This window comes from Methanobacteriaceae archaeon, assembly GCA_013403005.1.
In the GTDB taxonomy this organism is placed as follows: Archaea; Methanobacteriota; Methanobacteria; order Methanobacteriales; family Methanobacteriaceae; genus Methanobacterium.
Map to the genome: position 1 here is coordinate 15,001 of JACBOA010000002.1, position 172,053 is coordinate 187,053.

Genomic DNA, 172,053 nt, shown 5'->3' on the forward strand with positions numbered 1-172,053 from the left:
CCCATACAAGCCTGTATGTTCATTGGAGATGAGAGATTAGCTCAAAAAGCACATAATATCGTTATTGCCGAAGAAGGATCGGAAATACACATGATAACTGGTTGTGCCACGGGAACTGATGTTTCATCAGCACTCCACATAGGTGTTTCTGAGTTTTACATCAAAAAAGATGCGAAAATATCCTACACCATGGTACATAACTGGGGAGAACAAGTGGAGGTCCGTCCCAGGACAGCTATTATTCTGGATGACAATGCCACCTACATAAATAATTACATACTCACCAGCCCGGTTAGAACCATACAATCCTATCCCACCGCCTACTGCAGGGGTGAAAATTCTAAGGTAGTATTCCAGTCCATACTGGGAGGTCAGAAAGATTCTATCCTTGATCTGGGTTCCCGAGTTATCCTGGAAGGTAAAGGTTCCAGTGCAGAGATGGTATCCCGGGCAGTGTCCAAAGACCAGTCACAAATCTTCTCAAGGGGACATTTAGCAGGGAAGACCCAAAATGTCAAAGGACACCTGGAATGCCATGGTCTGGTCTTATCAGATGATTCCATGATTTACGCCGTACCAGAACTGGAAGGTAGTGCCACTGAACTGGAAATGTCCCACGAAGCAGCAGTTGGTAAAATTGCAGAGGAAGAAGTTCTTTACCTCACATCTCGAGGTTTAACTGAGGAAGAAGCCGCATCCATGATTGTCAGAGGATTTTTAAGCATGGATATCACTGGTTTGCCACCAGAACTTGCTGCTGAAACCAAACGCATGCTCGACCAGAGTTTAAAAGGAATGTAAACAAATTTACAGTTTAATTCTCTTTTTTCTTATTATATTTTTGTTTTTGTTAAAGGGTTTCTTAATGGGTTTTTTCAATAATTATTTTGACTGCTGAAAATACCCTATTTTTTGTTTTAAAGGCCTATTTTCAATTTATATTTTTTTGATTTCAAATTACTGGAGGGGTCATCTGAAAATAACATACATGAAAGAGAAATGAAATAAGAAATGAAAATTATTAATGAATTATTTTTCCAATAAATAGAGAATTTATTCAGTTAAGAGAATATTATTTATTTAAATCAATTTAAAAGGAGTCTATCTTATCTATTGGATAAAAAAGTATTTATTTACTGGTAACTTGAAAAGGGTGATGGGTTTTTATTCAGAAATGATTATGAATTCACCCACCTTTTCCACTTTGCCAAATGGCACCAGTAAGGTGTCACCTTTCTGTTTAGAGCCTTTAACTGCTACTGTTCTCCCTTTATCGACTTTAATAACCACGTCAGTTATTTTTCCAGTTCTATCATTTATTATAAGTTCTTCAAGCTCGCCTAAGATTCGAGCGTTGTTTGTTGCGACTTGATAACCCTTAATTTCACTCCAAACCTTTTCTTCCCCTTTAATGAGTTTCCTTTCTTCTTTCTCAACCATAACCTCACCTTCCGGAGTTTCCCCCTAGTTTCTCTAGGCATATTATGTCCTCGGGGCTATTAATATTTAATGCCAGTTCTATTTTGTCGAGGACTAGAATTTCTTCATCTTGTTCTGTATTCTTCCCCCTTAATATATTTAATCCAGATGGAACCAGATTTCCCAGCACCAAACTGGGCTGGAGACCATGTTCACTGAAGATCTCCACCGATACCATTACTGACATGGCAGGTTTAGATGATCTCTGGTACTCATTTAAAACCCGGTCAATGATATCACTAGTTATGAGGGGAAGGTCTGAAGTGATGGTAAGAATCACTTCGTCCTTTAAATCATCCCTGGAAAGCAAAAAAGAGAGGTCTTCTACGTAACCTTCACCAGGAGTTTCAAGTAAATCAAAACCCAGGTTTTTAACATGGCGGGCTGTTTTAGGAGTATTAGGAGTTGTTGCCACCAATATCTTCCTGACCTGAGTCGAATTTTGTAATGCTTCCAATACGTATTCAATAAGAGGTTTTCCATTAATCATGGTAAGGGGTTTTTCCCCTAAAGATTTCATTCTTCTACCCTTTCCACCAGCCATGACCACAGCCAATACCATATAAAAACCTATCTTTGATTATTTTAAACATTTAATGGTGAACTATGAATTTAAAGATTTTCATTAATCAATTGAGCATAACTTATGATCTTTATCATTAATTTAATTTATCAGCCTATTTTTTATTTTTCCCCCATTAGTAGTTAGTTAAATTTTCAATAGAAGTTATATGATGGTTAAAATGGGAGAAATTAAAAAAAAGGAATTAAACTAAAAAATATGTTAGTAGCGGCTTTAAGAAAAATTTTCATAGATAATGCTGCCTAAAAAAAGGAAGGAGAATCTATTTTGATGTGAAAGTTTCTTTGGATTTAAAAAACTTTTTTTAACAACTATTTGCAACCTCTTTCACAGCAGTGATAGAATTAATTGTTTTTTTATTTTTATTATCAAAAATTATTTTTATTTTTTTAGTTTTTATTTTTTAAATAAAGGGTTCATATTCCAAATAATTGGAGAAGGGGAAACATGTGAAAATTCTACTTTGAAGTTCCCCTAGTACCTATTTCTTTCTTTTTTTCATGTGTTTTGAAACCAAAAAGAACCCTGAACATGTTTTTGAAGGGTTTCCAGTATAGGTGGATGTGAATAATGGTTCCAATAACCATTAGAATTGATAATTCAACATGCCAGAAGATTACCGATGGGTTTAATGCGGTCTTAATACCCAAGTTTATTAGTAATATTAATAAAACTCCGGTAATTCCGGTTCCCAGATATCCTGCCGTGACCAGAAGGTTCCATATTCTGCGATGTTTTCTTTGATCCAATATTCCTTTACTAAATAAGTAATAGGTAAATAAATAAGCTCCAATCAGTAAGATGCTGACTGGGAGCAGGAAATAATGCGTGCCATCACTGGGGATAGTGCCACTATCAACACCAGACCCTGGGTCTGCTATTGCGCTGGTATTTCCATCATGAGATGTGTTAAACTCATGGGATGATACTCCACTTGACTGGTCAGCCTGATCTTGAGTTGCAGTAGCTGCTTTAGAGCTACTGGTACTGGTAGAGGTACTAGTATCCGGATCATATGAAGAGGAAGATGATGCTGTTTCTGTGTTGGAACTGGTGCGAGAGGATGAAGACTGAGATAAATCACATATCCCATCCCCAGAATCTGTGAAACGTCCACACTGCCCTGGATAACTGCAGCTCAGTCCATAGGGACAGCTCGCACCGCAAGCTCCAGACATGGTAGTCAAGGTAATGAGGGGAACTGATGAAAGTACGGCTAACAATTTTTCCTTTAAGCTCATGACTGAGACCTCCTTTTAGCAGGAATGAACATTGTTCTTGAAGACTTCCAGTAAGTGTGGAAGTGGAAAATGGTGACCAGTGCCAGAGTCACTCCTAATTCAACATGCCAGTATAATAGAGGTTGGCTTATAGGTAGTGAAACTCCCAGCTCCAGCATTACCAGGAGGGTGAAACCTGCTCCTGCAGATATTAGGAAAGCAAGTCCTATGATCATATTCCATAGGTTAATATGAATTGCTTTTTTTATCATATTTAGTCTGTAAAGTGCGTAAGTAAATAAATAACCCACTATAAAGGGCATAGCCGGTAATATCATGTCATAAACCATTTTAAAATCACTCTCTTATTTTTTTTTGATCATCTGAATCATTTTTAGAAAATACAGGATATTAGATATTAATTATAGAGTATAATGCGAACAGTTTGAATTGAATACGAACAGTTCGATCCAAGGCCTTTTGTTGCTTTAATCACTAAATTAAGCCTTTATTTAAAAATACTTTTTCCAAGTTTACACCCAATTCTTTACCAGATGTGATTCAAGTAGAACTACTCGAAAAAATTTTTCTTCGAAGATTCAATCTGCCTCCAGTTGTTCAAATATGGAAAATGCATAAAATATGTGCTTGAATCACGAAATACGAAAATTTATTGTGTTAAAAATAATAAGGGGACCAGCTCTCTATTGGTAATAAAAAGTAAAAAAAACACATATACCTAATGATTCCGGTTGGTGAAAATAATATGCTTAGATTAATTAGAATGCATAAGTAGATGATGTTGAAATATCAACTATATTGCTCCATTAGTGGATTTTTACTCCTTGGTTACGCCAATCAGCACTGAAAGAGCGAAGAATTCTATGATGTTTAAGAAAAATATGGGGGTGCCCATTCCAGGGCCTTTGAAACCTTCCAGTGTTAATAGAAATCCTGTGAAAAGGGCATTCTGCAGTAGGAGGAGTAGGGCGAATGCTACCAGCCCAAAGGTGAACTGAGATTTGAATTGTCTGTAACTGCCTATATACATGTATAGTAAAACTAGTAATAAGCAGATGTTGGCGATTCCTAAAAAGATGTCGATGGTGATTAATTGGGAGTTTTCAAATCCAAATCCACCCATTCCAGTCCCATTACCCCCACCCATTCCATTGCCACTTCCTCCGTGATATCCAGGGCCTCCACCCTCGCCTGCTCCTCCTACTTGCATTTATATTCACTCTCCGTTAAAATAACTAAGTATTATTGAAATTTATTTTTTATATGCTTTTTTAGTTTATGGCTCCATTTTACTAAGAATATCTAAGAAGATGGGGTAATTCTCTTCCATACGATTTGATAAAAAGTACATTGCCCCGTATTTTTTCTCACCAGTGGAATTGAAAATTATATCATGATCTTCCAAGACTTTAATATGATGTTTTATGGTTTTATAATCCAGATCAAGCTCTTTAGAAAGCTGGTTGATATTGTATGGCCTATCATGAAGGGTTTTGATTATTCTGGCCCTGTTGACCCCCCCTTTACTACCAGCAATCAAATACCATAAAATTCTTTTCATGATGATCACAAATCTCTGTGAGATATATATTATGATTATAATTCCTAAAATATTTTTTAATTAATAAAATTCTTTAATAAAATTCCCAAAAAATCTGGATCTATAGACTTATTTAGGATACTTTCCAGGAAAAACTTAGAAAGATTATTTCTTCTGTAACTTCATTCTGGGTCCCAGTATGCATGGACCCCCCTGCCTACCACCAAGGGGTATGTGAGGTGTTCCCATGGAATTCATGCATCGGGCCATGACCGCCGAACCAAGAGCTAGAGCATCGGAGACAAACAGAACATCTTCAAAGTAATCTTTGGCAAATTCTAAAATGATTTTTGGTTTTTCACCAGTGATTCCTGCTCTGCCAGTTACTCCTAAGATAGATCCCTCCACAATAACTCCTTCATCAGAAGCTTCTAAAATGAGTCGTTTAACCACCATGGCACTGACATGATCCAGGGTAGCAAATAAGGTGTGAATATCAGTTGATTCAATAATTTCATGACCTAATTTAGTGAGTTCCGGGATTTCATCTCCATTTTTACCTACATCACAGCCAATAAGTGTTGTTCCTGCACTGTAAGCAGCTTGAGGATCCACTGGAACTGTTCCGAAACGTTCCCTACCTTCAGGAACTTTCCTGATATCTACATGTTCATGCGCCCGGGCTGCGAATTCTTCAGCTGCTTTCCAGTCGGCTTTTTTTAGGATTTCTTTATTGTAAATATCCAGGGCCGCACCACCCCTTTTATCCACCTTTTCAGTTCCACGAATTATAGCATCGGAAATGGCTCCAGCCAGCCCACAGAAATTTCCAATGGTTCTGGCATAGGGTTCATCATTGTTAACTATCCTACCAGCCAGCGTAGTTCCGAAATCCATTGAAACACAGGGGTTTCTATAATCTACTTCAGTCCACTTGGCGCCTGCTTTTATACCTGCAGTTACAAGTTCACCTTCCATTTCATTAGCCACTACTGCTCTTCCTGTGGGGGGAATTACACTTACCACTGCCCCGTCGAACATGACTTTATCCAGTAGGGTGAATTCCTGTAATGGTTTGGGTAAGCTGTCCTTGGAAATTGAGGGAGACATTTTACTGGGGGGTATTCCTGCCTCCAGGCAACCATCAGCCAGTGCAATGATAAGCTCACCCACTTCTTTAGGAGAGGCGAAACCTGCAGTGACCCCGGTTGAACGTACTACAAAGTCCAGATCGTCATCTATATTTATCTGGGAACGCTTCACAGATTCTAAAATGGTATCCCTGACCATTTCTGATACTGATTCTTTGGTGAGTTCCACGTGCCACACTGTCTCTCCAAAGACTTTTTCACCCTTTTTAGGTGGTCGGATGTCCCGGGTCATCTTCACAGTTTTATCCAAGAGATAGGTTCGACTGGTGTTGAGGTTGGTGGCTGTTAAAATACATTTGGTGGTGGTGTTTCCCAGTTCTACTGATGCCACAATATAATATTCATCAGGACGCAAATTAGCCCCGTAACCTCTGCCCACAGTTTTACGGGTAAATGGTGCCATTTTGGCATCTTCAATGGTAATGTATCTGCTCTTTGCAATGACAGGTTTTGGGCCTAAACCTAATAGTTTTTTGAGTAGTGACAAATTGATACCCCCAGATTCATAATATTTCCAAAATTAATTTATCTAAAATGAATATAAACATTGCGAATTGATTATGAGAATAAATTTTTTAAAAATATTATCGCAGATGTAAAAGGTCTAGATATAATACTGAAAAATTTAGTGAATAAAAAAAAAATAAGGATTTAGAAGAAGAAAATTTAAAGCTTATTGCTTAGTTAATTGGTTCTAACCAGGAGTATGGTGCAGGGGGCTGAGTGAACCACCTTTTCAGATACACTGCCCAGTAAACGTTTATCCACTAGGTTCTTTCCAGTTCCCAGTACTATTAAGTCAACATCTTCTTCTTCTGCTAATTTTACGATCTCATCTGCCGGGCTACCTTCACGCATTACTCCCCTAAAAGTTACCATATAATGTTTGGGGGACTGGAATGCTTGCTTTAAGCTGTCTAAAATCTCCTTTCCACGAGCTCTTAACTCAGCAGCCATCATTTCTTTTACTTTTTTAGGTGTTAAAAAGGGTACGGATGTTTCCACTACATAGACTCCTATTACTTCTGTTTCCCTTTCCTGTATGATATCCAAGGTATAGTCAATTATCTCGTCCATGTATTCGCCCATGGTGGCTACTAATATCTTTTCGTACATTCTAATCACCCATTAACCAAATATGAATATTCTGATTACAGCGTAAGCTATGTATGTTAATAATAATATTATGCCTCCGGTTCTATTTAATTTGCCTTTTCCCATTTTTATGAGTGCCATCAGTAAGATGGTTATCACGATCATAACCGGAGCATCGAAGATCAGGGAAGTTCTATCTACAGGCACACTTAGAAACAGTGCAGGAACTCCAATTCCTATTAATATGTTGAAGGTGTTACTTCCCAGTACAGTTCCTATGGATAGATCATGCAGTCCTTTCATGGCAGAGGTTAGAGTGACCACCAGTTCGGGTATACTGGTACCCACAGCCAATACAAAGAGCCCCATTATCATATCAGGTATGCTGAATATGTTTCCCAGTTCATTAGCACTGTAAACCAGAAGTCTGCAACCAATAATTAATCCTGCTAAACCAATAAGAACATAAATCACAGATTTTTTGCTAATTTTCTTTTTAGATTCCTCTTCAGATTCTTTTAGACTAGAAACTTTTTCAGTTTGAGCTTTTTGTATTTCTAATTTATCTTCATCTGTTTCTTCTGGCTCTTCCTCATCTTTTAGGGCATTTTCATCATTATGTTTCTTTTGTGCTTTGATTAAAATCCATAAATAAAAACAGTATGCTATGACCATTACTAATGCTGCAGGCCAATTTATATCTCCAAATATCATAAAAAATAGGAGAATTAAACCTGTGCCCAGCATCATCATCCAATCTCTGGTTAAGCCATCTTTACTGGTACGGATTAATCCAGCTACAGTGGCAGATATGCCTAGAATACCAGCTATGTTCCAAATATTGGAACCGATTACTGTTCCCACTCCCAGATCTGCACTGCCGGTCAATGTGGCTATCATTGCTGATCCAAATTCAGGAAGGGAGGTACCAATAGCAGAAGCAGTGACTCCTAAAATTATCTGAGATATACCTAAAGCTCCACCTATTTCCACTATATGATCAACAAATACGTCGGCTGATTTTATTACTATTATCAATGAAATTACCAGCAATCCTATGAGAGCTATTATTATAAACAAATTATCACCGGAATAGGGTTTCCGTTTTCCACCATATATATTTTGTGTTAATCAATTCTTCCTTAAATATAAAGATACTGAACTAGAATCTGATTAAAACACAATAAAAGTGGTAACCCATCATATATAAAAGTTTTTAATTTTAGTATTTTAGATGGAGATAGCATTTAAAAACGTGAATTGTGAAATGAGGTTAGATTTAATTCTAATATAATGAGTTGATGCTTAGTAATTTGAGAATGGAGAATTAATTTCTAAGAAAAATTAAAAAAAAATAGGTTTTATAGGCGTTATACACCTATAAAAGTTTGTTTATTGGATGTACTTCGTCTGGTTCTGTTCCTATATCTTTGGCTGCTTCAGCAATGAAGATATCAGCCATACCACAAGCAGGGAATGCCATTTTTGAGTTTTCTATAGGACCGAAAAGTACGAAGTCTCCTCCAACAGATTGCTGGATGAGGTTGGATCCTACGTCACAAACAGGCCATGCTTCTGGGTGGTCTTTTTTGTATCCTCGTAGCCAGTCCCATGCGGATGGTACGTTGTGAATACCACTTCCTACAGGGTATCCCCATTTGCTTTTAACAGCGTAGGATGTTCTGAGAGCTGGTCCTGCACCCTGTCCTAATGGAGTGATAGCCACATCCATGAATGGTTTGGTGATTCCACATTCTTCAGCCATTTGCAGAAGTCCTTTGTCCAGTACACTTCCACCGTTTTCCCAGATGTTGATTTTACCTTCAACACCTGCTTCCATGGGGTTGAAACCGAGAACTATGGATGCTGAGATATCAGTATCAGCAACAGCTTGCAATTCGTCAGCTTCAGAAGACATGTTAATGGAGTTGTAGATTGCTCTTTCGGCAAGCCCCACTTCATCTGCGTACTTAGCTCCATCCATTTTGGCTTCTGCTGAAGTTGAATCAATCATGAATGGCGCTTCAGTAACTTCTCCCACGAATTCTAAGTATTTAACCATTGCTTCGGGTGTTGCACCGAAGGTCTGGACAATACATGGGTTTCCAGTCACGTCCTGCATTTCTTCCATTGTTTTTATCAGGGCTTCGGCTTTGTCTTTGTCGAAGACTCCTGCTTTTTCATCACTTATAATGCTGTGTCCACCATAAAATATGGTTCCAGCTAAAACTGTGGGGTATTCGCCTGGTTGTCCACCTACTTTGACACCGGCCACATCTAAAACCACTTGTTCTTTGTCAAACCTTATCATACGTAAACCTCCTTGAATTAGACTCCTCCAAAGGTGGATAGGATCGCTCCTACCTTAACCACTTTGAATGCCACAAACAGGATTATTAGTCCTATAATTATTCCATACAAAATACCAATATCCCTGCCTACTTGTTGACCTACACGCTGGTTGATTTCACCCCATGTGAATTCAACCTTTTCATCCATTTCGTCTAATCTTTCATTAGCTTTGTTAAATTCTTCTGAAGGGACTATAACTGTTGGTATTCCTGCTTTTTCTTCTTCAGCCATGATTAAGCCCCCCTACTGGTCATTACTACATATAAGACTGGGAGACCGACGAGAAGAGCTGCCAGTATGAAGCCCAGTGCCATACCATAAATTCTGGTGGCTACGAGCCCGGAGAACAGTCTCTGATCTCGGCCTATCAGTTGGGTTCGGTATTTAACATCTGCTGCTACTTTTCTTATGCCTCGAATATTAGGTTTGTTTGATATTAACATCTAAAAAACCCCCATTATTTCAAGAGCAGAATGGTTCCCAGTGTCAGGATGAAGGCTAGGCCTATCATTATTCCCTGGACTTTTCCTGCGTACATTCCTGCGGCCATCCTGTTAAGACCACCAATGGATTTCACCTGGGTCTGGATGTTGCGCATTCTTGCCTCGATTAGAGCGGTTTCAGGAGCGACTGGTGGTATTTCTTCACCTTCTTCTTCTTCGCCACCGCCTTCTTCCACTTTAATAACCATTGCTTCTTCTTCGAAAGCTCCTGGATCTTTGTCAATGCATTCTTTGACTTTGGACTGTATGGTAGCAGCGTCCTCTACGTCAATTATGCTTACAATTTCCATTTGCTGTTGGAATCTTTCGATTCCTTCATCGGGTATGTTTTCTATGAAAGGTATGGCTCCAGTTGCATCTATGATCTTCCTCTTTTCAGGGTCGACACCATTGGCGTGGAGCGCCTCAATACTTTGACCAGTAATGTGTCCCTGCACTTCAGATCCAGTGAGGATCAAGAAACGGATGTTGGGGTTGGAGATGAGGTTTGCGATCATCTTTTCGATCCCTAAATTCTCAGTTTTGCAGGGTCCGGCAATAGCGGCTCCAGCATCCACTGGAATCTGTTCAATGTGAGAAGCCAGTGTAGTGGCTGCAACAGGGCTTTCTGGGTCGCCTACTACATAGTCCCCATTGATTACAGGCCATCCTTCTGCTGGTGCTTTCTTTTCAGCCAACTTTAACACCTCCTATAACAATATGGCCAGTAGTAACACTAATCCCAGAATGAATCCATAAACCATGTTGGTTAAGGTACCGGATAACAGGTAGGTTCCTTCCCTTCCAGGGTAGGAACCCTCAGACACGGTAGTTGGATCCAGGGCTGTGTATAAATCTTCTACTGCAACCTCTAATTCGTTTAATTGTTCGTTAACTCCATCCATTGATACGATAACTGCGCCACCTACAGCTGCGCCCACCATACCAGTGGAAGGGTCGATGGTCAGGTTCATTTCAGGAACGACTTTGACGAGTGGTAATATTTCCATTTTTATTCCTCCTAGTGTTCCTCCTCTTTAGGCCACCATCCAGACCAGGCCACAGATGCTGCGTCGTCTTTGGATGCTTGTAAGAACATTCTTATGGATATGAACCAGGCTAAAGCACCAATGATGGCTACAACCCACCATGCTCTGGATGATCCGATTCCTAAAAGGCCTACTATGGCCATGGATATGAATCCTGTGGATGCTGCCAGTTTCAGTGTTCTGACTCTGTCTTCCTGTGGTCCTAAACAGGCGTTGAATGGGTGTTGGATGGCCATGGTGTTCAAGATGAAGATTAGTCCAATGAATCCCGTGGCAACTACTGATTTTACTATGGGTGCCATGGCGTAACTTCCGGCAATGGCTGCTGAGAATCCCAGCACAGATATGGCAGCTGCACCACAAAGTTCCATGGTACCAGTTACCAGGACTGGAATTTTCATTCCTATGATCTTTTTACCTATTATGGCTATTACTCCACCCAATATCACAGCCAAGACCACACCTAATAGTGGTGCTATCATGGTGTATGCTGGTCCTATCATTAGGCCACCAGCCAGACCAGCCAGGGCGCCTATGATACCAACTGCCAGGGACATGTATCCTATGGAAGGTACACCAGTACCTAAACCGTAGCTGGCTACTCGGGCAATAGCATCTGCACCCCATATAATGGCACAAACAGCACCTAATGATGCTAGTAATGGTCCCAGTACAGGGTTTATTGGAGTTAGGTATATGCCTACGAGTCCGCCTATAATTCCAATACCAGCGGTCATTTTTGGATCCACAGCGGATTCACCGCCTCCTCCTGCTGCTACTGACATTAGAAGACACCTCCTTTAAGTAGTAATACTCCTATTAGTCCGGTTACTATGGATGCTATGAAACATGCCACAGCTCCTTTGGGTAATCTTTTGAATTTTGGGTCGTGGAAACCTTCGATGGTTCCTCCAATGTTGTAGGAAGCAATTACAGCATTAACGAAGAATAAACTTAATGCGAAAATTCCTGCAACCATGGCTGCTGCCACTGATGTTGATCCTGATATTAATGGTGCGTATGCAGGTAAGGTTACCAGTGATTCATAGACTGCCCAGTAAGCTAGTCCTCCGCCTATTCCACCTAGGAGTCCGCCGATTATTCCACTGACGAAACATACGGTTGGTATTCCGTGTCCTTCAGTTCCCGGTGTTACGTATTTTTCTTGATTATATTTAGTCAAAGGATCAGTTTCCACTTTTGCTGAGGCAGGTACGGTTCCTACACCGAATATGTATACCCAGTTACCTACCAACATGGTGATTCCTATCATGAGCATGGAACCGACAGCTCCGGATGCTAGGATTAACCATAGAGGGGATCCAGTCATGGCTGCAGCTGTGATGAGTCCAGTCATAGCTGAACCAGCGGCTAACATGGCTGTTCCTGTTCCCACACCTGTTGCTGTTGCAATAGCTGCAGGAGCACCACCCACTGGTAAGAAGTGCACACCTCCTCCAATTAGGACACCTGCAACTGCTACAGAACCTATCATTATTAATGGGTCCATCATAAAACCTCCTTATTCCTTGTATGGTCCGTATTTGTTTCTGGCAAATACTTCGATTCGGTTGTTGATGTATATTAAGAGTAAGACTATCAAGAGGCCTGCAATTACTCCTCCGGTAGCTCCGAAAACTATAGTGATCCAGAAGCTCAGGAATACTATGAGTCCAAAGGCGAATCCGGTTACAGGTCCACCAAACTTGGCACAGAAGTAAACAACGTCAATGGAGTTCCTGGCACCGAGTTCTGCATTTCTGGTTATATCACCGTGAATAGCTACTGGAATACCTCCTCCAAATGGGTATTGTTGATATTCTCTTTCAGCACCATAGTGAACATCTCCTGTGGATGAACCTATAGCACCGATGGTTATTCCCCACAGTACTGCCAGGAAGGGCAGTGCGAATGGGTGAGCAAAGCCTGGTAAGTTTAAAGTCATCAGGTATGATAATCCTACAATACAGAAAGATACTATAAATCCATGACCAGCTATTGGTCCTAAGTGAGAGGTAACAACATCCAGGAATAATGGTTGATTGAATTGTGATTGGCTTACTATCCTTCCTAAGTGAGATGTTGTAGCATATACAGTGTGTACTAAAGCTGCTATGGCTGCTCCTCCAGCAATTGACATTATTACTGGTAGTTGCAGTGATCCCATCAGAACAAAAGCTACAGAACCGGCTATACCGGCCCATGTACCAAAGGCTACAGGTTCACCGGAAACAGCCTTGTTAATCATCCTGTGAAGGTTACCCATTTGAGGTGCCAGTTGCACCTGGGAGTTAGGGTTACTCTGTGATCCTACATCGGACTCTAAGTCCTCTGCAGCACCAGCAATGGTTGCGGCAGCGCCCATTAGAGCAACAACACCTAATCCTGCGATCATACTCGTAGGGTCCATATTTTATCCTCCTTTTTTTTAAATAAATAAAAAAAAATAGGTGTTGGGTAACACCTATTTATTTGGCTGGGGAAATGAGAGCTCTTTCTCCGGCTGGTTCGAATTCTCTGAGTGCACCTTTAGCGAACTCGGCCCTAACATCTCTGAAGTCGAAGGTTAGGTTGGGGTCAGCAAAGGCGATTTTCACCAGTGGGTTCAGGACGAATGCGTCTCCACGGGCAGCGTGAGCAGCCTGTGAGATACCAGCGTATTCACCCTGGTGACCCACGTTCATGGCGTAGTTGGGGTAGTTAGCTCCACGTAGTTCCAGTGGTAATCCTTCGTCTCCACGGATGGAGAATACGTTGGATGCTCCACACTGGTCCTGCAGGTCGTAACCGTAGAAACCAAGTCGGCTGTGCTGTTCTTTGTGCAGGTACATAGATAGGTACCATCCACTTAGAGCAGTCTGAGCGTTTGCGGTTGCGAAACCTGTGGAACAACCAGATGCTGCAGCAACTACAGCAGCCCTCTGTGATCCACCGAACTGGTCTTCCAGGAGTGCTGGGAATTCTTCGTACTGTTCCAGACCGTAGAATGTTACTTCAGATGCTACATCCAGTACAGTGTCCATGGTGTTTGGTGCTTCGCATAGTCCACCGTATTTGTCTTCCACGTATTCTTTACCGTAGTAGGTGAAGTCGTCGAGGATGTTGTCGGTGTAGGCAGCGGTAGCGTATTGGGTGAATCCAACACCACCGGACATGTAAGATCCTAGCCAGATCTGGTCGTATAACATGGCCCCTGAGGCCACAACGTCCAGGGTTACTCGGACAGGGTCTTCCCAGTTAACTCTTGAGGACTGGCAGATATCTGCCAGGTATCCGAAGGCTATTCCTCCAGGTTCGTTTTCCCCTCTTGCTCTTCTTACAGGTAGGTAAGTACCCATGTGGATAACTTCTGCGTGTTTAGCTGCATATGCGAAGTCACCGGTAGCGGCTTCACCAGCAGCCTGTTTGTAGGCAGAAATCATTGACATACCCACTTGCATGGCAGACCATCGTGAGGTGGTACCACCGTCACAGGTTCGGGATACAATGGTTGGTATGCGCACCACTGTCCACATTTGATCCCCTACTTCTGCTTTGAGAGCATCAGCTTGGTGTTCTGGGAATTCTTCGTTGATGTTAAGGACGTATCTCTGGTCTATTTCATCAGCGATTTCGTCGTTACCGGTGAACACTTTCACGTAACTGTCGGCAGTTAGTAGAGGGTGGGTTTCCACCATGTGTTCTTGGACTACTGCTGCACCAGGCATAGCGTGGTTAACAGTTTCCAGGTAGTGGGTAATGGTTTCTGGGGTAACTTCTTTACCTAACCTTTTTTCTATAACTGTGTGTGCTGTGTTTAAGCCCACAATAACAGTTCTTCGGATGTCATCCCAGAACTGCTGCATGGCAGCGTTGTTAACGAAGTGTAGGTCGTCACCTTCTACGAAGGTGTCGGTTGTGGAAACCTGGTAGGGCATTAAAACCCTTTGTCCTAAAGGTGTACCGACATCTGGGTCGTATTGAGGGATTCCTCGCTTCTTAGCTACTTCTTTACCAGCTTCCACGAATTCCCTTTTCCTTTCGGACTGTTTCCATCCGCCAAATTTGTAGTAGGTGGTTGTCTTTTCGTCAGGGGCTTCCTCGAATTTTTCTTTTAATGCTCTTATAAACATTTTGTCAGCCATTTTTCCACCTCCTTATTCAGGACCGTACCCACCTTGGGATCTCAGTACGTGTATTCTGTGCAGTACTTCCACTGCATCAGCGTCGTCTCTGTAGGCTTCACCATCTTTACGGTAGATGGTGGTCATGCTTTTGAGTTTTTCTTCGTCTAGTGGTTCTCCCAGTATCACTGGTTCGTCGAGTTCGTCACCAATCTGGTTTTTAACTCCTTCGACTTTTCCAGTGGATTTGTTGAAGACCTGTCTTCTGAGCATGTCGAACATCATACCGTCTTCGTCAAGTCTTAGGGAGTGTCCGTGTACAGTTTTTCCTCTGAAACCTGTTCGAGCTGGGTCAAAGAATTCAGTTTCCAGTAGTTCTTTGGAAACCTTTTCCAGGTCTCTTTCACGGGTTTCGATGATTTGTCGTCCTGATAGGGTACCAGCGTCAGCTCCTCTAAATCTGCATAAGTAAGCCCTGGACCTTAGGAAGGGGTGGGCTGGAGCAAAGTACATGGAGTCAGCGAACTGTATGTATCGTACTCGGTCACCGGCTTTTGCACCATCCAGTGGCTCAACCATTTCTCGAATGGCGTCGTCAGGTTCGTCCATCTCTTCTAGAGGTGGGTGTACGCTGGGATATTCTTCACCAGGAGCTCTGTGACCTAAGATCTTTACTACATCTTCGTCAGAGATCTCCCTTAATTTTTCTAATTCTACATCGGGGTTGCAGAATCTTCTTCGGTTCTCTGCAACCTTACTGGTTCCGGGGTAGTATTGTGCCATATTCATGCACCTCCTAATGCTAATCTCACCTTTCTAATAATTTCATCCAATTTCTCTTGGGGACAGGTTTCTCCTCTTATAACTCCGCTGATTATGTCCACAATTTCACCTTTAGTTTTAGGTTCTTCGGGCATAACTGCTTTGGTTTTAACACCGATTTTCGCGAAATCTTCAAAGTCAACTGGGTATTCGCATACTACAATACAGGGCCGGTTTACATGACGTAAAATCAGGCGGGCCTTGTATACTATGTGATGTCGAACCCCTCCCAGGTGCACTAAAACCACTTTGAACCTTTTAATCTGTTCTTTTTCCTTGGGAGTTAAACCGAAAAGGCTGCCTCCTCCTGCAGTGGGTGCGTCCTGAGGGACTCCTGCTCCTGCGTTTAAGACCAGTGTGCTGGTCAAGATGTTGGCTTCTCGCAGGGCAAAGGTTATTTCGCATACTGGTTTAGTTATGTGCCTTCTGCCAGGCGACATTGCTATGGCCAGTACATCATTTCCACACTCTGCAAATGTTCCCCTCTGGGCTATTCCGCCTCCTTCGCCCATTCCCATTGTTTCTCTACAATCGACTACGTGGGTACATTTGCCTATCATTTTTAATCCTTCTTTTTGATTATGGTTGCTCTTTCACTGAGCTGTGCGTTTTGATCTGTTAATCCGACCAGTTCGTCAGGTATATCATCGACTGCTTCTCCGTATTTTATGTCATCGGTGACGGTTTTCTGCTTCCTGATAAAGGTTCCAACATGAATGTTGTAACCAAAGGGCAGATTATCATCACATATGGGTCTCACTTGTTCAATGACTTCTTCTTCCTCAATTTCCATTAGAACACGCCCTGTTTTAACCTGTAAGTCAACTTCTTCACCCTTAATGGTGATGACTCTGCGGTCAGGGTTGTCTTCATCCTGAGGAAGTCTTTGTCCGTGTATTACCATTCTTTTTACGCCTTCCAATTTTTCCAAGTCGTTTAACAACTTTTCAGTGGTATCTGCGCTTAAAAGTCTGTGTGGAAATATTTCGATGTCCATTTAGTTATTTACCCCCAAATTTGGATTTTTTTATTTAGACTTGGTTTTTAATCTCCGCTGCTGCTTCGTTCACGTATTTCAGTGGTTCTCGGAACTCGTCCACTTGACTGAACACTTCTTTGATTAGTCCGGAGGTTGCTTCAGGTGAGAACATCTGTGTACCTGCGTCTAGTGCCATTGCTGCTGCCACACATGGTATGGCGAAACCTTTACTGTGTCGAGTCACGATGTGGTTACCGTTAAAGATACCAGGACCTCCACCACCGTATATAGAGTGGCTGAAGAAGGAGAATCCTACTGCTACACCTTCAGCTCGACCGAAGTCTACGCTTGGTAATCCAGTTTCGAATTCTAGAATGTCGTTGTAGTATAGGATAGTTGAGGATACACCTTGGGCAGCACGTGCAGCACCCTGGTTAACCATGGTGGCTGCTATTAATCCTGCAGCGGCGTATGCATTCCATTTAGCCATGTCATCGGTTCCGTAGACATTGAACCCGTTCAGGTCTTTTTCTACACCGATAACACCATCTGCTTTAGCCCTTTCAACAGTGGATTCTATGACTGATCCAACGGTACCTGTAGCACCATTTTCTTTTACCAGGTCGAATACCATGTTGTCAGCGTTCATTCCCTGGTAAGCCAGTCCTAATAGGTGCATTCTTTCGAATTTTCCTACTGCATCACCCATTTCAAACATTGCTGATTGTTCCAGGATGCTGGAAAGAGCTGATGTTTGCATGGTGTTTTTCAGGGTTGCTGCTACCACGTGGTTGACCAGAATGTTACGCAGAGCATAACCTGGGCCTTCCAGTTTTTGTGGTAGGTCTAACATGGATGCAATGTTTCCACCTAAGTACTCCACAGATTGTGGGTATCTTCCTAAGATAGCTGCTTTGACCATGTTGGCGTCGTACATGTCTACGTCACATACGTCAATTATGGCTTGTACAAATGCAGCAGAAGTTACCAGTGGAGCTGCTGAATATTCAGCTGCTGCTTCGAAACGTGCGGATGGAACTTGGACTAATGCCCTTTTTCCTCCACCCAGTAGTTCTACTGTGGTATCGTCGTCTTCCTCGACCTTTATCATTTCTTTTGCTTTTTCTGCAATTGCTTCTGCGTTTCCTACAATGTCCAGGTCCATTTCTCGGCCTAGAATCTTACATGCAGGTCCACCTACTTTTGCAGTTTTCAAAGCGTTTTCTGTACCTTCGAGGTTCACTGCTATAGTCCTTTTTATACCTTGTACAATCGATTTGATTGCTGGGTTTTTCAATGGACTTAAGGCTTCTATGGGGACTTCTGCTTCGACAAGATTACCCCTGTCGTCGTACAAGTCGACCTTATCTTCAAACTTTGCCATTTTTTCCCTCCTACAGATTCTTGTATACCAATTCTTTGTACCAGATCACTTGTGAACATAAAATGTTTATGTTCACTAGGGATTCAATGTTCCCATGGTACTATATGATATACGATTCTCCGTATACTGTTAGATATGTATTAAACTTTCTTCTTGAATCAAATAGAAAGACTTATAAGTGACCCTTTCGAAACTTTATGTCAGTGCATAAAATGCCTCCTCAGAAAAGAGGGAAGCAAAAAATATGTCTAATAATATCTTATTTTATAATATAATTGTTTGAAATGTTGATATCATGCAAATAATTGCAGATGTGGGTGGTATACCCGGTAAAGACTGTAGAGGGTTCTGTAAATATTGCTATTTTCGCAAGGTTAAAGAAGGTGATCCTTTAGGATGCAGAACATGCCTCCCTGGTACTTTCGGATGCGAACAGTGCACTTCAGGAGTCAGAGAACAAAAAAACGAATTTATACCTCCATTTATGGTTGTCAACTCCGTTAAAACATCAATTATGATGGGAAACTTCCCTGAAGAGGATCTTAAAATCAACATCAGTGGTGGAGGAGATGTTAGTTGTTATCCTCACCTTCTGGATATCACTTCTGCATTTTCCCAGTGGGAAATTCCCATCCACCTGGGATACACCAGTGGAAAGGGTATCGATGATCCCCAGATGGCCACCAATCTCATTTCTCACGGAGTTGAAGAAGTAACCTTCACTGTTTTTTCCACCAATCCAGATCTAAGAAAAAATTGGATGGGTGATAAAAATCCACAAGCAGCCCTTGATGCTTTAAAATTGTTTTCAGAAGGTTGTGAAGTTCATGCCGCTGCAGTTATCGTTCCCGGAGTTAACGATGGAGAAGAGCTAAGAAGAACCTGCAGTGACCTGGAAGAGTGGGGTGCTAAGGCATTTATCCTGATGCGATTCGCCAACTACCGCAACCAGGGCCTGATACTGAGAAACGAACCCATCATCGAAGGACTGGAACCACACAGTCTGCAGGAATTTGAGGAACTGGTGCGCAGTATAAATAAGGAATTCAACCTCAGAGTGACCGGCACCCCGGTATGCGACCCTGAAAACGATTCACCCTTTGCCTTGAGCCTAGAAAAAAATTGGGAATATCTGGACATATTATCCGAGGTTACCTCTGAAGCTACGGTCTTAACCAGTAAGGTAGCCAAACCCTATATTGAAAAAATATTCAATGCAATAGGGGCTTCAGATCTGGTTAATGTGGTGGCAGCAGATCAGGACATAGGCTGCCTAATAACCCAGCAAGATCTGGAAGATTTGGACCTTCAAGACCTTAAAGAAACCGTAATGATCCCTGGTAGAGCCTTTGTTCATGATAAGAAAGCCACTGAAATTTTAAGTAGAGATGGGGTGGAGCGTATTGTAGCCCGGGGTCCTGATAAACTCAGTGTTGATGGGGAAATGAGTGGCACACTAAGCCCTGAAGATGTGCTTAAAACAGAATTAATAGCATTCCAGGACCTCATAGAAGCCATAAACTTCTTTGGTGTAAGAAAAAAATAATATAATAATAAAATTGGAATTATGTGGAATTAACCCAATTAGAAGTTAAAATATATCTTTATTATAAGGAATTAACCTAATTTTTTATCAGAAATTTTATCAGAAAATTTTTTGTATGGAAATTCATATAAATGAAATTCAAATAACACATAATCAAATAGATAACGAATTATATTCATCTTAATCTTCTAATTTGTGATATGATGGAGCATAAACTGAAAATAACTGTTTTAACCCCTGAGTTCTATAGTTACGGTGCTCTTTTAATTGCGGGTTTACTGCAAAAATATGGTTACCCTGTAAAATTGCAGAAAGGATTTAAGGAAGATGTTGATGCAGATATTGTTTTTATAAGCTTACAATCAACCATACACCTTTTGAAATATCAGGAAGAACTGAAAGCCATCCCTGCCTTTAAGATAGTAGGAGGGCCAGTTACACTTTCCCCTGAACTGATTTTTAAGTGCCTACCCGTAGATCTGGTGGTGGTGGGAGAGGGTGAAAATACCCTATATAATATATTAAGGGTTTTTGAAAAGAAATCCACCAGTGATGTTTTCGCCTTAAAAGGTTCTGATTTCAAATATTTAGAAGGAGTAGCTTTCAAAGAAGATGATAGGATTACTATCACTGGTCAAACTTCACCTGCACCTTTAGAAAAGAATTTGTCAATGGTGCCTCCAGATATTTCCTCTGAAAATATCAGGGGGGCTAATGTTTACTTGGAAACACATCGCGGATGCCCTGGTAACTGTGGATTCTGTGGAGTGCCGTGTTTCTTTGGTAGAGAAGTGAGAAGCCGCCCATTAGAAGACATCTTAACTGAAGTTAAACATTTCCTGAAAAATGGTGCACGGAAAATAGCCATTAGCGGTGGAACAGGTTCTCTTTATGGAAGTAGCAAATTCAAAAATGTGGATGAAGAAGCCTTTGTTAAGCTCTTAAAAGAGATATCGAAACTTACAGGACCCAAAAATCTTACCATACCTGATGTCAGGGTGGATTTAATCAGTGATGATATTTTGGAGGCTATCAGCAAATACACTAATGGATGGGTTTTCTTTGGGATTGAATCAGGCAGTGACCGCATTCTTCGCCATATGAAAAAGGGCATAACCGTGGAGCAAGTTCGTGAAGCAGTTGATATGGCCCGTGAGCAGGGGATAAAGACTGCGGGTTCATTTATTGTTGCTTATCCTGGAGAGGAAGAGGATGACTTCCAGGATACATTGGATCTGGCGGATGAGTTAATGCTGGATGATTATTTCATTAGTATCGCTGAACCTATCCCTGGAACTGATTTAGGCAATGAAATAGCTGATTTAGATCTGGAAGATAATATTCTTTTCCAGGAAAGCCAGAAATATAAAAGACATAACTTCAGTCTGGCTGAAGAAAGAGCACTGGATCTTATGATTGAATCATATGTGTTTAGAAGTTATCCCATCCCCATGACTCAGAATCTATTATCTAACCTTATAGATGAGGTCCGATCACAAGGAGAACATATAAAAAGAGTTACTGAGTTGATTAAAAACAATAAACTCTCCAAAAAATAGATCCTCCAGTTGATCCAATTGATCCTCCAATTTTCAAATCAGAAATAAAAATCCGAAATAACTCAATGAGACTATTTTATATAGAAACTTTATTGGAAAACTTTACTTTTTATTGAACTTTTTGGAAATATATGGAAAAATAAATTCTCATAAAGTATTGATTACCTCAAAAGTTAAACACATCCCCAGCAGCGCATTCTGCATATGAATTAGAAAACCTACTGCGGATTTCATCCTTTCTCTGGGTGCAATGACAGGGCACTACCAGATCTATTCCATCCAACATATCTAATTCCCTGGAATCGTGCAACCCCCCAATAAGGGCTTTCACTTCACCTTCACCAATATTTCGAGCATTTTTTATTATACTTTTTAAATCAGGATGAGCACATCCTGTTATAATGACCTTTCCCATCCCTTCACCAATTTCTACCACCATAGACTGCTCTTTTATCTTTTTTCCTAATTCTCCAGTTGTCCACACACCATCAGTTATACTCTGAGACTGTTCAATTTCCAAGATTTCTGATCTATTTCTTATTTCACTTTTTAGGTTTTTAGAAAATGATTTTAAGAGAATAACCTTTGGATTTTTCATTAAGGGCAATATGTGGGTTATCCCACCCATGTGATCCCAGTGGTCATGGGAAAGCACTACCATATCTATTTCTTCAACTTTTACCTCCGCTGCTTGGAGATTATGTAGTAACACATTACCATCCCAACCCGTATCAAAAAGTAATGTAGAGTCATTAAACTCCACCAGGCTGGAAAATCCCCAGCCAGCCTTAAAACCTGGGTGACAGTTATTGTCGTATAACACAGTAATTTTCAGGGAACCCTTCTTGTTCATGTGATCGTGCGCTCCGGGAATGATTTTCTCTTAATGAATTTTTTTCTCTAATTATGATTATTTTATTATTGTACTTTATTATTGTACTTTCAGATCTATAGAGTTTTTCATTATTTCTTCAAGGTTATCTCCTTTTGGAGGTAAAAAACGAATGAAAGACTCTGAAAGAACATATTTAGGACCTTCACCCATTTCTTTAGTTAAAATAATATCAACATTTTCTCTTGCCAGAAATTCAGCAGTTTTTATCCCCCTCTTTTTTTCTATTTCATATGCTGGATTATTTTTTATCTGGTAAGTTTCTATCTCCCCCTTACTAACATCCCATATAAAGAAATAGGGTATCTTTCCAAAATGTTTGGATGGAATTGATTTAAGACCATTATTATTTTCAACAGCGATTGCAAACCTAATTTTATCCTTTTTCACGGGCTCTACATGCACCATCAATGTTTCAAGCTTTTTTACCTCTTTTTTAACCATTTTTTCCACTTCAGTGGAAATTTCATGTGCTTTTTCCACTGACATCTCTTTTTTAGTTTCCAGGTGGAGTTCTGCAAATATGTAAGGTCCTGAACTCCTCACTTTGACTTCATGAACCCCTTCCACACCATTAACAGATAAAGCCAGTTCTTTTATTTTTCCAACGGTTTCAGGATCCAGAGTAGCGTCAAGAAGCACCAATATCGCATTTTTTCCGATTTTTAAACCCATCCAAATAATCAATAAGGATACCACTACTCCAGCAACACCTTGAAGGCTTAGATAACCAATATATGATGCCAGTATACTTGCAAAAACCAGTGCAGATGAAAAAACATCAATTAAGCTATGTTTAGAGTCACCTAAAAGGGCTGGTGATCCTATTTCATCACCTATCTGTTTTTCGTAACGGGAAAGTAGGAAAGATACAATTACTGCAATAGCAGCAACTATAATGGCAATAAAGGGCATTTTTAAAGGTTGAGGATCAATTATTCCCTGAAAAGACTCCATGATAATTTCCAGACCACCAATTACAATTACCACTGCAATAATAAGCGAGGACATGGTCTCTGCTTTGTAGTAACCATACGGGAATCTCTGGTCCGGTTTCCTCTGGGAAAGTTTAAGACCGATATAAACAGCTAGAGAAGCAAATATATCGGAAAAGGAATGGATTGAATCTGCAATGAGAGCTACACTTCCAGATAATAATCCAAAAATGCCTTTGATTACACTTAAAAAGAGGTTAGTTAATATGGCATATTTGGCTGCCCTTTCACCTTTTTTTAAACGTTCTTTGCCACCTTTTAGGTTACTAGAATTTTTTTTGACCATTCTTATATTGCCTCGTCATCTTATATTCAATACATCTTATTCAATACCGGTTAATAGATTGGTTGTTAATACAGAGGAATGTTTTGCATCTGAAACAGACAATTTTCCATTATCTGTTTGAATATGGGTCTAAAATTTTTTTCATAAACTACAGCAGGTTTTAAATTTACCAGTGCCCTTACGAATCTGACATCATATGGAATCAAACCTAATACTGGAATTTGGTTGGTTTTGAAGTAGTCCTGTAGATGAGCTGTGAAGTCTCTGTTGATTCCCCAGCGGTTAATTACCGCTGCGCAGGGAATGTTAAAATGATCAACCAGTTCTATGGCTCTTTTAAGATCCCAGAAGGCCGCAGGAGTAGGTTCAGTTACCAATATTACATAATCACTGCCCCTTACAGAGGCAATAACTGGACATCCAATACCTGCAGCCGCATCCAAAATCATATAATCTGCCTGGATATCTTCTGCAATTTTAGAAGCCCTTATACGAAGTTCGTTTACCACCTTACCAGAACCAGATTCCCCTATTTTAAGCTGTCCAGAGACTATAGGAAACCCATACTGTGTTTTTCCAACACCCAAACTGCCGTTTTCAACCTTTTTAAGAGTAAGAGCCCCAGTTGGGCAGGCTAATTCGCAAGCACCACATCCCACACATAATAATTCATTTATTTCAGGCAGTTCTTCCTCCTGGTTCCAGGTGATTGCTGAGTATTTGCAAGCTTCTACACATTTTCTAAGACCCTGACATTTGGGGCAGAATTTAAGTGACTGGCATTTCTCTTTTGATAGTTGGATTTTTTCCCCGGTTATCAGTGATTCCCAATTATCAAAATTTTCTTCATATAAACCTAAAACAAGAGCTAAATTAGGGGCATCAGCATCACAGTCAACTGCCACTATTTTATTATCTTTTGCCAGCATTACAGATAATGAAGCAGCTAAAGTGCTTTTACCCGCGCCCCCTTTCCCTGATAGTACAGTGATGGTTTTCATTTTTGTAATCCGCCTTCTTGACCTTCATGATTTAGTTTACTTACTAAAGTATTGGCAAGTTCTTCAATATTTTTATGAACCACTGGTTGACCTCGAGAGTGTTTTTTCAATATATCTCGTTCGTATGGAATTTTCTGAATTATTGAAACATCATTATTCTTGGAAGCATTTTCGATAAGATCCAGATTGCCTACATCATATTTGTTAACGATTATCTGTGTGGGTAACTCCATGATTTTTAAAAGTTGAAGGATCAATTCCAAGTCATGTTTTCCTAGAGGAGTTGGTTCTGTTACTGCTAGGGCCAGATCCACGCCAATCATTGCGGAAATAACATTACAATGCGTTCCTGCAGCAGTGTCAATAAGGATGCAGTCATAATCTGAAGCCAGTGCATCAGCGTATTCTCTGGTGGCATTGACCACCAGGGATGTGGTTTCACAACCAACATCCATCTCCCCCCAGATGAGAAGGAGATTATATTTATCTCTTTCTTTATTTGTTCTAGTGGGCAGTTGAGATTCACCCTGATAAATAGCTCCGATAACCTTTCGACCCTCACTCAGGGCTCCGGAAGAACATACCAAGAGACAGGCCCCGCAACCGTTGCACTGGCGAGTGACTATGAATGGGTATTTATCTTTAACCATTACTACTGCGTTTTCCTTGCATACGTCAGCACAACAGCCACACTTTATGCATTTTTCCTGATTAAATCTAGGAAGCAGTGCATGGACATCTTTAACCTTTTCACGGGTTGTGGAGAGGATAATATGATCATCAGGGCATTCAACATCAGCATCAACCAGCAATAGTCTATTTTCTTTTGAGAGTTCAAGGGCTAAAGCTGTTGATATAGTTGATTTCCCTGTGCCTCCTTTTCCTCCTGTTACAGCAATTTTCATAAGAAATTCCTTCAATTATGCACTAATTTCACTTTTTTGGATTTTTGGCGATTTATTTGAATCTGTATTTGATTCGTGGAAATAATACGTTAAATTCAAAGATCTATATTTGACTGTAATTATCCTCTTCCTCCCTTTCTTGCTCCCATGCCGGTTCTGCGTCCCCGGGCAGATGGGTCTAAATTTTGCAGTTTTCCCTGGGATAGGAGAGTTAAATTTTCTTCTACTGTGCCTGGGACCATCTGGTAGGTTTTTATATCCAGTTGTTTTAAAACTTCAAAGGCGTTAGGACCAACAGATCCTGATATAATAGCCTCTGCCCCTTCATCTCCAACCATTCGGGCAGTTTTTATACCTGCACCACCTTCAGTTGTAGTGGGATTTGGTATTATCTTAAAATCTTTAAAATCCCCATCCACTAAATCTAATACTATTAAATGGGAACATCTTCCAAATACAGGACTGGCCTGTGAATCCAGACTTCCTCCACTGGCAGCTATTGCTACTTTCATCAAATCACCTCTTATTTACAAACCTTATCTTCAATTTTGGAAACTATTTCCAAGAACTTTTTTGACATTTCAGACTCTGGATCTGCAAGAACAAATGGTTTCCCCTGATCTGAATCTTCCCTAACACATGTTTCCAGAGGTAGGTTTCCTAGATAGGGTATTTCCAATTCTTCTGCAAGTTCTGTTCCTTCGCCTTTTCCAAAAATTTCAATCTCTTCTTTACAATGGGGGCAAATGAAACCAGACATGTTTTCTATGATTCCTAAAATGGGAATTTTAAGTCCTTTAACCATGTTTACACATTTTCTAACATCTTCACCGGCAACTGCCTGGGGGGTGGTAACCATTACCACTCCATCCAGTGGACTGATGGATTGTAAAACTGTTAAAGGTTCGTCTCCAGTTCCCGGTGGATTATCAATGATTAAAATGTCCAGTTTGCCCCATGAAACATCAGATAAAAACTGTCTTATGGCACCGGTCTTTTTGGGGCCCCTCCAAATTATGGGGGATCCTTTGGAAGGTAACATGAATTCTATTGATAAAACATCCAGATTCTCTCGCACTTTAAGGGGTAATATGCCCAGTGGGGATTGTTCTAAAATTGCGTTTTCAACACCTAACATATGGGGAACATCCGGACCGTGCAGATCCACATCCATTAAACCTGTGCGATAGCCTTTTAAAGCAAATGCCATTGCTAGGTTTACAGCTATGGTTGATTTCCCCACCCCTCCTTTACCACTCATGACAGCAATTTTATGTTTTATATTGCTCAGCCGCTTTACTATGGCGATGTCCTGTTGCATTATGAGTTTTTTCTGTTCTTTTTCTGAAATTGTTTCTTCTTCTGCTTTCAAAGGATCATCCCTCAACTCTGATAATTAATACTTTAACCTGTCTAATCCCACATTGATTATTCCCACGTGGATTATAATATATTCCAGTTAAATGTGACCGTCTGAACAGGCAGAACCCATGCTGGCCTGTTTTAATTTTCCTTCCACCCAATCCTGCAGAGCTTGAATAACTGTCCCTGATGCTCCAGTATACACTTCAATCCCTGAATTTTGGAGCATTTGAACAGCTTTAGGTCCTAAATTGCCGCACAAAAGCTTTTTAGCACCTGAACCAGCTATGAATTCACCAGGAGTCATGTTACCCCCTAGATGTTTGGCTCTGCTCTCTGTAATCTGAAAATCTTCTATTTTGTCATCTTCGTAGTTGATTAAAACAAAGTAAGGGGTTTTCCCCAAGTGTTGGGATATTTTACCTTTTAAACCCTCCTGGTCCAGACTGGGAACGCATATCAATACCATTTATAAGACCTCCCTTTAAGAATGGTTCAGTCAGAACCACAAAGCGGAATACCGCACTTGGGACATTTGGTTTCGCGACAGGGGACTCCAGGGGTTTTTGGAGATTCGTAACCACATTCTGGGCATTTACATACTCTTGGAGGTCCGGCTCCAATTCCTGCCCCTCTTCCTGTTCCCCTTCCAGCTCCAGTTCCCATCCCTCTTCCAGCAGCACCCCTTCTTCTTCCTAATCCGGGTTGTGCTGTGGGATTTTGGGATTCTGTTTCTGCACTTATTAGTTCAATTTTTTCGGAATCGCAGTCTGGACACTTGTCATATTTTTTGGTGGCACTCTGCCATTCGAAACCACAATTTTTACACAAATACCTTTTTTTATCCATAATATAATCTCCTCCTTTTATTTGGATTATTCTGCCTTCAACTAAGGCCCTTGAGATTTTTCTACGAGCTGAGTTGAGAGTTCTGTGAAAAGTGGGTTGAGAAATATCCATGATCTCAGCTGCGGTTTTCTGCTTGATTTGGTGGTAATCCTTGAGCCTCAATGTTTCAAACTCTTCCATTTTAATGTTCAATGGTTCGAATTCATCTTTTCCAGATATATCTGGTGCGAAACGACATACTCTGGGTTTACCCAATATTCGACTAAATCTTCGGGGCCTTGACATGTTATGAATATATATTCAAAACTCTATATAAACCTTTTCCACACCTTGTGTGATAGAAATCCCAAGGAAAAAAATAGAGATAAAATGTTATTAATTAAATTTCCAGACCATTATTAGGTTAAAAGTATATAAATATACTATAAATTTAAAATTAAACATTTAAATCTGTTTAAAAAATGAAAAAGCACCTCAAAAAATCCCAAGACAATTCAGATAAAGATTTAAATAAATAAGAAGAATAAAAAGAAATGTTAGGTTAGTCTAACACTTGGATGTATTAGAGGATGTTTTATCTATGAACACATTAGTTGAATTAAAAAATGGGAAAACTGCAATAATCAGGAAAATTGAGGGTGGTTCAGGTTTGAAAAATCGTTTGGAAGTTATGAACATTAGGTTAGGCAAAAAAGTGAAGAAAACATGCTCAGCACCTCTGCGTGGCCCTGTGGTCATAGAGATAGAAGGATGTAAAATGGCTATAGGTCGTGGTATGGCCAGTAAAGTATGGGTGGAAGAAATTTGAAGAATCGGAAAATATTGCTGATGGGTAATCCTAATGTGGGGAAAAGTGTTGTTTTCTCCAGATTAACCGGAGTAAATGTCATCCAATCCAACTATCCCGGCACTACAGTAGGATACACCAGAGGGCACCTTAATATAGGTCAAAGTGAGATGGATCTAATTGATGTTCCGGGAACCTACTCTTTATCTCCCTCCTGTAAAGCAGAAGAAGTAGCCAGGGACATGTTTTTTGATGAAGATCCGGAATTAATCATCAATGTGGTTGATGCCACCAATTTAGAGAGAAACCTCTATCTCACCCTGCAGATTCTGGAAAAAGGGATACCCACAGTGATAGTACTTAATATGTGGGACGCTGCTAAGCGAAAAGGTGTGCATTTAAACCTGGGAAAACTGCAAGAAACCCTGGGAATAAAAGTTGTAACTGCAGTGGCTGTAACTGGTGAGGGTATAAAGGAACTGGTTGATATTGTAAACGGAATCACTCTAAATCCCGAAGGAAACGTTTCTTCAATTCCTAAAATGGATGATGATAAGAAATGGGCTTTTATTGGCCAAATGTTATCTGAAGTTCAGAAAATAGAACATAGACACCCCTCCATACTGGAAAGATTAGAAGATGCCTCAGTGAAACCTGTCTCTGGAATTATAATAGCACTAATAGTACTATTCATCGTCATGCAAGTGATAATTGGATTGGGAGAGTTTTTAATTAATTATATTCTTGATCCCCTGTATTATCAGTTTTATGGCCCTTTTATAACCAGTGCCGTGGAAAACTCTATTCCCTCTGGTTTCATCCATGACATCTTAATAGGAAGTGGATATGAATATGAAACCTCTTTTGGTCTGTTAACAACGGGAATTTATGTGATATTCTCTGTTGTCCTTCCTTACATCCTATCATTTTATTTGGTTTTAGGTTTTATGGAAGATTTTGGGTATCTGCCCCGTCTGGCAGTTTTATTGGATAGTATCATGCATAAGTTAGGACTCCATGGCTATGCAACCATCCCCATTATTCTTGGTTTTGGGTGTAATGTTCCAGCCATGCTTTCAACCAGAATTCTGGAAGGAAAAAGGGAAAAATTTATAGCTGCTACCCTTGTTGCCATATCAGTCCCCTGTATGGCCCAAACCGCAGTTATAATTGGATTGTTGGGACAATACGGAATTCAATATATTATTATGGTTTATGGAACGCTTTTAATAGTTTTCACAATCTTGGGATCAGCCTTGAATCTGATATTGAAAGGGGAAAGTCCGGAAATTTTCTTTGAAATTCCTCCCTACAGAATACCTCATATGAAAACCTTGCTAAAAAAAACTTGGATGAGAGTGAGAGGGTTCCTTTTAGAAGCCCTGCCCTTCGTATTTTTGGGAATACTGGCCATTAACATCCTTTACCTCATAGGTGTGATGGGTGCAATTTCCAGCTTACTGGCCCCCATTATGTCAAAAATGTTGGGTTTGCCTAATCAAGCCATTGATGCCCTGATAATGGGATTTTTAAGAAAGGACTTGGCAACTGCCATGCTCGCACCTTTAGAACTTAGTCCAAATCAATTGGTTGTGGCCTGTACTGTTCTGGCAACGAGTTTTCCATGTATAGCCACATTTATTGTTCTGATTAAAGAGATTGGAATTAAGGACATGCTGAAAACAATTTTTATAATGTTGTCCATTGCCCTTATCACTGGAACAATACTTAACCTTATATTGAATTAACCATTTGAATTTAAAAAGAGTTGATATTCTATGGAAATAAGAGATATTCTTATGCGTCTAATCTTCATATTCAAACATGACTGCAGAAACTGTTCGGGATGTATGAAAAAAAATATGAAAATCAAAATGGTTCATAAGAAAAGAAACAAAGATCTTTAATTTTAAAAAAACCTTCATTTTTCAAGATGTAGAAAGATAAAATATATTGAAAATATAATATAGAAAATAAAAAAAAAATACCAATGACTACAAAAATAGAGAACAAAAAATAGAGATAATACTTGTTAAGTCCTTAAAGATCTAATTTAACAGATAAAAAATGCACCAGATGAAAAAAAAGATTAATTGATTGGAAAGAATTAAAAAAAAATTAATAAACAACAGTTTCCAAACTAGTGTCAATCAACACATCAAATGGTATTTTTTTGTTCCATCCTGCTTTTTCGAAGATGTTCATGAAACAAACACCAATTGTTTTGGGTTTTTCTGCACCAGATATTTCCTCCAGCATTTTTAATACATCTTCCGGTGAGCATCCAAATTTAGGCATGGCCAGACCACCCATAACCACCAAAACATCCGGGTTTACCAGTTCAACTTCCTGGTTAACAACGCTAAAACCAATACCTGGTTGCTCCTCAATCTTCTTAGCCGATTTAATATCTGATTTTGGAACATAAATCATTTGAAAATCTTTGTCTCTGACAGCGTATGCTAATAATTCAATGAAAGGTGTGCATACAGCTACTGAACCTGCGAAAACAACAGTAGAACCATTTTCAATATCTTTTAAACTTTCTCTGAAGGCAGATGTGAAACCTACTATACCGCTTTTCTTTTCCATAAAAAATCACCTCACTCCACTTTAATCATCATTTTTTCTAAAATATGATTATGATTATAACCGAACCTTTATAAGTTATTTTTGAATATATATTCACCTATGCCCAGACCACGAAGATTTCGGCGAATTCTGGAAGAACCCCAGATAAGGTGCTTCAAACCAGATAAAAAGATCGAAGGATTTCCAGAACCGATTAAGATAACCATTGATGAATTTGAAGCATTGAGACTTAGAGATTATCATGATATTCAGCAAAAAAGGTCCGCAGAGATAATGGGAATATCACAACCAACCTTCCACAGAACATTAACATCTGCCAGGAAAAAAATTTCCAAAGCCCTCATTGAGGGAAAAACTATCATCATTGTGGGAGAGGACCATATTACGGACAAAATGAGGTATAAATGCAATATTTGTGATTTTGAATGGCTTAGCCCTGAAAAAGAGTATGAAAAATGCCCTGACTGCCAATCGGAATCAATAATCATAGTGGAAGATGAAGAAACTGCAAAAACAGAGCCTTCATTATTACTGCGAAGATCTTTTGGAGGTAGAGGCCTGGGAGCTGGACCTCCAAGAGTATGCAAATGCCCCAATTGTGGATATGAAAGTCCTAAAACCCGGAATGTTCCATGTAAAAACACTAAATGCCCCCAGTGTGAAACTCCACTCTGTGGATCAGATTCATAACCATGCGAAAAGAAGATAAAGATGGTGTTATTATGCCTTTTATTGAAATAAGAAACATTACAAAGACTTTCAATGGTGTGGATGTCCTGAAAAACGTGAACATGAATATTGAAGAAGGAACTGTTTTAGGAATTCTGGGAAGAAGCGGCTCTGGAAAATCAGTTCTTATAAATATGCTCCGTGGAATGAAGGACTACAAGCCAAATGAAGGTCAAATTATATATAACATAGCCTTTTGTAAGGACTGCTTGAGAGTGGAACCTCCCTCAATGGAAAATGAATCCTGTGAATGTGGAGGGGTTTTCAAAACCGAAAGGGTGGATTTCTGGAATGCTGATCGACTGATTTTTGCTGCAATTCGGAGACGTATTTCCATTATGTTACAGCGCACATTCGCATTATATGAGGATGACACAGTAATTGACAATGTTATCAAGTCCATCAGTGGACATAATGATGAAGAAAGCATTTCCATGGCCATTGAACTCATTGATCTAGCTCAGATGACTCACCGCATTACCCATATTGCCCGAGACTTAAGTGGGGGAGAAAAACAGAGAGTTGTTTTAGCCAGGCAAATTGCCAAAGAACCTATGATTTTCCTGGCAGATGAACCAACCGGGACCCTGGACCCTAAAACCGCAGAATTACTGCATCAAGCTCTGATTGATGGAGTTAAAAACCAGGGAATAACCATGATAATCAACTCCCACTGGCCAGAAGTAATGGAACAACTCTCTGACCATGTGATATGGTTAGAAAAAGGCAGAATAGTTGAACAAGGCTCCCCAGAAGTCGTAGTTAGGAGTTTCCTGGACAATGTTCCCCTTCCTGAGCACAAAACAGAATTTGAAATTGGCGGACCCATCATCAACATGGAAGGAGTTAAAAAGTATTATTATTCCATTGATCGGGGAGTGGTAAAAGCAGTGGACGAGGTAAGTTTAACTGTTAATGAGGGGGAAATTTTTGGAGTTGTTGGTCTATCTGGAGCCGGGAAAACAACTTTATCCCGTATTTTATATGGTCTCACTGACCCCAGTGATGGTAATATAACCGTTAAATTAGGTGAAGAATGGATTGATATGACCGAAAAGGGCATATTTGGTAGGGGCCGGGTTAAACCTTACTTGGGGATTCTTCACCAGGAATACAGCCTTTACCCTCATCGAGACGTTCTTGGAAACCTTACCGAAGCAATTAGCCTGGAATTACCTGCAGAATTCGCTAAAATGAAGGCTTTATACGTTCTAAACGCAGTAGGCTTTGATGAAGGATACGCAGAAGCAATCCTAAACAAAAACCCCGATGAACTCAGTGGAGGAGAACGTCACCGGGTGGCTCTGGCACAGGTATTGATTAAAGAACCTAAAATCGTTATCCTGGACGAACCCACTGGTACCATGGATCCCATTACCAGGGTTCAAGTCACAGATTCCATTAGAAAAGCAAGAGATGAATTGAATCAAACTTTCCTTATCATCAGTCATGATATGGATTTTGTATTGGATGTTTGTGACCGGGCCTCTCTCATGAGAGGTGGGCGTATTTTAAAAATAGGACTTCCCAGTGAAATTGTAGATGACCTGACAAGGAAAGAAAAAGATAAGATGTTGAAAAAATAATATCTCCCTTTTTCTTTTAATAATAATTTCTTTCATGGTTAATCTTCAAGAAAGTACACCATTTTCTAAATAATTTTCATCCAGTATTTTCAGCCAGGATTCAATAAGAGATATTTTGAATATATATTTAGAATATGCTTTATAAAGCATCTGAAACCATCGAAGAACGATTGAAGACTTTAAGAGGTGTTTATGTGTATAAAATAGTATTATTTGTTTTAGCTGTTGCTTTAATAGCCTATGTGGCAATAAAAGACCCTGCAAAGAAATATTAAATTATGGATAACTGTTTTTAATCTTTAGAAGATTTCTTATAGTAATTGATCCATTGATTGATATTCTAATTTGGGTTTGAACCTTTTAATTTAATCAAAGTTATCTCACAGTTCGATCCCAGTCTCATGGGAGGTCCCCAAGTACCAGTACCCTGAGATACATAGAGCTTTGTTTCTTTGTATCTATACAATCCACTCATGTAGGGGAACATCAATTTAACCAGGAAATTGAAGGGAATCATTTGGCCGTTGTGTGTGTGGCCGGATAATTGCAGGTCGATTCCTGCTTCATTAGCATCCTTCAGCCCCCTTGGGAGATGATATAAGAGAATTGAGGGTTTTTCATCTTTAATTTCCAGCTTGGAAAGAGAATTTTTTAGGTGGTCACTTTCAAAGGAATATCCTACACCAATTACTTGAATTTCCCTGAATTCAATCATTTCATCCCTAAGAATTTTTAAATTGGTGCCTCCCAATACCCGGAATACCTCATCCAATCCTTCATAGGTCTCATGGTTACCAGTTACAAAGTAGGCGGGTGCATTGAAACGGTTGATATCTTTGAAGGTATGTTTATGAAGTCTTGCACTGCCATCAACCATATCTCCGGTTATGAAGATCACATCAGGATCTAAGTTGTTGGTTTCATTGACAATTCTTTGCATGTATCCAGAATTCCTAATGGAACCAATGTGAATATCACTGAGATGAACAGCGTTCAAATCTTCTTTCAAACCATCAATAGGTATTTCTATATGGTTAATTTTCAATAAATAACTGTTATAAATGGAGTAAGCGCTGATGAGTGTTGTTAATACGGCAATTGTTATTCCAGTTGATTCCCGGGGGATGTGGAAGAAGAATGAAATTACAAGATATATGATCAGAAAGAATAGTAGATAGAATGAAATCCCCATCCATGCAGATGCAGCGGTGTAAAAAATCCTTGTAAGGCTGTTAGAAACAATTCTCTCAATAAAAGTGGCTAATGGATAAGATAGGGCTGCAATAATCATGATTATGTAAAATCCATTCTCCATGGGTAAACCAAGTAAAAAGGACATTCCAAAAAAAACATAGTAATTGAGAACTAAAAATCCTACGAAAAATAGGGAAATGAACATTGCATACTGCAGGATTCTTCTCATTTAAACCGCCGATGGATAAACTGGACTCATATAACTCTGAGATAAGATCATTACTTTAAAAAAATTTTTCCTGCTACCTTTTAGTTTTAACATGAAAAAAATTGGAACAGATTTTTTTCGAAGTTTTATTGGATAGTTTTATTGGATATATATCGATTTTTATATTATCTATATTATCGAGGTTTCAGGCAATAGTTTCACCAATATATAGTCATACATCATGGATTTTTTTATCTCAGAAACATCCCCTAAGCGATAATCATCCACAATAACCTCTGCAATCTGATCCTTGTACTTTTCATAGTCCAGTTTTACTCTCACACCATCCAACTGACTTACTATGGGCGCTGGTGAATAAATTTCCTTTACTGCAGGCACTTGATTCTCTATCTCTGTTTTAACCAGAATTGAGGGTACTATGGGAGGATCATCCATCATTTCTTTACGTCGCTTGTCCAGTATATCTTCCACCACCTCAACCAAGTTCTTGAGAGCTCTGATATTTTCTCCTCGTTTCAATCTACGTGGAATCCTTCCCAGACCACTAACATAGGCCGTGGCTCCTGGCAGATCTTCCACATTCATCTCCGGAGCACCAGTCACTACTACTGGAATGTCAATATCTGCGAAAAGGTGGGTTTTATTCATCAGGCATTCCCGGAAACTTCCCAAGGTAAATACTGCCAGATCATGTTCTTCAATGAGTCTTTTCTCATCCTCTGAAATGCGGGAAATTCCCTTTCCAGCCCCCCTGGACAATCCAATCATGTTGTCTTTGGCTCCATATCTCCTCAGATACTCAGATATATCACATGCTGAGTGGGGAAGGTGTTGGCGAGCTAGTGTGGGAGATACAATTGCAATTTCTGTACCTGCCATGGGAGCCCTTTTTATTTTCCCCAGAAGTTCCCGTGATTTTTCTTCCACCTTTTCCACATCATCCGTGGGCACTGCCAGGGTGAGTACCAGATCCATCTGACTGGTGGTCTCCTGCAGCACGAAACCTCCTAGATCCTCAATAAGTTCGTTGATTTCCTCGTGTTTGTGAACTCCGCCAATATATGTTAGGGTTTCGTACATAATTTACTCTCCAGAATATGATAACGTGCTTGTGCTCTTTTTAAAGGATTGAGGTGTGCATTTTTATGAGAAGGAATTTCCACAGAATTATTTCCCATAAACTCTATTTCATTGATTAAATCAGGGTTTTGAGCCTGTTTCATATAATCCGGGTATACTAAGAAATCAGGTTTCTCTGTGGTGATGGTGAATCCCATGTCCTGCACTATTTCTCTTATAAAATTTGAGTAAACCTTAACTTTTATTTTTTTCCTTTCATCCAACAAACCCTGTTGAGGATGAAGATATTTCGCATAATCTTTGTTAAATATTTCAAGATCAATTTTTTCAGTGCCTAAAGTATTTGAAATCAAATTTATACTCTCATGTATCTGTTTAAACGTGTTTAACTTAATTTTTATTGCTGGAATATCGGTTTTTGTTTCAGAAAGTACAATTGCCAGATCTGCCCCTTTAAAATTGTTGTCTTCCTTTACAGTGTATTCTGAAACACCAGCCATTTTCACTGCTTCCTGGCACATGGGTGTGGTGAAAATTTTCATAAATAAAACCTCAGTTGTTTTTATAAACTTGATTTCTGTTATTAAAGATGAATAAAATATATTTTTTTATAGTGTTTTATAGTGCCTTTTTTAATACAATCCAATTTTTTTTACAGAGCCCCTCAATTATAAAGATGGGTGGAATCACACCACCCCTATGTGCATGATTAAAAAAAATTTTGCTTTTCTCACCTGATTTCCCCCTAATTAAGTAGCCAATAAGAGCCTACCAAAGATTTAAATAATAAATTAAATAAAAAAAGAACATAACAAGACCGTTTTATAGTGGTCTCGGGATGTGAATGAATTGTTTGGTGCAGATGAAACTCCAAAAACAGCCCCAATAAATGAAGGGGAAGAATACGAGGTTAAAATTGAAGATGTTGGTAAAGAAGGCGATGGAATTACCAGAATTGAAGGTTTCGTAGTCTTCGTACCTGAAACAAAGGTGGGTGATGAGGTTAAAGTTCGAATAACCTCGGTGAGGAGAAGGTTTGCTTTTGCCGAGAAAATCCCGGAATAAGTAAAAATATATTTATTTTTTCCCAATTACTATCTCTTTTTGGTGCTCAAATGCAGGTTTCACTTAGTTTAGAAAGATCTTTTTCTCAAGATGTGGCTATAATGGTGGATGTTCTGCGCGCCAGCACCACCATCACAGTAGCCCTGGAAAAAATCCCATATATAATTCCCACCCTTGAAATAGAGGAAGCTTTAGCCATGGTTCCAGATCACCAGGCATTTATTGCTGGTGAAAGGGGTGGGGCAACCATTGAAGGATTTGATACCGGCAATTCACCTGTTGAAATCCAAAAATTTAGTGGTAAAGCCCTGATTATCACCACCAGTAATGGAACCAGAATCCTGGAAGGTATTCAGGGACTTGCACTCATAGGTTCATTCATAAATGCAAAAGCTGTGGCTCAAAGAGCCTGTGAATTAGCTGATGACCATATTGAAGTAGTTATGGCTGGAGTGAGAGGAGAATTCGCCATAGAAGATTTTCTTGGTGCTGGTGAAATAATTTCTCACTTGAAAGATTATGAACTCGATGAAATGGCACAGGCGGCACTTCTGGCCGCTCAAAATCCTGAATTTGTAGATTATTACGTTAAAAACTCCAGATCAGCTCGTAACCTCAAAAAATTAGGATTTGGTGATGATGTGGATTTCTGCCTGCAAAGAAATATATCCGAAATTGTACCCCAGTTTAAAGAGGGGATTATAAAAATTTCTAACTAGACTCATAAGAACAATCTTTTTATATACTTATATATCATAATTATTGGCTCGAAACTAAACCTCAAACAGTTATCAAAAACAGCTAGGCTTAAAACTAGATTTAAATAAATCATCAAATTTACCCATAATTTCAAAAAATAAATGATGAAGAGTTTAAATTCCCCCTGGCTAAAAATAAATAATTTGATCCACTATAATACATTTATAGGCATTTTTTAACTTATTTAGAGTGATTTAATGGCACCTGAGAATCTAAAAATTATTGGTACCGCCCATGTATCAGAAAAAAGTGTTGAAGAAGTGAGGAATACCATTTTAGAATCTGAACCAGATGTGGTTGCTGTTGAACTTGATGCAGCTCGTTATCAGAATCTACTCAATGAAAAAAATGGTGTGCAACAGGATAAAGAGATTAAAATTAGAGAGGTCCTTAAAGGAAATAATTTAACCATGTTCCTGGTGAGTGGGCTACTAAGTTATTTTCAGAAGAAGATTGGGGAAGAAGTAGGAGTTAAACCTGGTTCAGAGATGTTAGCTGCTGCTGAAGCAGCTGAAGAAGCAGGGGCCAGAGTTGCACTGATTGACCGTGACATCCAGATAACCCTGAAACGGGCATTAAACCGTATGAGCTTCTGGGAAAAGGCAAAGTTCGCCTACAGTATCATTGCATCATTTTTCACCGATGAAGAAGAAGTCATTGATGATATTGAAAGCATAAAACAGGGGGATGCCCTGGAAGAAGTGATGAAATACTTCCAGGAGATGTCGCCCCGTGCTTATGAAGTTCTAGTCCAGGAAAGAGATGCTTATATGGCCCAGATGCTTTTAAATCTAGAGGGTGATGTGGTAGCAGTGGTGGGGGCTGGTCACAAGCAGGGCATCCAGGAACACATAGAACAACCCGAGGGTTTGCCCTCCATTCAACAACTTTCAGAACTGAAAGAATCCAGGATTAACCTTACCAAACTGATTTTATTTCTAATACCAGCACTATTCATAGTAATATTCGCAGTGGCACTTTTCAAAGGCATTAATATCCAGGGGGGAGTTTTAGAGTTTGTTTTACTTACAGGTGGTTTGGCATTCGCAGGTTCATTACTGGCAGGTTCAAAAATCCCTTCTGCCATCACTGCATTTTTAGTGGCACCAGTCACTGCAATACATCCCCTTCTGGCTGCAGGATGGTTTGCAGGTATAGTGGAAGCTAAATTAAGAGGAGTATCCATGGATGACTTGGCAAAATTAACCAAAAGTGAAAGCTGGAGTGATCTGTGGAATAACAATCTATTCCGGATACTGCTGGTGGTGGTGGGTGCAAACATAGGGACGACAATAGGAGTCTTTTTATCCATACCTAACGTTTTGTGGCCTCTGTTGGGTAAAATAATGGGAACATAAAGCAGGATCTTAAAACATGACCCATGAACATCACAATGAACAAATGAAAAATGAACAATTAAAATAAACCATTATAACACAATTATAATTATATACTATGTTTGAAGAGATGGTAAATTATGTACCTGGTATTCAGATGCGACTGTGGACGGGCAGTTTATGCCAGAGAAGGTGTTAAGAGAAAGAAATGTGTTTGTGGGAAGAATTTAAAGGTTTCAGAAAGGCGTATAATGGTAAAAACTGAAGATGCCCAAACCGCTGCTTTAAAGGTGCAGGAACTGCAGGAAGAAAAGTATGGTGGAGCATACCTTACCACTGCAGATAAGATCAAAAAATAAATATTATTTTTCATATAATTTCATATAATTCATTCCATATCATTATCCCCTATTAATAATGGATTATCTCATACATTTCATTTTCAATTTTTCGATAAACAAACTTTAAATATATGCTACAGATATCATACTAACCTTAAAAAAATCCAAAATATAATCCACATATCTAAAAAAATACGGGATTTATTCTATGAAAGAAAGCATCTACCACCTTACACAGCATGGTGAGAGAGAAAACATAGAATTTAAAGAAAATCTTAATTTGAAAACTCATCTTTTTACAGAACGTAAACAACAACTGGCATCCCAGATGAAGTACCGTCTGGAAAAGGGTAAAGGGGAAGCAATTTATTTTATCGGAGTTGACGATGATGGGGAGCTTCTGGGACTTGAAGATAGAAAAATGGATGAATCTCTTCATGTCCTGGGTGAGATTGCCCGTTACGTTAATGCAAAAATCAGTGCTGTTGAAACTGAACCTGCGGGTCGAGGAAAAGTTGCCCAGGTTTTCATAAGTCGTGTTCAAAACAGCAAACCCGACCATCTTTTAATTGGAGTTGCTGGACACGTGGATCATGGGAAAAGCACCCTGGTAGGGACTTTAACCACTGGCACCCTGGATACTGGTTCAGGAAGCACCCGCATATTCCTAGATGTGCAGAAACATGAAATAGAACGAGGACTGTCTGCTGATCTTTCCTTCGCAGTTTATGGATTCAGCCAGGGCACCCCGGTTAGAATAAAAAACCCCCTAAATAAGCGAGAAAAAGCCCTTATGGTGGAAAAATGTGATAAATTGGTTTCTTTTGTTGATACAGTCGGTCATGAACCATGGCTTCGAACCACCATCCGCGGGATTGTGGGACAGAAACTTAGTCACGGTCTACTGGTAGTTGCAGCTGACCAAGGACCAACACATATCACCAGGGAGCATTTGGGAATAATTTTGGCCATGGACTTACCAGTGATGGTAGTAATGACTAAAATTGACATGGTAAAACCTGAGAGAATTAAAGCTGTCCGTCAGGAGATTTTTGACCTGTTGAAACTGGTGGGGAGAATACCATACATGGTGAAAACATACGAAGATGCAGATTTCCTAACAGAAAACCTCAACCATCACCTGGTACCAGTTATTAAAGCATCACCTGTCACTGGAGAAGGTTTAGAACTGCTTGATCGCCTTTTTTCCAATCTTAAAATCCCATCCCACGAGGAAGACGCAAAAAAACCATTTATGATGTATATTGACAAAATATATTCCGTTATTGGTGTGGGAACTGTGGTCAGTGGTACAATAAGGCAGGGAAAGGTTAAAAAAGGTGAGAAACTTATTTTAGGACCTTCTAGTACTGGTGATTTCCTTCAGGTTAGTGTTAAAACCATAGAAATGCATCATTACCGCAAAGAAAGTGCTAGCGTGGGAGAAGTGGTGGGGATATCCATTAGTGGAGTTGAAATGGATGAAATAAAAAGGGGTATGATTATATGCCATCCAGATTATAATCCTCGCGCAGTGAGAGAGTTTGACGCTGATGTGGCCATTCTTGTGCATCCTACAACAATTAAGGAGGGATATGAGTGCATAACCCACATTGAAACCATTGCTGAAACCACTTGCTTCCGCCCCATTGACCATGAATACCTGTCCGCAGGTGACACCGGTCAGATTAGAATGAGATTCAAGTACCGGCCATTTGCCATCCGTGAAGGTCAGAAACTAATATTCCGTGAGGGAAAAAGTAAAGGCGTGGGAACTGTCACCCGTTTAGCCAGTGAATCGAAGTAATTTTATAAAAAAATTTAAAAAAACATTATCATCAATTTTTTTCCCATTTCTTTAATAAAAACTTAATAATATACACTTTAAACTTTAATAATCCACTAAATAAAAAGTTTAATCGTCCCTTTAATTTTAATCGTCCCCTTTAATAATTTCACACATTTCACAAGCTTTGCATATTAAAGAAGATGAAGGCTCGCCACATATCTGGCACTCACAGAGTTTAACTTCTTCTTTTTTATCCAGCTTCAGGTTTTTCTGGAAAAAACTAAGCATGTTTCTCTTGATGCCTGGTTGGTTCTCTTCTAAACTATTTAAGTAATTTTTTAGCCGGGATCGGAGAGACTGATATGCATATGGACATTCAGCCAGGTGTACATCAATATCATTCATCACAGCCCACATACCCACCTCCTTTTCTGCAACAAGCCACAGAGGTTTGATTCTGGGCACCATTTTAGGGTGGATTCGTTCCTGTATGGGTCCGAATTTTCCAAATCTCCTTATATCCGCCCTTACAAAACTCATTAAAAAGGACTGAACCTCATCATCCAGATTATGTCCTGTGGCTAGCTTGTCGGCTCCAAGATTATAAGCTGTGCGGTTTAGATGGTAGCGTCTGAAAACACCGCAAGGGACACATGCAGTCGGATAAAAGTGAGATGCATCATCCAGGGTGAACCCCAACTCTTCTTTTAGAGACACTTCATACAACTCCACTCCCAAAGATGAGGCATTTTTTCTGGCAGATCTTATTCCCTGTTCACGGTATCCCTGAATTCCCTCGTCAATTAGAATAGCTAAAAGTTCAAAATCTAAATAAGATTCATTCTGGAGCTTACTTAGAATATGAAGGGTTAATAAACTATCTTTCCCCCCAGAAAGAGCCACAGCTATTTTATCGCCATTTTCAATGAGATTATAATCATTTATAACCTTTTTAACCCTTTTTTCCAGTTTTTGATTGAAGTTATGGCCATTCAGGGGTTTCATAAATATTATATTGGCATTTGAACATAAATATCTAGTATGATATCAGCTGAACTGACCATAATCCCCATTGGCACTCCAAGTTCCAGTTTGAGTAAATATGTGGCTGCCGCAGTAGCTGCTTTAGATGAAACTGGCATAAAATATCAATTAAGCGGTATGGGAACTTTACTGGAGGCTGAAAATCCTGAAGAACTCTTTGACGCTATTAAAATTGCACACGAAGCAGTTTTCAAAGAGGGAATGGATCGGGTGGTTACCAGTGTGAAAATAGATGATCGCCGGGACCAGGACCGAACCATGGAGGATAAGGTGCGCTCGGTAGAGGAAAAATTGGGATAGGCTTCGATGATGATTAACTTGTAAATAAGTTAACTTGTAAATAAGCCTTAGTTAGTAAAACTTTAATTAAATCAGATGATTAATATTCCAACTCTGAAAATGATTAGAATAATTCTATCCATACCTTGTTTCGTGAAGTAAGTTGTCCAAAATAACGATGGATTATGGTAAAATTTATTGTAAAATTTTACCAGTCCTAATTTTACCATTCCTGATAGGGAACAAGAGGAGTCCTTTTAAGATCAATACAATAATATCCCTTGGTGATTACATAGAACTGAAATTTATCCAAATCCCCTCCTTCAGCCAAATACTCATCTAAAATCCTTCTAAACTCTGTTTCACTGGCATCAGAAAGAATAGCTGCTGTATGGTCTTCTCTACTTATTTTATTGGTTTTCTTACGTTTTTCAGAAATCTTATCTATAAAAAAGGTGTTTAAAGTTCCTGTTTTTATTTCAAAAGTTCCATTATCAGCCTGGTCCCCTTTACCTCTTCCGAACATAATTTCATCCCTCTTTTTAGTATATGAAAATATTACTGTAAATTACTGTGTTAAACATAATGAATATTATTTTTGGGATGAATAAAAATAGACTTATCCAGAAAAATTAAAAATGAGAAAAATGGAAAAATTGATAGAAAAAATTATAGAAAAATAATCGAATTCCATTCAAACTTTAATCTAAAAAATAATATCTGATACTGCTTCTAATGATATGGATATCTTTTCCAGTTCTTCAACAGTCAATCCTGGATGCACTGGTAGGGAGAGAACTTCCGAGGCAGCTTTTTCTGTTTCAGGGCAATTATCATTATACCCCATTTCCTGATATAGTTTCTGCTTGTAAATGGGGGTGGGGTAATGGATTCCGGTTCCAATTCCTTCCCGATTTAGATATTCCATTGTATCGTTTCTTTTTCCGTTTTTAATCCGAACTGTGTACTGGTGGAACACGTGACGGACTTCTGAAGAAACGTAAGGTGGATCTATTCCCTTTATAGTTTCTATGTGTGCGTTGAGGTATTCTGCATTTTCTATTCTTTTCTGATTGAATTGATCCAGCTTTTCGAGTTGCACCAGACCTATGGCAGCTGCTATGTCCGTCATGCGGAAGTTATATCCTAGAATTATGTGCTGGTATCTTTCTTTTTCACCGTGTGCTCTGAGCATTCTGGCTTTATCTGCCATTTCAGAATTGCTGGTGGTGATCATTCCACCTTCACTGGTGGTCATGTTTTTGGTGGGGTAGAAACTGAAGCAGGCCAGATCTCCCAGTGATCCTACTTTTTTATCCTTATACAATGCACCGTGAGCCTGGGCAGCATCTTCAATAACCACCAGATCATGTGATTTGGCTATCTGGTTTATCTGGTCCATCCTGGCTGGCTGGCCATAAAGATGAACCGGGATGATAGCCTTAGTTTTCTGGGTGATGGCTTCTTCAATCCTATCCGGATTCAGATTGTAAGTTTGAGGGTCTATATCCACAAAGACGGGTCTGGCTCCAACATAAAGCGCACAGTTACCTGTGGCTGCGAAACTAAAGGGCGTGGTTATAACTTCATCACCCTTTCCCACACCAGCTGCAAGTAAAGCCAGATGTAATGCTGTGGTTCCTGAGCTTACTGCAATGGCCTCTTCAACTCCAATATAACTGGCAAAGGCCTCTTCAAATTCTGCTACCTTAGGGCCCTGAGCTATGAACCCTGATTTTAATACTTTTTCCACTTCTTCTATCTCTTCCTGTCCAATAAGAGGCTTGGCAACTGGTATCATTAAATTCACCTGAAATTTGACTTAAAAATTGTTAAGTTAACTTTAGCATGTTTTTTTATTAATAAAAAAGCACTTAATTAAAGTCTTTTAGAGCATACAATTTGAAAAATGTATAATTTTTAAAAGACCTTTACACTTTGAAATTGCATTTCTCCATTTTTTAATTGTTTTCTATCTTAAAAAAACATGCCCCCTCTCCAAAAAATATGAATGATTGTTGAATTTGAATGTTCATGGGTTAAAGTTCGCTAAATCTTTTTAATTATGTTATTTTTACATTATGTTATTTGATTTTACCACATTTATATGATGTCCTATATATTTACGTGTTGTTTCCATTTAAAATCTCTTTAATCTCTTTAATGAAATATTCGAGTTATTTTATCTTTCCGGTTCCAGAAAAGGATGGTAATTGTCATGAATGCTTGCATTAACAAGAATGGAATGCCTGAAAAAGGGTCTGCTGGTTGAGCTGTGTACAGTGAGGGTAGTCCAGGGAGACCGGAATCAACAGAGTTGTATATTAAAAATACATAGAGGTTGTTTCCAATATGCACTCCCATTGCTGTTTCTATTCCATTATCTCCCAATGTGATGATACCCAACATCATTCCCAAAATGAAGGTTGCCAATACTATGGACAGATTCACCATTAAGGAGGTTCCATTGAAGAAATGTACCAGTCCGAAAATTAAGGATGTTATCACTAGTGGTACCCATGGTTTTTCAGATAGTAAACTGAATCCCTGCATCAGGTACCCTCTGAATAAAATTTCCTCAAAAGAGGCTTGTATAGGAACCACCAAAAGGCACAAGACCAGTAGGATAATAAAACCATTGAAATTGAAGGTAACCTGGTAACTTTGTGGATTGAAAATGAGGTCAGGAAGAGAAAATAGCAACATGATCACCAGCCATATTATCAATCCTTTGAGTAACAGTTTCCAGCGTAAACCGGGAAGTGTGTTAATTATTCCTAAAAAACGTTTATGATGTAAAAATCGGATGCAAATGTAGAAAAGGAAAACTGAAAGGGTGTAACTAACTCCCAATAATACAATAAGGATGAAAGGACTGGATAAAGTTGTTTGGAGTACTTTCAGAATATCTGCTGCTCCTCCGGGTGACAGGAAAACTGAATACATGACTAAGAGTGTTGCCACCAATATTCCAGATAAGAGAGTTCCACCAGCAAGGGATAAAACAGAGGTTAGAAGGTATCTCCACCAGCTGTTTTTTCCTTCATGAGCATTGTCTAAAAATGATATTGATGACATGTTAATTTCCAACCCATAATCTTATTCATGATTAATTGACTAGTTTTATATATCATATTATAAGTTAATGACACTTATGAGCTAAGATATTTAAAGTTTGGTGTTATTAGATGTTTGAGGTTATTTGATGGACTTTTTATTTATAGAAGAGGGTGAGGTGAGGATTAAAGTACCGCATTTTGAAAAAGTGTCCTCTAAAGCCCCTGTTTTTTATAATCCAGTTATGGAACTCAACCGGGATCTTTCTGTGGCTGCCCTGAAGATGTATCGACTAAGTCGTGACGAGGATATCAATATTTGCGATGCCTTCGGAGGGAGTGGTATAAGGGCCATAAGATACTCTAAAGAAATAGGAGGTGTTTCTCTTGCTGTGGTGAACGATTTAAACCCACGGGCAGTGGAACAGGCCCAAGAAAATATTGAGGAAAATGGACTAACCAATGTGAAGGTATGCCAGGAGGATGCCAATTTTTTACTTCGCAAATGCAGAGGTAAGTTTGATGTGGTGGATATTGATCCTTTTGGGACGCCTGCACCCTACATTGAATCTGCTGCTGCCAGCATAAAGGCTGGTGGGCTGATCTGTGTAACTGCCACTGACACTTCTGCCCTTTGTGGAACTTACAGGAAGCCATGCATCAGAAAATATGGTGCTAAACCCCTGAAGAATGAGTACTGCCATGAAACTGGTCTTCGTATTCTGGCAGGTTTTCTTTGCCGGAGTTTTTCCAAATATAAAAAATGTTTAGATTTCCAATTCTCCCATAGTTCTCAACATTACATGCGCCTTTACGCCCGGGTGGAGAAAGGTGCTGAAAAAACTGACCAGTCCCTGGAAAACCTTGGCTACATAGCTCACTGCCCCCAATGTCTGAATCGTGAGGTTTTCAAAGGAATGGTGCCAAGAATCCCCTTAAAATGTACTGAATGTGGTGAGGTTTGGAATGCGGGAGGTCCTCTGTGGTGTGGGGAAATCCAGAATCCTGATTTCGTTCAGGGTATGATGAATTTAATCCCTGATTTACATCTTAATAGGGAAAATGAAGCTCTTAAACTGCTGGATAAATGTTATAATGAAGCAGGAGCCCCTGCCACATTTTATGACCTGCATGCCATTTGCAGGAAGTTAAAGGTGGGTGCCCCTCCCATGAGTAGTATTATTTCCACTATTGAAAAAAGAGGATTTCTAGTATCCAGAACCCATTTTAATCCAAATGGTGTTAAAACTGATGCTCCGCTAAGTTTAATAGAAAATATAATTTTAGAAGTTAATCAGGTATAGGGTAGGTTTAGTAATTTTTTTGGAAGAACCCGCAGATAATTTTAAGCAATATAAACAATTTAAAAATGGATAATAGTTTTTCAATAGCTATAGTAGATTACTTAATATTTTTCACTGTTGGGTGAACTTTTGTATCCAGTTTTTATAAAATGATGGTTCCTTTATTATTTCTTTATATAGTTCTTCAAAAGCTTTTTTTAAATCTTCTACGTTATTATAATTGTTTATTGATATTATTCCTTTTATTTTTCTCCAAACATCTTCAATTGGGTTTAGATCTGGAGAATATGGTGGTAAAAATATTAAATTTATATTTAGAATTTCCGCTATTTTTTGGACTAATTTAGTTTTATGCACCCTGTAATTATCTAAAACTATGTTTAATCTCTTTTCTTTATTCAAATAATTGACTATTTCTTCTTTATTAACATTTTCCAGTAGTTTATCTCTTTTTATCCTGTCGATTTTACGAATATTAGTTAGTTCTTCTCTGTTGCAACGTTTACTGATTTTTTGGATTTTTTCATTTTGGGTTAAATTTTCGTTATCGAGATCATGGATAGTTTTTTCTCTAAATTTAGTTTCACTCATTTGTTTTTCAATTAAAATTGATTGTGCGTAATTTGTTGTTAGATTAATATTATTTATAGCTTTATTTAGTAATTCTATTCCTTTATCATTAGACATATTCATTATTCTCATTTGTATAATTGTTTTTGAAAGTTCATGTGCCTTAGTTGTGGGTGAAAACTCGAAATAAGATTTACAATTCACTCCTTGTAATCCTGTGCCATTTAATTTGAATTGTTCTGGATTTTTTTTAATGATATTCTTTGTTCCTGGCAAATACAGTGTTCGGCGTGAGTTTGTTGTATTTTGAACACCCACTGAATCTAAAAAAGCTAAATATTCATTATTTAGATTAATTTGAGCTATGTTTTTTTTAATGTTTCTTCAGCATTTTCAGGTTTCTTACTGTAAATAGGGAATGGTTTACCGTAATTTAAGTTTAATTTCTTTTTACATATCTCCCAAGCCTGTTTATAAGAATAATTAACCCCGTATTTGTCACTAATTAATTTTTGAACCTCACGAATACTATAATTCTTTTCTGAGTTAATTATTATTTCCTTGAGCTCTTCAAATTGTTCATTGGTTAAAAAACTAGGTCTTCCACCACCATATTTAGGAATCAAACCATTGAAACCTTCTTTATTATATTTTTTCAGCCAATTGAAACCAGTTTCTCTAGTAACGCCCACTAATTCTGCAGCATGCGAAATAGGCTTTTTCTGCATGACCATTTTCAAAAAAATAGCTCGCTGATACACCTTAACATCAACTCTAAGCTCAGAAATAATCTCATCTAACTCTTGAATAGTTAAATGATTCTCTATTTTAATTTTGCTTTTCCCAACCATAAAAAAATATCTGTAACTAATCAGTTAAATAAGTTTCGTAATTAACTATAGTTATATTTGACTTACAATATTTCACCTTTTTCGGAAAAAGTTACTTCACTTACCAAATCATCCATCCTATCCTTGACATAATCTAAATCTAATTTTTCCTTTATTTTTTCCTTCTTCAGCCCTGCAAGAGATAATATGGCCATAATAATACTGATGATTCCCCCAAATATAACCACACGATGCATTCCGGTGGTGAAATCATAGGCTGCTAAATTATACAGGACTGGTGATTGAAGAGTGCTGGGAGTTATAGTGGTGTATAACAGTAGGCCGGCGAAGCTAACTGCAAAAACCATTCCCAAATTCCGCATGGTTACAATAATACTTGAAACCATCCCTGAAGCTTTATCTGGAACATGGGCCATTATGGCACGGTTGTTGGGAGATTGGAAGAAAGCTGCACCTACGCCTAAAAGTGCAAACCTCCAGGTCACATCCACCAAGCTGGAGAATATGGTTAATTGGGTCATGGAAAAGAGAGCCAGAGCAGATATGATTGAACCGGTAAATGCCAGATATCTTGACCCCATTTTATCAGAAAGTGAGCCACTTAAGGGTGCCATGAACATCATAATTACAGGGGCTGCTGTTAAAACCATACCCGTCACATTTGAACCTAAATGAAGAACTTTCTGCAGGTAAAAGGGCATTATGAAAAATACCATATACATGCAGAGATAGTTAAGGAAAAGGGCCAGGTTGAAAGCAGAAAATTTCATCTTCCTAAAAAGGGATAGATTCAACAAGGGTTCATCAACCCTTCTTTCATTCCATATGAACATAATCAGAGTGAATAATGCAAAAAATCCTATAAAAACAGTAATCATATCTATTCCTTCCCTTTGAATGTAATTCAAACCGTAAACAATAGAAAATAGACATGAAAATTGTAAAAAAGTACCAGTTAGATCCCATTTAACCTTTTCTCCAGTGTTTCGGTCTAATATGAAATAGCACAAAATTAAGCTTAAGGCACATAGAGGTATGTTTAACAGGAAAATAGATCTCCAGCCTCCCCATGATTCGATTAAACCTCCAATTGCAGGGCCTAAAGCCAATCCTGCGGCAATTGCAACTGCATAAATTCCCAGTGCCCTGCCCAGTTCTTCAGTGGGGAAAGATTTTTTTACAATTCCCAGAGATACTGAAATCATCATAGCTGCAGCAACACCCTGCACAGCCCTGAATATAATTAAAAAGTAGATGGATGGGGAGCTGCTGCACAGAAGAGAAGACAATATAAAAAACACCAAGCCCAGCATGTAAAGCCTTTCATGGCCTTTGGAATCACCAACCCTTCCAAAAAATAATACTAAACTTAGCATAAAAAGTAAATAAGCTGTTAAAACCCATTGAGCTGTTGCAACAGAAACATTGAAAAATTCAGTTATTGAGGGGAGGGATACATTTACAATCCCGGCATTAATGGGAACCACCGCGGTCCCCAATGCTATGGCAATTAAAATCTGCCATTTTCTTTCCATATTTCTTTGCAAGAAAAGCACCTGAACTCTTATTGAGAGATAATAAGGATTTATTCACTTATTCTGTCCACATATAACAGTCCAGAACTATCAACTAGGTCTTTAAATTCATCAGTTTCTGATGCAGCTTCTAAAGCATCTTCTATGTCTTCAAGGATGGCTTTGAGTTTTGATTCAAAATTAGAATAATCTCTTTTCAAGGTTAAATGGACAATTATTTTTTCATCTTCCAATTTACATATTTTACGCCCTTTTTCATCAACTGATAATTGAATTTTAACATCCATTTTCTCTCACCAGATAAAATTATTATGCCTTCAGATCACTATTTATGATCATTTCAACACTTGAAGTGCATGAGCAATTCAATGTGATTCATAAGATATATAATTTATTCTCCAGACCCAAGTTTTCTAAAAAAAACCCGAATTTACATTTCAAGGCAATCTTTTATTAAAAAAAATTCCGTTAATTAATAAAAATAATATTAGTTCATTATTAGTTTATGCAAATTCTAATTCGAATAAGGCCTAATTTAAATAAGGAACTTAAAATCTAAAAATAAATTCATTCCAGACAATTAATTTCTTTTTTTAATGTCAATTGCCTTTGTATATAAGCCTTTGTATATAAGGCAGCAAAATCCAAGCAGATTTCCAATATAAATGATATGATTTTCAAATATTCACTCCAGTGGATTTTCGTTTTTCATTTTTTACACTTGAAATGTATGAGTGTTAAATTAAAAGTATACTAAATCCAGGAGAAATGATGTTGAAAAAGGAATTGAAGTAAAAAAAGATTTAATTTTAATGATTTAGAAAATAATTAAGTTAAACCCCATAATATATCAAAATACCTATTTATTGCGACGAAAACGTTCAGGAGTAGTAGTTCGTGGGATGTTTCGATAAAATTCACCGGCAGTGTCTATGATTTCAATTGAAATATCACCAATACGTTCAAAAGCCTTCACAACTCGTGATAAAGAGAGGTAATAGTTGGATCGGTCCTTATCCATTACATCATCATCTGCCATTTGAGTGGCAATGTTGTTCAGGGCTTTCCTTTGCAAGGCATGGATCTTTTCTTCATGATCCATGACATTATCTTTAAGTTCCAGACGCTCATCTAAAAATGCCTCCATGGACTGATTCACCATTTTTCGGGCAGTGCTATACATGGATTTAAGAGTTTCCATCATCTCTTCATCAATTGGATCCGAGTCTTGGAGGGCGAAGTTGGCGATATGGCAGGTGTGGTCGGCAATACGTTCCAAGTCATAGGCAACCTCCCCCAGAACCATGGTTTTACTGAATTCAGAATAAGGGTTGATGGATATCACAGTCTCCACAGATGAACGGACCTTTTCGTGCATATTATTTGAGATATAATCCAGTTTTAGTGCTTCATCAGCCATTTCAGAATCATAATCTTTTAGTGCTTCAAATGACATGTCAAACTGGCGGCAGACATGTTTAGCCATATCCCGTAACATATCCTTAATCAGGAATGTACCAGCATGTTCACGGGAGGTTTTCTCCTCATCGAACATTTCTGAAAATTCATCAAACTTCTTAAGATCAAGAATATAGGCTCTGCGAACTACTCCTTCCTTAATTAGTGGTTGTAATAATTTAGTAACATACCTGCGAGTTAACCCTAATTTTTCAGCGATCTCATCCTGCGTGGTAGGGTTATCATACAAAATTACTTCCAAAACCGCTTTAAGAGTGCTATTTTTTGCTCTGTTACTCATTTTATCATTGCCTAATACATTATCTGTTATCTTAATATTTAAACTATTGTTTATTCTTCTATCCAACCCTTTCTCACCATCTAGACTCTGAATTCATCATGACTGTTCAATTTGATCTTCTTCACCATTAATCTTCACAGAATCCTGAACAATTGATACAATTACATACAAAAGAACAGCTATTAATCCAATTGAAATTATTTCACTGAATTGATGAAACACCGGCGAGTAATATGCTACTATTGGTGATTTATAATCCACAAATCCGGCTAAAAGTTTCACCACACCCACTGCCATTATTATCACACCATAGAAAGGAGAGATCCTATCCGGTTCAAGGAGAGGATAAACCCCCATAATCAGAAGTCCCACACCTATAGTTCGGAAAAGATTCCAACCAGTGGCTGACTCCAGTGACTGGAATAATAAGTCAGGCCGATGGTAAAATGAAGCCAGTAAATATATCACTTCAATACCCAAGATTATGATTAAAGGGAAGACAAAAAATATGCTACTTTCCACTTTCTGGGTTTTAAGAGATGCTTTTCCTTCCAGAGGCTCTTTGAAGAAATGGGACATTAACTGGTAAAGCATGGAACCTAATACTGCACCAATTACAGTCCCGGTTATTCCTAATTGGGAGGTGGTGAAAGCCACAATACCAGAAATAACACCAGCCATGATTATATCTAATAATTTTGACATATTATCCCAAACTTCACTCTTTTATAAACATTATAGAACCAATCCCGGCCAGATTTAATCTATTCATTCTAGAATCTTATAAAAAGATTTTGAATCATATTATATGATTTTAAAGAATATACCTAGAAACTGATTAAAGTTAATTTTTAAACTTATTCTAAAAAGGGTAATTCCAATCATGTGATATAATATATAATTATATTTTAAAATTGTATTAATCACACCTACTATTTAATATCTTCATACTTTATTTATAGATTTATGATTAGAATAATAGAACATATGTTTTATCTTTAATTTCCCAGAATAAGTGAATAATCTGCATTTCACTTCTATTACCCTCTTAATCAAACTGGTCATGGAAAAAATCAATGAAAAAATATTTCGGATTCTTGGTAGGACCCTATTTTTATTTAAATTTATATTCGACTAAAATGTGTTTATTGGGTTCCCATTGAGTTGTGACGGGTGGAGCAGACCACGTACTCCTCATTTTCTACCTTAACAGAGTAATTTGCCAGTAGGTTTTTTCGACCGGTTTCAGTGTCCACCAGGTTCACCTGAAAATTTTCATCTTCAAAGGAGAGTTGGTTGTATGATGGCCTGGTTTGACCCCTCAATTTCCGGGTGGTGGCAGTTCCTGAGTTCAAAGTTACCATCTTCTCAACCATCCATACATTGGGAACATGTTTATGACCATTTAAAACCAGATCAACACCATTATCAGTTAAAAGCCTCAGTAAATCACCAGAGTCCAGTAAAATATTTCTTTCCCTACCGGTTTGAGGTATGGGCATGAGGTGATGGTGGAAAGTGACAACTTTACCCATATTGTCCGGTATTTTTTCCAGTTGAGTTTTCAACCACTCCATCTGATCAATACCAATCTGCCCATCATTAATATCTGGTTCAGATGAATCCAGGCCAATGATTGCATATTCCCCATCTTTGTCCACATGCACAAACTTACGATGCCCGATGAGGTCTTCATAGTGGAGAAGACCAACATTACGGGCATCGTGGTTACCTGGAATTATATATGTTTTGGTAATAGTCCTTAATTCATCAGCAAAGGCAGCAGCTTCCTCATACTCATGAGGATATCCATTGGTTGTCAGATCACCGGAAACTATGATCAGGTCCGGATTCTCTTTTTCCAATTGTTGTAGAAGATTATTTTTCAAATCATGAGAAAAGTTCTTCTCTCCAAAGTGAACATCAGATATTTGAATAATTCTTTCTCTCATCTCATCACCAGTATAGATCCCTTAACCAATACTATCACACCATTACACCAATTGAAAATATAATCAAGTGGTGTCTGAGCTTTATAGGTTTATAAATCTTACCTCTTTAAATACTTTAATGAGTCTTTTCGAGGATATTAATCTATCCTTAGGCTAAACCCTCAAACTTACAAAAATTTAACTCCATCTAAAGTTTAAAAAACTGTAAAGAATGAACAAAAGATTAAAAAAAGCCTTAGGGGGGATTCGAACCCCCGGCCTATACCTTACCAAGGTATCGCTCTACCGGCTGAGCCACTAAGGCAGTAGTTATAATTAAACTTTTTAGTATTTAAACTCTTTTTTTATTTTTAAAAACTTATAAAAAGGTTGTTTAAACTCAAATTGTTAAGGTTATTAAGTGCAGGGGAAGGGATTCGAACCCTCGAAGGCCTACGCCAGAGGATCTTAAGTCCTCCCCCTTTGGCCGCTCGGGCACCCCTGCATAACTCCAAGTGGGCGAACTTCATATATTAAGTTAACGGTTCCTCTGGAGAATAAATCTCAAAAAAACACACTTTTGATTGTGATAAAAAATGTGAAAAAATTAACAAAAAAAGTGGTTTTTTAAAATTATTTATTCTTCATTAAGTCCTCTTTAAGCACCATACTACATTCCACTAATTGCAAGGGTATCCCACATAGTGTGGGAAGTCCACTGTGACCTTAAAAGGTAATTTTATAAATATAAACTAAATTATACTACTCATAGTGAAAAATGTCTAATATATCGTTGGCTGATGGGTGTGATGATGATAATCTCAAAAGATGAATGCGGATACTGTGGGTCATGTGTAGCGGTGTGTCCCCTTGGCCTTCTGGAACTATATGAGATGGATATCATTATAAAGGAAGGATGTGAAGAATGTTCTTTTTGTATTTATGTGTGTCCGCTGGGAGCGATAAAAGAGGGTAAGAATGAAATATGATGTTGTAGTTGTAGGAGGGCGTATTGGTGGGTCAACTGCATCTATATTTGCTTCTAAAAATGGTGCAGATGTGCTTATGATCGAGAAAAATCAGGAGATTGGAACTCCAGTTCAGTGTGCTGAGGCTACCAGCTCCCAAACTTTTAAAACCCTGGAGATAGAACCTTCCTCCAAATACGTGTGCTCAGAGATTTACGGTGCCGATGTATATGCTCCAGATGGTACTCATGGCCATTTAGAAGGAGGTTATGCTGAAGGTTTTATTTTAGAGAGAAAAATATTTGACAAACACTTGGCGATAGAAGCTGCCAAATCAGGGGCAGATATCATGGTAAAAACCAGAGTCCGGAATCTCATTACCCGGGAGGGCAGAGTATGCGGAGTGGTGGCTAAACATATGGGAAAAACCCTGGAGATCAAAGCAGACGTGGTTATAGCGGCTGATGGGATTGAATCCCGTGTAGCCCAGATGGCAGGTTTAAATACTACCAGAACCCCTGAAAGTTTATATTCATGTGCACAGTACGAAATGGTTGGCCTTGAAACCGATCCTCATTATCTTAAATTCTATTTAGGCCAGAAAATAGCCCCCAAAGGATATGCATGGATATTTCCCAAAGAAGAAAATGTGGCCAATGTAGGAGTGGGTGTAAGAAGTAACACTAAAACAGCCTACTATTTCCTTAAAAAATTTACCTCCAAAATAGATGCCACCCCGGTTGAACTTAATGTGGGTGGAGTTCCAGTAACCGGTCCAGTTGAGAAAACCTACACCGACGGTTTGATGGTTGTTGGAGATGCTGCAGGGCAGGTGGAACCATTTACTGGTGGAGGAATCCATGTAACTGCCCATTGTGGTCGTGTTGCTGGTGAAGTGGCTGCTGAGGCTATTGAAAAAGATAAATTCTCAGCAAATTTTTTAAAAAAGTATGAAACTCGCTGGAAGAAAGAAATAGGCCATGATCTTAAACAATCCCTTAAGTATCGTAAGATAATGGATCAGTTAAGTGACGAAGAAATGAATATTCTGGCTAAATTCCTCAAAGGACAGAATTTGGAATCAATCTCTAAAATGTCCATGCTTGGTTTTGTACGTGAATACCCCCAATTTTTAAAACTCTTAAAAGAGATATTATAGTTATATTAGTTAATTATATCATTAACCACAGTAAATAGTAATAATGATAATAAAAATTGAAAGTTGCTAACTCAGTGAAATTGCCGGAGTAGTTTAATGGTTTCAATAGATCTAGATGTGGATGATCTGGAAGAGAAAAGAGATGTTGAGGGCCTTATAAAAGCCCTTAAACATCAGGATTATCTTACCCGGAAGGAAGCAGCTCGTGCTTTGAAGAAGGTTGGTGATGAACGAGCTGTGGATGCTCTTATAGATTCTTTGCGCTATAAAAGCTGGCATTCTGATTACATAATTTTAAGTGCAGTTAGGGAGAATTCAGCTGAAGCATTAGGGAGAATAGGAGATAAAAGAGCAATTCCCTATCTTATTGAGTCACTTGAAGATGATCCTGATGAAGAGGTGCGTTTGAAAGCTGCCTGGGCTTTGGGCGAGATTGGTGACCCGGAAGCTGTGGATGCCTTAATCAATGCCTTAAGTGATCAAAGCTGGAGTGTTAGAAGAACTGCAGCCAATTCTCTAGGATTAATTGGTGATCATCGGTCTGTTCCTTACCTTATAAAGTCTCTGGAAGATAGTGACTGGCATGTACGCAAATATTCAGCTGTGGCTTTAGGGAAAATGAAGGATAAATCAGCGATCCCCGTCCTTTTAGAAGCAATGGATGATGAAGATGCAGATGTACGTTGGAAAGCCATGCTGGCACTGGGAAAGATGGGAGAAATCGCAGTTAAACCCCTGATAGAAACTCTTAAAAATAAAAATTGGCGCGTGAGAGCCAAGGCAGCGGAAGTATTAGGTAAAATTGGTGGTGAAGAGGCTCTGAATGCATTAATATGTCTGCTTTTAGGTAAAAATGCGGATAAAAATCGCCATGTTAGGGGAAAGGCTGCAGAAGCACTGGGAAGAATCGGAGATGAAAGAGCTTTAGAGGCCCTGGCAAATGCTCAGAAAGATGAATATAAATATGTTAGGGATAAAGCAGATGTTTCAATCCAAAAAATTCTTAAACCACATGAAAAAGCCCGTATTTTTAATTATGATAATGGTGAGGTTTCTTTCGATTATTCGGAACATTGGGAGATTGTCAACACTGCAGATGCTAAGAAAGTTGTTCGAGGTTTGTATGCCAACAATACCATAACCCTATCCCTTAACCGCAATACTGATGTGGCGGAAATATCATCAGAAGAATTTGCCGAGATGCTCAAAGACGTGTTCCGAATCCAGGGTAGTGAAGTAGTTGATGAGAGAAGTTTTGAAAAATACGGGATGGATGTCTACGAGATTTATGGTGAAAATCATGATGTAACTCCCACCAGTATTCTGATAGTATCCTTCAAAAAAGAAAATTTACTTTATTATATGTGGTTTGTGGGGGATCCAAAGGCTTTTGAAGACGCAAGTGAGGATATAGAAATTATGGTGGATAGTTTCTATATTTACGGATGAATTATTAATAAATTGAGAAATGATGTATTTTTGATTTATTTATGCTGAAAATACCTTCTCATCTATCTATGCTTTTAAATTCACCTTTAAAAACTTTTTTAGCTAATCTGAGAATTAAATACCTTTAGATCCGTAAAAAGTGAATCAAACTTTTGTTGGGTGAATGAATAATTGATTAGAAAAGCTTCCGGGAAAAACTGTGAAGATACTGTTCAAGTATCTATTCAGGAATCCAAAAACATTTATTTTGCTGTTGGTGTTTCATCTAGTGGAAAAGTTGTTAGGGTCTTTCTCCCAGTTCCCAGCAGTGAGTTATTATATGAACAATTTTCCAATGAATTCAGTGATTTTGAATTGACTGATGATTATCAACCCCTTGTTCTGGAGATTATGAAAATTTATGATGGTAACGAAAGCAGTTTTAATCTGGATAGTGTAGAGTTATCTCTTAATAAATCGGAACTAGTGAGGAACCCAATTAACAGTGAATTTAAACTTCGAGTATTAGAGAAGGTGCTGGAAATTCCTCGGGGGGAAGTTAGAACTTATAAAGAAGTTGCCGAATCTTTAAACAGTAGAGCTTGGAGGGCAGTGGGTAATGCCCTGGCAAAAAATCCGTTACCTCTGATTATACCCTGTCACAGGGTAGTTAAATCAGATCTAAGTCTGGGTAATTATGTTGGTGGTGTGGAAATGAAAAAGAGATTGTTAAAAAAAGAGGGGGTGAAGATTAACAGTCTACGGATTATAAGACCATAACCTTCTTTTTTCTGCAGTGTTTAGTTTATGTTTAAAAATATATTGAAATAAACCATTCCCATAAATTTTTCTCTAAGGACTACAGTTTATTCTGATAGGCTTTCATGGCTTCGTTAAGGACTTCTGTGTAAGATAAGTCTTTTTTAAGTTCTTCCAGATCTTCCACTGAGAAAATCTTAAGAACATTATCTTTGCAGGCTTCTACGCAAGCTGGGAGTATCTGGTCCTCGGCATCAAGGCATAATGTACATTTCTGAACGGCCTTTTTCTCCTCATCCATAACCAGCATACCCACAGGACAGGCAATCATGCACAGCCTACAAAGAATACATGCATCTTCATCCACCATTAATGTGCCATCTTCTTCCCGTATAGCACCTGTTGGACATATCCTGGCACATGGAGCTTTATCAGGATGGCATTGCAGGCAGAACAGGGGTACAGTGCTGGTTTTCTTAGTCCGGGCCACTCCATGCACTTTCTTACAGGCATTGATGCAGTCTTCGCATTCACTGCAGCGTCGGGGATCAATTACCATCAGAGTCTTCATTTTATCACTTTCCATTTATTGCATTTAATAGCAAGTTCCATGGATTTCTAGGACTTCTCCTTAAGTTTATCCAAGAAGTCAGGTATTCCTGATGAGTCTCTTGGACCAACCAGAACTTCCCATCCACTTTCGTCTTCAATCTCTCCACTGACCGGGGCGGACAATCCAGGTATGATTAGTGTACGGTTTTCTACTTTATCTTCAATTCCAGTTTCCTTGATAAGGTCGGCCACTGCTTCTGCATTGAGCTGACCACCTGCCAGGGAAACATCAACTGCCCGGCCTTCAGTGTCCAGAACCAGGAGATAGGTGTTGGCTTTACCCTTTATATCTCCTTCCACAGTGTAGAAGGTTAGGGCAAAGTTGGTGGTCATGAGTACTGGTGAATCTTTGTCCACCTCACCGAATTCATACAATCCTGCGTCCACTGCCTGAGGCTTCCTGGGGTCTGTGTAGATGCCCTGTCTTAATGTTAGGACTGGTATTAATTCCCAGATGTTGGTTCCGTGGAATATTAAGATGTCTGCGTATTTATTCATAAGGGTTGCGGCTATGGTTGCCTCCCGGATACCGCCCTGCACTTCATCCTTCTCATATAACCAGGTGAGAGCTGGGATGCCCAGTAGGGGGAATCGGAAGTCATCATCTCTTTCTTCCACTGCCAGTCGTCGGATCATGACAAAATCATCAAGGCTGTCACCAATTCCATCTCCCACAAAGGTACCTGGGTCCAGTACAATGTCCTGTATTCCTTTATCCCGGAGTGCTCGGCTCATCTGTTTCATTTTCTCCAAGTCGTTAGGAGAGAATATGGTCACTGGACAGTTGTATTCCAGGGCCAATGCTGCCATTTCATCTAGGTTGTCCTGGTTAACCGCATATATTAATGGTCTTTCATCCCCCACTTTTTCCAGGGCTGCTTTCATGGCTTCAGAGTCGAATGAACAGAGTATTAAAGGTAATTTGGCTTTTTTTAGTTTACTGGCTGCTTCAGCGAATTTTGCTGCATCCCCAGATGCATTTCTAAGAGCGATGGCATCAAGGGTCAAGAGTTCCCCAATCCTTTCAAACTCGGTTTCCTCTATGGTTTTCACTCTTTCATTGAATGCTTCTTCATCCAGATTATCTGCGATGTCTATTACCATTGCTGTGGGGTTGTAGTATGTTAACTCATATCTGTAAAGAACTTCATCTCCACCTATGGTAATGGTTTTATCACCAGTTCCTATGGTTATCTCGCGTACTGCTGGTGCCAGCAGGGCTTCCAATTTAGAAAAAGCTTCTTCAGATAATTCTGTGCACATTTCCAGTTGGGCTTCTTTTTCTGAGAGTTTGGTGGCAAAAGCCATGCAGGAGGCCTCTCCACAGGCAGGTTCATCACAATCTTCACAGTTGGTTTGGGGTAAAAGTCTGTAAACATCCATTGCAGTTACTTGCATATTTATAACCTCCTTATTCTAACTCCGTTATCCAGTTGGATATGTCTGGCACGTCGGTGGTCAGGTACTCCTTGGTGAAAGTGGAGCCTATTTCGCTTAATAGCTGCACGGAAAGTGGGTGCAGCATCATGAAAATGTCCACCCCGCAGAGCATCATGGTTAACCCGGTGATTATCTCCCATATTGGGCCTCGGTAATCAGTGGGTCCCCATGCATCGTTTTTCATCCATGCTTCTCTGGATCCCCAGGCATTGGTGGTTCCGGAGCTCATGGGCATCTGCAGGTCCTTATCTCCCTTGAGGGCTGCCAAGCGGGTCCTGGTGATTACGTCAATGGAAAATTCAATCCCATAACCCAGAGCACAGGTAGTAGGATCCATTACAATATCATTGGGAGTTAATCCTTCCTTCATCAGGTATTTGTTAAGGGTTTTCTGCATGTTAATGTCAGTTATAGCCCAGCTTAAGACAGCGTGGTTGTAGTCCACTGCTGCTTTGGCCACCTTTTTGTAATCGAGGTCAAGGTTGGCTGATGCCAGAAGACAACGTTCATCCTCTGCTGCAGCTGCTGCTGCTTCTAAAACTATTGGATCTTTTTGTGGGTCTCCAGATGCTCCTATCACCAGGGGCACGTCTACAGCTTGTAAGACTTCTTCGATGTCTTCGGCAGCCTGTCGAGGAGTTTTGTCCATAACTTTAGGTCCGGTTCCAATAAGGTGGATAGTTACCATGTTGGCTCCGAAATCGTTGACTGCCTTTTTAGCCCAGTCTCCCGGGTGTTCCATTACATCAGAGAAGTGTTCTCTTATGGGGCGGGGTAGTCCGGGCATGGGGATGTCAAAAACATCGAAAGTTACCACTGGTGGGTTGGGTTGTGGTTCTTCAAAGCGGTAAAGAGCCTTTTGCCCCCCCAGATAGACAGGCTTTCTGCTTCCAGCCCCCAGTTGCACCTGGGCCACATCTCCAGGATAATCCTTTATAGGTGGGGTAAATTCAATTGCTTCCATTTTCTTCATGGTTTCCTGGACTGCTGCCTGTTTGGTTACTGCCTGCTGCACTACTCTTTGCACGGCTGGCGCGAGCTGCAATTCCAGTTCCTCAAAATCCATTCTAAATTCATTTATCTCTATATAGTCCGTTTTTTCCAATAGTTTAAGAAGTTGCGACATTTGATCCATATACCCACATCCTTAGTTACTTATGATACGGGATAATATCCCAGATACTGCCTTTACAGTATTAGATTGATTGGAGAGTTCCACCAGGGGCTTTCCTTCAATATCAAACTGGGCCACCTCATCATCCTCATAGATAACACCCAACATCTCCAGACCTGTTTCCTTAACCTTCTTCAGAATTTCAGCCTCGTTTTCTGGATTAACCCTGTTTAAGACCAGATAAAGATTCTGGAACTTGATGTCCAGTTCATCAGCCAGCTGGCCAATTCTTTGAGCGGTGAGTATTCCCCTTTTAGACTTATCAGTGACCACCAGCATCACATCCACATTTTGAGTGGTTCGACGACTTAGGTGTTCAAGTCCGGCCTCGGTGTCAATGACAATAACATCATAATTGGATGATAAGTTTTCGATTATCCTTCGGAGCATGTTGTTAACTGCACAGTAACAGCCACTTCCTTCAGGCCTTCCCATTACCAGGAGGTCGAAGTTGGGAGTTTCAATGATTGATTCCATGATTTTATAATCAAGGATATCCCATTTGTTCACTCCTCGAGGAATTCTGCCCTTAGCAGTGTCTTCTTTTAATTCCTCCCTCACATCACCCACTGTTTTGTGCACTTCCACTCCCAAAGCTTCGGGTAGGTTACTGTCAGGGTCGGCATCTATTGCCAGAATATCCTTTTCAGTTTCAGAAAGGGCTTTTATCAGAAGAGACGATACCAGGGTTTTCCCGGTTCCTCCTTTACCACTTACTGCAATGATCACGTTAAAGCTCCATTTTCAGTTATTGATTATTTTTCTAATATTCTCAATTCCAATTCTTTTCAATTGTAATTCATGGTCAATTTCATAATCTTTCCACATAAATCCATATAAAAATCTATGCAGGGGATAGATTCTAGATTTTGAAGTTATTTTTTCTTTATTATCACCTTTTCTGCATAGACTTTGGCATTTTTGAAAATAATTTTTACCCCACCTGATGCAGGTAATGACAACTCTGGTGCATAGGCCACTGGAGCCATGCTCCCCTCTTCCATTTGCATTTCAGCCATTGAAACTGGCTCTTCTTCTAAAGTAATCTCTTCTTCCTCTTCAACAGTTTCAGACTGAACAGAACCCAATCTTTCTATAATGGGGTGGCCTTTATCCTCTAGGAAGCTGCGAATCTCTTTAAGACCAGATACATCTTCCTCAGTGGGTATTTTTTCCCACATATCTTCTGGAATAAAGTCTTTCAATGAGTCTTTTATCTCTTTGGGCAACCATACAATCCTTTCATAACCTCCATCGGCTTGTAGGAATTTAGGTGAACGCATATATTCCAGGCTGAGTCCGGTGAATCCTTCCACCTGCTTACCTCCTGAACACTGGCCAGCCATGGCTGAGAAGGGTATTCCCAGAGGGGTCTCTCCGCGGAAGTCCCGGTCAACAATACCTATACCATCAAGTTCAGGAATGTAGAAGGCTACTGCCTCAAAACAACCACATGAAGTGTGAGGAAACTCGAATACGCTGTGTAGAAATACTCTTTCAACTGTTCCCTGAGATTTCTCACTTACCATTGCATTTACATCGCTGTATTCCCCTTTAACATCATCCAAAAGGTCTCCCTTTTCAACTTCAAAGATAGGCCCATCTGGATCCATTTTTGCTGCAGCCCGGCAGTCGAACCAGTTTATAGCCCCACATAGGGCAGTTCTATCTGGTGTAACCACACATACGTGGGTGGGTGCAAATGACTGGCACATAACACAACCATAGAAGACATCCACATCCTCATCAGAAAGTTCTCGAGCTCTGGCATCTCGCATCTGATATTCTTCCCTGGCTTTGCCAACAAATTCTTCAACCTTTGCAGGTTCGGTTAGAATGGTAACTGCAATTGATTCAATTAAAGGAAACTCTTCTTTGAATAGTATGGAAAGGGTTTTTGCCAGGTGCTCAAGTCTGAAACCTGCACCTAGTGCTTCTTTACTTACACGGCACCAGATTGCATCTCTCTGGTTAAGGTGCATGAATCCCTTAACATAATTACACAGTTCGTGTGTTCGGCGTTCTATTACTCCTTCCAGTTCTTTTTCCAGTTTTTCTCCCTGTATTTCAATCAGAATTCCAAAAGGATGAATATCTCCTTCTTGCATGGCATCCAGTTCAGGTCCAATAACCTCAATTTTTCCATCTTCAACGTTTTCTTCAACTTGCACCAGTTCTGCGCCCATGGATTTGGGTCCTGCCAGTTCCACGAACATATTGGCGGCTCTGATACGTTCCCCCTCATACATGGGGCTTACATCAACAGGTATATCTCCAAACATCCAATTCCTCCATTATAATCCGTATTTATCGGTTAATCGCTTTTAAATCTATTTATTATCCTCAGAAACTATACTGCTTGTTTATTGGTTTATTAAAGAAAAATGTTGTATTCTAATCCGAACCCATCTTTTCCAAGTATTTCATCCATTCTTCATCTTTCATATTGGGGAATGATGCATCTGCATTGGAATGGAAGAATTTACAAATGGTAAGGGTCTTAAGGTGAGGTGCATAGTGTTTGAGGCTGGATAGGCCCTGTGAGCCTATATAATATATGCATCCCAGGAAAATCACCAGATCGTGTGGTCCTTCATCATTCACCCCCTGCCATTCTGGGTCTTTAAGGAGATTTACGATCTCAACCACTCCATATGCTGTTGAATTAAGTCCTTGATCCTTAAAAGATTTATAAGCATCAGCAGTGGTAACTACAGGAAGGTTCCATTTTTCTGCTATTTTTTTGGCTAGTGTAAGGAGAGGCTCCTCCTTCACCAGTGGCCCTAAGACAAAAAGAGGCCTTTTGGCTTTTTTAATCATTAATTCTGCAGTTTCTGGAGTTACCAGTAATGCCTGTTTTGGTCCGGCAATAACTGTGGGCTGATAGGGTATAACTCTTTCATTGGCCATTTAATCATCCTCCATTCCCATTAATGATGGTTCCTGGGGTATTTCTCTTGGCTCCCATCCCATTTCTTCGAGTATTTCCTTTACATCTTTTTTATAAGTAATGGGAATATCCTTCTCATTACGGATGAAAAGGTTTATGTCTGGTGGTAGTCTGCCGTAATATCTTTTGTAAAGGTCAATGTAATGGTTTAGTTTAATCTGACGTCCTTTAGCTGTATCATTGGGTCGGATACATAGTTTAGCTGTCATTACTATGGCTTCTTCCATGTTTTCAGCAGCATAGATCAGGTGCTCGGGTGCTGGTTCACCATCCATCACTTTGCCTGTCCTTAAATCTTTGATTTTCCAGTTTTCCTTTTTATCGGTTCTTCCCAGATATAAACGACGATACTTGGAACCATGGGGGCCTACAACTACTGGGATTCCCCAACGGTTGACTCCAGTGGCAATGGCTGCTGCTTTTTGGGAGTATGCTCCCCAGGCTACACCACAAGCACCCACACGGTTAAGGATGTAATCTGCTATTTCTTCAAAGTTTCCTTCTAGTGGTTTTTTGGCGAATATGTTGGCAATTTTTATACATGCCCCGGATATGTGGGCGTTTGAGACACACGAACCTATATTAAGTAATCCTCGAGCATCGAAATCTCCACTGTACTGTTCATACAGGGTTTTTCCTTCTTCGTCCAAGTATTCTCCGATGGACATGGCACCACACCCAGTGGCCACCACAATGTAGTTACGTTCTAAAAATTCCCTGGCCATTTCTGCAACTTCTTTACCACCATCAGGATAGTTGGAACAACCTACTATGGCAATAACTCCAGGGATATCTCCCAGAACGATTGGAGCTCCAACTCGTCTGATTTCCACATCCTGAACAGGACCTCGGCCTGCGCGGATGTTGAATTTCTCATCCTTAGCTAACTTTTCTCCCACTTTGGCTAACATGGACATCAGGGGAAGTTCTCTTTCACATTCCTGTTCACACCTTCCACATGAGTAGCAAACATCGTTAAGGTAAAGTTTTTCGAACCCTGAGAAATCTCCCTTTCCAGCTGCTACAACTGCTTCCATCATGGGTTTGCTATTGGGACAAACCCGGTTACACCAGCCACATTCAGTACATTCAGAAGCCATATTCTGTATTGCATCAAGTTCTGGCAATTTTTTGAGTTTTTCTCTTTCAGGGGCGAGAATTTTAGCTATTTTAACTGAAACTTCGCCAACCTTCTCCGAGTCCAATATAAGTGCCCCGTCTATTTCCTTGTTTAAAAGTTTTGAAACAATAACATCCGGATCTTCATCTGTCATATCCGGCAGGCCCAGACACATTTTATCTGTGGTGGCAATTACTGCTGTGTTCTTCTTTTGAGCTTCCTCCAACACATCTGTCCGTATACACTGCTCATCCACTATGATAACATCGGCCACTCCACTGCGTATGAATTTAAGTTGTCTTGAAAGAGGGCCAACTACTTTAGCCCGGTCATTGTATCTGGAGATATCTATAGCTGCACAACATATACCACAAACCTCAAAATCCTCTTCCTGTCCTGTTTCATCAAGGTAATCCATGATACTGGCTCCAGGCACCACATTGTGACCTATACATAGTATCACCGGTTTATCCGTGTCAATGGTTCCCACACCCATTTCAACTAGTGGAGCATCTTCATCTCCTTTGGGCATATTCAGGGCTACGATCTGAGCTATATCTCCCACTTCACGGGCCAGATCATCCATTACACCCGAATGAAGTGCTTTGGATTCAAAGTCAAGATTGCTTCCTTCCTGACCGGTGTGACATGCGGATAGAAGGTGGGATAACTGTTCTTCAACATAACCCATAACTTCCCTTAAATCACCGAGATTTTGGGGCTTTTTACCTATAATGGTTCTGGTGATGGGTGCTTCAATGTCTATATTAAGGCCCAGATCAAGGGGATAATCTTCTCCTAATTCTTCAATTAGGTGGTTGATCATGTGCCGTGCATGGCCTGCGTGAGCTGCAGTACCAATGTTACATGCTAAAAGCACTATACGGGCTTGTTGTGTTGCGGAATCAATCCCACAAGCTCCTTTTTTGTTCAAAAGGTCGCATTTTCCGAAGGTGCACAGACAGCACATGTCACAGAAAGGTGCGTAAAAGGGTTCGTAACGTCCCAGTAGTTTCATATCCCATGATCTTAGATCAGTAACATGAGGTTTGGGCGTTGGCCCCATAGGAGTATCTTCTTCAGATATTTCTCCCTCTTTTTCTACTATTTCGCCTATGGATATTTTGATATCCTTGGCTTTCCAGAAATCATCTTTTAATTTCTTTGGTTCAGACTTTGGTTTAGGTGCCACAAATATCACCGAATTATTAATGATTTATAATGATATTTTCTCTTAGACTGATTAGAAATATAAAGTTTGTGCATAAAGATAGCATCAAATTCGAATTTTAATAATAATTCACAAATTCATCATAGAATCCGGGGATCAATCGGGATCAATACATACGAGACCTTACTTAGACACATCATTGATATTATAATGAATACTCGTCTTAAGCCCAAACCGATTAAAAAAAATAAAATTTAAAATAAAGAAAAAATTATGATTTTAATAAACTATGCATATCATGATACAATAAGCCCTTAAAACTAATTATATTAGATTTGACTTGTAAAAATAAAAAAATATGATAATTTAAACTTTGGGTTCCAACCTTTTTATCATAAAGGCCATGAAGGCTACTATAGCTGGGAATAAGAATAGATACATTATTAATAGAAGCATAGGGGGGACAATTGGTCCCATAACTGTAGAAGCAGCAATCAGCATGATCATGGTGATGACTGGACCCAGTATAGCTACAAACATGTATATCATGGTGAATGAGTTGAGTTTCTGGGCATAATCCTTTAGTTTCATCCTCATTTCATAAGCTGTGTCATCAGCAATTACACTCAGAGTTTTGGCCAGATCCCCACCACTGGTGAGTGTTCGGGTAATCTGATATACTGCTCGGGTAAGTCCCTCAGAATCGATCCTTTCACTCATATCGATGAGGGCTTTTTCAGTGGTTTCTCCATATTTTATTTCCTCTAATGCCCTGGCGAATTCTTCTGATAAAGGACCGTAACCAGACATTGCTACCGAACGCATGCTATCATGCAAACCTATCCCTGCCCTTAATTCAGTTGCCATCTGTCGCAGAGCAAAGGGAAGTTCCTTGGAAGCTGCAGTAGAACGACCCCCAGTCTTTATTTTTGGCAGGTACACAATGAACATGGTCATTAGCAGGATAATAATACCAAATACTAATCCTATTTCGACACCAAATCCTAAAATAACTATGATGGTGAAAACAATTGCAAAAGAAAATACCCCTATAATTAATATCAGTTTGGGGTCAAGTCCTGGTTTTTCTTCTTCTTTAAGTAATTCTTCCAAAGATGCTTTGCGTACAGCTGCTTTTTTAGCTTTATCTTTCTCATCTGGTTTTTCCTTTCTCTCATATTTCTGGTCAATGAGATCCCTGAAAATAGCAATTTCATCCTTCTCCATTCCCCTCTTTTTAATAACTTTAGGAGATGGTTTGATGGCAGAGGAATCAAATTCTTTTATCTCAGGTTTGGATTCTCTTTTAAATGTGGGTGTGGAAATTTTTGGTTTTTGAACTTTTCTTATCTTCTTTACAGGTTTTTGCACCCCTTCACTCACCTTCTGAACACCACCCCCTACTTTTTGACTGGAGTTGACTGTTAAATCACCAATACGGTTGAAGATCTCCTTTATGCCGCCAAAAACCATCAGATCACCACATATGTGCATAGATTCATTATTATTATCCCTAATTTAGCCCTGTATTCTACTCATATTAATGGGATTTCTATCTTTATTTATCTTTCTTGTTTCTTTAGTTTTGTTTTTAGATGAATTGATTGATTTATGTATTATTTTAAAGAATTCTATCCAGCATGGCATCAGGATCTTTGTAGTAACTATTAATACATCGCCCTACTTCCTCAATGGAACGTATGTTGTTATCAGCTAAATACTCCAGAACCAGCCTTCTTTTTTCAATTTCTTCTTCAAGTTCAGTCATGCCCACACCCCTCATTTCAGCCATTTCTCGGAGTGTCTGACTGGCGATTCCCACATATTCAACCTTATCCGTAACATTATTCCACTCGAATACACGGTTGAGTTGGACATTACCCTCCTCCATTCCCACAACCTCAGCAACTTCAGTTATCCTACGGATTGATCCGCCCTCAGCCCTGTACATCCTGTTCTGCATTATGATAAAATCCAGTGCTGGAATCATTATGTTAGGCACGTTCATGGGAGAGTTAATTAATCGAGTTATAGTTTCCCGGGCAGTGTTGGAGTGAAGGGTACCCATTCCCGAGTGACCTGTGTTCAGGGCAGTGAATAGTGTTATGGCTTCCGCCCCACGAACCTCACCCACAATTACTCTGTCGGGCCTCTGACGGAGGGAGTTTTTCACCAGGGTATCCATAGTGAGTTCACCCTTACCTTCAATGTTAGGAGGGCGTGTTTCCATACGCAACACATGAGTGTGAGGTAACTGCAATTCCAGAGTATCCTCAATGGTAATAATACGCTCACGAGGAGGTACAAAAGCAGCAATGGTGTTTAGTGTGGTGGTTTTACCAGAACCAGTACCACCGGCGATTATAGCGTTACATGGTTTCACACCCATACCATCTGTGCAAACCCATAGGAAACCTGCAAGGTGGGAGGACATGGTTTTGAAGTTGATTAAATCCACCACAGTGAGTGGGTCTTTTCTAAACTTCCTGATGGTGAGTGTGGGTCCATCCGCAGAAACCGGGGGAAGAGTGGCGTTAACCCTGGAACCATCTTTAAGACGAGCATCCAATATGGGGGTTTGCTGGTCAATGCGACGGTTCACCTGCCGTGCAATAACATCTATTATGGAGCGGATGTCATCATCACTATCAAAAACAACATTGGTAACCATCATCCCGATCTTACGGTGATAAACAAATACACTACTGCCAGTACCAATAACCATGATCTCTTCCAGATCATCATCCTTGATCATGGGATCCAGTTTTCCGTATCCCAACATCACCTGAGATATCTGAGTAGCCAGCCGCTCCACATCTCGAACCCCTCTGGTTCGCAGGAACTGCTTAACTTCACCTATAAATGAATCTTCATCTATATTGAATTCTTCTCCCTGAGAAACTGCTACTTCCACCAGTTTCTCCCGGACTTCGTTAAAAATCATTTCTTCTTTATCTGAAAAATGAGGGACACTCACATTGTACTTGGGTATCAACCCTTCTTCGATAATTTCCGCCTTTAAACCTTTAGAAACAGATTTTCTTACCTTTTTAGTGCGCTTGGGCGGTTTTTTCATTATCTTATCCAGGGTGAATTCCTCTTCATCTTCTTCATCAGGAATTAGAGGTTCTTTTTCTTCAACAGGTATAGAGAAATCCTCTTCTTGGACAACAGTTTCATTTTCCTCTTCAGAACCAAACTCTCCCAAAAGATCCTTCAGTATTTCCTTGCGCTTGTCCTTCATGTTCTCACAGTTATAAATTATCTAATGTTATTTATATAGAGTATCAAATATTTAAGTATATGGACATAAAGTGCAAATGCAACAATGATTGTATAAAAAAATCCATCTCCCTCTTAAAGAATATTGACTACTTTTATTTTCCCTGTGATAAATGTCAGAAATGGAATTTTAAGAAATTTAAACCATTGCTTGAACAATTAGATCCAGCTCAAAAAATCAATGCTGACTGGGGAAGATGTTCCTGCGGACGTAGGCATCTGGATGTGGTGATTGCCCACATTCTCAACATCATGCAGGAAGATGGGCTGAAAGATGAAAGATCCACCTTAAGAGAAACTTGTGTTCCTCTAATTACTCCAGCATATCCTCTAAATTCAGCACCCTACCTTGATGAAGATACTCTGGTGATACTCTCCCCTGAAATCAGCCGTGAATGTGCAGAAAGGATTGTTAGCCAAGTTCCAGAAGTTAAAGGAGTGCTTAAAGGTGATATTAAAGACACGGTGGGTATTAAAAACTCTGAATCGTCTCCACATACATACCAACTCCTGGCGGGCTGTGACCTGCGTCTGGACATTGTGCAGACACCATTTGGAGCAATTTACATTTGCAAAAATCAGGGAGATATCCATATAGAATTCCCTAAACCTGTATCCCCCAAAATCATACGTTTAAAAAAAGTATTAGGAAAATATGAGCATCCTTCAGTTTTGGACTGTACCTGTGGCCCTGGGACTCTGGGTATAGCAGCACTTAAAGGAGGAGCTAAACGAGTGGTTTTCAATGACATTTGGTACCCTGCAGCCCGTACCACTGCCCTTAACCTGGAAGTTAATGGTTTTCCATTAAATCTAACTGGAAACAAACAAGGATTAATTGCACAAGGTGAATATGGGGAAGTTTATTGTTTGGATGTTTTAAAGCTTGGATCTGTGTTAAATGACAAATTTGATTTGTGTTTGGTGGACACTTTCCCTGGAGTGGACACCAAAAACTTTGAAAACGCCATAAAGCATCTATGCCAGGAAGTTGTTATTATCTAAGCTAGTAAAATGTGAAGCTAATCTTGATGCATGTCTCAATGATTTATTTAAAACCTATAAAATTCATTATAAACATTATAATTGACATTTAAGCCTAGTTATACCTATAAAATGCTTTGAAATTCTTAATAACTCACTTAATCATATAAGCCATCAAATTAGGTGAAAACTTCATGAATCCCTCTTAGACCATTCTCTTCATTTTAAATCCATATAATTTTTAAGCCGTATATTTAGCTATTAGCTAAATTTATGTAATTCCCATGTAAACCACAATTGCAGGAATTATAAGCACACCCATTAGATGGGATTTGTTAATGTCCAAGTAGTGAGGTAAAAGTCCCATTGCAATGGATGTCACATAAATAAACATTACGAAAATTAGATTCGCATGTTCCATAACTGCAAAAATGACCACTAAAAAGCTCATGAAAATGATAACTGCCCATGATAACTTTTTATAATTTAATTTTTGCATGGAATGACTTAACCAGTCCCCTAATTTTATGCAGAGAACCATTGATATGGACACTGCTGTTATGGATGAGAATATCATTATTAGAAGGTGGTTGAAATCCAGTCCCTGCAGTATCTGGTTTACATATACTGCAATGCCACTGCGAGGATTCCCAATTAAATATATTGCTATCAGTGAAAAGAGAGCATCTGATGCATTAACACCACTCATGGCCACTAAAAATCCCTCTCTCTGGTTTTCTAGGTCATTACCCCCACTTAACTCCTGGGCAAGTAAACTGCCCTGTGCAGGACCCATTCCCGGTAAAAACCCCAGAATACTCCCTGCAATTCCACCTGAAAATACACTTCTGATAATATCTTTGTTTACTTCAAGATGATGATCCTTATTTTGGAGAGGGAGCACAGATTCCTCGGATAGGCTGTGAAGAAGAGTGCTCACTCCAAAAAGCCCGGAAAAAAGACATAAAAGTGCAACACTTGCTGAAAGGGGGGAGTTCAGAACTGTCCAACCCATAATACCTGAAAAAAGAAAGATAATTGTGGACCAAATCAGAGATTTGAAGTCACGACTCAGACGGTAGAGCATGTAAACCACTGTAACCGATAGAATAATCCAGATGTATGGCTTTAACAAGCCATATAAAAAGGGCAATACTACCATAAAAAGAGGAAGGAGAAGAATAGTTATCATCATAGCTCCGAAACCACCTAATGAAACCAGACGAATGGCTTCCTTTCCTCGGCCCTGGAGTAAGAGATGATGTCCAGGCATTACTGAGAGAACAGTTCCCTCTTCTGGGACACCTAAAAACATGGAGGGGATGAATTCCAGCAATGCATGGGAAATAGACATGGAAAGTAAGAATACTGCCAGAACTTCTGGAGAATAGGAATATAATAGAAAAGTTGATGCTGAAAATACAAAAGCTCCCACAGTGTTCACATGAATACCTGGAATTAAACCAGTAACAACACCGCATAAGACCCCTATTATACATGCTAAGATGATTTCAAACATAAGAATCAACCCCCATTAAATTAATTTATTATTAATAATATTTTTAAAAGTATTAATAAATATTTCTCTACTACACCCTCAGAAACATCAACCTTAATCTTAGCTTAGTCATGGACCCCAATCCATTAAGGGAATGCCCCATATTCAAAATCAGCCAGAAAAAAAATAATCAGGACTTTAAATTAAAAAAAAGCAAGTTTATTATTTTAAACATTAATTATGGTGCGGTCTCATTAAATAAAAATTAATAAAGCTTTTTTAAAGCAAGTTCAGTTATTAGAATACAAATATTGAATTAAAAAGGAATAAAATTAAAAAATTTGAAAAATACTAAAAAATAATGGAACGGTTATCACTTTCTTACATTAACCTGCGGACGTCAACTACTTCCACACTGGCAACATCTTCGAGTTGGGAAAAGACTTCTTCTGCCTTTTCAGTTCCACCTTCACCATCATCCACAATTACCATAACATTTAAGGCCACCAGGCCAAAGGCTATTGGTTCCTCTTCAATTTTGTGGAGTTCAGTTCCTTCAGGTATTGATTTTTCGACATTTTCCTTAATCTGAGCTAAGTCCACTTCAGGACTTTCTGGCATTAACTTAATGGTTGCTACTACTTCACCCATCTAATTCCTCCGTTATCCTATTTTTCTCATGAAAATCTAAATTAGTTTTTAAAATATTCTCTTTAAATATAAAACCAGAAGGTTAAAATCTGAAAAACTCCCATTTAAAAATTTATCACCATTATTAGGCTTACTAATAATATGATTTTATAATAATGGGGTAAATCAGAAAATTAGGGTTTTTAAGATTTATTCTATTTTTAAACGGTTTTAATATGGCTTAAAGATTTATGGACCGCTAAATCCACACTTACACTGGTAAAGATGGCCGAAAGTCCGGCATTTCTGACATCTGTACAGTATTTCTTCGCATTCAGGACACTCAAATTTTACATAAGTCTCTACAGGAGATATTTCCTGTTTACATGATGTACATTCTATTTTTTCCATTTAATCTCCTCCAATAAACGTGCTTAAAGAGCTATGCCCCTCTAATAAGGATATGACCCTGTCAGGGTGTTTACCATTCACAACATATGAGCTGGTTTTATATTTAAGTAAAAGCTCAGCAAAGCTCTCATCCAGTGAAGTTTCACCAAAATTTAGAAGTTTTTTTGCACTTATTTCCTTGATGAATTGTGCGCCATCTGATGATGGACAATGTGTATATATACCATCTACATCAGTGGCTATTAATAGTTTCGCCTCAAGCAGGTGGGAAATATATAATGCAATAGAATCAGAAGTCACTCTCCACGAGTGCTCCAGAGGATCCCTTTCTTTAAGAATGGTGGACGGAATTAATACAGGTAATTTACCGTTTTTTATAACATTTTCAGCTTCTTCCAATGATTTTACAGCTTTTGATTCCCTGATTTTGTCCGTTAAGATCATGGCCAGAATGTCCATGCATAAAATTGCAGTCCAATGACCGGTTGAGGGAGATAAATTTATTTTTTCATGGTATTTCCGGATCTGGTTAGCCAAATCTCCTCCACCACAGATAACCAGAACATCTCTACCAACCAGTTTTCGGGCCAGGTTTATTGAATAATCTGGGAAAAGACTTCCCCCTATTTTAACCACCCATTCCATAACCATTCTCCTTTAAAGTAGGTTTTAGATCCTATTAGTTCATTGAAATTCAGTTCTTATTAATTCATGGATATGATAAAAAAATAAGATTGTAAAATAGTAATTACTTAAACAGTTTAAGATCCTGAGTTATTTTATCTATTATTTCATCCTTTTCAGGCCCTATACCCAGGCAAGTGATGGTTGATGGAGGTAGTTCGGTGTGACCAGCATCCTTTACCAGGTAGCATGGAATACCTGCAGCTTTAACCAGTTCATAAACCTCAAAAAGTTCTTCCTGACTTTTTACTTGAACTACTACTTTTTTCCCACCTTCAGATTCCCATTCTCTGATAATCTTATCATCAGCCCTTTGGTAAGCCCCTAAACTCCCATGGCACGCTTGGGCTGCTAATTTACCTTTACTCATTTTCAGGTCTGCTCTCATCACAATTACTTGTTTCATTTTCTTCACCAATGAAAAAAGGAAAATCTTTAAAATCTATTTAAAGTTGGGATAATCTAAAGAACATCTAAAGAACTCATTTGATACATATTGAATAATTATATTTCTTTGTAAATAATTCCATTATATTAATCAATAGATTAGTAAATAGTTTCAAATTAAATCTATATCCTAAAATGATCTACTTATTGAGTAATATTGAATAATTATGGATTTTCTAATCTATGTAATCCAACACCTAAAATATCCGCTTTTCTGTGATTGCTTTTCTGTGATTTTATTAATAATATTCTAAGATACGCTATATAATTCTAAGATAATTCTAAGATATATGACCTTAATCCCAGATTCGATGCTTAATTTAATATAAACATGTGGAATTCTTGAATTAGATATAATCCATTCTTACACAACACATGAAGATAATAAGAATAGATAATTATTTGATTTTTCCAATTCTCTGCTATTCAATTGTGAAGCTGTTTACTATTAAATCAAAGTTTGATTTTTGTGCATTGAAATCCGGGGTTGGTGCACTGCATACGATGTAGTAAAGATTGTTACCATCTTGCAAAGCAACAAGACGTTCTGTTTTAGCCACTCCTGATGTGGTGCTTATGGTGTAGGTGATATCTTTAGCACTTAGTCCGTTGATGGTAGTCTCTTTTTCAGATATCAACTGCCCGCCTGCAGACTGGATATCCGCTACGTTGGCAGCAGTTGCATCAGCCAGAGAGGTGGTAGTTGTTAATTGCTGGAAGAAGGCCAATATTTGGTAGTTGTTATTCTGGACACTGTTGGGATCAACCACTGCTGCCAGTACTTCAGTATTTCCCTGCACCTTCAAATTTAATTGATCCGGTGAAAGTTCATCCCAGGAAGAAGGATAGTTAAAACTGATCCCATTACTATTGTATGTCTTATAAACATTGCTAGTGCATCCAGATGCAAATACCACTACAGCCATGACGGCCATTACCATTAACATTAATGAATGTCTTTTTACTTTAATCCCCCCATTTTAAATCAATTTTTATATCACAGGAAATTAAAAAATCATTTCAGGAATTTTTAAACGCATATAGTTTTGTAATATGCAAATAGCGTAATATTTTATTATAATGCATTATTACGATGCTTTTTCTTATAATAACAATTACTTTTATAATAATTACTTAAATTATTTATATAATTCTTTTGAACTGTGTTTTTTTTTAAAAATTTAAATCAGTTCATTCTTATCCACTTTGATTTATTCACTCATAAATTACTTTTAAAATTACTTTAATCCCCCTAGACTTCATTAACTGACTTAACTTCTTAAATCTCCTTTCACCCATTTTACCCATGTCATTGCAAAAAATCTATTTTTTGAGTCTTTTGCCAATTCTCTCCACATCTACTGAATAAACTTCCATACCTGGAATAACAACCCTTACCACTGGAATATTTATTTCTGGCCGGGTTAAATCTGTGTATAATACCTCTTCAAATCCACATTTTTTCAGTAGTTTCAGAGAAGTTTCAATATCCTCTTTGAATGATTTTTTAGCCTTATTTTTTACATCAGCAATGTCAATGACATCTTCGGATTCTCCGAACCAGTGCTTGTTTATCCTTTTCATACGCTGGTATCCTGCTTTGCGCATGAATACCGCCCGAGTAGTGTCTTCACGAGTTCCATGTATTTGTGTGGCTCTGCTCTGGGCCACCTCTGTTAAAGCGCGTATGGCTGCTACTTCAGGATCCAGGTGCGTGCCCACTCCCAGGGTTAAAAGAGCAGGATCTTTAAGTACCGTATCATCTGAAACTGCCGCCATGGTGGTTATATCCACATCGGCAGTAAGGTCCACCAGTTTAACATCAACGCCTGCTTTTTTAAATTTAGAACTTATATCCTGTATTAGGGGATTTTCAGTATTTTGGTAATTGACTTCTGGTTTAGGCTCACGTAAAGCTTCGAAAATACTCCAGGCATCCCTCTCCACAACCTCGGTTATACCATGGAAAACTGCCTCTTCCAAGACGTTACCTGATGCCAGTCCATTTGTATTGGATTTAAAAAGAAACTCTCCTTTATCCGGTTGGTAAGGATGGTAAACTGCATTGGCAGGTATCAAGCATTCCTCATCATTCCCTGCATTAACTGCAGTTACCCAATCTATATTTATTTTATCAGCTGGAGCACTCCCTGAAGGTAATATTAAAGAATCCGGATCCACACATCCATCCAGTTCTTTAAAACAACCGTTAATTATCTTTTCATTGTCTTTTTCCTGTTGTTCTGCAGAATATCTTTCAAATGCTTCCATCATGGCAGAAGCCTTGGCTTGAGGTTTGGTGGCTCCTTTTCCTGCGTAAATACTCACCGCACCTTCAGCAGCGCCTGGACGAATAGCAGAATACACCGGTATTCCGATGCGGTCCAAATGAGTTATTTCCGCTATTCTGGTAACCCCTGCTGTCCTGAGTTTTCCTTCCACTTCTTTTATGGTTTCTTCAGGGTCTCGGCATCGGTGAGTGCCGGCAAAGTATTTGACTGGAATCTCTTTAAACATGTTAATCCTTTTTTAAAGTGTATGGTATCCTTTGAATCATTATTAGCTATTAGCTGTTAAAGGGCTAATCTCATATAAGAGATAAGGTAAGGGTAAGCCATCATGATGAAAGCAATTCCTGCAGTGATTACCCATACCACGGGATTCCATTTTAAAACTTTTGCCCCATCCAACATAAATAGGGGTAGAAGATTGAAAAAAGCAAGGAAACTGTTAATGGTGAATCCAAGCCCACATATTAAGGACAATATGGGAGAAAATGACACGAATGGTATCAGAATGAAGAATATTACCGCCAGTGCTATGTTAGTTAATGGTCCAGCAAGAGATATCTTCCCATTTTCCTCACGAGATATATATTCCCCGTGGATGTATACCGCCCCAGGTGCGGCAAATACAAATCCAAATGCGGCAGATATTATGGCCAGGACTAATCCCTCAACCCACATCCTGTATTCAGAATAAAAACCGTACCTTATAGCCATAAATTTATGTGCCAGCTCGTGAAATACGAATCCAGATCCCACAGCAACTAAAGTTACAGGAATTAATGATATGAAATCTCCTTGATTGATGTTTCTGAATACATAAGCAAAAACTCCTGCAATAACCAGCATGGAGATTATTATGTCCCTAATCTCACGGGAAGTGAAGTTAACCATAATATTATTAAGAATCCTTAATCATTTATAAATCATTCCACAATTTTATTCTAGAAAAAATGTGCTTTTAAGAGCAGTTTTAATCCTAAATAATTGGTTAAAATTGAAAAACATGTTTACAGATTGTTTATTCAACTAAATTCATCAACTAATTTTCCATATCAATCAAAAAAGTATTATTTTAACTTTTTTCCATTATTCCACATCTCAAATCACATTTATAAAAGAGGATTTGCTAATTAAGAAATATAAAGATACAGGATTAATAGGAATATGGATATGAAATATCAAACTGCCAGATGATATTTAAGGATTTTCAGATTATTAATTTCTATTATAAGGATTCCAGCTAATTAAAATTCAAAAAAGGAAAGATACAGCCGAAGATAAAAATTATAATAGAAAATTGGAAAACACCTATTATATTATAATTGTCGTTAATTTATATTTATAATAACCAATAAACTATCATAAACCATTAAAACCGGATTTAGACTATGAAGCTTGAGGAAATACTGCAAAAAATGCAAGAAGAAACAATGGAAATATTCATTGTTATTAAACCCGAGAATATCGGATATGTAACTGATTTTATGCCATCTAGTGCATCAGTTTTAATTTTAAAAGAAGAACCTCTCCTATTGTCCTCCAAGATGGACTTGGAAGAGGCTCAGGAAAAATCATGCCTTCCTGTGGCAGAGTATAAATCCGTAAAGGACCTTAAAAAAAGGTTGGAAAGTGAAAGAAAGAGTAAAGTGTTTGTTGAAAACTCCATGAGTATTGGATTTTGCAGGAAACTGTTTGAAAATTCCACTATAGGAGTTACAGATATTATAGAGAGGGTGAGGTCAACTAAATCCAAAGAAGAAGTGGGAAAAATTAAAGGAGCCATCAAAATTGCTGAGGATTCCTTTAAAAAACTTGATTTTTCCAATTTAAATATTAGTGAAGATTATTTAGCAGCGCAACTGGAGTATAATATGCGAGTTGCAGGTTCTGTGAGGCCTGCTTTTGAGACCATTGTGGCTAGCGGACAACGCTCAAGTCTTCCCCATGCTTCATCATCATCACAAAAAATAGAATCTCCTGTAATGATTGATTGGGGTGCTCATCATCAGAACTACAAATCTGATATCACTCGTACCCTGATAAAAAGTGAAGAAGAGGAAGAAATTTTCCAAATAGTTTTAGAATCCCAAAAAGAAGCCATTGAAAATATCAGGCCAGGTGTACAGGCATCCCATATTGATAAAGTGGCAAGAGAAGTTATTGAAGATTATGGTTATGGAGACAACTTTATTCATTCAACAGGTCACGGAGTGGGTCTTGAGATTCATGAAAAACCATCTTTATCCATGAAAAGTGATGAAAAACTTGAAAAAGGGATGATTGTGACAGTTGAACCTGGAGTATATATTGAAGGAAAGTTTGGAATCCGAGTTGAAGACATGATTTTGATTAAAAATAAAGCACAAGTGTTAACCCGTCTTCCTCAAAAAATATTCCTCTAATAAATATCTTGAAACCATCCTCAACTTCCAAGTTGCACTTAAACATCAGGAATACCCTATGACATCATAACCACACATAATAAACATTAAATTAACAAATAATATATAATGGGAGCATAATATTATATACAAGAACATAATATACTAATAAAGCTATAAGTATATTTTATCTTAGGTGAAAAAATGGCCATAATACCTTCTGCTCTTAACCCCATATCCAATAGTATTGACAATATATTTCCTGACAGGTTCCTAGTTCGTCTGCAGGAAACACTAATTCGTTCTGGGATGTACGTTAAGGCATCTGATCTTTTAACCCTGATTGGTGGTGCAGGACTATTTTTAGGCATTATAGCTCTGATTGCATTTACACTCCTGAATGCAAACCCATTTATAGGCCTTATTCTGGGTTTAATTGCCCCAGGTGCTCTTGTATTCATATGGCTCTTTTTTATGATGGAACGCAGAGTAGACGCAATTGAACAGAGTACTCCTGATTTCTTAAGGCAGATTTCATCACTTCTCAGATCAGGTATTGGTATTGAAACTGCATTGGAAGATATATCCAAACATGGTGAAGGTCCATTAACAGACGAACTGAAAAGGGCGGTTATTGAGATAAAAATAGGCAGTACCTTCGAAGATGCATTATTAGGAATGGGAGAACGTCTTAAATCCAAAACACTCGACAGAACTTTTAGAATGATTATTGAAGGTAGGAGAGTTGGAGGTAGCCTTGCAGATGTCATTGAAACAGTTGCAGAAGATTTAAGGGCTATTTTAGCGTTGCAGAGGGAAAGAAGAGCCAATGTTATGATGTCAGTTATGTTCCTATTGATTGCAGCTGTCATTGCCGCTCCATTCGCACTGGGAATGGCAATGTCTTATTCTGCTTTCATCGAATCTTTGGGAAAACCCAATCCCCTATTAGGTGCTGCATCCATTGGAGCTGCGGGATATATTATCATACACTCAGCAATTGCAGGTATTTTAATGGGGATCGTGCTTTATGGTAGTGCCAAAAAAGGTGTTAAATTCTCTCTGCTCCTGATGCCTGTGGCATATGGTCTATTTTACGTGGTCATAACCTTTGCACCCTCACTACTCTTGGGAATCTAATAATGAGGAGTGTTTCTATGAAAATGAAAAAGATTGAAATATTTAAAGATGAATCAGCCCAGACCTCTGCTGAATATATTCTGATATTCGGTGGTATCATTGTTATTGTCTTAGTGGCTATTATTTCCTATCAAAACTATGTTAAAGGAGTCGGGGCGGACATAACCAACGGTAGTGAAATGAGTAGTTTAAACAGTAACCTGACACAAATAAATAATACATTGAATGGATTATAAAAAGTTTTTACCAATTGATTATATTTGGTAGATTAATATATCCCTAAATCCACTAGTGTGGATTAACTTCATTTTCTCTTTTTTTAATACTACTTCTAATTATCCTATGGGGGTTAATCATATGGAGATGTTAATAAATGGACAATTAATTGATAAAAAGAATAAAATGCCGGTAATAAATCCTTTTAATAATAAAATTGTGGATCATGTCCCCCTGGGAGATGCTGAAGACGCAAAATACGCTATATACGCAGCTAATACTGCTCAAAAGCACATGGCAGAAATGTCTTCCCGCAAGTTGTCCCGTATTTTATATGATGTTCACCAGGAGTTGAAGGAAAATATCAAGGAGCTCTCTGAATTAATAACTCTTGAAACAGGCAAACCAATCAGGGATTCTAAAGTAGAAATTGAACGATCTCTACAAACTTTGCTTTTGGCTGCAGAGGAATCCAAAAGAATTTATGGGGAAACTGTTCCCATGGATGCAGCCATAGCAGGTAAAAATGTTTTTGGATTTACCATGAGAATCCCTTTGGGTGTAGTTGCTGCTATCACTCCTTTCAACTATCCGGTTAACCTGGCAATTCATAAAATAGCTCCTGCTCTGGCAGCCAAAAATACAGTGGTATTTAAACCATCAAGTCAAGCTCCTTTAGCAGCCCTTAAGATGGCCGAGATAATGGGAAGACATTTGCCTGATGGTGCAGTTAACACCATCACCGGCCCGGGAAATTTGTTAGGAGATGAGATTGTATCCAGTGAACTGGTTAGTAAGATATCTTTCACTGGTTCAGTTTCAACTGGCCTTTCCATAGCCCGTAAATCTGGGATGAAAAAATTAACCCTGGAACTGGGAGGAAATGACCCCCTGATAGTTCTAGATGATGCAGATTTAGATAAAGCCGTAACTGCAGCAGTTAGTGGATCCAATCTGTTCTCAGGGCAGGTTTGCATTGCAGTGAAACGGATCATTCTTCATGAAAAAATCGCAGACCATTTTGTGGATGAACTTCAAAAGAAAACCCAAAAGCTGAAAATGGGAGACCCCATGGACCCAAAAACAGACTTGGGCCCCCTTATTAACGAAAATGCCGCTATTCATGTGGAAACCTTGGTAAATGATGCCCTTGAAAATGGAGCGGAACTCATATGCGGTGGTAAAAGAAAAGGAGCCTTTTACGAAGCCACCATACTGGATCAGGTTAAAAAAGACATGAAGTTAGTTCAAGATGAAACTTTCGGCCCTATTTCACCCATAATCCGAGTAAAAGATCTGGATGAAGCAATTGATACTGCCAACTATTCACAGTACGGATTACAGGCCGGTGTCTTCACCCAAAGCATAGAAAATGCTAAAAAAGCTGTTAAAAAAATTGAAGCAGGTTCAGTGTTAATAAATAAACAATCAACCTTCCGAACTGACAACATGCCATTTGGAGGGTTTAAAATGAGTGGAATGGGTAAAGAAGGAGTTAAATATGCTGTTGAAGATATGACCCGCAGTAAGCTGGTGGTTATTGGATGATTTTACTGGATGATAATAGTGTCTCTGATGATAAATTCAGGATACATTTATCCTGTATCATTCAGCCAAAAAAAAAACAAAAATTAATAATAATAAATTATTCTAGAAATTTTTCAACAAGATTCCGGGTTTCATTTAAAGCATCGAGTGGGATTCCCTGGGGAATCCTTCCTAAATCTCCTTTTACATCCTTTAAAATCCCTTCATTATCTCCTAAAAACATTCCCTCGCTAGTTATTCCCATGAAAACCTCTGGAGGTAGTAAGGCCACTGCCACTTGGTTTTTTTCCTTAACTTCCATATCGTTGGTCACTACAGTTATTGCTCGTTCCTGCAGGTTAACATTACACACCAGGAGTTGATCAGCGTGGGGATGTTTTGAAACACTTAAGATTTCTCCTTTTTTAATATCGATCCCCATTACCGGGTCATTTATTTCACCCAGACTAATACGGGCCCTTAATCCAGAGATGGTGTTGATGAAAAATTTGATCTTAGAGAGAGATTCCTCTAGTTTTTCCTTTTCATCACGATTAGCCAGATCCAAGAATTGTCTGTGCCAGGATTCGCCACCCAGGGCTTCCACTATCTCCTGTACCTGACTCTCCATTAAAGCTATTTGGGAAGTTTCAGTCATCTCAGCAGGGCTGATGTAGGAATAATAAAGGGTCTGAATTTCTGATTTCATTTTCCCAGCAGATGCCAAGGCCTGTTTTTTATTCCATTTACCCTTAAGGGTGGATCCTTCAATAGTTCGGATGAAGAGTTCTATTGATTTTTCTGCCACCATTAGTCGGTAGTCTTTGCTTGTATCCCACATAAAAACACCATTTATAATTATAAAAATTTTATCCAGTTGAAAATTGAACTCATAATTGAATAAACCAATAATTGGATAATTATGGTATATATTTTAATAAACAAGGGTAAAAAACCCTATTTCACTTATTAACAACCTTATAGACCTAAATCATCTCTTAACATCCTCATTTTTCCCTAATTCATAGAATTTAATACCAGTAATCTGAAGATTTATTTGAAATTTTATTTATAATTTTAATAAGACCTGATAATTAGGAGAATTAACTTAAATATTTCATGATTAAATAACGTTTCTTTAGAAATATTTAAGTAGAGGGAAGGTTTAAATTTAATTTAATTAACGGTGCACCTAAATATGTGTGATGAGTTTCAAAAGACCAATGGGTATGTGCCAAAAAATGAGAGGTGGAAAGAATGGTGGAATTAACAAATCTGTACAACTTAGATGTATACACCACCCGTGGAAAGTATGTGGGCCGCATCCAGGATGTAATTTTAAACATTAAAAAGGGAAGGGTTTCAACATTAAAAGCTGTTGCCATGAACCCTGACAAAAAAACAGTGGGTATTAAAGACGTAATAACCAAAAGTATACGAATAGTTCCTGAAGGAGATGAAATCAGACCTTTAAAGGAAGAAGGAACCGTAGAAATACCCTACGACAGAGTTCAAGCCGTGGGCGATATTTTACTTATCAGTCCTGAAATAAAAGAATCCCCTTCAGCCGTGACTACGGAGACTTAGATTTAGATGAGAGTTGGTATCCTGGGGTGCGGTGCCATAGCTAACATTATAACAAATTTTGCAATGGAAGGAAAGCTTGGCGTTGACATAAAATTTTTTTACGACCGGGACATGGAAAGAGCCGAAAACCTTGCATCCCAAGTGGATGGAAGGGTGGTTCTGGACATGGAGGACATGCTAAGCCAGGTGGATCTGGTAATTGAAGCAGCTTCCCCCCTAGCTGTAGAAGAAATGGTCCCAACCATCCTAAAAGAGGGTAAAGATGTAATCATTATGAGCGTTGGAGGCCTGATGGACTTAGAAGTAAGATCAAAGCTTCAAAAATTAGCCAAAGAAAATAATTGCAGGATATACGCCCCTTCAGGTGCTATAGTAGGTTTGGATGGGATAAAAACTGCTTCTTTAGGGAAAATCCAGAGGATCACCCTGGTTACCAGGAAACCGCCACGTTCACTGGGAATTACCACGGAAAAAGAAACCATTCTTTACCAGGGAAAAGCCAGCGAAGCCGTGAAAAAATTCCCTTTAAACATAAATGTAGCCGCCACAGTAAGTATTGCAGCGGGCCGTGACATAGAAGTTAAAATCATTGCCGATCCCCAGGTTGATCGGAACATGCACGAATTGGAAGTTGTGGGAGACTTTGGAGAATTCCACACCATAACCAGCAACCTTCGCTGCTCCATGAATCCAAAAACAAGTGTTTTGGCCGCTTATTCCGCAATTAAGCTTCTTAACAGCCTTAATGAAAACTTGCTGGTGGGAACTTGAATTTCTGCCTTTGATATTTCATTTTATTTTTATAATTATTAATTAATTTGGTATTAGTTACTAATACATGATAATTGACTAAAATAGCTTACAAAAAAACAAAATCTGTTTAAGAGAAAAATTTTTTTGCTGATTATGATGAAGGAATGTGAAATATTTTCCAGTTTGAAAGTTCCATGCTCTTCAAAAGTTGTTGTTAGGCTTGATGGTAGGAATTTCTCACAATTATCCCGTAAACTGGGGTTTGAAAAACCATACGATCTAGATTTTGTTAAGGTCATTTCAAAGGCCGCTTGCCATTTATTTGCAGAGTTCAGTCCCAGATTCATATACATTTTTTCCGATGAACTTAGCTTGCTCTTGAAAGAGACACCCTTTGCAGGCAGGGTGGAAAAAATAGATTCTGTTATGGCCAGTTTCATGAGCAGTGCATTCACCTGGAATATGATGGGTAAAAATAAATATCTAACTGTTTTAAAAGAAATCAAACCCATTTCATTTGATGCACGAGTGATTCCTCTTTCTGATAAAGGAGTTATTGAATATTTCAAAGAAAGACAAATGGAAGCATGGAGGAACTGTCTTAATGGGTATGCATACTGGACCTTGAGAGAAGAACACTCCAAAAGTAAAGCCATGAAAATTCTGCATAAAAAGAAAAGTAGCCAGTTGCATGATCTTCTATTTGAAAGAGACATTAATCTTGCCCAGGTACCTTCCTGGCAAAGAAGAGGTATTGGAATCTACAAAAAAACAATTGAAATTGAAGGTTTAAATCCTTTAACCCATGAAAAAGTAACCTCCCTTAGGAAGAAAATTTTCCTAGATTGTGATCTGCCTATTTTTGATGAGGAGTTTTTTCACAACCATGAATTAATATGATGCTGGAGATGCCTTCTTTCTGGTGAAACCAGTTCTTGTGACTTTTATATGTAATAATCTCAAAATTTATCTCATAATTTAATGGCAATCATTATTAAATTGTTCATTATACTACCATTATAGTAATATATATCAGACCTTGCTACTTTAAACGAATAAAAAAAGAAAATCCTGATTGATTATATGACTATAAAAGATGGTTGGATAGACAAGATAATGAGTTTCATCCTGGGAAATCGGGATAAAAATTTCCATGAAATCCTGGTGGACCGGGAAGTAGTAGATGAAATAATACAAATAGCCAGACAATCTCATCCGCTTGAATTCGTAGCCATGCTGGAGGGAGGGATTGAAAATGGAGTTTTGAAGATAGATGGTCTGGTATTTTCATCTGGTGACCGTTCAAACCAAGGTGCAGTGATAAATACCTTCATGATTCCCATCACCACCCGTACTGTAGGTTCAGTGCATAGCCATCCGGGTCCCAGTGCCAGCCCTTCCCCTGCAGATCTGCAACTTTTTGCCAAAAAAGGTTTTTTTCATATTATCATTGCCCAACCCTATATTGAAGAAAGTATGGTTGGTTATGATACCTTTGGAGAGATAATAAATTATCGCATAGTCTAGATTTAGAACAGGATTTGATAATACAATTAGCCCGATACTAAGAATATCAACTTAAGGTCAACTAAAGATTAAAGCAATGGAATGTAATGATTAAATGTCCAGCTCAATTTTACGAATTAAATTGTGGAATTTGATTTTTGTTTAAACTTAATCCCATCTCGCTTCAATTAAAGCCTTAAATAAAATGAGTAGCTGAATTAATGGATAAAATGACCTATTATAAGCATAGAGGCTAAAGGAAATAATAAATAAAATAAATTAGAAAAATGGGTATCTCAATAAAAATTAAGAAATAATTAATTGAAATCTCTTCTATAGTGCAATAGCCACTGCATCGTAGACATGGGGCAGTGCTTTAAGGGCATCTTCCACTTCTTTTGAAACTTTCTGATCTACTTTGAGAACCATTACTGCTTCTCCACCTGGTTTCTGTCTTCCAACCTGCATTTTAGCTATGTTAATTTTGTGTTCGCCCAGTTTTGTGCCAATTGAACCGATTATGCCTGGAATATCTTTGTAACGGGCTATGATCATGGTTCCTTCAGTTTTCACGTTAACCTGATAACCATTAATCCTCACGATTTTAGGTTCCCTACCTAAGAAACCTTCAATACTCACCTGGTTACCATCAGATTTCACTTCAATACTTATAAGATTCTTGTATCCCTTAGCATCACTTCTTTTACCCTCAGTTATTATCACCCCCCTATTTTCAGCCACGGCAGGCGCGTTAACCAAGTTTACGGGTTCAGTGAGTATGGGGTTCAGTATTTCCTGGAGCAATATGCGGGTAAGTATATCATGTTTAGGGATCTCCGCCAGTTCACCGCAGTATGTAACCTCCAATTCATTGATGTTGCCCTCTGCAGTTTGTATTAGGAATTTACCCAGTTTTTCTACCAGTTTGAAATAAGGTTTTATGAGCTGGAAGGTTTCTGGATCAAGGACTGGCATGTTAATGACATTACGTGGAGATTCTCCCTTAAAAACCTTTTTTATTTCTTTAGCCACAATTATAGCAGCGTCACGCTGAGCTTCAGAAGTTGAAGCAGCTATGTGTGGGGTTAAAACCACATTGTCAAGTTCCAGGAGTGAACTACCTTCCGGAGGTTCATTTTCAAAAACATCAAGAGCAGCCCCACTTATGGTGCCATTTGAGAGTGCTTCGTATAAATCATCCTCGTTGATGATCCCTCCCCGGGCACAATTAACTATGAGCGTGTTTTCTTTCATTATTTCAAATTGGGGCTTGGATATTAAGTGTTTAGTTTCTGGAGTTAGAGGTACGTGGATGGTTACAACATCAGCATTTTCCAGAAGTGTTTCCAGATCCACTACTTCCACTCCCAGTTCTAATGCTGCTTCAGGAGTGATGTATGGGTCGTAAACTATGATATCCATTCCAAATGCCTTGGCCCTTATAACTACCTGGCTGCCTATGCGGCCCATGCCCACTATTCCCAGGGTTTTGCCATTGAGTTCCATGCCCATAAACTGGCTTTTTTCCCATTTACCTGCCTTTACTGAAGAATCTGCTATGGATATCTTCCGGGATAGGGATAAAATCAACCCCATGGTGTGTTCTGCCACAGTTATGGATGTTGATTCTGGAGCGTTTACCACCATTATTCCCCTTTCGGTGGCTGCTTCCACATCCACATTATCCACACCCACCCCTGCCCGGGCAATGATCTTAAGGGAGGATGCGGCTTCAATAACTTCCCGGGTGACCTTGGTTCTGCTTCGCACTATTATGGCATCAAAGTCTTTAATATCTCTAACCAGTTCTTCTGGAGTGATATCAGTTCGCACTACTACTTCTGCAACCTCTTCTAGTTCTTCTATTCCTTTCTGGTTTATCTGATCAGCGATAAGTACCTTCATATTATCCATATTATCCATTTTTTCACCAGCCTTAGGGGGCTTGAGTTTCTATTATAATTAATGATATTGATATTCAATTATACTTTAAGTGAGAAGGATTTAAATTTGTTGTGAATCTTAAAAAATTAATTGATCATTATTTAGTTCACATTTTAAACACAGCTTTTAACTGTATAAATGGTTTAAAATCCTATTCCAAACAAATACAACACTTAAAACAGTTAAACAATATTTAAAAAATAATTAAAAGTTTTTTATTCAATCTAGTCACCATTAAATCTTTTTTGATTTTTATCCCTATATTTTTTTAGAATAAGATGTTAAGGTATTTAAATGTAGATTTATTGTTTAAATAAAATAATAATAAATAATTATCTAAATAGATTATCCAATAATGATTATTCCATAAGAAACTTAATTTAATGCTTTGAAATCCCTAAAAACATATTATTATATATTCAGTTAGTACTATAACATTTATAGAAATTTTAATCAAATCTTTTATATCAGAAATATGAATTAGAGAGTTTAAAGTAGGAGGTAAGAGAATGGTTTCAGTGGATGAATATATAATTGTAAGCTCTAACTACATACCCGGATATGAAATTACAGAGACTAAAGGATTCGTATACGGCCTCACAGTCCGTAGTAGAGGAGTGGGTGGGCAGATAGGTGCAGGGATACGTTCCATGTTTGGGGGAGAAATCAAAGAGTATGTGAGCATGATGGAAGAAACCAGGGACGAAGCCCTGATGAGGGCCATTGACCATGCCAAAGCAATGGGTGCCAACGCCATAATCAGTGCCAGGTATGATTCCAATGATATTTCTGATATTATGCAGGAGATATTGGTTTATGGAACCGCTGTAGTAGCTCAAAAGGTTGAATGAACAATTTCACAAGAATAAATGAAGATTTGAATTACAATTTAAGGAAAATCATGAAAATTGAATGCAATAAAAATTTATTTTGAAGATTCGAATGTTTCAAGGTTATCTAAAAATCAGTGGAGTAGATGTGCCCAGAACTTTACTGGGGACTTCCCCCTTTATTGGAGCACCACAGTTCGGACACCGCGCCCGACTTTACCTCCTGGATCTCTACCGAAAACCAGAGGCCATGGCCCGTATTATTATAAAATCTTATGAGTTAGGAGTAAGAGGAATACAACTCCTCCCCTATCCTCCGGTAGTAGAAGCTCTGGAGATGGCACGCCATGAGGGTTTTCCCATGGATATTGTGGCCACTATCCGGCCCGAGAGTGAAGGAAACCTTGGTGACATTGAACTTCTGAAAAGTCTTGATGCGAAGGCCATGTTGTTACACGCATCCATTACTGATCAACACAATTGGGAGTTATTAGGGGAAAAACTGGATGAAGTAAATGATGCAGGAGCAATACCTGGATTGGTTACCCACATGCCCTTTAAAACCACTGCTGAACTTCTTGATTCGCCTATTCTGGATGATTTCCAGATTTACGCAGTTCCTGTTAACCGCCTGGGATATTTAATGGATTGTGATACCCACGGGCCCGAGGAAAGGGCCCAGTTAAGGGAGATTCTCATGAAAATGAATAAAACAATTCTGGCCAAGAAAGTGTTAGCTGCCGGTATAATGACGCCTGACGACGCTTTTGATTATCTAAAAACATTAGATTTCGTGGATATGGTTGCTGTGGGGATTGCTTCTGAGGATGAAGCCCAAGAAACGTTCATTAAACTGGCTGAAAGATGAGGCTGAAAGATGAAATATTGAAAAATGATCTAAATTATGGAAATAATCTTTTTGCTAGTAATATAATATTATTAAATAATACAATTAAAAATAATATTGATTACATTTACTTAATTACATTCCCTTCTTTCAGCCAGCATCTTAAAAAATTCGGCAGGACTTTTCATTTCCCCAATTTCCCAGCTGTGAACTACAGGAACACCATCAATACACTTCACTTTCTTCTTTTTCTCCAGAATGAAAACCGCTTCAGTGCCAATAACTGCTGAAAGATCATTCAAGTTAGTTGCCATCCTCTGCAGAACTTTTTGATTCCTGTTTTTCTCAAGATCTGTGATTAAGGGCTCTTTTTTATCCTGAATCTTCGAATTATGAATCTTTGAATGAACATCCAAATCACCTATTTCGGGTTTAGCCAGGGCATCGAAGGGTGTTCGGTTAGTGTTAATCACACCAAAACCAAGATCAACCAGTTCCCGGGGCTCACCTTCCCCTGTTTCAGGGGTTTTTGGTTTTTGAGGTGTTTGGAATAGATTAACAGAAAGGGTGATCTTCATGTTCAGAATGCTTTCCAGTAAAAATGCAGTTTCAGGTTGTGCCCTAGCCCGACCAGTCTCATATTTGTACAGGGTTTCCCTGGAAATGTGGGCCTGATCAGCCAGATCCTTCAGGGAAAGATTCTGCTCTTCGCGTACTTCCTTAACTATCTGTCCATCGATTTGAACGTAGTAACCACCCCTACCCGCGAATATTTCCGGAAATATTCCCTCCACCACAATATTACGTAGAGTGGTGGGAGCTATAACTGGTATTCCATGACGTTCATATACCACATCTTCTTCTAGAATTTCATTTTTAGATTTAAGTCCAATTAGTAGTGGTGATGCCAGGAAAGTGTGAGCTACTCTTTTAATTTCCTGAGCATGAGCTGGACTGAAAGCATCTACATTAACCAGCACTTTCATTAAAAGTAATATTAGTTCCCTGCGGGCCACCAGATCAAAACAACTCCGATCATATATATTAGAAGTGTCAAAACCATGCTTTAATAAAAGCTCATTGATCTCGTTAATTATATGATCTCTGTTGGATGGCATATTTGATGACATCAAAAAACACCTGGTGATAGTTGATATGAATAATTTAGATATTAATAATTCTGATATTTTTAAGGTTCATGTAGGTATAGATGACACTGACTCCTCCCAGGGAATGTGCACTACTTATATATGTTCTGTGATTCTGGACCGACTTAAAGCTTGTGGTTTTCGGGTGGAGGGACCACCACGACTCATACGTCTGAATCCATTCGCACCACATAAAACACGTGGAAACGGTGCAGTGTCATTTAAAATGGTATTAAAATCAAAAAAACAGCTTTTAGAAGCTAAAAAACTTATTTATAACACCGTAGATGAACTGTCGGTGATGGATGATCCCAAAACCAATCCTGGTTTGATATTTTATGAGGGGGAAATAACACCTCAACTTGAGGATTTCGCCCTAAAAACCATTAGGACCATTGTGAAGCAGGAAGAAGCTGAAAAATTAGCCAGGAAATTAGGTGCAGAAGTTTTCAAGTTCAAAAAAGGGAGAGGTGTTATTGGTTCCCTGGCAGCTATTGGCTGTCCCCTTGATGATGCCACATTTGAGTTACTGGCCTATCGTGATCCTGCAAATTATGGTAAAAAACGATTGGTGGATGCAGAATCTGTCAGAGAAATGGACCATGCCACTTATCCTCATACTTTTGATAATTTAGATGATGGGTACATGGCCATCACCCCCCACACTCCATGTCCGGTACTATACGGTATCCGGGGAGAAACTGAAGAAGCTGTCATAGAAGCTCAGAAAATGGTGAGAGTATGTGAACCCATAGAACGTTCGATGGTGTTTATAACCAACCAGCACACAGACCTGCACCTGCAATTTACTTCTAGTATCAAAGAAATGGAACAATTCCAGTGTTACATTGTTAAAGGAACAGTTAAAGATTTTCCATTGGTTATTGAGGGAGGTCATGTTATTTTCACTCTGATGGATGAATCCAGTGAAGTGGAATGTGCTGCTTATGAACCTACCAAACAGTTCCGGGATGTGGTGCGGGAGCTGGTTCCTGGAGACCAAGTGGTGGTTTATGGGGGAATTGGACGAAAAGGAACTTTGAATGTGGAGAAAATTGAAGTCTTGGCTTTAGCACCATTATACAAATATGTTAACCCCCTTTGTGACTGCGGTAAGCGTATGAAATCTGCAGGGACTGGTAAAGGTTTTAAGTGCCCCCGATGTGGGAATAAAATACGTAGCAATTCTAAAGAAAAAATTGAAATTTCCAGAACCCTTAAAACAGGTTTTTATGAAGTTCCACCTTCAGCACGACGTCATCTGAGCAAACCTATTGTGAGAGGAATCTGAAACCGGGGAAAAATATGTTCTCTAAAGACCATGAAAAACCCAGATATTCACAAAGCATTACAAGAGATTTAGCTGACTTCATTGTATCTACAGAGTATCATGACCTTCCAGAAAGCGTTGTTGAACAATCAAAACTCTGTTTTTTGGATTTTTTATCAGTTACTCTTGCAGGATCTCGAACTAAAAGTGCGAGAATTATTAGGAAGATAATTAGTGGAGATATTGAATCTGGAGGGTTAACAACAAGTGAAAATTTTATGAATGATAAATCTACGATCATAGGCTGGGGAAAATCTAATCCAATGGATGCAGCTTTAGCTAATGGAGTTTCAGCCCACTCTCTGGATTTGGATGATGGGCATCGATTGGCTCATCTACATCCTGGTGCCTGCGTAATCCCTGCAGCACTGGCTTTATCAGAAGTTTATGGGAAATCCGGGAAAGACTTTATAACTTCCTTAGTGGTGGGTTACCAGGTTGCAATACATCTGGGCATGACTTTGAATCCTCAACACCGCAATAAAGGTTTTCACAGCACAGGAACCTGCGGAACCCTTGGAGCAGCTGCCGCAGCATCGAAGATAATGGAATTAAATTTGAAAGAGGTTTTAAATGCCCTGGGGATTGCTGGAACTCAGGCTGCTGGATTATTAGAATCTGATCATGCTGGTAGCATGGCCAAGCATCTTCACGCAGGTAAAGCTGCTCAAACAGGATTATTATCAGCATTACTTGCCAGTGAAGGTTTCACCGGAGCTTGCACAATTTTAGAGGGACGTGAAGGTCTCTTTAAAGCTATGAGTAGTATGGAAAACCTAGAAAAAAATGTGCACTGGAAAAATCAGGATAAATATGAAATAATGGGTGTTTATTTCAAAAAATATCCAGTTTGCAGACATTTACATTCTTCATTAGACGCTGTTATAAATTTAATGAGTAAGAATAAGCTTAATCCCACGGATATTCAGAATATAACCGTTGAAACTTATGAAATTGCCGCTTCCCATGCTAACTATCAACCGGAAACAGTGGAAGGAATCAGACAAAGTCTGCCTGTGAGTATTGCAATAGCCATTCAAGAAGGAAAACTGACTGTTGAAAATATTTCAACCATTTTAGATAGTTCAGGGACTCATCTGGACGTTATAATAAATGAACTTGCTGGTAAAGTAAAGATAAAATTAGATGAAAAAGAGAACAATCTTTATCCACTTAAAAGACCATCTAAAGTTACCATTAAATGTGAAGGTAATGTTTACACGGAACGAGTTGAACTGGCTAAGGGAGAACCTGAAAACCCCTTCAGCGAAAATGAACTGTTGGAAAAATTCAAAGACTTGAATCCCCATGTTAAAACTGGTTGTTTGCAGATTCTAAAAGATTTAGAATGTGAAAAATTAGTAGATGTAATGCAAGTTCTTAATAATGGTTTAAAAATCAGAGAAAAATAGTATTAAGTGAAAAGTGATTTTTATGGACACCGTGGATTATTTAAATAAGTTAGGAATCATAAAACCCGATGATAAATTGCCAGATTCAGCCAAAAGGTTTCAAGACGGTGCTCAGTATCGTTTTGAAGTTCCAGGTATTCAGAAACCTGCAGCTCTTCATGGTCTTCTGGATGCTCTGGATAAATATGGAATAATGGTGCACCGGGTAACCCAGACCAAGGGTATTATGCTCCTCACAGACCAGGAGATACTTGAAATGGCAGAAATGGCTAAAGATGCCCAAATTGAGCTCTTTTTAAGTGTGGGTCCGCGAGCTACTTATGACACCAGTGCTTCTGCAAAAACCAAAGAAGGTGCTCGGATAGGATATCGCTTAAGAGGTTATGATAACCTTAACTATGCTGTTGAAGATGTTAAACGTGCGGTGGATCTTGGTGTGCGAGGAATTGTGGTATACGATGAAGGTTTATTATGGGTACTGGGTAAGATGCGTGAAGAGGATGAGTTACCTGCTGATGTGCACTTTAAGGTTTCAGCTCACTGTGGTCATGGCAACCCTGCATCAGCACGACTTTTGGAGAGTATTGGAGCAGATTCATTTAACCCGGTGCGAGATCTGCAGATAAACATGCTTGCCTCCATCAGAAAAGCCATTTCTATCTCTCTGGATATTCACACGGAAAATCCTAAATCCTCTGGTGGATTTATCAGACACTATGAAGTACCGGAAATAATTAGGAAAGCTTGTCCAGTTTACCTTAAAACAGGTGGGGCGGTGGCTGCCCATCATGGATATGATACCACTCGTAAAGAAGCAGCAGAACGTGCAAGGCAAGTTTTACTTGTTCAGAACATGATCAACCGGTACTACCCCGAGGCAGTGATGTCTAAACAAGGAGTTGAAGATTTAGCCATTCCCCAATAATTGAATATTAAATATATTAAAACATGTGTATATTAATATGGAAATATCAGTTTAAGGGTACTTGTTTTATATTTCCATAAAGTTTTAACCTCTTCAGCTTAAAAGACTAATATTTAAAAAAAAATCTGAATTTGGAGATTTAATGTCAGCAAAAATCACTGGTCTGGTCAGGAATGCAGTTATAGATGCGAGCACAACATTCAGAGAAGACCAGCTGGCCGCCTACCAAAAGGCGATTCATGAGGAAGAAAATGATAATGCCCGCTGGGTCCTGGAATTACTCCTGGAAAATGCTAGAATAGCAATGAGTAATAAAGTTCCCCTGTGTGACGATACTGGGATCCCCCATGTTTTAGTTGAATTAGGGCCAAATACACCTTTACCAGAGAATTTTTTCAATCAAATAGAGGAAGGAGTGATTTCAGGTCTCAGGGAACTTCCTGGAAGGCCCATGGCAGTCCTAGGGAATGATGTTGAAAGGATGGAGCAGAGCAGGGGGCTTAGTAATGACCCTGGAAAAGTAATGCCTCCGGGAGTTTTGATTGATCACATGGATGATGAGGGCATTAAAATCCATATTCTGATGTTAGGTGGCGGTCCAGAGATAAGAAGCCATACATATCGTGTTTTTCACCAGAGGGATCACAGAAATCTTTTTAAGGAAGCGTTAACATGGATGAGATCAGAGGTTCCTAAGTTAGGATGCACACCATGCATCCCTGCCATAGGGATTGGTAGAACCCATTTTGAAGCTTCATCACTTATGCTGAAGGCAATGGCCTATGGGAATCTCAATGACCAATCAGAAATTGAGAAAAAAATCACTGATTCATTGAATCATACCAAAGTAGGTGCACTTGGTCTGGGGGGTTCTGTTACTGCCCTCGGTTCTATGGTTAAAGTAGGACCTCAAAGGGCCAGTGGAGTTCGAATCGTTAGCATGCGACCTTGTTGCTGTGTTGAGCCAAGAAAAGCATCTATTTACCTATCACAAGATTTAATGGAGTAAGAAAATGGCAATTGGAAGAGAGACTGTGGAAAATTTATTAAAGATTACCAAGCCCCGATGGAGAACCTCCCTTACCAAAGTGGAACCCAACCGGATCATCACCCGAGGATACCCTCAGGAAGATTTGATTGGAAATATTTCTTTTCCAGAGATGGTTTATTTACTTTTAAAAGGTGAGTTACCAGGATATGAAGAGGCAAAAATGTTAGAGGCAGTTTTAGTTTCTTTCTGCGATCATGGTCTAACTCCACCCAGCACCCAGGTGGCCCGGATAATGGCCTCCACTGGCGCTCCCATGAACACATGTGTATCTGGAGGCATTTCTTCATTTGGAAAACACCATGCAGGGGCCCTGGAACGTTCCATGCAGATAATTCAAAAATTAATAAAAGAAGGCATTGCTAATAGTGGACCTCCTTCCTCTCGTGGTGATTTGAAAAACTTGGCACTACTGGCAGTGGAACACTTTCTGGATAAAGGTAAAAAAATACCTGGATTTGGACATCGTTTTCATGATAAGGACCCGCGACCGGATAAATTAGTGAAAACTGCTAAAAAGTATGGATGTTTTGGTATTCACACTCAATTAGCAGTGTCCATTGAGGATATACTCATAGAAATGAAGGGTATCCGTATGAACATTGATGGTGCTAATGCCGGGATACTCTCGGACATGGGATTTGACTGGAGATGTGGAACTGGAATATTCACCATAGGAAGAGTTCCAGCGCTTGTTTCACATATACATGAAGAAAAATCCTTTGAAACTCCTTTTAGGAAGTTTGTCGAAGTTGAGGATATTTATTACGATGGTTTAGAATCTAGAAATATTAATTCTGACCGTAAAATACTTAACACGAGTAAATAAGTTTTCTAACTCCTTTTTTTCTTCTGAAAATTAAATAGTAAAAGATATATATCCACTAAAATAGAGTTTCGTTCATCATGGTCATATTAGGGTGATTTAAATGACAACGATATCGGAAGCGATAACAACGATAAAAAAGGCTGAAAGTGATGCCGATAAACTAATAAAGGACACAGAAGCCAAGTCTTCTGAAATGATCCAGGAAGCTAAGTCTAAATCAAAAGAAACCATAGAAAAGGCAAAAGAATCCGCGAACATTGATGCTGAGAAAATCACATTTGAAGCCGAGACTAATGCCAAGAAGGAAGCATACAAAATAAACAATCAAACCAATGAAAAAGTAGAGATAACAAAAAGTAAAGCTACCGGTATGGTTGATGAGGCTGCAGAAGTCATTGTAAAAAGCATATTATAGTGTGAGTACCATGTTCAAGCCGGCAAGGATGAAAAAGCTCAGGATTATCACCCTGGACAAGTACGCAGATTCTGCTGTGAATGCACTTCACGAAGCAGGACTGGTCCAGATTGAAGATATATCCGAGCGAATACAACAGGATGCAGAATGGAGACAGATCCTGAAACCATCCAGCGCCTCTCCTTTTACCGCGAAAATTTCTTCCCTTCTTATGAAAACATCAGGAACCGCTGATTTTTTAAAGTCAATGGCCCATAAGGAGAAAGGAATTTTACCCCTGGTGAAGGGTTTCATAAACCCACCACCCATTCAAAAAGTAGAAGTAGAAGCCTTGGATGTTCAGGAACTGATTGATAAGGCTGAAAAAACCCTGGGAGAAGTTGAGTCGCGTACTCAACCCCTGGAAGAAAAAATCAACCAACTCGACTCAAAAAAAACTGAACTTGAAAATTCCCTTAAAGTAGCGCAAAACCTTTTAAATTTTGATATTGACCTTTCTCTTCTGGAAGGATCTGAATATGTCTCTTTTATTGCTGGTAAAATATCATCAGAATCCTATGACACTTTTGAAAATAGTCTAAAGGATATTAATGACGAAATAGTAGTTTTTGACCAGGAAAGTGAATCCAAAGGATTCAAAATACTGGTTATTGTAACCTTAAAAAGTCATTCTGATGAAGTTTTAAGTCAGCTGCGGAAGCTTGAATTTGAAAGATTCGAATTCAATGCACTGGAAGGTAAACCCAGTGAGATAATATCTAAATCCGAATCCGAGATTGAATCTATCAGCAGAGAAAAGGAATCCATCTTAGAAGATCTGGCAGATATATCTGCCGAATGGTTAAACCCGCTCATGGGCCTCAAGGAACAGTTAGAAATTGAAAAACAACGCAACGAGATTTTCTCTTCCTTTGGAGAAACAGAGAATACTAAAATGTTCGAGGGATGGGTAACTGAAAAGCAATTGAAAGAAGCCCTGGTGACTATTGACACTTCAACTGAAGGTCATTCCATTGTGGATGTGACTGACCCTGATGTCAATAATGATAACATTCCAGTTCATCTTGATAATCCTCGTTTTGCCAAACCATACGAGATGTTTGTGCACATGTATTCTCCCCCAGATTACCGGGAGATTGATCCCACCATTTTGATGGCCATCATATTCCCCTTCTTCTTCGGTTTCTGTCTTACAGAAGCTGGTTACGGGATAGTTGATGCAATGGTGGGTTATATTATATTCCGAGGTCTGGGAAGAAACAGTAAAACCATGGCCAACCTTGGCCTTATAATGGTTGCCTGTGGAGTTTGGGCCATAATCCTGGGACTGGTAACTAACAGTTTCATCGGAGACTTTATACCCAGGTTTATTATGGGAGATCCACAAGCAATGATCCCCACCACCATTCCCTCTATAAACTCCTTCGCACATCCGGAAAACATCCTTATAATTGCATTGTTAGTGGGTGTGCTGCACATCAACATGGGTTTGGCCTTTGGAGCCTACAACAACATCATCCGTGGAGATGTACGGGAAGCTTTAGGAGCTCAAATAGTATGGTTTATAATTGAAGCCGGTTTAGCATTACTGGCTATTGCCTACCTCATGTTAGGTGGGGGAATATTAATGTATCTGGGAGGAGCTATTTTCGTAGCAGGCCTAATAATGCTTGTTTACTTGAATGGTCCCTTCGGACTCATGGACCTCTCAGGTTTCCTGGGAAACGTTCTTTCATACGCCAGGCTACTGGCATTATGTCTTTCCACAGGAGGAATTGCCACCACAGTTAACATCTTAACTGGAATTGTGGGAGATATGATTCCTTTTATTGGAATAATACTTGCACCCCTAGTCTTTATTGGAGGACAAATTGCAAACCTTGCCTTCCAAACATTGGGTGCCTTTATAAATGCACTGCGTTTGCACTATGTTGAGTTTTTTGCTCAGTTTTACATTGGAGGAAGTCAAAAGTTTAGGGCCTTCAGAGCCAAAAGAAAGTACACTGATTTAGGAGGAAAATAATATGGTAGAAGTCGCTTTAGGAACAGCATTAGCATGTATCGGTGCTGGATTAGCAGTCGGTTTTGCAGGATTAGGATCAGGTTTAGGACAGGGAATAGCAGCAGCAGGGAGTGTAGGTGCTGTGGCAGAAGATGAGGACATGTTCGCCAGAGGTATCATCTTCACCGCACTACCCGAAACCCAAGCTATATACGGATTTCTGATTGCTATACTCCTCATGGTGTTCACCATTATGGCTAACAAAGCACTGCCAGCATCATTAGGTCTGGTAGCGATAGGTGCCGGAGCAGCAATAGGATTCGCAGGTCTCGGGTCTGGTATGGGTCAGGGTATCACCGCATCCTCATCTGTAGGTGCAGTAGTTGAAAACGAGGACATGTTCGCCAGAGGTATCATCTTCACCGCACTACCCGAAACCCAAGCTATATACGGGTTCCTGATTGCTATACTCCTCATGGTATTCGGTGGAATTCTGGGATAACTCCGGGATGATAGAGATGAGTGCCGGAACAGAGAAGATAGTCTCAAGTATAATGTCTGATGCACAGGTTAAAGCAGAATCCATATTAGCGGAAGCTGAAAAGGAAAAACAATCCATTCTCTCTGAAGGCGAAGCTCAAGCAGCAGCAGAAAAGGAGAAAATCTTAGAAAACGCTCAAAAAACAGCACAGATGAGGTATCAGCAGATTATCTCAGAAGCTAAGATGAACTCCCGGAGAATGGAACTTGAGGCTCGAGAAGAAGTAATAGAAGAAGCATTCAAAAAAGCTGAAGAACAGCTTAAACAGATTGCTTCCTCAGATGCAACTGAATACAAGACATCTCTGGAAAAAGTGATAACTGAAGCTGGTGTGGAGATAGGCGGAGGTGACCTCATAGTCCTGGTTAAAGAAAGCGATAAGGATAAAATAAAAGGTTCTTTACCTTCTCTTGAAAAGACTATCAGTGATAAAACCAGCAAACCAACAAAACTGGAGATGGGAGAGGCCATAAACACCATTGGCGGTGCCATTGTAAAGACCAAAAATGGTGAAATAGAGGTAAACAACACCATCGAAGCAAGAATGTTGCGCTTTAAAAAATCTCTAAGATCCAAAGTTGCAGGGATATTATTCAAATAGATAGGGGGAATTAAATGGCAGAAGACATTGCTACATTAGTCACTGGACTGGGTTTTCCCTCTGTTGAAGCTTTCCTAGCGGCCATGTTAATCGTACTGGCCATATTCGGAGCAATTGTAGTTATCTCAACACTCAGACCAGTTCTGGGGATTTTCCCCTACACTTATCCCAACGCCAGGATAAGGGCTAGGATTGGTAGGATATTCAATGAAAAACAGCTTCAAGAAATCATCGAAGCTGGAAGTATTGAAGAGGTGAAAAACTACCTCCGCGGGTTCCCAGACTATGCAAAATACATTGATCAGTACCCCCTGGAAAAGGCCCTGGACACCCAGTTAGCCGAAAGCTACGATTTAGTTGCTAGGATTACCCCTGAAAACAGCAGAGACGCCTTCAAATTTCTCCTGAAAAAATGGGATATTCGCAACATTAAAAGTATTATAATAGCCAAAGAAGCAGGTTTAACCACCGAAGAAACACTGGACCTGGTGGTTCCATACGGGGATCTTACAGACAAACTTGATGCATTGGTTGATGCTGATAACATCAACGAAGTATTGAATGCGCTGGAAGGGACAGAATACGCCCCTCTACTGGAGAATGCCATTCCCACCTATCAGGAAACAGGATTACTATTACCATTAGAAGCTTCCCTTGATAACTACCTCCTGACAAAACTCCTGAAGAGTGTTTCCACCCCTGAAGATGATAACACATCCTATCTAAAAAACTATGTGGGAACCATGGTGGATGGAGCTAATCTGAAAATCATCCTGCGAGCTAAAGTCGATGGACTGCACTACGATGATATCGAACCTTACATGATCAGTGATGGTTACCAGATCAGGGAATGGAAATTGAAAGACTTAATGGAATCAGAAGATGTTGCTGGAGTGGTGAGTGGCTTGGAAGGAACAGAATACGCTACTTTACTGGCAGAGGCCATGGCCACCTACAATGAAACTGGTTCCATATCCGCCTTTGAAATTGCCCTGGATAACCATGTGGTGGAAACTGCTAAAAAGATATCATTAAAGAATCAGTTCGGAATCGGACCAATGATTGGCTTTTTAAGCCGAAAAGAGAAAGAAATTAAGAATTTAAAAATCATTGTCCGTGGAAAACGGGAAGAAGGATACACCCCTGCCATGATTAAGGAGATGTTAGTATGAGTTCGAAAATAGCAGTGATGGCAGATCCGGATACCGTGACCGGTTTCATGCTAGGAGGCATTAAAGATGGATTTCCCGTGAAAGACATGGATGAAGCGGGAGATAAACTACAGGAACTGTCCAAAGAGTATTCCATAATAATAACTACTGAAAAAATAGGAGACAATTTCAGAGAAAGAATAGACAAAATGAGTAGTGAAAGTACACTGCCCATGATAATAGAAATTCCAGATAAAACAGGCTCAGTAGAAAGGGAATCAGACCCAATCAGAGAGCTTATAAAAAGAGTAATTGGGGTAGAGATGGTAGAATGACTGCCGAAGGAAAGATAATAAAGATAGCGGGTCCTGTTATAACCGCTAGTGGTATGAGAGGGACCCAGATGTATGAGATGGTGAAAGTAGGTGATGATAAGCTTATCGGGGAAATCATTGAACTCGAGGGTGACACTGCCACCATCCAGGTTTACGAAGAAACAGCCGGTATGAAACCCGGAGAAGTTGTGGAAAGTACAGGAGGACCACTATCCGTGGAGCTGGGACCAGGAATAATTGGATCCATCTTTGACGGAATCCAGAGACCACTAGAAACCATTAAACTGGAAGTGGGAGACTACATTGAAAGGGGTGTGGATGTACCTGCACTACCTAAAGATAAAAAATGGACCTTCAAACCCACAGCCACCGCAGGCACCAAAGTGGAAGGTGGAGATGTCATTGGTGAAGTGCAGGAAACCTCTGCAGTAACCCAGAAAATAATGATCCCACCAAATGTAAGTGGAACCCTGAAAAGCATTGTGGGTGCCGGGGAATACACTGTAACCGAAGACATTGCCGAAGTGGAAACACCTAAAGGTCCGGTTAAAGTTCAATTAATGCAAAAATGGCCAGTCCGAGTTGGAAGACCATACAAGAGCAAACTAGATCCGGACATACCACTGGTAACCGGTCAACGAGCACAGGACACCTTTTTCCCTGTGGCTAAAGGTGGAACCGCAGCCATACCAGGACCATTCGGGTCAGGGAAAACTGTTACCCAGCAGCAACTGGCTAAATGGGCTGACGCGGACATCATTGTCTACGTAGGATGCGGTGAAAGAGGAAACGAGATGACCGAGGTGTTAAAGGAATTCCCGGAACTGGAAGACCCTAAAACTGGTAAACCATTAATGGACCGAACAGTCCTTATCGCTAACACATCCAACATGCCAGTGGCAGCCAGGGAAGCCTGTGTTTACACCGGTATAACCATTGCCGAGTACTTCCGTGACCAGGGATATGACGTGGCTCTAATGGCAGACTCCACCTCCAGATGGGCTGAGGCTATGAGGGAGATCTCCGGGCGACTGGAAGAAATGCCTGGTGAAGAAGGATACCCCGCATACCTTGCATCACGTTTAGCACAATTCTACGAAAGAGCTGGTCGAGTAACCACCGTGGGAACTGAAGATAAGACTGCATCGGTAAGTGTGGTTGGTGCTGTATCACCACCCGGCGGAGACTTGTCCGAACCAGTTACTCAAAACACTCTACGTATTTGTAAAGTGTTCTGGGCACTGGACGCATCTTTAGCAGATAAACGTCACTTCCCATCCATAGACTGGCTGCAGAGCTACTCATTATACGTAGACAGCGTGGAAGGATGGTGGGATGATTCTGTGGGTGCAGACTGGAGAGCAACCAGGGATGAAGCCATGGCCCTGCTGCAGAAAGAATCCGAACTACAGGAAATCGTGCAACTGGTAGGACCAGATGCCCTGCCTGACCGGGAAAGGATCACCCTGGAAAGTACCCGTATGATCAGGGAGGACTTCCTGCAACAGAACGCATACCACGAAGTGGACACCTACTGTTCACCATCTAAACAGTATCAAATGCTCAAAACCATTATAATGTTCCAAGAAAAAGCCACCGCTGCCCTGGAAAGAGGAGCATCATCTGCAGATTTAACCGATCTACAGGTTAAAGAAGAAATCGGAAGGATGAAATTCATACCTGAAGATGAATTTGACGCACAGGTCAAAGAAATCCAGGACAAAATAGTTAAACAGACTAGTGAGGTGTGAAAATGAACGCCAATATCAAAACCAGAGAATATACCACAGTCAGAGAAGTGGCTGGCCCTCTAATGATTGTAGAAGGCGTGGAAGGCGTTGCCTACAGTGAAATTGTGGACATAGAAACACCAAACGGTGAGATGAGAAGAGGACAGGTCCTGGAAGTTAAAGGTGACATTGCTGTGGTTCAGGTTTTCGAAGGAACCAGCGACCTTAACACCGCCACCACCAAAGTAAGATTCACCGGTGAAACTGCCAAGATCGGAGTTTCCCTGGACATGCTGGGACGAGTATTCAGTGGAACTGGAAGCCCCATAGATGGTGGGCCAGAAATCATCCCAGAAAAAGAACTGGACATCAACGGAAGTCCCATGAACCCCTCTGCCAGGGAATTCCCAGCAGAATTCATCCAGACAGGTATATCCACCATCGATGGAATGAACACCCTGGTACGTGGACAGAAGTTGCCCATCTTCTCTGGATCAGGTTTACCTCACAACGAACTGGCAGCCCAGATCGCCAGACAGGCCAAAGTGTTAGCTGAAGAATCAGAGTTTTCAGTTATATTCGCAGCCATGGGTATCACCCACGAGGAAGCAAATTACTTCATGCGTGACTTTGAACGAACCGGAGCCTTAGAACGTGTTACCGTATTCATGAACCTGGCTGATGACCCGGCTATTGAAAGGATCATCACCCCCCGTATGGCACTAACCACTGCCGAGTACTTCGCCTTCGAACACGATATGCACGTACTGGTTATACTCACAGATATGACCAACTATGCCGAAGCTTTAAGGGAAATTTCCGCTGCTCGTGACGAGGTACCCGGACGTAGGGGTTACCCGGGTTACATGTACACTGACCTCTCCAGTTTGTATGAACGGGCTGGTCGTATAGTGGGTAAAGAAGGTTCCATCACCCAGATGCCTATTCTGGTGATGCCTCAGGACGATATAACTCACCCCATTCCTGATTTAACCGGTTACATCACCGAGGGACAGATCGTGCTTTCCAGGGACTTGCACCGTAAAGGTATTTATCCACCAGTAGATGTGCTCCCCTCACTATCACGACTGATGAGTGGTGGAATTGGTGAAGGACAGACCCGTGAAGACCACAGTGGAGTGTCTGACCAGCTTTACTCAGCCTATGCTGAAGGCCGTGACCTCAGAGACTTGATGGCCGTGGTAGGGGAAGAAGCTCTAACTGAACGTGACCGTAAATTCCTGACATTCGCTGATGGTTTTGAAGACAAATTCATCACCCAAAACAGGGACGAAGACCGTTCCATTGAGGAAACACTGGACCTTGGTTGGGAGTTAATGAGTGTTCTACCTGAAGCAGAACTTAAAAGGGTTCGCGCTGAGCACATACCCAAGTACCATCCAGACCACAAATAACCCCCTTCCCATCTTTTTGGAAGAATAATTAGAGGGATGAAAAATGGCACAAGAAATGATTGAAGGCATCAACCCCACCAGGATGGAGCTTTTAAAACTCAAACAGCGAGAAAAACTCGCAGTTAAAGGTCACAGCCTCCTTAAAGAGAAAAGGAACGCTCTGATCATGGAGTTTTTCAACATCCTGGAGAGGGTGAAAGGGTCCCGTGATGAAGTTACAGAGAAACTTCAGGAAGCATATCAGGACTTAACTGCAGCCCAGGTAACCATGGGAGATCTCGCCGTGCGAAAAGCTGCCATGTCCGTTACTGAATCAGTTGACGTTGACATCGACTCCAGGAGTGTTATGGGAGTTGTAGTGCCAGTAATTGACTCAGAAACTCAAAAGAGAACCATTGTAGAACGTGGTTACGGATTCACCGACACCTCAGTCAAACTGGATGAAGCAGCCAAAAAATTCGAAGAATCCATACAGCTCATCATTGAACTGGGAGAAATCGAGAAGACCATAATGTTACTGGCAGGTGAAATTGAATCCACCAAACGACGGGTGAACGCCCTGGAACACATCATCATTCCCCGACTGGAAAACACTGTCAAGTACATTGAAATGCGCCTGGAAGAGATGGAAAGGGAGAATTTCGTTAGGTTGAAGATGATCAAAAAAACCATGGAAGAAGCTGAGGAGGCAATTTAATGGTTCGTATTATAACCCGACTGGATCAGGTTAAAAAAGAGCAGATGAAGAAGGCCAAACCTGCCATTGATTTTGAGATCGGAACTATCTCCGGGAAGGTTAGAGCCATAATTGCTGATGAAGACAAAAAGTTCAAGGCAGGAGAAAACAAACCAGTCAAGATAAAAAAAATCAACATCAACGCCAACCACATATGTTTCATCAGCGCCTACGGAACCAATAAATACGGACATACACTGGCAGTTGGTGAGGAAACTTACCTACCCATAAGCATGGAACGGACAGCAGACCACGCACTCTTCGCTGCGGCCTTAGACTATAAAGTAGAAAAAAATGATTTATTAGGCATTTTAATACTCTTACCTGTGGAATTGAATTTCTAAGGGAGAATACCTGATAAATAACTTTTTATTCTATTATTTTTTTATTTTTATACATTTCAATTTGAAATATTCATTTGATCAATTTTTATAAGGGATATCCCCATCAAAATTGTTATTTTATAATGCAAATTTTTTCTAACTTTAATTGCTGTATTATAATGTTAATCCTCTCATATTCACGACAGAAAATTAGATAAAAAATGGATATTAAAAGGAATAAATATTATTCCTCACAGCGTACCTCATACGCGTAAGGTACGTTTATTATTATAAGTATTGAATTATAAGCAGATGAATCTAAATTTAGATAAAATATGTCACTATACTCCAAACAATTTCTTTTTAATATAATTATTTAGGGGCTCTTTTGCTTTTTCTATTTGAAGGATCAGATCATCCACCAGATATTTAACCTCTTCATAATCTTTCAAGGATTCATCACGCTCTTTATCAAGCTTTTTCAACTCTTTAATTTTAGATTTCCCCCTGAACCTCGATACAACTCCAGGAGAACGTCCACCAGCATAATCAGTGTTAATTTGACGTTTTCTCTCTAAATAAGCCATTTGAATGTTTTTAATATCCCTACGCACGCTTTTTTTCAAATCCTTTAAGATCATCTCTTTTTCGGTAAGTTCAACCAATATCCTTCTTGAATCCGCAATAGAATCTGCTTCCAAGTTAGTATCATAAATATCCTCAATTATTTTATGATAATCTTCAATCTTCATTCTGGCACCGTTTAAAAAAAGATTTAATTTGATTAATGTCCTTTAAATACTGTTTTTACGAATTTACATCGATTAATATTTTAAAAAGATTACCCTCTACCTCGCAATGGGTTTTAAGATCATCATTTTCCTTTTCCATATCTCTTAACTTATAAAGAACATTGGTAATGGAAAAAGTATTTAATATTCCGGTTTTATTTTCTGGTTTGGAGGATATTAATAGAATCGTCACTTGATTACCCTCAATTATAACGTTATAGTTAATGGCATTGATGTAAATGGTGTCAGACAATCTGAGGAGGAGTTTTATGTGCTTTATTGGAAGACCGCTAGTACTGATTATCTCTTTTATCTTATCATTCTCTCTACACTGTTCTATATCAATATCCACTGTACCCACCATAGTTATTTTTATACTACAATATTATATCCTTCCAAGAATAAAATCTTAACTAAAATGAGAGACTATAATCGAGAAGAAAATCTGCTGAAAAAACAGATTCTGAGCCTGAACCGACACCTTCCAAGGCGTAGGAAGAATTTAAAGGAGCTTTTAGAAGAAGATAAACCCCATGTACTGGGATCTGATGGAACAAGGCACCGTTTCAAGAAAAATGAACTTAAAAAAATCTCGTCTATGATTCCAAGGGAATCATGGGGTCGGTTGAAACTTCCCCTTTATATTGAGATTGATGCAGATATGAGTGGTTCGCGTATTGCTGGTAGATTGGAATGTAGTTTGGTGTGCCAGATCCTGGGTCGTGAAGATTGCGGTGAAGAAATTTATATCTACCGACCTGACATAAAATTAGTAAGGCTGGAGTTACCTACCACATCACAGTACATGTTCCTGGTACGGTAAGTACATTAGGTTCATTAAATAAAGGTTCAGTAATATATGCAAAACAAGCTAATGCAAAAAAGATAAAAAACATTCTAACTCAGCAAATACTATTTTTTTGTTACTCAAATTATTTATTTAAATTATAAATAAATTTAATTTATAAATAAAACGTGAATTCACTACAATTAACTCAATTATATTCATTAAAATAATTAAAATAAAAACTAATTAGGATGAATTCGTTATGGGACCTAAAAGGATATGGAAATCAATGAAATCATTCTATTATGACTTTTTATATGATTTTGATTGGGAAGAGATAAAAAAAGATCCAGATAAAATGGCTAAATTATCTATTTTAGCTTTCGGGGCGGAGATAATGGTAACAGTACTTATTGTAATCGGGACCCTGATTTTCATTTTAAGTGTGCTATTTAGATAAGTTAAACAAGCCATATATGGCAAAATAAGTTTAGCCAGGATATAATTCTAATAAAATATGTAAATAGTGTTATATTTCGGGTTTTATTGATTTATAAACCCTCTGTACAATTTTTCGAGCAGAGTAAAGCGCATCTTCCCTGGTTGTACTGGAAGTTAAAACTGTGGCCACTGGTTCTCCTTTTTCAATAATAACCCCCTTATTGGGTAGATCGCAAACTCCATCAAAATTGAGATTACCCACTTGTGATCTGTGATGGGCATGGATTACCATTTTCACTGCAAATTTACTGGGAGGTGGAATGTTCATGAGGTGCCCCTGCGAGGCTTCAAGATGTGCTTCTGCCATATTTATGTCCAAGGCCAGTTCTGCACATTCAAATGTTCCCTGCAGGCGGGGGTTTACCTCAATTACAAATACTTCACCATTTCTTATCATGAAATCTACCCCATTGGAGCCAGTTAGGGATAGATGGCTCACCACTTTTTGAGCAATTTCAGAGATTTTCGAATCATCCCTACATGAGTCTCCATTTTTTTTATCTCGATGATTGCTGTCGCGATAGTAACTTCCACTGTGATTTTCTCCCAGGTAAGTATCTCCGTTATAGGGTACTATGTTTCCACAGTAACCAAAGGGTTCCCTTTGACCCAGTACTTTATCACCTATGATCTGGCTGCTGGTGAGTATGGTCCTGGCATCAGTGCCAGTAGCAAGAACAGAAGCACTGGCATTTTCACCCTGAATGAATTCCTGCAGAATCCATCCACCATCATCAAGCTCAAAATTAACATCCAATGAACTAGCATCCATCTCACAATTAGAGTCTGAAGATGATCTCTTTAGAATCTCATTTAAAAATCGAATCCCATAGCCACCTGAACCATATCTGGGCTTTAAGACAAACCTTTTATCTGGGTCACTGCTGGCAATATCCCGGGCATCTTCCATATCCTTGATAAGATGGGTTTCTGGAACATGGAATTTACCTTGAAGCTTCTTCATAAGTCGATATTTATCTTCAACAGTGTCTACTCTGGTGTTGCCCATGATTTTCTTGGAAGGAAAGATAGCAGGAGATACACCAGCACAACAGATTATCCCATCAGCATCACCAGCCATCTCCAGGGCCATCTTCTCAATAATTAAGGGGTTGAAACATTGAGTGAATCTGCCGCATGATTTTTGTGGTTTTTGATCCAAAGCTGAAAGGAATTTATCAACACAAGTCCTCAGATCCATGGTTCCAAAATAATCCGCTGAATAAACCTGGTATCCTAACTTTTTAAGGGAACAGGCCACAGCCCGGGTGTTAACACCCGCAACTAGAACTTTTTCCATGTAATTACCCTTGAAAATAAATAGTCCCGAGCGGAGTCGAACCGCCGTCGCCGGTTCCAAAGACCAGCAGGATTACCACTACCCTACGGGACTAAAACATAAAAAAGGCCGCATGTGCAGCAATCTCCTTTTAGAAAGAGGTAATATTTAAACTTATCTACCATATATTTAAAGCAGATAAGATGATTTAAATTGAGCTTGGGAGGGCTTTTTTATTGCATTTTCTCTTTAAACGGCATTTTAGACACTTTCTAGGATTTTTTGTGGGTATGAATTCCTCTTCACCCGAAATTAAGTTTTGAATCCTGTTGATTAGAGATATTATACTATTCTCTGCATTTTCATCGAAATATGTTGACCAGAAAATGTTATCTGTTCCCCTTTCCCTTAGGGATGCTATTATCTTCCTATCTTCTTTCACGGTGTCTTTAAATGCTAGACAGTAACCCAATACTTGGTTAATTGCAGAGGGGAATGCCCTTGTTCCAGGTTTGTCATCAATGATCACGAATTCATCAGGCATCATCCACACTTCATCAATGTAGCCACGGATTCCGTAGCGCTCGGAGAGTACGGGCAGTTCTCTGGATAGTAATTCTACTGTTTTCGAGGTTTCTATCATTTCTTCAAATGTGGCGGGTTCAGCATCACGCAGAAATTCCTCTTCTAATCTGGAATGTTCCCTGGTGCCGATGACCATGTTTCTGGTGGGTTGTACTTCAATTCCCTGAAAATTTTCCAGGAATATGCTGTATTCACAGTATCCCTGTTTATTCAACCAGCTTATGGGAAAGTTGTTGCGCCCTCCAATAATCATTACTTGTGATATGTTAGGGTGCACTTTGGATCTAGTTTGGGGTTTTTCACCACCTATAAGACTTTGCTGGATTTTAAACACCTTTCCTACTTTTCATCTTCCTCTTTCTTAATTAGACGGCTACGTAGAACCGTCCAAAGATCTTTATCTTCTTTACTATCCTTGATCTCTTTCGATTCTTTATTCTCATCAATTTTATCAACTTTAGAGCCTTCAATCATTTCTACTTTTTCAACCAATGAACTATCCTTAATGGTTTCCTTTGAACCTGCTTTAGATACTGTTTTTGGAATATCTTTGTTTTCATTCATTCTGGCATCCTTGACCTTTTGAAGTGCTGCTATAAGTTTTTCTCTGTCACTTTTCAGTGCCTCAACTATTTTTTCCAGTTCCTGGTTCTTTTTACGCGTTTTATTCTGTTTTTTGAAAAGTTCTTTGTATGATTTAGATAGCTGACTGTGTTTCCATTCAAGATCTGCAAGTTCAGTTTCATATTCAGCCAAATGACGTTTGTATTCATCTTCCTGCACTGAAATATCCCTTAACTTACCTTCCTCGTCAATTATGTTTCCCAGATCACTTTTTGGTATGACAAATACTTCCATGCTGCAGTCAAGATTATCCGACCTTTTAAGGGGAACCAGATACTGGTTGTATTCATAGGTCTTTTTCTGACCTCCCACGTTTTTCTTAGTCTTCTTTTTATAGCATTTGACTTGTGATTTTACCAGTTTCACCAAATTGATCTACCCCTAAAGATTCAAAAATACTATTTAAAAATCATATTTAGCAACTAAGTAAAGATTTTACCATATCCTATTTTTTAAGTTATGTTCTTGCACTTCATAAAGTTTCTTAAGTTAAAAAAATCACACTGCAACCCATTATTAACCCCAGACATAGGAATTCTATTTAAAACAATACTCCTGAGTTTTAGTTTTATATGAAGATATTATAATGACTATAATATGACTTGCCGATTCGTATAAAAAAAATGTTGCTTTATGAATTTGTATAAAGGTGAATGAATGGACAACAAAAATACTATTTTAGGATACGATAGATTCTTGATGATGGCTCTCCTGAAAGATGGAGCACTTACTTTAGAGGAATTGGATGATAAGACCATCCTTTTTTATCTCTTATCTGGTGCCAGCAGTTACCAGAAAAAGAACAACCTTTAATGGAAAAGATGTTTTTCACACTATCCCACTTAATATATGAAATAGAAGACCAAAGATCATCTAAAAAGGTGGGTAAGACCGAAGAAGAATGTGAAAAACTCATTGAAAATGGATGGGTTATTCTGGAAGGTGGTAAGTATTCGCTGACACCAGAAGGAGAGGAAGAAGCTCAAAAATTCGTCCGTAACATGGAGAAAAAAGCAGCGCTGGTACGTAAGGATTTCTTCAAACCTGACGCAGCTGCCAAAAACACCACAGTATTAGATGCCTTTTTGGCAATTATGAAGCTAGGATCAGGGCTGGTGAGTGGAAGTGTGGGACTCACTGCCGATGGTACCGATGCCACCATGGACACCATTTCTGCTTTTATGGTATGGCTGGGAATCAAGTACCACCGTGAAACACTCTCAACCCTTCTGGTGATATTTGGTTTATTCTTCGCTTCCCTGAGCATTGGTTATGATTCAGTTACACATCTCATAAGTGCCTATTATGGAGTGCTGGACCCTATGGGAATGCCCTATCTGGTTATAGTGGTGGAGGGAATAGACATTTTAGCAGCCTTCTTCCTATTCTACTACCAGCGCTATGTGGGAAAGGTGAATTACAATCTTACTCTCATATCCCAGTCAGTGGACTCTAAGAACCACATATTTATAGGTTTATCAGTTATTGCCGGGGCAATTTTCACATTGCAAGGTATTTACTTTGTAGATGCTCTTATCGCATCATTTATATCCATTGGAATCTTCAAAGACGCAGTAGATCTACTCAGAGAGGCTATTTCAGCCAGTAAAGGAGAAGAAGAAGATTATTCACAATATAAACTTCCTCTGGAGGAATGCTGGGAAGAGAATAAAAAGATGGCCTTCCAGAACTGGATATTATACATTTTATGGAGTGGGCAGAAGAAAACACGACCAGAAATTGTTTCATCCTTAAAAACAGCATTCAGTCCAACGAATTATATCCCAGTCCTTTCAGAACTTAATGCCACAGTTAAGGAAGTCCATGACTTTGATGAAATCTTTGAGGAACTGGTAAGTCCACTTGAAAAAGAAGGTCTTCTTATGTTAGAGGGAGAGTCCTACATCTTAAGTGCTACTGGAAGCAATTATCTGAAGGATTTTATGGCAAACTTTGACTACTATGATGTTCATCTCCCAGATACCCTACTTCTGGCCATGGCCGAGGATACGGTAAATGCCAAATAGAACTGATTTCTATTCTGTCACATCTATCAAGTAGCACATAAAGATGTTAATCAGATTTGTATGAAATAAAAGTATATGAGAACTAGGAGAATGTGAGAAGTGCAAAGGGATAAAAAGAAGGTCTAAAATGTTTTAATTTTTTTTATTATTTCAATACTTTTTTTTCTTAGAAAAATTATAATTCTAAAACTTATTTTTGGCATTATGTGCTGCTGATAATAATTGCCTGTATTTAACCCTTAAATATTCGATATTATCTTCAATAAGTTCGTTTATGAACTTTTCTACGCTCTCATCATCCAGAAAATCGCGTATTTTATAAAATTTTCCCATGTATAAAATCTCCTCTCCAGTATAGTCTCTGGATAAGCTCTCCTTATACTCTCCAGATAATTTTTAATTTGAAGTAACTTATATAGTTAGGCAACAAACGAACAGTTCGTAAAAAGCTAATAAAATAATCAATTTTAATTTCAGAAAATCCACCAGGGATCTCTAACAGGAATATAATCTTCCATTGATCACTCTAGGATATAAATGTTCATAGTTAATTGAAAAATTGGAAAATTTTAATCATACTTCGTTATAGAATACTATAACGAAATATACACCACCCCCATGTCATGTTTCAGCTAAAAAAATGAAATTTTGAGTCTAATTAAAATCCCTAAACAAAATTTACATTAAACTCTGCTCTTTTTTGCTGAATATCAGGGCAGATATCAGGATCATGAGGACTGTAAACACTGCCACCACCAGTACATCCACATAGACTGGAAGTGCGGACTGGTGCAGGATTATACCCCTTAATGCATCCACCCCATAGGTTAAGGGGTTTACATAGACTGCTGCCTGTAACCAGGTGGGGAGTCCGGTTATAGGGAAAAGAGCTCCGCTAAGGAGAAAAATGGGCATTACAATGAAGCTCATAATGAGGTTGAAGCCTTCCATACTGTCTGTGAAAGAGGCAATGAGCAGTCCCATCCCAGATAGACCCAGGGAAATAAGGATTATCACCAAGGTGGATGTTAAAAGAGTGGGAATATCCATGGGAACACTCACTACAAAAGAGAGTAAGAGAAGTATTAATCCCTGAATTAGGGCCGTGGTGCTAATTCCAATGGCTTTTCCCAGGACAATTGATGGACGAGATATGGGAGCCACCAGTATCTCCTTCAGGAAACCGAACTGCCTGTCCTGTATCACGGAAAGTCCTGAAAACACCGAGGTGAAAAGTATGGTCTGGGCAATGATCCCCGGGTAGATGAAGGCCTGGTAACCTCCTGCCATGTTCCCGAAACGTATGGCCGAACCAAGGCCAGTTCCAAATATAAGTAGCCATAAGAGTGGTGTTACCACCGAGGTTACTATACGTGAACGGTAACGGAAGAATTTCTTGTTTTCCCTTAGCCAGATGGTGTATATTCCCTCAAGTTCTGCCATGATCAGCCCTCCTCCTGAATGGTTCTGCCAGTGTATTTCATGAACACATCCTCCAGGTTGGGGTGTTCCAGTTCTATGGAATTGACGAAGATTTTATGTTCATTGGCAAAATTCACCAGCTCCGCTACCAGGTTCTCACCACGCTCCACCATCAACTTGATCTCTGAGTCCATCACATAAATATCCCGGACAAAATCCAGTTTCTCCACCAGTCCTGTGAATTTTTCCAGTTTATCCACATGCATGGTAATGGTATCAGCCTTTAACTCTCTTTTAAGATTTCGAGGTGAATCTGCAGTGATAATCTGACCTTGATTTATGATGGCCACTTCATCACACAGCCTATCTGCTTCTTCCATATAATGAGTGGTCATTAATACAGAAACGTCCCGATTCTGGTTTAAATCTTTTATATACTCCCATATACTCTCTCTAGTCTGAGGATCCAGCCCCAAAGTGGGTTCATCCAGGAAAAGAACCTTCGGATGGTGTATCAAACCTCTGCCTATCTCCAGTCTACGTTTCATCCCTCCAGAATAGGTTTTAACGAATTCATCTGCCTTATGACCCAGGGCAATGAGATCCAGTATCTCCTCAATACGCTTCTGCCGAACATCCTTGGGCACACCATAGAGTGATGCATGCATTTGAAGATGCTCACGTCCAGTGAGCATGTCATCCAGAGCTCTGGACTGGAAGACAATCCCTATGGATTTTCTAACCTCCTTGGGATTTTTTACAACATCGTATCCATTAATCGTAGCTGAACCTTTGGTGGGGTGCAGTATGGTGCACAGCATGGAAATTAAAGTGGTTTTACCCGCCCCATTCGGACCTAAAACTCCGTATACACTATTTTTTGGGACTTTAAGGTTCACTCCATTGACTGCAGTGAAATTATCATATTTTTTGGTTATTTCATGGGTTTCAATGATGTATTCCATGATCTTCCTCCATAAAACTAAGTTATTATGAAAAAAAATTGGGTGATAGTGTTGATAATAACATTAAATAATAGTAGTTGGTTGGGGTAAGATTTAATAATATCGAACCATGCAGGAAAATTTTCATCATCTGGGATTCATTCTGCCAAAAAAAATAAAACAAAATATTACTATATAATATAATCAGCAGATTTAGAGGGGGATAAAGTTGATATTTAAGCTGATTAAATCCGAAGGAATAGCACATCACTCCTATTTTATTGGAAACAGTGGAAGAGCAGCAGTTGTTGATCCTCGCCGGGATATTGAAGTTTACCTGAACCTGGCAGAATCACACAACTTGGATATAACCCATATCTTCGAAACCCATCGTAACGAAGACTATGTTATCGGGTCTTTGGAACTGGCAGATGCCACTGATGCCCAAATATTCCATGGAAGGGGTCTTGATTTTGCTTATGGTAATTCAGTTAGTGAAGGAGATAAATTTCAACTGGGTAATGTTGAACTGGAAATCCTGGAAACTCCTGGTCACACCCTGGAAAGCATATCCCTTGTTTTAAGGGATTTGGCAGTTTCTAATGAAGCTCAGATAATATTTTCTGGTGATGTGATCTTTGCCGGGGAAACAGGGCGAATTGATTTTTATGGGATTAATCGACGAGAAGAGATGGCAGGATTGCTTTATGACAGTATCTTCAGCAAAATACTTCCCCTGGGTGATCAGGCCATCCTATGCCCGGCTCATGGAGCAGGTTCAGTTTGCGGTGCAGATATAAGGGAGCAGGATTACACTACAGTAGGTTATGAAAAGAAAACAAACCAACAATTAAATTCCAGCTCTAAAAGAGAATTTGTTGATTTTAAAGTTAAAGAATTTCATTACACACCCCCCTACTTCCAGAAAATGGAAGAATACAATCTGAAGGGCGCGCCTATACTGGGAAGGCTTCCCTACATGAAGTCTATCCCTGCTAAGGTTCTTAAAGAAATGCAAAGTGAGGGTGCTCAGATTCTGGATGTTCGAAAACCCACCAGTTTTGCAGGTGGGCACATTCCAGGAAGTCTTAATATTTGGAGAGAGGGTGTTGCTGCCTTTGCTGGCTGGTTTCTAAACTACAATGACCCCATCATCTTGGTTAATGATCAGGGTTGTAGTTTAGATAAAATACGAAACTCCCTGATAAGACTGGGTTTTGACAATCTTCACAGCTTCCTGAAGGATGGATTCCCTGGATGGTACCTCCATGCAGAAAAAATCAGCACCCTTAAAGTCTGGACCGTGCAGGAACTGAACAAAAATCAATTTAAAGGTGAATTCTTCCTGCTGGATGTGCGTAAAATCAATGACTGGGAGCAAGGATACATTGAAGGTGCAGAACACATTTATGTAGGGGATGTTCCTGGCAAAATGGATGAGATACCCCAAAACATCCCTGTGGTTATTTACTGCGATTCTGGCTATAAATCAACACTGGCATGTAGCTTCCTCAAGAAAAATGGTTACAGTGATTTGAACACTGTTTTAGGGGGTATTAACGCCTGGAGAAAAGCAGGGTATAATGTTGTAAAAAAATAAAAAAAACCATGATCTGTTCTATGGTTTAAAAGTTCTATGGTTAAAAGTCTTAAAATCATTGTGGAAAACTATATAAAAAGAAAAATGAGACATCCAAGTGGTGATGCATGTTGAACATTTTGAAAATTCCTTCCATGAGTAAAAATGAGTACGATGAATTTATTAAGAAACAATATTTAAGCAGAATTGCATTTAAAGGTGAATACCCCTACATTGCACCATTTTTATATGTTTTTGATGGTAAGTTTATTTACTTCCTCAGCACCAAGTACGGTAAAAAAGTGGAACTTTTAAAGCAAGACCCTAAGGTTGCAGTGGAGATTGAGCATTACGAATGTGACATGTCAAACTATGCTTTCGTGACACTTCAGGGAAATATTAACCCGGTTGATGATGAGGATGAAAAAGTTGAAGTAAAGAGGATGTTCGTAGACATGATCCAGGATAAAAATCTCTCCTCCAATGTGCTGGCTGCCCTGGGCCACTCCCCAGATGATCCTCCAGAATCTCTCCTTAAAGGAGAACGCTGTTTTGTATGGAAGCTGGTGAATGTTAAAAAGATCATAGCTCTTAAAAATGTTTAACACTTAAGAATACTGAATGAGAATAGGAATAAAAAAATAATCATTCCCCATCAAATCAATAAAACATTCCAGATTAGATAAAAAAAATGAAATATCCATATTATACACATGAAAGGGAGGATGGAATGAATGGAAAGTTTTAATATTCGGGAAATTCCCAAATTAATTGCTTCTGTACTTATTGTTTTTCTTGCAGGTGGCCTGGGGAGTGCAGTAACCTTCCCCCAGATAACCACCTGGTATGTTAATCTGGCCAAACCCAGCTGGACACCACCCAATGAATGGTTCGGACCCATATGGTCAACATTATACATATTGATTGGTATTGCTCTTTTCCTGGTCTGGAGACAAGGCCTGGAAAGAAGGGATGTTAAATTTGCCATTTTAATATTCGCAGTGCAATTAGCACTTAATGTGGTATGGTCTTTAGTCTTCTTTGGACTAGAATCCATTCTGGGAGGTTTCATACTAATACTACTATTATGGATAGCCATCCTGGCCAACATTATCGCCTTTTACGTCATATCAAAACCAGCAGGGATTTTACTCATACCATACATCATATGGGTTAGTATCGCCTCTTATCTAAATTACAGCGTGCTCATCCTTAATTGAAATTCTTAATTGAATATACAAATCATCCCCATTGGACAATCATCCTTTTTTTATTTTCAACTTCAATCTTTTTAATTCTCAATCACATGATCTAAAATGAACTTTACATCCAATAATTGGCAGAGGTTTTAGAAAATGGGATACTACGACATGAACAAAGAAGAGAGGAGGAAGTTTGTGCACAAAATGGAATATGAACTTATTGCTGATCTTAAAAATGATGAGATGGATAAAACTCTCTATTACTCGGCGGATGACGATGTTTACATTCGAAAAAATGTTTCCAACATTTTAGGAAAGATTTACCGTGGTCAGAAACTCAACACCCAGAAGATCAGTTCACAAGACCAGAAAGTGTTTAAAGAAAAGATAATCCATACCACCAGTGTCCTTCTGAAAAATGATGATGAGAATGTTAGGCAAACTGCGGTGTATCTGGCGGGAGAGATAGGGAAAAAGGATGCACCTGCAGTGTTTGATTTTCTGGAAACTGCTCTGAAGGATCCTCATCATAAAGTAAGAAATGGGGTGATGAGTTCCTTGAAAGTTATGGGTGATAAAAACCCCCAACCCACCCTTGAATTTGCAAAGGTTTTCATACACGACAAAGACCCTGAAATCAGGCGTAAAGTCGTGCATGGCATTGAACTTAGGGGCAGAACCCATCCTGAAGACATTCTACCCCTTTTAGAAGAATTGCAGTATGAAGATAATCCACAGGTGAGGAAAATGATCATTCATGTCCTGGGACAGATAAGCTACAAAGAAGGATGCTTAGAAAAGGTTACCAGTGCCCTTAAAAAGTGGGAAAATAAAAAGATTGTGGAGGACATCATCCCTTACATAATCAAAGTGCATGAAAACTACCCATTCAGTGCTAAAACCCCTGAAGAGGCTCGAAAATATTTAAAAGAAAACATTTGAACCGCAATGTAATTTCCATCAATACAACTTAAATTCCTCTTTAAATTTCATTTATAATTTAATATGAGGAACTTTAATACTATACATCAATATTATACACATTCTTTAAAATTTAAACCCATTAAACAAGATTAAATCTGATTTTATGATGAATCAACATTTTTTGATTGAATAAATTATTTTTTCTACGTTCTACTCTGGTAATATAGTTCTTTAAATTTGAAGGTGTATTTGGTTCCATTATTCCTATCAATTTTTACTTTAGCGTTTAATTGATTTGCCAGTGTTTTTACAACCATTAATCCCAGCTTTTTGGAATTTTCGGGATTAATATTTTTGGGAAGACCAACACCGTCATCTTCATAATTTAAAACATATGAATCATTATCCTGTTTTAAGTTAACCAGAATATTGCCTTTTTCACCATGGGGAAATGCATGTTTAATGCTGTTGGTTGCCAGTTCATTTATTATAAGACCACAGGGCATGGCAGTTTCAATACCCATATCTGTGCATTCAACCTGAATTTTTAGGTTTATAACACCTTTGTCAACATGGTAGGAATTGAAAATATTCCTTAACAATTTTTTCAAGTATTCTTCAAAGTCTACTCTACGAATGTCCTTTGACTGGTAAAGGTTTTCATGTACCATGGCCATGGTCCTCACCCTGCCCTGACACTCCCGCAGAATATCAGCAGTCTCCAGATCATCCACCTGTAGTCGTTGTAAACTCAAAAGACTGGAAATGATCTGCAAATTATTCTTCACCCTATGATGTATCTCACGTAATAAAAGTTCTTTCTCCTCTAAAGAAGTTTTAAGACTATCTTCAGCCTTTTTACGTTCAGTAATATCTTCAAGTATTATTACAAGACCGTCTATTTTATCTTCATTTTTGATAACCGAGGGATGAGCCCTGAAAAAAACATCTTCACCCTCTTTATTTTTCAAAGACCATTCAACTTGTTTTAATCCATTCCCCCTGACTAAGTCTTTAAAAGCTTTTAAAGCCTTCTTGCATTCTATTTTTACTTTAGGGAGGAGTTTCATGAACTTTTGGCCGATTAGTTCCTCTTTCTTAAATCCTGAAAGATGTTCTATTCTGTCGTTGGCTTCAATAATGGTTCCATAGCGATCTAATAAGATGATGGCCTCAGCAGCATTCTCGAAGATAGTCTTAAACTTCTCTTGGGATTTTTCAATGGCGATTTTAGATTTTTCAAGTTCTGTCATGTCTAAAATAGACACCATACTCTTTTTGGTGTCGGGTATCATGGCCACAGTTAAACAAGCCGGTTTGATAACACCATCCCGGTCAACGATCCTGGATTCATAATTTCTGGGGGCGTATTCCGGGTTTATCCTGCGCAGTTTGTGATATTCCTCCATTTTTCCAATGTCCTCAGGGAATATGAATTCTGTCCACTTCATCTTATGCTCTATTTCTTCCTTTTTATACCCTGTGAAGTTGGAAAATTCCATATTCACCAGAGAAATTGTTTTATCTTCTTCAATGATGGCAGTAGCTGTGCCTGTGTTTTCAAAAATAGTTTCATAATAATTTTTCTGGCTCTTTTTATACTTTTTTTCCATCCCATTCTTGTAAAGAGCAACTTCAATGGCAATTTTGAGTTTACGATTATCAAAGGGTTTAATTAAATAACCGTAGGGTTCGCTTAAAAGGGCTCGCTGAACTGTAGTGTCATCTGGAAGGGCAGTGAGGAATATAACTGGTATTTTAAAATTTTTTATAACCTTTGAAGCTTCTATGCCATCCATATCTCCTTCTAAAATAACATCCATCAAAATCAGATCGGGTTTTAAATTTCTGGCCTGCGTTATAGCTTCTCTTCCACTTGATGCAATATGTAGCACATTATAGCCCATTGATTGGAGGCTTTTTTTCAAATTCATTGCCTCCACAACTTCATCTTCAACAACTAGAATATTTGACAATAGTTCACCTCTTAAAAAGCCATGGTAAACATCATAATGGATGTCTGCCCAACTTATACTATCTTTATGAATTCTGAAATTGATATAAATTACTGTTTCATAAAAATCACCACCAAAAGGATACTCTTTTCCCGAAAATTTAAGATGAAAAAATCTCTTTTGAAGTCGTCAAAAAATCATAATAGTTGATTTAATAGCCTTAAATTCTTATTTAAGTGATTAATCCTGGGCATAGTTTTATTAAGAATAAAATTTATAGTTGAAATGTGTGATGGATGAATAGAGAACATTGATAAAAAAAACTGACCAATACCAAAATTGATTTTGAAAATTAGTAATTAGTAATTAGAGGCCAGAATGGGGAGGAATATTGTGTGGACAGTGAGAAACTATTTCAAATAAAAATTACCCGCAAGGGAATTATTTACATCTTAATATTCATTGTGTTACTTATCTCTGCTATTTATCTTATTTTCCTTTATTATGAGGATGAAGCTATTTATTCCAAGTTTCAACCCGCCCCAGATGTTAAAAGTTCTGACCGCATCCTGATTTTCGCCCCTCACCCTGATGATGAGAGTCTGGGTACTGGAGGGATCATTGCCAGAGCCATTGAAAAAAATGCTACAGTTAAAGTGGTCATGGTCACCGATGGCAGTAAATCCCACACACACACTGTTTTCAAACAATTCCAGACTAAAACCAACCTAACAGAAAATGTTTCCCTACCCGAACTGAGGCATAATGAAACCTTGACTGCCATTAAAAATCTGGGATTGAATGAAAGCAATATTATATTCCTGGGTTATCCTGATGGAGGCCTAAGAAAGATGTTAAACGACCACTGGGATTACGGTAATCCCTACAAAAGTGACACTGATTATAACCAGTACGACCATGTACCCTACTCATTTGCCTATGAAAAGAATGCGCCCTACACTGGAGCCAGTGTGGTTAAAAATATGGAATCCATAATTCAGGAATTTAAACCCAACATCATATTTTACCCAGATGATGGGGATGATCATCCGGATCACTGGGCAGTCAGTTTCTTTGCACAATATGCCATCATGGAAACCAATTACACTGGCAGCGAATACACCTACCTGGTTCATAAAGGTTTCCACTGGCCTAAACCAGAATATTACCTGCCCCATGAATGGTTAATCCCACCTAGAGAATTATTCGACCTGGATGCAAACTGGACCTACTTCAGCATCACTGAAAATGAGGAAAACAAAAAAAGAGATGCTGTTAATTCCCACAAAAGCCAGATCCACTTAACCCGTGACTACCTGCAATCATTCGTCCGTGTTAATGATTTACTGGCTATTTACCCCTACATTACTGTGGCTAAGGACAATGGAAACCTATCAAAGGGGATAATGCCCAGTTCATCTTATAAAGACGAACGGGTTGATTATAAGACCCGAATTTTCAGTTCAGTGGAAGACTTAACCTCAGCAGGTATTAGCTACGATGATCAGTATGTTTACCTGGTGGTTGAAACAGGCACTGATATTCCGGATGATGTAATTCACAACCTCCACCTGAGATGGTTCAATGGACAGACTGTGAAAAGAATAGACATCAAAGTTAAGGATGGGGTTGCTCAATATGAATCAAAAGCCAACAACAGCATTGTACCTTCTGATCCACCCCTGGTGGAAGAAAAAGAAAACATGATCCTGGTTAAACTTCCCAAAAGCATCTTCACCGGAACTCAGGAAGCTCTCATGAGTATTGATGTTGCCACTAAAGATAACGATGCAATTGATATAATGGCCTGGCGGGGTTTTGATTTTCCAGCCAGTGCATTTTAGACTCTAAGCTGCACAAGAAAAATACTGCAGGGGATTAAATAGAAATTATAAAGGGTGAGTTATGGTAGCCATAAAGAAGCGCGTGGTTTCACTGGATACCTTCCGCGGGCTGACCATAGCCGGGATGATACTGGTGAATATTCTCAGTTTCTACCCTGACACTCCAGAAATGCTAGGACACTCCTCATGGGTGGGTTTAACCTTAGCGGATCTGGTATTTCCTTTTTTCTTATTTATTGTAGGAGTTTCAATGACCTACTCCTTTGCATCCCGCTCTAAAATGTCTTCAAAAAAAATGTGGAGGCACTTCATCTTCCGGGTGCTGGCACTCTACCTCATAGGAGTTGCCCTTGGTTTTGGAATCTTTGTTAATGGAATCCCAGATTTTTACACCATCAGGATTCCCGGAGTGCTGCAGTTAATTGCACTCTCATCACTATTTGCCGCCCCATTTGCACGTCTGGAGAGTCGATGGATTCTCCTAACTGCTGGGATACTGATGCTTTTTCAAACCTTCATCCTATTGGGAGTTAGTGCTCCAGGTGTGCCTGCTGGTTCCCTGGATATGAATAATAATATTGCAGGATATGTTGATTCAAGAGTATTTGGTCCTGCACACTTACTTGATGATGGTTTTGACCCTGAGGGAATAATTGCAACAATAAATGGAACAGCTATGGTTCTCTTGGGTTTGGTTTTTGGAAGGTCTTTAAGATTAAGTGAAGATAAATGGAAAACTGTTCAACTCTTGTTAGGCAGCGGTATACTAGCAATTATAATAGGACTCCTAATATCACCAGTTCTGCCCCTTATCAAGCAACTGTGGACTGCAAGTTTTATACTGGTAAATGCAGGCCTGGCAACCATAATTCTAGCCTTACTCTACGCCTACATGGACATTTTAGGTAAGGGTAAAATTTTGAAGCTTGCTGTTCCCTTCGGACGAAATGCACTCATTATTTATATACTTTCCCTGTTGTTGGGAGTTTTAATTTTCTTACCCCGCTACTACCTCCCTGGAGGAGGATACATCGATATTGACGATACCACCATACCATTCCTTTCACAGTTTCTGGGACCTGCCGGAGGCACAGTTGCCTTTGGAATAATTGTAATCGCCTTTTGGTGGTTGGTGGCCTATATTATGGATAAAAAAAAGGTTTACATTAAATTATAATATTTCCATTTCCAGAGATCATCATCTAGCCAGATCTTAAATTTAAACTGATTAAAAAAAACACAAACACACTAAACAAACAACAAGTTCATGAGAAAAAAATAATGCACGGCAAACTGATAATTAAAAAGCGTAATATCTTTTCGCGATTATAAAAAGGCTGATACTAATAATAATGATGCTAAAAAGGATTATTATTATGTGAGACTTTTCAGGTAGCCTTAAATTAATTTTAAGTCCCATTAAATTGATGTGTTTCTTTTTGGTGTAAAATAGTAAAAATAAAAGTGGTGCTACTGGTATGAAATATCTTCCCTGAACTCCGTATATTATATCCAGACCTACAGGAGTGAAAGTAACGTATTCATAGATTATAATCAGGAAAAACATGGTAAAAAATGTGATAAATGCCACTAATCTCTGTTTAGAGTTTATTTTTATTGGTGACTCATCTGCTACAGCAACCACTACTAATGCAATTAAATACAGGGCAACAACAATTTCGGGTAATGGAAGCTCATTCCAGCCAAAAATACCTACAAAAGACACCAGGAATCCTCCTTTTTCCATGAGGGTGTGGCCTAATATGGGGATGAAACTCAGAGGATGAGCACTGAGAAATGCTAGCTGGCCTGGTATGGATGCAGTTTGCCATGCAGGAGGCATGGATACATAGAGATTTTTAAACAGATAATTCCATATACCTGCAAGTAGAACTACAGGCAGAGTTAAAACCAAAAAATTGGAAACCATTATCTTTTTGTTAGCAAATTTATAGGAAGGTATTAAAAAAAACAGAATTAAAAGAAGGGCATAACCCACCTTGGATAAGACTAACATGGCAAGTAATGCCAGTAAGATGAGTAAATCCCTATTTTCCACCTTCTTTTTCTCCTCTTCAAAGGCCAGTTTGAAGAAAAATGCAATGGTTAAAAATGAAAGTCCCAGGTTAAAGCTATCTGCTGATAGGGATGCAGCCTCAAAAAGGGTCATGGGCATGAGGGCTAGTAAAAAGAAAACCCATTTATGCACGGGAGTTATTTTTATAGCAAGAGAAACCATTAAGACCCAGATCAGTAAATTTATGATGCGTCCCAGATACATTAGGGCCAGTGGAGAGGCACCCATAATACTGGCCACAGCCATAAGGAGACCTGCTGCAGCATAGGGAAGAGGGGGGTAAACCAGGGTGTACATCTCCTTTTGAACGTAAACCCTGTTTCCCGAGTATATTGGCAAATTTAGGATTGAAGCATAGGAAGATGCATTTTGTTTTACCTCTGAATGGTAAATCATGGGATAAAATGAGGCAACTGTTTTTTCCAGGTTCTCAGGAACATAAAAACCAGCCACACCCCCAGTTTTTCCAGGTAAGATTTGGCCTTCACTAACCACATAGGCCTTATAATAATGTGCTGGTTCATCGTTAATCTGAAAGGGAGGAACCAGCAATGAAAAAATCAATCCGAAAAATATTCCCAGGAAAAGAAATGCTTTTTGAGGCTCGATGGTCCTTAATTTATCCATCATCAAAGTTCTTTTACAATTTTTTAACATAAAAATTTTACTTAAACCAGCAAACCCTAATAAAAGTTTAACTTGCAAATTTAACACATGAAATGATGGTTTAAAAAAATAGTTCAATCGCTGCAAACTAGTCACGTAACCTTTCCTGAACCTTATCACTTTTCAACTCCCTCAAAGCATCAGCAGCAACCCATTTAGCACATTTATCAGGAATTTTTTGTATTTCTTCAGCAGTACGGATAGCTTTCTTATTAAGAGCAATATTTCTTTTTCCAATTTGCCTTAAAGCCCAGTTAACACTCTTTTTAACATAATTGCGATTGTCTGTTGATTCTCTCTGAATTATAGGGAGGAGTTGTTCGAATTTTTCATCTGGAGCTTTTTTATCATGCACTGCTAGAACTGCCATCAATGTGAAAGCAGCTCTTTTGACGAATTCTTCATCCCTCCTGCTCCATTCAAATACTTTTTTGTAGGCGAAAGGAGTCATCCTGAAGAGTTTCATGCAACACTGATCGCAAACCGCCCATGTGTCGAATTTGAGAGCCCAGTTATCCATTTGTTCTTCTGTAATTCTTTTCGGGTCTTCAATCATACATGCCAGGATCATAGTTTCCTGGTAACCCGCGTCCCAAAGCTGCCTGGCTAAAAAATGGTCTTTACCTGCTTTTTTTGCAATTCTGCGTAGATCTGGGATTCTCACTCCATACGCATCCTGTGGACGGATTCCAAAACGGGCCATTCCCTTAACATCTTCTGGATTGGATAGAAACTCCAGTTCTTTAATGATTTCTTCAAATTTCATAGGGACCTCTAAATATTCAATTCAAGAGTAAAATTTACTAATATTATACTTAAACTTCAACGCCTTCCTAAACTAGATTTAAAGCATTAAAATCAAAGCAGTGATGGATATCATGCTCAGTGCCGTGCTTAGGAATATGCAGGCTGCTGCCACCTTCACATCAAGGTCATATGTGATGGCCAGTACCAGTGTAAACATGGCTGAAGGCATGGCTGCTTCCACAATGGTCACTGTCCGGTCCAGCCCAGAAAGACCAACTAAGGATACAATGAAAAGGGCAATTAGGGGAGATATGACCAATTTAATGGCTGAAACAAATGAAGCTGCGTCGAAATATTCCTTGATCCCCTTGAATTCCAGAGATAAGCCCAAAGATATCATTATTAAAGGTATTGCCGCACCATCAAAATAATCAAGCACACTAGTAGCTAAAGAACCCAGAGGAAAGTGGAAGATATTGGCCAGCACTCCTAAAGTAACTGCCAGTAAAGGGGGAAATAGAATTGATCTTTTAATGATATCCTGATAGTTCCCACCGTAGATGGTTAAAAAAAAGACCCCGAAGGAGATGAAGAGAATAATTGTTCCCAGATCATAAAATATAGCTCTAACTAATCCTGCTGTTCCGAAAACTCCGAGGCAAACAGGGTATCCTAAAAATCCAGAGTTGAACATGGTTGAAGCTGCCACCACACTCCAACGGGTTTTAGAAGAGTAGCCTCTAATTCGAGAAAATCCATAAGCTATGATTCCGCATATAATACCTACTAACAGGCAAATAAGAGTTATGGTTCCAAAGTTTTGTATATTTGATAAATCAGCACTGTACATGGCCAGGAATATTAATGAGGGAATTGCCAGGTACACCACTATCTTATTAAGAATTCGAGCATCTTCTGCTTTGAGAAAACCAGTTCGACGGCAGATGTAACCAATAATAATCATTAAAATAATGGCAATGATGGTTTCATGAGAGTTCATGTAATATCATCCAAAACTACTAAATTATCATTTATAGGGCATTAGTATTACTTGATAGTATAGGCAATTAAACTGATTAAACTGATTGTTTTGCTTTATTTTGTGTTTATTGTATTGTTTTTTAAATTAATTTTCAAGCCCTATTATTGATTTTAAAGGGTTTTTATATCTAAAAAACTTAAATAATGTCTTTTAGATACTATTTTGGTGAACAAAATGAAAATAACATTAGTTCACGATATAAAAATAACCCTAAGTGTAAACTTGTTAGATGTGTATATTTATAGATATCGACTCATAGAGAAAGCTACAATAATAAAGTCAAAAAGGGTATGAAAACCCAGTAAATAAGGTATTGGATGCTAAAAAACTAGATAAATTGCCATGTGTTATGGAATGGACATTATATGGGTTATGTCCAAAACTTGGGTTGTGAAAATCTTATATATAGTAAAGAGTTGAGAAATAATTTGTTCAGGTTCACATCTACTTTCAGATTTTCTAGAACTCCTTTAGAAGGTTTTCTCATTTTTTGACGACTGCCATTAGTACTCTGACTTTCATTATAAAACGTGTATTAAAGAATATATTAAAGCATTCAAAAATCAGGTGATCATCAAAGGCTTAAAAAAAGCATTAATTATTATATTTTCCAGAATATCCTGAACATAGGCCGCGCCATAAAAACATCCTTCATAAATTCAAACGCTTTTTATACTCTAAATCTTTGAATAAAACTTTGAATTTAGTGCCGTTGGTTTTTTCAATTTTTATTTGGCCATCAAGCTGTTTTACTAAATTATTAACTAGCTGCAACCCCAGTGTTTGAGTATTCTCGAAATCAATTTCTTCTGGGAATCCAACACCATCATCACCCACGATTAATTCCTTCATTTCATCAGATTCTTTGAGGGAAATGCTAATTTCACCCCTTCCCTGGGGGAATGCATATTTTAAACTGTTTGAAACTAATTCACTTATTATAAGACCGCAGGGAACAGCTGTCTCAATGTTTAAACTAAGATTTTCAACATCCATAACCAGGGAAACCTGTTTGGTGGAAATAGAATAGGTATAATAAAGATCTGATACCAGTCGTTCTATGTACTCCGAGATGTTTATTCTGGTTAAATCCGGGGACTGGTACAGTCTTTCATGGATCATAGCCATGGATTTAACCCGATTCTGGCTTTCTGTTAACGCAACTTGTGCTTTTTCATCCTCCAGGAACTTTTTTTGAAGATTAAGTATGCTGGAAATGATTTGCATGTTATTTTTAACCCGGTGATGGATTTCCCTTAATAAAACTTCCTTTTCTTTCAAAGAATTCTTTAAGTCATTCTCTGCTTTTTTGATTTCCGTGATATCCTCTGATATTCCCAACAGATATTGTGGATTACCCTCCTCATCGAGTATGGGTATTTTCTTGGTATGTAAGAGTCTTTGACCCAGATCAGGAGTTTCAATGATTTCCTCTGGAATGTCCAGCAGTTTTCCTTTTTTTAGAACTTCCCTGTCTTTGGTGGTGAAGAAATCTGCCACTTTTTGAGGGAAGAAATCATAATCACTTTTACCGATCAATTCACCAGCAGGACGCCCAAAGAAATATTCTCCTGCCTTATTAACTCTTTTAAATGTAAGATCATCTGCATTTTTTACAAAAATCATGTTGGGTATGTTTTCCACAATTTGATCCAGAAATTCTTCATTCTCTCTATAAGACTTCTCAAATTCCTGGTGGACGGTTATGTCTTCATGATTACCAATCATCCGAATGGCTTCACCAGTTTCATCTCTTTCAACCACCCTTCCAGTGGCTTTTATCCATTTATAACTACCGTCCTTGGTTCGCAGCCGGAATGTATTTTCATAAAAATCAGATTTCTGCTTAAGATAATCCTCAGCCACTTCTAAAGCATGTTCAAGGTCATCGGGATGGATCAGCGCCTTCCAGCTCTCAAAGGAAGCGGGAAATTCGTTGACGTCATAGCCCAGCATTTGATAGTATCGGGGGCTGAAGTATAATTCATCAGTCTTAAAATTCCATTTCCACACCCCATCAGAAATCGCTTCCACGGTGAGTTGTAATTCCTTTTCACTATTTTGAAGTTCTTTTTCCATCTTTTTCTGTGAGGTAATTTCTATAGGGGTAACTATCAGACGGTAAATTTCTCCTTCAGAATTTTTTAGAGGAGTTGCCCGTGTCATGAACCACCTTTTTTCACCAGCAAACTCGGCAGATTCTTCGTACTGGATGCTATGACCTGCTTCAATACATTCCTCATATTTTCTGTATAGATGATCTACTGCTCCTGGTTGAGCTTGGGCTTGTTTTAAAAGAACTTCTAAAGATTTCCCTTCACCTTCTTTCCTTTTAATTCCAGAGAACCGTTCAAATGCAGCGTTAAAACTTTTTACCATGAAGTTTTTGTCTTCAGTGATGTCAATTACAGCTATTGGTATCTCTGCACCTTCGTAGATACTATCTAAATAATCTTTGGTTTCTTTAAGTTTTTCCTCGGCCTTTTTTCGCTCTGTGATATCAACAGCAGTCACCAGCATGGCATCTTGACCCTGATAATGGATTAAATCAACATTAATGGAATTTGTGTAAGCATGACCATCTCTACGCAACAGATGCACTTCAAACTCCCTGACTTTACCCCTCTTTTTCAATCTTTCAATTATGGTGTTTCTTTGGCTCTTATCCTGATACATGGACTTGAGATCGATCAAATGGATTTCTTCAGCTTTATATCCCACCATTTTAAAAAACTTTTCATTGGCAGTAAGTACTTTTCCATCAATAGAGGTTATGGCCGTAGCCACTTGAGAATTCTCAAAAAGCATCCGGTACCTTTCTTCACTTTCCTTTAATTTTCTTTCTTGACTGGACTTGTAAAGTGCAAGATCAATGGCAAATTTAAGCTCAACCACATCATATGGTTTAATCAAATAGCCGTAGGGTTCTGTTAACTTGGCTTTTTTGATTGTTGCTTCCTCAGAATGAGCTGTTAAATATATTACTGGTATATTGAGTTTTTTAATTTCTGAAGCCGCCTCAATACCATTCTGTTCCCCTTTAAGGATTATGTCCATCAAAACAAGATCAGGCATTAACTCTAATGCCTTACCAACTGCTTCTTCTCCTTTACTGGCCACGTAAGCCACAGAATATCCAAAAGATTCCAGGGTCCTTTTTATATCCAAAGCCTCAATGGCATCATCTTCAACCAGAAGAATGTTCACATCCCTCATCACACCCCATCCTTAATGAATATATGTTCTTAATCAGTATTATGTTTTTTAGGGATAATCATTCGCCTAAGATTTGTAATACTTTAATTAATCTTACAATAATTCACCAAATAAAAACACACAAAAAGTAATAATAGTGAATAACAGCAAATCCGTATTATATTCAGGTTTGATTAAAGAACAACTTAAATCAAAAAAAACACCATAATTACCGAGGAAATTCAATGGAAATACCCTTATTAAAAGACGTGGTAATAATTTTTCTCCTGGCAGTTATTGTGCTCTTAATATTTCGCAAAGTTAGAATTCCGGCTATCTTAGCATTTTTTGTAACTGGATTACTGGCTGGTCCCCATGGATTAGGTTTAATCAGTTCCACAGAAGAAGTCAGTCTTTTAGCAGAGCTAGGAATCATATTCCTTCTATTCACCATTGGAATAGAATTTTCCCTGGAAAAATTTTCCCAGATCAAAAGATACACCATTATCGGAGGTTCGTTGCAGCTGGCACTTACCTTACTGGCTGTGTACATTTTATGCCTGAATTTTGGATTTAACCAAGCCGAAGCCATTTTTACAGGCTTTCTGGTTTCTTTCAGCAGCACTGCAATTGTTATTCGGCTTTTACAGGAAAAAAATCAAATATACAGTGTTCATGGGCAGATATCATTGGGTATTCTTATTTTCCAGGACATTGCCGTGGTCTTAGTCATTCTTCTCGCTCCTTTACTGGCAGGGGTGAATTCTTCTTATGTTAGTAACTGGCCCACCCTAACCGTCCTGGGTGCTGGCCTGATTGTGTTCACCATCATAAGCACTAAATGGGTTGTCCCGGAGCTTTTACATTACATTGCCCGTTTCAAGAGCAGAGAACTGTTCTTATTAACCATTATTTTAATCTGTTTCGGAGTGACCTGGATTACATCCAGCATCGGACTATCAATGGCCCTGGGAGCATTCCTGGCGGGTTTGATTATATCCAACACTGAATACAGCCATCAGGCACTGGGAAATATAATTCCCTTCCAGGACATATTTATGAGCTTCTTCTTTGTTTCCATTGGAATGCTTTTAAATTTGAACTTAATGCTTCAAAATCTGCCGTTAATAATATCGCTAACAGTTATGGTAATCATTTTAAAGACATTAATTTCTGGATTCACTGCAGGACTTCTGGGATTATCATTTAGAATCATGGTTCTGGTGGGTTTGATATTGAGTCAAATAGGAGAATTTTCTTTCATTTTAGCTGCCACTGGTCTGGAACTTGGAATCATAAATGAGGAGTTCTTCCAGATATTTTTAGATGTTTCATTGATTACCATGTCACTAACTCCCTTTATAATGGAGTTTGCTCCACGTGTTTCTGATTTTTCCGAAAAACTACCCTTACCCCACCGCATCAGACACGGATTTTATCCCATGACCCTCCCTCAAGAAACGGTTTTACAAGACCATCTCATAATAGTTGGTTTTGGTATCAATGGAGAAAATGTGGCTAAAGCAGCTTATAAAGCAAAAATTCCCTACGTGATAGTGGAGATAAACCCTGAAATCGTTCGAAGTGAAAAATCTCATGGTGAGTCAATATATTTTGGTGATGCAGCCCATGAAACTGTTTTGAAAAATATTAACATTAAGGAAGCCCGGGTAATGGTGGTGGCAATTTCTGATCCTGTGGGAACCCGAAAGGTGATTGATACTGCCCGTAAACTTAACCCCAACATGTACATCATAGTAAGAACCCGTTATATAAAGGAAATGGAAAAATTACATGAGATAGGTGCTGATGAAGTGATACCTGAGGAATTTGAAACTTCAATTGAGATTTTCAGTCGGGTATTGGATCAGTATCATTTATCCCCGGAAAAAATTGATGAATTCATTACTGAGATTCGATCAGATGGCTATGAAATGTTCAGAACACTTTCCAAAAACGTTACAGTCACTTGCACATTGAATAATGGTTTAAATAAACCAAAAATAATATCTATAACCGTTGAAAGTGACATGGATGGAAAAACTCTTGAAGAATTCATTAAAAAACATGAAGGGGAGGCATTAGCTGTGATTCGTAGTTCTCAAACCTTTCAAAATCCCGGTTTTGAATTTATCCTCCATAAAGACGACCTGGTCATTGTGTCTGTTTAAAAAGAGAATAAGAGAAATAAAGGATAAGAATAAATTATCAGGACAAGAAATTATGGAAACAATCCCCAACCCATTAAGAGGAACAATTTTCCATTGAAATCTATAACTCATAAGAAAAACTTATTTTTCACAGTCTATCCTTGTATTTTAGTTCCTTGAATTTTAGGGTATACTTGGTCCCATTAACCCTATCCAGTTTAATTGAACCGTCCAACTGATTAACCAGACTAGTTACAAGTTGTAATCCTAGGGTTTCTGTTTTTTCAAGTTCAATATCCTCAGGAACCCCCACCCCATCATCATATATTATCAAAACGTAACTATCATCTTCATATTTGAATAAAATCCCAATTTTTCCTTTTCTGTCATCTGGAAATGCATATTTCACACTGTTAGTTACCAGTTCATTAATTATAAGACCTAAAGGGATTGCAGTGTCTATACCAATATTAACGTCTTTAATATCTAATTCCAGGCCGATTTTTTCCTTTTGAATATTGTAGGAATAGAATATGTCAGAGACAAGATTGGTGAGGTAATCCTTAAAATTAATCTTTGAAAAGCTATCTGACTGGTATAGTTTCTCATGAACCATGGCCATGCTCTTAACCCTACCCTGGCTCTCCTTTAACACCCCCACAGTCTCATCTAAATCTTCAAACTTGATCTGCAGGTTTAGGAGACTGGAGATGATCTGCATGTTGTTTTTAACCCGGTGATGAATTTCCCTTAATAGAACTTCTTTCTCCTTAAGAGATTCTTTAATTTTATCTTCAGCTTTTTTACGCTCAGTTATATCTTCTAATAAAAGAGTAATTCCTATCGTTTTCTTTCCCTTTTTCAAGCGAGTATAATGGGCAACCACAATTTTTTCCTCACCCCGTAGATTAGTGAAATTCCATTCAGTTTTTGAAATGTCTTTACCCATTAAAACATCTTTAAATGAAGATAATGCTTCTTTTAAATTAATCTTAAGCTGGGGTGCAATAGCTAATAAATTCTTTCCAACCAGTTCTTTTTTTGAAAACCCGAAAAGTTGCAGTGCTTTCTGATTAGCTTCCAATATGTTGGCTTTGTTGTCGAACAAAATTATAACTTCACCCGCTGTATCAACTACTGTCCGGTATTTTTCTTCACTCTCCTTTAACTTTTCTTCCCACTTTTTACGGTCACTGATATCTGTAATAACCCCTATCAACCCTTTTAAAGTCCCATCATCTTTAAGTAAGCGGTTGGCAGATATCTGACCCCAAAAAATGGTCCCATCCTTACGCCGGTAGAGTCTTTCCAGTAGAACATAGTCGACTTCTCCTTTAATCAAGGTTAACATGCTCTTTTCTGCTTCTTTTCTCACTGAATCACTGGTCAAATCCAGATAACTCATACCAATAAGCTCAGAAAGTTCATATCCGAACATCTCTATCATGTGTTGATTTGCAAAATCAATCACGCCCTCTTTATCCACCAGCATGATGCCTGATTTGACTGTGTTGAAAATAGCACGGATCTGCTCTTCTTTTTCCTTTAACTTTAATTCAGACTTTTTACGTTCAGTAATATCCATGAACATACCTGAAAGCACACCATCTTCCAGACTGGCACTTACCAGCACATTCACTTTTTGACCGTCTTTACCCTTTGCTTGCACTTCATAATCAGTGGCTCTACCATTTTTTTCCAATTCCTGAAGAAGTTTAAATCTGTCATCCTGGTTACTGTACACCTTTATAATGTTAATTCCCTTCAACTCTTCAGCACTATCATAATGGAACATGCGAGCCATGGCTTCATTGGCAAATAGGATCCTACCATCTAAATTTGTTTTGAATATACCAACCAGTGAATTATCAACCAATTCACGGTAGCTTCTTTCACTCTCCTTTAATGCCTTTTCTGCTATTTTAAGCTCTTTGACCATGTTTTTATATTTTTCTTCACTTTTCTGAAGATTTTCCTCATATTTTCTTCGTTCAGTGATATCCCGGATGGTTTCGATAGATCCTTTGAAATTTCCCTGACTGTCATATAAAGGGGCAGCTTTTCCCCAGAGTATTCGTTCATCACCCTTAATAAAACCCTTGGTTTCACCTAAAATGATATTGCCTTCTCTTTCAAGAAAACTGTATTTATTTTGAATTTCTGCGTCTGATTTTCGAACTAAATCAATTAATATAGGTCTTCTTTCCCCATAGAAAGGTAAAGCATATTCATAATCACCTTTACCAACCATATCCTCTGACTGAACACCAGTAAGCTCTTCAAGAGCCCGATTCCAGGAAGTTACCACCCCCTTATCATCAATAACCAGAGTAGCATCAGGTAAAAATTCTATAATATCATTCAAACGTTGCTGGGATTCTTTTAACCTTTTTTCGGCTATTTTTTTATGGGTAATGTCATTTAGAATAGTTATGGTATCTTCACCCATAGTGGCACCATAAAATTCCACAGTTTTTATATCACCATTTTTACATTTAATATCTGCAATTAAAGGCAGAGAATTTGTATCTTTTTCTTTTTTTCCCAGCTTTTCGGCCCATTTTTTCTGGATAAGTTCCCGGTATTCGGGATCGGGGTAGGCTTTAGAAAACCAGCCATTTAAAGAATGCATATCATCCAAAGTGTATCCGGTTAATTCAATGAATCTTCGGTTGAAAAATTTAACATTACCATTTTTATCATAAGTGACCATTGCCATGGGAGAATTCTCAAATAAAGCTCTGAAATTTTCTTCAGATTCTCTTAGAGCTTTCTCTGATTCTTTGCGAATGGATATGTCCTCGATGAACCCTTCCAGGAATAAATCTTTTTCATCATCCCTGTTTGCGAATCCCCTCTCCCAAACCCATTTTACTTCATTTTCTCTGGTTATGATCCGGTATTGGATCTGGAAGGGTTTGTCCATGGAAATTGCTTTTTGCACCTCACTCCAAACCATTTCCTGATCTTCGGGATGAATTATATCTGCATAGGCTAGTTTCTTATTGTATAAAAAATCTGAGGGATTATAACCCGTGAGATCTTTGCACTGTTCACTGATGAATTCCATAGTCCAGTTCTCATCATTGCGACAGCGGTAAACCACACCCGGGAGGTTAGAAATCAAACCTGACATCTGCTGTTCTTTTCTTTTCAGAGCTTCCTCTGATTTTTTCCTCTGAGTGATATCAGTGGCTATGTGGATGATCTTATCCAGATTACCCTTTTCATCAAAAACAGGAGTGCATGAAACCAGAGCATAACCACCAAATGTTTCCATTTCCATCTCTACGGTTTCAGCCTTGCCGTCTTTAACCAGAGATTCCAGGGGGCAGGAGAAAGGTGCTTTATCAGAATCAGCATCATGAATAAGGTTAAAACAAAGCTTTCCCACAATTTCATCTTCAGGCAATCCCAAATATTTCTGTGATGCCTTATTAGCTGCTAAGATATGGTGTGATGAATCTAAAATAAGTGCAGGGTGATTAATGGCTTGGAAAAAGTCAATCCAATTAATAACATTTTCTTCCAACAAATAACCCCCTTTATAAAAATATATTATAACATTTAAACTAATAAATATATGCATCTGGATTAAAATGGCTGTAAATCAAATTTTACTGCAGGAAACTAATAAACCTAAAGATAATCCCAAAATACTAATGATTTTTCGATTAAAGTGAAAGGATATACACTCTCACTCTAACCCAACCAGGAGTATTACAAGCAGGTTACTTCCATCAAAAATACAGCCGAGATGAGTAATGTAACCCATAAAAAATTATATCTTCAGTTTCGATTTAAAGGTACGCCTTTTTTTGGTCTGGTAGTTTCCTGGTAGTTTTATATGTAAGTTACAAAGTAGAAGTTGTTGGAGATCATTTCTGCCCTGTGGGGACTTTTGGCAAATAAAAAAAGGATGCCAACAAAGGGATGTGGTAGTATGAAGGAACTAACACCCCCATTTCTCCAATACCCCTAAAATGGGGTTCCCAAACTAAAAAAAAAATGTACGCTTTTGGTCTCCATGAAACATCATCCAGTATTATTTCACCATATTCCCTATATTCATAGTTATTATCACCATTCCTATTCTGGTTCTATTATTAGGACCCGAGGTTATTTTGGGGATATTATTTAGGGAAATGTTTCTGGAAAACTCCTACCAGGTCTTTAGGTTCCTTTACTATGTAAGTTTCATACATTTTGGCCAGTTTTTCCACGTGTTCCACGTCTTCTTTTCGGATGGTGATCTTCAGGTCTTTTCCATCAGGAAGCTTAGTGATGGTAACACCCTCTTCCACATCTGAGGGTAAGATGTATATGGGTACATCTGCCTTTTGGCCCATGATGGCTGCATTGGAGATTAGGGTATCCCCCATCCTCATAGCTATCTTGGCCACGGTGTTAGAGGTAGCAGGAGCAATCACCATAAATACATACTTTCCTAACTGGATATTCCCTGCTAAAAATGGTGCGTTGGCATTTATTTCAACCCAAACCTTATCGAAGTTGGTTTCTATGTCACTGGATATTCCATAATATTTTACCACCTGGTCTCCAGATTTGGAAATAAAAACTTCTATATCCACCTGATCCTGGTAATCTTCATTGATTTTTTTCATAACCTTCATGGTTTCCAGAATTTTATCACCAGCACCAGTTATTCCCCATGCTACTTTAGGTTTTTTCATATAAAACCCCCTTTAAAGTGCGACTTAGTTTAAATCCAATTTTTTATGTTCAATAGACTTAATTCATTGATTTACTCCTGTTCAAGTCCAATTCAATTTAGGATAAGCCTGTTATTTAGAACTAAGTTCTAAAGAATATTCCATCTATTATGTTACTTTTTTATCTTTCCCTCCCATTATATTTGTTGGAAAATATTGAAGGATAAAAAAATCAAAAATCACCTTCTAGAGAAAGGAAATAATTCTAAAAAAGATGATAATTAAAAAAAGACTCATCTATCATTTATTAACATTTATCATGCAGTTCTAGAAACCCATACCAGTGTAAGCAGCCCACAGTTCATGAACAATCCTCCACACATAATTAAAATGCATAATTAAAGTTTTCATTGTTTTTTAATCTGTTTAAAGCCTTCAAATATGATTATTTGGTTTATTCGGACAAAAAGAAGTTTTTCTGATAATAAAAAATTTCCGGAAAATATTTATTGATCTCTATTTATAGAATTCATGCTTACAACATGCCTACAACAGATTTATTCCTACAAAAGATTATAATAATATTATAAAAAATTAATATTATAAAAAAATGGTTCAAATAGTGTGTGAGGAGCCTTCATGGTTGGAATAGAGGGATGGATAGTTCTGGCAGGAGTTTGTTTCATAGGAGAAATGTTGACCACTGGTTTCTTCCTGCTGTGGTTTGGAGTGGGGGCTTGCTTAGCAGCCGTGCTGAACTACCTGGGATTTGACCCCTGGGTGCAGTTTATTGCATTTATTCTCATCTCCATCGCACTAATAGCCATATCCCGACCTCTGGCCCAGAAAATAACTAAAGAACCACCTAGAAAAGCTGTTTCTGATCGTCTGGTGGGTAAACAGGGCATTGTAGTTGAAGACATCCTGCCCGACACCGGAGGAGTGGTGAAAGTCGAAGGAGATGTATGGAGGGCTGTATCCTCTAGGAAAATAGGAAAAGGCGAAAAAATCACGGTGAAGAAGGTTGAAAGTGTTAAACTAAAGGTTGAACCAGTACACAAATAACAAACATTATTAACTTATTCGAACAGTATATTATCAATAAATTATAATCCATAGTGAATTAAAAATTATGGTTTAAAGATGAAATAAACAATAGGAGAGATAATATGGATATAATTACCCTAGTTATTATTTTACTGGTGCTGCTGGTTCTTGCCTTTAAAGGCCTGAAGATATTAAGACCCTACGAAAAGGGAGTAGTGGAAAGATTGGGTAAATACCAGCGCACAGTGGAAAGCGGATTGGTTGTGATTATCCCTTTCATTGAGACCATTAGAAAAGTAGATTTAAGGGAAGAAGTGGTGGATGTTCCTCCCCAGGAAGTTATAACCAAAGACAACACCGTGGTGATTGTGGATTGTGTTATCTTCTATGAAGTGATAGATCCTTTCAACGCGGTTTACAATGTGGTGAACTTTTATCAAGCCATAACCAAACTGGCCCAGACCAATCTAAGGAATATAATAGGGGATTTGGAGTTGGATCAGACCTTAACCTCCAGGGAAATGATTAACACCCAGCTTCGTGAAGTGCTGGATGAAGCCACAGATAAATGGGGTACTAAAGTGGTAAGAGTCGAAATACAACGTATAGAACCCCCAAAAGATATTGTGGAAGCTATGTCCAAACAGATGAAAGCTGAAAGGATGAAAAGAGCAGCCATTCTGGAAGCTGAAGGTTACAAACAATCTGAAATCAAAAAAGCAGAGGGAGATAAGCAGGCAGCTATTCTGGAAGCTGAGGGTAAAGCAGAATCTATTAAAAAGGTGGCTGATGCAGATAAGTATCAGGAGATTGCCATTGCTGAAGGGGAAGCCCAGGCAATTTTAAATGTTTACCAGGCTATACACCAGGGAGATCCCACCAATGATTTGATTGCCATCAAGTACCTGGAATCCTTACAGAAAATTGCCGATGGTCAGGCTACCAAAATTTTCCTACCAGTGGAGGCAACTGGAATTTTAAGTTCCATAGCCGGTATTTCCGAAGTTTTAAAGGATGATGAAAGGGCTAAAAAAATCCTTGAGAAAAAAATTAAGGAAAGCACCACTGGAAAATCAATGCCTTCGCAGGGATAAAAATTTTTTTTCTAATCTCCTTTTTCCCAATTATAAATTTTTTTTGAATAAATCCTTTTAACGATTTTTATATTTAGATCTATTTTCTAATTTGGATTTAATTCTTTGAAACTATTTATCATACTTTTCTTTAATTTATGATCAAAATTATGACCTTAAACCATAAATAAAAAAACATTTTAGGCATTTTACAGTATATTAATAAACATGGCCTCTAAATACAAAAATTTGGCTCTAACTATTTTCTTTCTAATTATCCTGCTTTTATCATTAGGTGAAATTAACGCCCATCAACCACGTTTAGATGTTGGAAGGGCTGTTTCTGTAGAAAATCCTATCATAGTGGATAATCCAGAAATATCCCAAGCATTCTACGGAGAGCTCAATGGAAAACCAGTTTATTATCAGATAAAATCCGATAAAGCCTTTCAGCTCTATGTTAATCTTCTCCTACCCACCAGCCCAGGACAGGGTGGTGAGCTGGTCTCTGCAGAGGTTACAGATGCCAATGGAAATGTGGTTATGTTTTTAAATGGAACAAATTCCATATGGAAACCCTACTTTGAAGAATTTGGAGGTGATTATTACCTTAAAGGTCCAGAAGCCACTCTGCAGGTTCCCCCAGGAACTTATAACATCAAAGTATTTAACACCCAGAACCAGGGAAAATACACCCTTGCCATAGGCAAGATAGAATCTTTCCCTGCCCATGAGGCCATCACAACCATATTCACTTTACCGCTTTTAAAAGAGCAATTCTTCGGCAAACAGATTTCTACTCTGTTTTTTGAAGTTATTGGGATCATTCTGGCACTGGGGAATCTCATGACCCTATCAATTCTCATGGTGAAATCCAGAAAATCCGAAGAAATGAAAAAAATAACCCTGAAAGTGGGCAGTGCATTAACACCGGTATTATGGCTGGGAACTATAATTACAACTCTTGTATGGGCCTGGGTAGTTTATAAAAACCCTTTGAATATACTGGGACTTCTAAATAGTTTTATACTCATCATGATCATTATATTTACCTGGATGGTTGGTTCAAGGGCAATGAAAACTGATAAAAGGTTATCATTGACCTCCACTCTCCTTTTAGTACTCCTATGGTGGGTATTTGTTTTCCTGAGTATAACCGTGATTTGAGGTGATTAAATGGATGCATTTGAAGAATTGATGGAAAAATTAAATAATCTAAATGATGAAGAACGTGCAAATAAAATCAGAGAACTGGAAGCAGATTGTGTCTGCCCTACCTGCCCTACTTACAATGATTGTGCTAAAGAAAAGGGAGAAAACATCTTCTGCATCACTGGAAAAAGTCAAGAGTGCATCACCATGACTCTGGGATGCTTGTGTCCCACATGTCCCCTGGCACAGAAGTATGAGATTGGATTAACCTACAACTTCTATTGCAATAATGGCTCGGAAACTGAACAGAGAGGCTAAGTTTTGAATCTCTAAGAAATATTTAACCCATTTAATATTAATATTTCATATTATTTATAAAAAGAATTAATAAAAAGAGTTCTTTTAAGGAGATTTTTAAATAAACTTTTCTTATCTGGGATGAATTTTTATACCAAGCATACCGGAATGGAAACTATGAACTTAGAATCCATGATCATTGTTTTTTGCGCAGGAGTGGTTGAACTATGGTTAGCCATACCCCTGGGATTTCTCATGGACATCAATCCTATTATTACTGCTATTTTATCTGCTTCCAGTGCCATAGTGGCTGTATTAGTTGTAACCCTTCTGGGAGATAATTTGAGAAATCGTTTCCTCCAATGGAAATATCATGATGATAAAACTCTTGAAAAAAGTCGTTTGTACAAGGTCTGGAATAAATATGGGGTGGTTGGATTGGGTTTAACTTCACCACTTCTTTTTGGAGCTCCTCTGGGCGCTGCTGTGGGTATAGCTTTAGGTACTGAAAAAGAACGCCTATTACTATGGATGAGTGTGGGAATTATCCTTTGGAGTGCTGGTTTGACTGTTGCCGGAGTTATGGGATTATTAGCCTTTGAATCCATAGTTAAATAACATTCAAGATTATGTTTCAGGTTTTTAACCCCTGATTATTATATGATAATGGTATCCGGTGTCCCAAACATTTAATAGATGATGGGGCGAAACATTTAATAGTATATCCGGCTAACTTTACACTCAGAAGAAGTTTTATTAAGCGAATGAAAGATGAAATGAGGATATTAATTTTATCATAACATCAACTGACTCCTAATTGGCGTTGATATTTAGTGTTTTTAGAAGGTGTTAAATTGGAAAAGATAAGGGTAGCGATAATTGGTATGGGCAATTGTGCCAGTTCACTAATTCAGGGTATCTATTATTACAAGAACAAAAATCCAGATGATGCCATAGGTCTCATGCACTGGCAGATAGGTGGATACAAACCATCAGACATAGAAGTAGTGGCTGCATTTGATATTGACGCACGGAAAGTTGGACGAGATGTGAACGAAGCTATCTATGCCCCTCCTAACTGCACCACAGTATTCTGTCCAGATATCAAGCCAAGTGGAGTGAAAGTGGAAATGGGATGTCTTCTGGACGGTGTGGCACCCCACATGGCGGACTATCCGGAGAATCATACTTTTATTGTCTCTAGTGAGCCTGAAAAGAATAAAGAAGAAATTGTAGAGATACTCACAAGTAGTGAAACTGAAATTCTTATCAATTACTTACCAGTAGGATCAGAGAAAGCAGCAAGGTTCTATGCAGAATGCGCCCTTGAGGCAGGATGTGCTTATATTAACTGTATGCCAGTTTTCATAGTCAGTGACGGAGAATGGGCAGCTCGTTTTGAGGAAAAAGGAATTCCATTAGTTGGGGATGATATAAAAGCACAGATCGGAGCCACCATCACCCACCGAACTCTGGCCAACCTCTTCCGGGAGAGGGGGGTGAAACTGGAGCGCACTTATCAGCTTAACACCGGAGGAAACACCGACTTTTTGAACATGCTCAACCGGAACCGTCTGGACTCCAAAAAGGAATCTAAAACCGAAGCAGTTCAATCAGTGCTGGGTCAGAGAATGGATCCAGAAAACATCCACATCGGACCATCTGATTACGTGCCCTGGCAGAAGGATAATAAACTCTGCTTCCTCAGGATGGAGGGAAAAACCTTTGGGGATGTTCCCATGAACATTGAACTTAGACTCAGTGTGGAAGACTCACCCAACTCAGCTGGATGTGTGATAGACGCCATCAGATGCTGTAAGCTGGCCTTAGAAAGAGGTATTGGAGGACAGCTCACTTCAATCAGCGCTTACACCATGAAACACCCTCCAGAGCAGTTCACTGATGATGAGGCCATGGAAATGGTGGAAGAGTTCATTGCGGGAAAACGGAAAAGATAATATTCCCTAATAATACTTTTTTCCCAATAATACTTTTAGAATTCAGATTAAAAAGCAATCAAACATCCTATTAAGATTTTTTAAGGAATTTCACTCTTTCTGATCATTGGCTCACACTCTAACTGAGGAATTTGAGTATAATCCCCTTTTTGAAGGTCTTCTCTAACCTTTTCCAGTATCTCATTGCGGTTAAGCTTGTTCTGACTGGCATTCATTTCCTTGCAGAAATAATAGGTGAATGCACCGTGCCAATCTCCATTGATAAAGGCATCAGCACTGGTTTGATCGGCACGGCATGCAGCCCATAAAACATGATGAACCATACCTTTTTCTAATAAGGCTTTATTCAGCCCTCTTTGTCGTTTACCATCCACTTTTTTGAAAGATTCCAGTGATGGAGGGGGTATGTATCGAGTTTGCCTGTCCCAGATGAGGTCAATAGCTTTAAGTCCTGTTCCACTATGACAAGTATCCAGATACACCTCTAACAGTACTTCTTCAGGAATTTGTATAAAAAGATCCCTAAGTTCATCATCCACTATTATATGTTTTGGATCCCATCCATCTCCCTTTTGAGTTAGATCATAGGGACAAAAGGCTTCATCAACACGATCAGGCTCATCTCCACTTAAATCTGGAACTTGTGTACCATGACTGGACATACTAAATACCAGATAACTATATTCCCCTGATTTAGCTCCCCTAACCATATCCTCAAGATTTTTCATTATATTGGCCTTAGTGGCCTTTGCATTGGTGAGTTTGATAATGTTCTGAGCCTGGAAACCCATCAGATTCTTTAATAATTTTTCCATATCATGGGCATCATTCACACAACCCCTTAAGGTAGCCGAAGGAAAATTTTTGAAACTATTAATACCCACACAAAGAGCTCTTTTACCAGTCATTCAATCACCTCAGTATAATTTCAGTAATGTTCAGTAATGATCCATCCATTTCATATTTGTGCTAATTACACAGTCCAATTCCCCCAACACACTACAAAACATAATCCATGATAACATATTCATTATTCTTTGTAATATAAAGTAATATAAATAAGTATTCATTATCTTATTTTTTGCATTAATAATTTAAAATTACACTTTATTTATCATTAAAATGATATTTATTGGATATTAAAAGTTTAAAGTAAAAATTAATTCTTTATAAAGACAAATTAAAACAAAATAAAACAAAATAAATTGTATTAATAATATTATTTTCATAATTATAAATAATATAAAATACTTTTAGAACTTTAAATTTACTAACCATTAGCTGCAAGATAAGGATAATGAATTAGTTTATTTTCAATCACTTGCTAGCTGATTAAAGGTAAGGATATAAGGAAGTTCACCCTAATTATATAAGGAAATTAAGATCCTATTTCATGAAGAGTTTATTAAAGTGTGAGGGTCACCATGACGAAGATAAGGCTAATTGAAACTGCTTACAGAGATGCACACCAGTCGCTCCTGGCTACGAGGATGAGAACAAGAGATATGCTGCCAATTGCCGAAGAAATGGACAAGGTAGGGTATTTCTCTCTGGAATGTTGGGGAGGGGCTACCTTCGACACCTGCATCCGCTACCTCAATGAAGATCCCTGGGAAAGACTACGCAGCCTGAAGGAGCTGGTGAAAAAAACTCCACTTCAGATGCTCCTTAGAGGACAGAATCTAGTGGGTTACAAACATTATCCTGATGATGTTGTCCGAGAGTTCGTGGAAAAAGCTTACACTAACGGAGTGGATGTTTTTAGAATATTCGACGCTTTAAATGACATCCGTAACATGGAGATGTCCATAAAAGTTGCTAAAGAACAAGGTGCCCATGTTCAGGGAACTATCAGTTACACTACCAGCCCATATCATACCATTGAAAAATATGTAGAGTTCGCCAAAGAACTTGAAGCATTGGAATGTGATTCACTGGCTATAAAGGATATGGCTGGACTCATATCTCCACATGACACTTATGAACTTGTTAGAACCCTTAAAGAAGAAACTGATCTTTTAATCAATTTACACTGCCACTGCACCAGTGGTATGACCCCTATGAGTTATTATGCGGCCTGTCAAGCAGGTGTTGATCTTTTGGACACTGCTATATCTCCTCTATCCTGGGGAGCGTCCCAGCCACCAACTGAAAGTGTGGTTGCCGCCCTGAAAGAAACACCCTATGACACAGAACTGGATTTAAAACTCTTGACTCAGATTAAAAAATATTTCGAAGAAGTTCGGGAAAAATACAGTGGCATACTGGACCCTATTACTGAAAGGGTGGATACTGATGTACTACTCTACCAGATTCCTGGAGGGATGCTATCCAACTTTGTATCTCAGTTAAAGGAACAGAATGCCCTGGACCGATACGAGGATGTTCTATGTGAAGTTCCACGGGTTCGCAAAGATCTGGGTTATCCTCCACTGGTAACTCCCACCAGTCAGATTGTGGGTATTCAGGCCGTGATGAATGTTCTGGGAGGGGAAAGATACAAAAATGTATCCAAAGAAGTAAAGGAATATGTTAAAGGATTCTATGGAAAACCACCAGCACCCATAGACCCGGAAGTGGCCCATAGTATAATCGGGGATGAGAAACCCATAACCTGCCGTCCGGCAGATCTTCTGGAAGACGAACTGGATAAATTCCGTAAAGAAGGAGAAGAAATGGGTATTATTAAAAAAGATGAAGATGTGCTTACCTTTACTCTTTACCCTGCTATTGCACCAAAATTCCTGAAAGGAGAAGCTGAAGAAGAACCTCTAACACCACCCAAGTCAGATGCACCCTCTGAAGAACCAGCAGCCTTACCTACTGAGTATCAGGTTGATGTTGATGGTGAAAGCTTCCAGGTGAGGGTTGTTCCCACAGGTTACATGGAAATTGAACCTGCTGAAGGAGCAAAACCTTCAGGTCCGGTGGAGGGTGGAGTTACATCATCCATGCAGGGAATGATACTGAAACTCAAAGTGAGTGAAGGAGACAATGTAAATGAGGGAGATGTGGTGGCAGTTTTAGAAGCCATGAAAATGGAAAACGATATTCATGCCCCAGAATCAGGAATCGTGCAAGAGATTTTCGTGGATGAAGGAGATAGTGTAGGGGCTGGGGATACCTTGATGGTCATAAAATAATACCCTGAATCCTATTATTTTCATCCACCATTTAGAATTTATTTAAAACTCCCCCAATTCACTTAACTGCATATTTTTTTATTGCATATTTTTTATCAAAATAAATTTTTATTGATATTAATTGTTCCAATGACATTGATTTAGGAATAAAAAAGATTGTAAGAAACAAGATAATTGTATCTACATTCCGTGAAGTATCTCTTCGACCTGTTCTGCTTGAGATTCCATCTCAAAAAGTATGAGGCCTATCTGAGCATCAATTTCGGTTAAAGCAGTTAAAATAGCCTTTGTACCTGCCGGTATTAACACGATAGTTCCTTTTTCGGTTTTGAGAGATATCTCACTAACTCCTCCAGTTTTCATTTGCCCGGAAGCAGCTTCAGCAGCCCCCATTATGGTTGAACAAAGTGCAGAAAATATTCTGGCATCAACATCAGGAGGAGTCCGGGAGTTTATTAGAAGACCTTCCTTGGAAACAATAGCGCAGGCTTTTATTTGTCCTACTTGCATTATTGATGATAGAACATTGTCTAATCTTTCTTTTTTAGTTTCAGCCATAATTCAACCCCTTAAACTTGTAAAACTTCTACTTCTTATCCTTTATTTCAACATCAAATTGACAGAAAGAATAGCCACTGGTCCAGCACCTTATTTCCTCTGCTGTAACCTCTTTCTGAGTAAGTTCCATTAATATTCCAATTATCATACCTGTCTCAAAGTAACAAACTGGTTGACCTATGTTAGGCAATCCAGCACATTCAATACATTCATAAACTCGTAAATCAATCTTTTTTCCATTCTCTGTTTCTTTTTCGGTGAAAATATCAAGAATACCTATTTTATATTTTGCCAAAAACTGACCTATATCCTCAACACTTTGAATGATACCGTTTTTAACCAGGTTCGTTCCCAGTTCTATTCCAGCAACCACATCAGTACCATATCCTGCTCGGGCCAGTGATATCGGTTTTTTTAAGTTTCCAACCCTGAATGTTGTGACATACAAAGAATCCTGATCCTCATTGGCATCCTTACCTAAAAAAGGCCTTTCAGGACTAATAATATCCTCCAAATCCATATGATCTTTTTTTACGAGCTTTCTGGGACCAACACGTTTACCATCAATAGTTCTTTCATTTTCAACTTCTTTTTCAACTAAAGAGCGATAATAACGAATGGATTTTTCTATTTCTTCCTCATTCATTAAATTTCCTCCAGAAAGGCGCGTAGGAAATTATACTTAAGACAAGGGTAAATATGATGTACCTTTCTAAAGTTTTTTGTGTTATTTTTTTACTCGCAAAAAAATGTTAAAAATAACATCATAAAAATAATGTCAAATTGGGACTGTAAAGTTAATGGGTGTTGGAGTGTTCATCAAAATTTAAAATTCGTTAATTATGGTTCTTTCACCAAAAAAAGATAAATTATGGCAAAGATTGTTTACAAATATCGCTCAACCCCTAATAACTTTACAGCCCCCTCAAATTTTATATTTTTCCTCAATTATTAGATTTTCCGAATTAATTCATCAAAAGAGTTAATTTCCAGCATTCCATGTTCTCTCCAATAATTATAATCTGCCCTTAAAACATCCGCACCAAATACTATCTTTTTTTTATTTACCTGGAAAGAATTCTCAAGTTCATTGTCTGATTCAACAGTTTTTTCCCCATTTAGGAAAGGATATACTTTACCAGCAGCCTTATGAGCTGATTTTAAAGCATTTTCAGGATAGGTAAGTGTTCCAGGAAGTGTACCATAAGCATCCAGAGAATAAATTGTTTTTACACCTGCTGCATTTAATACTAAGCGCAAATATTGGTGAACTTCCTCTAAACCAGCCCCTGCAGTTGTTGATACTGTAATTCCAGGTTTTCCAGCAAGTCTTAAAGTATGATACCAGCTTGCCAGCCTATCCAGAAAAGTTTTCATTTGCCCAGACACTTGCATGGCATACACAGGGGAGCCCCAAATAATCAAATCTGATTCTAGCATTTTTCCCTTTAAAAAGGCCATGTCGTCCTTCTCATCAAGAGGACATGTACCCTTTGTCATACATAACCAGCATCCATTGCATGGTTGGATATCCACGTCCCCTGCTGTGAATAGATTATATTTAATATTATTATCCCTCTGGAGAAGTTCATCTATCATCATTTTGGTTAAAGTGTAAGTATTTGATTTTTTCTTTAAAGGACTGCCTATAAATCCAAATATTTTCATTCCTTTTCCCCTCCTTCATTATAATTTGAATAAAGAATAGTCCATAAATTTTCATTAAATTGTTTCTTTTCAGAACCCAGTGGTTCAAAAAATTCATTATTGACATTTTCAACGATTTTTAAAGCTTTTTCAAGAGTTTTAAATCCATTTTGGGTAATGTGTAAATATTTAGCCCGTGAATCCTTACCATCGTTTGTTCTTTCAATGAATCCTTTGTCTTCTAGTGTTCTGATAATCTTTGAAGTTACCATGACATTTGTCCGTGTAAAATTCGCTAGTTTAATTTGTGTAACTGGTTCCCCCTGTTTTTCAAGCCAGGCCAAACCTGATAATAAAGCAAAATGAGTGTGAGTTAAATCAACACTTTTTAGATTTTTGTTGATTTTACGTTGCCACAAATATGTAATTTTCCAAAATAATATCCCTGTCATTTCTTCTGGCTCTTCTAACCATTTATAAAAACTATTTTTCATTTTAAACCTCCTTATAATTCTTTCATTTATAGCATATTGTAATCATTATATATTATATACATTAATTATTATATATAATGATTATATAAATCCCTTGAAAAGTTATATTTTGGAAAAACTCCATTATTTAGTAAGGAGATGTTTTCATGGCAAAAAATAGTTATTCAAGGAAAATATCAAAAAAAGAGGCTGAAAGCAATTTTATATCCATTTTAAAGAATAATTTAGCATTTTTCCCACCTTTAGGGGAAAATTTTGTGCTTAACGAAAATAACTCGTCCCATGAAGTAAAAGTAGAATCGTATCCCTGCACCTGCAGAGGGCCAGATTTACCTCATGAACATTACTTTATCACATGGGAAGGACTAAAACCGGGAAATAGAGTAGAAATTATAAAAAATCCTTCTAAAAATAGTGAATATGATTTAAAAATATTCTTTTAAAATTATCCATAGAATTTAAAACTACCCTCTTGTAATATCTTAGAAAAATATTCAAATGAAGAAAATGATACTAAAGAAACATTTATTGGACATATTTTGTTCTATCTTCTACATTTGCCCATTCGAATGCTCTTTTACGCCGCATGCAGGATTCACAAACACCGCAGTGCTCTTCATTGCCCATGTAACAGGAGTAACTGAGATTTAAAGGTGCTCCTATCTCATTTCCCGCTTTTACAATTTCTTTTTTATCCATGTGAATTAGTGGTGCTTCTATCTGGACATTATCCGGGGATCCTATTTTAAGAAGGTTGTTAAATGCATCTAAAAATTCTTTGGAGTTATCAGGGAAGGTTGCTGCTTCTTCATAGTCCCATCCCACAATTATTTTCTCTGCCCCTTCTGCCTCGGCAAATGATAATGCTATAGAAGTGAATACAACATTCCTGCCCGGGACCCATACTTTCCTTGCTGTTTCATCGCAGACTTCTTTATCATCCAGCTGGTTTACTTCCAGTTTTGGAATATCTTCTTGACTGGTTAAAGCAGATTTACCCAGTTTTGCCAGCCAGGGCAGTTCGATAACTGTGTGTTTAAAACCTAATTGTTCGCATATAGCTCTAGAAGATTTTACTTCCATTTTGGCACTTCTCTGCCCATAATCAAAAGTAATAGCATGAACTTCATAATCCCTGGCTAAAAGAGAAGTAGCTACTGTGGAGTCCAATCCCCCAGAGAGTACTGATATTGCCTTATTTTTAGTTAAATCACTCATTTTCAACACTTTTTATATTTAAGAATTTTATAATCTATTTTGTCCTGTTTTTAGAATTTAATCTTGCTACTCTTTCAGAAATAGATATCTTATGTTCTTCATCCGAAATATTGGGATCTTTCAGTTGGTTGAATATATCGCAGGGGAGTTCCAGACAGGACCCACAATTTTTATACTTTTTTTCATTAACTGCACAATCAAAAATGGGACAAACCCTTTCTGGCATTATCTCCTGCGCCCAGAATGTTTTCCACTTGATTTTGTAACATCCAGGACAGTTTTCTTCAAAAAACTGGCACTCCTCGCAAATCAGTCCACACGGTGAAGTATTCATTCAATCTCTCCTATATCACTAATTAAATTATAAAACTTAATCTTTCCCTACATTTGCCTTCTGATTGATGATTCTGATAACATCTTTAAGAGGAATACCCATCTTTCTTGAAATCTTCTTAGCATCTTCATATTCCACAGTGAAGTTGACCATTTCATCACCAATCATGGCCACTTTAAGATGAACTTTCTGAGGCACACCTTTAATTTCAATCTCAACAGGAATTATTTCCCGGTTAACTATGTTCCTATGCACATAGGGAATAGTTCGAACCCCCAGAGTTCCTGTTTCGCGGATTATGGTTTCCGTGAGAATGTTATTCAAATCTGATCTGGTTATAACCCTTAAAAGATGACCCGGCCGGTTTTTTTTGGCAATAGTGGGAATTATGGTCACATCTAGAGCACCCTCTTCCATTAAGCGATCCATAGTATTGCCTAAAACTTCCCCAGTCACATCATCCAGATTAGTCTCCAGAATGGAGATTCTATCTGTGGGAATTGGTGAAGTGCCTGAAACAATTCTTAACACATTTGGAAAGTCCAGATTCAGTTTCCCAGCACCATATGCAACCTTCTGGTTGGTTATTAGGGGGTAAAATTCACAGAATTCATCCACCATATTCACCAGTAATGCCGCCCCAGTGGGTGTGGTGAGTTCGTAGTTTACTGGTCCGCCGAGTGCTGGTACATTTTTAAGTATCTCCAGAGTTGCTGGTGCTGGGACAGTGAGATTTCCATGCTGAGTCTTTATCCTACCCCCACCCAGGGCGGGAGGAAGTCCGTAAACCTTCTCCCTGTGGAGTTCAAGTTCATGAAAAGCATAAGCTGAACCAATTATGTCTGCCACAGCATCTGCTGCTCCCACTTCATGGAAATGGATCTCGTCAAGGCTAACTCCATGAACCTGGGATTCAGCCATAGCCAGGGTTTTGAAAACTTCTTTGGAGAATTCTAATATTCCTGGAGTGATTTTTTCATGCTTTATTCCATCTAAAGTTTCTACTAAACTTTTGTAGCTAATGGTATGATGGTCAAAACATTTAACATCAACAAAACTAGCAAGGATTCCTGATTTATTCACTTGCCTAATCTCAACATTCACCTCACCAAAATGAGAACCATAGTGCTCCATGATATTTTTAATATTTTCTGAATTCGCCCCTAAATTGATTAAAGCCCCAATAACCATGTTTCCCGATATTCCTGCCTGTTGGGGGTCTATTATTACCACCATACTGTCAGAACCTCCTCAATTAATCTGTTAGTTTGAAATTTTCGATTATTTTAAGCTTAACATGTATTAATGTTAAAAATTTGCAACATATAATTTATGTTAACAATTGATCTATTTTTATCAATTAAATGGAAAAGAAAGATATTGATATGATGTCACTGTCCCTGGATTCTAGTTAAAGTCAACTCTATATTAAAAGGAAAATCCAAAAAGGAAACCAATGACCCTCCATGACCGGGAAACTGAAGTCTTTAGGGATGGGTGTTAGACTTTCCAAGAAGCTTATCCCTCAAGAAGCTGAAGAGGAATTGAAAGCGATTCTCTTAAGGCCGGAATTGCGAAACTAGAAAATTGAGAGCTGAGGGTTAAAATTAAGTAAATAGATATTTATTATGCCTATTTTGTTACTATTATCTAATTTGATTATCTCAATTTCTTATTTTTCTTCAAATTCACATTTAACTGGTAAATCTACCATGTGGAATGAGTAAAAGCGACTGAATCCACAGTCCCGGCATCTTATCTTGATGTTGTACTCATCTACTTCTATATCATGGACTGTGGCATCTCCACAATTGTAACAGCTGGCACCTTTTTCCAGTTTCCATTTTTTAACAGCCATCATTCCCCCTCCTTTTCAACGCCCTTGATGAGGTAGTAACGAGCCGCACCACAATTGGTACACCATATCTTCGCCTTGTTTAAGTCTATTCTTATTCTCTGAACCGATTTTTCACCGCAGTAAAAACAGGGGACTTCTTTTTCCAGTAACCACGTTTCAGCCCTTTCTTTCACCTCATCTTTATAGCTGACAATGATCCGGCGAATGGGAACTTCAAGAATGGTGTATTTTTCACCTTTCAATGACTTCATTACTGAATCTACAATTTTTTCTGTTTTTTCCTCATCAACTACACAGCAAACCAGTACGGCATCAGTGGCATAATCCCGGATTAGTCCTATAGCTGATTTCGGATCCTCTTTAATGGCAAATCCCTTCCAATCCTGGGGGGACATGCCTTTATATTCCAAGATATAAAAACCAGTTATTCCTGCATCAGTAAGCGCATTCATGGCCCTTCCCAGATTTTCCACTTCTACAAAAACTCGAAGATGAACCTTCAAAATAACACCCCCATCACATCCTAATCTTATGATACCTTTTGTATTGATACCTATTGTGCATTTTTGTAACTATTAGAATAATTAAATCAATAAGATTTAAAAATTCTATTTTTCAATTCTATTTTTTTATGACATGACTTGTTGTTATTATGTAAATCCTTATCTAAATAATATTCGACTTTACCTGATCTTAAATGAATTAAAATAAATATCAGACAGTAAAAGTTAATGGGTGTTGGACTGTTCATAATAGTTTCATAATCTTTTATGATGGTTCTTTCACCAAAAAAGGACAAATTAAGGCAAAAATCGTGCGAATAGCACATAAACCCATGATTTTGCAGTCCCCCAAAATATCAAAAAAATTAACTGCATTGAAGATGATATATAACACATTAAAATAATACATTAAACAATTATCAAGTGTAATTATGAAAAGTAGGTATAAATACGGTTTAATTTTATTAATATTAATTCTATTGATATTTGGTATTGGTTTTCTGGCAATAAAGAAGTTAAGATCAGTCAATAACACTGAAAGTCCATTTGAAGGTTCTAATCAGAATTTTAATACAAAAAATCAAATTAATGAAGTTGTTACACAGAATACTCCATCTGAAACCACTAAAACTATTCAATGTCCCGATTGTAGTGGTACTGGTAACTTAGTGTGCCCTGAATGTAATGGAAACGGACTATATTATATTTGCAGTGCCTGTGGTAGAAAATATCACACTTATCTTAATACATGTCCCTTTTGTGGTGCTAAAAACACATTGGTACAGCACATTTGCAGCCCAACCATTCCCTGCCCCCGATGCGGAGGATCCGGACAAATACCTGCCTAAATAATCATAAAAACTTTTTAAATCATTAATTTCCTTTTCATTATATAAATTAATTTAAATAAATAATTAAAATAAAGTATATTATAAATAAGGCAAACTAGGTTTAACCTCTTAATATCACGTCTTGTTAGGTGTTTTAATGAAATATAAAGACTTAGAATTATCAATTTATGACTTTATGGCAGATGTGGGAGTTGAAATACCCCAACTGGTTGAGGCAGGTTTAGAACTCCTGGCTGGAGTGGAAAAAACTCCTGAATTAGAAAAAAAACTTGAAAACCAGCTCAGAAAATCACTTGAGGATATAAATGTTGTGGTAATGATGGTGGCAGGGATGCGTGTTGAAGATGACCTTCAAAACCACCGTATCAAGGGGATCAATGTAGATGATGATCCTGCCTATCTTTACTGTGACGAGGTTCTGGGAATGGCCATTGCCAACCAGATCGCTGGCACAAAGGCTATTTTTAACTTTAAAAGGTATGATGAGGCAAAACCTGGAGTTATTGCTACTCTAGGACCTATGCTTGATGATATATTCGCTGGTCTGGTGGCAGGTTGCATGTCCAAAGTTTTCGAGGAGTGATCATTAACATGAACCGCCCCCATGAAAAAGATCCAATTTTGGATATGAAACAAGATGAGGATAAACCTTCAGTCAGTTGGCAGGGATTTTTAGGATTGTTATCATTCTCCACCATACTACCCCTAAATATTCACACAACCATCCCGGAGATGGCAAATTTCACATTTATCTGGCCATTAATTGGAGGTTTCATTGGCATAATTGTAGGGACCTTTGGATGGCTACTTCTTGATCCACTTCACCTATACCCATTGCTATCAGCAGCACTGATTTACAGCCTTACCATATCCCTAACTGGTTTCCATCATCTTGATGGGCTGGTGGATTTCGGCGACGGTTTAATGGCTCACGGAGCCCCTGAACGAAGAATAGAAATTATGCGCGATAAAAGAATAGGAACCGGAGGCCTGGCTACCCTTTTGACAGTTTCCCTAATGACATTCTCATCCATAGCATCCGTACCTGCATCCTACATTTTTCCTGTAATCTTTGTGTCTGAAGTATCTGCTAAAGTTAGTTTAGTGGGCTGTGCAACATTTTCCAAGCCTTTAGATAATGGCACTGGAAAATACTTCATTGAAAGCATGAACTGGAAACTGTTTATTTTCACACTGATTTTAACCATTATTCTAGGATTTATAGCATTTAAATACACCGGAATCCTTGGAATAATGGGAGGTGTAATTGCAGGAATTATAATGGCATTATTAACCAAGAGAAATTTCAACTATGCAACTGGAGATATATTGGGAGCTTCAAATGAGATCGGACGGACTTTATCTCTTATATTAATGATAATATTCACATCTTGGAGTTTTTAAATGGAAGTTAAGGTTTTAAGATTAGATCACAGAAGGGTTCGTGATGCACGTATCACCACCCATGTATGCCTCACTGCCAGGGCACTGGGAGCATCAGGAGTATATTTAAGTGGAGATCATGATAAAAAGCTCATGTCAAATGTGGAGGATGTAGTGAAGCGCTGGGGTGGTGATTTTAAGGTTGAATATCAAAAAAAATGGGAAACTCTCCTGAATGAATGGAAAAATAGAGGAGGAAAGATTGTTCACCTCACCATGTACGGGGAGCAAGTTCAAGATGTTGCTCCAAAAATCAGAAGTTCAAAATCAGACCAGCTGGTAGTGGTTGGTGGTTCCCGTGTTCCCAGTAAAGTGTATCAAGAGGCTGACTGGAATGTTTCAGTAACAACCCAGCCCCACTCTGAAGTATCTTCCCTAGCCATATTCCTACACATGTTGTATGAGGGTAAGGAACTGGAACTGGAGTTTAAAGGTGGAGATATGAAAATTATACCTTCTAAAAGAAGTAAAACAGTTGTTATGAAAAATAAGGTTATGAAAAATGAAAAAAAGGAATTTAGAGAAGATTAACTTTTTAAGCGTGATTAAAAACCAGGCTAAATAATTTCTGATTCCATTAAATTCCAGTTAACCTATTTCAACTGATTTTGATTTTTTTATCCACTTGACTAAAATCAATTTTCGCTGAAAATTTTTTTATGAAAACCTTAATTGTATCAATTAGAAATGTATAAAAAGAGAAACATGATCAAAATAATCGACCATTTGCTGGTTCAGGATAAACTCACCCAGATAAGAATGGAAAGAATCAACAGAACTACATTCCGAGGAGGGATAATTGAAATAGGCCGCTGGTTAGCTTATGAACTTGCAAACACACTTGAGAAAGAACAAGTTAAGATAGAAACCCCTTTAGGAGTTGCTGAAGGAGTTAAGATAAAAAATAAAGATGATATTGTAGTAGTAAGTGTTTTAAGAGCAGCTATTCCCCTGGTAGAGGGTATTATGAGGGTTTTTAAGGATGCTCAGTATGGTGTGGTGGGAGCCTCAAGAAGAGATCAATCACCATTCCCTGTGGAGGTTGGTTACTTCAAAATGCCTTCAGTGGAGGATAAGATAGTGGTAGTGGCAGATCCCATGCTGGCCACAGGAAATACTATGAACGCTATTTTAGATCGGATAAAAGAGAAAGGAAATCCTCGTAGATTAGTATTGATTAATGTTATTGCCTCAAAACATGGTTTAGAATACGTTTCAGAAAGACACCCCCATCTAGAAATCTACACTTGCGCAGTGGATGAAGAATTAAATAATGATGGATATATAATTCCTGGTTTGGGTGATGCTGGTGATAAAGCCTTTGGAAAACCCAACGATTGATGTCGATATATGCACCCTAGTTTTATTTTATACAAAAATAATAAATTGAATCATTTCATCATGATCTAAGAATTGATTAAGCATGGTTGACATATAGTTGTTGTACCAATTCAATATCATTAAAATAAAAAAAAAATGATCTGGATGAAATTAAAGACTTTAAATTTATTTATTCTCTGTATTATAATCTGCCTGACAACTTTAGCTTCAACTAACTTTTTAATTGAGTCTATCCTGATCCAACCATCCTCTGGAAGTTCTAATTTCGAAATCGAAATTATTGATTACGCAACTGGAGGGGATGTGAATAAAAATTCCAGAATATTTAGCTTCATGCCTAAAAATAATTTAACCAACCAGATTATCAGCAAATCTAAAAATGGAACACCTCTAATTACGATGGGTAGTGGGGAACCCAAAGTAATGATAATTGCTGGAGTTCATGGCGAAGAGTTACCCTCTCAAATCGCAGCTATAATGCTTATCAATAATCTTAAAGATAAAAAACTGAAAGGAACAGTTTACATAATACCATTCACCATACCTGCCGCCACAGAACTTTGTACCAGAGATTACTGTGGGATAGACCCCAACCGAGCTGCTGAAACCCCTGGAACACCTACATGGGTTCTTTTGAACTTTGCACTCACCCATAAAATTAAATATGCAGCAGATTTTCACTCCACACAACCAGGAGGAAATCCTGGTAAAAAAGTGGTGATGAGCTCTAAAGACATCTTATATGAAAGTTTTTCAATTGCAGATTTCATGAGCAGGGAAACAGGGTCTGAAATAACTTGCCATTCTGTAAATCCAGGGGCTTTAAAAAACGTTTTTAATTCTAATGGAATTCCTTCTGTTTCGGCAGAAGTCATCTCCTGTCATGGAGAAGCTGATTTAAAGAGTATAAATGAGTCCTACGAACAGATGATTTCTTTTTTGAAATACTCTGGAATCCTCTAATTAAATTGAATCTTGACGAAGTTACCTTGAAGATTATTTAAACCCCCCCCACCCCCTTTTATCATTCAATTAGAATAAACGGAAGTTTAAAGTTCATAAATTGTGATTTCACTTAAAAAATTCTTTATCATCATTTTTTACAATAAACAGCAATAAAGACAAATATTTATTGCCAGTATTAGTTGACCCAGCGAAATACAATCAAATCATCAAATAAAATAAATAAGATTAACCACATAAATATCCATCTAGTTTATGAAAAATAGGTTCTAGGGATTTTATGAATAAAGAGAAGAGATTGTTAATTTTATCCTTTATTGTGATTATTGGCGTTTCATTCTTTGTTTATTATGATATTACTAAACCAACCCCTACCTGGATTAAGACTTATGGTAGTTCAGACAATGAAACTGGGTACATGGTTATTAATGCAATTAAAAATGGTTACATTGCCCTGGGTTCACGAGAAATATCTTCTGATACTGAAGTATACTTGATGGATCTCAATACTTTAGGGGTGACCTCCAGACAAAACACTTTCGGAGGTAATGGTAATGATTATGGTTACTCCCTACGTCGAGCACTCTCTGGTGGTTATATTCTTATAGGTAAAACCAATTCTTATGGTCTTGGAAATTATGATGCATGGTTTGTTAAGGTTAATGAGGATATGAAACCTGCATACAATGTAACTTATGGTGGGGCTGGAAACGATGCTGTTTACTCTTTTAAAGAAACAAAAGACAGCCGATACATACTTGCAGGCAATACAACATCCTTTGGTTCCGGTTCAAGTGATGTTTATCTCTTAAAAGTTGATCCAAACGGCCAGATGCAATGGCAACAAGTATTCGGAGGTTCTGGGGAAGAATGGGGTAAATCCGTTCTGCAGTCCCAAAATGCTAACTACTGGATATTAGGTTCAACAAATTCTTATGGATCGGGAGGATATGATTTTTATCTGGTCGAAACCAACCCTGAAGGTTCACTTATAATGAACAAGACCTTTGGTGGAATTGGAGATGATTATGGGGACTCCATTGTGGAAAACGTAGACGGAAGCTTTCTTTTAACTGGATCAACCAATTCTATAGGTTCCGGGCAATTTGATGCACTTATAATTAAAACTGATCAGTTTGGTAATGAAATCTGGAATAAAACCTTTGGGGGAGAAAAAGATGATATAGTAACCTTTTCTCGTGAAACAGCAGACCATGGCTACCTCATAATAGGAAATACCAATTCTTTTGGCTCAGGCAAGATAGATATGTTCGTGATGAAAACAGACAGAAGTGGGAATATAGAATGGAACAAAACTTTTGGGGGTTATGGGGACGACTATGCATCTTTCATACTTGAAACAGCAGATAATGGTTACCTATTAATCGGAACAACCACTTCAACTGCTAATGGTTTTAAATCTATTATCCTGGTTAAGATGGATTCAAACGGCACTGTAAGCTTATGAATTGGAAGAGATTTAGTGAGAATGGGACTATATAGATAGAATGGAACTATATAATTTTAAAAGAATTTAGGTACAAATTAAGGCAAATAATCTAAAAAAAAGAATTTATAGGCTTTAAAAAGTTTCTGGTGGTAAATATGGATGAAACTGAAAGTAAACTCTATGAACAGATCTTCCCCATTACCCATCGTCTGAAAAAACTGGAGATGATTGTGGCGATAATTCTGCTAATAAACTCCCTTATATTTCTCATAATATTCTCTATCAGTGGTGGAGTGAATATTCTAAGTTTGGTATCAATTATTCTATTTGGTCTTGCTGTGGGGCTCCTATTCCAGCGATATATGGATATGCGCCTGGGAGGTACACTAACCTATGCCATAATGTTATATTATTCATTAGGGAATCTTTGGATATTGCCTCATTTTTTCGTAGTGAGCGCAATAGGAGTTCCAATTGGAATATTCTTTATGAGGAGAGGTTATCTAGGACATATATTATTTTACTTGCTGGGAGCCATAATATTACCTCTCAGTATATTGTCTTACTACATTTTCAGGATTTATGTACCTCCACTATCACTTGTGCCCATTGTTCAAAGCGCTGCAGGAATAATATACTTAGTAATGCCACTTATATTCCTTTACAACTTACTTAGAATTGAAAGAAAAAAAATCCCCCTAAACATAATCTATATGGCTGGTTTGTTACTTGCAGGTTGGGCCCTATGGGTCGTAATCCTGAATTATCTGGTCTGAAGGTGATAAAGTGCCAATATTAACCATAGTGGTGGAAGGAACGAGAGGAAAAAGTTCAGTCGTCAGATTTTTCCATAAATTCTTCTATGAAAACGGTTACAACACCTTAAGTCGTGAAACAGGTTTAGTGCCTATGATTTATTACAATGACCAGAAAATATTCGTTAAAAGGTCCGGTGAACTCCCATTCAACCTTTTAACCGAAGTGAAATTGATTAATGAACTCTATCCTGAGGAATGTGTTGATGTGGCAGTTTTTGAAAATAATGCAATACGCACTGAATACATGCGCAGTCTTAGCGATTACTTGAGAGCGGATGTGGTTATCATTACTACTATCACATTTGATCATATTCTTTCCCAGGGATTCACCATGGAAGAAACTGCAGAAACATTCATTAAATCAATACCACCCTATTCTCATATGATATTCTGGTCCAACCACCAATACGAATACGAATTATTTAAAAAAACCTGTGAAAACATGGGAATAAGTGATTGTGATATTTTACACAGCAAACTTGAAGACAGAGAGTTGGTTATTTATCAAGCACTTGAAAAGATTCTAAAAGAAAAAAACCTGCAAATACCAAGGGATATAAGCGAATTTACAACTCAATATGTATATGAATGTCCAATTGATGAGAAATGCCCTGTTGAAGTAAAATCTCTTCCAGATGAAATCTTTTCCAGCGACTTATCCCCCAGAACTTTTGTCGATATTGGACATATAAATGATCCCATTCACACCCATATTATTTTCCATCAAATTCTTGCTGAAAGAGAGATTGAAAATCATGAAATATATCTTTTATTCAATTTCAGGGAGGACCGTTTAGAGAGAATCCCCTTATTTATCGAAGGATTCCTACCCCTAGTCCAGGACCATATCTCTGGAATAATAATTCATTCCACAAATGTGGCTTTTACTCCAGATTATCTTATCGGATACATTAAAAAAAATCTTAAGACTGATAAAAAAATTAAATTTCATAAATTCAACGATTTTAAGGAATTTATTGGGGACGTTGTACCTCAGCTTCCCCCCAATAGCTACATAGTTATGGTGGCTAACACTGCCGATAAATTTGGATATGAACTCATTGACCGTTTAAATCTTTTCAGAGATTCATATCCCATACTAAACCATATTAACCTCTTTGAACTTAGATACAGTAAAAAACCAGAAGAGTTGTACTGATACTACTCCCAAATCACTATCACTAGAAAAATAGTTATTTATTATCCAAAAAAGAAATTTTAGTTCAATAAATAGATTCCCCATGAGCCACTGCAACAATAGCTGGGAAATCTACAACCTCCAAACGATATAATGCCTCCATACCTTCTTCAGGGAATGCAGCCACTTCTGATGATATCATTTTACTGGTTAGAAGTGCAGCGGCTGGTGGTGTGACTAAGAATACAGATTTATATTTTTTAAGTGCCTTTATGGTTTCATCAGTCAATGCACCCTTCCCTATGTGCATCTTAACTCCAGCCTTTGATAGAGGAGGGATACTGTTTTCTATTTCAGTTTTGTTACTGCTGGTTGGTGCTATGCCTGCCGGACTTACTGCAGTGTGCATAATCACCGCCCCCTTCAGGTCAATGGGACTAGTGCCTTCCTTTATAAGCTTCACCAGACGTGGGAGTGCGGCGTCCCTACCAGTGAAGACAGTACCACCGAGAATTAAACGGTCCCCTACTTTTAGATCCACAATATCTGAATCTTTTAGGGGGGTTTTGAATTCTTTGACATGCTTCATGAACTGATCCCTATTTTTTACTTGAATCCTTTAATTGATATGTAGAATGAAAGGTCTTGAATTGATTCCATATGTAGCATCTCTTTAGATTATTGGTAAGTATGGAAGTGTTCTTGTTACTGTGACTATTGAATTTCCACCAGATCTCTTAAAAATGCTTCAATATGCTCTAATTTCAGGTGAGGCATTACAATTATTCGGATAGCCTTGGGATAGGATGCCATGGATACTGCCCAACCTTTATCTTCAAGTTTTCTGGCAATTTCTTCCACAGGAATTCTTTTGGAACGGAAAGCCACTATGTTCAGTTCAGGACGGGTTACCAGATCAAAACCTGCTTTTTCCACACCTTCCGCGAGAATGGATGTGATTTCCATACACTGCTTGGAAACTTCCTGGTATCCCTCCCTACCCAGGTGCTTCAAAAGAGCCCAGGTAGCAGCGGTGGCTGCCCCGGTGCGGGTTCCCACTACAGTGGACTGTAAATCTTCAGTGAGGTAAGGTGTTTCAATGGCCATAACCTCCAGGTATTTGCGTTCTCTGAAAAGAATGCCCCCGGTGGGTATGGGGGCAAGGCCCATCTTATGAGGATCAATGGTTATTGATGAAACCCCTGGAAGTTTAAAATCAAATTCAGGAAGATCATAACCCGCTTCTTTCAAAAAGGGGATGCTGTAACCTCCGAAAGCTGCATCCACATGCAAGTATATATCTTTTTCCAGACAGATTCTGGAAAGTTCTTCTATGGGGTCTATTTTCCCCAGTTCGGTGGTTCCAGCCACTCCCACTATAGCCACTGTATTCTCTGAAATTAAATCTTCCACTGATGAAAGATCCATCCGGTATTCTGAATCTAGATCTGCCATCTTCAAATCAAGTTTCAGCATCTCCGCAGCTTTTTTAAATGAGAAATGAGCAGATGCAGGGACTATGATTTCAGGGTCCTTTATCCCTGCTAGATTACGGGCTGATCGCATGGCCATGAGGTTAGCTTCAGTACCGCCCGTTATTATATGACCATAAACATCTCTTTTACCCATTAATTCGCCCAGAATAGCGATTACTTCATCCTCAAGTGCCTTGGTTCCTGGGAAAAGTCCAGGGTCTCCCAGGTTGGACTCTAAGAACATGGAATATGCTTTGACTCCCACTGGATCAGGGCAGGTGCACATTGATCCTAATATTCTGCCGGAACGGTGGGTGAGGTCCTTTTCTTTATATTTCCGGAGCATCTGGTATATTTGCTCTTTTGGTATTCCCTTGTCTTCCATTTCCATCCCATAAAAAATAAGTACAACTTTTAAAAAAAAAAATAGATGGTTTCAAAATGAAAAAACGTGGAGTTATTATTATTCCTGCATTAACTTACGTGCAGCTTTTAACAGAAGTTTTTGCTCCACTCGAGCCACAGTTTCTCGCACTGTGGCCACAGCGTCAGTGTTAGCTGATACTGAGGTGATTCCCAGTTCTACCAGTTTTTCCACTATGGCTGGTATGCTTCCTGCCTGTCCGCAGATACTGGTTTTAACTCCGGCCTTGTTACACTCCACTATAACTCTTTCTATGAGTTTCAAGACTGCGGGGTGGCTTTCTGTGTAAAGATCTGCCACTTTTTCATTGTTCCTGTCTATGGCCAGAGTGTACTGGGTGAGGTCGTTGGTTCCGAAGCTTACAAAGTCCAGTCCTTCAGCTATGAAGTCTTCAATGGTCATGGCTGCAGCTGGTGTTTCCACCATGATTCCGAATTCAATGTTTTTCTGGGGTTTGAGTCCGGCTTGTCTTGCGATTTTCTTGGCTTCCTTGAGTTCATCCGGGTGCTGTACCAGGGGCAGCATGATTCCGATATTGGTGTATCCCTGTTCATGGAGTTTTTTTATGGCTTTGAATTCTGCCAGTAAGATTTCTGGTTCGTCCAGTTCCCGGCGTATTCCCCTCCAACCCAGCATGGGGTTGTGTTCATGGGGTTCACCTTCTCCACCTTCAAGGGATTTGAATTCATCTGTAGGTGCATCCAGTGTCCGGTACCATACCGGTTTGGGGTAGAAACTGTCTGCCACTTTGAGGATGTTTTCCACCAGTACCCGGACCAGTTCTGCTTCGTTTCCTTCCTGTATATACTTTTTAGGGTGCACACCTGTAGTTAGCATCATGTGTTCTGTTCTGAGAAGCCCTACACCATCTGCTCCGGTTGCTGCAGCTTTTTTTGCAGCTTCAGCCATGCTCACGTTTACTTTAACCTCGGTTACTGTGAGTGGTGCCTGTAGAACAACCTGGGGTTCTTCAATGGTTTCTTCTCTTTTCTTGGTTTCCACCAGTTTACCTTCCAAAACCATTCCTTTGTTTCCATCCAGGGTTACCTGACTGTTTTCGGGTAGGATGGATGTGGCGTCTCCTGTTCCCACCACACAGGGTATTCCCAGTTCTCGGGATACAATGGCTGCATGGCAGGTTACCCCACCTTCATCGGTGATGATTCCATTGGCTCGTTTCATGGCAGGTACCATGTCTGGAGTGGTCATCACAGTGACCAGAATGTCTCCTTCCTGGACTTTGTCCAGTTCATCAGTGCTGTTTATGATCTTAACTGTTCCAGCTGCCATTCCAGGGCTGGCTCCTAATCCTTTGGTGATTACAGTCCTTTCACCTTCTTCAATGCCTGTCGCCTCTTCAGTGCCCATATCAAGGGTGGTTACTGGTCTGGACTGTAACATGAATATTTTACCATTTTCAATGGCCCACTCTGTATCCTGGGGGAACTGGTAGTGTTCCTGTATTTTTTTCCCTAGATCAACCAGTTGGGCTAGTTCCATCTCATCTAAGACTTGTTTATTTTTAAGATCCTCAGGCACAGGGACTTGCACCGTCTGCCCATCTTGAGATTTCTTCTGGAACATGGTTTTTTTCTCACTGATCTGTTTTTCCAGAATGGCTCCAGTGGCTTTATCCATCCAGTAGGTGTCAGGTGTTACAGTTCCAGATACCACTCCTTCTCCTAAGCCCCATGCTGCTTCAATAAGGATTTTTTCCTCTCCAGTGGAGGGATGTACTGTGAACATTACACCTGCTTTCTCAGCTTCCACCATCTCCTGCACTACTACTGCTATGTATACTTTGGAGTGGTCGAAGTTATTTTCTTCTCGATAGAATATTGCTCTAGCACCAAAAAGGGAAGCCCAACATTTTCTGACGTATTTGATCATATCTTCAGGACCTTTCACATTGAGATAGGTGTCCTGCTGGCCAGCGAATGATGCTTCAGGCAAGTCCTCTGCTGTGGCTGATGATCTTACAGCTACAAAAGCGTTTTCTTTACCTATGCGGTGGCATAGCGCGTTGTATGCTTCAATAATGAGGCTGCTGATTTCATCAGGTATGGGAGTTTCATTGATGATTTTTTTAATTGTCTTTGCAGATTGCTGAAGTTCTTTGTTGTTGTTAACATCCAGTGCATCAAGAATGTCCATTATTTCCTGGGTGATTCCAGTTTCATCCATGAACCTCTGATAGGTGGCAGATGTTATCACAAATCCCGGGGGGACTGGTATTCCAGCTTGGGTCAGTTCTCCCAGGTTTGCTCCTTTTCCTCCTGCTATGTCCACATCTTCCTTTTTTAGCTCCTCGAAAAATTTGACATACTCCATGCTTCACACCACTTAGGATTTATTCAGAATTGATTTTTAAAACAACTTACATTGTATTGTTGTAATTCTGCCCTTATTTGACTAATTCTGCACCTTGGTCAATCACTATTCTGCAAGGTACTGGGAACTTCATAGCAGCTCTTCTGAGAGCCTCTTTAGCATCGATGAAATTCTTTTTGTTGGTTCTGATGGTTAATACTCTCTGATTAGCTTTCACCAGGGCTACTGAGCTGACCGGTTTACCAAAAGCTTTTCTCATACCATCCTGCACACGGTCGGCACCAGCACCAGTGGCCATGGGGTTTTCCCGGACAATATGGTGAGGATAGACCCTTATCTTCAAGTGATATCCCATCCTACCTGATTTTCGCTGCATGTACCTGTTAGTGGCTATCCTGGCGGCTTCCAGGGCATTGTGAGATAGTTGGGCTTTTTCTTTAAGAGCCAAGCTCACAGTTAAAGGGAATTCTGCTGAGAGGTTTCCCATGTCATATTGAACAATTCTGGAACCAGGAATTTTGCGTATGTAATCTTTTCTAGTGTATGCTCTTACCATCTAATATTCCTCCATGTTATAAATGTTATTTAAAGCTTAAACGTGAATATAAAAGCTATAAACCTCAAATTTTCTACCTAAAGGATAAATGCGATATGAAGTTTGCAAGGTAGAAATCAATAGTACAATTAGTTTGGAGAATTATAATATATAAAATGATCAATAGAACTTAAATAAAACTATGATGCCTATGAAAAATTTTGAAGCAATGGTGTATTAATAAATTAGTTATATCCAAATTTATATTCAACTTGGATCTCCCTGGAATTAAAAATTGAGATACTAATTAATTGAAAGTTATATAACATTGCTTTATACTTAGGAAGGTAGAAAAAACATGAAGATCGCGGTAACTGGGAAAGGTGGTGTGGGTAAAACCACACTGGCCGGTACTCTGGCTGTTATTTTATCAAAGAATTATAAAGTATATGCCATTGATGCTGATCCGGATATGAATTTAGCAGGGAGTCTGGGTATTCACCAGAATATTACCCCTATATCCAAAATGAAAGATTTAATTAAGGAAAGAACCGGTGCAAAACCAGGATCATCATTCGGTGAGGTCTTTAAGATTAATCCCACCATATCCGACCTTCCAGAGTCTCTTTCAACAGACTATGACCCTGAAGGTAATTTGAAGATCCTGGTTATGGGTACTGTGGATAAAGGTGGAGATGGATGTGTGTGCCCGGCATCGGTGATGTTGAAGGCCATTTTAAAAAATTTAATCGTTAAAAAAGATGAAATGGTTATTTTAGACATGGAAGCAGGTATAGAACATTTGGGTCGGCGTACTGCCGAAGCAGTGGATGTTATGATCATTGTTGCTGAGCCTGGGCTCAAATCTTTGGAAACTGCCAGTCGTATTAAGAAGCTGGCCTCTGATATAGGTATTAAGAATGTGGTTGCTGTAATCAACAAGGTCTCCAGTGATGTGGAAGAAAAATTTGTGACTGATAAACTGGCAGAAATGGGTGTTGACGTTTTAGGCAGTATTCCACGGGATGATATGGTTGTAATGGCTGATATGGAAGGTCTTCCATTGGTTGATTACCCTGATTCGGCTGCTTTTACTTCCATCAACAAAATTGCAGAAAATATTTTGAATTATGGCTCCTCAATTAATCAGGGAGTATGAGGCTATGAAAATTAAAGCCACCATCACTTTCCATTATCATGATGAAAACCAAGCAAAAATTGCTTATGAATCCTTAGAGCCAGAGAACGTTGGTTTTTTAAAATCATACCAGGATCATGATTCTCTGGTTTCGAAATTAGAAGGAGAATCCCTTAAGACCATCCTATCCACTGCTGATGATCTTATATTTTCCGAGATGTTGGTTGAAAAAGTATTAGAACTTCAAAACAGACAGAAGGATGTTTAAAAAATGAAATTCACATTAGAAGGAGAAGTTTTACTAAGCAAAGAGGCTGATGAAGCTTTAGATGATATTGCTGGCTTTGTTGAAGAGGCTAACCAGGAGCTATTTCTTAAGGGAGTGCCCCATGACCAGAAGGATGATGCTTCCCGTATTGTGGAGTGGAATCTTTCTGGTAACAGACTCCAACTCCAGATAGTCTCCGGTAGAAGAGGCAGAGCTCATGACGCGCTACTACGGATTAAAAAACCTTTAACTCATCTATTAGGGCCTGAATACCACATTGGTGTTCGTAAAATCACTGTAAACCAGTATATTATTGAAATCCCCTCTCCTGAGATGGTTGATGTTGACCATATGCCGTATGTGGATGAAACCTCATTTGAAGATGGGAAAATGGTTATAAAATTCCAGAAACTGGAAGAAGGAGATCTCAGAAAGCATGTGGTGGACCGGGTTGTTAAACAGGTGCTGGCTGAAACCGAAAATATCCTAGAAGAATCAGATGAAAATGCCGATGATATTTTAACACGACAGGTTACCAAGATAGAACCCGGAACCATCGTTGGGCGCAGCCAGAAGTTTTCAGTGTTTTTTGAAGGTGATCCTACTGAGGAAGCAGCTAAACAGGGTTGGGTGAAGAAATTCCCTGGTAAAGGACAGTGGTTCTACGGACCCAAATTCATTGCCCTGCAACGAGCCATAGAAGATATATTTATGGATGCCTTGGTGGAAAAACTGGAATTCTATGAATGCATGTGGCCCAAACTTATCCCCATCCCTGTGATGAATAAAATGCGTTACCTGGAAGGACTCCCTGAGGGGATGTACTACTGCAGTGCACCCCGTCGTGACCCTGAGGTATTTAAGAAATTCAAGAACGAGCTTTTAATAAAAAAAGAAGTTCCAATAGAGCGTTTGAAGGATGGTTTGAAGGATCCTTCCTATGTTCTGGCACCAGCTCAGTGTGAACCGTTCTATGAGTTCTTCAGCCACGAAGTTCTCGATGAAAAGGACTTACCCATAAAACTCTTTGATAAAAGCGGATGGACCTATCGCTGGGAAGCTGGGGGAGCTAAAGGCCTGGATCGTGTGCATGAATTTCAGCGCATTGAACTGGTATGGTTAGGAATGCCAGAGCAGGTAGAGGAGATTCGTGATGCTACCTTAGAAATATCCCAAAAACTGGCTAACCAGATGGAACTGGAGTGGTACACCGAGATAGGTGATGACCCCTTCTATCTGGAAGGTAGGAAGGTGGAAGAACGGGGCATAGAATTCCCTGATGTTCCTAAATATGAGATGCGAGTAGTGGTGCCAGGTGCAGATAAAGGAGTGGCCGCAGTTTCTGCCAATGTACACGGGACCCATTTCACGGAAGGTTTCTCAATTAAAGAAACCCATAATCACACCTTATGGACTGGTTGCACAGGAATTGGTATAACCAGATGGCTGTTCGGTTTCCTAGCCCAAAAAGGTTTTGATAAAACAAACTGGCCTGATATAGTAAGAGATAGAGTGAAAACTACACCCACACCTAAGGTTTTAACCTGGCCATGAACAAAGGAATAATGGGATTAAAAAGAATTGCTGTAAGAAGAATTAGTTTGATTTAAATGGCTTTTATTTAAAACAACTAATTTATTTTTATTTTTATTTATTTTATCATTGTTTTTATCCTTCTTGGATTATTTTATTCTTGATTAAATCTTCAAATTAAATAAAGAAAAAAACTGTTTAAAAAAAAGGTTTAAAAAATGTAAAGGAATATTTTTAAGAAGAAAAAGAAAAAATAGAAGGTAAAAAAAGTTTTATTCTTTACCTTCATCTTCAGGTAGTTTCTCTGGAACTTCTTCAGTAGAAACCTCCTCAGCAGAGATTTCCTCAGTAGCTAATTCTTCAGTAGAAACATCTTCTGCAGAGACTACTTCATTAGCGGTTTTTTCTGTAGAAACTTCTTCTGCAGGAGATTCTTCTGTAGACTCTTGTACTTCATCTTTCTTAACAAATGAGTCCACAAATTCTACAGTAGTAATGTCCATGTTATCCTGGATGTCCCGTGCTATGCGGAATCGGGCCATGGTCACGTCCATGTAAGGGCGCTGGTCGAATTTAGCCATTTCATCCATGGCAATAACCACTTTATCATCGTCAATTTCGATTTTATGCTTTTCAGAGTCCAGGTTAGGGTTAGGGTAGTGCAGGTCAATTAAGCTTTTGACTTTTTCTGTGTCATCTTCAATGATCTCAACCACTTTAATCTGGTACTCCAGGTTTTTACCAGCCAGTTCGTGGTTAAAGTCAAGTCTAACTCGCCCCCCACTGACACTGCGTACTATACCTGTGTTTCCTTGGGAGGTTATAGCCATTCCTACCTGTGGTTTTATACCCTGCTTTTTGAATTCAGACATGGGAACTAACTGCATTAGTTTAGGGTCGCGTGCACCGAATGCTTCTTCTGGGGGTAATTCTATGGTTTTTTCTTCACCTGCTTCCATATCCACCAGTGCATTTTCCATGCCTTTGAGTAAATGACCACCACCTACAATTACTGAGATGGGTCCGTAAGTTTTCTTGTCTGAATGTATTCCTTTTTCCTCTGCTAATTCTTCATTGGTTGTGTCAAAGATATCACCGGTTTCAATAATCTTTCCAGTGTATTCAAGCTTTATAAAGTCTCCATTCTTCACTGGCATATCTCTAGCCTCCTATGTGGTATTCTCTTTTTAAATTCTCTTAGAACTTCTTTATTTTTATAGTTTAATATGCGTATGGTTGAGGGATAATGTTCAATGTACCTTGAAAGATCATCCCCAGCAACTCTTACCTCCAATGAGGATAAAACCCTCTGACGATGGTGTCTGCTGAATCCCCGGGCAATACATTCCTCAACCTCCATAATGGTTTTAAAGGGTCTTTTTTGGATTATGTTATCAATGGTTCGCTCATCAATAATACTCAGAGATTTAAGATCAGGCACTGATGTATTGTTAGCCGTCTGAATAATTCCTTCTACATCCCTAATTTGGTTAAGGGGTGCTCTACCCCCATCCATTTCTCTTTCCAATACTTCAATAGTTTCATCGGGTAACATGTCCTTTGCAGATTCTAAAACACCTGAAACAACAGCTTCCCGGATTATAGTTCCACTAATTCCTTCCAGGCGAGGTACAAAGATGAATTTGTTCTGGAAGTTGAATCCTATTTTAGTGAGGGATTTTGAGAGTGATACAATAACGTAGTTATCCTCATTCAGTTTTCCCTTTAGTAGGACATTTCCAGTTTCCATGTCAACCATGCGGTAGGGTTTAGGAGCTACTCCCACTCCTTTCCCTATTTTTTCCAGTAGAACTTCAAATTCAGGATCTTTTTTGTATCCCCTGGGAATATAATCAGCATCCAATGCTTGGAACATACGAGCCAAACATATTGAGTACTGTCCAGAACCCATCACACCCATGGGCGGTCCTTCAACCACCACATCAGCACCAACAGCTATGGCTGCCTCTGCCCGAGCCTGGCGAGTCATTATATAAGGAATTCCCCGGCCACTGCGTTCAAATGGTCCTGGAACCACAGCAACAAATAGTCCATCTGGAACGGCCTTTTTAGCCTCTATAAGGCAATGAAGATGACCTTTATGTAGCGGGTTGTATTCTGTAAAATCCGACAGTATTTTAACATCAGATGTGGGTTCTTTAAACTGAGGTCTCACTCGTAAATCTTCCAGGAATGTTTTTTTATCCCGGACGATGATAGTTTTAACCAAACTTTCTACAGAAGACACCAAAAAACCACCCTGTTAATCTTATGAATAAAGATTTGATTTTGCCAATAGTTCTACAGAAGACTGCGACCCTACTATTTTTATGGTCATATTATGGTCATCAAAGTTATATGATTATGCTTACAGAGTGATAATAGACCTGTCAGTTTATTCTAACGGACTGATTTTAGTCAAGGCTTGACAGGCTTTTTCGATGAACAGGCTTCTTTGAAGTGTGAGTATTATGAAAATGGTGGATTTGTGCATATCCAACTGTAAACTGGATTTAGATTATAAGAATTTTTTCTTAGGCATAAATGAGGGTAAGATTGTTTCTATAAAAAAATCACCCATCTCTGCAGATGAAGTTATCAATGCAAAAGGTAATATTGTGCTTCCAGGTTTAATTGATTGCCATGTGCATTTCAGGGATCCGGGACTCACCTTTAAAGAAGATTTTTATACAGGGAGCGCTGCAGCAGCAGCTGGAGGTTTCACCACTGTACTGGACATGCCAAATACTATTCCCCCCACAAATACTCCAAAAGCGTATAAAGAAAAACTTAAGATCGCAGATAATAAAAGTTTAGTGGACTTTGGTCTCCATGCAGGTGTTGGTGATCTTTCCTGTATTGAAGAGCTTGCAGAATTAAGGCCTGCATCTTTTAAAATCTTTATGGATCTTTCAGACCATGACAGTTTAATGGAGGCTTTCAATAAGATAAAGATGGTGGCTCCTGATAACCTTATATCCTTGCATGCTGAGGATGGTGCAGTGGTTAGAAGATGCACAGATTTAATGGAGAAAAAAGGGTCTGATCCAGAATTATATGCACAGGCCCGCCCACCACAAGCTGAAATTGAAGCGGTTGGAAAAGCCCTTATACTGGCTAGAAAATTCCAGCAAAAGATACATTTTTGCCATGTGAGTACCAAGAAATCACTTGAACTGATTAATAGGGCTCAAAATAACGGTTTAAAAGTGACCTCAGAGATCACTCCACATCACCTTTTCCTGAATTCCAGTTACCTTAAAGAGTTTGGGAACCAGGCCAAAACTAATCCGCCCCTACGTGATGAGGAAAACAGGCTGGATATTAATTATTTAGATAAGATTGATATTATTGGTACAGATCACGCTCCTCACACCCTGGAAGAGAAAAGTGAAAATGTTTGGAAGGCTCCTCCAGGCGTTCCAGGTATTGAAGTCATTCTTTCCCTACTTTTAACTCAGTTAAACCAGGGAAAGATAGATTTTAGGGATATTAAGAGATTGTTATGTGAAAACCCTGCTAAAATCTTCAATATTCCCTATAAAGGTTTCATAGCTCAAGGGATGGATGCGGATCTGGTTTTAGTTGATCTGAAAAAAGAGAGTATTATAGAGCCTGAAAATTTCAATTCTAAAGCAAAATATACTCCATTTGAAGGTTTCCAAGTTACCGGGATGCCAGTTATGACTTTGGTACGTGGCCGGAAAGTAATGGAAGATGGGGAAATCCTAGAAAATAAGGGTAAACATATTTATTCTTCTTATAATCTTTAATCATCTTGAAAAATTCATTTAATATTTCAAAAAATAAAATAAAACGAGAAAATGATAATTATATCATTATCTCCTTATTTTTAATCCTATTCCACTAATCACTATTAGAATAGCCATTAAAAGTAGTGGTAATGGTGTTCCTGTTGGTTGCATGCCCACGGTTTTCGGTGAGGGTGATGGTTCTGCTCGGACATAGATGGCTGCAGTTGCATTTCTAGGACCGAGTATGGGATCCCATGATGCAGTATACACGTGTGCATGGTTTTCTATAGGTCCTAACTTTTCAACACCCACGGTTATTACCAGTTGGGCTATAGTGTTTGCAGGTAGGTTTCCAATATTCCATATGCCAGTGGCAGGATTATATGATCCATAATTGGCTGTAGATGATATGTAAACAATTCCTGCAGGGAGTTTGTCAACCACATAAACATCTATAGCTGTGTCTGGACCCCAGTTCTGCACTATGATTGTGAAGTAAATGATTTCATGCAGGTAAGGCTGGGGATTACTTACGGTTTTTTCGATAGTGACATGTGAAGTTTGTATATTGTTGAAAACCCAAGCTGTTTTTCTTCCATCAGGATCTGTTGGTGATGAGGTTCCAGCTGTGTTGTTGATTCCTTCAGTAGCATTAGTCATTACCGTACCGTTGATCCAGATGGTTACGTTCTGTCCTGGAGCCAACCTTTCAATTATTGGAGTTATAAGAAGTGGGTTTGTATAAGCGGTCCATGGTATTCCAGTTGATGTAGAGTAATAAGTGTTATCAAGTATACTCGGCGTGTAATTGTCATCAAAGTTAACATTTAAGGCATCTGATGGTCCTTGATTGGTTATTACAATTGTGTAATGTATTGGGTAACCTCTTACTATGTTGTTTACATCGGATCCTTCGGTTACAGAAGTTTTTGTTATATTCAATCTAGCAACCGTATCCACAACATTAGACACAGTATTAGAAGTCACATTAAACGGACTAGTACTACTATCAGCAGTCGCATTATTCAACAACACAGTACCATTAGGCGCAGAAGCATTCACAGTACCATTAATCATAACCATGAACACCTGACCCACACCCATAGGACCACCAATCAAACCAGTAACATCCAAAACCAACGGAG

Annotated in this window: 172 protein-coding genes, 3 tRNA genes and 1 pseudogene (1 of these 176 only partly in view); 76 read left to right on the forward strand and 100 right to left on the reverse strand. The window is 38.7% G+C overall.

Annotation, left to right across the window (positions count from 1 at the left end):
• Positions 1-801, forward strand: partial view of a SufD family Fe-S cluster assembly protein gene (locus HVN35_02375; GenBank protein ID NYB51398.1) — the 3' portion only. It extends 420 nt beyond the left edge of the window; 801 of the gene's 1,221 nt are visible here — the last part of the coding sequence; the start codon falls outside the window, past its left edge; it ends in the stop codon at positions 799-801.
• 363 nt (positions 802-1,164) lie between these two features.
• On the opposite strand, the gene HVN35_02380 is transcribed toward HVN35_02375, so the two are convergent.
• From HVN35_02380 to mcrB, 22 genes are all read right to left on the reverse strand, one after another.
• Positions 1,165-1,440 carry a PRC-barrel domain-containing protein gene (locus HVN35_02380; GenBank protein ID NYB51399.1) on the reverse strand — a complete coding sequence of 92 codons (276 nt, stop codon included), beginning with the start codon at positions 1,438-1,440 and terminating at the stop codon, positions 1,165-1,167.
• A gap of 4 nt (positions 1,441-1,444) precedes the next feature.
• Positions 1,445-2,041 (reverse strand): NTP transferase domain-containing protein, encoded by a 597-nt coding sequence (locus HVN35_02385; protein ID NYB51400.1) that lies wholly within the window; start codon positions 2,039-2,041, stop codon positions 1,445-1,447.
• Between the two features lie 479 nt (positions 2,042-2,520).
• Positions 2,521-3,303: a hypothetical protein gene (locus HVN35_02390; protein ID NYB51401.1), complete on the reverse strand. Its 783-nt coding sequence runs from the start codon at positions 3,301-3,303 to the stop codon at positions 2,521-2,523.
• On the reverse strand, positions 3,300-3,632 hold the full coding sequence (locus HVN35_02395) for a hypothetical protein (GenBank protein NYB51402.1): 333 nt from the start codon (positions 3,630-3,632) through the stop codon (positions 3,300-3,302). The genes HVN35_02390 and HVN35_02395 overlap by 4 nt, the downstream gene beginning before the upstream one ends.
• 488 nt (positions 3,633-4,120) lie before the next feature.
• Positions 4,121-4,513 carry a hypothetical protein gene (locus HVN35_02400; protein NYB51403.1) on the reverse strand — a complete coding sequence of 131 codons (393 nt, stop codon included), beginning with the start codon at positions 4,511-4,513 and terminating at the stop codon, positions 4,121-4,123.
• 66 nt (positions 4,514-4,579) lie between these two features.
• Entirely contained in the window at positions 4,580-4,864 is a 285-nt protein-coding gene (locus tag HVN35_02405) for a winged helix-turn-helix transcriptional regulator (protein ID NYB51404.1), read from the reverse strand.
• 144 nt (positions 4,865-5,008) lie between these two features.
• Positions 5,009-6,481: a methanogenesis marker 14 protein gene (locus tag HVN35_02410; protein ID NYB51405.1), complete on the reverse strand. Its 1,473-nt coding sequence runs from the start codon at positions 6,479-6,481 to the stop codon at positions 5,009-5,011.
• 197 nt (positions 6,482-6,678) lie between these two features.
• The gene (locus tag HVN35_02415) at positions 6,679-7,110 is read right to left on the reverse strand and encodes a universal stress protein (GenBank protein NYB51406.1); all 432 of its coding nucleotides are present in this window, start codon (positions 7,108-7,110) and stop codon (positions 6,679-6,681) included.
• A 12-nt stretch (positions 7,111-7,122) separates the two neighbouring features.
• Positions 7,123-8,163, reverse strand: coding sequence for a calcium/sodium antiporter (locus HVN35_02420; protein ID NYB51407.1), 1,041 nt, complete (start codon positions 8,161-8,163; stop codon positions 7,123-7,125).
• A 304-nt stretch (positions 8,164-8,467) separates the two neighbouring features.
• Positions 8,468-9,400 carry a tetrahydromethanopterin S-methyltransferase subunit H gene (gene mtrH / locus HVN35_02425; protein ID NYB51408.1) on the reverse strand — a complete coding sequence of 311 codons (933 nt, stop codon included), beginning with the start codon at positions 9,398-9,400 and terminating at the stop codon, positions 8,468-8,470.
• A 17-nt stretch (positions 9,401-9,417) separates the two neighbouring features.
• On the reverse strand, positions 9,418-9,672 hold the full coding sequence (mtrG, locus tag HVN35_02430) for a tetrahydromethanopterin S-methyltransferase subunit G (protein NYB51409.1): 255 nt from the start codon (positions 9,670-9,672) through the stop codon (positions 9,418-9,420).
• Positions 9,673-9,674: 2 nt separating this feature from the next.
• Complete coding sequence (gene mtrF / locus HVN35_02435; protein NYB51410.1) at positions 9,675-9,884, reverse strand: tetrahydromethanopterin S-methyltransferase subunit F; 210 nt, start codon at positions 9,882-9,884, stop codon at positions 9,675-9,677.
• A gap of 14 nt (positions 9,885-9,898) precedes the next feature.
• Complete coding sequence (gene mtrA, locus HVN35_02440) at positions 9,899-10,621, reverse strand: tetrahydromethanopterin S-methyltransferase subunit A (protein NYB51411.1); 723 nt, start codon at positions 10,619-10,621, stop codon at positions 9,899-9,901.
• 12 nt (positions 10,622-10,633) lie between these two features.
• Entirely contained in the window at positions 10,634-10,933 is a 300-nt protein-coding gene (gene mtrB / locus HVN35_02445; protein ID NYB51412.1) for a tetrahydromethanopterin S-methyltransferase subunit B, read from the reverse strand.
• Between the two features lie 11 nt (positions 10,934-10,944).
• Complete coding sequence (gene mtrC / locus HVN35_02450) at positions 10,945-11,757, reverse strand: tetrahydromethanopterin S-methyltransferase subunit C (GenBank protein NYB51413.1); 813 nt, start codon at positions 11,755-11,757, stop codon at positions 10,945-10,947.
• Positions 11,757-12,482, reverse strand: coding sequence for a tetrahydromethanopterin S-methyltransferase subunit D (mtrD, locus tag HVN35_02455; GenBank protein ID NYB51414.1), 726 nt, complete (start codon positions 12,480-12,482; stop codon positions 11,757-11,759). Before mtrD ends, mtrC begins: the two co-directional genes overlap by 1 nt.
• Before the next feature lie 12 nt (positions 12,483-12,494).
• Positions 12,495-13,382 (reverse strand): tetrahydromethanopterin S-methyltransferase subunit E, encoded by an 888-nt coding sequence (mtrE, locus tag HVN35_02460; protein ID NYB51415.1) that lies wholly within the window; start codon positions 13,380-13,382, stop codon positions 12,495-12,497.
• A 58-nt stretch (positions 13,383-13,440) separates the two neighbouring features.
• Positions 13,441-15,096, reverse strand: coding sequence for a coenzyme-B sulfoethylthiotransferase subunit alpha (gene mcrA / locus HVN35_02465; GenBank protein ID NYB51416.1), 1,656 nt, complete (start codon positions 15,094-15,096; stop codon positions 13,441-13,443).
• A 12-nt stretch (positions 15,097-15,108) separates the two neighbouring features.
• Positions 15,109-15,858 carry a coenzyme-B sulfoethylthiotransferase subunit gamma gene (gene mcrG / locus HVN35_02470; protein NYB51417.1) on the reverse strand — a complete coding sequence of 250 codons (750 nt, stop codon included), beginning with the start codon at positions 15,856-15,858 and terminating at the stop codon, positions 15,109-15,111.
• A gap of 2 nt (positions 15,859-15,860) precedes the next feature.
• Complete coding sequence (mcrC, locus tag HVN35_02475; protein NYB51418.1) at positions 15,861-16,457, reverse strand: methyl-coenzyme M reductase I operon protein C; 597 nt, start codon at positions 16,455-16,457, stop codon at positions 15,861-15,863.
• A 2-nt stretch (positions 16,458-16,459) separates the two neighbouring features.
• Positions 16,460-16,894, reverse strand: coding sequence for a methyl-coenzyme M reductase operon protein D (gene mcrD / locus HVN35_02480; protein ID NYB51419.1), 435 nt, complete (start codon positions 16,892-16,894; stop codon positions 16,460-16,462).
• 34 nt (positions 16,895-16,928) lie between these two features.
• Positions 16,929-18,260: a coenzyme-B sulfoethylthiotransferase subunit beta gene (gene mcrB / locus HVN35_02485; GenBank protein NYB51420.1), complete on the reverse strand. Its 1,332-nt coding sequence runs from the start codon at positions 18,258-18,260 to the stop codon at positions 16,929-16,931.
• Positions 18,261-18,555: 295 nt separating this feature from the next.
• On the opposite strand from mcrB, the gene mmp10 reads away from it, so the two are divergent.
• Positions 18,556-19,806, forward strand: coding sequence for a methyl coenzyme M reductase-arginine methyltransferase Mmp10 (mmp10, locus tag HVN35_02490; protein ID NYB51421.1), 1,251 nt, complete (start codon positions 18,556-18,558; stop codon positions 19,804-19,806).
• Between the two features lie 203 nt (positions 19,807-20,009).
• Positions 20,010-21,365: a TIGR04014 family B12-binding domain/radical SAM domain-containing protein gene (locus HVN35_02495; protein ID NYB51422.1), complete on the forward strand. Its 1,356-nt coding sequence runs from the start codon at positions 20,010-20,012 to the stop codon at positions 21,363-21,365.
• 166 nt (positions 21,366-21,531) lie between these two features.
• Here the strand turns inward: HVN35_02495 and HVN35_02500 are convergent, their stop codons facing one another.
• The 8 genes from HVN35_02500 to HVN35_02535 all read right to left on the reverse strand — a co-directional run bounded on the left by HVN35_02500 (position 21,532) and on the right by HVN35_02535 (position 27,940).
• Positions 21,532-22,218, reverse strand: coding sequence for an MBL fold metallo-hydrolase (locus HVN35_02500; GenBank protein ID NYB51423.1), 687 nt, complete (start codon positions 22,216-22,218; stop codon positions 21,532-21,534).
• A gap of 78 nt (positions 22,219-22,296) precedes the next feature.
• On the reverse strand, positions 22,297-23,538 hold the full coding sequence (locus HVN35_02505; GenBank protein NYB51424.1) for a cation diffusion facilitator family transporter: 1,242 nt from the start codon (positions 23,536-23,538) through the stop codon (positions 22,297-22,299).
• A gap of 65 nt (positions 23,539-23,603) precedes the next feature.
• Positions 23,604-24,539 carry a P-loop NTPase gene (locus HVN35_02510; GenBank protein NYB51425.1) on the reverse strand — a complete coding sequence of 312 codons (936 nt, stop codon included), beginning with the start codon at positions 24,537-24,539 and terminating at the stop codon, positions 23,604-23,606.
• Positions 24,536-25,444: a P-loop NTPase gene (locus HVN35_02515; GenBank protein ID NYB51426.1), complete on the reverse strand. Its 909-nt coding sequence runs from the start codon at positions 25,442-25,444 to the stop codon at positions 24,536-24,538. Before HVN35_02515 ends, HVN35_02510 begins: the two co-directional genes overlap by 4 nt.
• Before the next feature lie 119 nt (positions 25,445-25,563).
• Complete coding sequence (locus HVN35_02520; protein NYB51427.1) at positions 25,564-25,956, reverse strand: NifB/NifX family molybdenum-iron cluster-binding protein; 393 nt, start codon at positions 25,954-25,956, stop codon at positions 25,564-25,566.
• An 11-nt stretch (positions 25,957-25,967) separates the two neighbouring features.
• On the reverse strand, positions 25,968-26,765 hold the full coding sequence (locus tag HVN35_02525) for an Mrp/NBP35 family ATP-binding protein (protein ID NYB51428.1): 798 nt from the start codon (positions 26,763-26,765) through the stop codon (positions 25,968-25,970).
• Between the two features lie 138 nt (positions 26,766-26,903).
• A complete protein-coding gene (locus HVN35_02530) occupies positions 26,904-27,275 on the reverse strand; it encodes a NifB/NifX family molybdenum-iron cluster-binding protein (GenBank protein NYB51429.1) in 372 nt (123 codons plus the stop codon).
• A gap of 26 nt (positions 27,276-27,301) precedes the next feature.
• A complete protein-coding gene (locus HVN35_02535; protein ID NYB51430.1) occupies positions 27,302-27,940 on the reverse strand; it encodes a DUF134 domain-containing protein in 639 nt (212 codons plus the stop codon).
• 295 nt (positions 27,941-28,235) lie between these two features.
• Between HVN35_02535 and HVN35_02540 the strand changes: the two genes are divergently transcribed.
• Entirely contained in the window at positions 28,236-28,463 is a 228-nt protein-coding gene (locus tag HVN35_02540; GenBank protein ID NYB51431.1) for a ferrous iron transport protein A, read from the forward strand.
• Positions 28,445-30,190: a ferrous iron transporter B gene (locus tag HVN35_02545; GenBank protein ID NYB51432.1), complete on the forward strand. Its 1,746-nt coding sequence runs from the start codon at positions 28,445-28,447 to the stop codon at positions 30,188-30,190. Before HVN35_02540 ends, HVN35_02545 begins: the two co-directional genes overlap by 19 nt.
• 370 nt (positions 30,191-30,560) lie before the next feature.
• Here the strand turns inward: HVN35_02545 and HVN35_02550 are convergent, their stop codons facing one another.
• Positions 30,561-31,034: a DUF2124 family protein gene (locus tag HVN35_02550; protein NYB51433.1), complete on the reverse strand. Its 474-nt coding sequence runs from the start codon at positions 31,032-31,034 to the stop codon at positions 30,561-30,563.
• Positions 31,035-31,133: 99 nt separating this feature from the next.
• On the opposite strand from HVN35_02550, the gene HVN35_02555 reads away from it, so the two are divergent.
• The 3 genes from HVN35_02555 (at position 31,134) to HVN35_02565 (ending at position 33,624) form a co-directional block, all read left to right on the forward strand.
• Positions 31,134-31,724 carry a DUF134 domain-containing protein gene (locus HVN35_02555; GenBank protein NYB51434.1) on the forward strand — a complete coding sequence of 197 codons (591 nt, stop codon included), beginning with the start codon at positions 31,134-31,136 and terminating at the stop codon, positions 31,722-31,724.
• Positions 31,725-31,756: 32 nt separating this feature from the next.
• Positions 31,757-33,349, forward strand: a complete 1,593-nt coding sequence (gene atwA / locus HVN35_02560) for a methyl coenzyme M reductase system, component A2 (protein ID NYB51435.1) — start codon at positions 31,757-31,759, stop codon at positions 33,347-33,349.
• 134 nt (positions 33,350-33,483) lie between these two features.
• Positions 33,484-33,624, forward strand: coding sequence for a hypothetical protein (locus tag HVN35_02565; GenBank protein NYB51436.1), 141 nt, complete (start codon positions 33,484-33,486; stop codon positions 33,622-33,624).
• Between the two features lie 65 nt (positions 33,625-33,689).
• Here HVN35_02565 and HVN35_02570 read toward each other — a convergent pair whose 3' ends face one another.
• From HVN35_02570 to HVN35_02580, 3 genes are all read right to left on the reverse strand, one after another.
• Complete coding sequence (locus tag HVN35_02570; protein ID NYB51437.1) at positions 33,690-34,772, reverse strand: metallophosphoesterase; 1,083 nt, start codon at positions 34,770-34,772, stop codon at positions 33,690-33,692.
• A gap of 168 nt (positions 34,773-34,940) precedes the next feature.
• Positions 34,941-35,852, reverse strand: coding sequence for a methanogenesis marker 7 protein (locus tag HVN35_02575; protein NYB51438.1), 912 nt, complete (start codon positions 35,850-35,852; stop codon positions 34,941-34,943).
• Positions 35,837-36,394, reverse strand: a complete 558-nt coding sequence (locus HVN35_02580; GenBank protein NYB51439.1) for a hypothetical protein — start codon at positions 36,392-36,394, stop codon at positions 35,837-35,839. The genes HVN35_02575 and HVN35_02580 overlap by 16 nt, the downstream gene beginning before the upstream one ends.
• Before the next feature lie 307 nt (positions 36,395-36,701).
• Between HVN35_02580 and HVN35_02585 the strand changes: the two genes are divergently transcribed.
• From HVN35_02585 to HVN35_02605, 5 genes are all read left to right on the forward strand, one after another.
• A complete protein-coding gene (locus HVN35_02585; protein ID NYB51440.1) occupies positions 36,702-36,917 on the forward strand; it encodes a TRAM domain-containing protein in 216 nt (71 codons plus the stop codon).
• 50 nt (positions 36,918-36,967) lie between these two features.
• Positions 36,968-37,636, forward strand: a complete 669-nt coding sequence (comB, locus tag HVN35_02590; protein ID NYB51441.1) for a 2-phosphosulfolactate phosphatase — start codon at positions 36,968-36,970, stop codon at positions 37,634-37,636.
• 237 nt (positions 37,637-37,873) lie between these two features.
• A complete protein-coding gene (locus HVN35_02595; GenBank protein ID NYB51442.1) occupies positions 37,874-39,034 on the forward strand; it encodes a TraB/GumN family protein in 1,161 nt (386 codons plus the stop codon).
• Between the two features lie 119 nt (positions 39,035-39,153).
• A complete protein-coding gene (locus tag HVN35_02600) occupies positions 39,154-39,372 on the forward strand; it encodes a DUF1922 domain-containing protein (GenBank protein NYB51443.1) in 219 nt (72 codons plus the stop codon).
• Between the two features lie 190 nt (positions 39,373-39,562).
• Complete coding sequence (locus HVN35_02605) at positions 39,563-41,161, forward strand: GTP-binding protein (GenBank protein NYB51444.1); 1,599 nt, start codon at positions 39,563-39,565, stop codon at positions 41,159-41,161.
• Positions 41,162-41,287: 126 nt separating this feature from the next.
• Here HVN35_02605 and HVN35_02610 read toward each other — a convergent pair whose 3' ends face one another.
• Positions 41,288-42,148 carry a TIGR00269 family protein gene (locus HVN35_02610; GenBank protein NYB51445.1) on the reverse strand — a complete coding sequence of 287 codons (861 nt, stop codon included), beginning with the start codon at positions 42,146-42,148 and terminating at the stop codon, positions 41,288-41,290.
• 36 nt (positions 42,149-42,184) lie between these two features.
• On the opposite strand from HVN35_02610, the gene HVN35_02615 reads away from it, so the two are divergent.
• A complete protein-coding gene (locus tag HVN35_02615; GenBank protein NYB51446.1) occupies positions 42,185-42,487 on the forward strand; it encodes an MTH1187 family thiamine-binding protein in 303 nt (100 codons plus the stop codon).
• Positions 42,488-42,689: 202 nt separating this feature from the next.
• On the opposite strand, the gene HVN35_02620 is transcribed toward HVN35_02615, so the two are convergent.
• The 3 genes from HVN35_02620 to HVN35_02630 form a co-directional block, all read right to left on the reverse strand.
• Positions 42,690-42,992 (reverse strand): hypothetical protein, encoded by a 303-nt coding sequence (locus HVN35_02620; GenBank protein NYB51447.1) that lies wholly within the window; start codon positions 42,990-42,992, stop codon positions 42,690-42,692.
• Positions 42,993-43,172: 180 nt separating this feature from the next.
• Positions 43,173-44,267, reverse strand: a complete 1,095-nt coding sequence (locus HVN35_02625; protein NYB51448.1) for a DegT/DnrJ/EryC1/StrS family aminotransferase — start codon at positions 44,265-44,267, stop codon at positions 43,173-43,175.
• 359 nt (positions 44,268-44,626) lie between these two features.
• On the reverse strand, positions 44,627-45,544 hold the full coding sequence (locus HVN35_02630; protein NYB51449.1) for a CPBP family intramembrane metalloprotease: 918 nt from the start codon (positions 45,542-45,544) through the stop codon (positions 44,627-44,629).
• 127 nt (positions 45,545-45,671) lie between these two features.
• On the opposite strand from HVN35_02630, the gene HVN35_02635 reads away from it, so the two are divergent.
• Entirely contained in the window at positions 45,672-46,826 is a 1,155-nt protein-coding gene (locus HVN35_02635) for a tRNA (guanine(26)-N(2))-dimethyltransferase (GenBank protein NYB51450.1), read from the forward strand.
• 111 nt (positions 46,827-46,937) lie between these two features.
• On the opposite strand, the gene HVN35_02640 is transcribed toward HVN35_02635, so the two are convergent.
• The 9 genes from HVN35_02640 to HVN35_02680 all read right to left on the reverse strand — a co-directional run bounded on the left by HVN35_02640 (position 46,938) and on the right by HVN35_02680 (position 53,977).
• Complete coding sequence (locus HVN35_02640) at positions 46,938-47,714, reverse strand: transposase (protein ID NYB51451.1); 777 nt, start codon at positions 47,712-47,714, stop codon at positions 46,938-46,940.
• A 44-nt stretch (positions 47,715-47,758) separates the two neighbouring features.
• The gene (locus HVN35_02645; GenBank protein ID NYB51452.1) at positions 47,759-48,247 is read right to left on the reverse strand and encodes a transposase; all 489 of its coding nucleotides are present in this window, start codon (positions 48,245-48,247) and stop codon (positions 47,759-47,761) included.
• Positions 48,248-48,309: 62 nt separating this feature from the next.
• The gene (locus tag HVN35_02650; GenBank protein NYB51453.1) at positions 48,310-49,782 is read right to left on the reverse strand and encodes an MFS transporter; all 1,473 of its coding nucleotides are present in this window, start codon (positions 49,780-49,782) and stop codon (positions 48,310-48,312) included.
• A 50-nt stretch (positions 49,783-49,832) separates the two neighbouring features.
• On the reverse strand, positions 49,833-50,069 hold the full coding sequence (locus HVN35_02655) for a hypothetical protein (GenBank protein ID NYB51454.1): 237 nt from the start codon (positions 50,067-50,069) through the stop codon (positions 49,833-49,835).
• 572 nt (positions 50,070-50,641) lie between these two features.
• Positions 50,642-51,541: a winged helix-turn-helix transcriptional regulator gene (locus tag HVN35_02660; GenBank protein ID NYB51455.1), complete on the reverse strand. Its 900-nt coding sequence runs from the start codon at positions 51,539-51,541 to the stop codon at positions 50,642-50,644.
• Between the two features lie 96 nt (positions 51,542-51,637).
• A complete protein-coding gene (locus HVN35_02665; GenBank protein NYB51456.1) occupies positions 51,638-52,246 on the reverse strand; it encodes a hypothetical protein in 609 nt (202 codons plus the stop codon).
• A gap of 440 nt (positions 52,247-52,686) precedes the next feature.
• A complete protein-coding gene (locus HVN35_02670) occupies positions 52,687-53,493 on the reverse strand; it encodes a metallophosphoesterase (GenBank protein ID NYB51457.1) in 807 nt (268 codons plus the stop codon).
• 231 nt (positions 53,494-53,724) lie between these two features.
• Positions 53,725-53,797 (reverse strand) — tRNA-Thr (locus HVN35_02675).
• 97 nt (positions 53,798-53,894) lie between these two features.
• Positions 53,895-53,977, reverse strand: a tRNA-Leu gene (locus HVN35_02680).
• A gap of 307 nt (positions 53,978-54,284) precedes the next feature.
• On the opposite strand from HVN35_02680, the gene HVN35_02685 reads away from it, so the two are divergent.
• The 4 genes from HVN35_02685 (at position 54,285) to HVN35_02700 (ending at position 57,807) form a co-directional block, all read left to right on the forward strand.
• Positions 54,285-54,461, forward strand: a complete 177-nt coding sequence (locus HVN35_02685) for a 4Fe-4S binding protein (GenBank protein ID NYB51458.1) — start codon at positions 54,285-54,287, stop codon at positions 54,459-54,461.
• On the forward strand, positions 54,451-55,599 hold the full coding sequence (locus HVN35_02690; protein NYB51459.1) for an NAD(P)/FAD-dependent oxidoreductase: 1,149 nt from the start codon (positions 54,451-54,453) through the stop codon (positions 55,597-55,599). The genes HVN35_02685 and HVN35_02690 overlap by 11 nt, the downstream gene beginning before the upstream one ends.
• A 96-nt stretch (positions 55,600-55,695) precedes the next feature.
• Positions 55,696-57,048, forward strand: a complete 1,353-nt coding sequence (locus tag HVN35_02695) for a HEAT repeat domain-containing protein (protein NYB51460.1) — start codon at positions 55,696-55,698, stop codon at positions 57,046-57,048.
• Positions 57,049-57,438: 390 nt separating this feature from the next.
• Positions 57,439-57,807, forward strand: coding sequence for an MGMT family protein (locus HVN35_02700; GenBank protein ID NYB51461.1), 369 nt, complete (start codon positions 57,439-57,441; stop codon positions 57,805-57,807).
• Between the two features lie 79 nt (positions 57,808-57,886).
• On the opposite strand, the gene HVN35_02705 is transcribed toward HVN35_02700, so the two are convergent.
• From HVN35_02705 to HVN35_02745, 9 genes are all read right to left on the reverse strand, one after another.
• Positions 57,887-58,357, reverse strand: coding sequence for a 4Fe-4S dicluster domain-containing protein (locus HVN35_02705; GenBank protein ID NYB51462.1), 471 nt, complete (start codon positions 58,355-58,357; stop codon positions 57,887-57,889).
• Between the two features lie 47 nt (positions 58,358-58,404).
• A complete protein-coding gene (locus HVN35_02710) occupies positions 58,405-59,796 on the reverse strand; it encodes an acetyl-CoA decarbonylase/synthase complex subunit gamma (GenBank protein NYB51463.1) in 1,392 nt (463 codons plus the stop codon).
• A gap of 13 nt (positions 59,797-59,809) precedes the next feature.
• Complete coding sequence (locus HVN35_02715; protein NYB51464.1) at positions 59,810-60,973, reverse strand: acetyl-CoA decarbonylase/synthase complex subunit delta; 1,164 nt, start codon at positions 60,971-60,973, stop codon at positions 59,810-59,812.
• 12 nt (positions 60,974-60,985) lie between these two features.
• Positions 60,986-61,741 (reverse strand): AAA family ATPase, encoded by a 756-nt coding sequence (locus tag HVN35_02720; GenBank protein ID NYB51465.1) that lies wholly within the window; start codon positions 61,739-61,741, stop codon positions 60,986-60,988.
• Between the two features lie 146 nt (positions 61,742-61,887).
• Entirely contained in the window at positions 61,888-63,294 is a 1,407-nt protein-coding gene (gene cdhC / locus HVN35_02725) for a CO dehydrogenase/CO-methylating acetyl-CoA synthase complex subunit beta (GenBank protein ID NYB51466.1), read from the reverse strand.
• A gap of 112 nt (positions 63,295-63,406) precedes the next feature.
• A complete protein-coding gene (gene cdhB, locus HVN35_02730; protein ID NYB51467.1) occupies positions 63,407-63,922 on the reverse strand; it encodes a CO dehydrogenase/acetyl-CoA synthase complex subunit epsilon in 516 nt (171 codons plus the stop codon).
• Entirely contained in the window at positions 63,923-66,283 is a 2,361-nt protein-coding gene (gene cdhA / locus HVN35_02735) for a CO dehydrogenase/acetyl-CoA synthase complex subunit epsilon (GenBank protein ID NYB51468.1), read from the reverse strand.
• A 336-nt stretch (positions 66,284-66,619) separates the two neighbouring features.
• The gene (locus tag HVN35_02740; protein ID NYB51469.1) at positions 66,620-67,726 is read right to left on the reverse strand and encodes a type II secretion system F family protein; all 1,107 of its coding nucleotides are present in this window, start codon (positions 67,724-67,726) and stop codon (positions 66,620-66,622) included.
• Positions 67,727-67,874: 148 nt separating this feature from the next.
• Positions 67,875-69,497, reverse strand: coding sequence for a CpaF family protein (locus HVN35_02745; GenBank protein NYB51470.1), 1,623 nt, complete (start codon positions 69,495-69,497; stop codon positions 67,875-67,877).
• 59 nt (positions 69,498-69,556) lie between these two features.
• On the opposite strand from HVN35_02745, the gene HVN35_02750 reads away from it, so the two are divergent.
• Positions 69,557-70,540: a 50S ribosomal protein L11 methyltransferase gene (locus HVN35_02750; GenBank protein NYB51471.1), complete on the forward strand. Its 984-nt coding sequence runs from the start codon at positions 69,557-69,559 to the stop codon at positions 70,538-70,540.
• A 250-nt stretch (positions 70,541-70,790) separates the two neighbouring features.
• Here HVN35_02750 and HVN35_02755 read toward each other — a convergent pair whose 3' ends face one another.
• The 8 genes from HVN35_02755 to HVN35_02790 all read right to left on the reverse strand — a co-directional run bounded on the left by HVN35_02755 (position 70,791) and on the right by HVN35_02790 (position 77,368).
• On the reverse strand, positions 70,791-72,038 hold the full coding sequence (locus HVN35_02755) for a tripartite tricarboxylate transporter permease (GenBank protein ID NYB51472.1): 1,248 nt from the start codon (positions 72,036-72,038) through the stop codon (positions 70,791-70,793).
• Positions 72,039-72,398: 360 nt separating this feature from the next.
• Complete coding sequence (locus HVN35_02760; GenBank protein ID NYB51473.1) at positions 72,399-72,668, reverse strand: elongation factor 1-beta; 270 nt, start codon at positions 72,666-72,668, stop codon at positions 72,399-72,401.
• Positions 72,669-72,896: 228 nt separating this feature from the next.
• On the reverse strand, positions 72,897-73,058 hold the full coding sequence (locus HVN35_02765) for a DUF1610 domain-containing protein (protein NYB51474.1): 162 nt from the start codon (positions 73,056-73,058) through the stop codon (positions 72,897-72,899).
• Positions 73,059-73,703 (reverse strand): delta 1-pyrroline-5-carboxylate synthetase, encoded by a 645-nt coding sequence (locus tag HVN35_02770; protein NYB51475.1) that lies wholly within the window; start codon positions 73,701-73,703, stop codon positions 73,059-73,061. It abuts the gene before it with no gap.
• 103 nt (positions 73,704-73,806) lie between these two features.
• Positions 73,807-74,148: a peptidyl-tRNA hydrolase gene (locus HVN35_02775; GenBank protein NYB51476.1), complete on the reverse strand. Its 342-nt coding sequence runs from the start codon at positions 74,146-74,148 to the stop codon at positions 73,807-73,809.
• Positions 74,149-74,611: 463 nt separating this feature from the next.
• The gene (locus tag HVN35_02780) at positions 74,612-75,130 is read right to left on the reverse strand and encodes a hypothetical protein (GenBank protein ID NYB51477.1); all 519 of its coding nucleotides are present in this window, start codon (positions 75,128-75,130) and stop codon (positions 74,612-74,614) included.
• 382 nt (positions 75,131-75,512) lie between these two features.
• Complete coding sequence (locus HVN35_02785; protein ID NYB51478.1) at positions 75,513-76,706, reverse strand: YcaO-related McrA-glycine thioamidation protein; 1,194 nt, start codon at positions 76,704-76,706, stop codon at positions 75,513-75,515.
• A 56-nt stretch (positions 76,707-76,762) separates the two neighbouring features.
• Positions 76,763-77,368: a site-2 protease family protein gene (locus HVN35_02790; protein ID NYB51479.1), complete on the reverse strand. Its 606-nt coding sequence runs from the start codon at positions 77,366-77,368 to the stop codon at positions 76,763-76,765.
• Positions 77,369-77,865: 497 nt separating this feature from the next.
• Here HVN35_02790 and HVN35_02795 point away from each other — a divergent pair, with 497 nt between their 5' ends.
• From HVN35_02795 to HVN35_02810, 4 genes are all read left to right on the forward strand, one after another.
• Complete coding sequence (locus HVN35_02795) at positions 77,866-78,879, forward strand: M24 family metallopeptidase (protein NYB51480.1); 1,014 nt, start codon at positions 77,866-77,868, stop codon at positions 78,877-78,879.
• 183 nt (positions 78,880-79,062) lie between these two features.
• Positions 79,063-79,998, forward strand: a complete 936-nt coding sequence (locus HVN35_02800) for a type II secretion system F family protein (protein NYB51481.1) — start codon at positions 79,063-79,065, stop codon at positions 79,996-79,998.
• A 23-nt stretch (positions 79,999-80,021) separates the two neighbouring features.
• Positions 80,022-80,234, forward strand: a complete 213-nt coding sequence (locus tag HVN35_02805; GenBank protein NYB51482.1) for a class III signal peptide-containing protein — start codon at positions 80,022-80,024, stop codon at positions 80,232-80,234.
• A 121-nt stretch (positions 80,235-80,355) separates the two neighbouring features.
• Positions 80,356-81,762 (forward strand): aldehyde dehydrogenase family protein, encoded by a 1,407-nt coding sequence (locus tag HVN35_02810; protein ID NYB51483.1) that lies wholly within the window; start codon positions 80,356-80,358, stop codon positions 81,760-81,762.
• Positions 81,763-81,859: 97 nt separating this feature from the next.
• Here HVN35_02810 and HVN35_02815 read toward each other — a convergent pair whose 3' ends face one another.
• The gene (locus tag HVN35_02815) at positions 81,860-82,582 is read right to left on the reverse strand and encodes a tRNA-binding protein (protein NYB51484.1); all 723 of its coding nucleotides are present in this window, start codon (positions 82,580-82,582) and stop codon (positions 81,860-81,862) included.
• A gap of 416 nt (positions 82,583-82,998) precedes the next feature.
• On the opposite strand from HVN35_02815, the gene HVN35_02820 reads away from it, so the two are divergent.
• The 4 genes from HVN35_02820 to HVN35_02835 all read left to right on the forward strand — a co-directional run bounded on the left by HVN35_02820 (position 82,999) and on the right by HVN35_02835 (position 85,608).
• Positions 82,999-83,328, forward strand: a complete 330-nt coding sequence (locus HVN35_02820) for a PRC-barrel domain-containing protein (protein ID NYB51485.1) — start codon at positions 82,999-83,001, stop codon at positions 83,326-83,328.
• 6 nt (positions 83,329-83,334) lie between these two features.
• Entirely contained in the window at positions 83,335-84,099 is a 765-nt protein-coding gene (locus HVN35_02825) for an aspartate dehydrogenase (GenBank protein ID NYB51486.1), read from the forward strand.
• Positions 84,100-84,237: 138 nt separating this feature from the next.
• Entirely contained in the window at positions 84,238-84,981 is a 744-nt protein-coding gene (locus tag HVN35_02830) for a guanylyltransferase (protein NYB51487.1), read from the forward strand.
• 183 nt (positions 84,982-85,164) lie between these two features.
• A complete protein-coding gene (locus HVN35_02835) occupies positions 85,165-85,608 on the forward strand; it encodes a Mov34/MPN/PAD-1 family protein (protein NYB51488.1) in 444 nt (147 codons plus the stop codon).
• A gap of 312 nt (positions 85,609-85,920) precedes the next feature.
• Here the strand turns inward: HVN35_02835 and HVN35_02840 are convergent, their stop codons facing one another.
• Positions 85,921-87,492, reverse strand: coding sequence for a phosphoglycerate dehydrogenase (locus tag HVN35_02840; protein ID NYB51489.1), 1,572 nt, complete (start codon positions 87,490-87,492; stop codon positions 85,921-85,923).
• Between the two features lie 548 nt (positions 87,493-88,040).
• On the opposite strand from HVN35_02840, the gene HVN35_02845 reads away from it, so the two are divergent.
• Together HVN35_02845 and HVN35_02850 are read left to right on the forward strand one after the other, a co-directional pair.
• A complete protein-coding gene (locus HVN35_02845; GenBank protein NYB51490.1) occupies positions 88,041-88,382 on the forward strand; it encodes a heavy metal-binding domain-containing protein in 342 nt (113 codons plus the stop codon).
• A 91-nt stretch (positions 88,383-88,473) separates the two neighbouring features.
• Positions 88,474-89,229: a hypothetical protein gene (locus HVN35_02850; protein NYB51491.1), complete on the forward strand. Its 756-nt coding sequence runs from the start codon at positions 88,474-88,476 to the stop codon at positions 89,227-89,229.
• Between the two features lie 110 nt (positions 89,230-89,339).
• Here the strand turns inward: HVN35_02850 and HVN35_02855 are convergent, their stop codons facing one another.
• Positions 89,340-90,326 (reverse strand): transcriptional regulator, encoded by a 987-nt coding sequence (locus tag HVN35_02855; protein NYB51492.1) that lies wholly within the window; start codon positions 90,324-90,326, stop codon positions 89,340-89,342.
• Positions 90,327-90,363: 37 nt separating this feature from the next.
• Between HVN35_02855 and HVN35_02860 the strand changes: the two genes are divergently transcribed.
• The 15 genes from HVN35_02860 to HVN35_02930 all read left to right on the forward strand — a co-directional run bounded on the left by HVN35_02860 (position 90,364) and on the right by HVN35_02930 (position 105,170).
• Positions 90,364-91,647: a DUF1743 domain-containing protein gene (locus tag HVN35_02860; protein ID NYB51493.1), complete on the forward strand. Its 1,284-nt coding sequence runs from the start codon at positions 90,364-90,366 to the stop codon at positions 91,645-91,647.
• A gap of 14 nt (positions 91,648-91,661) precedes the next feature.
• The gene (locus HVN35_02865) at positions 91,662-93,098 is read left to right on the forward strand and encodes an MmgE/PrpD family protein (protein ID NYB51494.1); all 1,437 of its coding nucleotides are present in this window, start codon (positions 91,662-91,664) and stop codon (positions 93,096-93,098) included.
• 22 nt (positions 93,099-93,120) lie between these two features.
• Positions 93,121-94,023 (forward strand): peptidase, encoded by a 903-nt coding sequence (locus HVN35_02870; protein ID NYB51495.1) that lies wholly within the window; start codon positions 93,121-93,123, stop codon positions 94,021-94,023.
• Positions 94,024-94,165: 142 nt separating this feature from the next.
• A complete protein-coding gene (locus tag HVN35_02875) occupies positions 94,166-95,032 on the forward strand; it encodes a fumarate hydratase (protein ID NYB51496.1) in 867 nt (288 codons plus the stop codon).
• Positions 95,033-95,036: 4 nt separating this feature from the next.
• Positions 95,037-95,900 (forward strand): citryl-CoA lyase, encoded by an 864-nt coding sequence (locus HVN35_02880; protein ID NYB51497.1) that lies wholly within the window; start codon positions 95,037-95,039, stop codon positions 95,898-95,900.
• A 100-nt stretch (positions 95,901-96,000) separates the two neighbouring features.
• The gene (locus HVN35_02885; GenBank protein NYB51498.1) at positions 96,001-96,315 is read left to right on the forward strand and encodes a V-type ATP synthase subunit H; all 315 of its coding nucleotides are present in this window, start codon (positions 96,001-96,003) and stop codon (positions 96,313-96,315) included.
• Positions 96,316-96,325: 10 nt separating this feature from the next.
• A complete protein-coding gene (locus HVN35_02890; GenBank protein NYB51499.1) occupies positions 96,326-98,338 on the forward strand; it encodes a V-type ATP synthase subunit I in 2,013 nt (670 codons plus the stop codon).
• Position 98,339: 1 nt separating this feature from the next.
• Positions 98,340-98,819 (forward strand): V-type ATP synthase subunit K, encoded by a 480-nt coding sequence (locus HVN35_02895; GenBank protein ID NYB51500.1) that lies wholly within the window; start codon positions 98,340-98,342, stop codon positions 98,817-98,819.
• A 16-nt stretch (positions 98,820-98,835) separates the two neighbouring features.
• Complete coding sequence (locus HVN35_02900) at positions 98,836-99,459, forward strand: V-type ATP synthase subunit E (GenBank protein NYB51501.1); 624 nt, start codon at positions 98,836-98,838, stop codon at positions 99,457-99,459.
• A gap of 14 nt (positions 99,460-99,473) precedes the next feature.
• Positions 99,474-100,631, forward strand: coding sequence for a V-type ATP synthase subunit C (locus HVN35_02905; GenBank protein ID NYB51502.1), 1,158 nt, complete (start codon positions 99,474-99,476; stop codon positions 100,629-100,631).
• Entirely contained in the window at positions 100,628-100,945 is a 318-nt protein-coding gene (locus tag HVN35_02910; protein NYB51503.1) for a V-type ATP synthase subunit F, read from the forward strand. Before HVN35_02905 ends, HVN35_02910 begins: the two co-directional genes overlap by 4 nt.
• Entirely contained in the window at positions 100,942-102,696 is a 1,755-nt protein-coding gene (locus tag HVN35_02915; protein NYB51504.1) for an ATP synthase subunit A, read from the forward strand. Before HVN35_02910 ends, HVN35_02915 begins: the two co-directional genes overlap by 4 nt.
• A 2-nt stretch (positions 102,697-102,698) precedes the next feature.
• Entirely contained in the window at positions 102,699-104,090 is a 1,392-nt protein-coding gene (locus HVN35_02920; protein ID NYB51505.1) for an ATP synthase subunit B, read from the forward strand.
• 43 nt (positions 104,091-104,133) lie between these two features.
• The gene (locus HVN35_02925) at positions 104,134-104,787 is read left to right on the forward strand and encodes a V-type ATP synthase subunit D (GenBank protein ID NYB51506.1); all 654 of its coding nucleotides are present in this window, start codon (positions 104,134-104,136) and stop codon (positions 104,785-104,787) included.
• Positions 104,787-105,170: a DUF22 domain-containing protein gene (locus HVN35_02930; protein NYB51507.1), complete on the forward strand. Its 384-nt coding sequence runs from the start codon at positions 104,787-104,789 to the stop codon at positions 105,168-105,170. Before HVN35_02925 ends, HVN35_02930 begins: the two co-directional genes overlap by 1 nt.
• Positions 105,171-105,490: 320 nt before the next feature.
• Here HVN35_02930 and HVN35_02935 read toward each other — a convergent pair whose 3' ends face one another.
• Positions 105,491-105,901, reverse strand: a complete 411-nt coding sequence (locus tag HVN35_02935) for a hypothetical protein (GenBank protein NYB51508.1) — start codon at positions 105,899-105,901, stop codon at positions 105,491-105,493.
• A 55-nt stretch (positions 105,902-105,956) separates the two neighbouring features.
• Complete coding sequence (locus HVN35_02940; GenBank protein ID NYB51509.1) at positions 105,957-106,292, reverse strand: hypothetical protein; 336 nt, start codon at positions 106,290-106,292, stop codon at positions 105,957-105,959.
• Between the two features lie 66 nt (positions 106,293-106,358).
• Between HVN35_02940 and HVN35_02945 the strand changes: the two genes are divergently transcribed.
• Entirely contained in the window at positions 106,359-106,763 is a 405-nt protein-coding gene (locus HVN35_02945) for a DUF61 family protein (GenBank protein NYB51510.1), read from the forward strand.
• Between the two features lie 226 nt (positions 106,764-106,989).
• Positions 106,990-107,187 (forward strand): hypothetical protein, encoded by a 198-nt coding sequence (locus HVN35_02950; protein ID NYB51511.1) that lies wholly within the window; start codon positions 106,990-106,992, stop codon positions 107,185-107,187.
• A gap of 69 nt (positions 107,188-107,256) precedes the next feature.
• On the opposite strand, the gene HVN35_02955 is transcribed toward HVN35_02950, so the two are convergent.
• The 4 genes from HVN35_02955 to HVN35_02970 form a co-directional block, all read right to left on the reverse strand.
• Positions 107,257-108,528 carry an ATP-grasp domain-containing protein gene (locus tag HVN35_02955; protein ID NYB51512.1) on the reverse strand — a complete coding sequence of 424 codons (1,272 nt, stop codon included), beginning with the start codon at positions 108,526-108,528 and terminating at the stop codon, positions 107,257-107,259.
• Between the two features lie 21 nt (positions 108,529-108,549).
• A tRNA-Gln gene (locus HVN35_02960) sits at positions 108,550-108,621 on the reverse strand.
• Between the two features lie 94 nt (positions 108,622-108,715).
• Positions 108,716-109,345 carry a Dna2/Cas4 domain-containing protein gene (locus tag HVN35_02965; protein ID NYB51513.1) on the reverse strand — a complete coding sequence of 210 codons (630 nt, stop codon included), beginning with the start codon at positions 109,343-109,345 and terminating at the stop codon, positions 108,716-108,718.
• An 86-nt stretch (positions 109,346-109,431) separates the two neighbouring features.
• Positions 109,432-110,085: a hypothetical protein gene (locus HVN35_02970; protein ID NYB51514.1), complete on the reverse strand. Its 654-nt coding sequence runs from the start codon at positions 110,083-110,085 to the stop codon at positions 109,432-109,434.
• A gap of 288 nt (positions 110,086-110,373) precedes the next feature.
• On the opposite strand from HVN35_02970, the pseudogene HVN35_02975 reads away from it, so the two are divergent.
• Positions 110,374-111,743 (forward strand): annotated as a pseudogene (locus tag HVN35_02975) (cation transporter).
• 183 nt (positions 111,744-111,926) lie between these two features.
• On the opposite strand, the gene HVN35_02980 reads toward HVN35_02975, so the two are convergent.
• The 3 genes from HVN35_02980 to HVN35_02990 form a co-directional block, all read right to left on the reverse strand.
• Positions 111,927-112,076 (reverse strand): hypothetical protein, encoded by a 150-nt coding sequence (locus HVN35_02980; GenBank protein NYB51515.1) that lies wholly within the window; start codon positions 112,074-112,076, stop codon positions 111,927-111,929.
• Positions 112,077-112,421: 345 nt separating this feature from the next.
• A complete protein-coding gene (locus tag HVN35_02985; GenBank protein NYB51516.1) occupies positions 112,422-113,186 on the reverse strand; it encodes an ABC transporter permease in 765 nt (254 codons plus the stop codon).
• Between the two features lie 2 nt (positions 113,187-113,188).
• Positions 113,189-114,130 carry an ATP-binding cassette domain-containing protein gene (locus HVN35_02990; protein NYB51517.1) on the reverse strand — a complete coding sequence of 314 codons (942 nt, stop codon included), beginning with the start codon at positions 114,128-114,130 and terminating at the stop codon, positions 113,189-113,191.
• 211 nt (positions 114,131-114,341) lie between these two features.
• Here HVN35_02990 and HVN35_02995 point away from each other — a divergent pair, with 211 nt between their 5' ends.
• From HVN35_02995 to HVN35_03010, 4 genes are all read left to right on the forward strand, one after another.
• On the forward strand, positions 114,342-115,709 hold the full coding sequence (locus HVN35_02995) for an MBL fold metallo-hydrolase (GenBank protein NYB51518.1): 1,368 nt from the start codon (positions 114,342-114,344) through the stop codon (positions 115,707-115,709).
• Positions 115,710-115,819: 110 nt separating this feature from the next.
• Entirely contained in the window at positions 115,820-116,293 is a 474-nt protein-coding gene (locus tag HVN35_03000) for a pyridoxamine 5'-phosphate oxidase family protein (GenBank protein ID NYB51519.1), read from the forward strand.
• A gap of 129 nt (positions 116,294-116,422) precedes the next feature.
• Positions 116,423-116,908: a tryptophan-rich sensory protein gene (locus tag HVN35_03005; GenBank protein ID NYB51520.1), complete on the forward strand. Its 486-nt coding sequence runs from the start codon at positions 116,423-116,425 to the stop codon at positions 116,906-116,908.
• Positions 116,909-117,043: 135 nt separating this feature from the next.
• The gene (locus HVN35_03010; protein NYB51521.1) at positions 117,044-117,832 is read left to right on the forward strand and encodes a HEAT repeat domain-containing protein; all 789 of its coding nucleotides are present in this window, start codon (positions 117,044-117,046) and stop codon (positions 117,830-117,832) included.
• 185 nt (positions 117,833-118,017) lie between these two features.
• Here HVN35_03010 and HVN35_03015 read toward each other — a convergent pair whose 3' ends face one another.
• Positions 118,018-119,790: a PAS domain S-box protein gene (locus tag HVN35_03015; protein NYB51522.1), complete on the reverse strand. Its 1,773-nt coding sequence runs from the start codon at positions 119,788-119,790 to the stop codon at positions 118,018-118,020.
• Between the two features lie 374 nt (positions 119,791-120,164).
• On the opposite strand from HVN35_03015, the gene HVN35_03020 reads away from it, so the two are divergent.
• Together HVN35_03020 and HVN35_03025 are read left to right on the forward strand one after the other, a co-directional pair.
• Positions 120,165-121,613 carry a PIG-L family deacetylase gene (locus HVN35_03020; GenBank protein NYB51523.1) on the forward strand — a complete coding sequence of 483 codons (1,449 nt, stop codon included), beginning with the start codon at positions 120,165-120,167 and terminating at the stop codon, positions 121,611-121,613.
• Between the two features lie 61 nt (positions 121,614-121,674).
• A complete protein-coding gene (locus tag HVN35_03025; protein NYB51524.1) occupies positions 121,675-122,790 on the forward strand; it encodes a DUF1624 domain-containing protein in 1,116 nt (371 codons plus the stop codon).
• 123 nt (positions 122,791-122,913) lie between these two features.
• Here HVN35_03025 and HVN35_03030 read toward each other — a convergent pair whose 3' ends face one another.
• The 4 genes from HVN35_03030 to HVN35_03045 all read right to left on the reverse strand — a co-directional run bounded on the left by HVN35_03030 (position 122,914) and on the right by HVN35_03045 (position 129,361).
• Positions 122,914-124,317 carry a DUF2142 domain-containing protein gene (locus tag HVN35_03030; GenBank protein ID NYB51525.1) on the reverse strand — a complete coding sequence of 468 codons (1,404 nt, stop codon included), beginning with the start codon at positions 124,315-124,317 and terminating at the stop codon, positions 122,914-122,916.
• A gap of 127 nt (positions 124,318-124,444) precedes the next feature.
• Complete coding sequence (locus HVN35_03035) at positions 124,445-125,122, reverse strand: DNA alkylation repair protein (GenBank protein ID NYB51526.1); 678 nt, start codon at positions 125,120-125,122, stop codon at positions 124,445-124,447.
• A 78-nt stretch (positions 125,123-125,200) separates the two neighbouring features.
• Entirely contained in the window at positions 125,201-126,103 is a 903-nt protein-coding gene (locus HVN35_03040; protein NYB51527.1) for an AEC family transporter, read from the reverse strand.
• 693 nt (positions 126,104-126,796) lie between these two features.
• Complete coding sequence (locus HVN35_03045) at positions 126,797-129,361, reverse strand: PAS domain S-box protein (protein ID NYB51528.1); 2,565 nt, start codon at positions 129,359-129,361, stop codon at positions 126,797-126,799.
• A 224-nt stretch (positions 129,362-129,585) separates the two neighbouring features.
• On the opposite strand from HVN35_03045, the gene HVN35_03050 reads away from it, so the two are divergent.
• Entirely contained in the window at positions 129,586-131,511 is a 1,926-nt protein-coding gene (locus tag HVN35_03050; GenBank protein ID NYB51529.1) for a cation:proton antiporter, read from the forward strand.
• A gap of 127 nt (positions 131,512-131,638) precedes the next feature.
• Here the strand turns inward: HVN35_03050 and HVN35_03055 are convergent, their stop codons facing one another.
• A complete protein-coding gene (locus HVN35_03055; GenBank protein ID NYB51530.1) occupies positions 131,639-135,022 on the reverse strand; it encodes a PAS domain S-box protein in 3,384 nt (1,127 codons plus the stop codon).
• Between the two features lie 601 nt (positions 135,023-135,623).
• Positions 135,624-136,184, reverse strand: coding sequence for an archaeoflavoprotein AfpA (gene afpA, locus HVN35_03060; protein ID NYB51531.1), 561 nt, complete (start codon positions 136,182-136,184; stop codon positions 135,624-135,626).
• Between the two features lie 618 nt (positions 136,185-136,802).
• On the opposite strand from afpA, the gene HVN35_03065 reads away from it, so the two are divergent.
• From HVN35_03065 to HVN35_03090, 6 genes are all read left to right on the forward strand, one after another.
• Positions 136,803-137,228 carry an NfeD family protein gene (locus HVN35_03065; GenBank protein NYB51532.1) on the forward strand — a complete coding sequence of 142 codons (426 nt, stop codon included), beginning with the start codon at positions 136,803-136,805 and terminating at the stop codon, positions 137,226-137,228.
• A gap of 110 nt (positions 137,229-137,338) precedes the next feature.
• Positions 137,339-138,304 (forward strand): SPFH/Band 7/PHB domain protein, encoded by a 966-nt coding sequence (locus HVN35_03070; protein NYB51533.1) that lies wholly within the window; start codon positions 137,339-137,341, stop codon positions 138,302-138,304.
• A 207-nt stretch (positions 138,305-138,511) separates the two neighbouring features.
• On the forward strand, positions 138,512-139,450 hold the full coding sequence (locus HVN35_03075; protein ID NYB51534.1) for a hypothetical protein: 939 nt from the start codon (positions 138,512-138,514) through the stop codon (positions 139,448-139,450).
• Between the two features lie 9 nt (positions 139,451-139,459).
• Entirely contained in the window at positions 139,460-139,753 is a 294-nt protein-coding gene (locus tag HVN35_03080; GenBank protein NYB51535.1) for a DUF2769 domain-containing protein, read from the forward strand.
• A gap of 156 nt (positions 139,754-139,909) precedes the next feature.
• Complete coding sequence (locus HVN35_03085; GenBank protein NYB51536.1) at positions 139,910-140,350, forward strand: small multi-drug export protein; 441 nt, start codon at positions 139,910-139,912, stop codon at positions 140,348-140,350.
• A gap of 236 nt (positions 140,351-140,586) precedes the next feature.
• Positions 140,587-141,690: an inositol-3-phosphate synthase gene (locus tag HVN35_03090; GenBank protein ID NYB51537.1), complete on the forward strand. Its 1,104-nt coding sequence runs from the start codon at positions 140,587-140,589 to the stop codon at positions 141,688-141,690.
• Between the two features lie 80 nt (positions 141,691-141,770).
• Here HVN35_03090 and HVN35_03095 read toward each other — a convergent pair whose 3' ends face one another.
• On the reverse strand, positions 141,771-142,598 hold the full coding sequence (locus HVN35_03095; GenBank protein NYB51538.1) for a caspase family protein: 828 nt from the start codon (positions 142,596-142,598) through the stop codon (positions 141,771-141,773).
• A 516-nt stretch (positions 142,599-143,114) separates the two neighbouring features.
• On the opposite strand from HVN35_03095, the gene oadA reads away from it, so the two are divergent.
• A complete protein-coding gene (gene oadA, locus HVN35_03100) occupies positions 143,115-144,833 on the forward strand; it encodes a sodium-extruding oxaloacetate decarboxylase subunit alpha (protein NYB51539.1) in 1,719 nt (572 codons plus the stop codon).
• Between the two features lie 180 nt (positions 144,834-145,013).
• Here oadA and HVN35_03105 read toward each other — a convergent pair whose 3' ends face one another.
• The 4 genes from HVN35_03105 to HVN35_03120 all read right to left on the reverse strand — a co-directional run bounded on the left by HVN35_03105 (position 145,014) and on the right by HVN35_03120 (position 147,532).
• Positions 145,014-145,391, reverse strand: a complete 378-nt coding sequence (locus tag HVN35_03105) for a roadblock/LC7 domain-containing protein (protein NYB51540.1) — start codon at positions 145,389-145,391, stop codon at positions 145,014-145,016.
• A gap of 28 nt (positions 145,392-145,419) precedes the next feature.
• Positions 145,420-146,037, reverse strand: a complete 618-nt coding sequence (locus tag HVN35_03110) for a hydrocarbon-binding protein (GenBank protein ID NYB51541.1) — start codon at positions 146,035-146,037, stop codon at positions 145,420-145,422.
• A 305-nt stretch (positions 146,038-146,342) separates the two neighbouring features.
• Entirely contained in the window at positions 146,343-147,059 is a 717-nt protein-coding gene (locus HVN35_03115) for a flavodoxin family protein (GenBank protein NYB51542.1), read from the reverse strand.
• Complete coding sequence (locus tag HVN35_03120) at positions 147,056-147,532, reverse strand: MarR family transcriptional regulator (GenBank protein NYB51543.1); 477 nt, start codon at positions 147,530-147,532, stop codon at positions 147,056-147,058. Before HVN35_03120 ends, HVN35_03115 begins: the two co-directional genes overlap by 4 nt.
• Before the next feature lie 146 nt (positions 147,533-147,678).
• On the opposite strand from HVN35_03120, the gene HVN35_03125 reads away from it, so the two are divergent.
• Positions 147,679-147,975 (forward strand): hypothetical protein, encoded by a 297-nt coding sequence (locus tag HVN35_03125; protein NYB51544.1) that lies wholly within the window; start codon positions 147,679-147,681, stop codon positions 147,973-147,975.
• Positions 147,976-148,057: 82 nt separating this feature from the next.
• Here HVN35_03125 and queC read toward each other — a convergent pair whose 3' ends face one another.
• The 5 genes from queC to HVN35_03150 all read right to left on the reverse strand — a co-directional run bounded on the left by queC (position 148,058) and on the right by HVN35_03150 (position 151,445).
• Complete coding sequence (gene queC / locus HVN35_03130; GenBank protein NYB51545.1) at positions 148,058-148,750, reverse strand: 7-cyano-7-deazaguanine synthase QueC; 693 nt, start codon at positions 148,748-148,750, stop codon at positions 148,058-148,060.
• 34 nt (positions 148,751-148,784) lie between these two features.
• The gene (locus HVN35_03135) at positions 148,785-149,084 is read right to left on the reverse strand and encodes a DUF3795 domain-containing protein (GenBank protein ID NYB51546.1); all 300 of its coding nucleotides are present in this window, start codon (positions 149,082-149,084) and stop codon (positions 148,785-148,787) included.
• A 36-nt stretch (positions 149,085-149,120) separates the two neighbouring features.
• On the reverse strand, positions 149,121-150,320 hold the full coding sequence (gene larC / locus HVN35_03140) for a nickel pincer cofactor biosynthesis protein LarC (GenBank protein NYB51547.1): 1,200 nt from the start codon (positions 150,318-150,320) through the stop codon (positions 149,121-149,123).
• Between the two features lie 436 nt (positions 150,321-150,756).
• Positions 150,757-150,942: a hypothetical protein gene (locus HVN35_03145; GenBank protein ID NYB51548.1), complete on the reverse strand. Its 186-nt coding sequence runs from the start codon at positions 150,940-150,942 to the stop codon at positions 150,757-150,759.
• Complete coding sequence (locus HVN35_03150) at positions 150,942-151,445, reverse strand: hypothetical protein (protein NYB51549.1); 504 nt, start codon at positions 151,443-151,445, stop codon at positions 150,942-150,944. Before HVN35_03150 ends, HVN35_03145 begins: the two co-directional genes overlap by 1 nt.
• 431 nt (positions 151,446-151,876) lie before the next feature.
• Here HVN35_03150 and HVN35_03155 point away from each other — a divergent pair, with 431 nt between their 5' ends.
• The 9 genes from HVN35_03155 to HVN35_03195 all read left to right on the forward strand — a co-directional run bounded on the left by HVN35_03155 (position 151,877) and on the right by HVN35_03195 (position 159,470).
• The gene (locus HVN35_03155; GenBank protein NYB51550.1) at positions 151,877-152,293 is read left to right on the forward strand and encodes a hypothetical protein; all 417 of its coding nucleotides are present in this window, start codon (positions 151,877-151,879) and stop codon (positions 152,291-152,293) included.
• A 139-nt stretch (positions 152,294-152,432) separates the two neighbouring features.
• Positions 152,433-152,879, forward strand: a complete 447-nt coding sequence (locus HVN35_03160; GenBank protein ID NYB51551.1) for a phosphatidylglycerophosphatase A — start codon at positions 152,433-152,435, stop codon at positions 152,877-152,879.
• A gap of 8 nt (positions 152,880-152,887) precedes the next feature.
• Positions 152,888-153,700: an adenosylcobinamide-GDP ribazoletransferase gene (cobS, locus tag HVN35_03165; GenBank protein ID NYB51552.1), complete on the forward strand. Its 813-nt coding sequence runs from the start codon at positions 152,888-152,890 to the stop codon at positions 153,698-153,700.
• Positions 153,701-154,270 carry a tRNA (cytidine(56)-2'-O)-methyltransferase gene (locus HVN35_03170; protein NYB51553.1) on the forward strand — a complete coding sequence of 190 codons (570 nt, stop codon included), beginning with the start codon at positions 153,701-153,703 and terminating at the stop codon, positions 154,268-154,270.
• Between the two features lie 174 nt (positions 154,271-154,444).
• Positions 154,445-155,080 (forward strand): uracil phosphoribosyltransferase, encoded by a 636-nt coding sequence (gene upp / locus HVN35_03175; protein NYB51554.1) that lies wholly within the window; start codon positions 154,445-154,447, stop codon positions 155,078-155,080.
• A gap of 144 nt (positions 155,081-155,224) precedes the next feature.
• Positions 155,225-156,043 carry a succinylglutamate desuccinylase/aspartoacylase family protein gene (locus tag HVN35_03180; protein ID NYB51555.1) on the forward strand — a complete coding sequence of 273 codons (819 nt, stop codon included), beginning with the start codon at positions 155,225-155,227 and terminating at the stop codon, positions 156,041-156,043.
• 280 nt (positions 156,044-156,323) lie between these two features.
• Positions 156,324-157,511, forward strand: coding sequence for a hypothetical protein (locus HVN35_03185; protein NYB51556.1), 1,188 nt, complete (start codon positions 156,324-156,326; stop codon positions 157,509-157,511).
• Positions 157,512-157,648: 137 nt separating this feature from the next.
• Positions 157,649-158,269, forward strand: coding sequence for a hypothetical protein (locus tag HVN35_03190; GenBank protein NYB51557.1), 621 nt, complete (start codon positions 157,649-157,651; stop codon positions 158,267-158,269).
• A 10-nt stretch (positions 158,270-158,279) separates the two neighbouring features.
• Positions 158,280-159,470, forward strand: coding sequence for a hypothetical protein (locus HVN35_03195; GenBank protein ID NYB51558.1), 1,191 nt, complete (start codon positions 158,280-158,282; stop codon positions 159,468-159,470).
• A gap of 64 nt (positions 159,471-159,534) precedes the next feature.
• Here HVN35_03195 and HVN35_03200 read toward each other — a convergent pair whose 3' ends face one another.
• The 4 genes from HVN35_03200 to rplJ form a co-directional block, all read right to left on the reverse strand.
• Positions 159,535-160,038: a fumarate hydratase C-terminal domain-containing protein gene (locus tag HVN35_03200; protein NYB51559.1), complete on the reverse strand. Its 504-nt coding sequence runs from the start codon at positions 160,036-160,038 to the stop codon at positions 159,535-159,537.
• Positions 160,039-160,163: 125 nt separating this feature from the next.
• Positions 160,164-161,309 carry a tyrosine decarboxylase MfnA gene (gene mfnA / locus HVN35_03205; GenBank protein ID NYB51560.1) on the reverse strand — a complete coding sequence of 382 codons (1,146 nt, stop codon included), beginning with the start codon at positions 161,307-161,309 and terminating at the stop codon, positions 160,164-160,166.
• A gap of 78 nt (positions 161,310-161,387) precedes the next feature.
• The gene (gene ppsA, locus HVN35_03210) at positions 161,388-163,679 is read right to left on the reverse strand and encodes a phosphoenolpyruvate synthase (GenBank protein ID NYB51561.1); all 2,292 of its coding nucleotides are present in this window, start codon (positions 163,677-163,679) and stop codon (positions 161,388-161,390) included.
• Positions 163,680-163,752: 73 nt separating this feature from the next.
• Complete coding sequence (gene rplJ, locus HVN35_03215) at positions 163,753-164,235, reverse strand: 50S ribosomal protein L16 (protein NYB51562.1); 483 nt, start codon at positions 164,233-164,235, stop codon at positions 163,753-163,755.
• A gap of 337 nt (positions 164,236-164,572) precedes the next feature.
• Here rplJ and HVN35_03220 point away from each other — a divergent pair, with 337 nt between their 5' ends.
• Genes HVN35_03220 through serS form a run of 3 tightly spaced genes read left to right on the forward strand, consistent with a single transcriptional unit; the run spans position 164,573 to position 167,174 of the window.
• Positions 164,573-165,373 (forward strand): AAA family ATPase, encoded by an 801-nt coding sequence (locus HVN35_03220; GenBank protein NYB51563.1) that lies wholly within the window; start codon positions 164,573-164,575, stop codon positions 165,371-165,373.
• A gap of 4 nt (positions 165,374-165,377) precedes the next feature.
• Positions 165,378-165,620, forward strand: coding sequence for a hypothetical protein (locus HVN35_03225; protein NYB51564.1), 243 nt, complete (start codon positions 165,378-165,380; stop codon positions 165,618-165,620).
• A 3-nt stretch (positions 165,621-165,623) separates the two neighbouring features.
• Complete coding sequence (serS, locus tag HVN35_03230; protein ID NYB51565.1) at positions 165,624-167,174, forward strand: serine--tRNA ligase; 1,551 nt, start codon at positions 165,624-165,626, stop codon at positions 167,172-167,174.
• A gap of 251 nt (positions 167,175-167,425) precedes the next feature.
• On the opposite strand, the gene HVN35_03235 is transcribed toward serS, so the two are convergent.
• Positions 167,426-168,310, reverse strand: a complete 885-nt coding sequence (locus tag HVN35_03235; GenBank protein ID NYB51566.1) for a peptidylprolyl isomerase — start codon at positions 168,308-168,310, stop codon at positions 167,426-167,428.
• Complete coding sequence (locus HVN35_03240) at positions 168,301-169,401, reverse strand: nucleotidyltransferase family protein (GenBank protein ID NYB51567.1); 1,101 nt, start codon at positions 169,399-169,401, stop codon at positions 168,301-168,303. Before HVN35_03240 ends, HVN35_03235 begins: the two co-directional genes overlap by 10 nt.
• A gap of 229 nt (positions 169,402-169,630) precedes the next feature.
• Between HVN35_03240 and HVN35_03245 the strand changes: the two genes are divergently transcribed.
• A complete protein-coding gene (locus HVN35_03245) occupies positions 169,631-170,926 on the forward strand; it encodes a dihydroorotase family protein (GenBank protein ID NYB51568.1) in 1,296 nt (431 codons plus the stop codon).
• Between the two features lie 66 nt (positions 170,927-170,992).
• On the opposite strand, the gene HVN35_03250 is transcribed toward HVN35_03245, so the two are convergent.
• On the reverse strand, positions 170,993-172,012 hold the full coding sequence (locus HVN35_03250) for a DUF11 domain-containing protein (protein ID NYB51569.1): 1,020 nt from the start codon (positions 172,010-172,012) through the stop codon (positions 170,993-170,995).
• Positions 172,013-172,053: the final 41 nt, after the last annotated feature.

Coding starts and splice junctions, on each gene's coding strand:
- HVN35_02620 (NYB51447.1), bottom strand. CDS start 42,992: ATGTTCGGAAGAGGTAAAGGGGACCAGGCTGATAATGGAACTTTTGAA.
- HVN35_02845 (NYB51490.1), top strand. CDS start 88,041: ATGGTTTCAGTGGATGAATATATAATTGTAAGCTCTAACTACATACCC.
- HVN35_02715 (NYB51464.1), bottom strand. CDS start 60,973: ATGGATCAAATGTCGCAACTTCTTAAACTATTGGAAAAAACGGACTAT.
- mtrC (NYB51413.1), bottom strand. CDS start 11,757: ATGTCAGTAGCAGCAGGAGGAGGCGGTGAATCCGCTGTGGATCCAAAA.
- comB (NYB51441.1), top strand. CDS start 36,968: ATGCAGGTTTCACTTAGTTTAGAAAGATCTTTTTCTCAAGATGTGGCT.
- HVN35_03110 (NYB51541.1), bottom strand. CDS start 146,037: ATGAATGAGGAAGAAATAGAAAAATCCATTCGTTATTATCGCTCTTTA.
- HVN35_02510 (NYB51425.1), bottom strand. CDS start 24,539: ATGAAAACCATCACTGTACTATCAGGGAAAGGGGGCGCGGGTAAAAGC.
- HVN35_02550 (NYB51433.1), bottom strand. CDS start 31,034: ATGGAAAAGAAAAGCGGTATAGTAGGTTTCACATCTGCCTTCAGAGAA.
- HVN35_03085 (NYB51536.1), top strand. CDS start 139,910: ATGAACTTAGAATCCATGATCATTGTTTTTTGCGCAGGAGTGGTTGAA.
- HVN35_02965 (NYB51513.1), bottom strand. CDS start 109,345: ATGATTATTGGAGGGCGCAACAACTTTCCCATAAGCTGGTTGAATAAA.
- HVN35_03245 (NYB51568.1), top strand. CDS start 169,631: ATGGTGGATTTGTGCATATCCAACTGTAAACTGGATTTAGATTATAAG.
- HVN35_02900 (NYB51501.1), top strand. CDS start 98,836: ATGAGTGCCGGAACAGAGAAGATAGTCTCAAGTATAATGTCTGATGCA.
- HVN35_02925 (NYB51506.1), top strand. CDS start 104,134: ATGGCACAAGAAATGATTGAAGGCATCAACCCCACCAGGATGGAGCTT.
- HVN35_02955 (NYB51512.1), bottom strand. CDS start 108,528: ATGGAAAAAGTTCTAGTTGCGGGTGTTAACACCCGGGCTGTGGCCTGT.
- HVN35_03125 (NYB51544.1), top strand. CDS start 147,679: ATGGCAAAAAATAGTTATTCAAGGAAAATATCAAAAAAAGAGGCTGAA.
- HVN35_02840 (NYB51489.1), bottom strand. CDS start 87,492: ATGAAGGTACTTATCGCTGATCAGATAAACCAGAAAGGAATAGAAGAA.
- HVN35_02505 (NYB51424.1), bottom strand. CDS start 23,538: ATGGTCAAAAAAAATTCTAGTAACCTAAAAGGTGGCAAAGAACGTTTA.
- mcrA (NYB51416.1), bottom strand. CDS start 15,096: ATGGCTGACAAAATGTTTATAAGAGCATTAAAAGAAAAATTCGAGGAA.
- HVN35_02645 (NYB51452.1), bottom strand. CDS start 48,247: ATGGTTGGGAAAAGCAAAATTAAAATAGAGAATCATTTAACTATTCAA.
- queC (NYB51545.1), bottom strand. CDS start 148,750: ATGAGTGATTTAACTAAAAATAAGGCAATATCAGTACTCTCTGGGGGA.
- cdhB (NYB51467.1), bottom strand. CDS start 63,922: ATGGCCAATGAAAGAGTTATACCCTATCAGCCCACAGTTATTGCCGGA.
- HVN35_03065 (NYB51532.1), top strand. CDS start 136,803: ATGGTTGGAATAGAGGGATGGATAGTTCTGGCAGGAGTTTGTTTCATA.
- HVN35_02795 (NYB51480.1), top strand. CDS start 77,866: ATGAAGCTTGAGGAAATACTGCAAAAAATGCAAGAAGAAACAATGGAA.
- HVN35_02655 (NYB51454.1), bottom strand. CDS start 50,069: ATGGATGTTAAAATTCAATTATCAGTTGATGAAAAAGGGCGTAAAATA.
- HVN35_02500 (NYB51423.1), bottom strand. CDS start 22,218: ATGAACAAGAAGGGTTCCCTGAAAATTACTGTGTTATACGACAATAAC.
- HVN35_02980 (NYB51515.1), bottom strand. CDS start 112,076: ATGGGAAAATTTTATAAAATACGCGATTTTCTGGATGATGAGAGCGTA.
- HVN35_03185 (NYB51556.1), top strand. CDS start 156,324: ATGAATAAAGAGAAGAGATTGTTAATTTTATCCTTTATTGTGATTATT.
- HVN35_02880 (NYB51497.1), top strand. CDS start 95,037: ATGGCAATTGGAAGAGAGACTGTGGAAAATTTATTAAAGATTACCAAG.
- serS (NYB51565.1), top strand. CDS start 165,624: ATGAAATTCACATTAGAAGGAGAAGTTTTACTAAGCAAAGAGGCTGAT.
- HVN35_02665 (NYB51456.1), bottom strand. CDS start 52,246: ATGTCAAAATTATTAGATATAATCATGGCTGGTGTTATTTCTGGTATT.
- HVN35_03035 (NYB51526.1), bottom strand. CDS start 125,122: ATGAAATTTGAAGAAATCATTAAAGAACTGGAGTTTCTATCCAATCCA.
- HVN35_02910 (NYB51503.1), top strand. CDS start 100,628: ATGAGTTCGAAAATAGCAGTGATGGCAGATCCGGATACCGTGACCGGT.
- HVN35_03075 (NYB51534.1), top strand. CDS start 138,512: ATGGCCTCTAAATACAAAAATTTGGCTCTAACTATTTTCTTTCTAATT.
- HVN35_02915 (NYB51504.1), top strand. CDS start 100,942: ATGACTGCCGAAGGAAAGATAATAAAGATAGCGGGTCCTGTTATAACC.
- oadA (NYB51539.1), top strand. CDS start 143,115: ATGACGAAGATAAGGCTAATTGAAACTGCTTACAGAGATGCACACCAG.
- HVN35_02555 (NYB51434.1), top strand. CDS start 31,134: ATGCCCAGACCACGAAGATTTCGGCGAATTCTGGAAGAACCCCAGATA.
- HVN35_02760 (NYB51473.1), bottom strand. CDS start 72,668: ATGGGTGAAGTAGTAGCAACCATTAAGTTAATGCCAGAAAGTCCTGAA.
- HVN35_02745 (NYB51470.1), bottom strand. CDS start 69,497: ATGAAGGACAAGCGCAAGGAAATACTGAAGGATCTTTTGGGAGAGTTT.
- HVN35_03160 (NYB51551.1), top strand. CDS start 152,433: ATGAAATATAAAGACTTAGAATTATCAATTTATGACTTTATGGCAGAT.
- HVN35_02415 (NYB51406.1), bottom strand. CDS start 7,110: ATGTACGAAAAGATATTAGTAGCCACCATGGGCGAATACATGGACGAG.
- HVN35_02610 (NYB51445.1), bottom strand. CDS start 42,148: ATGAAACCCCTGAATGGCCATAACTTCAATCAAAAACTGGAAAAAAGG.
- HVN35_02950 (NYB51511.1), top strand. CDS start 106,990: ATGGGACCTAAAAGGATATGGAAATCAATGAAATCATTCTATTATGAC.
- HVN35_02545 (NYB51432.1), top strand. CDS start 28,445: ATGGGTGGAAGAAATTTGAAGAATCGGAAAATATTGCTGATGGGTAAT.
- HVN35_02495 (NYB51422.1), top strand. CDS start 20,010: ATGGAGCATAAACTGAAAATAACTGTTTTAACCCCTGAGTTCTATAGT.
- mcrB (NYB51420.1), bottom strand. CDS start 18,260: ATGGCAAAGTTTGAAGATAAGGTCGACTTGTACGACGACAGGGGTAAT.
- HVN35_02990 (NYB51517.1), bottom strand. CDS start 114,130: ATGGAATACATCATTGAAACCCATGAAATAACCAAAAAATATGATAAT.
- HVN35_03005 (NYB51520.1), top strand. CDS start 116,423: ATGGAAAGTTTTAATATTCGGGAAATTCCCAAATTAATTGCTTCTGTA.
- HVN35_03250 (NYB51569.1), bottom strand. CDS start 172,012: ATGGGTGTGGGTCAGGTGTTCATGGTTATGATTAATGGTACTGTGAAT.
- HVN35_02580 (NYB51439.1), bottom strand. CDS start 36,394: ATGAAAATTTTCACCACACCCATGTGCCAGGAAGCAGTGAAAATGGCT.
- HVN35_02685 (NYB51458.1), top strand. CDS start 54,285: ATGATAATCTCAAAAGATGAATGCGGATACTGTGGGTCATGTGTAGCG.
- HVN35_03120 (NYB51543.1), bottom strand. CDS start 147,532: ATGAAAAATAGTTTTTATAAATGGTTAGAAGAGCCAGAAGAAATGACA.
- HVN35_02830 (NYB51487.1), top strand. CDS start 84,238: ATGAAGGAATGTGAAATATTTTCCAGTTTGAAAGTTCCATGCTCTTCA.
- HVN35_02515 (NYB51426.1), bottom strand. CDS start 25,444: ATGAAAATTGCTGTAACAGGAGGAAAAGGAGGCACAGGGAAATCAACT.
- HVN35_02775 (NYB51476.1), bottom strand. CDS start 74,148: ATGAAACAAGTAATTGTGATGAGAGCAGACCTGAAAATGAGTAAAGGT.
- HVN35_03220 (NYB51563.1), top strand. CDS start 164,573: ATGAAGATCGCGGTAACTGGGAAAGGTGGTGTGGGTAAAACCACACTG.
- HVN35_03180 (NYB51555.1), top strand. CDS start 155,225: ATGAAATTAAAGACTTTAAATTTATTTATTCTCTGTATTATAATCTGC.
- mtrB (NYB51412.1), bottom strand. CDS start 10,933: ATGGAAATATTACCACTCGTCAAAGTCGTTCCTGAAATGAACCTGACC.
- HVN35_03010 (NYB51521.1), top strand. CDS start 117,044: ATGGGATACTACGACATGAACAAAGAAGAGAGGAGGAAGTTTGTGCAC.
- HVN35_02805 (NYB51482.1), top strand. CDS start 80,022: ATGAAAAAGATTGAAATATTTAAAGATGAATCAGCCCAGACCTCTGCT.
- HVN35_03200 (NYB51559.1), bottom strand. CDS start 160,038: ATGAAGCATGTCAAAGAATTCAAAACCCCCCTAAAAGATTCAGATATT.
- HVN35_02785 (NYB51478.1), bottom strand. CDS start 76,706: ATGTTTAAAGAGATTCCAGTCAAATACTTTGCCGGCACTCACCGATGC.
- cobS (NYB51552.1), top strand. CDS start 152,888: ATGAACCGCCCCCATGAAAAAGATCCAATTTTGGATATGAAACAAGAT.
- HVN35_02615 (NYB51446.1), top strand. CDS start 42,185: ATGATATCAGCTGAACTGACCATAATCCCCATTGGCACTCCAAGTTCC.
- HVN35_02755 (NYB51472.1), bottom strand. CDS start 72,038: ATGTTTGAAATCATCTTAGCATGTATAATAGGGGTCTTATGCGGTGTT.
- HVN35_02700 (NYB51461.1), top strand. CDS start 57,439: ATGAAAATTTATGATGGTAACGAAAGCAGTTTTAATCTGGATAGTGTA.
- HVN35_03145 (NYB51548.1), bottom strand. CDS start 150,942: ATGGCTGTTAAAAAATGGAAACTGGAAAAAGGTGCCAGCTGTTACAAT.
- HVN35_02850 (NYB51491.1), top strand. CDS start 88,474: ATGTTTCAAGGTTATCTAAAAATCAGTGGAGTAGATGTGCCCAGAACT.
- HVN35_02520 (NYB51427.1), bottom strand. CDS start 25,956: ATGAAAGTAGCAATAGCTGCCAGTGGAGGAAGTCTGGATTCACAGGCC.
- HVN35_02835 (NYB51488.1), top strand. CDS start 85,165: ATGACTATAAAAGATGGTTGGATAGACAAGATAATGAGTTTCATCCTG.
- HVN35_02540 (NYB51431.1), top strand. CDS start 28,236: ATGAACACATTAGTTGAATTAAAAAATGGGAAAACTGCAATAATCAGG.
- HVN35_02820 (NYB51485.1), top strand. CDS start 82,999: ATGGTGGAATTAACAAATCTGTACAACTTAGATGTATACACCACCCGT.
- HVN35_02400 (NYB51403.1), bottom strand. CDS start 4,513: ATGCAAGTAGGAGGAGCAGGCGAGGGTGGAGGCCCTGGATATCACGGA.
- HVN35_02875 (NYB51496.1), top strand. CDS start 94,166: ATGTCAGCAAAAATCACTGGTCTGGTCAGGAATGCAGTTATAGATGCG.
- HVN35_03045 (NYB51528.1), bottom strand. CDS start 129,361: ATGAGGGATGTGAACATTCTTCTGGTTGAAGATGATGCCATTGAGGCT.
- HVN35_02390 (NYB51401.1), bottom strand. CDS start 3,303: ATGAGCTTAAAGGAAAAATTGTTAGCCGTACTTTCATCAGTTCCCCTC.
- HVN35_02575 (NYB51438.1), bottom strand. CDS start 35,852: ATGTACGAAACCCTAACATATATTGGCGGAGTTCACAAACACGAGGAA.
- HVN35_02570 (NYB51437.1), bottom strand. CDS start 34,772: ATGAGAAGAATCCTGCAGTATGCAATGTTCATTTCCCTATTTTTCGTA.
- HVN35_02635 (NYB51450.1), top strand. CDS start 45,672: ATGGACTTTTTATTTATAGAAGAGGGTGAGGTGAGGATTAAAGTACCG.
- HVN35_03025 (NYB51524.1), top strand. CDS start 121,675: ATGGTAGCCATAAAGAAGCGCGTGGTTTCACTGGATACCTTCCGCGGG.
- HVN35_02895 (NYB51500.1), top strand. CDS start 98,340: ATGGTAGAAGTCGCTTTAGGAACAGCATTAGCATGTATCGGTGCTGGA.
- HVN35_02920 (NYB51505.1), top strand. CDS start 102,699: ATGAACGCCAATATCAAAACCAGAGAATATACCACAGTCAGAGAAGTG.
- HVN35_02740 (NYB51469.1), bottom strand. CDS start 67,726: ATGGTTTTTGGCGGCATAAAGGAGATCTTCAACCGTATTGGTGATTTA.
- HVN35_02605 (NYB51444.1), top strand. CDS start 39,563: ATGAAAGAAAGCATCTACCACCTTACACAGCATGGTGAGAGAGAAAAC.
- HVN35_02705 (NYB51462.1), bottom strand. CDS start 58,357: ATGAAGACTCTGATGGTAATTGATCCCCGACGCTGCAGTGAATGCGAA.
- HVN35_02865 (NYB51494.1), top strand. CDS start 91,662: ATGTTCTCTAAAGACCATGAAAAACCCAGATATTCACAAAGCATTACA.
- HVN35_02765 (NYB51474.1), bottom strand. CDS start 73,058: ATGGAAAAAATAGAATGTACATCATGTAAACAGGAAATATCTCCTGTA.
- cdhC (NYB51466.1), bottom strand. CDS start 63,294: ATGTTTGGAGATATACCTGTTGATGTAAGCCCCATGTATGAGGGGGAA.
- HVN35_02770 (NYB51475.1), bottom strand. CDS start 73,703: ATGGAATGGGTGGTTAAAATAGGGGGAAGTCTTTTCCCAGATTATTCA.
- mtrG (NYB51409.1), bottom strand. CDS start 9,672: ATGGCTGAAGAAGAAAAAGCAGGAATACCAACAGTTATAGTCCCTTCA.
- mtrE (NYB51415.1), bottom strand. CDS start 13,382: ATGGACCCTACGAGTATGATCGCAGGATTAGGTGTTGTTGCTCTAATG.
- HVN35_03080 (NYB51535.1), top strand. CDS start 139,460: ATGGATGCATTTGAAGAATTGATGGAAAAATTAAATAATCTAAATGAT.
- HVN35_02525 (NYB51428.1), bottom strand. CDS start 26,765: ATGCAACAGGACATCGCCATAGTAAAGCGGCTGAGCAATATAAAACAT.
- HVN35_02890 (NYB51499.1), top strand. CDS start 96,326: ATGTTCAAGCCGGCAAGGATGAAAAAGCTCAGGATTATCACCCTGGAC.
- HVN35_02395 (NYB51402.1), bottom strand. CDS start 3,632: ATGGTTTATGACATGATATTACCGGCTATGCCCTTTATAGTGGGTTAT.
- HVN35_02985 (NYB51516.1), bottom strand. CDS start 113,186: ATGGCAGAACTTGAGGGAATATACACCATCTGGCTAAGGGAAAACAAG.
- HVN35_02405 (NYB51404.1), bottom strand. CDS start 4,864: ATGAAAAGAATTTTATGGTATTTGATTGCTGGTAGTAAAGGGGGGGTC.
- mfnA (NYB51560.1), bottom strand. CDS start 161,309: ATGGAAGACAAGGGAATACCAAAAGAGCAAATATACCAGATGCTCCGG.
- HVN35_02780 (NYB51477.1), bottom strand. CDS start 75,130: ATGGTAATGGCCGTCATGGCTGTAGTGGTATTTGCATCTGGATGCACT.
- HVN35_02750 (NYB51471.1), top strand. CDS start 69,557: ATGGACATAAAGTGCAAATGCAACAATGATTGTATAAAAAAATCCATC.
- HVN35_02530 (NYB51429.1), bottom strand. CDS start 27,275: ATGGTATTGATATGCGTTCCCAGTCTGGACCAGGAGGGTTTAAAAGGT.
- mcrD (NYB51419.1), bottom strand. CDS start 16,894: ATGGACATCGAAATATTTCCACACAGACTTTTAAGCGCAGATACCACT.
- mtrD (NYB51414.1), bottom strand. CDS start 12,482: ATGGACCCATTAATAATGATAGGTTCTGTAGCAGTTGCAGGTGTCCTA.
- HVN35_02630 (NYB51449.1), bottom strand. CDS start 45,544: ATGTCATCAATATCATTTTTAGACAATGCTCATGAAGGAAAAAACAGC.
- HVN35_03095 (NYB51538.1), bottom strand. CDS start 142,598: ATGACTGGTAAAAGAGCTCTTTGTGTGGGTATTAATAGTTTCAAAAAT.
- HVN35_02670 (NYB51457.1), bottom strand. CDS start 53,493: ATGAGAGAAAGAATTATTCAAATATCTGATGTTCACTTTGGAGAGAAG.
- HVN35_02885 (NYB51498.1), top strand. CDS start 96,001: ATGACAACGATATCGGAAGCGATAACAACGATAAAAAAGGCTGAAAGT.
- HVN35_03225 (NYB51564.1), top strand. CDS start 165,378: ATGAAAATTAAAGCCACCATCACTTTCCATTATCATGATGAAAACCAA.
- HVN35_02790 (NYB51479.1), bottom strand. CDS start 77,368: ATGGTTAACTTCACTTCCCGTGAGATTAGGGACATAATAATCTCCATG.
- HVN35_02660 (NYB51455.1), bottom strand. CDS start 51,541: ATGAGTAACAGAGCAAAAAATAGCACTCTTAAAGCGGTTTTGGAAGTA.
- afpA (NYB51531.1), bottom strand. CDS start 136,184: ATGAAAAAACCTAAAGTAGCATGGGGAATAACTGGTGCTGGTGATAAA.
- HVN35_02935 (NYB51508.1), bottom strand. CDS start 105,901: ATGAAGATTGAAGATTATCATAAAATAATTGAGGATATTTATGATACT.
- HVN35_03190 (NYB51557.1), top strand. CDS start 157,649: ATGGATGAAACTGAAAGTAAACTCTATGAACAGATCTTCCCCATTACC.
- HVN35_03235 (NYB51566.1), bottom strand. CDS start 168,310: ATGCCAGTGAAGAATGGAGACTTTATAAAGCTTGAATACACTGGAAAG.
- HVN35_03170 (NYB51553.1), top strand. CDS start 153,701: ATGGAAGTTAAGGTTTTAAGATTAGATCACAGAAGGGTTCGTGATGCA.
- HVN35_03155 (NYB51550.1), top strand. CDS start 151,877: ATGAAAAGTAGGTATAAATACGGTTTAATTTTATTAATATTAATTCTA.
- HVN35_02870 (NYB51495.1), top strand. CDS start 93,121: ATGGACACCGTGGATTATTTAAATAAGTTAGGAATCATAAAACCCGAT.
- atwA (NYB51435.1), top strand. CDS start 31,757: ATGCCTTTTATTGAAATAAGAAACATTACAAAGACTTTCAATGGTGTG.
- ppsA (NYB51561.1), bottom strand. CDS start 163,679: ATGGAGTATGTCAAATTTTTCGAGGAGCTAAAAAAGGAAGATGTGGAC.
- HVN35_02945 (NYB51510.1), top strand. CDS start 106,359: ATGAGAGACTATAATCGAGAAGAAAATCTGCTGAAAAAACAGATTCTG.
- HVN35_03135 (NYB51546.1), bottom strand. CDS start 149,084: ATGAATACTTCACCGTGTGGACTGATTTGCGAGGAGTGCCAGTTTTTT.
- HVN35_03050 (NYB51529.1), top strand. CDS start 129,586: ATGGAAATACCCTTATTAAAAGACGTGGTAATAATTTTTCTCCTGGCA.
- HVN35_02905 (NYB51502.1), top strand. CDS start 99,474: ATGGCAGAAGACATTGCTACATTAGTCACTGGACTGGGTTTTCCCTCT.
- HVN35_02930 (NYB51507.1), top strand. CDS start 104,787: ATGGTTCGTATTATAACCCGACTGGATCAGGTTAAAAAAGAGCAGATG.
- mcrC (NYB51418.1), bottom strand. CDS start 16,457: ATGATAGGCAAATGTACCCACGTAGTCGATTGTAGAGAAACAATGGGA.
- HVN35_02710 (NYB51463.1), bottom strand. CDS start 59,796: ATGCAAGTAACTGCAATGGATGTTTACAGACTTTTACCCCAAACCAAC.
- HVN35_02825 (NYB51486.1), top strand. CDS start 83,335: ATGAGAGTTGGTATCCTGGGGTGCGGTGCCATAGCTAACATTATAACA.
- HVN35_02385 (NYB51400.1), bottom strand. CDS start 2,041: ATGGTATTGGCTGTGGTCATGGCTGGTGGAAAGGGTAGAAGAATGAAA.
- HVN35_03030 (NYB51525.1), bottom strand. CDS start 124,317: ATGGATAAATTAAGGACCATCGAGCCTCAAAAAGCATTTCTTTTCCTG.
- HVN35_03105 (NYB51540.1), bottom strand. CDS start 145,391: ATGGCTGAAACTAAAAAAGAAAGATTAGACAATGTTCTATCATCAATA.
- HVN35_03040 (NYB51527.1), bottom strand. CDS start 126,103: ATGAACTCTCATGAAACCATCATTGCCATTATTTTAATGATTATTATT.
- mmp10 (NYB51421.1), top strand. CDS start 18,556: ATGCAAATAATTGCAGATGTGGGTGGTATACCCGGTAAAGACTGTAGA.
- mcrG (NYB51417.1), bottom strand. CDS start 15,858: ATGGCACAATACTACCCCGGAACCAGTAAGGTTGCAGAGAACCGAAGA.
- HVN35_02695 (NYB51460.1), top strand. CDS start 55,696: ATGGTTTCAATAGATCTAGATGTGGATGATCTGGAAGAGAAAAGAGAT.
- mtrF (NYB51410.1), bottom strand. CDS start 9,884: ATGTTAATATCAAACAAACCTAATATTCGAGGCATAAGAAAAGTAGCA.
- HVN35_02815 (NYB51484.1), bottom strand. CDS start 82,582: ATGTGGGATACAAGCAAAGACTACCGACTAATGGTGGCAGAAAAATCA.
- larC (NYB51547.1), bottom strand. CDS start 150,320: ATGGTGGTAATAATAGACCCCCAACAGGCAGGAATATCGGGAAACATG.
- HVN35_02810 (NYB51483.1), top strand. CDS start 80,356: ATGGAGATGTTAATAAATGGACAATTAATTGATAAAAAGAATAAAATG.
- HVN35_02800 (NYB51481.1), top strand. CDS start 79,063: ATGGCCATAATACCTTCTGCTCTTAACCCCATATCCAATAGTATTGAC.
- HVN35_02600 (NYB51443.1), top strand. CDS start 39,154: ATGTACCTGGTATTCAGATGCGACTGTGGACGGGCAGTTTATGCCAGA.
- upp (NYB51554.1), top strand. CDS start 154,445: ATGATCAAAATAATCGACCATTTGCTGGTTCAGGATAAACTCACCCAG.
- HVN35_02380 (NYB51399.1), bottom strand. CDS start 1,440: ATGGTTGAGAAAGAAGAAAGGAAACTCATTAAAGGGGAAGAAAAGGTT.
- HVN35_02565 (NYB51436.1), top strand. CDS start 33,484: ATGCTTTATAAAGCATCTGAAACCATCGAAGAACGATTGAAGACTTTA.
- HVN35_02535 (NYB51430.1), bottom strand. CDS start 27,940: ATGTCAAGGCCCCGAAGATTTAGTCGAATATTGGGTAAACCCAGAGTA.
- HVN35_02860 (NYB51493.1), top strand. CDS start 90,364: ATGAATAATTTAGATATTAATAATTCTGATATTTTTAAGGTTCATGTA.
- mtrH (NYB51408.1), bottom strand. CDS start 9,400: ATGATAAGGTTTGACAAAGAACAAGTGGTTTTAGATGTGGCCGGTGTC.
- HVN35_02625 (NYB51448.1), bottom strand. CDS start 44,267: ATGATACCAGTTGCCAAGCCTCTTATTGGACAGGAAGAGATAGAAGAA.
- HVN35_02855 (NYB51492.1), bottom strand. CDS start 90,326: ATGCCATCCAACAGAGATCATATAATTAACGAGATCAATGAGCTTTTA.
- HVN35_02650 (NYB51453.1), bottom strand. CDS start 49,782: ATGGAAAGAAAATGGCAGATTTTAATTGCCATAGCATTGGGGACCGCG.
- rplJ (NYB51562.1), bottom strand. CDS start 164,235: ATGGTAAGAGCATACACTAGAAAAGATTACATACGCAAAATTCCTGGT.
- HVN35_02595 (NYB51442.1), top strand. CDS start 37,874: ATGGCACCTGAGAATCTAAAAATTATTGGTACCGCCCATGTATCAGAA.
- HVN35_03115 (NYB51542.1), bottom strand. CDS start 147,059: ATGAAAATATTTGGATTTATAGGCAGTCCTTTAAAGAAAAAATCAAAT.
- HVN35_02690 (NYB51459.1), top strand. CDS start 54,451: ATGAAATATGATGTTGTAGTTGTAGGAGGGCGTATTGGTGGGTCAACT.